At 64.2% G+C, this 229,891-nt stretch carries 204 protein-coding genes and 3 tRNA genes (2 of these 207 cut by a window edge); 94 read left to right on the plus strand and 113 right to left on the minus strand.

What is annotated here, in order from left to right; genetic code table 11:
* From ACN6KF_RS19980 to ACN6KF_RS20010, 7 genes are all read right to left on the minus strand, one after another.
* Positions 1-47, minus strand: partial view of an ABC transporter ATP-binding protein gene (locus ACN6KF_RS19980; RefSeq protein ID WP_434958523.1) — the 5' portion only. 943 nt of this gene lie to the left of the window's left edge; 47 of the gene's 990 nt are visible here — the first part of the coding sequence; its start codon is at positions 45-47; its stop codon lies beyond the left edge, outside the window.
* 2 nt (positions 48-49) lie between these two features.
* Complete coding sequence (locus tag ACN6KF_RS19985) at positions 50-982, minus strand: ABC transporter permease (protein WP_434958524.1); 933 nt, start codon at positions 980-982, stop codon at positions 50-52.
* On the minus strand, positions 972-1,988 hold the full coding sequence (locus tag ACN6KF_RS19990) for an ABC transporter permease subunit (RefSeq protein WP_434958525.1): 1,017 nt from the start codon (positions 1,986-1,988) through the stop codon (positions 972-974). Before ACN6KF_RS19990 ends, ACN6KF_RS19985 begins: the two co-directional genes overlap by 11 nt.
* A gap of 81 nt (positions 1,989-2,069) precedes the next feature.
* Positions 2,070-3,677, minus strand: a complete 1,608-nt coding sequence (locus ACN6KF_RS19995; RefSeq protein WP_434958526.1) for an ABC transporter substrate-binding protein — start codon at positions 3,675-3,677, stop codon at positions 2,070-2,072.
* A gap of 546 nt (positions 3,678-4,223) precedes the next feature.
* Positions 4,224-4,550: a DUF2853 family protein gene (locus ACN6KF_RS20000; RefSeq protein ID WP_434959719.1), complete on the minus strand. Its 327-nt coding sequence runs from the start codon at positions 4,548-4,550 to the stop codon at positions 4,224-4,226.
* Positions 4,551-4,712: 162 nt separating this feature from the next.
* The gene (gshB, locus tag ACN6KF_RS20005) at positions 4,713-5,654 is read right to left on the minus strand and encodes a glutathione synthase (protein ID WP_434958527.1); all 942 of its coding nucleotides are present in this window, start codon (positions 5,652-5,654) and stop codon (positions 4,713-4,715) included.
* 123 nt (positions 5,655-5,777) lie between these two features.
* Positions 5,778-6,995, minus strand: coding sequence for a serpin family protein (locus ACN6KF_RS20010; protein ID WP_434958528.1), 1,218 nt, complete (start codon positions 6,993-6,995; stop codon positions 5,778-5,780).
* 563 nt (positions 6,996-7,558) lie between these two features.
* Here ACN6KF_RS20010 and hisB point away from each other — a divergent pair.
* The 7 genes from hisB (at position 7,559) to coaA (ending at position 12,311) form a co-directional block, all read left to right on the plus strand.
* The gene (hisB, locus tag ACN6KF_RS20015; protein WP_434958529.1) at positions 7,559-8,152 is read left to right on the plus strand and encodes an imidazoleglycerol-phosphate dehydratase HisB; all 594 of its coding nucleotides are present in this window, start codon (positions 7,559-7,561) and stop codon (positions 8,150-8,152) included.
* A gap of 4 nt (positions 8,153-8,156) precedes the next feature.
* The gene (locus ACN6KF_RS20020; RefSeq protein ID WP_434958530.1) at positions 8,157-8,678 is read left to right on the plus strand and encodes a DUF2628 domain-containing protein; all 522 of its coding nucleotides are present in this window, start codon (positions 8,157-8,159) and stop codon (positions 8,676-8,678) included.
* Positions 8,675-9,325 carry an imidazole glycerol phosphate synthase subunit HisH gene (gene hisH, locus ACN6KF_RS20025; RefSeq protein WP_434958531.1) on the plus strand — a complete coding sequence of 217 codons (651 nt, stop codon included), beginning with the start codon at positions 8,675-8,677 and terminating at the stop codon, positions 9,323-9,325. The genes ACN6KF_RS20020 and hisH overlap by 4 nt, the downstream gene beginning before the upstream one ends.
* Positions 9,313-10,053, plus strand: coding sequence for a 1-(5-phosphoribosyl)-5-[(5-phosphoribosylamino)methylideneamino]imidazole-4-carboxamide isomerase (gene hisA, locus ACN6KF_RS20030; protein ID WP_434958532.1), 741 nt, complete (start codon positions 9,313-9,315; stop codon positions 10,051-10,053). Before hisH ends, hisA begins: the two co-directional genes overlap by 13 nt.
* An 81-nt stretch (positions 10,054-10,134) precedes the next feature.
* Positions 10,135-10,983 (plus strand): imidazole glycerol phosphate synthase subunit HisF, encoded by an 849-nt coding sequence (hisF, locus tag ACN6KF_RS20035; protein ID WP_434958533.1) that lies wholly within the window; start codon positions 10,135-10,137, stop codon positions 10,981-10,983.
* 25 nt (positions 10,984-11,008) lie between these two features.
* The gene (locus ACN6KF_RS20040) at positions 11,009-11,326 is read left to right on the plus strand and encodes a phosphoribosyl-ATP diphosphatase (RefSeq protein WP_434959720.1); all 318 of its coding nucleotides are present in this window, start codon (positions 11,009-11,011) and stop codon (positions 11,324-11,326) included.
* Positions 11,327-11,357: 31 nt separating this feature from the next.
* Positions 11,358-12,311, plus strand: a complete 954-nt coding sequence (gene coaA / locus ACN6KF_RS20045) for a type I pantothenate kinase (protein ID WP_434958534.1) — start codon at positions 11,358-11,360, stop codon at positions 12,309-12,311.
* Between the two features lie 14 nt (positions 12,312-12,325).
* Here coaA and ACN6KF_RS20050 read toward each other — a convergent pair whose 3' ends face one another.
* A complete protein-coding gene (locus tag ACN6KF_RS20050) occupies positions 12,326-13,582 on the minus strand; it encodes an MFS transporter (RefSeq protein ID WP_434958535.1) in 1,257 nt (418 codons plus the stop codon).
* A 103-nt stretch (positions 13,583-13,685) separates the two neighbouring features.
* Between ACN6KF_RS20050 and ACN6KF_RS20055 the strand changes: the two genes are divergently transcribed.
* The 7 genes from ACN6KF_RS20055 to ACN6KF_RS20085 all read left to right on the plus strand — a co-directional run bounded on the left by ACN6KF_RS20055 (position 13,686) and on the right by ACN6KF_RS20085 (position 21,863).
* Positions 13,686-14,579, plus strand: a complete 894-nt coding sequence (locus ACN6KF_RS20055) for a LysR family transcriptional regulator (protein WP_434958536.1) — start codon at positions 13,686-13,688, stop codon at positions 14,577-14,579.
* Between the two features lie 125 nt (positions 14,580-14,704).
* Positions 14,705-16,258, plus strand: a complete 1,554-nt coding sequence (locus tag ACN6KF_RS20060; protein WP_434958537.1) for a Ppx/GppA phosphatase family protein — start codon at positions 14,705-14,707, stop codon at positions 16,256-16,258.
* A 234-nt stretch (positions 16,259-16,492) separates the two neighbouring features.
* The gene (locus ACN6KF_RS20065; RefSeq protein WP_434958538.1) at positions 16,493-17,722 is read left to right on the plus strand and encodes an argininosuccinate synthase; all 1,230 of its coding nucleotides are present in this window, start codon (positions 16,493-16,495) and stop codon (positions 17,720-17,722) included.
* A gap of 384 nt (positions 17,723-18,106) precedes the next feature.
* Entirely contained in the window at positions 18,107-18,988 is an 882-nt protein-coding gene (locus ACN6KF_RS20070) for a substrate-binding domain-containing protein (RefSeq protein WP_434959721.1), read from the plus strand.
* 253 nt (positions 18,989-19,241) lie between these two features.
* Entirely contained in the window at positions 19,242-20,228 is a 987-nt protein-coding gene (locus ACN6KF_RS20075; protein ID WP_434958539.1) for an ABC transporter permease, read from the plus strand.
* Between the two features lie 3 nt (positions 20,229-20,231).
* Entirely contained in the window at positions 20,232-20,990 is a 759-nt protein-coding gene (locus ACN6KF_RS20080) for an ATP-binding cassette domain-containing protein (RefSeq protein ID WP_434958540.1), read from the plus strand.
* A 126-nt stretch (positions 20,991-21,116) separates the two neighbouring features.
* Positions 21,117-21,863, plus strand: coding sequence for an HAD-IIB family hydrolase (locus tag ACN6KF_RS20085; protein WP_434958541.1), 747 nt, complete (start codon positions 21,117-21,119; stop codon positions 21,861-21,863).
* Positions 21,864-22,070: 207 nt separating this feature from the next.
* Here the strand turns inward: ACN6KF_RS20085 and ACN6KF_RS20090 are convergent, their stop codons facing one another.
* Positions 22,071-22,451 carry a hypothetical protein gene (locus ACN6KF_RS20090; RefSeq protein ID WP_434958542.1) on the minus strand — a complete coding sequence of 127 codons (381 nt, stop codon included), beginning with the start codon at positions 22,449-22,451 and terminating at the stop codon, positions 22,071-22,073.
* Between the two features lie 150 nt (positions 22,452-22,601).
* On the opposite strand from ACN6KF_RS20090, the gene ACN6KF_RS20095 reads away from it, so the two are divergent.
* Positions 22,602-23,357, plus strand: coding sequence for an SDR family oxidoreductase (locus ACN6KF_RS20095; RefSeq protein ID WP_434958543.1), 756 nt, complete (start codon positions 22,602-22,604; stop codon positions 23,355-23,357).
* 152 nt (positions 23,358-23,509) lie between these two features.
* Here the strand turns inward: ACN6KF_RS20095 and ACN6KF_RS20100 are convergent, their stop codons facing one another.
* From ACN6KF_RS20100 to ACN6KF_RS20120, 5 genes are all read right to left on the minus strand, one after another.
* Positions 23,510-23,893 (minus strand): DUF779 domain-containing protein, encoded by a 384-nt coding sequence (locus ACN6KF_RS20100; RefSeq protein ID WP_434958544.1) that lies wholly within the window; start codon positions 23,891-23,893, stop codon positions 23,510-23,512.
* A gap of 119 nt (positions 23,894-24,012) precedes the next feature.
* Positions 24,013-25,530, minus strand: coding sequence for an aldehyde dehydrogenase (adh, locus tag ACN6KF_RS20105; RefSeq protein WP_434958545.1), 1,518 nt, complete (start codon positions 25,528-25,530; stop codon positions 24,013-24,015).
* Between the two features lie 212 nt (positions 25,531-25,742).
* Positions 25,743-26,717: a GAF domain-containing protein gene (locus ACN6KF_RS20110; RefSeq protein WP_434958546.1), complete on the minus strand. Its 975-nt coding sequence runs from the start codon at positions 26,715-26,717 to the stop codon at positions 25,743-25,745.
* Between the two features lie 270 nt (positions 26,718-26,987).
* Entirely contained in the window at positions 26,988-27,704 is a 717-nt protein-coding gene (locus ACN6KF_RS20115; protein ID WP_434958547.1) for an SDR family NAD(P)-dependent oxidoreductase, read from the minus strand.
* A 165-nt stretch (positions 27,705-27,869) separates the two neighbouring features.
* Entirely contained in the window at positions 27,870-29,858 is a 1,989-nt protein-coding gene (locus ACN6KF_RS20120) for a hydantoinase/oxoprolinase N-terminal domain-containing protein (protein ID WP_434958548.1), read from the minus strand.
* 412 nt (positions 29,859-30,270) lie between these two features.
* Between ACN6KF_RS20120 and ACN6KF_RS20125 the strand changes: the two genes are divergently transcribed.
* The 3 genes from ACN6KF_RS20125 to ACN6KF_RS20135 all read left to right on the plus strand — a co-directional run bounded on the left by ACN6KF_RS20125 (position 30,271) and on the right by ACN6KF_RS20135 (position 32,780).
* Positions 30,271-30,543 (plus strand): helix-turn-helix domain-containing protein, encoded by a 273-nt coding sequence (locus tag ACN6KF_RS20125; protein ID WP_434958549.1) that lies wholly within the window; start codon positions 30,271-30,273, stop codon positions 30,541-30,543.
* 164 nt (positions 30,544-30,707) lie between these two features.
* A complete protein-coding gene (locus tag ACN6KF_RS20130; RefSeq protein ID WP_434958550.1) occupies positions 30,708-32,399 on the plus strand; it encodes a SulP family inorganic anion transporter in 1,692 nt (563 codons plus the stop codon).
* A gap of 96 nt (positions 32,400-32,495) precedes the next feature.
* Positions 32,496-32,780, plus strand: coding sequence for a hypothetical protein (locus ACN6KF_RS20135; protein ID WP_434958551.1), 285 nt, complete (start codon positions 32,496-32,498; stop codon positions 32,778-32,780).
* An 84-nt stretch (positions 32,781-32,864) separates the two neighbouring features.
* On the opposite strand, the gene ACN6KF_RS20140 is transcribed toward ACN6KF_RS20135, so the two are convergent.
* Genes ACN6KF_RS20140 through ACN6KF_RS20150 form a run of 3 tightly spaced genes read right to left on the minus strand, consistent with a single transcriptional unit; the run spans position 32,865 to position 37,460 of the window.
* A complete protein-coding gene (locus ACN6KF_RS20140) occupies positions 32,865-34,037 on the minus strand; it encodes an efflux RND transporter periplasmic adaptor subunit (RefSeq protein WP_434958552.1) in 1,173 nt (390 codons plus the stop codon).
* 10 nt (positions 34,038-34,047) lie between these two features.
* Positions 34,048-37,233: an efflux RND transporter permease subunit gene (locus ACN6KF_RS20145; protein WP_434958553.1), complete on the minus strand. Its 3,186-nt coding sequence runs from the start codon at positions 37,231-37,233 to the stop codon at positions 34,048-34,050.
* A gap of 14 nt (positions 37,234-37,247) precedes the next feature.
* The gene (locus ACN6KF_RS20150) at positions 37,248-37,460 is read right to left on the minus strand and encodes a hypothetical protein (RefSeq protein WP_434958554.1); all 213 of its coding nucleotides are present in this window, start codon (positions 37,458-37,460) and stop codon (positions 37,248-37,250) included.
* A 294-nt stretch (positions 37,461-37,754) separates the two neighbouring features.
* On the opposite strand from ACN6KF_RS20150, the gene ACN6KF_RS20155 reads away from it, so the two are divergent.
* Entirely contained in the window at positions 37,755-38,366 is a 612-nt protein-coding gene (locus ACN6KF_RS20155; protein WP_434958555.1) for a TetR/AcrR family transcriptional regulator, read from the plus strand.
* 194 nt (positions 38,367-38,560) lie between these two features.
* Complete coding sequence (locus ACN6KF_RS20160) at positions 38,561-39,415, plus strand: SDR family NAD(P)-dependent oxidoreductase (protein ID WP_434958556.1); 855 nt, start codon at positions 38,561-38,563, stop codon at positions 39,413-39,415.
* A 106-nt stretch (positions 39,416-39,521) separates the two neighbouring features.
* On the opposite strand, the gene ACN6KF_RS20165 is transcribed toward ACN6KF_RS20160, so the two are convergent.
* Both ACN6KF_RS20165 and ubiE read right to left on the minus strand, forming a co-directional pair.
* Entirely contained in the window at positions 39,522-41,333 is a 1,812-nt protein-coding gene (locus ACN6KF_RS20165; protein ID WP_434958557.1) for a cation:proton antiporter domain-containing protein, read from the minus strand.
* A 118-nt stretch (positions 41,334-41,451) separates the two neighbouring features.
* Complete coding sequence (gene ubiE / locus ACN6KF_RS20170) at positions 41,452-42,207, minus strand: bifunctional demethylmenaquinone methyltransferase/2-methoxy-6-polyprenyl-1,4-benzoquinol methylase UbiE (RefSeq protein ID WP_434958558.1); 756 nt, start codon at positions 42,205-42,207, stop codon at positions 41,452-41,454.
* A 121-nt stretch (positions 42,208-42,328) separates the two neighbouring features.
* Between ubiE and mutM the strand changes: the two genes are divergently transcribed.
* Positions 42,329-43,195, plus strand: coding sequence for a bifunctional DNA-formamidopyrimidine glycosylase/DNA-(apurinic or apyrimidinic site) lyase (mutM, locus tag ACN6KF_RS20175; RefSeq protein ID WP_434958559.1), 867 nt, complete (start codon positions 42,329-42,331; stop codon positions 43,193-43,195).
* 158 nt (positions 43,196-43,353) lie between these two features.
* Positions 43,354-44,397 carry a GSU2403 family nucleotidyltransferase fold protein gene (locus tag ACN6KF_RS20180; RefSeq protein WP_434958560.1) on the plus strand — a complete coding sequence of 348 codons (1,044 nt, stop codon included), beginning with the start codon at positions 43,354-43,356 and terminating at the stop codon, positions 44,395-44,397.
* Positions 44,398-44,427: 30 nt separating this feature from the next.
* Here ACN6KF_RS20180 and ACN6KF_RS20185 read toward each other — a convergent pair whose 3' ends face one another.
* The 5 genes from ACN6KF_RS20185 to ACN6KF_RS20205 are packed head-to-tail and all read right to left on the minus strand — an operon-like array spanning position 44,428 to position 49,002.
* Positions 44,428-44,961: a 2'-5' RNA ligase family protein gene (locus ACN6KF_RS20185; RefSeq protein ID WP_434958561.1), complete on the minus strand. Its 534-nt coding sequence runs from the start codon at positions 44,959-44,961 to the stop codon at positions 44,428-44,430.
* Position 44,962: 1 nt separating this feature from the next.
* On the minus strand, positions 44,963-45,805 hold the full coding sequence (locus tag ACN6KF_RS20190; protein WP_434958562.1) for an ABC transporter permease: 843 nt from the start codon (positions 45,803-45,805) through the stop codon (positions 44,963-44,965).
* A complete protein-coding gene (locus tag ACN6KF_RS20195; RefSeq protein ID WP_434958563.1) occupies positions 45,802-46,641 on the minus strand; it encodes an ABC transporter permease in 840 nt (279 codons plus the stop codon). Before ACN6KF_RS20195 ends, ACN6KF_RS20190 begins: the two co-directional genes overlap by 4 nt.
* Before the next feature lie 60 nt (positions 46,642-46,701).
* Positions 46,702-47,853 (minus strand): ABC transporter substrate-binding protein, encoded by a 1,152-nt coding sequence (locus ACN6KF_RS20200; protein WP_434958564.1) that lies wholly within the window; start codon positions 47,851-47,853, stop codon positions 46,702-46,704.
* 27 nt (positions 47,854-47,880) lie between these two features.
* A complete protein-coding gene (locus ACN6KF_RS20205; RefSeq protein WP_434958565.1) occupies positions 47,881-49,002 on the minus strand; it encodes an ABC transporter ATP-binding protein in 1,122 nt (373 codons plus the stop codon).
* Positions 49,003-49,490: 488 nt separating this feature from the next.
* On the opposite strand from ACN6KF_RS20205, the gene ACN6KF_RS20210 reads away from it, so the two are divergent.
* Positions 49,491-50,036, plus strand: coding sequence for a GNAT family N-acetyltransferase (locus tag ACN6KF_RS20210; RefSeq protein ID WP_434958566.1), 546 nt, complete (start codon positions 49,491-49,493; stop codon positions 50,034-50,036).
* A 17-nt stretch (positions 50,037-50,053) separates the two neighbouring features.
* On the opposite strand, the gene ACN6KF_RS20215 is transcribed toward ACN6KF_RS20210, so the two are convergent.
* From ACN6KF_RS20215 to ACN6KF_RS20225, 3 genes are all read right to left on the minus strand, one after another.
* Complete coding sequence (locus ACN6KF_RS20215; RefSeq protein ID WP_434958567.1) at positions 50,054-51,475, minus strand: sensor histidine kinase; 1,422 nt, start codon at positions 51,473-51,475, stop codon at positions 50,054-50,056.
* A gap of 291 nt (positions 51,476-51,766) precedes the next feature.
* Entirely contained in the window at positions 51,767-52,429 is a 663-nt protein-coding gene (locus ACN6KF_RS20220; protein WP_434958568.1) for a response regulator transcription factor, read from the minus strand.
* Positions 52,430-52,519: 90 nt separating this feature from the next.
* Complete coding sequence (locus ACN6KF_RS20225) at positions 52,520-52,783, minus strand: PepSY domain-containing protein (RefSeq protein WP_434958569.1); 264 nt, start codon at positions 52,781-52,783, stop codon at positions 52,520-52,522.
* Between the two features lie 231 nt (positions 52,784-53,014).
* Between ACN6KF_RS20225 and ACN6KF_RS20230 the strand changes: the two genes are divergently transcribed.
* The 7 genes from ACN6KF_RS20230 to xylB all read left to right on the plus strand — a co-directional run bounded on the left by ACN6KF_RS20230 (position 53,015) and on the right by xylB (position 64,982).
* Positions 53,015-57,076 (plus strand): Pls/PosA family non-ribosomal peptide synthetase, encoded by a 4,062-nt coding sequence (locus ACN6KF_RS20230; protein ID WP_434958570.1) that lies wholly within the window; start codon positions 53,015-53,017, stop codon positions 57,074-57,076.
* A 301-nt stretch (positions 57,077-57,377) separates the two neighbouring features.
* Positions 57,378-58,778, plus strand: a complete 1,401-nt coding sequence (locus ACN6KF_RS20235) for a virulence factor family protein (protein ID WP_434958571.1) — start codon at positions 57,378-57,380, stop codon at positions 58,776-58,778.
* A gap of 278 nt (positions 58,779-59,056) precedes the next feature.
* Positions 59,057-59,854 carry a TSUP family transporter gene (locus ACN6KF_RS20240; protein WP_434959722.1) on the plus strand — a complete coding sequence of 266 codons (798 nt, stop codon included), beginning with the start codon at positions 59,057-59,059 and terminating at the stop codon, positions 59,852-59,854.
* A 157-nt stretch (positions 59,855-60,011) separates the two neighbouring features.
* Positions 60,012-60,278, plus strand: a complete 267-nt coding sequence (gene rpsT / locus ACN6KF_RS20245) for a 30S ribosomal protein S20 (RefSeq protein WP_149253229.1) — start codon at positions 60,012-60,014, stop codon at positions 60,276-60,278.
* Positions 60,279-61,212: 934 nt separating this feature from the next.
* Positions 61,213-61,659, plus strand: coding sequence for a rhodanese-like domain-containing protein (locus ACN6KF_RS20250; RefSeq protein ID WP_434958572.1), 447 nt, complete (start codon positions 61,213-61,215; stop codon positions 61,657-61,659).
* Positions 61,660-61,747: 88 nt separating this feature from the next.
* Entirely contained in the window at positions 61,748-63,253 is a 1,506-nt protein-coding gene (dnaA, locus tag ACN6KF_RS20255) for a chromosomal replication initiator protein DnaA (protein ID WP_434958573.1), read from the plus strand.
* 274 nt (positions 63,254-63,527) lie between these two features.
* A complete protein-coding gene (xylB, locus tag ACN6KF_RS20260; protein ID WP_434958574.1) occupies positions 63,528-64,982 on the plus strand; it encodes a xylulokinase in 1,455 nt (484 codons plus the stop codon).
* Here the strand turns inward: xylB and pdxR are convergent.
* A complete protein-coding gene (gene pdxR, locus ACN6KF_RS20265; protein ID WP_434958575.1) occupies positions 64,979-66,490 on the minus strand; it encodes a MocR-like pyridoxine biosynthesis transcription factor PdxR in 1,512 nt (503 codons plus the stop codon). The genes xylB and pdxR overlap by 4 nt on opposite strands.
* A gap of 73 nt (positions 66,491-66,563) precedes the next feature.
* Between pdxR and ACN6KF_RS20270 the strand changes: the two genes are divergently transcribed.
* On the plus strand, positions 66,564-67,766 hold the full coding sequence (locus tag ACN6KF_RS20270; protein WP_434958576.1) for an MFS transporter: 1,203 nt from the start codon (positions 66,564-66,566) through the stop codon (positions 67,764-67,766).
* A 163-nt stretch (positions 67,767-67,929) separates the two neighbouring features.
* Here the strand turns inward: ACN6KF_RS20270 and ACN6KF_RS20275 are convergent, their stop codons facing one another.
* A complete protein-coding gene (locus ACN6KF_RS20275; RefSeq protein WP_434958577.1) occupies positions 67,930-68,955 on the minus strand; it encodes a LacI family DNA-binding transcriptional regulator in 1,026 nt (341 codons plus the stop codon).
* A gap of 326 nt (positions 68,956-69,281) precedes the next feature.
* On the opposite strand from ACN6KF_RS20275, the gene ACN6KF_RS20280 reads away from it, so the two are divergent.
* The 4 genes from ACN6KF_RS20280 (at position 69,282) to melA (ending at position 73,946) form a co-directional block, all read left to right on the plus strand.
* Positions 69,282-70,214, plus strand: coding sequence for a carbohydrate ABC transporter permease (locus tag ACN6KF_RS20280; RefSeq protein WP_434958578.1), 933 nt, complete (start codon positions 69,282-69,284; stop codon positions 70,212-70,214).
* 5 nt (positions 70,215-70,219) lie between these two features.
* Positions 70,220-71,095 (plus strand): carbohydrate ABC transporter permease, encoded by an 876-nt coding sequence (locus ACN6KF_RS20285; protein WP_434958579.1) that lies wholly within the window; start codon positions 70,220-70,222, stop codon positions 71,093-71,095.
* Positions 71,096-71,133: 38 nt separating this feature from the next.
* Positions 71,134-72,531, plus strand: a complete 1,398-nt coding sequence (locus ACN6KF_RS20290; RefSeq protein WP_434958580.1) for an ABC transporter substrate-binding protein — start codon at positions 71,134-71,136, stop codon at positions 72,529-72,531.
* A 68-nt stretch (positions 72,532-72,599) separates the two neighbouring features.
* On the plus strand, positions 72,600-73,946 hold the full coding sequence (melA, locus tag ACN6KF_RS20295) for an alpha-glucosidase/alpha-galactosidase (RefSeq protein ID WP_434958581.1): 1,347 nt from the start codon (positions 72,600-72,602) through the stop codon (positions 73,944-73,946).
* 432 nt (positions 73,947-74,378) lie between these two features.
* Here melA and ACN6KF_RS20300 read toward each other — a convergent pair whose 3' ends face one another.
* The gene (locus ACN6KF_RS20300; protein WP_434959723.1) at positions 74,379-75,950 is read right to left on the minus strand and encodes a Na+/H+ antiporter; all 1,572 of its coding nucleotides are present in this window, start codon (positions 75,948-75,950) and stop codon (positions 74,379-74,381) included.
* A 276-nt stretch (positions 75,951-76,226) separates the two neighbouring features.
* On the opposite strand from ACN6KF_RS20300, the gene ACN6KF_RS20305 reads away from it, so the two are divergent.
* Complete coding sequence (locus ACN6KF_RS20305) at positions 76,227-76,829, plus strand: hypothetical protein (protein ID WP_434958582.1); 603 nt, start codon at positions 76,227-76,229, stop codon at positions 76,827-76,829.
* Here the strand turns inward: ACN6KF_RS20305 and ACN6KF_RS20310 are convergent.
* The 4 genes from ACN6KF_RS20310 to ACN6KF_RS20325 all read right to left on the minus strand — a co-directional run bounded on the left by ACN6KF_RS20310 (position 76,814) and on the right by ACN6KF_RS20325 (position 81,118).
* Positions 76,814-77,260, minus strand: a complete 447-nt coding sequence (locus ACN6KF_RS20310) for a DsrE family protein (protein ID WP_434958583.1) — start codon at positions 77,258-77,260, stop codon at positions 76,814-76,816. The genes ACN6KF_RS20305 and ACN6KF_RS20310 overlap by 16 nt on opposite strands.
* Positions 77,261-77,384: 124 nt before the next feature.
* On the minus strand, positions 77,385-78,014 hold the full coding sequence (locus ACN6KF_RS20315; RefSeq protein ID WP_434958584.1) for a hypothetical protein: 630 nt from the start codon (positions 78,012-78,014) through the stop codon (positions 77,385-77,387).
* A 118-nt stretch (positions 78,015-78,132) separates the two neighbouring features.
* A complete protein-coding gene (locus ACN6KF_RS20320) occupies positions 78,133-79,782 on the minus strand; it encodes a heme biosynthesis protein HemY (protein ID WP_434958585.1) in 1,650 nt (549 codons plus the stop codon).
* 7 nt (positions 79,783-79,789) lie between these two features.
* Complete coding sequence (locus ACN6KF_RS20325) at positions 79,790-81,118, minus strand: COG4223 family protein (protein WP_434958586.1); 1,329 nt, start codon at positions 81,116-81,118, stop codon at positions 79,790-79,792.
* A gap of 463 nt (positions 81,119-81,581) precedes the next feature.
* Here ACN6KF_RS20325 and ACN6KF_RS20330 point away from each other — a divergent pair, with 463 nt between their 5' ends.
* Entirely contained in the window at positions 81,582-83,024 is a 1,443-nt protein-coding gene (locus ACN6KF_RS20330; RefSeq protein WP_434958587.1) for a M20 family metallopeptidase, read from the plus strand.
* A 36-nt stretch (positions 83,025-83,060) separates the two neighbouring features.
* Here the strand turns inward: ACN6KF_RS20330 and ACN6KF_RS20335 are convergent, their stop codons facing one another.
* The 3 genes from ACN6KF_RS20335 to ACN6KF_RS20345 form a co-directional block, all read right to left on the minus strand.
* Positions 83,061-83,765 carry a uroporphyrinogen-III synthase gene (locus ACN6KF_RS20335; protein WP_434958588.1) on the minus strand — a complete coding sequence of 235 codons (705 nt, stop codon included), beginning with the start codon at positions 83,763-83,765 and terminating at the stop codon, positions 83,061-83,063.
* Positions 83,766-83,839: 74 nt separating this feature from the next.
* On the minus strand, positions 83,840-84,763 hold the full coding sequence (gene hemC / locus ACN6KF_RS20340; protein ID WP_434959724.1) for a hydroxymethylbilane synthase: 924 nt from the start codon (positions 84,761-84,763) through the stop codon (positions 83,840-83,842).
* Between the two features lie 164 nt (positions 84,764-84,927).
* Positions 84,928-85,164 carry a hypothetical protein gene (locus tag ACN6KF_RS20345; RefSeq protein ID WP_434958589.1) on the minus strand — a complete coding sequence of 79 codons (237 nt, stop codon included), beginning with the start codon at positions 85,162-85,164 and terminating at the stop codon, positions 84,928-84,930.
* 448 nt (positions 85,165-85,612) lie between these two features.
* On the opposite strand from ACN6KF_RS20345, the gene ACN6KF_RS20350 reads away from it, so the two are divergent.
* The 3 genes from ACN6KF_RS20350 to galE all read left to right on the plus strand — a co-directional run bounded on the left by ACN6KF_RS20350 (position 85,613) and on the right by galE (position 89,028).
* A complete protein-coding gene (locus ACN6KF_RS20350) occupies positions 85,613-86,557 on the plus strand; it encodes an alpha/beta fold hydrolase (protein WP_434958590.1) in 945 nt (314 codons plus the stop codon).
* Between the two features lie 89 nt (positions 86,558-86,646).
* Entirely contained in the window at positions 86,647-87,777 is a 1,131-nt protein-coding gene (locus tag ACN6KF_RS20355) for a serine hydrolase domain-containing protein (RefSeq protein ID WP_434958591.1), read from the plus strand.
* A 270-nt stretch (positions 87,778-88,047) separates the two neighbouring features.
* Positions 88,048-89,028 carry a UDP-glucose 4-epimerase GalE gene (gene galE / locus ACN6KF_RS20360; RefSeq protein ID WP_434958592.1) on the plus strand — a complete coding sequence of 327 codons (981 nt, stop codon included), beginning with the start codon at positions 88,048-88,050 and terminating at the stop codon, positions 89,026-89,028.
* 87 nt (positions 89,029-89,115) lie between these two features.
* Here galE and ACN6KF_RS20365 read toward each other — a convergent pair whose 3' ends face one another.
* Positions 89,116-90,108, minus strand: coding sequence for a 3'-5' exonuclease (locus tag ACN6KF_RS20365; RefSeq protein WP_434958593.1), 993 nt, complete (start codon positions 90,106-90,108; stop codon positions 89,116-89,118).
* 333 nt (positions 90,109-90,441) lie between these two features.
* On the opposite strand from ACN6KF_RS20365, the gene tsaD reads away from it, so the two are divergent.
* Genes tsaD through ACN6KF_RS20380 form a run of 3 tightly spaced genes read left to right on the plus strand, consistent with a single transcriptional unit; the run spans position 90,442 to position 92,905 of the window.
* Entirely contained in the window at positions 90,442-91,536 is a 1,095-nt protein-coding gene (tsaD, locus tag ACN6KF_RS20370) for a tRNA (adenosine(37)-N6)-threonylcarbamoyltransferase complex transferase subunit TsaD (RefSeq protein ID WP_434958594.1), read from the plus strand.
* Entirely contained in the window at positions 91,533-92,528 is a 996-nt protein-coding gene (locus ACN6KF_RS20375) for an NAD(P)H-dependent glycerol-3-phosphate dehydrogenase (protein WP_434958595.1), read from the plus strand. The genes tsaD and ACN6KF_RS20375 overlap by 4 nt, the downstream gene beginning before the upstream one ends.
* Before the next feature lie 26 nt (positions 92,529-92,554).
* Positions 92,555-92,905 (plus strand): RidA family protein, encoded by a 351-nt coding sequence (locus ACN6KF_RS20380; RefSeq protein ID WP_434958596.1) that lies wholly within the window; start codon positions 92,555-92,557, stop codon positions 92,903-92,905.
* Positions 92,906-92,916: 11 nt separating this feature from the next.
* Here the strand turns inward: ACN6KF_RS20380 and ACN6KF_RS20385 are convergent, their stop codons facing one another.
* From ACN6KF_RS20385 to ACN6KF_RS20405, 5 genes are all read right to left on the minus strand, one after another.
* A complete protein-coding gene (locus ACN6KF_RS20385; RefSeq protein WP_434958597.1) occupies positions 92,917-93,225 on the minus strand; it encodes a type II toxin-antitoxin system RelE/ParE family toxin in 309 nt (102 codons plus the stop codon).
* 5 nt (positions 93,226-93,230) lie between these two features.
* A complete protein-coding gene (locus ACN6KF_RS20390; RefSeq protein ID WP_434958598.1) occupies positions 93,231-93,497 on the minus strand; it encodes a type II toxin-antitoxin system ParD family antitoxin in 267 nt (88 codons plus the stop codon).
* A gap of 61 nt (positions 93,498-93,558) precedes the next feature.
* A complete protein-coding gene (locus tag ACN6KF_RS20395; RefSeq protein WP_434958599.1) occupies positions 93,559-94,515 on the minus strand; it encodes a tyrosine recombinase XerC in 957 nt (318 codons plus the stop codon).
* 53 nt (positions 94,516-94,568) lie between these two features.
* Positions 94,569-95,855 (minus strand): multidrug effflux MFS transporter, encoded by a 1,287-nt coding sequence (locus ACN6KF_RS20400; protein WP_434958600.1) that lies wholly within the window; start codon positions 95,853-95,855, stop codon positions 94,569-94,571.
* 172 nt (positions 95,856-96,027) lie between these two features.
* A complete protein-coding gene (locus tag ACN6KF_RS20405) occupies positions 96,028-96,969 on the minus strand; it encodes a helix-turn-helix domain-containing protein (RefSeq protein ID WP_434958601.1) in 942 nt (313 codons plus the stop codon).
* 84 nt (positions 96,970-97,053) lie between these two features.
* Between ACN6KF_RS20405 and ACN6KF_RS20410 the strand changes: the two genes are divergently transcribed.
* The 6 genes from ACN6KF_RS20410 (at position 97,054) to ACN6KF_RS20435 (ending at position 105,643) form a co-directional block, all read left to right on the plus strand.
* The gene (locus tag ACN6KF_RS20410) at positions 97,054-98,337 is read left to right on the plus strand and encodes an ABC transporter substrate-binding protein (RefSeq protein WP_434958602.1); all 1,284 of its coding nucleotides are present in this window, start codon (positions 97,054-97,056) and stop codon (positions 98,335-98,337) included.
* Positions 98,338-98,534: 197 nt separating this feature from the next.
* Positions 98,535-99,395, plus strand: a complete 861-nt coding sequence (locus ACN6KF_RS20415; RefSeq protein ID WP_434958603.1) for a carbohydrate ABC transporter permease — start codon at positions 98,535-98,537, stop codon at positions 99,393-99,395.
* The gene (locus tag ACN6KF_RS20420; protein ID WP_434958604.1) at positions 99,392-100,225 is read left to right on the plus strand and encodes a carbohydrate ABC transporter permease; all 834 of its coding nucleotides are present in this window, start codon (positions 99,392-99,394) and stop codon (positions 100,223-100,225) included. The genes ACN6KF_RS20415 and ACN6KF_RS20420 overlap by 4 nt, the downstream gene beginning before the upstream one ends.
* A 196-nt stretch (positions 100,226-100,421) precedes the next feature.
* A complete protein-coding gene (locus ACN6KF_RS20425) occupies positions 100,422-101,510 on the plus strand; it encodes an ABC transporter ATP-binding protein (RefSeq protein WP_434958605.1) in 1,089 nt (362 codons plus the stop codon).
* 53 nt (positions 101,511-101,563) lie between these two features.
* Positions 101,564-103,594: an aldo/keto reductase gene (locus tag ACN6KF_RS20430; RefSeq protein ID WP_434958606.1), complete on the plus strand. Its 2,031-nt coding sequence runs from the start codon at positions 101,564-101,566 to the stop codon at positions 103,592-103,594.
* Between the two features lie 330 nt (positions 103,595-103,924).
* Entirely contained in the window at positions 103,925-105,643 is a 1,719-nt protein-coding gene (locus tag ACN6KF_RS20435) for a VanW family protein (RefSeq protein WP_434958607.1), read from the plus strand.
* A 17-nt stretch (positions 105,644-105,660) separates the two neighbouring features.
* Here ACN6KF_RS20435 and kdgT read toward each other — a convergent pair whose 3' ends face one another.
* The 4 genes from kdgT to ACN6KF_RS20455 all read right to left on the minus strand — a co-directional run bounded on the left by kdgT (position 105,661) and on the right by ACN6KF_RS20455 (position 109,367).
* Entirely contained in the window at positions 105,661-106,659 is a 999-nt protein-coding gene (kdgT, locus tag ACN6KF_RS20440) for a 2-keto-3-deoxygluconate transporter (RefSeq protein WP_434958608.1), read from the minus strand.
* A 106-nt stretch (positions 106,660-106,765) separates the two neighbouring features.
* Entirely contained in the window at positions 106,766-107,536 is a 771-nt protein-coding gene (gene kduD / locus ACN6KF_RS20445) for a 2-dehydro-3-deoxy-D-gluconate 5-dehydrogenase KduD (RefSeq protein WP_434958609.1), read from the minus strand.
* Between the two features lie 11 nt (positions 107,537-107,547).
* Positions 107,548-108,393: a 5-dehydro-4-deoxy-D-glucuronate isomerase gene (gene kduI, locus ACN6KF_RS20450; RefSeq protein ID WP_434958610.1), complete on the minus strand. Its 846-nt coding sequence runs from the start codon at positions 108,391-108,393 to the stop codon at positions 107,548-107,550.
* 212 nt (positions 108,394-108,605) lie between these two features.
* Positions 108,606-109,367 carry a GntR family transcriptional regulator gene (locus ACN6KF_RS20455; protein ID WP_434958611.1) on the minus strand — a complete coding sequence of 254 codons (762 nt, stop codon included), beginning with the start codon at positions 109,365-109,367 and terminating at the stop codon, positions 108,606-108,608.
* A gap of 191 nt (positions 109,368-109,558) precedes the next feature.
* Between ACN6KF_RS20455 and ACN6KF_RS20460 the strand changes: the two genes are divergently transcribed.
* Complete coding sequence (locus ACN6KF_RS20460; RefSeq protein ID WP_434958612.1) at positions 109,559-110,599, plus strand: alpha/beta hydrolase family protein; 1,041 nt, start codon at positions 109,559-109,561, stop codon at positions 110,597-110,599.
* Between the two features lie 15 nt (positions 110,600-110,614).
* On the opposite strand, the gene ACN6KF_RS20465 is transcribed toward ACN6KF_RS20460, so the two are convergent.
* From ACN6KF_RS20465 to acs, 4 genes are all read right to left on the minus strand, one after another.
* Positions 110,615-112,411 carry a chloride channel protein gene (locus ACN6KF_RS20465; RefSeq protein WP_434958613.1) on the minus strand — a complete coding sequence of 599 codons (1,797 nt, stop codon included), beginning with the start codon at positions 112,409-112,411 and terminating at the stop codon, positions 110,615-110,617.
* 126 nt (positions 112,412-112,537) lie between these two features.
* Entirely contained in the window at positions 112,538-112,996 is a 459-nt protein-coding gene (locus ACN6KF_RS20470; RefSeq protein ID WP_434958614.1) for a DUF4241 domain-containing protein, read from the minus strand.
* The gene (locus ACN6KF_RS20475; protein WP_434958615.1) at positions 112,981-113,268 is read right to left on the minus strand and encodes a hypothetical protein; all 288 of its coding nucleotides are present in this window, start codon (positions 113,266-113,268) and stop codon (positions 112,981-112,983) included. Before ACN6KF_RS20475 ends, ACN6KF_RS20470 begins: the two co-directional genes overlap by 16 nt.
* Before the next feature lie 2 nt (positions 113,269-113,270).
* Positions 113,271-115,217, minus strand: a complete 1,947-nt coding sequence (gene acs, locus ACN6KF_RS20480; protein WP_434958616.1) for an acetate--CoA ligase — start codon at positions 115,215-115,217, stop codon at positions 113,271-113,273.
* A gap of 335 nt (positions 115,218-115,552) precedes the next feature.
* Here acs and ACN6KF_RS20485 point away from each other — a divergent pair, with 335 nt between their 5' ends.
* Positions 115,553-116,395, plus strand: a complete 843-nt coding sequence (locus tag ACN6KF_RS20485) for a class I SAM-dependent methyltransferase (RefSeq protein WP_434958617.1) — start codon at positions 115,553-115,555, stop codon at positions 116,393-116,395.
* Positions 116,396-116,407: 12 nt separating this feature from the next.
* Here ACN6KF_RS20485 and ACN6KF_RS20490 read toward each other — a convergent pair whose 3' ends face one another.
* The 8 genes from ACN6KF_RS20490 to ACN6KF_RS20525 form a co-directional block, all read right to left on the minus strand.
* Positions 116,408-119,587, minus strand: a complete 3,180-nt coding sequence (locus ACN6KF_RS20490; RefSeq protein ID WP_434958618.1) for an efflux RND transporter permease subunit — start codon at positions 119,585-119,587, stop codon at positions 116,408-116,410.
* A gap of 2 nt (positions 119,588-119,589) precedes the next feature.
* Positions 119,590-120,804 (minus strand): efflux RND transporter periplasmic adaptor subunit, encoded by a 1,215-nt coding sequence (locus ACN6KF_RS20495; protein ID WP_434958619.1) that lies wholly within the window; start codon positions 120,802-120,804, stop codon positions 119,590-119,592.
* 185 nt (positions 120,805-120,989) lie between these two features.
* A complete protein-coding gene (locus ACN6KF_RS20500; protein ID WP_434958620.1) occupies positions 120,990-122,411 on the minus strand; it encodes a DHA2 family efflux MFS transporter permease subunit in 1,422 nt (473 codons plus the stop codon).
* Positions 122,408-123,070, minus strand: a complete 663-nt coding sequence (locus ACN6KF_RS20505; RefSeq protein WP_434958621.1) for a TetR/AcrR family transcriptional regulator — start codon at positions 123,068-123,070, stop codon at positions 122,408-122,410. The genes ACN6KF_RS20500 and ACN6KF_RS20505 overlap by 4 nt, the downstream gene beginning before the upstream one ends.
* Before the next feature lie 154 nt (positions 123,071-123,224).
* Positions 123,225-124,037, minus strand: a complete 813-nt coding sequence (gene modA, locus ACN6KF_RS20510) for a molybdate ABC transporter substrate-binding protein (RefSeq protein ID WP_434958622.1) — start codon at positions 124,035-124,037, stop codon at positions 123,225-123,227.
* Between the two features lie 244 nt (positions 124,038-124,281).
* On the minus strand, positions 124,282-124,935 hold the full coding sequence (gene msrA, locus ACN6KF_RS20515; protein ID WP_434958623.1) for a peptide-methionine (S)-S-oxide reductase MsrA: 654 nt from the start codon (positions 124,933-124,935) through the stop codon (positions 124,282-124,284).
* 103 nt (positions 124,936-125,038) lie between these two features.
* The gene (locus tag ACN6KF_RS20520) at positions 125,039-125,635 is read right to left on the minus strand and encodes a hypothetical protein (protein WP_434958624.1); all 597 of its coding nucleotides are present in this window, start codon (positions 125,633-125,635) and stop codon (positions 125,039-125,041) included.
* A 7-nt stretch (positions 125,636-125,642) separates the two neighbouring features.
* A complete protein-coding gene (locus ACN6KF_RS20525; RefSeq protein WP_434958625.1) occupies positions 125,643-125,963 on the minus strand; it encodes a PetM family of cytochrome b6f complex subunit 7 in 321 nt (106 codons plus the stop codon).
* Positions 125,964-126,189: 226 nt separating this feature from the next.
* Here ACN6KF_RS20525 and ACN6KF_RS20530 point away from each other — a divergent pair.
* Positions 126,190-126,279, plus strand: a tRNA-Ser gene (locus ACN6KF_RS20530).
* A gap of 369 nt (positions 126,280-126,648) precedes the next feature.
* Here the strand turns inward: ACN6KF_RS20530 and ACN6KF_RS20535 are convergent.
* The gene (locus tag ACN6KF_RS20535) at positions 126,649-127,056 is read right to left on the minus strand and encodes a VOC family protein (protein WP_434959725.1); all 408 of its coding nucleotides are present in this window, start codon (positions 127,054-127,056) and stop codon (positions 126,649-126,651) included.
* Positions 127,057-127,155: 99 nt separating this feature from the next.
* On the opposite strand from ACN6KF_RS20535, the gene ACN6KF_RS20540 reads away from it, so the two are divergent.
* The 3 genes from ACN6KF_RS20540 (at position 127,156) to ACN6KF_RS20550 (ending at position 130,253) form a co-directional block, all read left to right on the plus strand.
* A complete protein-coding gene (locus ACN6KF_RS20540; RefSeq protein WP_434958626.1) occupies positions 127,156-127,860 on the plus strand; it encodes a helix-turn-helix transcriptional regulator in 705 nt (234 codons plus the stop codon).
* A gap of 78 nt (positions 127,861-127,938) precedes the next feature.
* Positions 127,939-128,574, plus strand: coding sequence for a class I SAM-dependent methyltransferase (locus ACN6KF_RS20545; protein WP_434958627.1), 636 nt, complete (start codon positions 127,939-127,941; stop codon positions 128,572-128,574).
* 272 nt (positions 128,575-128,846) lie between these two features.
* Complete coding sequence (locus tag ACN6KF_RS20550) at positions 128,847-130,253, plus strand: purine-cytosine permease family protein (protein ID WP_434958628.1); 1,407 nt, start codon at positions 128,847-128,849, stop codon at positions 130,251-130,253.
* A 126-nt stretch (positions 130,254-130,379) separates the two neighbouring features.
* Here the strand turns inward: ACN6KF_RS20550 and ACN6KF_RS20555 are convergent, their stop codons facing one another.
* The gene (locus tag ACN6KF_RS20555) at positions 130,380-131,288 is read right to left on the minus strand and encodes a LysR family transcriptional regulator (protein ID WP_434958629.1); all 909 of its coding nucleotides are present in this window, start codon (positions 131,286-131,288) and stop codon (positions 130,380-130,382) included.
* Between the two features lie 167 nt (positions 131,289-131,455).
* Between ACN6KF_RS20555 and ACN6KF_RS20560 the strand changes: the two genes are divergently transcribed.
* Genes ACN6KF_RS20560 through ACN6KF_RS20570 form a run of 3 tightly spaced genes read left to right on the plus strand, consistent with a single transcriptional unit; the run spans position 131,456 to position 133,699 of the window.
* On the plus strand, positions 131,456-132,121 hold the full coding sequence (locus ACN6KF_RS20560; protein ID WP_434958630.1) for a DsbA family protein: 666 nt from the start codon (positions 131,456-131,458) through the stop codon (positions 132,119-132,121).
* 26 nt (positions 132,122-132,147) lie between these two features.
* The gene (locus ACN6KF_RS20565; RefSeq protein ID WP_434958631.1) at positions 132,148-133,044 is read left to right on the plus strand and encodes an MBL fold metallo-hydrolase; all 897 of its coding nucleotides are present in this window, start codon (positions 132,148-132,150) and stop codon (positions 133,042-133,044) included.
* A 46-nt stretch (positions 133,045-133,090) separates the two neighbouring features.
* Entirely contained in the window at positions 133,091-133,699 is a 609-nt protein-coding gene (locus ACN6KF_RS20570; RefSeq protein ID WP_434958632.1) for an NAD(P)-dependent oxidoreductase, read from the plus strand.
* A gap of 79 nt (positions 133,700-133,778) precedes the next feature.
* Here the strand turns inward: ACN6KF_RS20570 and ACN6KF_RS20575 are convergent, their stop codons facing one another.
* Complete coding sequence (locus ACN6KF_RS20575; protein ID WP_434958633.1) at positions 133,779-134,729, minus strand: hypothetical protein; 951 nt, start codon at positions 134,727-134,729, stop codon at positions 133,779-133,781.
* Between the two features lie 383 nt (positions 134,730-135,112).
* Here ACN6KF_RS20575 and ACN6KF_RS20580 point away from each other — a divergent pair, with 383 nt between their 5' ends.
* The gene (locus tag ACN6KF_RS20580) at positions 135,113-135,907 is read left to right on the plus strand and encodes a class I SAM-dependent methyltransferase (RefSeq protein WP_434958634.1); all 795 of its coding nucleotides are present in this window, start codon (positions 135,113-135,115) and stop codon (positions 135,905-135,907) included.
* Between the two features lie 79 nt (positions 135,908-135,986).
* Here the strand turns inward: ACN6KF_RS20580 and ACN6KF_RS20585 are convergent, their stop codons facing one another.
* From ACN6KF_RS20585 to ACN6KF_RS20610, 6 genes are all read right to left on the minus strand, one after another.
* Entirely contained in the window at positions 135,987-137,207 is a 1,221-nt protein-coding gene (locus ACN6KF_RS20585) for a hypothetical protein (protein ID WP_434958635.1), read from the minus strand.
* Between the two features lie 58 nt (positions 137,208-137,265).
* On the minus strand, positions 137,266-138,531 hold the full coding sequence (locus ACN6KF_RS20590) for a KpsE/RkpR family capsule polysaccharide export protein (RefSeq protein WP_434958636.1): 1,266 nt from the start codon (positions 138,529-138,531) through the stop codon (positions 137,266-137,268).
* The gene (locus tag ACN6KF_RS20595; RefSeq protein WP_434958637.1) at positions 138,528-139,193 is read right to left on the minus strand and encodes an ABC transporter ATP-binding protein; all 666 of its coding nucleotides are present in this window, start codon (positions 139,191-139,193) and stop codon (positions 138,528-138,530) included. The genes ACN6KF_RS20590 and ACN6KF_RS20595 overlap by 4 nt, the downstream gene beginning before the upstream one ends.
* A 9-nt stretch (positions 139,194-139,202) precedes the next feature.
* On the minus strand, positions 139,203-141,107 hold the full coding sequence (locus ACN6KF_RS20600; protein ID WP_434958638.1) for a tetratricopeptide repeat protein: 1,905 nt from the start codon (positions 141,105-141,107) through the stop codon (positions 139,203-139,205).
* A gap of 191 nt (positions 141,108-141,298) precedes the next feature.
* The gene (locus ACN6KF_RS20605; protein WP_434958639.1) at positions 141,299-142,753 is read right to left on the minus strand and encodes a mannose-1-phosphate guanylyltransferase/mannose-6-phosphate isomerase; all 1,455 of its coding nucleotides are present in this window, start codon (positions 142,751-142,753) and stop codon (positions 141,299-141,301) included.
* A 470-nt stretch (positions 142,754-143,223) separates the two neighbouring features.
* Entirely contained in the window at positions 143,224-144,396 is a 1,173-nt protein-coding gene (locus ACN6KF_RS20610) for a polysaccharide biosynthesis/export family protein (RefSeq protein WP_434958640.1), read from the minus strand.
* A 344-nt stretch (positions 144,397-144,740) separates the two neighbouring features.
* On the opposite strand from ACN6KF_RS20610, the gene ACN6KF_RS20615 reads away from it, so the two are divergent.
* From ACN6KF_RS20615 to ACN6KF_RS20630, 4 genes are all read left to right on the plus strand, one after another.
* Complete coding sequence (locus ACN6KF_RS20615; RefSeq protein ID WP_434958641.1) at positions 144,741-146,117, plus strand: glycosyltransferase family protein; 1,377 nt, start codon at positions 144,741-144,743, stop codon at positions 146,115-146,117.
* 85 nt (positions 146,118-146,202) lie between these two features.
* The gene (locus tag ACN6KF_RS20620) at positions 146,203-148,254 is read left to right on the plus strand and encodes a capsular polysaccharide biosynthesis protein (protein WP_434958642.1); all 2,052 of its coding nucleotides are present in this window, start codon (positions 146,203-146,205) and stop codon (positions 148,252-148,254) included.
* Entirely contained in the window at positions 148,238-149,569 is a 1,332-nt protein-coding gene (locus ACN6KF_RS20625; protein ID WP_434958643.1) for a glycosyltransferase family 4 protein, read from the plus strand. The genes ACN6KF_RS20620 and ACN6KF_RS20625 overlap by 17 nt, the downstream gene beginning before the upstream one ends.
* A 261-nt stretch (positions 149,570-149,830) precedes the next feature.
* Complete coding sequence (locus ACN6KF_RS20630; protein ID WP_434958644.1) at positions 149,831-150,520, plus strand: outer membrane protein; 690 nt, start codon at positions 149,831-149,833, stop codon at positions 150,518-150,520.
* Between the two features lie 277 nt (positions 150,521-150,797).
* On the opposite strand, the gene ACN6KF_RS20635 is transcribed toward ACN6KF_RS20630, so the two are convergent.
* On the minus strand, positions 150,798-152,060 hold the full coding sequence (locus ACN6KF_RS20635) for a capsule biosynthesis protein (protein WP_434958645.1): 1,263 nt from the start codon (positions 152,058-152,060) through the stop codon (positions 150,798-150,800).
* A 209-nt stretch (positions 152,061-152,269) separates the two neighbouring features.
* Complete coding sequence (locus ACN6KF_RS20640) at positions 152,270-153,178, minus strand: LysR family transcriptional regulator (protein WP_434958646.1); 909 nt, start codon at positions 153,176-153,178, stop codon at positions 152,270-152,272.
* 99 nt (positions 153,179-153,277) lie between these two features.
* Here ACN6KF_RS20640 and wrbA point away from each other — a divergent pair, with 99 nt between their 5' ends.
* Positions 153,278-153,904 carry an NAD(P)H:quinone oxidoreductase gene (wrbA, locus tag ACN6KF_RS20645; protein WP_434958647.1) on the plus strand — a complete coding sequence of 209 codons (627 nt, stop codon included), beginning with the start codon at positions 153,278-153,280 and terminating at the stop codon, positions 153,902-153,904.
* The gene (locus ACN6KF_RS20650; protein ID WP_434958648.1) at positions 153,904-155,097 is read left to right on the plus strand and encodes an MFS transporter; all 1,194 of its coding nucleotides are present in this window, start codon (positions 153,904-153,906) and stop codon (positions 155,095-155,097) included. The genes wrbA and ACN6KF_RS20650 overlap by 1 nt, the downstream gene beginning before the upstream one ends.
* A 6-nt stretch (positions 155,098-155,103) precedes the next feature.
* Here the strand turns inward: ACN6KF_RS20650 and ACN6KF_RS20655 are convergent, their stop codons facing one another.
* The 3 genes from ACN6KF_RS20655 to ACN6KF_RS20665 form a co-directional block, all read right to left on the minus strand.
* Entirely contained in the window at positions 155,104-156,567 is a 1,464-nt protein-coding gene (locus tag ACN6KF_RS20655; protein WP_434958649.1) for a patatin-like phospholipase family protein, read from the minus strand.
* Between the two features lie 115 nt (positions 156,568-156,682).
* Positions 156,683-157,354 (minus strand): DedA family protein, encoded by a 672-nt coding sequence (locus ACN6KF_RS20660; RefSeq protein ID WP_434958650.1) that lies wholly within the window; start codon positions 157,352-157,354, stop codon positions 156,683-156,685.
* 13 nt (positions 157,355-157,367) lie between these two features.
* Entirely contained in the window at positions 157,368-157,958 is a 591-nt protein-coding gene (locus ACN6KF_RS20665) for a class I SAM-dependent methyltransferase (protein WP_434959726.1), read from the minus strand.
* 344 nt (positions 157,959-158,302) lie between these two features.
* Here ACN6KF_RS20665 and ACN6KF_RS20670 point away from each other — a divergent pair, with 344 nt between their 5' ends.
* The gene (locus tag ACN6KF_RS20670; RefSeq protein WP_434958651.1) at positions 158,303-158,977 is read left to right on the plus strand and encodes a response regulator transcription factor; all 675 of its coding nucleotides are present in this window, start codon (positions 158,303-158,305) and stop codon (positions 158,975-158,977) included.
* On the plus strand, positions 158,974-160,359 hold the full coding sequence (locus ACN6KF_RS20675) for a sensor histidine kinase (protein WP_434958652.1): 1,386 nt from the start codon (positions 158,974-158,976) through the stop codon (positions 160,357-160,359). The genes ACN6KF_RS20670 and ACN6KF_RS20675 overlap by 4 nt, the downstream gene beginning before the upstream one ends.
* 77 nt (positions 160,360-160,436) lie before the next feature.
* On the opposite strand, the gene ACN6KF_RS20680 is transcribed toward ACN6KF_RS20675, so the two are convergent.
* The gene (locus ACN6KF_RS20680; RefSeq protein ID WP_434958653.1) at positions 160,437-160,760 is read right to left on the minus strand and encodes an ArsR/SmtB family transcription factor; all 324 of its coding nucleotides are present in this window, start codon (positions 160,758-160,760) and stop codon (positions 160,437-160,439) included.
* A gap of 49 nt (positions 160,761-160,809) precedes the next feature.
* On the opposite strand from ACN6KF_RS20680, the gene ACN6KF_RS20685 reads away from it, so the two are divergent.
* From ACN6KF_RS20685 to ACN6KF_RS20695, 3 genes are all read left to right on the plus strand, one after another.
* Positions 160,810-161,304, plus strand: a complete 495-nt coding sequence (locus ACN6KF_RS20685; protein WP_434958654.1) for an SRPBCC domain-containing protein — start codon at positions 160,810-160,812, stop codon at positions 161,302-161,304.
* 19 nt (positions 161,305-161,323) lie between these two features.
* On the plus strand, positions 161,324-161,686 hold the full coding sequence (locus ACN6KF_RS20690; RefSeq protein WP_434958655.1) for a VOC family protein: 363 nt from the start codon (positions 161,324-161,326) through the stop codon (positions 161,684-161,686).
* Positions 161,687-162,032: 346 nt separating this feature from the next.
* The gene (locus ACN6KF_RS20695; RefSeq protein ID WP_434958656.1) at positions 162,033-162,788 is read left to right on the plus strand and encodes an SDR family oxidoreductase; all 756 of its coding nucleotides are present in this window, start codon (positions 162,033-162,035) and stop codon (positions 162,786-162,788) included.
* A gap of 106 nt (positions 162,789-162,894) precedes the next feature.
* Here ACN6KF_RS20695 and ACN6KF_RS20700 read toward each other — a convergent pair.
* From ACN6KF_RS20700 to ACN6KF_RS20735, 8 genes are all read right to left on the minus strand, one after another.
* Positions 162,895-162,971 (minus strand) — tRNA-Arg (locus tag ACN6KF_RS20700).
* Between the two features lie 91 nt (positions 162,972-163,062).
* On the minus strand, positions 163,063-164,196 hold the full coding sequence (locus ACN6KF_RS20705; RefSeq protein ID WP_434958657.1) for an ABC transporter permease: 1,134 nt from the start codon (positions 164,194-164,196) through the stop codon (positions 163,063-163,065).
* A gap of 1 nt (position 164,197) precedes the next feature.
* Entirely contained in the window at positions 164,198-165,271 is a 1,074-nt protein-coding gene (locus ACN6KF_RS20710; RefSeq protein ID WP_434958658.1) for a microcin C ABC transporter permease YejB, read from the minus strand.
* Between the two features lie 87 nt (positions 165,272-165,358).
* Complete coding sequence (gene lptB, locus ACN6KF_RS20715) at positions 165,359-166,168, minus strand: LPS export ABC transporter ATP-binding protein (RefSeq protein WP_434958659.1); 810 nt, start codon at positions 166,166-166,168, stop codon at positions 165,359-165,361.
* A 282-nt stretch (positions 166,169-166,450) separates the two neighbouring features.
* Positions 166,451-167,122, minus strand: a complete 672-nt coding sequence (locus ACN6KF_RS20720) for an LptA/OstA family protein (protein WP_434958660.1) — start codon at positions 167,120-167,122, stop codon at positions 166,451-166,453.
* A gap of 15 nt (positions 167,123-167,137) precedes the next feature.
* Entirely contained in the window at positions 167,138-167,866 is a 729-nt protein-coding gene (locus tag ACN6KF_RS20725) for an LptA/OstA family protein (protein ID WP_434958661.1), read from the minus strand.
* Positions 167,863-168,639 carry an LPS export ABC transporter periplasmic protein LptC gene (lptC, locus tag ACN6KF_RS20730; protein WP_434958662.1) on the minus strand — a complete coding sequence of 259 codons (777 nt, stop codon included), beginning with the start codon at positions 168,637-168,639 and terminating at the stop codon, positions 167,863-167,865. The genes ACN6KF_RS20725 and lptC overlap by 4 nt, the downstream gene beginning before the upstream one ends.
* 334 nt (positions 168,640-168,973) lie before the next feature.
* Positions 168,974-169,588: a ribonuclease D gene (locus tag ACN6KF_RS20735; RefSeq protein ID WP_434958663.1), complete on the minus strand. Its 615-nt coding sequence runs from the start codon at positions 169,586-169,588 to the stop codon at positions 168,974-168,976.
* Between the two features lie 192 nt (positions 169,589-169,780).
* On the opposite strand from ACN6KF_RS20735, the gene ubiB reads away from it, so the two are divergent.
* Positions 169,781-171,316, plus strand: a complete 1,536-nt coding sequence (gene ubiB / locus ACN6KF_RS20740) for a 2-polyprenylphenol 6-hydroxylase (RefSeq protein WP_434958664.1) — start codon at positions 169,781-169,783, stop codon at positions 171,314-171,316.
* 76 nt (positions 171,317-171,392) lie between these two features.
* On the opposite strand, the gene ACN6KF_RS20745 is transcribed toward ubiB, so the two are convergent.
* From ACN6KF_RS20745 to metB, 7 genes are all read right to left on the minus strand, one after another.
* A complete protein-coding gene (locus ACN6KF_RS20745; RefSeq protein WP_434958665.1) occupies positions 171,393-171,803 on the minus strand; it encodes a DUF805 domain-containing protein in 411 nt (136 codons plus the stop codon).
* 274 nt (positions 171,804-172,077) lie between these two features.
* On the minus strand, positions 172,078-172,518 hold the full coding sequence (locus ACN6KF_RS20750) for a DUF805 domain-containing protein (protein WP_434958666.1): 441 nt from the start codon (positions 172,516-172,518) through the stop codon (positions 172,078-172,080).
* A gap of 136 nt (positions 172,519-172,654) precedes the next feature.
* Positions 172,655-173,080 (minus strand): DUF805 domain-containing protein, encoded by a 426-nt coding sequence (locus tag ACN6KF_RS20755; RefSeq protein WP_434958667.1) that lies wholly within the window; start codon positions 173,078-173,080, stop codon positions 172,655-172,657.
* 297 nt (positions 173,081-173,377) lie between these two features.
* Positions 173,378-175,297 carry a sulfate adenylyltransferase subunit CysN gene (gene cysN / locus ACN6KF_RS20760; RefSeq protein ID WP_434958668.1) on the minus strand — a complete coding sequence of 640 codons (1,920 nt, stop codon included), beginning with the start codon at positions 175,295-175,297 and terminating at the stop codon, positions 173,378-173,380.
* A complete protein-coding gene (gene cysD, locus ACN6KF_RS20765) occupies positions 175,297-176,205 on the minus strand; it encodes a sulfate adenylyltransferase subunit CysD (RefSeq protein ID WP_434958669.1) in 909 nt (302 codons plus the stop codon). Before cysD ends, cysN begins: the two co-directional genes overlap by 1 nt.
* Before the next feature lie 266 nt (positions 176,206-176,471).
* Complete coding sequence (locus ACN6KF_RS20770; protein ID WP_434958670.1) at positions 176,472-177,170, minus strand: 5-formyltetrahydrofolate cyclo-ligase; 699 nt, start codon at positions 177,168-177,170, stop codon at positions 176,472-176,474.
* 31 nt (positions 177,171-177,201) lie between these two features.
* A complete protein-coding gene (gene metB / locus ACN6KF_RS20775) occupies positions 177,202-178,395 on the minus strand; it encodes a cystathionine gamma-synthase (protein WP_434958671.1) in 1,194 nt (397 codons plus the stop codon).
* A gap of 175 nt (positions 178,396-178,570) precedes the next feature.
* Here metB and ACN6KF_RS20780 point away from each other — a divergent pair, with 175 nt between their 5' ends.
* The 4 genes from ACN6KF_RS20780 to ACN6KF_RS20795 all read left to right on the plus strand — a co-directional run bounded on the left by ACN6KF_RS20780 (position 178,571) and on the right by ACN6KF_RS20795 (position 182,983).
* Positions 178,571-179,446: a LysR family transcriptional regulator gene (locus ACN6KF_RS20780; RefSeq protein WP_434958672.1), complete on the plus strand. Its 876-nt coding sequence runs from the start codon at positions 178,571-178,573 to the stop codon at positions 179,444-179,446.
* 139 nt (positions 179,447-179,585) lie between these two features.
* Positions 179,586-180,470, plus strand: a complete 885-nt coding sequence (locus ACN6KF_RS20785; RefSeq protein ID WP_434958673.1) for a sugar phosphate isomerase/epimerase family protein — start codon at positions 179,586-179,588, stop codon at positions 180,468-180,470.
* Between the two features lie 302 nt (positions 180,471-180,772).
* Positions 180,773-181,999, plus strand: a complete 1,227-nt coding sequence (locus tag ACN6KF_RS20790; RefSeq protein WP_434958674.1) for an ROK family transcriptional regulator — start codon at positions 180,773-180,775, stop codon at positions 181,997-181,999.
* 36 nt (positions 182,000-182,035) lie between these two features.
* Positions 182,036-182,983, plus strand: a complete 948-nt coding sequence (locus ACN6KF_RS20795) for a tagatose kinase (RefSeq protein WP_434958675.1) — start codon at positions 182,036-182,038, stop codon at positions 182,981-182,983.
* A 176-nt stretch (positions 182,984-183,159) separates the two neighbouring features.
* Here ACN6KF_RS20795 and ACN6KF_RS20800 read toward each other — a convergent pair whose 3' ends face one another.
* The 4 genes from ACN6KF_RS20800 to ACN6KF_RS20815 all read right to left on the minus strand — a co-directional run bounded on the left by ACN6KF_RS20800 (position 183,160) and on the right by ACN6KF_RS20815 (position 185,017).
* The gene (locus tag ACN6KF_RS20800; protein ID WP_434958676.1) at positions 183,160-183,417 is read right to left on the minus strand and encodes a GlsB/YeaQ/YmgE family stress response membrane protein; all 258 of its coding nucleotides are present in this window, start codon (positions 183,415-183,417) and stop codon (positions 183,160-183,162) included.
* Between the two features lie 354 nt (positions 183,418-183,771).
* On the minus strand, positions 183,772-184,065 hold the full coding sequence (locus ACN6KF_RS20805) for a hypothetical protein (RefSeq protein WP_434958677.1): 294 nt from the start codon (positions 184,063-184,065) through the stop codon (positions 183,772-183,774).
* 294 nt (positions 184,066-184,359) lie between these two features.
* Positions 184,360-184,435: transfer RNA gene (locus tag ACN6KF_RS20810), tRNA-Ala, on the minus strand.
* A gap of 186 nt (positions 184,436-184,621) precedes the next feature.
* The gene (locus ACN6KF_RS20815; protein ID WP_434958678.1) at positions 184,622-185,017 is read right to left on the minus strand and encodes a TIGR02300 family protein; all 396 of its coding nucleotides are present in this window, start codon (positions 185,015-185,017) and stop codon (positions 184,622-184,624) included.
* 270 nt (positions 185,018-185,287) lie between these two features.
* Here ACN6KF_RS20815 and ACN6KF_RS20820 point away from each other — a divergent pair, with 270 nt between their 5' ends.
* The 3 genes from ACN6KF_RS20820 (at position 185,288) to grpE (ending at position 187,488) form a co-directional block, all read left to right on the plus strand.
* Positions 185,288-186,094, plus strand: coding sequence for a 3-phosphoshikimate 1-carboxyvinyltransferase (locus tag ACN6KF_RS20820; RefSeq protein ID WP_434958679.1), 807 nt, complete (start codon positions 185,288-185,290; stop codon positions 186,092-186,094).
* A gap of 21 nt (positions 186,095-186,115) precedes the next feature.
* On the plus strand, positions 186,116-186,739 hold the full coding sequence (gene cmk / locus ACN6KF_RS20825; protein ID WP_434958680.1) for a (d)CMP kinase: 624 nt from the start codon (positions 186,116-186,118) through the stop codon (positions 186,737-186,739).
* A 98-nt stretch (positions 186,740-186,837) separates the two neighbouring features.
* Positions 186,838-187,488 (plus strand): nucleotide exchange factor GrpE, encoded by a 651-nt coding sequence (grpE, locus tag ACN6KF_RS20830; RefSeq protein ID WP_434958681.1) that lies wholly within the window; start codon positions 186,838-186,840, stop codon positions 187,486-187,488.
* 144 nt (positions 187,489-187,632) lie between these two features.
* Here the strand turns inward: grpE and ggt are convergent, their stop codons facing one another.
* The 3 genes from ggt to ACN6KF_RS20845 form a co-directional block, all read right to left on the minus strand.
* Complete coding sequence (gene ggt, locus ACN6KF_RS20835; protein ID WP_434958682.1) at positions 187,633-189,378, minus strand: gamma-glutamyltransferase; 1,746 nt, start codon at positions 189,376-189,378, stop codon at positions 187,633-187,635.
* A 279-nt stretch (positions 189,379-189,657) separates the two neighbouring features.
* On the minus strand, positions 189,658-191,001 hold the full coding sequence (locus ACN6KF_RS20840) for an aspartate aminotransferase family protein (protein WP_434958683.1): 1,344 nt from the start codon (positions 190,999-191,001) through the stop codon (positions 189,658-189,660).
* Positions 191,002-191,033: 32 nt separating this feature from the next.
* Positions 191,034-191,900 (minus strand): MurR/RpiR family transcriptional regulator, encoded by an 867-nt coding sequence (locus ACN6KF_RS20845; protein ID WP_434959727.1) that lies wholly within the window; start codon positions 191,898-191,900, stop codon positions 191,034-191,036.
* Between the two features lie 101 nt (positions 191,901-192,001).
* On the opposite strand from ACN6KF_RS20845, the gene ACN6KF_RS20850 reads away from it, so the two are divergent.
* Positions 192,002-192,838: a beta-keto acid cleavage family enzyme gene (locus ACN6KF_RS20850; protein ID WP_434958684.1), complete on the plus strand. Its 837-nt coding sequence runs from the start codon at positions 192,002-192,004 to the stop codon at positions 192,836-192,838.
* Positions 192,839-192,911: 73 nt separating this feature from the next.
* Here ACN6KF_RS20850 and trxA read toward each other — a convergent pair whose 3' ends face one another.
* Both trxA and ACN6KF_RS20860 read right to left on the minus strand, forming a co-directional pair.
* The gene (gene trxA / locus ACN6KF_RS20855) at positions 192,912-193,241 is read right to left on the minus strand and encodes a thioredoxin (protein ID WP_434958685.1); all 330 of its coding nucleotides are present in this window, start codon (positions 193,239-193,241) and stop codon (positions 192,912-192,914) included.
* 244 nt (positions 193,242-193,485) lie between these two features.
* Positions 193,486-193,935, minus strand: a complete 450-nt coding sequence (locus ACN6KF_RS20860) for a L,D-transpeptidase (protein ID WP_434958686.1) — start codon at positions 193,933-193,935, stop codon at positions 193,486-193,488.
* A gap of 238 nt (positions 193,936-194,173) precedes the next feature.
* Here ACN6KF_RS20860 and mepA point away from each other — a divergent pair, with 238 nt between their 5' ends.
* Positions 194,174-195,118 (plus strand): penicillin-insensitive murein endopeptidase, encoded by a 945-nt coding sequence (mepA, locus tag ACN6KF_RS20865; protein ID WP_434958687.1) that lies wholly within the window; start codon positions 194,174-194,176, stop codon positions 195,116-195,118.
* 127 nt (positions 195,119-195,245) lie between these two features.
* A complete protein-coding gene (locus tag ACN6KF_RS20870; protein ID WP_434958688.1) occupies positions 195,246-196,052 on the plus strand; it encodes an SDR family NAD(P)-dependent oxidoreductase in 807 nt (268 codons plus the stop codon).
* Positions 196,053-196,072: 20 nt separating this feature from the next.
* Here ACN6KF_RS20870 and ACN6KF_RS20875 read toward each other — a convergent pair whose 3' ends face one another.
* The 3 genes from ACN6KF_RS20875 to ACN6KF_RS20885 form a co-directional block, all read right to left on the minus strand.
* The gene (locus ACN6KF_RS20875; RefSeq protein WP_434958689.1) at positions 196,073-196,579 is read right to left on the minus strand and encodes a TIGR00645 family protein; all 507 of its coding nucleotides are present in this window, start codon (positions 196,577-196,579) and stop codon (positions 196,073-196,075) included.
* Between the two features lie 119 nt (positions 196,580-196,698).
* Positions 196,699-197,058, minus strand: a complete 360-nt coding sequence (folB, locus tag ACN6KF_RS20880) for a dihydroneopterin aldolase (RefSeq protein ID WP_434958690.1) — start codon at positions 197,056-197,058, stop codon at positions 196,699-196,701.
* 19 nt (positions 197,059-197,077) lie between these two features.
* Positions 197,078-197,890 (minus strand): HesA/MoeB/ThiF family protein, encoded by an 813-nt coding sequence (locus ACN6KF_RS20885; RefSeq protein WP_434958691.1) that lies wholly within the window; start codon positions 197,888-197,890, stop codon positions 197,078-197,080.
* A 184-nt stretch (positions 197,891-198,074) separates the two neighbouring features.
* On the opposite strand from ACN6KF_RS20885, the gene polA reads away from it, so the two are divergent.
* Both polA and ACN6KF_RS20895 read left to right on the plus strand, forming a co-directional pair.
* On the plus strand, positions 198,075-201,059 hold the full coding sequence (polA, locus tag ACN6KF_RS20890; protein ID WP_434958692.1) for a DNA polymerase I: 2,985 nt from the start codon (positions 198,075-198,077) through the stop codon (positions 201,057-201,059).
* Between the two features lie 132 nt (positions 201,060-201,191).
* On the plus strand, positions 201,192-201,848 hold the full coding sequence (locus ACN6KF_RS20895) for a DUF2076 domain-containing protein (protein ID WP_434958693.1): 657 nt from the start codon (positions 201,192-201,194) through the stop codon (positions 201,846-201,848).
* A gap of 125 nt (positions 201,849-201,973) precedes the next feature.
* Here ACN6KF_RS20895 and cysK read toward each other — a convergent pair whose 3' ends face one another.
* From cysK to ACN6KF_RS20930, 7 genes are all read right to left on the minus strand, one after another.
* Positions 201,974-202,936 (minus strand): cysteine synthase A, encoded by a 963-nt coding sequence (gene cysK / locus ACN6KF_RS20900; protein WP_434958694.1) that lies wholly within the window; start codon positions 202,934-202,936, stop codon positions 201,974-201,976.
* 120 nt (positions 202,937-203,056) lie between these two features.
* A complete protein-coding gene (locus ACN6KF_RS20905; protein WP_311939813.1) occupies positions 203,057-203,506 on the minus strand; it encodes an RrF2 family transcriptional regulator in 450 nt (149 codons plus the stop codon).
* A 126-nt stretch (positions 203,507-203,632) separates the two neighbouring features.
* Entirely contained in the window at positions 203,633-204,091 is a 459-nt protein-coding gene (gene dut / locus ACN6KF_RS20910) for a dUTP diphosphatase (protein ID WP_187829545.1), read from the minus strand.
* A gap of 272 nt (positions 204,092-204,363) precedes the next feature.
* A complete protein-coding gene (gene coaBC / locus ACN6KF_RS20915) occupies positions 204,364-205,632 on the minus strand; it encodes a bifunctional phosphopantothenoylcysteine decarboxylase/phosphopantothenate--cysteine ligase CoaBC (RefSeq protein WP_434958695.1) in 1,269 nt (422 codons plus the stop codon).
* 108 nt (positions 205,633-205,740) lie between these two features.
* The gene (locus tag ACN6KF_RS20920) at positions 205,741-206,592 is read right to left on the minus strand and encodes an AcvB/VirJ family lysyl-phosphatidylglycerol hydrolase (protein WP_434958696.1); all 852 of its coding nucleotides are present in this window, start codon (positions 206,590-206,592) and stop codon (positions 205,741-205,743) included.
* Positions 206,593-206,834: 242 nt separating this feature from the next.
* On the minus strand, positions 206,835-207,374 hold the full coding sequence (gene infC, locus ACN6KF_RS20925; RefSeq protein WP_434959728.1) for a translation initiation factor IF-3: 540 nt from the start codon (positions 207,372-207,374) through the stop codon (positions 206,835-206,837).
* A 223-nt stretch (positions 207,375-207,597) separates the two neighbouring features.
* Complete coding sequence (locus tag ACN6KF_RS20930; RefSeq protein WP_434958697.1) at positions 207,598-208,839, minus strand: glycosyltransferase family 4 protein; 1,242 nt, start codon at positions 208,837-208,839, stop codon at positions 207,598-207,600.
* Between the two features lie 292 nt (positions 208,840-209,131).
* On the opposite strand from ACN6KF_RS20930, the gene ACN6KF_RS20935 reads away from it, so the two are divergent.
* The 3 genes from ACN6KF_RS20935 to ACN6KF_RS20945 all read left to right on the plus strand — a co-directional run bounded on the left by ACN6KF_RS20935 (position 209,132) and on the right by ACN6KF_RS20945 (position 211,312).
* Positions 209,132-209,917, plus strand: a complete 786-nt coding sequence (locus ACN6KF_RS20935; RefSeq protein ID WP_434958698.1) for an alpha/beta hydrolase — start codon at positions 209,132-209,134, stop codon at positions 209,915-209,917.
* A 161-nt stretch (positions 209,918-210,078) separates the two neighbouring features.
* Positions 210,079-210,639, plus strand: a complete 561-nt coding sequence (locus ACN6KF_RS20940; protein WP_434958699.1) for a NifU family protein — start codon at positions 210,079-210,081, stop codon at positions 210,637-210,639.
* A gap of 103 nt (positions 210,640-210,742) precedes the next feature.
* Positions 210,743-211,312 (plus strand): hypothetical protein, encoded by a 570-nt coding sequence (locus ACN6KF_RS20945; RefSeq protein ID WP_434958700.1) that lies wholly within the window; start codon positions 210,743-210,745, stop codon positions 211,310-211,312.
* A 71-nt stretch (positions 211,313-211,383) separates the two neighbouring features.
* Here the strand turns inward: ACN6KF_RS20945 and ACN6KF_RS20950 are convergent, their stop codons facing one another.
* The 3 genes from ACN6KF_RS20950 to ACN6KF_RS20960 all read right to left on the minus strand — a co-directional run bounded on the left by ACN6KF_RS20950 (position 211,384) and on the right by ACN6KF_RS20960 (position 214,652).
* Positions 211,384-211,752, minus strand: a complete 369-nt coding sequence (locus ACN6KF_RS20950; protein WP_434958701.1) for a hypothetical protein — start codon at positions 211,750-211,752, stop codon at positions 211,384-211,386.
* A 191-nt stretch (positions 211,753-211,943) separates the two neighbouring features.
* Positions 211,944-213,188 (minus strand): DUF1501 domain-containing protein, encoded by a 1,245-nt coding sequence (locus ACN6KF_RS20955; RefSeq protein ID WP_434958702.1) that lies wholly within the window; start codon positions 213,186-213,188, stop codon positions 211,944-211,946.
* Positions 213,189-213,191: 3 nt separating this feature from the next.
* Complete coding sequence (locus ACN6KF_RS20960) at positions 213,192-214,652, minus strand: DUF1800 domain-containing protein (RefSeq protein ID WP_434958703.1); 1,461 nt, start codon at positions 214,650-214,652, stop codon at positions 213,192-213,194.
* 357 nt (positions 214,653-215,009) lie between these two features.
* On the opposite strand from ACN6KF_RS20960, the gene ACN6KF_RS20965 reads away from it, so the two are divergent.
* The 6 genes from ACN6KF_RS20965 (at position 215,010) to ACN6KF_RS20990 (ending at position 223,185) form a co-directional block, all read left to right on the plus strand.
* Positions 215,010-216,104 (plus strand): LacI family DNA-binding transcriptional regulator, encoded by a 1,095-nt coding sequence (locus ACN6KF_RS20965; protein WP_434958704.1) that lies wholly within the window; start codon positions 215,010-215,012, stop codon positions 216,102-216,104.
* 194 nt (positions 216,105-216,298) lie between these two features.
* Complete coding sequence (locus tag ACN6KF_RS20970; RefSeq protein ID WP_434958705.1) at positions 216,299-217,834, plus strand: sugar ABC transporter ATP-binding protein; 1,536 nt, start codon at positions 216,299-216,301, stop codon at positions 217,832-217,834.
* Between the two features lie 79 nt (positions 217,835-217,913).
* Positions 217,914-218,939, plus strand: a complete 1,026-nt coding sequence (locus tag ACN6KF_RS20975) for an ABC transporter permease subunit (protein WP_434958706.1) — start codon at positions 217,914-217,916, stop codon at positions 218,937-218,939.
* A gap of 415 nt (positions 218,940-219,354) precedes the next feature.
* Positions 219,355-220,473, plus strand: coding sequence for a trypsin-like peptidase domain-containing protein (locus ACN6KF_RS20980; protein ID WP_434958707.1), 1,119 nt, complete (start codon positions 219,355-219,357; stop codon positions 220,471-220,473).
* 16 nt (positions 220,474-220,489) lie between these two features.
* Positions 220,490-221,833, plus strand: a complete 1,344-nt coding sequence (locus ACN6KF_RS20985) for a hypothetical protein (protein WP_434958708.1) — start codon at positions 220,490-220,492, stop codon at positions 221,831-221,833.
* Complete coding sequence (locus tag ACN6KF_RS20990; RefSeq protein ID WP_434958709.1) at positions 221,830-223,185, plus strand: PspA/IM30 family protein; 1,356 nt, start codon at positions 221,830-221,832, stop codon at positions 223,183-223,185. Before ACN6KF_RS20985 ends, ACN6KF_RS20990 begins: the two co-directional genes overlap by 4 nt.
* A gap of 30 nt (positions 223,186-223,215) precedes the next feature.
* On the opposite strand, the gene ACN6KF_RS20995 is transcribed toward ACN6KF_RS20990, so the two are convergent.
* Together ACN6KF_RS20995 and mutS are read right to left on the minus strand one after the other, a co-directional pair.
* The gene (locus ACN6KF_RS20995; RefSeq protein ID WP_434959729.1) at positions 223,216-225,987 is read right to left on the minus strand and encodes a [protein-PII] uridylyltransferase; all 2,772 of its coding nucleotides are present in this window, start codon (positions 225,985-225,987) and stop codon (positions 223,216-223,218) included.
* Positions 225,988-226,087: 100 nt separating this feature from the next.
* On the minus strand, positions 226,088-228,817 hold the full coding sequence (gene mutS, locus ACN6KF_RS21000) for a DNA mismatch repair protein MutS (protein ID WP_434958710.1): 2,730 nt from the start codon (positions 228,815-228,817) through the stop codon (positions 226,088-226,090).
* Between the two features lie 200 nt (positions 228,818-229,017).
* Between mutS and nadE the strand changes: the two genes are divergently transcribed.
* Positions 229,018-229,827 carry an ammonia-dependent NAD(+) synthetase gene (gene nadE, locus ACN6KF_RS21005; protein WP_434958711.1) on the plus strand — a complete coding sequence of 270 codons (810 nt, stop codon included), beginning with the start codon at positions 229,018-229,020 and terminating at the stop codon, positions 229,825-229,827.
* A gap of 62 nt (positions 229,828-229,889) precedes the next feature.
* Positions 229,890-229,891 carry a 2-nt sliver of a GntR family transcriptional regulator gene (locus ACN6KF_RS21010; protein ID WP_434958712.1) on the plus strand. Its footprint extends 667 nt past the window's final position, so just 2 of its 669 coding nucleotides fall inside the window; its start codon straddles the right edge of the window (only 2 of its three bases are visible, at positions 229,890-229,891); its stop codon lies off the right edge, out of view.

Below are 229,891 nucleotides of genomic sequence, written 5' to 3' on the forward strand. Positions count from 1 at the left end.
TTGACCTGGAATTCGACCGCGAGATTGGAGATTTCGAGCAGCGCCATGTCTAGCCTCGCTTCAACTTGGGATCGAGCGCATCGCGCAGGCCGTCGCCGAACAAATTGATGGCGACCACGGTGATCAGAATGCACACGCCCGGCGCGATGGCGAGCCAGGGTGCGCTCTGGATGTCCTGACGCACGTCGGAAAGCATGGCGCCCCATTCGGGTATCGGGGGTTGTGCGCCCATGCCGAGAAAGCCCAGTGCCGCTGCCTGCAGAATAGCATCGGAGACGCCCAATGTCGCCTGCACGATCAGCGGCGCCATGCAATTGGGCAGGATGGTGCGGAACAGCAATCGGGGTGGCTTGACCCCGACGACCGTGGCGGCCGTGACATAGTCCTTCGACAATTCGCCGAGGGCGGCCGCTCTGACGATGCGTACGTAACGCGGCAGGAACACGATGGTGATGGCCGCGACCGTCGGTCCCAGTCCCGGCTGCAGAATGGCGACGATCACCATGGAGAGCACCAGATCCGGGATCGACATGATCATGTCCATCAGCCGCATCAGGACGAAATCGAACCAGCCGCCCAGATAGGCCGCGATGAGCCCGAGCACCACGCCGAGCAGCATCGAGACCAGCATCACGGTCAGGCCGATACCGAGCGAGTAGCGTGCGCCGTAGATCAGGCGGGACAGCACGTCACGGCCGCCGGTCTTGTCGGTGCCGAGGATGAAATCCCAGCTGCCGCCCTCGACCCAGGCAGGTGGCTGGCCGACATGGCCGGGATGGCCGGCGTCCGGCCAGCCGGGTGCATTGTAGGGTGCGTAGGGCGCCAGGAAATCGGCGAAGACGGCAACCAGTACCACCAGGACCAGGATGACGAGGCCCGCGACGGCGCCCTTGTTGTGCTTGAGAGAGTCCCAGATCTCGGCGAGGGCCGAGGGCGGCTTGGCCGAGCGGACTACGGCCGAAGCATGCGTATCAGCGGCCATGGCGAATCCTCGGATTGATGACGCCGTAGAGCAGGTCCACGAAGAGATTGATGAAGGTGACGAGGATGGCGATGATCAGGATGCCGCCCTGGAGCGCCGGATAATCGCGGCGCGAGAAGGAATCGATCAGCCACTTGCCGACACCGGGCCAGGAGAACACCGATTCCGTCTGCACCGCGCCGGCGAACAGCATGCCGATCATCAGGCCGACCACGGTGACGATCGGGATCATGGCATTGCGCAGGGCATGCAGGCCGATCACCCGCAGGGGCGACAGCCCCTTGGCCCTGGCCGTACGGACATAATCCTCGTTCAGCACTTCCAGCATGGCCGAGCGCGTGATGCGCATGATCACCGCCAGCGGGATGGTGCCGAGCACGATGGCAGGCAGGATGAGATGCTGCAGCGCCGACCAGACGGCCCCCTCCTGGTCGGACCAGAAGGCATCCCAGATCATGAAGCCGGTAGTGGTTTCCTCATCGAAATAGAACATCGTGTCGATGCGCCCGCCGACCGGCGTCAGATCGAGCTTGAGGGAAACCAACAGGATCAGAAGGATGCCGAACCAGAAGATCGGCATGGAATTGCCGAGCACGGCAAGGGCGGTGGCGATGTAGTCGGCGAACTTGCCACGCTGGAGAGCAGCGAGGATGCCGAAGGGAATGCCGAGGCAGACGGCGAAAATCATGGCCGCGACGGCCAGTTCCACCGTGGCGGGAAAGAGCGTGAAGAACTCAGTCAGCACCGGCCTCTGGGTGACGAGGGAGGTACCGAAATCGCCGTGCAGGAGCTTCCACAGATAACGGCCGAACTGCTCATAGACAGGTTGGTCGAGACCGAGTTGATGACGAAATTCGGCTAAGCGCTCGGGCGAAATACCTCTTTCGCCCACACGCACTTCGACCGGGTCGCCTGGAACCATTCGAATGGCGAAGAACGCCAGAGCGACCAACGCGATGAAGGTCGGAATGGTCATGGCGACACGCTTGAGCAGGAAGGTCAGCATGGGCGCTCGCGGGTCAGCAGTAGAAAACAGGATACAAAAAGGCTGCCGGGCCGATGAAGACCTGGCAGCCTGAGAGTGCGATTACTTCTTCAAGTCGGTATCGAAGAATTCGAAGCGGCCGAGCGGCGAGGGCTTGAAGCCTTCGACATTCTTGCGAACGGGCGTGTAGACCACCGTATGGGCGATGTTCAGATACGGAACTTCGTCATGGGCGATCTGCAGCATCTCCTGGTAGAGCTTGGTGCGCTCGGCCTTGTCGAAGCTGGCGCGGGCCTTCTCCAGGCGTTCCTGGTGATCCTTGTTGCACCAGCGCGGATAGTTCTGCGAGACGGGCTTCTTCTTCTCGATATCGCAGGCGAACAGGAAGAAGAAATTGTCGGGATCGCCATTGTCGCCGGTCCAGCCCATCTGAGGCAGCGAGGCTTCGGCGTTCTGGAGGCGCTTGCGGTAATCACCCCATTCATAGGTGACGAGCTTGGCGTTGACGCCGATCTTGGCGAGATCGGCCTGCATCAGCTCGCCCATGCGCTTGCCGTTGGGATTATAGGGCCGGTAGACCGGCATGTACCACAGGTCGATATCGATCGGGGTCTTCACCCCGGCATCGGCCAGCAGCTTCTTGGAAGCCTCGGGGTCATAGCCATATTCGGGGATCTTGTCGTTGTAGCCCAGCATGAAGGAGGGGATCAGCGTGGTCGAGGGCTTGCCGCTGCCTTCATAGACGTCCGAGAGGATGGCCTTCAGGTTGATCGCCTTGGCCAGAGCCAGACGCACTTCCTTCTTGTCCAGCGGGGGCTTCTCCGTGTTGAAGGAGAAGTACATGTCGTTCAGGCCTTCATTGGTCAGGACCTTGATGTCCTTGTTGGCCTCCATCGCCTTGAGGTCGGACGGGTTGGGGCCGACCATCACCTGGCATTCGTTCTTCTGCAGCTTGGCATAGCGGGCGGCGGCATCCGGCGTGATCGCGTAGACAAGCTGGTCGATCTTGACCTTGGTGCCCCAATATTGGGGGAAGGCCTTGTAGCGGATGACCGCGTCCTTCTGATAGGCGACGAACTGGAACGCGCCGGTGCCGACTGGCTCCTGGTCAAACTTCTCGGGCGTGCCGGCCTTGAGCAGGTAGTCGGCATATTCGGCCGACTGGATGGTCGCGAAGTCCATGCCGAGATTGGCCATGAAGGGCGCGTTCGGTTTGGTCAGCGTCATCTTGACCGTATAGTCGTCGACCTTCTCGATCGTTTTCAACAACTCCGGCATCGCCATGTCGTTGAAGTAGTCGTAAGCGCCGCCCGAAACCTTGTGATAGGGGTTGTCATCCTTCCACTGCCGGTTGAAGGAGAACAGAACGTCATCGGCGTTGAAATCCCGCGTCGGCTTGAAGCCCTTCCAGGAGTGGAACTTCACGCCCTTGCGCAGGTGGAAGACGATCTCGGTGCCGTCCTTGGAGACATCCCACTTCTCGGCAAGGCCGGGCCGGAGATCGGTGGTGCCGGGCGTAAATTCCACGAGCTGGTTGTAGACCGGTCGGGCGGCATCGAGCGAAGTGCCGGTGGTGTTCAAGGCCGGGGTGAAGTTCTCGGGGCTTCCCTCCGAGCAATAGACCAGCGTCTTGGTCGCGGCCATTGCCGTCGTTCCCAGCAACGCGGCAAAGCCGGCCGCCAGAAGGCCTGTCTTCAGCAGTTTTGACATTTGTTCCCCACTGTCATGGTGCATTGTTCCGTCCGCTTCCGAGCGAACGCAAACGCCGAACGGGCATTCAGGGCGTGCCGTCCTTATGGTTTCTGGCCAGACAAGGGCGTTTCGAGCCGAGGAGAAGAAGTTCGAGGACGCAAGCCTTCCGGCTTGTTACGCCCGCCACAGGCGAGGCCCATGACTGAAACGACCTGCTCATCGGCCAAAGCCGCAGCGCCGCCAAAGGCGGTGAGGCAACGAATGGCTTTCTGCAGCGTCGCTCCGCTCACCAGGGATGCATATCCTGGTTGCGATGCGCCTCCCGTCCGGCCATTTCCGGCCTCATCTAGCTCCAAACCATACTCGACGTTACGCCCCTTGCCCAGTTGGCGCGTATGGAAGCCTTTTTATGCGTTTTCGGCAATCGGAATCTGACATTTTCGTGGCGTTTGTAATTTTTGTATCAGGAAGCGCCAACGAAAAACCCCGCGGCAATTCCACGGGGCTTTTCTGTATCATAAAGTTACCCAAGCGGGCGGCGCGGCGGACGCGCCGAAGCAAGAATCAGGCGGATTTCACAAAGAGGTCGAGCTTCTTGTAGTGCTCGGCGAGGAGATAATAGACCGTCACGCGCGATTTCGAATGGTCCGCCTTGAGCTTCTCGATCACCGCGGCAATCGCTGCATCAAGCTTGTCGTCGGCATCCGTCAGGGCGAGCTTCTTCTTCAGGAAGCTGTCACGAACGCGGGCAAGTTCGGTGGGATCCTTGCCAGCAACGAGCGAAGAGTCGCGATTACGCAGAGCAATGCCAAGATGCTTCACGATGCCGGCAGCAGCGGCTTCGTTCACACTGGACGTGTATTTCTTGATATCAGCGACGTAGGTAGCCAGATCAGACATCGGCGTGCATTCCTCCTGGATCACGATGCATCGGACACAGTTATTTGCTGGTCGAAACAAGCGTGGAATATTAGGGCATGATTTGCCCAAAGGCGCTACCGCAAAGTGCAACTTTCCCTACGGAAGGCGCACAGAAATGCACCCAGAAGGCACTCAGCGCCGTTTTTCCTCGATCGCATCCCAGATCTGGGCAGCCAGATCCGGGCCACCGAGCCGCTTGATCGCCCGCAAGCCCGTCGGCGAAGTCACGTTGATCTCGGTAAGATGGCCGTCGATCACATCGATACCTGTGAACAGCAACCCCTTGTCACGCAGCGTCGGCCCGATTCGCTCGCAAATCTCGAGTTCGCGCGGAGACAGGTCCGTCGGCTTGGCCGCACCGCCACGCACCATGTTGGAACGGATGTCGCCCGGCTGCGGCACCCGGTTGACGGCGCCCGCCGCGACCCCGTCGACCAGGATGATGCGCTTGTCGCCCTCGGAGACCTTGGGCAGGAAGTGCTGCACCACCCAGGGCTCACGCGACAGCGAGGCGAAGAGATCGTAGAGCGAGCCGAAATTCGGGTCCTGCCGCGCCACCTTGAACACGGCCGCACCGCCATTGCCGTAAAGCGGCTTCATCACCACGTCGCCATGCTCGGCCCGGAAGGCCTCGATCTCGGCTCGGTCGCGGGTGATCAGCGTCGCCGGCATCAGGTCCGGAAACTCGGTGACCAGGATCTTCTCGGGCGCGTTGCGCACGTGGAAGGGGTCGTTCACCACCAGCGTCTTGGGATGGATGCGCTCGAGCATGTGGGTGGTGGTGACATAGGCCATGTCGAAGGGCGGATCCTGGCGCAGCAGCACCACGTCGAAGCTGGAGAGATCGGTGCGGCTCTCGGCGCCGGCCGTGACGTGGTCGCCCTCGACATCCTGCACGGTGACAGGCCTGACCTGCGCAGAGACGATGCCATCCCGCTGGGACAGCGTATCGGGCGTGTAGACGGCGAGCGAATGGCCGCGCGCCTGTGCCTCCAGCATCAGGGCGAAAGTGGAATCCCCCTTGATGTTGATGCGCTCGATCGGATCCATCTGCACGGCAACATTGAGCTTCATCAGGCAGTTCCTCGGAATTCCAGGGCGTATCGAAAAGGACTGCTAGTTAGATAGCGCTCAACGCCGCGTCGCAACAGAAGCCGAGGGGATCACGACAAAAAAAGAGGCGCGCTGGCGCGCGCCCTACTGTGCCTTGGACGCGTCGCCGACATAGCCGGCAATCAAGGTCTGGCCGCTGGCCTCGTCGCGCAAGGCGAACAGGAAAGGCTTGTCGGCGACGAAGGAGAGTTCCGGTTTGTCGGCAAGGCTGCGGGAGGTGATGGCGGTGGCCGCTGCCGCCTCTGTGCCCTTCTCGTCGACGGCGATCACGACCTTCTGGATGATCTCGTCGATCTTCTGCGGCTTGGCCGAGAACTGACGCAGCGCATCCGGCGCTCCGGCGGCCGGATCGAGCCCGAGGCTGTCCAGGCTTGCCCTCAAGTCACCACCGGCCTTGATGGCGAGGCGCGGCAGGGCGACGGTACCGGCTGTCTCCGTGAAGCCCTCACCCGTCAACCAGCTCGAGACTTCCGAGAAATCCGCGAGGCCGGCCGGCTTGTCGGTGGTGGTGATCAGAATCAGCGCATAGCCCTTGGTGCGGTAGGGCAGGGAAACACCGACGAAGCGTCCGTCCTGGCGGGCGAGCCGGGGCGCCGAGCCGGAATGCATCATCGCCACCTTGGCCGCGCCGCCCTCGGCCCGGTGGAAATCGGCCTCGCCAGTCTGGGCGGGATCGAAGGCCATGCGCCACTCGTCCTTGAAATGAAGGGCATTGAGCAGGACGAGGCCGCCCTTGTGCAGGGGATTGTCGATGAGGCTGGGGATGAGCCCGCGCGTGCGCTCCTTGACCAGGGCGTTGATGGCGTCGCGCGTCGCCGGGCTGGCGAGATCGGTGACCTCGACCATCGCGCCCGCCTGCTTCAACTTCGTCACGGCGGCCGGCTTGGGATCCGCCTCCCGGTCGAAATAAATAGCGCCGATGCCGGTCAGCGGGCTGTCGGGTTTGCCGCCCGCGATCAGGGGCGACAGGGCCTGGCGCTGTTTCGTGAAATCACCGGCCTTGCCTTCCAGCCGCAGCGTCTTGAGCAGCGCGGCATGCAGCTTCGGGCTGGCACCGAGATCGAGCAGCGAGAAGGCGGCAGCCAGGCTGGCCGGGGAGACCACCAGATTGGGCTCGCTCGCTGCTGTCTTGCCGAGCGTGGCGAGCAGATCGAAGCCGAAACGGGCGGAGGCCTGCGAAATGGCGTTCGGGGGAGATTTTGCCTTCTCGGCCTTGGCATCAACCGGCTTGGCATCGGCTGATTTGGACTTCGACGCGGCCTGGGCCTGCCATGGCAAGGCGGCCAGCAAGCCGAGGATCATCAAGGCTCTCCTCGAAACTGCAAACTCTGCGCGGCGGCCCATGCCCCATCCTCCTCGACGGGCCCCGGAGCAAAGCGCGTCTCGACGGAAACGCTTGTTTGCTCCAGCCCCCTGTTTCGGCGCGTCGTTGCGATTCTTGCCGAATTCCGTCAAATCGCAAAACACTCTCGCGCCCGGTTCCTAACCCCAGATAAACATGATGCCATGGACGCGCTGTATCGCAGAGCACCTTTCTGCGTGAATGCACCGCACAATACGGGCTTTCCCCGCACCCGCCACCCCGCTATAAGGCTGCCCCTTGGGGGTTATGGTCATGGCTCGACTATCGAAGCCAGCCATGCCCCTGGAGCAAAGGGCGTTTAGACGAAAACGCTTGTTTGCTCTCACTCTTTAGTTAGACGCGTCTTTGCGATTCTTGGCGATTCCGCTAAATCGCAAAACGCTTTGAGCAAATTCCCCGAGGCCCATTCATGGCTCTCATCGGGAAACTCTGCTTAGTCGTTGTATCGCCCATGCCGAAGGTCGCCACCGTCTTTCGGCACAAGGTTCTAGCGGGGTCAGCCATGCGCAGTGCGTCGATCGAGCGCGTCACCAATGAAACGTCGGTGTCCGCAACCGTCGAACTCGACGGCACCGGCAAGCACGACATCGCCACCGGTGTCGGCTTCTTCGACCATATGCTCGACCAGCTCGCCCGCCATTCGCTGATCGACATCAGCGTGCGTACCAAGGGCGACCTGCATATCGACGACCACCATGCCGTCGAGGATACCGGCATTGCCCTGGGGCAGGCCATCCGCAAGGCGCTGGGCGACCTGAAGGGCGTCACGCGTTATGCCGATGCCTATCTGCCGATGGACGAGACGCTGACGCGCGCCGCCATCGACATATCTGGCCGCCCCTTCCTGGTGTTCAAGGTCGATTTCCCGCGCGAGAAGATCGGCACCTTCGATACCGAACTGGTGCGCGAATGGTTCCAGGCCTTCGCCATGAATGCCGGCATCACGCTGCATGTCGAAACGCTCTATGGCAGCAATGCCCATCACATCGCCGAAAGCTGCTTCAAGGCGCTCGCTCGAGCCCTGAAGTCGGCTATTGCCATTGACCCACGCCTGGAAGGCCAATTGCCGACCACCAAGGGCAAGCTCGGAGGCTGAGACGATGCCGAGCTGGTTCGTGTTCGAGCCTGCCAAGACCGCTCCCGGCACGCTGGCGGCGGCCGACAAATCCGTCTTCGTCAAGGATGGTTTCAGCCTCGGCGCCTTCCTCGTCACGCCGGTCTGGCTGTTGTGGCGCAAGATGTGGCTGGTGTTCCTGGCCTGGCTGGCGCTGCAGGTGGCGCTCGCCGTGCTGACAACGATGCTGTCGCTGGACCAGCGCGCAGCCGGGATCGTCTCGCTGCTGGTCAGCCTGTGCTTCGCCCTTGAAGCGAATGCCCTGCGCAGTTGGACCATGCGCCGGCAGGGCTGGCGCTTTGCCGGCATCGCATCCGGCCAGAGCCTCGACGAGGCCGAACAACGCCATTTCGAGGGACGGTCCATCGCCTCCCCGAACCCGCCAGCATCAGGCCAGGTGCTGCCTGGCCATGAATTCCCCGGCCCCTGGTCGTCAGCCCTCGGCCAGAGCAGCGGTTCGCCGGGCGTGCTCGGCGTCTTTCCCGAACCGCATGGAACAAAGCCTTGATCGCAACCATCATCGACTATGGCTCGGGCAATCTGCACTCGGCCCGCAAGGCCTTCGAGCGCGCCGCGAGCGAAGCCGGGCTGGCCGTCGCCATCGAGGTGACCAATGATCCCGAACGGGTTGCCAGCGCCGATCATGTCGTGTTGCCGGGCGTGGGCGCCTATGCCGACTGCAAGCGTGGCCTCACCGCCATATCCGGCATGATCGAGGCTCTCGGCCATGCCGTCACCGTCAAGGGCCGCCCGTTCCTCGGCATCTGCGTCGGCATGCAGCTGATGGCCGAGCGCGGGCTCGAATTCGAGACCACACAGGGCCTTGGCTGGATCGGCGGCGACGTCAAAGCCATCCAGCCTGCAAATCCAACCCTCAAAGTGCCGCATATGGGCTGGAACACGCTGTCGGTCCGGCGGGAGCATGCGCTCCTCGCCGGCATCCCGACCGGTCCTTCCGGCCTGCACGCCTATTTCGTCCATTCCTATCATCTGGCGGCAGCCGATCCGGCCGATGTGATCGCCGAGGCCGATTATGGCGGCCCGGTCACGGCCATGGTCGGCCGCGCCAACATGGTGGGAACCCAGTTTCATCCCGAGAAGAGCCAGGCTCTCGGCCTGGCTTTGATCGCCAACTTCCTAGCGTGGCGCCCGTGATCCTCTTTCCCGCAATCGATCTCAAGGAAGGGCGCTGCGTGCGCCTCATCCAGGGCGACATGGCCCAGGCCACCGTCTTCAACGACGATCCGGCCGAACAGGCGATCGCCTTCGAGGACATGGGCTTTTCCCATCTCCACGTCGTCGACCTCGACGGTGCCTTCGCCGGCAAGCCGATGAACTCGGCCGCCGTGGAGCGCATCCTCGCCGCCTGCACCATGAAGGTGCAACTCGGCGGCGGCATCCGCGACATGCGCACGGTGGCCGCCTGGCTCGACAAGGGCATCGCGCGCGTGATCATCGGCACGGCTGCCGTACGCGATCCCACCTTCGTCAAGGAAGCCGCCAAGGCCTTTCCGGGGCAGATCGCCGTGGGCCTCGACGCACGCGACGGCCTCGTCGCGGTCGAGGGTTGGGCCGAGGTCTCCACAGTGACCGCCGAGGAAATCGCCAAGCGTTTCGAGGATGCGGGTGTATCAGCCATCATCTACACCAACATCGCCCGGGACGGCATGCTCAAGGGCATCGACTGGGACGGCACCCTGGCTCTGGCCCGGGCAGTCTCGATCCCGGTGATCGCCTCGGGCGGTCTTGCCTCCATTGCCGATGTCGAACGCCTGGTCCAGCCCGATGCCGCCCTGCTGGAAGGCGCCATCGCCGGGCGCGCCCTCTATGACCACCGCCTGGACCCGCAGGAAGCCCTCGCTTTGCTGAGCAGGGTGGCCTGACGTGCCAGCGAAGCACGTGATTTTCCTCTATAATTCTGTCATGGTGCCGGCAACGGCCCGCAGTCCCGGTCAAGAAGGTCGATGCTCAAAGCCCGCGTGATCCCCTGCCTCGACGTCAAGGACGGCCGTGTCGTCAAGGGCGTGAATTTCGTCGATCTCATTGATGCCGGCGATCCGGTCGAGAGCGCGCGTGCCTATGACGCCGCCGGCGCCGACGAATTGTGCTTCCTCGACATCGCCGCCACCCATGAGAACCGCGGCCTGCTGCTCGATGTGATCAGCAGGACCGCGGAGGCCTGCTTCATGCCGCTCACCGTCGGCGGCGGCGTGCGCGCGGTCGAGGATATCCGCCAGCTCCTGCTCGCCGGTGCCGACAAGGTCTCGATCAATTCGGCCGCCGTGGCCGACAGGCAATTCGTCGCCCGCGCGGCCGAGAAGTTCGGCCAGCAATGCATCGTCGTCGCCATCGACGCCAAAAGAGTTTCTGCCGAAGGCGAGGCGCCCCGCTGGGAGATCTTCACCCATGGCGGGCGCCGCCCGACCGGCATCGACGCCATCGCCTTTGCCGAGGACGTGGTGCGGCTGGGCGCCGGCGAATTGCTGCTCACCTCCATGGACCGCGACGGCACCAAGATCGGCTTCGATCTCGATCTCACCCGCGCCGTCGCCGACAGGGTCGGCGTGCCGGTGATCGCCTCGGGCGGTGTGGGAACGCTCGAACATCTGGTCGAGGGCGTGCGCGACGGCCATGCCAGCGCGGTCCTCGCCGCCTCGATCTTCCATTTCGGTACCTTCTCGATCCACGAGGCCAAGACCTATATGGCCAAGGCGGGCCTGCCGATGCGCCTTGATGGACAAGTGGGGAATTCGATCGGAGACGACCGCATTCCCAACATGACTCAAAATAAGGAGACGCGTTTTGCGATCTAACCAGATCGCAAAACGCTATTGCGGCATGAGCTTTTCGCTGAACGATCTCGAAGCCCGGGTGGCGGAGCGCGCCAAGGCGCCGCCGGAGCAGTCCTGGACGGCCAAGCTGCTGGCGGGAGGGCCGCCGCGGGCCGCCAAGAAGTTCGGAGAGGAGGCAGTGGAGTTCGTGATCGCCCTCACCGAAGGCGATGAAGGCCCGATCGTCTCGGAGGCCGCAGACGTGCTCTATCATCTGCTCGTTGGCCTCAAGGCACGCGACATCCCGCTGGCGTCGGTCCTGCAGGAACTCGAGCGGCGCACCGGGCAATCAGGCCTTGCCGAAAAAGCGGCCCGTCCGAAGTGACGCCAATCAATTGAGGGGGCAGGCAAACGCCATGGATCAACTCGTGAAGTCGCCGGTCTCCCCCTATTCGGTATTCACCCGCAGCGAGTGGGCCAAGCTGAGGGCCGACACACCCATGACCTTGACGGCGGCCGAGCTCGACCGCCTGCGCGCCCTCAACGACCCGGTCTCGCTGACCGACGTCGAGGAAATCTACCTGCCGCTGTCGCGCCTGCTCTCACTTTATGTCGCGGCGACGCAGGGCCTGCATCGCGCAACCCAGCGCTTTCTCGGCACCCGCGACGGCAAGGTGCCCTATCTGATCGGCGTGGCAGGCTCGGTCGCGGTCGGCAAATCGACCACCGCCCGCGTGCTACGCCAATTGCTGACGCGCTGGCCGAACACGCCGAAGGTCGACCTGATCACCACCGACGGATTCCTGTTTCCGAATGCCTTCCTGCGCGAGCACGGGCTGATGGAGCGCAAGGGCTTTCCGGAAAGCTACGACACCCAGCGCCTCCTGCGCTTCTTGGCCGACATCAAGGCGGGCCAGGGCAAGGTCACGGCGCCGGTCTATTCCCATCTCGTCTACGACGTGGTGCCGGGCGAGATCGTCACGGTGGATCAGCCCGACATCCTGATCGTCGAAGGGCTCAACGTCTTGCAGCCGGCTCGCCTTCCCCGCGACGGCAAGGCGATCCCCTTCACCTCCGACTTCTTTGACTTCGCCGTCTACCTCGACGCCGAGGTACCGCTGCTCAGGCGCTGGTATGTCGAGCGTTTCATGACCCTGCGCGAGACGGCCTTCCGCAACCCGCTCTCCTTCTTCCACAAATATGCCGACCTGACCGAGGCCGAAGCCCTGGAGACGGCACTTGGCCTGTGGAGCCGTATCAACCAGCCCAATTTGATCGAGAACATCCTGCCGACCCGCCCCCGCGCCGATCTGATCCTGCGCAAGGGAGACAGCCACGACATCGAGCAGGTTTCGCTCCGGAAGTTGTGAGCCCGAGGATAGTCTCAGGGCGCCCGGGCTCCGGCCCTCTCGGTGAGAAAGGTCGCCAGGGCCGCAAGAGCGAAAGCCGCGCCTACCGCGCAGATGCCGGGCCAGCCGGCCGCGATCCAGGCCACGCCCGACAGACCCGATCCCACCGACGTGCCGATGAAAAACAGGCCGGTGAACAGGCCGTTGATGCGCCCGCGCGCCTCCGGCTGCAGCAGGTTGATGGCGCGGCGCCCCAGAGTCTGGTCGCAGACGACGCCGAGGTCGAGCAGGATGGCGGCGGTGGCCAGCACCGCCAGGGCGACGGGCGACGAAGGCGGCGATGCACTGCGGGTCATCAGATCGCCGCCGATCTCGGCCAAGGCCATGGCGCAGATCACGGCGCAATGAGCGAGCAGAGTGGCGCAGCGCGTCCGGCCCCGGTCCCCGGCCCGTCCGGCCAGCGGCGCCACCACGGCACCGGCCGCACCCGCCAGCGCAAACAGGGCTATCCCCGTCTGGCCAAGCCCGAAGGGCGCCTCGGCAAGGCGCAACGCCACCGAGGTCCAGAACACGCCGAACGCCCCCATGCACAAAGCCTGATAAAGCGCCCGCCGCTGCAGCACCGGTTCCTGTCGCAGGATCGTCCACAATGAGCCTATAAGGCCGAGATAGCCGACGCCACCGGCCGGCCGGCGCTGAGGGATGATGAAGGCCAGGCTCGCCGCCAGCAGGGCCACCAGGATGGCAAGGCCGCCATAGAACCAGCGCCAGCCCGCGATCTCCGCCACGAGGCTGGCGGACGGTCGCGAGACCAGGATGCCGAACATCAGGCCACTCATCACATTGCCGACCACCCGGCCGCGCTGGCTCGCCGGGCTCAATTGCGCCGCCGCAGGCACCAGCATCTGGATGGCGCTCGCCGTCAGCCCCGCGACATAGCAGGCGCCGAGGAAAAGGGCCGGCGTCGGCGCGCAGGCGACCGCAGCCAGGGCCAGCACGTCGACGGCCAGGGTCGCCACGATCAGCGCCCGGTTCTCGACGATGTCGGTGAGCGGCACCAACAGAAACAGGCCGCTGGCATACCCCAGCAAGGTGAGCGTGGTGACGAGCCCGGCTTCGGCGGCATCGAGGCCGAAGGCCGGGCCGATCAGGCCGATGAGAGGCTGCGAGGCAAACAGGCCGAGAACGACGATGGCGACAGCAGACGCGAACAGCAGGGTCAGGCCGGCGGACAGGCCGTCAACCGGTTCGGCGGGCGCCTGCGCCATTCCGGCGGTCGAGGTGGAGGGCATGATGCTCTTTCCCAATGAGAAAATCGGGTCGCAGTTTGCATCCGTCCGATTAAGGTGATAATCGCTATTATTCTTGAATAATTATTCCTTTATTCGTGATAATATGGCGAGCCTTGAGCAATATGAAGCCTTTGTCGAAACGGTCGAGCGCGGCAGCCTGACGGCAGCGGCACATCATCTCAACCGCTCGCTGCAGGCGGTAAGCCGGGCGATCGCCGCACTCGAGGCGGAATTGGGCGTCGAGCTCATCCGGCGCACCACGCGTCGCCTGCAGACGACGCCGACCGGGATGCTCCTGCGCGAGCGGCTGCGCGCAGCCCTGAAGGACATCGACGATGCCCGCTCGCAGGCCCAGCGCGAGGGGCAGCGCATCGCCGGCCTGTTCCGCATCAGTGCCTCGATCCATTTCGCCGCGCAATTCGTCGTGCCGACCGCCGTGGCCTTCGCCCAGCGTTATCCGGAGGTCGAGATCGAGTTCGTGCTGGACGACGCCTTCTCCCATCTCATCGAAGAACGCTTGGACGTGGCGATCCGGGTCGGCGATCTCGGCGCTGCCAGCCTGCGGTCGCGCAAGATCACCCAGTTGCGCCGCGTGGTGGTGGCCGCGCCGGCCTATCTGATGCAGCATGGCCGGCCGCGCCTGCCGGCCGAGCTTGCCGCCCACCGCTGCGTCATCCGCACCATCGGGCCGGAGGGCGATTCCTGGCCGTTCATGATCGGGGACCGGCTCGTGCGCATCCCGGTCAAAGGCGCGATGAAATGCAACGATGCCGCCGCGGCCAATGCAGCCGTCGCCCTCGGGGCCGGTATCGGCATCGCCCCGCTCTGGCAGGTACGACGGGAAATCGACGATGGTCGCCTGGAAGTGCTGCTCCCCGACTACGAGCCGCCACCGACACCGGTGAGCGCCGTGTGGCCCGCCCAGGCCGGCACGCCGGCCCGAACCCGCCTTTTCGTCGAGATGCTCGCCCACCGGCTGACGGGCGAGCGGATCTGAGAAAGATGCTCTCGACGATGGGCTGCGTTCCCCATCCTGCGGATGGACGAAGCCCCCTGGTTCCGCCATGATCCCGGCAATTCTGGAACCAACGCCAGATTCCCGGCAGGCATTGGGAGCGCTTCATGGAGACCAGCACCGGCACGGCAGCCGTTCATCGTCCGCTCGACCTCGATCCGAAGCGGGCGGGACGCCTCGATCGGGCGCATTATGGCGTCATCGACATCGGCTCCAATTCGGTCCGCCTGGTGGTCTACGACCAGCTTGGCCGGGCCCCATTGCCGCGCTTCAATGAAAAATCGCTCTGTCGTCTCGGTGAAGGGCTGGCCCAGACCGGCCTGATCTCCGTCGAGGGATTCCAGCGGACGGTCGAGGCCGTGCGACGTTTTCGCGCCGTGGCCGATGCCATGGGCGTGGCGCGCCTGGATGCTACCGCGACGGAGGCGGTGCGCCGGGCCGAGAACGGCAAGGATCTGGTCGAGGCCATTCGCGCGGAGGCGGGCGTCGATGTCCGCATCCTCAGCGGCGCCGAGGAGGCGAGATTTGCGGCGCTTGGCGTGATCTCCGGCTTCCACCGGCCCGTCGGCATCGTCGGCGATATGGGCGGGGGCAGCCTGGAGCTCGCCGCCGCCCTGGATGACCGGGTCGGCGAGGACTGGGTCAGCTTCCCCCTGGGGGCCCTGCCGGTCGAGGCGCTGATGCAAGGCCCGGACGATGCGAAACGGCGGATCGATGCGCTGCTGAAGGAGAAAACGCCCGCCTCCTTCCTGAAACAGCCGATCTTCTTTGCAGTCGGCGGGGGATGGCGGACACTCGCCAAGGCCCATATGGCACTGAATGCGGCGCCGGTTCCCGTGGTGCACGGCTATCGCATCCCGGCGACCGAGGCCCGGGCCTTTGCCAAGACGCTGCTGCGCCTGCCCCTGGCCAAGATCGCCGAATTGCCGGGCATATCGCGTCGGCGCGCGCGAACCATGCCTGCCGCCGCCTTGGTTCTGGACCGCGTGCTCAAATATCTGGCGCCGGACGAGGTGGTATTCTCGGCCCTCGGCCTGAGGGAAGGCTGGCTCTACTCGCAGCTCGACGCCGAGGAGCGCTATCTCGATCCCTTGGTCGAAGGCGCCCAGTTGATCGGGCTGCCGGGTTCGCGCGTGCCCGACTTTCCTCCCGCTCTGGTTGCCTGGACCGCCGGGCTGTTCCCGGACGAGAGTCCGGCCGAAAAGCGCCTGCGCGTGACCTTGTGTGCGCTCTCGGACCTCGGCTGGCGCGACCATCCCGACATACGGGCGGAAGAAAGCCACCGCCGCGTGCTGCAATTTCCCTTCATCGGCCTGGATCACGCCGAGCGGGCCTTCCTCGCCGTCGCGCTTCACGCCCGTCACGCCGGCCGGCTCGATGCGCCCTATCTCGCCGGGGCCTTGAAGTTGCTGTCCCCGGCGGATCGTCGCCGCGCCGAGATTCTTGGACGGGCTTTGCTGGTGGCCTACCGCCTGTCCGGCGGCACGCCGGCCGTGCTGGCCAATTCACGCCTCTCCATCGGCTCCAACCGCCTCCGCCTGGAAGTCGGCCGTTCGGCCCGGGTGCCGGACAGCGAAGCGGTGAGCGAGCGCCTGTCCCTGCTGGCCGCCGCGGCCGGGGTCAAGTTCTCGGAGATCACCGAGCTCGCCCAAGAGGGTTGATCGGCCTCGCCAGGCGTCTCACTTCAAGGTTCTTGCTCCGATCGATCACAATTCTTGACTGGCTCGCGGCTGGTCGCTGTGGGAGAAAATCCCTCGAAGGCGCAGAGGGCAGCGAATTCCAGCTCCGAAGGAGCGCCTCCCACGCTTGTCTTGTTGCACCGGCTGACTATAGTCGCGCGCGATTTTCGTCGCCGGGTTCCCTGCCCGGTGCCATCCCAACCCGAAGGCTCTTTGATGTCTCAATCCGTCAAGAAGGTGGTGCTCGCCTATTCCGGTGGCCTCGACACCTCGATCATCCTGAAATGGCTGCAGACGACCTATAAGTGCGAGGTCGTCACCTTCACCGCCGATCTCGGCCAGGGCGAGGAATTGGAGCCGGCGCGCCAGAAGGCGCTGCTGCTCGGCATCAAGCCTGAGAACATCTACATCGAAGACCTGCGCGAGGAATTCGTGCGCGACTATGTCTTCCCGATGTTTCGTGCCAATGCCCAATATGAAGGCGTCTATCTGCTCGGCACCTCGATCGCCCGCCCGCTGATCGCCAAGAAGCAGATCGAGATCGCCGAGAAGACCGGCGCCGACGCCGTCTGCCATGGCGCCACCGGCAAGGGCAACGACCAGGTGCGCTTCGAGCTCGGCTACTACGCCCTCAAGCCCGACGTCACCATCATCGCCCCCTGGCGCGAATGGGACCTGCGCTCGCGCGAACAATTGATCAAGTTCGCCGAAGAGCACCAGATCCCGATCGCCAAGGACAAGCGCGGCGAGGCGCCCTTCTCGGTCGACGCCAACCTGCTGCACTGCTCCTCCGAGGGCAAGGTGCTGGAGGATCCGGCGATCGAGGTGCCCGATTACGTCTATTCGCGCACGGTCAATCCGGAAGATGCGCCGGACACCCCTACCGTCATCACCATCGACTTCGAGAAGGGCGACGCCGTCGCCATCGACGGCGTGAAGATGAGCCCGGCCGCCCTGCTCGCCAAGCTCAACGAGCTCGGCCGCATCAACGGCATCGGCCGGCTGGATCTCGTCGAGAACCGCTTCGTCGGCATGAAGTCGCGCGGCATGTACGAGACGCCCGGCGGCACCATCCTGCTGCCGGCCCACCGTGCCATCGAGAGCATCACGCTCGACCGCGGCGCAGCGCATCTCAAAGATGAGCTGATGCCGAAATATGCCGAGCTCATCTACAATGGCTTCTGGTTCTCGCCCGAGCGCGAAATGCTGCAGGCCCTGATCGACAAGAGCCAGGAAGCGGTGACGGGCTCGGTGCGCCTCAAGCTCTACAAGGGCGGCGTGCATGTCATCGGCCGTGAGAGCCCCAACTCGCTCTACAGCCAGGACCTCGTCACCTTCGAGGAAGGCGCCGTGGCCTATGACCACCGCGACGCCGCCGGCTTCATCAAGCTCAACGCCCTGCGCCTGCGCACCCTCGGCAGCCGCAAACGCAAGCTGGGCGTCTGATCCGGTTCGCATCAAGTTTGAAATTGCTCACTGCCCTTCCCCACCCAGGGAAGGGCTTTTTATTTGTCAAAGCGCTTCAGATCGACAGCATCCAAGCCCAGCGGAACGATGGCGTGTTAACTTTGATGCATTGCAGCAAATAATTTTTGCGCCGCAAGATGAACCCTTGAAGTAAAATGAGTCCCTTTCTTTCGATCACCCCGACAAATGCTCTGTGATGATACGATCTCATATCAAAGATCGCATTGATTAATCGTAGTACAATTGCAATGATCGTGCCTGTTGGTCCTCCAGAGACCGGAACACGAGCAAGGCACCCCCATGATCAGGAAATTCGTCTTGGCTGTTGCCGGCGCGATATTGGCGCTGGCTGCCTCTCTCCCGATGGCGCAAGCCGGCCCGAAGACATTCTACTGGATATCCCATGGCGGTCCGGCCGACCCGGTGTGGACCTATTTCCTGGCGGGCGCCAAGCAATGGGCCAGTGACACCGGCAACACGGTCAACACCTCCTTCCACAATGGCGACGTCGCCTCCCATCAGGAAGCCGTGCGCGCGGCGATCGCGGCGGGCGCCGCCGGCATCGTCACCACCAGCCCCGATCCCGGCAGCCTGATCAAGGTGGTCGAGGAAGCCAACGCCAAGAAGATCCCGATCATCAATTTCAACACGCCCGACCCCCAAGCCAAGTTCGGTGCCTATGTCGGCGGCGACAACGTCAAATTTGGCGCGGCCTGGGCCCAATATCTGGTCGACAAGAAGCTGGTGAAGGCTGGCGATTTCGTTTGGATGCCGGTGGAGATCCCCGGCGCCACCTATGGCGTGCAGGAGGAGCAGGGCATTTCCAGCGTGTTCAAGCCGCTCGGCATCACCTGGGAGATCACCGAGGCCACGCTCGACCAGGCCGAAGTCATCTCGCGCATGACCGACTACCTCACCACCAACCGCAAGAAGATCAAGGCGATCATCGGCCTGGGAGATCTCGTCACCGGTAGCATCAAACGAGTGTTCGACCAGGTCGGCGTCAAGCCCGGCGAGATCCCGGTCGTCGGTTGGGGCAATTCGCTCGACACCACCCAGGAAGTGCTGAACGGCTATGTCAACGCCGCCCAATGGCAGGATCCGCAGGCGACCAGCTATATCGCTCTGTCGATGGCGGCCATGGCGTCGAGCGGCATCCGCCCCGGCTTCAACGTCATCACCGGCGCGCTCTACGAGAAGGATGCCGCCCAGCAATATGACGACATCCTGAGCGGCAAGAAATAGGGCATTCACAGGCGCGGACGGCCGGGAATGGCTGTCCAGCGCGGTGGCCTCTTTTGATATCGTAGGAGACACGGACCGTTGTCATGCCCGGGTCTGACCCGGGCATCCAGGAGGCCGGGCCACCGCCTGCGCGGCAGGTTGGATTGCCGGGTCAAGCCCGGCAATGACAAATGTCGAGCCAATCTCAATATCATCACACCGCCCCCGAAGCGCCCCTTCCGCATCCGCCTCCATCACCCGCCAAGGAATTCTCGTGGAACAACGCTCCCTGCTCCAGCGCGCGATCGCCCGGCCCGAATTCGGCCCCTTCGTGCTCCTGGTCATCGAACTCGCCATCTTCGGCGGCATCAACCCCGACTTCCTCTCCGCCGACAATCTCAGCAACATCCTGGCCTTTACCGTCGAGCTCGGCCTGATCGCTTTGGCGATGACGCTGCTGATGACCTCGGGTGAGTTCGATCTCTCGGTCGGCTCGCTCTTCGGCTTCTCGCCGGTGCTGATGTGGACGCTGTTCAACAGCGGTGCGACCCCGCTATGGGTAGCCTTCCTCGTCGCGCTCGTCGTCGCGGCGCTGATCGGCTGGGTGAACGGCCTCTTCGTCACCAGGCTGAAGATCCCCTCCTTCCTGGTGACGCTCGGCATGCTCCTGGTGGTGCGCGGCACGGCCCTCTTCGTCACCAACGGCTTTCCCCAGCGCACCTGGAATGCGGGCGACCAGCCACTCGCCGACATCCTGGTCGGTACCTTCTATATCGGTGGCTTTCGCGTCTACATGTCCCTGCTCTGGTTCGCCATCGCGGCCGTCGTGCTCGGCTATGTCCTGACCAAGACCAAATACGGCAACTGGATCCAGGCGGCGGGCGGCAATCCCAATGCGGCGCGGGCGCGCGGCGTCAATGTCGATGCCACCAAGGTCTGGCTCTTCATCCTGTGCTCGGTGCTCTCGGCCTTTGCCGGCATCATCTCATCGATCCGGACCGCCTCGGCCAATCCCAATTCGGGCACGGGCTATGAATTGGAGGTGATCGCCATGGTGGTGATCGGCGGCACCGCGCTCACCGGCGGCCGGGGCACCATCATCGGCACCGTGCTCGGCATCTTCATCCTGCGCGTGATGCGCAACGGCATCGTGCTGATCGGCGTGCCGGGTCTGGCCTACAACATCTTCATCGGCGCGATCATCTTAGGCATGATGGCGCTGCATTCATGGCTCGACCGCCGGCACCAGGAAGGGAGATGAGCGATGGCTGAACCTCAAGAAGAACTCGTCCGCATGCAGAACATCGCCAAGTCCTATGGCCGCATCCGCGCCATCGAGGACGTCACCCTCACGGTGAACAGGCGCGAGATCGTCGGGCTGCTCGGCGACAACGGGGCTGGGAAATCGACCCTGATCAAGATCCTGTCCGGGGCGGTAGCGGCTACCTCCGGCGACATCTATGTCCGTGGCAAGAAGGTGGTGATGCGCTCCACCACCGACGCGATCGCCGAGGGTATCGAGACGATCTACCAGGATTCGGCCCTCGTGCCGCAGCTTTCGATCGCCCGCAACCTCTTCCTGGGGCGCGAGCCGATCAAGGGGCCGCGCTTCCTCAACCGCCTCGACCAGGCCAAGATGAACGAGGTCGCGACGACGCTCTTGAAAAGGGTCGGCATCTCCAAGAACATCGCACCGACCACGCCGATCGGCTCGCTCTCCGGCGGCGAGCGCCAGGCGGTGGCCATCGCCCGCGCCATGCATTTCGACAGCGACCTCATCATTCTCGACGAGCCCACCAACAATCTGGGCGTGGCGGAGACGCAAGGCGTCCTGAACTTCGTGCGCAATGCCCGCAGTTCCGGCCATTCCTGCATCTTCATCGCCCACAACATCCATCATGTCTTCCAAGTGGTAGACCGTATCGTCGTGATGCGCCGCGGCCGCGTCGTCGCCGACGACATCGATCCCAAAACGACCAGCGTGGAGGCGGTCGAACGGGTGATCACCGGCATGGATCACTGAGAGTTCCCGGGAAAGCGGCGTGCCCCGAAAGGGTGAGCCCGACTGTACCATCGTAGAGTGGCGCATCCGGCCAACTCGTTTATAACGGCCGGACTCTTTCCTTCCCCAGGGACATCGAAGCTCTTCATGAAGAAACTCGTCATTTTCGATCTCGACGGCACGCTTGCCAAGAGCAAATCGGCCATCGACGCCGAGATGGCTGCCCTCCTGGGCCAGCTTCTCACCGTCGCCCAGGTCGCCGTGATCTCGGGCGGCGACTGGCCGCAATTCGAAAAGCAGTTCCTCGCTAACCTCCCCGCCGGCGATCGTTTCGACCGGCTGCATCTGCTGCCCACCTGCGGCACGAAATTCTTCCATTTCGATGGGGGCGCCTGGGTGCCCGTCTATCGCGAGGACCTGTCCACGGAAGACAAGCAGCGCATCGTTGCTGCGCTGGAGGCGGCCTTCGTTGAGGCTGGCTTCAAGCCCGAGCGGATCTGGGGCGAGCGCATTGAGGATCGCGGCAGCCAGATCACCATGTCCGCACTCGGCCAGGAGGCCCCCCTCGAGGCCAAGCACAGCTGGGATCCCGATTTCAAGAAGCGCACCATCCTCAAGACCTATCTCGACAAGTCGATACCGGATTTCTCGGTGCGCATGGGCGGCGCCACATCGATCGACGTGACCCGGCAGGGCATCGACAAGGCCTATGGCATCGCCAAGCTGCGCGACCGTCTGGGCATCGCCATCGAGGAGATGATCTTCGCCGGTGACGCCCTCTTCCCGGGCGGCAACGACTATGCGGCCAAGGAGGCCGGTGTCGATTCGATCCGCGTCAGGGATCCGGAGGAGACCAAGCGGGTGATCGAGACCATTATCGCCTGCCTGGGGTGAGAAACTGGGGCGCCTCACAACGGCGAGCTCCCGCGCCTTGGTAGAGTGCGCTCTATCGCCCTCGGCTTCAGCTGTCTGATTCACATATCTCGGCCGAGCCGCACAAAACGCAATAATCCTTCCTCGGTTTCGGGGAAGGATCTCTGCGCCACATCTTGGAACGCTGCGAGTCTACGGACAAGGCAGGCCCTTTCACCGAGCGATCCATCACCGCTCCTGCCGCCCCGCGATATATTTCTCCAGCACCGCCGCCACCTTGCGGGCGCCATAGCAGCGGAAGCGGAACGTGCCTTCGTCATGCTCGACGGCGACGATGCCGGTCACCCAACCGAATTCCCGCCAAGCCTTGCGGATGGCAGCCATTGGGATGTGCACGGGCTGCAAGCCGATATGAAAGGCCTTGTTCAGGCGATTGGCAGCGAAGGACAACCCTTCGGGCGTGATCTCGACACGTCCGCCGACCCACAGGCCTCCCATCTTGCGGCTCATTCGATCGACCGTGCTGACGGTGACGTCGGGCACCAGCTTCGAGGGCACCGCATTCGGGATGAGGGCGTTGCAAAGCTTGCGGATGTGAAGATCTGTCATGATGGCTGTCATGGAGGCTCGCCCTGTACGAGATTTCCGATTAGAGATATTTGTCTGACAACGGAAGCGGCTGCCTGTCAGGCCTAACCCGCCTGGGCGGGCGGAACTGCGCATTGCAGCACAAATCGAATTGGAATCGGGAGGAACCCTATGTCGGGTCAAGGAAAGATCGCCATCGTCACAGGCGCCGCCAGCGGCATCGGAAAGGCCGTCGCGCATGCGCTGCTGGGCGATGGCTGGTCTGTCGTCTTCACGGGGCGTCGCAAGGAGGCCTTGGAAGCGGCGATCGCCGAAAGCCCGCATGCGGCCTCTGCCCGCGCCATCCCCTCCGACGTCACCGACCCCGCCTCGGTGGCGGCGCTGTTCGACGCCACCGTCGCCGCCCTCGGCCGTGTCGACCTCGTCTTCAACAATGCCGGCACCATCGCCCCCGGCGTGCCGATCGAGGACCTGCCCTTCGAGCAGTGGAAGGCGGTGATCGACACCAACGTTACCGGCGTGTTCCTGTGCACCAAGGAGGCCTTCCGTGTGATGAAGGCGCAGGAACCGCGGGGCGGGCGCATCATCAACAATGGTTCGATCTCGGCCACCGCGCCGCGCCCGAATTCGGCGCCCTACACCGCCTCCAAGCATGCGGTCACCGGCCTGACCAAATCCTCGTCGCTGGACGGGCGCAAATATGACATCGCCTGCGGCCAGATCGACATCGGCAACACGCTGACGCCGATGGCGTCCAAGATGCCGGGCGGCGTGCCGCAGGCCGACGGCTCGATCAAGCCCGAGCCGACCTTCGACGTGAAGCATGTCGCCGATGCGGTGGTCTACATGGCCGGCCTGCCGCTCGAGGCCAATGTGCAGTTCATGACGGTAATGGCCACCAAGATGCCGCTGGTGGGGCGAGGATAAGCGCGGGATTGGCGTGCCGATCTTCTCAGTTCCATCGAGAGATGGAGTGGAATCGGCAAGGAAGATGCCGGTCTGAAGACCGGCACACCGCGCCGCGGGCATCGCGACATGCATGCATGTCGCTGTGATGCCCGCGCAACCGGGGAAGGCCTTCAGGCCCCGCTTCTCACAGCCGGCAGCACGCAGATCTCCTCGCCCGAGAAAGTGCGCGAACGGGTGATGAAGCGTTTTTCCGTGCCGTTCTCCAAGGAGAACATGCCGCCGCGCCCTGGCACCACGTCGATGATCAACTGGGTATGGCTCCAGGCGGCGAATTGCAGGGCGCTGATATAGACGGGCGCATCGCCGATGCTGCCCAAGAGCACGTCCTGGTCCCCGACGATGAACTCGCCCTGCGGATAGCACATCGGCGAGGAGCCGTCGCAACACCCGCCCGACTGGTGGAACAGCACGGGGCCGTAGCGGGCCTGGAGGCTCGCAATCAGGTCGAGGGCGGCCGGCGTCGCCGTCACGCGTTCGAGGGCGGTGTCCTGCATAATCGTTCCCTCATCCCAGCACGGATCGCCACTTCCGACCCTGCCTGGCTATCAAAAGGGCCGCCCGGCGTGAACCGGGCGGCCAAGGCGATCCCCGGAGCAAAATGCTCCGGCACGGATCAGAAGAAGCCAAGCTTCTTGGGGGAGTAGCTGACCAGCATGTTCTTGGTCTGCTGGTAGTGATCGAGCATCTTCTTGTGGTTCTCGCGGCCGATGCCGGACTGCTTGTAGCCACCGAAGGCCGCATGGGCCGGATAGGCGTGGTAGCAATTGGTCCAGACGCGGCCGGCCTGGATGGCGCGGCCGAAGCGATAGGCGCGCGTGCCGTCGCGTGTCCAGATGCCGGCGCCGAGGCCATAGAGCGTGTCGTTGGCGATGGAAAGCGCTTCCTCGTCATCCTTGAAGGTGGTGACGGAGACCACCGGGCCGAAGATCTCCTCCTGGAAGATCCGCATCTTGTTGTGACCCTTGAACACGGTCGGCTTGACGTAATAACCGCCGGCGAGGTCACCGGGCAGTTCGTTGCGCTCGCCGCCGATCAACACCTCGGCGCCTTCCTGGCGACCGATATCGAAATAGCTCAGGATCTTTTCGAGCTGTTCGGAGGACGCCTGCGCACCGATCATAGTGGTGGGATCGAGCGGATCGCCCTGCTTGATGGCGGCGACGCGCTTCAGCGCCTTCTCGATGAAGCGGTCGTAGATGCTTTCATGCACGAGGGCGCGGCTCGGGCAGGTGCAGACTTCGCCCTGGTTGAGGGCGAACATCACGAAGCCCTCGATCGCCTTGTCGAGGAAGTCGTCGTCCTCGGCGGCGACGTCCTTGAAGAAGATGTTGGGCGATTTGCCGCCGAGCTCCAGCGTCACCGGGATCAGGTTCTGGCTGGCGTATTGCATGATGAGGCGGCCGGTGGTGGTCTCGCCAGTGAAGGCGATCTTGGCGATTCGATTGGAGGACGCCAAAGGTTTGCCGGCTTCCAAACCAAAGCCGTTGACGATGTTGAGCACGCCCGGCGGTAGGATATCGCCGATCAGCTCGGCCAGGACCAGGATGGAGGCAGGTGTCTGCTCGGCCGGCTTGATCACCACGCAATTGCCGGCGGCGAGTGCCGGGGCGAGCTTCCATATCGCCATCAGCAATGGGAAGTTCCAGGGGATGATCTGGCCGACAACGCCGAGCGGTTCATGGAAATGATAAGCGACCGTGTCGTGGTCGATTTCGGAGATGCCGCCTTCCTGCGCGCGCAGCACGCCGGCGAAATAGCGGAAATGGTCGACGCCGAGCGGCAGGTCGGCGGCCGTGCTCTCGCGGATCGGCTTGCCATTGTCCCAGGTCTCGGCCAGAGCGAGCGTTTCCAGATTGTCTTCTATCACCTGGGCGATGCGCAGCAGCAGCAGCGAGCGTTCCGCCACGCTGGTGCGGCCCCAGGCGTCCTTGGCGGCATGGGCGGCGTCGAGGGCGGCTTCGACGTCAGCGGCATCGGAACGGGCGATCTGGCAGAGGACCCGGCCGTTTACGGGAGAGGTGTTCTCGAAATATTTGCCGCTGCGCGGTTCCTGCCATTGGCCACCGATGAAATTGCCGTAGCGGGGCTTGAACAGCGTTCCAGGCGAGCGGACGATCTCGGGCTTGTTCATCAATTTCCTCCTTCAGCGCGCCAATTGAGGTTTTGGGACTGGCGTCGTCTGGCCGGGAGGATGGGCGGGGCGAGGCTGCTTGTCAGGATGGGCACAGGCGATGACGAGGGCAATGTGTCTCAGGGATGAGACAGATTTGGGGGGCGGGTCTTCGGACCCGCCTATTCGACCAGCTCGGTCCTTCCAGGCTGGTCTGAAGACCAGCCCCCCGATCAACTCTCGCGGCCGATGCCGAGGCGCGCGATCTTGCGATGCATGGTGGCACGGCTGACGCCGAGGAGACGGGCTGCCGTGGAGACATTGCCCTTGGCACGCGACAGCGCCTGGCGCACGGCGGCACGCTCGCCTGCAAGCAGCCCCTCGCCCGGCCCCACCCTTTCGCCATCGATGAGATCGCCGGCCGGGAAGGGGTGGTTGAGATGCTCGTCCATCAGCCCGTAGACGAGGCGCGCCGCGCGGCTGGCGCCGATGACCAGGTCCTCCCTGTCCACGGCCAGCAGGCCGACCGGTCCGGAACCGGCATCGGGCCCGACCATGATGCGCGCATGGCGGAAGGCCTCGCGGAAATGCTGGGTCTCGATGCGGGTAGCGGCATCCCTCGTGGCAGCCGCCACCAGCTTGAGCAGGGCCGGCGTCACGTCGGAGCGGCAGGTCGAAACGTCGAGTGTGCCCGTCAGGCGGCCATTCGCGTCCCAGATGGGCGCCACCGTGCAACTCAGACCGATATTGCGGGTGAGGAAATGCTGGTCACGGTGAATGGTCAGCGCGCGCCCTTCGGCAATACAGGTGCCGACACCATTGGTGCCCTCGCTCTTTTCGCTCCAGACCATGCCCGTCCACAGCCCGAGCGCCTCGAAATCGGCATCGTCTCCCGCCTCGCCGCGCCGGTCGAGCGGCACCCCGTCTCCATCGGTGAGAAGGACGCAGCAGCCGGCGTCACCAACGGCCTGGAACAGGCGGTCGAGCGTCGTCTGCGCAAGGCGGACCAGCAGTTCCATGCGCGACAAAGCCGCCCTGAATTCGCCTTCGCCGAGGCGCAGGGGCGGCGGCGCGTGATCGGGATCGAGGCCGTAATGGCTCATGGAGCGCGACCAGGAGGCCGCGACCGCAGACTGGGCACCCGATGTGCCGTCACTCAAGGTGGCATAGACCAGATCCGCATGATGCAGACGGTCCGACTTACCCATTCCTGGCATTCGCTCCGCCCTCCGCATGCATTCCGACAAGGGGAGTTCGGCAGCCCGCTCCCCAACATCGACGCGGTTGGCGTCATCTTCCGCTGGAATTTCCTGCCCTGTCAATCGCAGTCGCGATTTTCATCATCGCCCAAAACGTTTTGGAAAATGAATTCTTCATTCGATGCGTCAACATCGCGCAGAATGCGAGCGCGACCTCGCCCGCCAGAAATGCTCGGCCTGAGGGGTTTGGCAATAGACGGGCACGCCCTCAAGCAGCCCTCACCAAGGAACGGTCTGCCCTCGATAGTCGAGATATTCCAGGCCGGGCCTGCTGCGTTTTTCGAGAAGCACGTTCACGAGGCTCGGCACGCTCTCTTCAATGGACAGGCGTCCACTGGGGCCACCCATGTCGGTGCGAACCCATCCGGGAGCCATCAGCACCATCGGGTGAGTCTCCCCGGCGCGGCGGGCCGCATAGCTGCGCATGAACATGTTCAAGGCTGCCTTGCTGCCGCGATAGACTTCACGCATGCCAGATGTGTTGTTGCTGACACTGCCCTGTCCGGACGACATCACGCCAATCAAGCCCGTTCCAGTGACGAGATCCGCCAGGTCCTCGATGACGCGCAGGGGGCTCAACGCATTGGTGACCATGACACGGATGAATTCCTCGGTCGTCACCTCCGCGATGGTTTCCTCGGGATCGTTGGTGACGCCTGCATTCACAAACAGAATGTCGAACCGGCGACCCGCCAGCCGGGCGCCGAGTGCTGCGACCTCGGCCGGCTCGCAGATGTCGACGGTTTCGATCTCGACCTGGTTGCCATGCTCGTCGGCCAGGTCATGCAGTTTCGTTCTGCCTGCCTGGGCGCGAACAGTACCGACGACATGCCATCCCTTCTTGACGAATTCGACGGCCATGGCGTGGCCGAGACCACGGGACGCTCCGATGAGCAGGATGGTGCCGGCAGGCTTTGGAGATAAGGTATCAGGCATGGCTTCAACGCTCGTTGCTGGTGTGATCGGTCAGCAATAGGCCGAGGCGCATACCCTGCGCCAGACGCACGAGATGCAACAAATGAATGCACGAAAGGCCCTGCATACCCGCCGCGCGACGCACGATCAGTCAAATCAAGGCAGAGAGGAGCGTCGGAATTTCGTCTAGGCGCTGATCCTCGGCCGGCCCGACGCCCGGGCCGTCACCAGCGCCTCGACGAACAATTCCCGGCCCTCTGCCACGATCTTCTTCTCGTCCACACTCACCGAAATCTCGACCGAGGCGGCACCCGCCGTAAGGGCGTCGCTCTCGGCCTGGATCCGCGCCGCCTCCTGAGCATGGCCCAGCGCCTCGGCGAGATCGAGGATGTCGCGCGTGCCTGAACGCGTGAACACCCGGAAGATTCCCTCCACCGGCTGCAGCACCTTCACTTCGGCCGAAACATGCACGCCGCCGACCACGGCGCCGACGGCGTTGGCGACCTCGGCATGTTCGGGCACCAGCGAAGGCGCGCCGACCATGCCGGCGATATCGCCGTAATAGGTCGCGGCCGAGGCACCGAGCCCGACCACCGGGGCCGTGAGCGACAGGCCGATCTTGACGAGGCCGCTATGGCCGTCGAGCGCCGCCACCGACAAGGCATGGCGCGACAGGCCTGTCTCCCGAAAGCCGTCCTCGGCCAGAGCGCATTCCAGCAGGAACTCGGCCGAACGGCGCGTGAGGGTCTCGATGATCCGCCGCGCCAGCGCCTCGGCGCTGTCCGCGAAGGGCAATCCCATGGCGTTGCGCCGTCTGGCAAACAGAGTGAGTCCCTTCTCGGCCGCCACCCTGTCCCAGGCGTGATGCAGGCCGAGCTGGTGCGCGGCATCGGAGGGCGTCAGCGCCGCCATGATGGCAAGGCGCCTGACGACCAGGCGCTGGAGCGCGTTGAGCTCGCGCCGGCTGTTGATCAGCTTGTCGACGGGCTGGGGTCCGTTCTCCAGCCGTGCCAGCACCTCGGCCTCCAATGCCGGCAGTTCCGCGAGAGGCGAATGCAGGCGCATGGCGAAGCGGCCGAAGAGGTCGTTGGGCAGATCGGCCCTGAGCTGGCGGTCGAGTGTTGAATGCACGAGGTCGGCATGGCTGTCGGCAAGCAGGGATAAAGGCACGGCCCGGCGCGGGCCGAGCTTGAGCGAGGTATCCAGGCCGTGCTGTTCGATCGCTACTTCGCTGTCGCCGCCGAGGCCGCAGGTGCGGATGGCGATGGCCTCAACCATGGTACGGAAGCCGCCAATCAGGGCGCCGGCCGGATCGATGCGCGGCCTGGCGCCGCGCAGCACGACGACATCCGTGGTGGTGCCGCCGATGTCGGAGATCAGGGCGTCCGGAGCACCGGCGAGGAAGGCTCCGCCCACGGCGCTGGCGGCCGGGCCCGAGAAAATCGTCTCGATCGGCTTGGCCTTGGCCACCTCGGCCGCCACCAGCGAGCCGTCACCGCGCACCACCATCAAAGGCGCAGCGATACCGAGCGCGGTGAGCTGGCCTTCGGTCGCGGCGATCAGCGCCTCGAGGAGATGGATCAGGCGCGCATTGAGCACACAGGTCAGGGCCCGCTTCGGCCCGTCCAGCTTGGCAGAGAGTTCATGGCCGCAGGTGACCGGCAGGCCGGTTTCGCGCCGCAGAATCTCGCGCGCCGCGATTTCATGGCTGGGATCGAGCACGGCAAAGCGCCCGGTCACCGCAAAGCCGGTCAGCCCCGGCGCCAAGGCGCGGGCCTGTTCGATCAGCGCTGCTTCGTCGAGCGGCGCGCGGACCTGGCCCATGGCGTCATGCCCGCCGGCAATCAGCAACACCGGATCGCCGTTCAATGCCGCCTTGAGATCCGGCCGCTCGGCATCATCGGCATCGAAGCCGATATAGACGAGGCCGACGCGCCCGCCCTGGCCTTCCACCATAGCGTTGGTGGCAAGCGTGGTGGAGAGCGAAACGAGGGCGATGCGCGCGGGCGCGACATCGGACTGGGCCAGCACCGCGCCGACGGCGCCGCCGACACCGATGGCGAGATCATGATGGGTGGTGAGCGACTTGGCCTTGGCGAGAACGCCCTTCTCCTCGTCATAGAGGACGGCATCGGTGAAGGTGCCGCCCGTATCGATACCCAACAAAACAGCCATAATGTCAGCCACTACCAATCCAATCGTCCTTTTGCTGATACGCGAATTCGGGCTGCGCCGCTCGCTCATACCGGCATTTTTTTGGACACTGGCGGCCTTTCCTCAAGCAAAGCGCCTTTCGGCTAAAACGCAATTACTCCCTCTGCCGTTGAGGGAGAGCACCACCGAGAGCAATTACGCGAAACGTCGCTTTGCTCTAACTCTTCGTTTCGAGGCGTCTTTGCGATTCGAGGTGATTCCGTGAAATCGCAGGACGCTTCGGCTATAGGGCAAAGCGGCGTGGACGGACAGGAGTGGGTTCCCAACCCTGCACGCTCCAGCAGGCGCCGCCAGTGTCGATGGCTTAAACATTCTAATTGATGTCCTAGACATCAATGTTGAAATATAGTATTTGATAAATGCGAGGCTGCCTATGATCACCGCTGCCCAGATGCGCGCTGCCCGTGCCCTCCTCGGCATCGACCAGCGCCAGCTCGCTGACCTGTCGGGGGTTTCCCTGCCAACGGTTCAGCGCATGGAAGCGAGCGAAGGCAATGTTCGCGGTGTGGTCGATACGTTGACGAAAGTGATCGAGGCGCTTGACCGCGCCGGCGTCGAGCTGATCGGCGACAATGCTGTCAGCCGCGAGGGTGGGCGAGGTGTGCGCCTCAAACAGCCCAAATCGTCGGAGGTGCCCTCGGCCTGACCTAGAGCAAAGCGCGTTCAGGCGTGAACGCTTCTCTGCTCTACCTCTTTGGTTCGACGCGTCTTTGCGATTTGAAGCGATGCGATCAGATCACAAGACGCTTTGAGGTTGAGTGGCGGCGGTCTGCAGAACGCTCTGCACCGTCTCCGGAAATGAGAGAAGCAATGACGGCCCGGGTGCATGAACCCAGCTTCAGCGAGCTCTATACGCCCAAGCTGGTGACGGTTCTCAAGGAAGGCTACGGGCTGGACAAGCTGAGGGCCGACATCCTCGCCGGATTGACGGTCGCCATCGTCGCTCTGCCGCTGTCCATGGCAATCGCCATCGCCTCCGGCGTGACGCCGGACCGCGGCCTCTATACCTCCATCGTCGGCGGCTTCGTGGTCTCGGTACTGGGCGGCAGCCGGTTCCAGATCGGCGGCCCCGCCGGCGCCTTCATCGTGCTGGTTGCCGCCGCCGTGCAACAGCATGGCGTGGACGGCCTCCTCCTCGCCACCTTCATGGCCGGTATCATCCTCACCTTGATAGGTGCCCTCCGGCTTGGCACCTTCATCAAATACATTCCCTACCCCGTCACCGTCGGCTTTACCTCCGGCATCGCGGTCATCATCTTCGCCAGCCAGATCAAGGAACTGCTCGGCCTGACGTTCAAAGATGGTGAACCCGGCCCCTTCGTCGAGAAGGTCGAGGCGCTCGCCACCGCCCTGCCGAGCTTCAGTCTGTCCGCCACGGCTGTCGCCGTCTTCGCCATCGGCCTTATCGTGGTAATCCGGCGCCTACGCCCCCATTGGCCCGCCTTCCTGATCGCAACCGTCACGGCGGCCGTGCTGGTCTGGCTGGCGGGCATACCTGTGGAAACGCTCGGCACGCGCTTCGGCGGCATCCCGCGCTCGCTGCCGGCTCCTCATCTGCCGACCCTGTCGCTCGACAAGGTCATCGAACTCCTGCCGACCGCGATCGCCTTCGCCCTGCTGGGCGGCATCGAGAGTCTGCTTTCCGCCGTGGTGGCCGACAGCATGAGCGGCCGGCGCCATCGCTCCAATATCGAGCTGGTGGCACAGGGAATCGCCAACATGGCCTCGGCCCTGTTCGGCGGCATCTGCGTCACCGGTACCATCGCCCGCACGGCCACCAATGTGCGGGCCGGGGCGCGCGGACCGGTCTCGGGCATTCTGCATTCGCTCTTCGTGCTCGCCTTCATGCTGCTGGCGGCCCCGCTTGCAAGCTATATCCCGTTGGCGGCCCTCGCGGCGGTGCTGGCGGTGGTGTGCTGGAACATGTTCGAGCTCCACCAGTTCGCCACGCTGGTGCGCGCCTCGCGCGGCGATGCCGTGGTGGTGACAGTCACTTTCCTGGTGGTGGTGTTCCGCGATCTCACCGAGGGCATCCTGATCGGCTTTGCCCTCGGTTGCCTCCTCTTCCTGCACCGCATGGCCGAGGCGGTCGAGATCGAGACATTGCGGCCGGTCGTCGAAGAGGATCTGTCCGACGCCGGCAGCGATCAGGACCCCCTGCCTTATGAGGCCGGCTTGGCCAGCAATCCCGACGTGGTCGCCTACCGGATTTCCGGTGCCTTCTTCTTCGGCGCGGCCGCCACGGTCGCCGCCGCCCTCGACGACATCGGCGAGCATCCGAAGACGACTATCATCGACTTTTCGGGCGTGCCGATCATCGATTCAACCGCTGCAGCCACCATTCACGGGCTGGTGCGCAAGGCCGCGGGCAGGGGTGGTACGGTGCAGATCGTCGGCGCCCGTCCCGCCGTGCTGCGGGTCTTGCTCTCCCACGGCGTGCGCCCGCCACAGGTGCGCTTCCGGGCCCGGCTGGCGCTACCGCGGGACGCGGCTTCGGACTGAACGTTCCCGCCGGCCCAGAAGAAGTTTCCGGTGAAACAGCTTGATTTTCGAACCTCATCTACCCCTGGATAGCTGATGGCATCGGAGGTCGCACGGATGAGAATTGCCTCACTCGCTTTCCTGCTTTCGGGGCTCGTCCTTGCGCCACAATTGGTATTTGCGGCGCAGTCGAGCGCTTCGATAGACCAGTGGAAAGCCCTGAACAGTCAATGCCGCGGCGGCAGTGGCGACGATCCCGCCACGCAGCAAGCCTGTGATCAGCGCGACGCCCTCACACGACAACTCGCCAAGGCGGGCTGGTGCTTCGGCCGCAAGGACGATCCCGACGCCGCTTCCTATCAGTGGCATCGTTGCACAGCGAAATCCCTGCGCCCGGAATAAAAAGGCCGGCCGGGAACGATATCCGGGCCGGCCAGGCTGCGCTGCGACGGGCCGAGGCGAGGCCCCGTCGTCCGCTGGAAGAAGTTATGCTCCCGCCTTCTGGGGCAGGGGTTGGATCGGCATGCCGGGGAAGATCTTCTGAATGTTGCCGGTGATGATCTGGTCGGTTTCCTTGATCCCCTTGGTCACCGCAATCAGCGGTCCCTCGGCGGGGCCGAGTTCGATCAGGCGCATCTCGACCTTGTTGCCCTCGCCGACGACATAGACATATTTGCCGAGCTGGCTCGAGCCGAGACCGGCCTGCGGCACCAGCAGCGTGTCCGGCCGCTCGCCGATGCTGAGGCGCAGATTGACATACTGGCCCGGCAGCAAGTTGCGCTCGGCATTGGCCGTGGTGGCGCGGGCGGTGATGGTGCCGGTGGCCCGATCGACGACATTGTCGAGGAAGGTGAGTTCGCCCTGATGGGCGGCTTCGTTTTGCCCGGGCACGGTGATATCGGCCGGGACCTTGCCGGCCGCCTTGGCCCTGAGGATCTGCGTCAGCTCGGCTTCTGTCGGCGTGAAGGTGACATAGATCGGGCTGACCTGCACCAGCGTGTTGAGCACGGTGCCGCCGGGGCTGACCAGCGTGCCGGCGGCGGCCTGGTTGCGACCGATCCGCCCGTCGAAGGGCGCCTTGATCTCTGTATAGGACAGGTTGAGTTCCGCCGCCTGGATCGCCGCCTTGTCGGCGAGCAGGGTGGCCTCGCCCTGCTTGACCGCGCTGGTGCGCTGGTCGAACAGATCCTTCGACAGGAAGCCCGTCTTGCTGAGGTCGTTGCCGCGGGTCATGCTGTTCTTGGCATAGTCGAGTGCGGCGGTATCGCGCTCGGCCTGAGCTTTTACCTGCGCCAACGCAGCCTGATAGTCGCGCGCGTCGATGCGATAAAGGACATCGCCCTTCTTCACATCGGCGCCGTCGGTGACAGGCTGCTCGAGCATGTAACCCGAGACCTTGGCCTGCAGGGTGATGCTGCGGATCGACTCCGTGCGGGCGGGATAGTTGAGGAAGATCGGAATGGACTTCTTGACCACGGAGGCGACCGGCACCGGCATGGCCTGCATGGCCGGTGCCGGATTGGCGGAAGCCGGCTTGCTCAGCATCCCAGCCAAGAGTTCCTGGCCGGCGGCGATGAGATGCGGCTTGTCCTTGAGGTAGTAGCCGCCGCCAGCGGCGGCGACCACGACGATGGCGGTGGCGATTTTCCAGATACGCATCGGTATCCCCTTATTCGGCAGCCTGGATCCGGGGCGGCAAAGCCTCCTCGGACGCATCAGGCGCGCTGTCGGTATGGTGTGAGTCTTTTCTGGCGGAGGCACGACGCTCGCGCCAACGCTCGATGATGGCGTAGAACACCGGCACGAAGACCAGCGTCAGCACGGTGGCGACCAGCATGCCGCCGAACACGGCCGTGCCAAGCGATTGCCGGCTGGCCGCGCCGGCCCCGGTCGCCTTCACCAGCGGCACCACGCCCAGGATGAAGGCGAAGGCCGTCATCAGAATCGGGCGCAGGCGCAGGCGGCCGGCTTCCATCGCTGCCTCGACGATGCCATGGCCCTGCTCACGCAGATGCTTGGCGAACTCGATGATCAGGATGGCGTTCTTGGCCGCCAGGCCGATCAGCATGACGAAGCCGATCTGCGAGTAGACGTCGAGCTGCATGTTGCGCAACCAGATGGCGAGCAGCGCACCGAACAGGCCGAGCGGCACCGCCAGCAGGACCATGAAGGGCATGGACCAGCTCTCATACTGGGCCGCCAGGATCAGGAAGACGAACACGATGGCAAGGGCGAACACAGCCGCTGCGATCGAGCCGGCCTTGAGCTCCTGGAAGGTGATGCCGGTCCATTCATAGTTGAAGCCGTTCGGCAGGGTCGTGGCGGCAACCCTCTGCATCGCCTCGATCGCCTGTCCCGAGGAGTAGCCCGGCGCAGGAGCACCGTTGATCAGAGCGGCACCGTAATTGTTGTAATGGGTCACCGTCTCCGGCCCGACGATCGGCTTCAACGATCCCAGCGTCGACAGGGGCACCATGTTGCCGGTGGCATTGCGGACGTAGAGGCGGCTGATGTCACCCGGGTCGGCACGCGAATCCTTGTCGGCCTGCAGCGTGACGCGGAAGGTGCGCCCGAACTGGTTGAAGTCGTTGACATAGAGCGAGCCGAGATAGATCTGCAGCGTGTTGAAGATATCAGGCAGGTTCAAACCGAGCAGCTTGGCCTTGTTACGATCGAGGTCGTAATTGAATTGCGGCGTCGAGGTCGAGAAGGTGGTGAACAGGGTCTGCGGGTTGAGTTCGGGCTGCTTGCGCGCCTCGGCAAGCAGAGCCTGGGCTGCATCGTTCACGGCGACGGGGCCGCGTCCGTTCAGGTCCTCGATCTGGAACTCGAAGCCACCAGTGGTTCCCAGGCCCTGGATGGAGGGTGGCTCGAAGGCCAGGACGAAACCATCGGCGATACCGAAGAGTTTCGGGCGCACCTTGTTGACGATATCGGTGGCGCTGAGGCCTCCCCCACGTTCATCCCAGGGCTTGAGGATCGCGAACTCGACCGCGGCGCTCGATTGCTGGGCATTGGTGAGGAAGTTCAGGCCAGAGATCGACATGATATCCTCGACCCCAGGCTCGGCCATCAGGATCTGCCGCACCTGCTTGGCAGCGGCATCGGTGCGTTCCAGCGAGGCGCCGTCCGGAAGCTGGAGCACCACGAAGAAATAACCCTGGTCTTCCGAAGGCAGGAAGGTGGAGGGCACCCGCGTCGAGATCCAGTAAGTCGCGCCGAGCACCACCACGAACGCTGCCATCATCAGCCAGCGCAGCCGGATGAAGCCACGCACCGAGGCGGCATAGCCGTGCGACAGCCTGTCGAAGCCGGCATTGAACCAGCGGAACAGGAAGAAGCGCGAGGCCGGCTTGTGGCTGAGGAAAGCTGCCGAAAGGGCAGGGCTTAGGGTCAGTGAGTTGAAGGCGGAGATGCCGACCGAGATCGCCACGGTCAGGGCGAACTGGTTGTAGAGCTGGCCGGCGACGCCGGGAATGAAGGCAACCGGGACGAACACCGCCATCAGCACCGCCGTGGTGGCGACGATCGGACCCGTCACCTCCTTCATGGCGATCTTGGCCGCCTGCATCGGCGGATGCCCCGCTTCGAGCTGTCTCTCGACGTTCTCCACCACGACGATGGCGTCGTCGACGACGAGGCCGATGGCGAGCACCATGCCCAGCAACGAGAGCATGTTGAGCGAGAAGCCCATGGCCAGCATCACCACCATGGTCGCGATCAGCGACACCGGGATGGCGATGACCGGAATGAGCACGGTGCGCCAGTTCTGCAGGAAGATGTAGACGACGAGGACCACGAGGATGAGCGCCTCGACCAGCGTCTTGACGACGTCCTCCATCGCGGCCGACACGAAGCGCGTCGTGTCGTATTTCATCGAATATTCGATGCCCTTGGGGAATCGCGCCGAAAGCTCCTTCATCTTGGCTTCGACGGATTCCTTCAGCTTGAGCGAGTTGGAGCCTGGCGCCTGGAAGACACCGAGCACCACCATCGGCTTTTCGCCGTGATAGGCTGAGGATGAGTATTGCAGAGAGCCGAGCTCGATGCGGGCGACATCGCGCAGGCGCACCACCGAGCCACCGGCCGGGTTGGCCCGGACGACGATGTTGCCGAACTCCTCCGGATCGCTGAGGCGGCCGGTGGCGTTCACCTGCATTTCGAAGGCCGTGCCTGCGGGTGCCGGGTTCTGACCGATCTTGCCGGCAGCAACCTGCACGTTCTGCTCGGCGACGGCATTTTGCACGTCGACGGCCGTGATACCGAGATTGGCGAGCTTGTCCGGATCGAGCCAGATGCGCATGGAATAGCGGCGCTCGCCGAAGATCTTGACGTCGCCGACGCCCGGCAGGCGCTTCAGGGGATCAACGATCTGCAGATAAGCGTAGTTGCTGAGAGCGACCGAATCGACCGAATTGTCCGGCGAAGTCAGGTCGACGATCAGCACGAAATTCGGATTGGCCTTGGTGACCGAGACGCCGGACTGGTTGACGATCGCCGGCAGGGAGGAAGCGGCCTGGGCCACCCGGTTCTGCACGTCCATCGCCGCGATGTTCAGGGGATAGCCGACATCGAAGGTGACGGTGATGTTGGACGAACCGTCATTGGAGCTGGCCGAGGACATGTAGATCATGCCCGGCACGCCGTTGATCTGCTGCTCGAGCGGCGTGGTCACCGTATCGGCGACGACTTGCGAGCTGGCACCAGGATAGGAGGCGCTGACCTGGATCTGAGGCGGCGTGATGTTGGGAAACTGGGCGACCGGCAACAGAAAATAGGCAATCGCCCCCGCCATCACCATGATGATGGCGATGGCCGAGGCGAAGATCGGACGTTGGATGAAATAATTGACCATTGTGAAGCTCTGCGTCAGCCGCCCTGGATGCCAGCATGTGGCATGACGGTGTCAGAAAATGTCAGGAGGATCGACGGCATGTCCCGCGTTTCGGCGAGACGGCGAGCCTGGCCGGTGAGCATCGTCCTGAGCGAAACCGGATCGACCCCGTCGGCCCGCATGAGGGCGAGCGTCAGCGGATCGTTCAGCAACTGATCGATTGTCATATTGCAGCCTTGCTGAGCCATGACTCCTCCAGCGCGGAAACATGGGTTCATGCTCCGCCGAATCCGATTGACGATGTGTTGTTTCCTAGAGCAAAGCGCGTTCAGGCGTGACGTGCTTTGCTCCAGATTCCTGGTTCGACGCGCCTTGGCGATTTGAAGAGATTCGATCAAATCACAAGACGCTCTGGTGAATCGTCTCTCTAACAGGGCTGGATCGCAGTGCGATGACGAAACGGCCTTGACGACGCCTTACCAAGCTGTTACCGATCAGTAACAGCGATTACTGTTACAGGTCGGTAACAGTTTGGTCAAGCCATGAGCCAGAAAATTTTGGAACAAAGCGAAGAGTCAGTCTGCTGCCCCGGACAACGTCCGCGAGACCGCATCGTCGTCACTGCGCGCGACCTCTTCCACCGACATGGCATCAACACCATCGGCGTCGACACGATTGCCAAGGTTGCCGGCACCAACAAGATGACGCTCTATCGTCACTTCGGCTCGAAGGACGATCTCATCGTGGAATGCCTGCGGGCGGCCGAGATCGACAACCAGACCCGCTGGGCTCAGCTCGAGACCGAGTATCCCGGTGACGCCCGCGCCCAGTTGCTGGCCTGGGTCGGCAAATGCGCCGACTATATCGAGAGCGACAATCGGGGCTGCGAATTCGCCAATGCGGCCGTGGAACTCTCGGGCGAGGACCACCCCGCCCGGCGCCTGGTCGAGGAATTCAAGAAAAGGCATCGCGACCGCCTGGCCCTGCTCTGCCGGCAGGCGGGCCTCGACCAGCCGGACCTGGTCGCCGATACGCTGCATCTCCTGCTCGAGGGTGCCCGCGTCAGCCGCCAAAGTTCCGGGGTGGAAGGGCCGAGCGCCCGCTTCGTGCGCATGGCCGAGGGCGTGATCGCTTCCTTCGGCAAAAGCGCCTGACTCTTGCGGACATTCTGAGAGCCCGATTATCACAGCGACGTGCTTGCACGACGCAATGGCTTCCTCTTCCCAAGCGCAGCGTTTAAAAGAGCGGACATATCGCGACATGCAAGCATGTCGCTGTGATGTCCGCGCTCCAAGGAACTCCCTTCGGCAGCGCCGAACAGCCTTAGTTCCTGCCAGGAAGCATCACCATGTCCCATCCAGCGCTCGTTCCTGGCTCGGTCGCCGTCGTAACCGGCGGTGCCAGCGGCATCGGACTCGCCGCCGCCGTCAAATTTGCCTCCCTCGGCCTCAAGATCGCCATCGCCGATCTCGGCGAGGACAGGCTCGCTGCAGCCGCCGAAAAGGTCGCTGCGGCCGCGCCGGACGGACTGAAGGCCGTGCTTGCCTCGGCCACCGATGTCAGCGACGTCGAGGCCCTGCTCGGCCTGCAGCAAGCAGTGCATGAGCACTTCGGCGGTACGGATGTGCTGATGAACAATGCCGGCATCCAGCCGGGCTCGAAACTGTTCGATGCCCGGGAGGACCAGACCTGGGAACGCATTTTCTCCGTCAATCTCAAGGGTGTGATCCAGGGCACGCAGGTCTTCGCACCGGGCATGATCGCGCGGGGACGTCCCGGCCTGATCATCAACACCGGCTCCAAGCAGGGTATCACCACCCCACCCGGCGATCCTGCCTACAATGTCTCGAAAGCGGCGGTGAAGGCTTTCACCGAGGCCCTGCAGCATGAACTGCGCAACACCGAGGGCTGCCGGATATCCGCCCACCTGCTGATCCCGGGCTTCGTCTTCACGCCGCTCGCCGCCAAGGGCCGTGCCGACAAGCCGGCCGGAGCATGGACGCCCGAACAGACCGTTGATTTCATGCTCGAACGCCTGGCAGCCGGCGATTTCTACATTCTCTGCCCCGACAACGAGGTGCCACGCTCGCTCGACGAGCGGCGCATCGCCTGGGCTGCCGGCGACATCATCGAGAACCGTCCACCTTTGTCGCGCTGGCACCCTGATTATGCCGAGAAATTCGCCGAATTCCTGAAGGGGTGACGACGTTTGGGGGGCTGGTCTTCAGACCAGCCCGTAACCGCGGCCGGCAAGACTTGGCGGGTCTGAAGACCCGCTCCCATTCTGCGGGGGCCTCACGAACAAGGCCCTATGACGGTGTGATCACCGTACGACGATTGCGCTTGGGCTTGACGGCGTGGGTTTCCCGGCCGGCTGCCGTCTGCAGCTCCCGGCGGAAGACGTCGCGCCGCTCATGGATGGAAGCGATCACCGGGCCGGCCGGCACGCCGAGGCCGGCAAGGGCTGCTTCGGACAGTTGCAGGCTCGCCTCGATGGTCTCGGGGACGGCGTCGGTGACGCCGAGGGCGTAGAGCTTGCTGGCATGATCGGCATCGCGCGAGCGGGCCACGATGACGAGATCCGGCCGCAGCGCCCGCGCCGTGGTGACCACAGCCTCGATCTGGCGGGGCTGGTCGATGGTAACGACCAGGGCAGAGGCCTCGGCGAGGCCGCAGCGTTCCAGGAACGCGGCGTTGGTGGCATCGCCCCAATAAACAGGCTTCTTGTCCTCGCGCCAGCGCGCCACCGCCTTGGCGTTCGCGTCCACGGCAAGATAGGCGATCTTGTGCTCGCTGAGCATTTCGGCCACCAAGCGGCCGACGCGGCCATAGCCGACCACGATGGCACGGCGCTGCTTGTCCTCCGGCGGGCTTTCCAGGGCTGCCGCTTCCACCGGCACCGCCAGTTCATAGCGCTTGGCGATGCGACGGCCGAGCACCCCCAGCACCGGGATCGAGGCCATCGAAAGAGAGGCGATGGCGACCACCAGCGCCGACTGTTCCGGCGTGAGGATGGAAAGCTGGGTGGCGAGCGTGAATACCACGAAGGCAAACTCGCCGGCCGAAGCCAACAGGAAGGCGGTTTCGATCGAGACGGCCTTGGACAGCCGGTAGAGACGGCAAAGGCAGAAGATCAGAAGGCCCTTGACCAGCACCAGAGCCAGCACCGCACCGATGATCTGCAAGGGATAACGCACGACCACGGTGAGATCGACGCTCATGCCGACAGTGAAGAAGAACACGCCGAGCAGCAGGCTCTTGAAGGGCTCGATCGTCGCCTCGATGGCACGGCGATATTCGGTCTCGGCCAGCAGCAGCCCGGCGATGAAGGCACCAAGGGCCATGGACAGCCCCTCGCTCGCCGCCGCCACGCCGGCCCCGATCGCCACGAACAAGGTAGCGGCGATGAAGAGTTCGGGATTCTCCGGATTGGCGACCAGGCGGAACAGCGGGCGCAGCAGGAAATGGCCGGCGATCACGATGGCGGCAATGGTGAGCACGGCCAGGCCGAGGGCATAGCCGAGGCCGACCAGCACGGAGCGGTCGGAATGCCCGCCCATGGTGCCGACCAGGAACAGCACGGGCACCACGGCGAGATCCTGCAGGAGCAGCACCGCAAAATTGACACGTCCCGTGGCCGAGGCCATGCGTTTCTGCCCGGCCAGCACCTCCACCACGATGGCCGTGGACGACAGAGCCAGACCTGCGGCAACCACCAGCGCCACCTCGGGCGGCAGCACCAATTGGGCAAGCAGGGCGACGATGATGGTTGACACCACCACCTGCAGGCCGCCCAGGCCGAAGACCAGCCGGCGCATGGTCATCAGGCGGGCGAGCGAGAGCTCGAGCCCGATGACGAAGAGCAGGAATACCACGCCGAATTCGGCGATGCGGGCGATGGTTTCGCGCTCGCTGATGGCGATCCAGTCGATATAGGGCACATAGGACGACAGGGAACCGACACCGGTCGGCCCCATCACCGCGCCGGCCGCCAGGAAGCCGATGACCGGGCTGACATGCAGGCGGCGCACGAGCGGCACCACCACGCCGGCCGTGCCGAGCACGACCAAAGCGTCCTTCAAAGCCGAGAGATCGACCGCTCCAGCCAAAACCACCCCCATGTTGTTCGATTATGCCTATCGAACAACGAAGGACCCTGCTTCGCCAATCGAAAACCGCAGCAGGCGAGCATTAATTTCAGGCAGGGGATAGCGCCTCCGGGATTGCAGGTGGTTCCGGCTATAGCTTCCAGCCCGAATGGATGGCGACGATGTTGCCCGTGTGCGAGCGATGGCTGACCTGGGCAAAGCCCGCTTCGCGGATCATGGCCGAGAAGGCTGATGGCTTGGGGAAGTTGCGGATCGACTCGACCAGGTAGCGATAGGGCTCGGCATCGCCGGTGACCATGCGGCCGATCGGCGGGATCAGGTTGAAGGAATAGAGATCGTAGATCTTGTCGAGGCCGGGCATGTCGACGGTGGAGAATTCCAGGCACAGGAAGCGCCCGCCCCGCTTGAGCACGCGATAGGCTTCGGCGAGGGCCTTGTCGATGCGCGGCACGTTGCGGATGCCGAAGGCAATGGTGTAGCCGTCGAAGCTGCCTGTCTCGAAAGGCAGTTCCTCGGCATTGGCCTCGACGAAATCGAGCTGGCCGGCAAGGCCGCGCTCCTCGCCGCGCTGGCGGCCGACTTCCAGCATCGAACCGTTGATGTCGAGCACGGTGACATGCGTGTCGGGACCGCCTGCCTTCACGATACGGAAGGCAACGTCGCCGGTGCCTCCGGCCACGTCAAGATGGCGGAAGGGCCGCTGGCGCGGCGGATTGAGCATGTTGACCAGGTCGTTCTTCCACAGCCGGTGCAGCCCGCCCGACATCAGGTCGTTCATCAGGTCGTAACGCCCTGCCACCTTGTGGAAGACATCATCGACCATCCCCTGCTTCTCCTCCAGCCGCACGGTGGAAAAGCCGAAATGGGTGTCGGTGCTGACGGTCATCGGGTGAACTCCGGGCAAGGTCTGCGGGTGCTATAGACCATCACAAGGCCGAGGTGAACCGCATCTAGCGCAAGGCTCGGCTTCGTCCTATCTCTCCCCGGCAGCCTGCGCCGGAGGAATCATGCCTGAACTGCCTGAAGTCGAAACCGTCCGTCGCGGCCTGGAACCGGCCATGACCGGCGCCCGCTTCCTTGAGGTCGAGGCGAGACGGCCGGATCTGCGCTTTCCGCTGCCGGCCGATTTCGCCCGCCGCCTCGCCGGCCAGACCATTCTCTCGATGGGGCGGCGTGCCAAATATCTCCTGGCGGATCTTTCTTCCGGCGAGGTTCTGGTGATGCATCTGGGCATGACCGGCCGTTTCCTGATCACGGCGCCGGATGGCGGCGTGGAGGCGCCGGGCGAATTCGCCATGGAGGTCAAGGAGGATGCCAAGCACGATCATGTCGTTTTCCGCCTCTCCAACCGTTTCACCATCACCTATAACGACGTGCGTCGCTTCGGCTTCATGGATCTGGTGCCGCGCGCCGGGCTGGAGAGTTCGCGCCATTTCAAGGCCATGGGCATCGAGCCGCTTGGCAACGAGCTCAGCGGGGAGACGATAGCGCGCCTGTTTGCCGGCAAGATGGCGCCGCTCAAGGCCGCTTTGCTCGACCAGGGCCTGATCGCCGGGCTCGGCAACATCTATGTCTGCGAAGCCCTGCATCGCGCCGGCCTCGCGCCCGAGCGGGCCGCGGGCACGCTTGCCGACGGGCAGGCGGAACGTCTCTCCGGTGTGATCCGCGAGGTACTGGCCGAGGCGGTGGAAGCCGGCGGCTCGACCTTGAAGGATTACAGGCACACCGACGGCTCGCTCGGCTATTTCCAGCACCGTTTCCGCGTTTATGACCGCGAGGGCGAAGCCTGTCCGACGCCGGACTGCCGCGGCATCATCGAACGCCTGGTGCAATCGGGGCGCTCGACCTATTGGTGCCGGCACTGCCAGACGTAGGAAAATTCTCTCGGTACAGGTCGAGCATAAAAATTAATTAAAACGATCAATAGCATCAACAGTGATGTGCCAAAGCATGTCTTACTGTTGCAACCGTTTGACAAGCCCGATAGAGTGCCCTGCAACAGTTTGGATAAAATTACCTCATAAGTGTTGATATGACTGATTTCATTGAATTAAACAATGATCAGAGACGTGAGAAAATTAACTCCGAACAGCGTTTTGCAGCGCTCCGACAGGCTCGGCTGAAGGCAAATAGCTATCGTGGGTCGCTGGTCTGGCACACGGTCGACGGCGTGGAGCGTCTGATGCGCAGCTACTACGACTCCTCCGGCGCCAGGCGTCAGAAAGTCGAGGGGCGCCGGTCAGCCGACACGCAAAGCCTGAAGGCGGATTGGGAAGCGGCACGCGCATCTGCGCAGGAAACGCTGGCTGTTCGACAAGCACAGATGGAGCGACAGTCCGCCGTCAACCGCGCGCTGCGACTGGGCCGCGTTCCCCTCCTCACCGCCAGGATCATCAGGGCGTTGGATGACGCCGGTCTCATCGGCTCCGGCATCCGCATCGTCGGCACCAATGCGCTTTATGCCTATGAGGCGACAGCTGGCGTCTTCCTCGATCCCGGCATTACCACGACCGAGGACATCGATCTCCTGATGGACGCGCGACAATCCTTGAGGATCATGGCCGACGATCAAGTAAAAGACGGTACGCTGATCAATCTGTTGCGGAAGGTCGACAGATCCTTCGAGCGCTCGCAGGCGACATTTCGTGCCGTCAATCGCGACGGCTATCTCGTCGACCTGATCAAGCCCGTGGCGCGCCCTACCTGGAAACGGGATCGGGAATCGATAGGAACATCCGAGGACGAACTCGTCGCCGTGGGGATCGAGGGCCTGGCATGGCTGGAGAACGCATCGCCTTTCGAAGCGATCGCGATCGACGAGAAAGGCGGACCACTACGCATGATCGCACCCGATCCGCGCATCTTTGCCGCACACAAGTTGTGGGTGTCGCAGCGCTCAGACCGGGAACCCGTCAAGCGCCTGCGCGACCTCGCCCAGGCACAGGCCGTGGCGCAACTCACAGCCACCTATTTCGAGCACCTTCCCTTCGATGCGTCCGCGATGCGCGCATTGCCCAAAGCAGCCTTCGAAGCCGCGAAATCCTTGTTCAAGCGCCAGGCCGAGAGCACGATTTGACGGGCCACGTGAGCAATGACTTCGCCCCAATCAATCGAGCGGAATGGTCGCCCGCACAGCCCAGTCCTCGATCGGAATGCTCTGTGCCGACCGGACCACGGCGATATGGTCGAAACGGATGACGCGTCCGGCCAGGCGCGCCTCGATTTGCCGCGCCGTTGCCTGCCTGAGCGGCCCGTCTTCCACGCCATAGGCCAGCGAGACATGCGGCATGAAGCTCTCGATCGCGGAAGCGGCGATCGAGGCGATGGCACGGCGCTTCAGTTCGAGCACGGGTCCTGCCTTCTCGAAACGGGCATAAAAGGCCCGGAAGAAGAGATCGCTGGTGCCTATCGCCTGGATAGTGGCAGTGAAGGGCGCGATGCCGGCGGTGACGGCGACAAGCTGGCGCGCCAGCGCCTCTTCCTCGCAGAGCCGGTCCTCGACCAAGGTGAGGTGCGGCTGGAAGCGCGGCGTGCCGAAGCGCTCGGCCAATTCGGCGACGATGGCGGCCAGCATAAGCTCGTCCTCGCCCGCAGGCATCAGCCAGACGGAATGCATGCCCTTTGCCGCATCCTCGGCCATGTCAGCGGCCCACCTTGGCCAGCACGTCGGCGCTGAGGAAACGCTCGACCACGAACATGAAGGCGATGGAGGGAACCAGCAGCACCAAAGCCGTGATCGAAGCGATCTGATAGTTGCCGCCGGCGCTGGCAGTGTAGAGCAGCAGCGGCATGGTCTTGATGTCGGGCGCGCCAACAAAATAGGTGCCGGTGAACTCGTCCAGCGATTCCAGGAAGACGAAGATGGCGCTCGCCATCAGCCCGGGCGCGGCGAGCGGCAGCACGATGTCGCGGAAGGCACGCGGCCCGCCGGCGCCGATCGAGCGCGCCGCCTCCTCCAGATCCACCGGCACCGCCGAGAAGGAGGCCGTGGCGATCCACACTGCATAAACGAGGCCATGCGTGGTGTGGACGAGCACCACGCCGAGGACCGTGCCGTTCAGGCCGATTTCATAGAACAGCCGCGCAATGTTGACGTAGACGGGCAAATTGGGAAAGGCCTGAGGCAGAAGCAGCAGCAGCAGGATGCCAGCGCGGAAGGGCAGTCTCAGCCGAGCGAGCGCATAGCCGGCGGGAATCGCGAGGGCGAGGGACAGCGTCACGGTGAGCAAGGCTATGGAGACACTGGTGCCAAGCGAAGCCAGGGCATCGCCGCGCGGGGCGAACACGCGCGGCCAGAAGGAAAAGCCATATTGCAGCGGCAGGCTGTGCGGGAAATACCAGCGCTCCGCCACCGTCCACAGCAGCAGGTTGACCAGCGGGCCAAAGATGGCAAAGGCAAGGAGGCCGAGCCCGATGCCGCGCGGGATCCACAGCCAGTCGATCCGCCAAATACGGGCAGGAAGCGCGTGACCGGCATCGCTCATCGCGCATTCTCCTTCATGGTCTGCTTGAGATAGATCCAGGCCACCGCGCCGGTGAAGGCGAGCGACAGCAAGCCGAGCGCGTTGGCGACGCCGTAGTCGCCATAGGAATTGATGCGGAAGGCCATGTCGGCGGTGATCATGGTGGGCGATTGCGCATTGATCATCAGCGGTACCGAGAGCACCGACATCATCGTCACCAGGCTCAGCACAGCACCGACAAGCAGCGTGGAAGCAACCTGCGGCACTACGATCTCGAGGAGGATGCGCAGGCGCGAGGCCCCGAGATTGCGGGCGGCCTCGATGGTGGACCGGTCGAGCGAAGCCATGGCGCCGGCGGTGAGCAGGGTGACGAAGGGCATCTGCTTCCAGACGAAGGCGATCACGATGCCCCGCCAGTCGAGGAAGCTGACGGCCTGCAGCGGCGACAGCAGATCGGCATTCACCAGAAGGCTGTTCATCAACCCGTTCTTGGCGAGGAAGGTGCGCAGGATCTGGCCGACCACGATGAAGGGCACGAAGAGCGGCCAGCGATAGAGCCAACGCAGCACGGCAACCGCGAGGGGATTGGACCCGAGCGTGAGATAGCCCGCAATGGCGATGGCGATCAGCACGATCAGCGCGGTGGAGATCAGGATGATCACCACCGAGAAGACCATGTCGGTCCAGTAGAGCTCGAAGGCCTTGCTGAAATTGCCGAGCCCCGGCCCCTCCGGCGTAGCGAAGGAGCCGGTGACCGAGCCGGCCAGCGGCACCACGAACAGCAGGATCACCACCGCGAGCGCCGGCGCGACCAGCAACAGGCCGGCGAGGGAAGGAGCGGTGCGTGAAGAAGCCATGTGGTGAAACCTCGAGATTTTTGAGCCCCTTCTCCCGCAAGGGGAGAAGGCACACACACCCTACTCCGCCACCTTCTTTTCATAGGCTTCGAGCAGATCGGCGTAATAAGGCCCGATCGGGAAGGACTTGCCGTATTTGGCGAGATCGTCGGGCGAAATGTCGGTGAACAGCTTCTGCCAGATCGCCGGATCGAGCTTGTCCTGCACATATTTGGCGTCGATGCCCGGATACCAGTTGAACTGCTTGACGATACCGTTGGCCTGCACGTCGGGGCTGGTGGCGAGCGCAATGAACTTCTCGGCCAGCGCCTTGTGGGCGGTCTTGGCGGGGATGACGTAGTGCATCGGCTGGCCGGGCATGCCGGGTGCCGGCAGCACCAGCTTCATGGTGGGCGGCAGCTGGCCGTTGGCCTTCCAGGAATAGAACATGTCGACCCACACCGCACCCATGGCGATCTCGCCACGGCTGAGCATGTCGAGCGTGCCGGCATTGCCGGGGGTGAGCGCGACATTCTTGTTGAAGGCCTTCAGCTTGGCGAAGGCATCGTCCCATTTGGTCTTTTCATTGGCATCGTAAGGCCCTTCCTGCAGGACCTTGGCATCGCCGGCATAATTGTAGATCCAGCTGATCACGAAGGAGACGCCGGAGGCACCGCCCTTGATGCCGTTATAGCCGAACTGCTTAGGGTTCTTCTCGGTCCAGGTCACCAATTCGTCGAAGGTTTTGGGCGGATTGGACACCAGGTCCGGATTGTAGGCGATGGCCGTCTGGCTATTGAACATCGGCATGACATAGCCGTCGACATCGGCCCCGAGCGCCAGCTTGGCGTTGGTGCGCGTAACCAGCTTGCCCGTGTCGATATTGCCGCGATATTTATCGAGCAGCCCATCCTGGACCAGCTTGCCCGCCACCTTCTCGTGGATGACGGCGACGTCGACGTCATAGACTTCCTTGCCCGCCTTCTTCTGGGCATCGAGCCGCTCGACGATTTTCTGCGAACCGGCATCGCCAGGACCGGTGCCGACCACGCGGACTGTCGTGCCCGGATTCTGCTTTTCGAAAGCCGGCGCCAGGAAATTATTGACGTAGTCGACCATGTTCTGGTCGCCCGCCGTGATCACCGTCAGTTCCTCGGCCAATGCCGTGGTGCTTGCCAGGGGCAACGCGGCGGCAAGCAGCCCCGCGACGGCGGATAATGCAGCCAGTCTCATCCGAACTCTCCTGTCTCTCGTTACGGTTCAGCCATGTTCGCCGGGGAAGACGAACAGGCCTGTCTCGGGAATATGAACATTGACTTTCGCGCCATCCGGCCAGGCCTTGGGCGCATCGACGACCAGCGGCCCGGCCGGCGTGGCGACGACATGGCGCCAGAAGCCGCCCGGGAAACTGACCTGACCGATCTCCCCCGGCAGTGCCAGGAAGCCTCGCGTGGGATTCGCCAAAAGTTCCGCTGCCTGGGCCCCAGCTGCATGCAGCTCAGCCGCCTCGGCCCGGAAATGGGCGATGCATGGGCCTGAAACGACCGGCCGTCCGGCTGCAGCGATCAGGGCAGGCGCACCGCCCGTCCCCTCCACCCGCAACAGGCCCTCGCCAGGAGGAGCGGGGCTGCAAGTAAGGCGCAGGCTGTTCTCGGCGCCCATGAACGCGGCGACAAAAGCGGAAGCCGGTTGGTTGTAGACCTCCTCCGGCGTGCCGATCTGGGCGATCTTGCCAGCGTTGAGGATGACGATGCGGTCGGCCATCACCATGGCCTCCTCGCGATCATGGGTGACATGGATCGCGGTGATGCCGAGCCGGCGCTGGAGGGCGCTGATCTCCTGGCGCACCGTGAGGCGGATGCGCGCGTCGAGGTTGGACAGCGGCTCGTCGAGCAGCAGGATGTCGGGGCTGACGGCGAGCGCCCGCCCGAGCGCCACACGCTGGCGCTGGCCGCCGGAGAGCGCCGCCGGCTTGCGTTCCTCCAGCCCGGAAAGGCCGAGCAACGCGGTGATGTCCTTGACCTTGGCAGCGATCTCGGTGCGATCGAGCCGGCGCAGCTTGAGGCCATAGCCGATATTCTGCGCCACCGTCATATGCGGCCAGAGCGCATAGGTCTGGAACACCAGCGCCATGCCGCGCCGATCCGGCGGCTCACCGGTGATGTCGCGTCCCCGCACGCGGATGGCGCCGGAACGCGGCTGGATGAAGCCCGCGATGGTGCGCAGAAGGGAGGTCTTGCCGCAGCCCGACGAACCGAGCAGGGCGACGAATTCGCCCTCGCCCACCGTCAGGCTCAGATTCTCGAAGACCTGGGTGTTGCCCAGCCTTACCGAGGCCCTGTCGACCTCGAGCAGGGGCTGCCGCAAGGAGCCTGTCGCCAAGGATCGGTCCATCTGGGTTTGATCACTCGGCTTCACGGCACAACCTCCCGCGGGCAGAGCCCGGCGTCCTCGATTCAGGCAGGACGCCTGCAACCGGCGGCGCCCTCCCCTCTCGTTTCCTCATCGCCATGTCTGATTGCACAGCTGTGCAATGCTCGCTCTGCCCGAAACTCCTGTCAATAGCGCAGAGCCATTCCATCGCGGTCGTTCGCTCAATCCTGAGTAGTTAGAATCTGCTCCAACGACACCGAAGCAGGGTTGCCGGTAAGCCAGCCCCTATTTGCACAGCTGTGCAGAAGCCTTGCCACGTTTTATCCCTGCCGTTTCGACGTGACAGGCATATGACGGTTCGCCGGCTCGGCATCCAAAATCGCCGGCCGTGGCTTTGCCTGTCGATTTCGCTGGCACCGCCTCCACAAATGCCGGAGGCTACTCTCCAGGGAGAGCATGGTTGCAACGGACGCGGCAGACAGCCAGAGGTCAACCGCATGGTCGATCCGAGATTTTCCACCCGACCGGTCACCACCGCCAATTGGACCGACTTCGAGGCGTTGTTCGAAGGCAAGGGCGCGCCGAAATATTGCTGGTGCATGGCCTGGCGGCCGATGGAAGAGCGTAGCTCGGCCGACAATGCCGCCCGCAAGCAGGCACTGCATGAGCGTGTCCGGACCGGCGTGCCGATCGGCCTTCTCGGCTATCTCGACGACGAGCCCGTCGGCTGGTGCTCACTGGCACCGCGAGAGAGCTACCTCAGGCTCTCGCCCAGTCAGGACGACGGGGAGGCCGGCGTCTGGTCGATCGTCTGCTTTTTCGTGCGGCGCGACCACCGCAAGGCCGGCCTGTCCCGCGCCCTGCTCGATGCGGCCATCGCGCTTGCCGGCAGCCGGGGAGCGCGGGCGATCGAGGCCTATCCCGTCGATCCGAACTCGCCCAGCTACCGTTTCATGGGCTTCGTCGCACTGTTCGAAGGGCGTGGCTTTGCTGCCGCCGGCCGGGCCGGCTCCCGCCGGAACGTGATGCGTCTGACCTTGTGAGCGTCAACAGCCCGGCATCAGGCCGAGGGCCGCCCTTCGACAGGATCGTCATCGCCCGTGTCGGTGACAATAAGCCGTTTGGGCAGATGCACCTCGACACCGAGGCCGCCGAGACTCGATCTGGCGATGTGAAGCTCGCCGCCATAGGCTTCGACGATGTCCTTGGCGATGGCGAGGCCGAAGCCGGTGCCACGCACGGTTTCATCGAGACGCTTGCCGCGTTCGATGAAGGATTTTTCCGCATCGGGCGGCAGGCCAGGTCCGTCATCCTCGATCGACAGCAGGATGATGGGCGAGGTCGTCTGCGCCATCAGGCGCACTTTTGCCTGGGAATTCCCCCATTTGCGGGCATTGTCGAGCAGGTTACCGGCGATGTTGGTGAAATCGCTCTCGTCCATGGCGATCACGATGCCCTGCGGGGCTTCGAGGCCGAACGTCATGTCCTTGTCACGCGAGAGCTTGTGCATGGTCGAGACCAGCTTGGACAACACGGCATGGGTGTCGACACGCCCCGACAATTGCGCCGCCGCCAGACTCGCTCTCGCCTCCGCAAGGGTGCGTTTGACCTGGGCGTCCATGCGCCAGACCTCGTCGCGGATGGCATTCGCCGCGGCCGCCTGCCCGCTGTCGGTCAGGGAGCGGGCGGTGGCCTCCAGTACCGCAAGCGGTGTCTTCAGGCCGTGAGCGAGGTCACCCGCCCGGCTGCGCGCCTCGATGAGTTGCGCCTCGCGCGAAGCGATCAGTGCATTCAGGTTGTCGATCAGCGGCTGGATCTCGTCGGGATAACGCCCGCTGATCTTGCGGGCCGGGCGGCTGCGCAGCGACAGCAATTCGACGCTGAGCTTGTCGAGCGGACGGAAGCCATAGCGCAGGAAGGCAATGACTGCGCCAAGCAGCGCCGCCATCAGCACGGCAAGCGAGGGGGCCATTGCATAGAAGAAGCGCCATTTCACCGGCGAAAGCTGGGCATTGTCGAGGGCGATGAGGGCACTGACGGTCTGATCGCCGTTCGCGGTCGAGATGACGATCGAACGTTCCACCGCCAGGAGCTGGCTGCCATTCGGTCCGACGAGATCGTTGACCTTGCCACCGCCTTTGACCGCCGTCGCATGCAGCCAGGGCAGGCCCTGGTCCCACAACGACTGCGAGCGCAGCTCGACATTGCCGCCCCGCCCGACCTGCCAATAGAGCCCGCCATTGGGCAATTCGAAGCGCGGGTCCTGCGGCCCCTCGTCGATCGTGAGCTGGTTGGAGCCGTTGACCTCGATGCTGCCGAGCAGCAGGCGCATTTCGTCCTCGACCTCGGACAATTCGAGAGCCCGGATCGCCAGGCCCGAGATCGCGTCGATGCCGATGCCGGCCAGGATGGTGGCGACCACGATCGCCACCACCGAGCCGAACAACATGCGACGCCTGAGGGAGAAGGAGGTCACGGTCACAAGGGCCTGTCGTCAGTTATGGTTTCGGGTTTGATGAGGTCAAAAATGGTTGGATGGGAGGAGCTAGCGCCGCCAAGACTTTCGTCTTGGCAAGCGAAGCGACGCTGCAGACGACCATTTTTCACCTCACCGTCTTCGGCGGCGGGACGCTTTTGGCTGATTGGCGCGTCGTATCAGCCACAGGCTTTGCCTGTGGCTGATGTAGCAAGCCGGAAGGCTTGCGTCCTCACGCCCCTTCCACTCGGCCAAAATCGCTCCCGTCAAACTCCAAACCATAACTGACGACAGGCCCTAGGGCTCGGCCGGAATGACATAGCCTTGGCCCCGGCGCGTCTCGATCACGGAGTTGTCGAGCTTGCGCCTGAGGCGGGCGACTACGACTTCGAGGGCGTTGGAGTCATGTTCCACATCCTGATCGTAGATCGAGTCGGTGATCTGGGACTGCGACATCACGGTGCCGGCATTATGGAGGAGATAGGCAAGCAGGCGATATTCCAGCGGCGTCACCTGTACCGGACTGCCATAGAAGGAGACGGCCCGCTGGCGCGTATCGAGCTCCAGCACGCCATTCGACAGGACGGGGGAGGACTGGCCCGAGGCACGGCGGACCAGGGCCCGGACACGCGCCAGCAATTCCTCCATGCGGAAGGGTTTGGTCAGGTAGTCGTCGGCGCCCGAATCCATGCCGTCGACCTTGTCGCGCCAATCGTCGCGCGCGGTGAGGATGAGTACCGGCATGCCACGCCGCGCCAGGCGCCAGCGCCGGAGCACCGTCAGCCCGTCGAGCTTGGGCAGGCCCAGATCCAGAATCACCAGGTCGAAATGCTCGTTCTCACCGGCAAAGAGGGCTTCCTCGCCATCGAACACCGTCACCACGATATATTGCTGGGCTTCGAGACTGCGACGGATATCGTCGACGATGGCTCGTTCGTCTTCGGCAACCAGAATACGCATGATGCGAGGCTAGGATCTCGGAGATAGGATCTCATGGGCTGATACGGCCGGGCCAAGGAAGTCACTGCCAAGCCAGGCCGGACATTAAGCCTATTTATCGACCAAGGCCAGCGTCACCGCATCGACAAGCACGTCGCGGCGCTTGCCGTCCGGCCTGAGGACGCGAACCATGTAAAGCAAGCGCCCACCGCGACGCAATTCGCGCACACGCAGGATGCGTCCCGGCACCTCGCGGGCCACGGCTGCGGAAATGTCCTTGAATGAATGCGCGCCGGGGCGGCGGATCAGCACGCCGCTGGGCTGACCACGATGAGCCCCCCCGCCATCGCCCCTTCGAGCGGCGGCATGAAGCAAGCAATTGTCAGTAGCAGTCCCGCGCAAGCACTGGACCTGGCGTTGAAAGCCGTCATGAATCTCCTAAGCAGGGTTTCCCGGGCGCCCTCGCTCCCCCTCTGCACAGTGTACCGAAACCAAGCTTGCAATTGGCTTGCAGGCGCTGTCAGACGCTCGCAACGCGCACCTCGCTACAATAGCTCGAAACGATTTTTGGCCACCATCCGAATCGCCGGCCGAAGGATTACGCGTGTGTTGTCTTCTCCTGTACCAGTAAATGCCGCCGGGCCGCTCGCCGTGGTTCGCGGCGAGCAGCGTCCCGACCTTCTCCGCGACGAAACCTTGGCGACGATCTTCAGGGCGTCCGCCGTGGCCTTTCCCGACAAGCAGGCCCTTGGTGCGATCGGCACCGGCGAGCGCCTGACCTATCGCGAGCTCGATGAGCGCTCCGACCGGGTCGCCGCCGCCCTGGTCCGTCGTGGTGTCGGCGCCGGCATGTTCGTCGGCCTCTGGTTCCAGCGCTCGATCGAGCTGCACGTCGCGCTGCTCGGCCTGGTCAAGACCGGCGCCAGCTTCATTCCCTTCGATGCCGACATTCCGCCCGAGCGGGTGACGGCGAGCCTCGCCGATGCCGGCGCGGGCCTCTTGATCTCCCATGCGCCGCAGGCCGAGAAATATGCCGCCGTCGAGGCCGAGACGGTGACGCTCGACGCCCTGCTGGCCGATCCGCGCCGCGATACGCCCGCCAGCCTCGCGCCAGTGCTGACCGACGCCGCCTATGCCATCTACACCTCTGGCACCAGCGGCAAGCCCAAGGGCATCAAGGTCTCCCACCGCAACATCTGCCACTATCTGCGTGCCGGCAATGAACGCCTGCGCATCACGGCCGACGATGTGGTGCTCCAGCAGGCTTCGATCGCCTTCGACCTCTCGCTGGAGGAGATCTTCATCCCCTATATGGTCGGCGCCACGCTGAAGATCGCCAGCGCAGCTGTGCTGCAGGACATCGACGCCCTGCCCCAAATGCTGGAAGCCGAGGGCATCACCGTGATCGACACGGTGCCGACGCTGCTGTCCATGCTGAGCCGGGACGTCGCCGGGCTGAACACCATCATCCTGGGCGGCGAGGCCTGCCCGCCCGCTCTGGTCGCCCGCTTTGCCAAGCCTGGCCGGCGCCTGCTCAACACCTACGGCCCCACCGAGACCACGGTGGTGGCGACCTCGGCCGAGCTCGAGGCCGGCGAAGACATCACGATCGGACGCCCGATCCCCAACTACACCGCCTATGTCGTCGACGATCAGCTCAACCTGCTGGCGCCCGGCGAGGTCGGCGAATTGCTGGTGGGTGGCCCCGGCGTCGCCATGGGCTATCTCAACCTGCCCGAGATGACGGCAGCCAAGTTCATCGCCAACCCCTTCGCCATCGATAACTCCGATCCCGTGCTCTACCGCACCGGCGACGCGGTGAGCCTCAAGCCGGACGGCCGGATCGTCTTCCAGGGGCGCATCGACAGCCAGGTCAAGATTCGCGGCTATCGCATCGAGCTCGGCGAGATCGAGAGCCTGCTGGCCGCCGATCCTGCCATCCGTACTGCAGTGGTGACGGCCAATCAGAGCGAGGCCGGCGATACGCTGGTGGCCCATCTGGTGCCACAGGGCGAGATCGACCTCGACCGGATCAAACGTGAGCTTGCCGCCAAGATCCCGCGTTACATGTTGCCCTCGGCCTTCCAGCTCCATGACGCTCTGCCGGTGCTGCCGTCGGGCAAGGTCGACCGCAAGGCCCTCTCCGCCCTGCCGGTGCCGGAGCGCCAGGCCACGGCCGGCGAACAGGAGCCCCCGCGCTCCTGGACAGAGGCGCAACTGCTCAAGGCGGCGCAGGAATTGTTGCGCGCACCGGCGATCGATTTCGAGGCTGATTTCTTCACCGAGCTCGGCGGCCATTCGCTGCTGGCAGCGCGCTTCGTCTCCGAGGTCCGCCGCGTGCCGGCTTTGTCGGGTATCGCGATCCGCGACCTCTATACCCATCGCACCCTGCGCAATCTCGCCAGGGCCCTGGACGAGAGTGCCGCTGCAACGGCCTCGGCGCCGCCGCCCGACCGCAGCTTCGAGCCCGTGCCGCTCGCCCGACGCTTCCTGTGCGGCCTGGCCCAGGCCGTCACGCTGCCCTTCATCGTCGCCCTCGTCTCGGTGCAATGGATCGGCCTCCTGCTCGCCAGCATGCTGCTGGTGGGCGACGATGCCTCCATCGTCACCGAGCTAGCCGTGCTGTGCGGGGTCTATATCTGCCTCAACCTCGCCACCAAGCTGCTCGTCGTCGGCCTGAAATGGCTGGTGATCGGCCGCACCAAGCCGGGCGTCTACCCGCTCTGGGGCGCCTATTATTTCCGCATCTGGCTGATGCAGCGCATCGTGCAGCTCACCACGCCGAAATTCCTCAAGGGCTCGCCGCTCATCCGCGTCTATCTGCGCGCCCTCGGCGCACGCATCGGCGATGACGCCATGATCGACGACTTCGAAGAAGGCGCGATCGACCTCGTCACCATCGGCGACCGGGCGAGCCTGGGCACCAAGCTCAAGCTTGCCAATGTCGAGGTGATCGGCAACGAGGTCCATGTCGGGCGCATCGAGATCGGTGCCGGCGCACGCATCGGCAATGGCAGCGTCATCGGTGGCGACGTCGTGATCGGCGACGGCGCCGAGATCGGCGACCTCACCGCCCTGCCGCAGGGCACGATGGTGGCACCGGGCAGCCATTGGGAGGGAGCGCCTGCCGCCGAAATCGGTCCTGCCGAGCAGGACGATCCGGCCGACCATCCCCGCCTCGGCCGCTTCGGCCGCTCCGTCCAGGCCGTCGGCTATTTCATCGCCTATAATCTTTGCCTGGTCATCGGCCTGCTGCCGATCTTCCCGGCCTTCTCGCTGTTCTCGGAAGTCGAGGCCCTGTTCGGCGCCAATCCGGACCAGCCCTTGTCCTGGAGCCTGGTGGCCATCGCCGCCTGGCCGGCGGCGCTCGCCTTGATCGTGGTCTCTATGGCGGTAATGGTGGTCCTGCGCTGGCTGCTGCTGCCCAAAGTGCGGGAGGGCTCCTATTCGATCTTCGGTTCGCTCTATTTCCGCAAATGGGTGATCGGCCTCTCGACCGAATCCCTCTTGGAAACGCTCAACTCGCTCTATGCCACCGTGTTCATGCGCAACTGGTACCGCATGATGGGGGCCAAGATCGGCAAGGGCACCGAGATCTCGGCGAGCTTTGCCGGGCGCTACGACCTGATCGAAATGGGCCGCGACAATTTCATCGGCGACGAGACCATCTTCGGCGACGAGGAGGTCCGCAATGGCCGCATGATCCTCAAGCGGCTGAAGACGGGCGACCGCTGCTTCTTCGGCAATTCCTCGGTGGTATCTCAGGGCTCTGTGGTGGCTGACGATGCCCTGATCGGCATCAAGTCGCGCCTGCCCGATTCTCTCAATGTCGGCGCCGGCCAGACCTGGCTGGGCAGCCCGCCCATCGCCATGCCGACCCGCCAGAGGGTGACGGCCGCCGCCGGCACGACCTATGCGCCGCCCTTGCGCATGCGCCTGCTGCGTGTGGTGTTCGAGACGCTGCACACTTCGCTGCCGACGGCCGTGCTGATCGCCGCAGCCTATATCACCGCCGACATCCTCGCCTCCGTGCTGGCCGAAGGGGCCTGGCTCGAGGCGACCGGCATCTTCCTCGTGGCGGGCCTGGCGATCTCCGGCCTGATGTACCTGGCCGCCGTCGCGGTGAAATGGCTGCTGATCGGCACCTACAAGCCGATGATGCGTCCGATGTGGTCCTGGTGGGCCATGCGCACGGAAGGCGTTGCGGTGATCTATGGCGGCCTCGCCAGCAAGATGCTGCTCGACTATCTCCGGGGCACGCCCTTCCTGCCCTGGCTGCTGCGCCCCTTCGGTGCCAAGATCGGCAAGGGCACCTGGATCAACACCACCGACATCTGCGAGTTCGACTGCACCGAGATCGGCGATTACGCCGTGCTCAACATGGGCGCCTGCCCGCAGACCCACCTCTATGAGGACCGGGTGATGAAGGTGGGTCGTATCCGCATCGGCCATGGCGCCACGATCGGCACCGGAGCGACCGTGCTCTACGATACCGAGATCGGCCCCTTTGCCCAGGTGGAATTGCTGACTTTGATCATGAAGGGCGAGGCGCTCCCCGCCTCGACGGTATGGACCGGCATTCCGGCCCAGGCCCAGATCGCGGCCCCGGCAAGCGCCGAGGCCCATGAACCGGCCCTGATCCCCGTCCTCGCCGAGGCGGCGGAGTAACTCGCGCAGCCTCCATCGGACAAGGGCCGGTGGAGGCATCCGGCTCTTTGCGCGAAGAAGCGTACCCGGTACCTCGATGACCGCGATATGCGATTGGCCCAGCCTCTCGCGGTGCGGTGACGCGTAGCCATAATCCGACTCCAATCCCGCCCTAATTCCCTCCCAAAGCCGGGCAAACTGGCCGCGTCGCACCCCAAGGTGCGACGACACATAGTTTTTATGGACCCCGGCTAGGTTTCCGCTCGTCGCAGGGCGTGTCCTGCGGATGCGCCAAGGACCGGGATTGCGTCGCGATCAAAATATGAAGAGCGTGGCCCGGCCCCACCATTTCCTCGTCGTGGCAGGTCTCCTGGCAGGTCTCCTGGCCGGTCTGGCCCTCGCCATGTCCGCCCTGATCCCGGCAAGGCAGCCGCCTGGGCGCCGCCTTACCCTGCATCATGAAAAGCTCGGTCCCGTCGACGTGCTCGCTCCGTCCGGAGAACCTGATGCCTTCATCGTGCTGCTGTCGGACAGCCAGGGCCTCACAACCGCGCTGCAGGGAGCCGCGGAGCGTCTGGTGAAGCGAGGCGCGGCCGTTGCCCTGCTCTCCAGCCCCCATCTCCTGGCCGCGCTCGACGCCGGTACCCGGACCGGCTGCCACTATGCCCTGGGACTGTTCGAGGAGTTCTCGCAGACCGCGCAGCGGGACCTCGGCGTCGCGACCTATAAGCGCCCGGTGATCGTCGGCAGCGGCCTTGGCGGGACGCTGGCCTTCGTCTCGGACATGCAGGCGCCGGCGAACACGATCGCGGGGGCGGTCAGCCTCGGCTTCGATCCCACCCTCAGACCGCGGCTGCCCTTCTGCGGCGCCGATTCGATCCGCACCGCCGACGGCGCCGTCACCTATCACCTGCCTGCCAGGCTGCCCGCGCATTGGATCGCCATCCCCGACGGCGCCGGGGCTGGCGCTCTCACCGCGTTGGCGCGGACGGGATCGGTCGGCGAGATCAGGCCCATCGGCACGGACCGTCTCGAGGCGGTTGCGGACGCGGCCCTCGAGATTGCGCGTCTGGATGCCGGCAGCGGCGTGCAGGACATGCCCGTGGAGGAAATTCCCGCCAGGGAGGCCGACACGCTGGTGGTGTTCTATTCGGGCGATGGCGGCTGGCGCGACATCGACAAGCGCATCTCGGATTATCTCAGCCGCAACGGTGTCGCCGTGGTCGGTGTCGATTCCCTGCGCTATTTCTGGCGCCGCAAATCGCCCGCCCAGATCGGAACCGACCTCGACCACCTGATCGATCGCTACAAGAGGCGCTGGAACGTCAGGCATGTCGCGCTGGTCGGCTACTCCATGGGTGCCGGTGTCCTGCCCTTCGCCTGGAGCAACCTGCAGCACAGCACGCATGAGACCATCAAGCTGGTCGCCCTGCTCAGTCTCGACCCCAGGGCAAGCTTCGAGATCTCGGTCTCCGGCTATCTCGGCATGAACAATGACAGCGATGTCGGCATCGAGCCGGCGGTGAAGACGATGCCGCTCGATCGCGTCATGTGCTTCTACGGTACCGAGGAGCGCGATCCCGGCCAGAGCGGTTGCCTGGGCCCGGCCATGACGGGGGCCACCCTGGTCGAACGGCCGGGCGGCCACCATTTCGACGGCAATTACGAGCCGATCGCCAGGATGATCCTCGGGCGGCTGAAATCGGCGCCGCACAATTTCTGATCGCCGGTCGTCAGCATGGTATCCGGCTTCTTGCACTCCCTCTCCCATCGCGGCCTCCGGCAGTGCGAATGGCTTGCCAAGCGCCCTGGGATGGCCTAGCCGGGGGCTTTCTCGCCTTCCGGACCGCTAGAGCAAAGCGCGTTTTGTTAAAAACACCCTTTTACTCTGACTCTTTGGTTCAACGCGCCTTTGCGATTTGAAATGATTCCGACAAATCGCAAAACGCTATGAGCGTGCCGGCTGCAGGCCTTTCGGAAGGAAGACGTTCGCTCGTGGAAATGACCTGGACTCTCATCGCCATATTGGGCGCCGTCGGCCTGGTGGCCGGCTTCGTCGATGCCCTTGCCGGCGGGGGCGGCCTGCTGACCATTCCGGCGCTGCTGCTCTCCGGGCTCGATCCGGTGGCGGCCCTGGCCACCAACAAGCTGCAATCGAGCTTCGGCTCGGGCTCTGCGGTGATCGCCTTTGCCCGGCGCGGCCATGTCGACTTTCACCAGACGCGCTGGATGGTGGTGACGACCCTGATCGGCGCCTGCCTCGGCGTGGCGGCCGTGAGTGTCGCACCCCTGTCGCTGCTGTCGGCGGCGCTGCCGGTGCTGCTGATCGCCATGGCGCTCTATTTTGCGTTGTCTTCTCGCTTCTCGCCCAAGGCCGGCATCGAGGACGGCAAGGCCCGCATGACGCCGGCCCTGTTCACCGTCACCATGGCGCCACTGATCGGCTTCTATGATGGCCTGTTCGGGCCTGGCACGGGGTCCTTCTTCATGCTCGCCTTCGTGGCGCTGTGCGGCTATGGCGTCATCCATGCCACCGCCAACACCAAGCTCCTCAACTTCACCTCCAACTTCGCCTCCCTGATCCTGTTCATCCTTGCAGGCAAGATCGTCTGGGTAGCGGGCCTGGTCATGGGGGTGGGGCAGTTCGTGGGCGCCCAGGCCGGCTCCTACATGGCGGTGCGCCAAGGCGCACGCCTCATCCGGCCTCTTCTGGTGCTGGTGTGCTGCTCGGTGGCCGTCAAACTGCTGCTCGACCCGACCAATCCCTTGCATCAGGCCGTTATTTCGCTGTTCCAGTGAAGTCCGTCGTTGACGGCGAAGTCATTGGCATGTAAAGAGCCGCCTTCCAATAGCGAGCGCTCGTAGCGCCCGCAACTTATCAATTTCAGGCAACGCACGGCCTTTCGGCGATTCTTAGGGATCGTTATGGATGCGGCCGGCTGAACAGGCAGGGACCATGGCCAATACGAAGTCGGCCAAGAAGGCTACGCGCAAGATCGAAGTGCGCACCGCAGTGAACAAGGCGCGCCGCTCGCGTATGCGCACCTTCATCCGCAATGTCGAGGAAGCCGTCGCTGCCGGTGACCAGACCAAGGCTGCCGCTGCACTCAAGAGCGCCGAGCCGGAGATCATGCGCGCTGCCCAGAAGGGCGTGCTGCCGGCCAACACGGCGTCGCGCAAGGTGTCGCGTCTGGCCCATGCGGTGAAGAAGCTCAGCGCCTGAGCCGAACAGCAGGACATCGAATAAAGACAGGTGATCGAACCACTTTATTTGCTTTCCCTTAGGTGACGAAACCCGGCCCTCGAAGCCGGGTTTTTGTTGTTTGGCGTCCCCCGGCCGAAGGGAGGGAAGGCGCCTGGGCCTACGGCCCCTCCGATGTCGCGCGCCATCGTTCCGGCCCCGTCCCTTGCCGCGCCGGCGTTCCAGCCGTCCGCGTCGACGGTGCCTGGGAAACATTTGTTCCGGGTTGAGCCTTGGCAGAAAGCGCGACCCACGATTGTCATCGTCTCGTAACAATATTTCCCAATTGAGGTATTATAATACTAATGATGATGGACTGGGCAATCTTTCCCCTTGACTCAAGGTTTGGCCAGGATGGCCATCCACCCTCCCTGGTCGGTCAAAATTTTCTCATATATTTCATGGCTTTATGGGATAAGAGAAAAGTAGGCCTGCAGCCATCCCGGCGCGTGCCGGGCAAATTACGAAGCCTCGCAATCTTTACGCATCCGAAATGAATATTTTTGAGTCATTTTGCCGCCTCCATGATTCCATCGACTCCTCAACACCTTGCGACTTTGGCGGCGAAGGCACCTGCTGTCCGAATCGGGAACATTGAGGGGCCATTAACGAATCATTGAGATTTGCCTGTTGCACCCGACTGGGCCGGTTCGGTATGTTTTTTCTCGGAACGGGTCATGTGTAGGTTCCTTCCCGATATTGCGAGCGGACGTCCGTCCATTCCGGGGCATCGGTGGGGTATGCTTTGATGACTACGTATAGTTTTGAAAACAGTAAGGTAATGCCACTGCATTCGATTGCTGCTTTCGAGGCCAATAATGAGGTGGACCTTCTGGTGAAGTGTCCCGTGCCGGCGTTACACGGCATGTTTTGTACAATTACGAACGAAGTCTGAAGAAGACGGAATTGGGGTGTCATGTCGTCGGGGTGGTTGAATGACTATGCGGGAGACGTTTCTGCGCAGGAAGCCTATGAGCTTCTCGGCCAGCAGCCTAAGGCACAGCTTGTGGATGTCCGTACCCGGGCCGAATGGTCGTTCGTTGGCGTTCCCGACCTCTCCGTGTTCGGCAAGGAACCCGTCCTGGCCGAATGGCAGCGCTACCCCAGCATGGAAGTCGCTTCCGATTTCGTTTCCCAGCTCGAGCGCGAACTCGAGCGCCGCGGCGTCGGCCAGGACCAGCCCGTCCTGTTCCTCTGCCGTTCGGGCGCCCGTTCGCTCGCGGCCGCCCAAGCCATGTTAGCCGCAGGCTGGAAGGGTGCCCGTAATATCGCGGCGGGCTTTGAAGGCCCGATGGATGCCTCGCGGCATCGTGGCATCGTCGAGGGCTGGAAAGCCTCCGGTTTGCCCTGGATCCAGTCCTAAAAAAGCCAATTCGCGCTCTGCTGCCGCCGGTCCTGGACCGGAGAAGGCCGGAGCTGTTTTTGAACTCATTTTGTCAGACGATAGCCCCATGACCTCGAGCGAACGCCTGTCAGCTGTTGCCAGCCAATCCGCGAAAACCCTTTCCGGCCTGGATGCTGTCTCCTCTGCTGTCGACACCGTCATCCAGCCGGCAGCCGCCTGGGATCGCGTCAAGCGCCGCCTGCGCGCCGAATATGGCGAGGACGTGTTTTCAAGCTGGTTCGCCCGCCTGGAACTCGACGCCGTCGTCGATGACACCGTGAGTCTGTCCGTGCCGACGCGCTTCCTGCGCAGCTGGATTCAGGCTCATTACATCGACAAGATCCTCGGCCTGCTATCGGCCGAACTGCCCGGCACCGCCCATATCGCCCTCAATGTCCGCACGGCGGTGGCCCGCCCGCCGGCAACACGCGACGCCGCGCCCTGCGCCAAGCCCACCGGCGAGGCAACGGCCGCCAAGTCGGCCGTCCCCTTCCTGCGGGCCGTGGAAACGCCGGTGCGCGAAGACGATCTTTCCGGCTCTCCCCTCGACCGCCGCATGTCGTTCGAAGCCTATTTCATCGGCCGTTCGAATTCGCTTGCCCATGCCGCCGCCCTGCAGGTCGCCAAGGCCGGCGCCCATGATCCGCTGCCCTATAATCCGCTGTTCATCCATGCCTCGGTAGGCCTGGGTAAATCGCATCTGATTCAGGCCATCGCGCATCAGTCCGAGGCCCTGGGCAAGCGTGCCCTCTATCTGACCGCCGAGCGCTTCATGTATGGCTTCGTCGCCGCCCTGAAGGCGCAGACGGCGATCCAGTTCAAGGAAAAGTTGCGCGCCATCGACCTGCTCGTCATCGACGACCTGCAATTCCTGGCCGGCAAGTCGATCCAGCAGGAGTTCTGCCATACGCTCAACGCCCTGATCGACGGTGGCAAGCAGGTCGTGGTGGCGGCGGACCGGCCGCCGGCTGATCTGGAGACCCTGGACGAGCGCGTGCGCTCGCGCCTGTCGGGCGGCCTGGTCGTGGAGATCGGCTCGCTCGACGAGGAACTGCGCATCAAGATCCTCAAGGCTCGCATCGAGGCGGCCCGCGCCCATCACGCCAATTTCGACGTGCCCGACAATGTCGTGGCCTATGTCGCCCATCAGGTCACGACCAATGGTCGCGACCTCGACGGCGCCGTCAACCGCCTGCTCGCCCATTCGGCCCTGTCCGGCTCGGGCATGTCGCTGGAGACGGCCGAGGCCGCCATCCGCGACCTCGTCAAGAACCGGGAGCCGCGTCGCGTCAAGATCGAGGACATCCAGCGCATCGTCGCCAAGCATTACAATGTCAGCCGCGCCGACATCCTGTCGCTGCGCCGCACCGCCACGGTGGTGAAGCCGCGCCAGGTCGCGATGTATCTCGCCAAGTCGCTGACGCCGCGTTCCCTGCCCGAAATCGGCCGCCGCTTCGGTGGGCGCGACCACACCACGGTGCTGCATGCCGTGCGCAAAATCGAGGGCCTGGTCGGCAAGGACACCGGCCTGGCGGAGGAAGTGGACCTGCTGCGCCGGCTGCTGTCGGAATAACCCCGGCACGGCCGCTAGGCCCAATGCGGTTCACTCAGGGTGGAAACGCTCCGATTTGTCATAGCCGGGCTTGATCCGGCTATCTGGAACCGACGCGAAGGGGCTGGATTGCCGGGTCAGGCCCGGCAATGACAAGGGTTGTGCAAACTCGAAGACACTTCAGTGAGTTGCATTATCGCTAGGCCATATCCCGGCCCGGCCAGCGCTTTGGGATAATGACAAATCAAACGGCTTGTGGTCCTAAGGATGACCCTTCCCGCATGAGATTGTCGCCATGCTCTATCTCGGTCTCGATATCGGAACTTCGGCCGTCAAGGCCGTCATCGTCGACGAACGCGAGACCGTGCTGGCCGAGAGCGAGCAGCCTCTCTCGCTGTCCCGGCCTGGGCCGGGACTCAGCGAGCAGAATGCCGATGACTGGATCGCGGCTATCGAAGCCGTCTTGGCGCGCTGGCGGGCCGAGCAGCCGGCCTTGCTGGCCGGCGTGGCAGGCATCGGGCTATCGGGCCAGATGCACGGCTCGGTCTGCCTCGATGCCGAGGACAGGCCGCTCGGCCCGGTGATGCTGTGGAACGATGGTCGCGCCGCAGCCGAGGCAGCCGAGCTCAACCGTGAGCATCCCGAACTCGCCTGGCAGCTCGGCGTGCCGGCCGCTCCCGGCTTTACCGCACCCAAATTGCTGTGGCTCGCCCGCCATCAGCCGGCGCTGCGCGCCCGCCTGAAGCGGGTGCTGTTGCCCAAGGACTTCGTGCGCCTGTGGCTGACCGGCGAGCATGTCAGCGAAATGTCGGACGCCGCGGGAAGCTGGTGGCTCGATCAGGCCAGGCGTGATTGGTCCGATGCGGCCCTGGCGGCGACCGGCGTCGAACGCAGCCAGGTGCCGCGCCTGATCGAAGGCACCGAAATCTCCGGGCAGCTACGCCCGGCGCTCGCCGCCCGTCTCGGCTTCAAGCCCGGCATTCCGGTGGCCGGCGGCGCGGGCGATGCCATGGCGGGAGCCATCGGCATCGGCACCATTGCCGATGGCGCTTTCCTCTCCATCGGCACTTCCGGCCAGTTCTTCGTGCCAGGCACCGACTATCGACCGCTGCCGGACAAGTTCCTGCATACGTTCTGCCATGCCGTGCCGGGCCATTGGGTGCAGATGGCCGCTTTGCTCAACGGCGCCTCCTGTCTCGCCTGGGCCGCGGGGCTGGTGGGCGAACCGATCGAGAAGCTGCTGGCCGATGTCGCCGCCCAGCCTTCCGGTCCGGGCAGCGTATTGTTCCTGCCCTATCTGGCGGGCGAGCGCACCCCGCATAACGACGCCGAGGCGACCGGCCTGTTCACGGGCATGACCGGCGCGACCGGCAAGGCCGACCTCGTTCGCGCCGTGCTGGAGGGCGTCGCCTATTCCTTCGCCGACGCGGCGGCCTGCCTGGCCGAAGCCGGCACCGAGTTGAGCGAGGCGGCTGTGATCGGTGGCGGCGCCCGCAGCGCCTTGTGGGTGCAGATTCTCGCCGACGTGCTCGGCCTCAGGCTGAAGCGCTATCGCGGCGGCGAAAAGGGACCGGCCTTCGGCGCCGCCCGCCTGGCGCGCGCTGCCGCCAGCGGCGAGCCGATCACCGCAATCGCCACCAAGCCGCCGGTCCTGGACATCGCCGAGCCGCGCGCCGAGCTGACGCAGGCCTATGCCGAAAAGGTCGCGGCCTTCCGCCGTCTCTATCAGGCAACCAAGGCGGCACGCTAGAGCGCAAATCGGGCAAATACGCGCGATAGCCTCCTGGTGCCGATATCGGTCTCCTCGTCCGTCAGGCCCGAGAACCCCAGCAACAGCTTGGGTTCGGTCGTGGCCGAGATGCGCATCGGCGACACCGGTAGAACGACGACGCCTTCCTCGAGCGCGGCCTGCGCCACGGTGCGGTCATCAGACCAGGTTCCCGTGCTGCGCACGGTGAAGTGAATGCCCTGCTCGGGCACAGGCGCGATCAAATGCTCCGACAGCCGCTCGTTCAGCAAACGGGCAAGAAAGTCGCGCGAGGCGCGATAGCGCTCCCGCAAGCGCCGCAAATGGGCCGGGAAATAGCCTTCGTTCAGGAAATCCGCCACGACACGCTGATGAAGCGGCGCCGGGAAGCGATCGATGATAGGCCGCGCTGCCCTGAAGGCCGCGACGAGATCACCGGGAACGATGAGATAGCCCACGCGTATCCCGGGCAGCAGCGCTTTGCTGAAGGTTCCCAGATAGATGACGCGATCGGTCGCATCAAGGCCCTGGAGCGAGGTGATCGGCCTGCCGTCATAGCGGAACTCGCTGTCGTAATCGTCCTCGATGATCCAGCACCCCCGCTCCTGCGCAAAGGACAGCAGCTGCAGCCTGCGCGCCAGCGGCAGGGCCGAGCCGGAAGGATATTGATGCGAGGGCGTCACATAAACAGCCGCCGGCGCGGGACCGTCATAGCTCCCGAGCGCCTGGGTGATCAAACCGTCCCGATCAACGGGAATGCCGGCCAGCCGGGCGCCATTGAAGGCAAAGGCCTGCCGCGCGGGCGGGTAGCAGGGATCTTCGACCAACACCGTCTCCCCCGGCGAGGCCAGCAGGCGAGCGGCCAGATCGAGGGCCTGCTGCGTACCCGAGGTAATGAAGATCTGTCCCGGTTCGCATCGCACGCCGCGCGAGGCGATGAGATGGGCGGCGATCGCTTCCCGCAGCGTTTGCTCGCCTTGCGGGTCGCGATAACCGTCATGCGTGTAGTCGAGATGACGAAGCGTGAGCCGTTTCAACAAGCTGGCTGTCTTGATGTCATGAATCACGCGGCCGGTCGTGAAGGGTGCCTGCAGGGGGAGGGCCGTCCCGATGCGCATGGCCAATCGCGCCGCCGTCGAAATGGCTCGGCTGTCGTTTCCCGGGGCCGCCTTGCGCCCGTCGCTCGCGCCGGTCGGGATGGGCGGCAAGCCGCTCGCGACATAGGTCCCGGATCCGTGCAGCCCGACGGCATATCCCTCCGCAATCAGCATGTCGTAGGATTCGGCAATCAGGCCGCGCGAGAGTGACCACTCGCGTGACGCCGTGCGTGTCGATGGCAGACGGTGTCCCGGCTGAAGCCGGCCCGCAATGATGCCGTTGCGCAATTGCAGGTAGAGCTGGCGCACGGCCGGCACCGGCGACGGCGTCTCGATCGCGGGAAGAAAACCTGCCGCCGCGCTCTCCCGGCGTAGCGATCGAGCTTGGCTGTTACGCGCTGAAGTGGCTCGCATCCGCACCTCGAAGTGGCCCTGGATTGGAGCTTCAGTTTGCCGTTTTATCGATCCACTTTCAACGGTGATGCAGATGCGCCAATCCTCCGCTCCTTTTCTCTTTGCCGGTACCATGCTGGCCGCCGCCGGCTACGGTGCCACCTTCCTGCTTGCCTCTTATTACCGGGCACTGGGCGGCGGCGACATCGAAACCGGCCTGACCCTAGGGGCAGCCATGGTCGGCACCTTTGTTGGCGTTCCGCTTGTCGGCTGGCTGTCCGGCCGCTTCGACGCCGCCCGCATGGGCGTGATCGCCTGTTGTGCCGTCGCTTCCGGCTTTCTACTGCTGGCCTCTACAACGAATGCCGGTTTCAAACTTGGCATGGCTTCGGGATTTCTCATCGGGCTGGGCTGGGGCATGTTCTACATCTCGGCGCCCATGGCCCTCTCGGAGCGCATCACCGACGCCGACCGAGCCTTCTGGTTCACACGCTTCGGCGCCTTCCAGATGGTAGGCATCGGCGGCGGGCCCTTCCTTCTCAATCTTGCCGTCCATCAGGCCGGCCTCTCGATCGAGACGGCGTTCCGGCTGGTCGGCCTGGCCTGCCTGGCGGCGTCGGCGCTGCTTTGGATTTTCGGCAGCCTCGCTCCCGGCGGGCCGCGTATCCAGGCTCTGCGCCCTTGGCTCACCGACATCGTCGTCATCGGCCGGAGCTCTTCGATACGTCCGATCATCATGGTGGCGCTCGGCGCTTGCGTCTTCTCCGGCATCTTGACCTTCCAGTCCACGCTGGTTGAGGGCACCACGGCGAGCGCGGCCACCTTCTTCGCCGTTTACGCCCTCACGGTCGTCGCCGCACGGCTGCTGCTCGCCCGCACCTTGGCGAAGCTGCCGCAGGCCGCGCTTGCAACCGGCCTGCTTGCCGCCATGGCACTGGGGGTCGTGGCGATGTGGTGCGTCGCCCTCCATCCCGCATTCCAGATCCTCGCCGCAATCCTGACGGGTATCGGCTATGGTCTGGTCTATTCGGTCATCCAGACCTGGGCAGTCAACGATACGCCGCAAGGCCTGCGCCACGCGGCGCTTACCTGGTTCGTCCTCAGCTATTTCATCGGCGTCTTCGGCTTTCCCGTCATCGGTGGCTGGGTGCTGGTCAATTTTGGCAAGAGCACCTTTCTGGTCATCCTGCTGGTCGCTGCGCTCGCCGAATTGCTGATCGCGGTCAATATCGGCTTCGCCCGCAAGCGTTCGGCCGCCCTCGTCGTCCCCGGCGCAGGCCGGACTTCCGGGTCCTGACAGCCTTATCGCCATCTGGACAAGGCCACCTTGCACGACGGCCCCTTCTTCTCGCCGCTTCCCCAGCGGCAGAACGCCTCGGAAGCGTGATTTCCGCAACTACGCCCGCTTCACCCGAAGCGGGCTCTTTCTTTCCAGCGCTTTCAGGTACAGGCGCGGCTGCCTAGCCAACCATGCCTCCGCTCGAGGCCCGGATGACGAGCTCCGTGCCGAAGACGATGCGCGAGGGCTCGACCACTTCGCGCTTGAGCAGCCGGATCAGCATGCGCGCCGCCGCCTCTCCCTGCTCGATCGCCGGGTTGCGGATGGTGGTGAGGGCAGGCCTGGTATAGGCCGCGATCGGCAGGTCGTCGAAACCGATGACGGCAATGTCTTCGGGCACCCGCAGGCCGGCCGCTTCGATCGCGGCCATTATGCCGAGCGCGATCGTATCGTTGCCGGCGAGTACGGCAGTGGGCCGCCGATGGGCTCGTGCCAGGAGTGCCCGCATGGCGGCGAAGCCGCTTTCGGCGCTGTGATGAGCAAAGCCGACCAGATCCGGATCAGGCTGAATGCCATGGCTGACGAGGCTGTCCTGATAGGCAGCCAGGCGCCGGTCCGTGGCGATGTTGCCCATCGCCGAGAAGCCGATATGGCCAATGCGCCGGTGCCCGAGCCCGACGAGATGATCGACGGCGCTCTGGATCGCCCGGCGGTTGGAGAAGTTCACCGCATGCTCGCGCGGGTGGCCGACGGAGCCGAGCAGCACCAGGGGATAGCCATCCTCGATCAGGCCGTGCAGGGCCTGATCGTTGCTGGCGGGGTTGAGCACGATCATGCCGTCGATGCGGCGGCTGCGCACCAGATCGGTGTAGACATTGGGCGCGCCACCCTTCTCGACGACCTCCAGCAACACGCCGTAGCCGTGATCGCGATTGACGCGGGTAATGCCATAGAGGAGTTGGGGCACGAAGCCGTCGACATTGAGGAGCGCCGGATCGGTAGCGACCAGGCCGATGGTCTCGGTATCGCCGCGCACCAGCATGCGGGCGGCCGAATTCGGCCGATAGCCCAGTTCCGCGGCGGCTTGCAGGACGCGTTCGCGCGTCTGGGTGCTGATCGAAACGGCAGTGGAACCGTTCAGAACCATGGAAACGGTGGCACGGGACACGCCTGCGCGCTCCGCCACGTCATGGCTCGTCACCTTCATCCGCTCCATCCATCCTCCCAGAGCATCTTGCGATTTGATTCAATTCCTTCAAATCACAAAACGCGTCGAACCAACGAGCGAGAGCAAGCAGGCGTTCGGTCCTGAACGTTTGCGTGCTCTTGCCCGGGAACGGACCGTAGCCGGCCGTTCATGCCCGAGCTTCGCCCTCTGCATCGCCGAGCCGATCGCGAACTGTCAAGCCGCCTAAGACCTATCTTGACACGATTTCGATCCTCTGCATTAATCATACTAACACGTGTTAGTAAACAAATAACACGTGTCACTTAACAAACCAAACAATCGACCGGCCTGGGGAGGCAACACCTTTGGTATCGATCGGCGAGTCTGGATCACTGGCCAAGAGACGTCCCGCCTGGAGCGCAAAAAGCCAGCGCTGGCGCGAGAATCTGACGGGCTGGCTCTTCATCGCTCCCGCCCTCATCGGCTTCACGGTGTTCTACCTGCTGCCGACGCTGCGGGCGATCGAGATCAGCCTGACCGACTGGAACCTGATGCGGGCCCCGAAATTCGTCGGGCTCGACAATTATGTCCGGCTGATGGGCGATCCCCGCTTCTGGCAGTCGATCAAGATCACCTGCCTCTATGTCCTCTACAACATTCCCGCCCAGACCGTGCTCGGCCTGGCTCTGGCCGTGCTGATGGACAGGCTGTCGAAATCCGTGGCGTTGCGGGCTGTGGTGGTGGCGCCCTATCTCCTCTCCAACGTGGTCGCCGCCCTGATCTTCCTGTGGCTGCTCGATCCGATCCTCGGCATCACCAACGCCTTTCTCGGCCTGATCGGCATACCCCGGCAGCCTTTCCTGACCACGCCCGAGCTGTCGCTGGTCTCGGTGGCGGCGATCAATGTCTGGCGCCACACCGGCATGACCGCGATCCTGTTCTATGCCGGGCTGCAGGCCATTCCGCGCTCGCTCTACGAGGCAGCCAGGATCGACGGCGCCAGCGAATGGCACATGTTCCGGCATATCACCCTGCCGCTGCTGCGCCCTGTCCTGGTCTTCATCGTGGTCACCAGCGTGATCGGCTCGTTCCAGGTTTTCGACACCATCGCCGTGGCCACGAGGGGCGGGCCGGTCAATTCGACCAGCACCATCATCTGGTACATCTATGAGAGCGCCTTCCGCTTCTCCAAGATGGGCTATGCCTCGGCCATGTCCGTGCTGCTCTTCCTGGTGCTCGTCGGCGTCACCCTCATCCAGATGCGGGTGATGCGCGCCGGCAGTTCGGATCTGGAGTAGGCGCCATGGCCATCGTCGCCCCACGCCGGAACCTCGGACGCGCCTTTGCCTGGCTGGTGCTCTGGCTCTTCGTCATCGGCTCGCTCTTCCCGCTCTGGATCGCCCTCAAGACGGCCTTCACGCCGTTGCCGAACCTCTATGACAGCGCCGGTTCGCTGCTGCCCGACAGCGTCACGACCACCAACTTCACCCGCATCTTCGGCCTCAGCCCGGAACAGGGAGGCTTCGTCGCCCGGATCAGTTTCGGGCCTGCCCTTGTGAACAGCCTCGTCTTCACGGCGATCTGCGTCGCCGGCCAGATCTTGTTTTCCTCGCTGGCGGCCTATGCCTTCGCCAGGCTGCGCTTCTTCGGGCGGGACGTGATCTTCTACCTCTTCATCTCCGCCACCATGGTGCCGGCGATCGTACTGTTCATCCCGAATTTCGTGCTGATCAAGGAACTCGGCTGGCTGAACACCATGACCGGGATGGTGGCGCCCTTCGTCTTGATGACACCCTTCGCCGTGTTCTTCCTGCGCCAGTTCTTCCTGTCGACGCCATCGGAACTGGAGGACGCCGCCCGTCTCGACGGCGCCTCGCCGCTTCGCATCTTCTGGAGCGTGGTGCTGCCTGTTCATCGCGGCGCCATCGCCACGCTCGCCATCCTGCTCGCCATCAACAGCTGGAACGAGTTTCTCTGGCCCTATCTGATCGGGCGCGATGAAAGCTCGCGCGTGCTGTCGGTCGCCCTCACCAATTTCCTGCAGCAGCAGCCGAACGGCAATCCGGACTGGACCGGCCTGATGGCCGCGACTTTCCTGTCAATCCTGCCGGTCATCGCGCTGCTCGTCATTCTCGGCCGACGGGTGGTCGAGTCCCTGCAATTCAGCGGCCTGAAATAACCTGAAACAATCAGGCCAAACACATCCGGGAGGAAGCCTTGAAGACCATCTCGAAAGCTCTCGCGTCACGACTGCGTTCTTGGTGCCATGCGCACAGCCGGCCCGGCGACCGTCCGAAGACTCCCAGGCGCGGGTCTCGCCGCCTGCAACTCGGCCTCGGCGCGCTTCTGCTGGCGGGAAGTGCCGTCCCGGCCCGGGCCGCAACCGAGATCAGCTATTGGCTGTGGGACAACAACCAGCTCGCGCCCTACCAGGCCTGCGCGGACGCCTTCCAGAAAGAGCACCCCGATATCAAGGTGAAGCTCACCCAGCTCGCCTGGAACGACTATTGGACGACGCTCTCAACCGGCTTCGTCTCCGGCACGGCGCCGGATGTCTTCACCAACCATCTCAGCCGCTATCCCGAATTCGTCGCCAACAGCCAGGTGATGGAGATCACCGACTTCATCAAGCGCGACAAGGTCCCGACCGACATCTACTACAAGGGCCTGCTCGACCTGTGGTCGAAGGAGGGCCACATCTATGGCCTGCCCAAGGACTGGGACACGGTCGCCGTCGTCTACAACAAGGATATGCTCGACAAGGCCGGTGTCAGCGTCGGGGAGCTTAACGAGGCTACCTGGAATCCGAACGACGGCGGCAGCTTCGAAAAGATCCTGGCCCGGCTCTCCGTCGATGCCGGCGGCAATGACGGCCTCTCGGCCAAGTTCGACCCGAAATCCGTCAAGCAATATGGCATCGTCTTTCCCGAGATCGACGGCTATGGCCAGTCGGCCTGGGCGCATTTCGCCGCTTCCAACGGCTTCAAATTCGTCGACGGCCTATGGGCCACGTCCTACCATTACGATGCGCCGGAACTGGCTGCCTCCATCAGCTGGCAGCGCGATCTCGGCCTGAAGAAGGGCTTCGCCATCCCGCAAAAGGATGTCGGCAACAATGCCTCGGCCCTGTTCGTCGCCGGCAAGGCCGCGCTCACGCCGCAGGGCTCCTGGATGATCAGCTTCTTCGGCAGCAACGCCAAGTTCAAGCTCGGCTATGCCCTGCTGCCCAAGGGGCCCATGGGCCGCAAGACCATGTTCAACGGCCTGGCCGACGGCATCTGGACCGGCACCAAGCATCCCGAGGAAAGCTGGCAATGGGTGAAGTTCCTGGCCTCGCCCGGCTGCGCCCGCATCGTCGGCGCCTCCGGCGTGGTTTTCCCGGCGATCGAGGAAGCGGCCAAGCTGTCCCAGCAGGCTTCCACCGCCAAGGGCTGGGACGTCTCCGCCTTCCTCAAGGAAGCCACTCCCGACCAGACCTTCTATTTTCCGATCACCGACCATTCCTCCGAAATCAATTCGCTCATGAAGGCCGCCTTCGAGCAGATCTTCCTCAACGAAGTCGATGCGGCGAAGGTCCTCAAGGAAGCCAATGATGCCGTGAACGCCCTGTTCTGACCACCCTCCTCCCCCTTGTCGGCGGCGGTCACCGTCGCAGACCTTTTCTTCTCGATCAGGAGCTCCTGATGCCCTCCCCCAAGATCACCTTCATCGGTGCCGGCAGCACCGTTTTCGCCAAGAACCTGATGGGTGACATCCTCTCCTTCCCGGAACTCGCCGGGGCGCATATCTGCCTCTATGACATCGATGCCGAGCGCCTGGCCGTCTCCGAGCGCGTCGGCCGGCGCATCGTCGAGACCCTCAAGGTCCCCGCCCGCATCGAGGCCACCACCGACCGCTCGCGGGCCCTCGACGGGGCCGACTATGCCATCACCATGATCCAGGTTGCCGGCTACAAGCCCGGCACGGTGACCGACTTCGCGGTGCCCAAGAAATACGGCCTGCGCCAGACCATCGCCGACACGCTCGGCATCGGCGGCATCATGCGGGCCCTGCGCACCATTCCGGTGCTGCTCGACTATGCCCGCGACATGGAAAGGCTGTGCCCGAACGTCTTCCATCTGCAATATGCCAATCCGATGGCGATGAACGTCATGGCCCTGAACCGGTCGAGCAAGATCCGCAGCGTCGGGCTCTGCCACAGCGTGCAGGGCACGGCAGCCGAGATCGCCGAGGATATCGGCGTGCCACTCGAGGAGATCAACTACACCTGCGCCGGCATCAACCACATGGCGTTCTATCTGAAGTTCGAGCGCAATGGCGAGGATCTCTATCCGCTGATCCGCAAGGTGGTCGAGGAAGGGCGCGTGCCCGAATGGAACCGGGTGCGCTACGACATGTTCCTGCGGCTCGGCTATTTCGTCACCGAATCCAGCGAGCATTTTTGCGAATATGTTCCCTGGTACATCAAGACGGGGCAGGAAAAGCTGGTCGAGCGCTACAACATCCCGCTCGACGAATACATCACCCGCTCGGAGAACCAGATCCAGAAATGGAGCGAGCTCTCCAGGCAATTGCAGGACGCCTCCGTCCCGCTCGAGGTCGATCGCAGCGTCGAATATGGCTCGACCATCATCCATGCCATGGAGACGGGCAGGCCCGCCGTGGTCTATGGCAATGTCGAAAATCGCGGCCTGATCACCAATCTGCCGGCCGATTGCGCGGTGGAAGTACCCTGCCTGGTCGACAGGAACGGGTTGCAGCCCGTTCGCATCGGCAAGCTGCCGCCCCAGCTCGCCGCGCTGATGCAGACCAACATCAACGTCCAGAACCTCACGGTCGAGGCCCTGCTGACCGGCAATCGCGACCATGTCTACCATGCCGCAATGCTCGACCCGCACACCGCCGCCGAGCTCAACCTCGACGAGATCTGGGCTCTGGTCGACGAACTCATGGCAGCCCATGGCGACTGGATCCCGCAAAATCTGCGCGAGACGACCGCCCACACTGCCTCGCAGTTGCGGGTGGCGTGAGCAGGTGGGAGCGGCCACAGGGGGCGGATGTGGCATCCTCGAATGGCCGTCTCGGAAAGCACTGCGCTGCCCCTCGCACCTGCAAAGCGAGTGCGAACCTCTCCCAGCAAGGACGCTGGGGCATATGCACGTCGCTGCCAGGCCGATTGGAGCGCGCTAATCCCTCCCCGGTTTCGGGGAGGGTGGGCGAGCGAAGCGAGGTCGGGTGGGGGAGAGTGACACAAATCCAACCACCATCGGAGCGGCAGCGCCACCCTCCCCCATCCGTCGCTGCTGCACAGCGACACCTTCCCCGAAGTCGGGGAAGGATTCCCGCGCTTTATCTGGAGAGCATGAGATGTGTAGGTCCGCACTCGCTCTGCAAGAGCGAGGGGGCGGGCTACGCGACCGTGAGGCAATCTTCAGCAATGCCATTGAAGCTGCTAGACTCCATCATGCGCTCCGCGCCGCGCCGGCGCTGAGATCAGCCCAGTCGAACTCCTCCTCCAGCACATAATAGGCATCGTCGCCGATCGCCCCCTCGCGGCGCAGTTCGCCTGCCTTGAGCCGGGCGGCGGCGATCGCCCGCCGCCTGAGCGGATTGCCGGGCAGATCACCGATCTCGCCCTGCAACGGACTGGTCTCGCTCAGTTCCACCACCGCGCCATATTCCTTGCACAGCAGCCGGGCATGCTTGGATTCGTCGTCCTTGATCGCCTCGATGGCGGCACGATAGGCCTCGGTGCGAGCCCATTTCACCTCCTGGCCGACGGGATCGCCGTCGCGCAGCTTCATCCAGCGGATCAGCGGCTTGAGCGTGAGGCCCTGCAGGACGAGCGTGCCGAACACCACACAGAAGGCGGTGAACAGGATGAGGTCGCGATAGGGAAACGGCGTGCCGTCGGCCAGATGCTCCGGCAGGGCGAAGGCGGCGGCGAGGGTGACGATGCCACGCATGCCGGCCCAGGAGATGACGATGCCGCCCCGCGCCGTCGGCCGTGCCATCGGCCGGGGTGGATGGAAGCCCCAGCGGGAAATCTTGAAGCGGATCGCGGTGTTGTAGGTCATCACCCACAGGAAGCGCACCACGATGACCGTGACCAGCACCGCCAGGGCCACGGCGCAATATTGGAAGCGCAGCCCCATGTCGAGCCGCTCCCAGATCGGGCGCAGTTGCAGGCCGATCAGCACGAAGGCGAAGGCGTTCAGCATGAACACCACCGTCTCCCATACCGCATAGACGGGTACGCGTAGGCGCGCCGGCATGGGTGCGTCACGCCGGCGGGCGATGGTCATGGCATAGCAGACGATGGTGAGGATGCCTGATAGCCCCACTGCCTCCGCCAGGATCCAGACCCCGAAGGTCGTCGCAAACTGCACGATGACGGCGGTAGGCGCATCATCGAAGCGCCCGATCACATAGGGAAAGGCCAGCCCCAAGGCGATGCCCGCCGCGACCGAACCGAACACCGTGATGAAGAAGGCCGGGCCGAGGCTGCCGAGAGTGATGCCGCCCGAAACCATGGCAATCACGGCGAGACGGTAGATCAAGAGGGCGCTGGCATCGTTGAGCAGGCTCTCGCCCTCGAGAATCTTGGTCAGGCGATGCGGCAGCTTGACCTGCCGTACGATCGCCGTGGCGGCGGCCGCATCCGGCGGCGCCACGATGGCACCGAGCGCGATCGCCGCGGCCCAGGGCATACCCGGCACCAGCCAGCGCGCGATCAGGGCGACGGCGACGGTGGTCACGCCGACGGCGACGATCACCAGGTTGGCGACCGGGACCCAATTGTCGCGCAGGTCCCGCAGCGAGGTGTCATAGGCGGCATCCAGCAGCACCGGCGCCACGAACAGGGTCAGCGCAAGATGCGGATCCAGCGTCCATTCCGGACTGTTGGGCACGAAGGCGAGGCAGGCTCCCCCGATGGCGAGGAAGGTCGGATAGGGCGCACCGAGGCGCCGGGCGAGGGTCGACAGCAGGGCGGCGCCCAGCAACAGCAGAATGATCCACTCGAAGGTTTCCATCGCCACCTCGACATCGTCTCCTGGTTGCATCCGGCAGTTTGCGCATAGCGTCAAGAGGTGGGCCTGCATCCGCCTGTGGCTGGGCAGAAAGTTCCGCTCCAAGCGGACCGGTCCATCGCTTTTCTTGTCACGGATAGGGGCTTGCCCCTAGGGTAGTGCCATTCTTGCGAGCTGGCCTGAAAGGACAGGATGGCGACGATAGGAGAACGATCGTTTCCAAATAGCGGACACCTCGGAGCGCTCATCCGTCACGCCGCCCGCGCCGGCTTGATTCTGTTGGCCCTGATCGCGCTGCCGGCCGGACTGGCCGCGCAGGAGGCTGTCGACCGCATCGGCCTGCCCGGCCCGCTCGCCTTCGACGGCACGGAATACCGGCTCGCCTGGAGCGCCCAGCCCAATCCGTCCTATTACAAGCAGGAATATCTGCCGGCCGACGAGACCGTGGCCGAATACACCAAGATGGTGCTGGTGGAACTGCTGGCCGGCGGCACGGATGTCGCCGGCGCCGCCAAGGCGCAGGTCGATTCGCTCAACCAGCGCAAAGGCGGGGATCCGCTCGTGCAGATGGCCCTCATCCGCAATGCGCCTACGGGCGAGATCCTGCTGGACTTCCTGGTCAGCCAGAAGAACCCCTGGGGCGAGTTCACGGTGGAGTGGAACGCCTATCGCTATGCGCCGCGCGGCGACGGCGTCATGCTGTTTGCGATCAGCCGCCGCGCTTATGGCAACGAGGCCGCCAAGGCCTTCCTGGGGCGGCTGAAGACCGGGCGCCCCGCCGACATCGCCAAGTTGGCCCGCTACGAACTGCCCCCATTGCGGCTCCAGGGCGATTCGCAGCAGGCCGGCTCCCCTTCTCCGCCGAGCTATGGCCGCAAATAGAGCCAGCCCTCGCCCTGGAGTTCGGCCAGCAGGACGACGCCGCCCTTCTCCGCCACCGCAAAGCCGGGCAGGAGGTCGGCAAGGCTGAGTTTCATGCCTTCCAGCGTGTGCCGGCAGGCGTGGAAGGCGACGCCGTCCTGCATGAGCCGGCCGAAACGCGCCTTGAAATCCTGGTTGCCGCCATCCGCCCGGAAGGCTCGCAGGGCCGGGCCATGCACCACCACGGCCAGTTTCACGCCGTCGGGACCGCCCATGCCGTCGATATGATTGCGCAGATTGCCGAGCACGAAACCGGCCTTCTCCAGATCGGCAAGGTGATAGGCGATGCGCGGCACCGGCTTGGCCTCGGCGGCGAAGGCAGCATCCGCCCCCGCGACGAGAATGGCCGGGCCGCTTGCCAACATGGCCCTCACGGCGGTTCTACGATCCATGTGAGGCTCTCCAAGAGCGTTTTCCAGAAAAGGAGCGTTTTCCAGAAAATCGATAGGCTTTACGATCAAGAAAGCGCTTTAAAACAAAGAGTTAGGCCACAATACGGTGTAGCTTCGATCCGCTTCACTGGCCGCGGCGCAGCATCGCCTTCTCGTCCTCGTCCCCGACCAGGGACAGGCAGTCGGTCAGCGCGGTGCGGTCGAGCCGGAACAGCTTGTCGTCCGCGCCGAAGCGCTTGCGCTCATCGCTGTCCTCGCTGTCGCTGCCGGCCTTCCAGATGCGCGCGCCGTCGGGGATGGCGACTAGGACGGATTTTTCATTTTTGAGCCGCACGTCGATGGCTCCGCCGTCGCAATCGACGCTGCAATGAGCGATCGTCGCCTTGGCCGCAGGCGCAGCGGAAGAGCCGATAGCACCGCAGCCCCCGAACGTCTCGAAATGCGTGCCGGCCTTGCGGAAGGTCACGCCCAGCCCGAGCGTATAACCGGGATCGGCACCCTCTCCCGCCGATCCGGTGACCAGCAGTGTCATGGTGCGCACATTCTGCTGGGGATGGCTGCCCAGATGCGGCGCATCATAGGCGCGCCGATAGCAGGCATGGATCCTGTCCTTGTCGATGGTCCGGCCGAAGACCTGGCGCTGGAAGGCCTCGTCGGGTGCCGAACCAGCCGCCAGGGCTGTTGACGCCGTGCCGGCCATCAGGATGAGGACGGACTCCGCCAACACAACACGCATCAGGAAATGACGTCTCATGCGGCCCTCCAGAGGCGATGCGCAGCTCGGAACACCCTACGCCGTTGCGGGCGCGCTGTCCGTGCGCTCGCGCATTGCCATGCCAGATTACGAAGATCTTCTTCGATAGCAGCCGCTATCAGCCGTTGATCGGAAAGCGCACTACCCGGCTCGGTTCGTCCTCCCCTGTGCCGGGATCATCAGGCACCGGATGCGACGGCACCACCGGCATGGGCGGCGGCGGGCGGCGCGGCGGCGGCTTCAACGGCTCGGGCTTGGATGGCTCGGGCGACAGGACCTCGATCTTGGCTGGCTCAACCTTGATGGGCTCGACCTTGGCTGGCTCGACCGGTATCGGCGGCGCGGCAGCGGCCGGTTCCACGGGCTTCTCGACCGCGGGCGGGGGCGTCTCGACCGGCCTGACATGCGCCTCGACCAGCTTGGGCTGCTCGGGTTCGTCCACATCGGCTAGGACGTCATCGGCATAGGACACCACCGGCGCGCCAAGGCGCTCGACCGGCGTCTTCCACTCGAACGCATCGATCCGGCCGGTGACGGGTGAGACCGGCAGCCAGACGTCGGATACCATGCCGTCGGCGGTCCAGACCGGATCGCGCGGCGCCCGCACGGCACGCGACAGCCATTCGCGGACCTTGCCGGTGGCGCCGTGCTCGGCCTCTTCGATATCGGCCATCAAGAGGCAGACACGCTCGGTAGCGCCCGATGCCAGCAGCGGCGACAGCGCCGAGCGGGCGACCGCGAAATCGCGGGCTGAGAGAGCGGCGCGGGCCAGCGCAATCGCCGCCTCCGGATTGCCGGCCATCTGGGCGGCGAGCGTCTGGACGCGGGCATAACGGTCACGGGCGGAATCGCCGAGCCGGACATTGGTATAGGCTTCGGCGATGTCGGGATGCGGCTGCAGGCGCCAGGTCGTCTCCAGCACCTTGGAAGCCTTGCGGATATCGTTGCCCTCCGAGAGCAGCTTGGCCGCCAGCACCGCCGCGGGCACCAGGCCCGGGGCAAGCTTGAGCGCTTCGAGCACGCTGGCCTTGGCGCCCGCGCGATCGCGCTCCGCCTGCTCGATCGCCTGGGCGGTCAGCAGCACGGCACGATGGCGCTTGGCCGTCTCCTTGTCGATAAGACGATGATTGGCGTTGCGCGCCAAAGTCGAGAGCGCGCCGCTCCAATCCTTCTCGATCGACTGGAATTCGAGCAAGGCTGTGCCAGCCCAGGGCAGGGTCGGCGAGGTCTTCACCGCTTCGGCGGCGAGTTGGCGGGCAGCGTGAGCATCGCCACGTCGCCGCGCCTCGACGAAGAGGCCGCGCAGGCCGAGGGGCTTGGTCTCGGCCTCCGAAAGCATGGCGCGGAAGGCGGCCTCGGCGCCGGCGCGGTCCCCCGAAAGCTGCGAGGCTTGCGCCCGCAGGAGCAGGGCCAGCGGCTCCGAACCAAGGATGCGCTCGGCATCAACAGCCTGGCGCTGGGCACGGCGGACATCGCCCGAACCGACGGCGATCATGCCCTGCGTCACCGCATTGAAGCCCTTGGAGCGGCGGCGGGTGCGGAAATAGCCGGCGACATTGGCGGGCGAACGCAACAGCCAGCGCAGGAAGCCGATAACAGCCATCAGCACGCCAACGAGCACCAGCACGGCGACGGCGGCCCAGACCAGCTTCACCTTATAGGTTGTCAGCCCAACGGTCAGGGAGACATCGCCCGGCCGGCTGGCGAGCAAATAGAGCCCGTAAGCCGCGAGAGCGAGAACGAGGACAGTGACAAGAGCCCGGATCATCGACGCCTCACGGATGAGAGAATTTCTGCAGGGCGGCGCCGGTCTGCGCCTTGATCAAAGCGAGGGCTTCGGCGGCACCCGCAGCCTGGGTGAGCCAGGCGGCACCGGCCTGCTGGCCCGCCTCCGGCATCGCCTTGAAGGCCGCGATGGCTGCGGTCAGATCGCCCGCGTGCAGGGCCTTCGAGACCTTTTCGGCCGAGGCGACCGGATCGCCATCCCCACCCTCGCCGTCGCGCGTGACGGTGACGATGTTGCCGAGGCTGGCGGTGATCCGATCCATCACGCCCGCATCCGACGACAGGGGTTCGGGCTTGGGTGTGAGCGCCGCCTCGATCTGCGGCTTCAGCGCATCATAGCTGGTAGCCAGGGCCTCGATCGACGGCACGCCCGTCGAGGCAAGGCCCGTCAGCGGCGCCAGGGCTTCTGCATTGCCGCCGAGCCCAGTGGCCGTCTGCAATTCGGTGGCGAAGGGTTTGCCGCTGCGGATGGCCTCGCTGAGTTGTCCGAGCGCGACGGCATAGGCGGCCGCCTTGTCCGGCGTCGCGCTGGCCGCCTGCTTGACCTGCGCGAGTTCCTGCGACAGGCCGTTGGCTGCGGTGCCAACCTGGCGCAGGCCGTCGCCGAGGGTGGCGATCTCGCCTTCGGCCTTGGCGAGGCGCTCCGTCAGGCCGGAAACGTCGGGTCCCGCCGGAGGCGCGGCCGGCGTGGACGAGGCGGCAGCACCAGCCGTCTTCTGGGCTTCGCCTGCCAGGGCGAGGGCATTGTTCGCCGCTTCCTGTGTCGTCTTGGCGCCTGTCTCGAGGGCGGCGAGGCGGCTGAGGGCCTCACCCGTGGTCTTCTTGGCGGCAGCGGCGTCCTGCTCGGCAATCGCCAGCCGGGAGGCCAGCCCGTCATCGCCGCCGCTCTTGCCGAGCGGGACGACGCCAAGGGCGCCGGCCAGCAGCACCAGCACGCCGCCGGCGATACCACCCGCCAGCGCCGCAGCGAGGGTCGACAAGCCCGAACGTTGAGGCGGTGGAGGCGGAGGCGCGAATTCGGATTCAGGTCGAGGCGGGGGAGAGGCAGCCTCCGGTTCGGCGGGCGCCTCGGTGCGCGGCGTATCGCCGCTGGCCTGTTCGCCATCGGCGGACGGGCGCGCCCAGATCGACGGGCCCGCCTCCTCCCCGGCATCCGCCGCGGCGGCAGCACCGGTTTCCTCGGTCTTCGGCGCCTCGCCGGTGGCGGGCTGTACCTCGGCGGCAGATTCGGGACTGAAGGCAGATGCTTCCCCGCCGGCGGCCTGCGCCGGCGAAGCAGTCGAGGTTGCGGGCGATTCGGCGACTTCGGTGGCGCTCAAATCCAACGTCGCGGGACCGAGGCCTGCGCTTTTCTGCTTTTTCGGCCTGCCTTGCGTGCTGTCTTCCCGTGCCATGCGACCCCCATGGAGACCCCCAACGGGCCCAGCCTATAGCATGAAAACCCGACAAGCCAATTTGCCCAAACCGAAGCCCGCTGGACAGCCACCGGCGTAAAGGCAGGCAGGAAACGGGCGCTATCCGATTGTGAAAACCTCCGCCTGTTCCAATCGTTCCGCACGGTGACGGGCCAAGGCAAGGCCTCCTGGCCGCGAGGATATTCAAGCGATCCCATGCCAGCGATTGATCCGCTTGCGGTTTCGGTGTCGGTGATCGATATCGGTCACAGTCGTTCCGTCTTTCCGCCAGGAACTTGCCGCGGGAGCCGGCTCCCGGCGCGACGGGCATCACGGCCATGAAGGACAATTGGCGGCGCAGCCGCCTCGACAGGGAAGAACCGCAGAGATGACGCAGAATGATCGTCTGACGCTCCAGCACATCGTCGAGCATGTCGATGCGAAGGCGCAATCCTTCTGCGCCTTGAGCGATCGCATCTGGCACATGCCGGAACTCGCTTTCGAAGAGCAGCGATCCTGCGAGGAGCATATTGCGGCCCTGACGGCAGAGGGTTTCCGCATCACGCGCAAGGCGGGTGGCATCGAGACCGCCTTCATGGCCGAATATGGCGAGGGCGGACCGGTGCTGGCCTTCCTGGGTGAGTATGATGCCCTGCCGGATCTGTCCCAGGCCAGCGGCGTCGAGAAGGCCGAACCGCTGCAGCGCGGCGGTCCCGGCCATGGCTGCGGCCACAACCTCCTCGGCGCGGGCGCGGCCCTGGCCGCGGTGGCCTTGAAGGATGCGCTGGCCGCGGCGGGTATCGAGGGCCGCGTGCGCTATTACGGCTGCCCCGCCGAGGAGAGCGGCTCGGGCAAGAGCTTCATGGCCCGGGCCGGCGTATTCGACGATGTCGACGTCGCCTTCTGCTGGCATCCGAGCGTCGTCAACGAAGTCGTGGCCGCCTCCAGCCTCGCCTTCATCCAATGCTATTTCCGCTTCGCCGGCCGTGCTTCGCACGCGGCGGCCAGCCCGCATCTCGGCCGCTCGGCGCTGGACGCGGTGGAACTGATGAACATCGCCGTCAATTATATGCGCGAGCATATGCCGGCGGAGGCGCGTATCCATTACGCCGTCACCAATAGCGGCGGCATCGCGCCCAATGTCGTACAGGCCAATGCCGAAGTGCTCTATCTGGTGCGCTCCCCCGATATCGCCGATACCAAACGCCTGTTCGAACGCGTCAAGAAGGCGGCCGAGGGCGCCGCGTTGATGACGGAGACGCAAACCAGTTTCCAGGTAACCGATGCCGGGCTCAATCTCGTGCCCAACGAAACCCTGCTCGAAGCCATGCACGACAACATGATCCGCATCGGCGCCCCGGCTTTCGACGGCGATGACCGTAACTTCGCTGACCGGCTACGCCGGGCCAGCCTGTCGGACGAAGACATTGCCGCAAGCGTGGCGCCGCATGATCCAGCCTTGGCCACCCATAGCCTGCACGAAGGCATCCTGCCTATGGCCCGGAGGGCCAGCGTGCAGATGGGCAGCACGGATGTCGGCGACGTCAGCTGGATTGCGCCGACGGTGCAATGCCACACCGCCTGCTTTGCGATCGGCACACCCTTTCATAGCTGGCAATTGGTGACGCAGGGCCTGGAGCCGGCGGCCCATAAGGGCATGGTCGCGGCGGCGAAGGTGCTCGCCAGCACGGCGGCCGACTGCCTGAGCAAGCCGGACCTGATCGCCAGGGCGAAAGCCGAACTCAACCGGCGCACCGGCGGCCGGCCCTTCGAAAGTCCGATTCCGCCGGAAATCCTGCCCGAACATCTCCATTCGAGCCAGGGCCGCTGATCGCACCTTGCTGCAACTCGTCGTTCCGGGAGGCGCTCAGATCAACGCCAGCAGCGCATCCTCCTCCGGACGCGCGGGAAAGGCGACCTCGACGGCGCCGGTGGCCGATATCACCTCGGCCACCTTGCGCGACAGGCACAGATGCCGCGCCGGCAGGCGCGCCACGGCTTCGGCACCACCGGCGCAGGCGATGAAGGCCTCCGCCGTGCGCGCGGAGTAATGCAGCACGGCATCGAGCCCGCCCTGCGTCAGCGCCGCCTGGGTCTCGGGCCGGAACCGCGCCGCCTGATGCGCGGTGTAGACGACGGCGAGTTCGATGCGATGTCCCATCCCCGCGAGAGCCCCGACGAGATCGCCGGTGCGGTCGGCCCCAGCCAGATAGAGGGCCCGGTGCGGCTCGCGCCAGGCCTCTCGGACATGGGTGATCAGGCTGGCCACATCGCGCCCGAAGGTCTCGACGTCTTCAAAACCCATGGCGCGAGCAACGGCCCCGGTACGACGGCCGACTGCGATCAGGGGCGTGGCGGTCAGCCCCTCGAATTCCGACCGCTCGTAAAGGGCGGCCAGGGCATTGCCGCTGGTGACGATGAGGGCATCGAAGCGTCCGGTCGGCAGGGCGTCGCCGCCGAACACGATCTCCAGCATCGGCTCGATCACCGGCTCATGGCCCAGCCGCGCGAGAACCTTCGCCGTCTGCCGTGCCTCCTCAATCGGCCGGGTGACGAGTATGCGCGCCATCATTGTCCTTCCGCTCGATACGCCGCCGGCCGCGTGATCGGCGCGACAGGAAGGCCATTCCGCTCGCCACCGGATGATCAGCCGGCAAAGAATCCTTCGCCGCCCAGAGCGTGCAGTTCCTCGCCGGCCGAGCGCCCGAGCGCCTCCGCATCGGCGACGCGGCCGCTGCGCTGGGCCTCGTGCACCTCGCTGCCGTCAGGCTTGAGGATGAGCCCGCGAAAGCGGATGGCATCCCCCTCCACCACGGCATGTCCGGCGATCGGGGTGCGGCAGGAGCCATCCAGGACGGTGAGGAAGGCTCGCTCCAGCTTCACGGCCAGATGGGTGTCGCGATGGTCGATGCCGGCGACGTGGCGGATGGTGTCGCCATCGTCAGCCCGGGTTTCCAGGCAGATGGCGCCCTGGCCGACGGCTGGCAGGAAATCCTCTTCGGAGAGGATGGCGCTGGCATGGGCGATGAGGCCGAGCCGCTTCAGGCCAGCCACCGCCAGCAGCGTGGCATCGGCCTGCCCTTCGGCGAGCTTGCGCAGGCGCGTCTCGACATTGCCTCGGAACAGCACGGTCTGAAGATCGGGCCTGAGATGCTTGACCTGGGCCTGGCGCCGTAGCGCCGCCGTGCCGACCACGGCGCCCTGCGGCAGCTCGGCGAAGGAGGCGATGCCGGGCGCGATCAGCGCATCGCGGACATCCTCGCGCTCCAGAAAGCCCGCGAGCACCAGGCCGTCGGGCAGCACGGTCGGCATGTCCTTGCAGGAATGCACGCCGATATCGATCTCGCCATCTTCCAGCGCCCGCTCGATCTCCTTGGTGAACAGCCCCTTGCCGCCGACTTCCGAGAGCGGCCGGTCACGGATCATGTCGCCGGAGGTCTTGATCACCCGGATCTCGATACGCTCGGGCGCGATCTCCAACAGGCCGGCCAGCAGGGCCTGCGTCTGCCGGGCCTGCGCCAATGCAAGCGGACTGCCTCGCGTGCCGAGGCGCAACAGAATGGACACGATCGATATTTTTCCCAAACAGCTCGCGGCTGCTTAACGCCGGAGGTTAGGGGAGTCAAAGGCGAGCTTATGGAGAAAGATCACAAAGCCCGCATGACGGTGGGCGATATGCCCTGGACATCGTTCGGCGCGTCGACATCCGGAAGAGGCTGCAACAAATGCCTGCGCTAGTGCCGCACCGGCGAGGAGCCCCCGGTCGTGGCAAGCCAGAGGCCGAGGGCGGTATGCAAAGCCTCGGCAGCTTCGGGAGAGAGGGGCACCTTCAAGACGGCGTTCCCGTCGAAATGGAACTCGGCGAGCACGAAGTTGCCGCTGGGGGGGGAGGCGAGGCGCAACAGGCTGGTCAGCACCGGTGCTTCGATCGCTCCGCTCTTGCTCTCGAGGTCATCGATATCATCCATCATGTCGACCTACCTTGTTCCCCGGCCCAGGCGCGTCACCGCGGCACTGTCGGCGTTCGGCGTGAGATCATCGTGACAAGCCGGCCTGCCTCAGCGGGGCCGCTTCACACGAAATCTGGTCATGACCAAGCCGCTCGCCCTGCTTCCAATCGGCTATTTCACTTAACCGGACCGGAAACAAAAAATTCAACAGAGCCATACAGTTAGCATCTTGTACGGATTTATAACACCCCTTGTCGTTTCTTCGATAGAGCAAAATCGCCACAGTCCGTCTCAAATCGACTCGCCCCTGCACTCCTCCCCGATTGGCCTTGCGAAAAAAACCCGTCGCCGATGTCGGCCGGTCCCGCCGGCCAGCGTCCTTTGCGCGACGCCCCACGAGCGAAAAACGGCTCGCGCGGCCCGAAACCAGAACCATCGGACCCATCCGTCGAGACAGGAGTGACGAACCATGCCGCAAGCCTCCATCCTGAAATCCCTGCTGGCCGCCCTGGTGATCGGCGTCGGCAGCCTTTCCGTCGCCATGAGCGTGGCGACGGGCGCAGAGACGGCGACGACCGACCAGGCGCAGGCCAAGAGCGGCCATATCGAGGCCGGCGGCGTGAACTATTATTACGAGATACGTGGCAGCGGCGAACCGCTCCTCCTGCTGCATGGCGGCCTCGGCTCGATCGACATGTTCCAGCCGGTCATGCCGACGCTGACCGCCCATCGCCAGATCATCGCCGTCGATCTCCAGGGCCATGGCCGCACGCCGCTCGGCAAGCGCCCGATCGATCTCAAGGCCATGGGCGACGACATGGGCCAGATCCTCGCCAAGCTCGGCTACGGCCAGGTCGACGTGTTCGGCTACTCCATGGGCGGCGGCGTCGCCTTCCAGCTCGCCGCCCAGCACCCCGACAAGGTGCGGCGGCTGGTGCTGGTCTCCGCAGGCTTTGCCCAGGACGGCTTCTATCCCGAGATGCTGCCGATGCAGGCCCAGGTCGGCGCCGGCATGGCCGAGATGATGAAGGCCACGCCGATGTACCAGTCCTATGTCAAGGTCGCGCCCGATCCGGCCGAATTCCCACGCCTGCTCGACGCCATGGGCGCCCTGATGCGCAAGCCCTATGACTGGTCGTCCGACGTGCCGAAGCTGACCATGCCGGTGATGCTGGTCTTTGGCGACAGCGACATGTATCGCCCCGAGCATGTGGTCAAGTTCTACCAGCTCCTCGGCGGCGGGCTGCATGATGCCGGCTGGCAGCGCGAGCATATGGCCAAGAACCGTCTCGCCATCCTGCCGGGCCTGACCCATTACGACATCTTCCTGTCGCCGCAGCTCACGGCAACCGCCCTGCCCTTCCTCAACGGCAAGAGCGAGAACGCCAGTTGGAGCGACCAGACCGGCAAGTGACCGCCGCGGGCCCCCAGCCCGGAAAGGGACTTGAACGAAGCGGGTTTGTTGCCGATTGTCCGAAACCTTCCCGCTTCGGAGCTTTCCTCATGCACGGCCAGCCTTCCCCCGCCATCGACCAAGCCCGTACGGAGCGCCTCGATGCCGTGATCGACGCCGCCATCGCCGAGGAGCGCATCATCGGCACCGTGGTGCTGGTGGCCGAGGCGGGCGAGATCGTCTATCGTCGCAGCGCCGGTCATGCCGATCGCGAGGCCGGCACGCCGATCGCGGAGGACACCATCTTCCGCCTCGCCTCTGTGACCAAGCCGATGGTGGCGGCCGCTGCCCTGGCACTGGTCGAGGCCGGACAGCTCGGCCTCGACGACCGCGTAACACGTTACCTTCCGAATTTCCGCCCCAGGCTCGCCGATGGCAGCGAGCCGGTGATCACGGTGCGCCATCTTCTCAGCCACACCGCAGGCCTGCGCTATGACTACGATGCCGCCGCCGATATCGCCGACGGCCTCGACCGGCTCGGCCGCGGCATGGCGGAAAATCTCGAGAAGATCGCAGCCCAGCCGCTGGCCTTCGCGCCCGGCAGCGCCTGGCGCTATTCGGTAGCGATCGACGTGCTGGGCGGGCTGATGGAAAAGGCCGTCGGCAAAAGCCTGCCTGAGATCGTGGCCGAACGCATCACCGGGCCGCTCGGCATGGCCGACACCGAATTCGTTGCCACCAAGCCCCAGCGCCTGGCAACCGCCTATGCCGATGGCGTGCCCCACCCGGTGCGCATGGGCGAGATCCAGCGCGTATGCCACAATGGCTGGTGGCTCACCTTCGCGCCACAGCGCGCCTTCGACGCCACCGCCTTCCCCTCCGGCGGTGCCGGCATGGTGGGCACGGCCGGCGATTTCCTCAGCTTCCTCGAAGCCGTCCGCGGCGGCGGGGCGCCGATTCTCTCACCGGAGAGCCAGCGCCTCCTGAGCGAGGATGCGATTGCCGACCTCGACATCGACGATCCCGGCTGTGGCTTCAGCCTCGGCTGGTCGATCCTGCGCGATCCCGCCGCTGCCGGCATGCCCGGCTCGCCAGGATGCTGGCAATGGGGCGGCGTCTACGGTCACAGCTGGTTCGTGGATCCGGCACGCGGGCTTTCGGTGGTCATCTTCACCAACACGGCGGTCGCCGGCGTCGGCGGCGCCTATCCCGACGCCCTCCGCGCCGCCGTATACGGCTAGGGTGTTTTGCGATTTGGTGCCCCCTGATCCGCGAGGAGACCCCGCCCTCGTCGAAATGGGCGGGCCCCTCAACCTTTTGGGAGGGGGGCGGCGGGTGCGCGCCCCTATCCTTTCGGTGCGGCGATACCGCTGATTCCCAGCTAGCCGCATCCGCGATCTGAAGGTAAATCTTGGTTAACAGTAGTGACGCGCCCGACAGGTCAATCGCAGCGAGAAGTCCCGGTACGCGGGAACCGGATCGATTGAGCCCCGGCAAGTATGGGAACCAACATGACTCGTGTTCTGGTAACTGGTGGCGCCGGCTATATTGGCAGCCACGCCTGCAAGGCCCTGGCCCAGGCAGGTTATGACCCCGTCGTCGTCGATAATCTCTCTTTGGGCCATGCCGATGCGGTCAAATGGGGTCCGCTGGAAGTCGGCGACATCCGCAACAGTGCCTTCCTCAACAAGGTGATCACCAAATACAAGCCCGAAGCGGTGATGCACTTCGCGGCCAGTTCCACGGTGGGCGAATCGGTCGCCGATCCCGCGAAATATTATTCCAACAATGTCGTGGGCTCGTTGACCCTGCTCGAGGCCGTGCGCCAGAACGAGATCGAGACCTTCATCCTGTCCTCGACCTGCGCGACCTACGGGGTTCCGGCCAGCCTGCCGATCCTGGAGAGTGCGCCGCGCAATCCGATCAGCCCCTATGGCGCGACCAAGCTGGCGGTTGAGCATGCTCTGGCCGACTTCGGCACCGCCTATGGCTTGAAATGGGCGGCGATGCGCTATTTCAACGCCGCCGGCGCCGACCTCGACGGTGAGCTGGGCGAAAGGCACGAGCCGGAAACCCATGTCATCCCGCTCGCCATCCAGGCTGCGCTCAGCCACCGCGCCGTCTTCAATGTGCTGGGCCGGGACTATCCTACGCCCGACGGTTCGGCGGTCCGTGACTATGTGCATGTCGCCGACATCGCCGACGCCCATGTGCGCGCCATCGACTATCTCAAGGCAGGCGGCGAAAGCGCAGCCTTCAATCTCGGCACCGGGATCGGCACTTCGGTGATCGAGATCCTCGAGGCGGTACAGCGCTGCACAGGCCGCAAGCTCGACATCCGTTTCCAGCCGCGGCGGCCCGGCGATCCCGCCAGCCTCTATGCCGCGGCCACCAAGGCGGCCGAACTGCTGGGCTGGCACCCCCAGCATCGCGAGATCGACACCATCGTGGGCAGCGCCGTCACCTGGTTCCGGCACAATCTGGCGGCCTGATCTTTTCGCGATCGTTGCGGGCTCATTCGATGAGGTCGGGCAACCTCGCCGAAGAGCCCAAAAACACGTCGAAGACCCGCCAGCCGATCAGGCCTTGAACCGGTCCGTGGCTGCCAGGCGCTGCGTCAGGGGCCTGGCCTCCGGCCATTGGTAGATCTCGGCGCGCAGGAATTTCAGCTCCGCCTCCGCCTCCTCTTCGCCGACTTCGGTCCACCAGCTCTTGGGCTGGCCATTGCTGCCGTCGTTCCAGCGATAACCCCGAGCCTTGAGCCGCTCCTTCATGTCGAAGGGGCTGTTGATCGCCGAGATCCTGATGCGCGCGCGTTCCGATGCCTTCAACAGCTCGGCAAAGGGCACCGTCCTGCTCTCCCCGCTTGGCAGGGCCAGAACCTCCAGCAGCGCATGACAATCGTCAACGGCTCGATGCCCGTTGTGGAAATAGCCCGATTGTCCCAGGAGATAGCCGAGCTTGGTGCCTTCGAAGCCGCGGTCGGACCAGGCGATCTCGACATTCGAGCATGCCCAGGGCTTGGGTGCGAATCCCGGCGCGAAGCGCTCGCAGAAGGGACGGTCGAACCGCGCATTATGAGCGATGATCAGGTCCGCCGGCTCGATGAAGGCCTCGACCTCCGCCGGCGAGATCGCCTTGCCGGCCACCATGGCGTCGGTGATGCCGGTCAGCCTGGTGATCTCGGGCGGGATCGGCTCCTGAGGCTGGCGCAGGGCATTGAAGATGCCGACGACGTCGCCGACCTGCCCGGAAGGATCATAGGTGACCGCCACCATGCCCAGTTCGATGATCTCGTTCTTCTCATGGTCGAGGCCCGTGGTCTCGGTATCGACGATCACCGCCAGGCGCGGAAATCTGCTCTTGTCCCACGAGACGACGGAGCGCGGCTCCAGCTTGCGCTGGATGCGGTAGCGGCCGGTTGCTTCCAGCATGCTGACCAGCGTGGCCTCGTCGAGAGCCTCGTGCTGGCGGGCCGGCACGGGTGCGGGAGGCGCACGCTTGGCTCGAATAGACGGCGCCCGCCTTTCCGGAAGCGCCTCGGTCCGAAACATGTCGAATTGTTCGCCCATGCTTCCCCCTTTCCCACCGACTCAATGATCCCGGCAATGGTTAAACGCTTTAGCGTTTTCGGGGACGGGCAAGCAAACCCCAGCGGGCCGTTTTCCCCCGCCAAGGCCGATCTCCAGCGTGGAGCGCCTGCACCGGACGTCGAGATGGGCGCGATCACCCACAAGTCCCTCCCATTTCGAACGCGGCAATTTCCGCCCGGCGACCCGCCGCGCGCGCTCGCATTGCTGAAACGGGAGCCTCCTGCGCTCGGCCGGCATGGCCACTCCCCCTATCCCCGCGAGCGGATCGTGCTATAGGGAGAGCCATCAACTCCTCAGGTACCTGCCCGCCCCATGCTCGTTCTCGGCATCGAAACCACTTGCGACGAAACCGCCGCCTCTGTCGTCATGCGAAATCAGGACGGCGAAGGCGAGATTCTGTCCAATGTCGTGCTGTCGCAGATCGCCGAGCATGCCGCCTATGGCGGAGTGGTGCCCGAAATCGCTGCTCGCGCCCATGTCGAGGTGCTCGACCACATCATCGAGCAGGCCCTGGAAGAAGCGGACATCCGCTTCGACAGGCTCGACGGCATCGCCGCCGCGGCGGGCCCCGGCCTGATCGGCGGCGTGATCGTCGGCCTCACCACCGCCAAGGCCCTGGCGCTCTCGCTCGGCAAGCCGCTGATCGCCGTCAACCATCTGGAGGCGCATGCGCTGACCCCGCGCCTCACCGACCAGGTCACTTTTCCTTATCTGCTGCTGCTGGCCTCCGGCGGGCACACCCAGCTTCTGGCCGTGCGCGGCCTCGGCGACTATGTCAGGCTTGGAACCACCATCGACGATGCCATTGGCGAGGCCTTCGACAAAACAGCCAAGATGCTAGGCCTGGGCTATCCCGGCGGCCCCGCCGTCGAGGCCCAGGCGATGAGCGGCGATGCCGCCCGCTTCGCCTTTCCCCGGCCGCTGCAGGGACGGCCAGATCCGAATTTCTCTCTGTCGGGACTGAAGACGGCCGTGAGGCTCGAAGCCGAAAGGCTGGCGCCGCTTGCCGCCAAGGATATTCGCGACCTCTGCGCCTCCTTCCAGGCAGCGGTGGTTGACATGGTGGTCGACCGCACGCGCGTCGGCCTCAGGCGCTTCCGCGAAACCGCCGGCCAATCCCCCAGCGCCCTGGTGATCGCGGGCGGCGTCGCTGCCAATCTCGCCATCCGGCGCGGCCTGCAGCGCCTCGGCGCGGAGACGGGCCTGCGCATCGTGATGCCGCCGGCTGCCCTGTGCACCGATAACGGCGCCATGATCGCCTGGGCTGGGGCCGAGCGTCTAGCCGCCGGCCTCACGGATGGCCTCGACGTGAGCCCGCGGGCCCGCTGGCCGCTCGACCCCAACGCACCCGGCGCGGGCAAGCAGGGCCTCGGCAAGGCCGGCGTCGGCAAGGGAGCGAAGGCTTGAGCGGCTCGGGCTCGAAAAGCATCGGGGTGATCGGCGCCGGCGCCTTCGGCGCTGCGCTGGCCTGCGCCGCCGCACGCGCCGGCCGTCATGTCAGCCTGTGGGGCCGCGATGCCGCCGCCATGGCCGAGTTGGTGGATACGCGCCGGCTCTCGAGGCTCGATGGCCTCGCTCTGCCCGAAGCCATCAAGCCGACCGCCGATCTCGCCGAGGCCGCCCACGCCGACATCTTGATCCTGGCCGTTCCCACCCAGGCCCTGCGCGACGTCTGCGGGCGCCTGGCCGCCACGGTGGCGCCGAATACGCCGCTCATCCTGGCCGCCAAGGGCATCGAGCGCTCGAGCGGCGAATTCGTCTCGCAGATCGCCACCGAGATCCTGCCAGGCTGCATCCCCGCCGTGCTCTCCGGACCGGGCTTTGCCGCCGACATCGCCAAGGCCTATCCGACCGCCCTGACGCTGGCCTGCGCCGACGGTGCCCTCGGCGAGCGCCTCGTCCGGGCCATCGGTTCCCCGACTTTCCGGCTCTATAACACCGACGATTTGCGCGGCGTGGAGATCGGCGGGGCGGCCAAGAACGTCCTCGCCATCGCGGCCGGCATCGCCGCCGGGCGCGGCTTCGGCGAGAGCACGGTGGCGGCCCTGCTCGCGCGCAGCTTCGCCGAACTCACGCGGTTCGGCCTCGCCTTCGGCGCGCGCCCGGAGACGCTGGCAGGCCTGTCGGGCCTCGGCGATCTCATCCTCACCGGCACCTCCTCGCGCTCGCGCAACCGGCGCTTCGGCGAGGAACTCGGCAAGGGAATCGGCATGGAGACGGCGATCGCCGATGTCGGTCTGGCCGAGGGCGTCTGGACCGCCCCGATCCTGGCGCGCATGGCCCGGGAAAGGCATGTCGACATGCCTGTTGCCACCGCCGTCGCCGATTTGGTGGCCGGCAAGGCCAGCATCGACCAAGCCATCAAGCAATTGCTGTCGCGCCCACCGCGCGCGGAGTAACTCGTTCAACAAAACTGGAGACTGACATGACCCTGAAGCGTATCGGCGCCGGCAACCGCATGAGCGACGCCGTCATCCATGGCGACAAGATTCACCTGTCCGGCTATGTCGCCGAGACCACGGTCGGCAAGTCGGTAAAGGAACAGACCGCCGACATCCTCGCCCAGATCGACGAGACGCTGCGCGAGGCCGGCACCGACAAAACCAAGGTGATCAAGGCCAATATCTGGCTGACCGACATCGGCACCTGGGCCGAAATGAACGAAGCCTGGGACGCCTGGGTGGTTGCCGGCCAGGCTCCGGCCCGCGCCACGGTAGAAGCCAAGCTCGCCGGCCCCGGCCTTGACGTCGAGATCATGGTCGAAGCCGCGCTGTAAGCGCAGGCCATTCAGGATTTGTCGCGCCAAAGCCTTTCGAAATCCTGGCCGCCATAAAAGATGCCGTGGACGACGACCGCGGCATCATCGACTGTGAAGGCGATTGCCACCCGGCGTTCGAAGCCCAAGACCCGCAGTCCGGGGCGAAGATCGTTGCGCTGGGTGCCTCGAAGGGGAAAGGTCTCCAGCCCAAGGCAATAATCGATCACTCGCTCGATATATCTGCCGGCCGTCTGAGGTCCGGCTTCCACCGCGATGTATTGCTGCAGGTCCCGGAGATGCCGTTCCGCGCGCGGCGTAAACTTGACCTCATGGGGCATGCAGGTCAGGACGCCCGCAAATGGAGAGCCATTCGGCGTTTCAGTTCCGCACCATCAATGGCAGTGGTTGGATCGGCCTTGTACTCGTCATAGCTTTTCACGACCTCGTCTCTCAGCCATTTTTCCAGAGCCGCGTCGCGGGCCTGCAAACTGCGCAGGCCATCTCGGATGACCTCACTTTCGGTTGCGTACTCACCGGAAGCGACTTTTTGTTTGACCATCTGCGCCATGTCATGAGGCAGTGTGATGCTGAGGGATTGGGTCGAACGCATGATCAGGACCTCCGTTATCAGACCTTAACATAGCGCACGATTTAATCCTACTGAGCAGCCGTCATGCTCGCGCCCTGGGATGGGCCGACTGGTAGACCCGCATCAATTCGGTGGCGTCGACCTTGGTGTAGATCTGCGTGGTCGACAGGCTGGCATGGCCGAGCAGTTCCTGGATCGAGCGCAGATCGCCGCCACGCCCGAGCAGGTGGGTAGCGAAGGAATGGCGCAACGCATGAGGCGTAGCGCTGTCCGGCAGGCCGAGCGCGCCCCGAAGATGCTGCATGGCATATTGGATGATGCGCGGCGACAAGGGCCCTCCACGCGCGCCGACGAAAAGCGGCTCATCAGGCCCGCCCGGGAAGGGCAGGATTTTCAGATATTCCTCCACCGCCCGCGCCACCGGGGCGATCACCGGCACCGAGCGCATCTTGTTGCCCTTGCCGGTTACGGTCAGACTGTCGCGCCCGCTCACCGGTGCATCCTTGCGCGTCAGGCCAAGTGCTTCGGAAATGCGCAGGCCGGCGCCATAGCACAGCGCCAGCACGGCGGCATCGCGGGCCAGGATCCAGGGTTCGCGTGCCTCGCCCATGCGGGCATCGGCCGAGGCGACCTTGCGGGCGGCCTCGGGCGACAGCGGCTTGGGCAGGCTCTGTGGCAGCTTGGGCCCGCGTACGGCCGATAGTGCCGCGCTGGCACCATGGCCCTGGCGTTCAAGGAAGCGGGCGAAAGCCCGTGTTGCCGCCAACGCCCGCATCAGCGAACGGGGCTTCAGGCCATCGGCCCGGCGCGCGGCGAGGAAAGCCCTGACGTCGCGGGGTGCCAGGGATGCGATCTCGTCCAGCCCCGGCGGCTCGCCGAAATGGCCGGTCAGGAAGCGCAGGAAGGTGGTGACATCGCGGTCATAGGCCTCGACCGTCTTGGGGCTCATGCGCCGCTCGACGGCAAGATAGGCAAGCCATTGCACCTTGGCGGCGGCAAGGTCCGGCGCGGCGATGAGGACAGGAGGCGAAGCGTTCATGCAGCCAGTGTGGCTGAAAAAGGTGAGCGGGAGGTTAGAGCCTCCCACTTTCTTCACTCCCCCGCCACGATCACCGGGGTCGCGATCGGAGTTGGAACCGCCACCTCGCGTTCGCTCGACCACACCAGCACCAGCATGCACAGGCTGGAGAGGCCGAGATAGCCGCAGGCGAGCGGGAAGATGGTGCCGTCATAGGCCTCGCCGATCAGCGCGCCGATCACGGCGCCCATCAGCGTGGTGACGCAGCCGATGAAGGAGGAGGCGGTGCCGGCGATATCGCCTACCGGCTCCATCGCCAGGGCGTTGAAATTCGGCATGGTGAGGCTGAGCAGGAAATGCGCCACACCCATGACGATGCCGAAATAGATCAGCGGCGGCCGTCCCTGGAACAGCACGGCGAGACCCAGCAGCAGCATCGCCGTCAGCCAGAAGCCGATCATGCCGAAGCGCGACAGCCGGTGCATGCCCAGGCGCCTCACCAGCCGCGAATTGGCGAAGGAGGCCAGCCCCATGCAGATCGCGATCAGCGCGAAAGCCAACGGGAAGAGCGGGCCGAGCTTGTAGATGTCGGTCTCGAAGATCTGCTGGGACGAGCCGAGATAGGTCATCAGGCAGCCCATGGCCAGGCCCATCGCCAGCATGTTGGCGAAGGAGGCACGCGTAACAACCACCCGGCGCATGCCGCTCGCGACCGCGGGCAGCGACAGCGGCCGACGATATTCGGGATGCAGCGTCTCGGGCATGCGCAGGCCGAACCAGGCCACCACCACCAGCACCAGCACCAGCATGCTCATGAAGATGGTGCGCCAGTCGCCGAGCATCAGGAAGGCGCTGCCGGTGGCCGGCGCGATCACCGGCACGATGATGAAGATCATCAAGGTGAGCGACATCACCCGCGCCATCTCGCGGCCCTCATAGCGGTCGCGCACGATGGCGATGGAGAGCACGCGCGCCGATCCGGCGCCGAGGCCCTGGATGGCCCGGGCGACCAGCAGCACCTCATAGCTGGGCGAGAAGATCGCCAGCAGGGTGCCGGCGGTATAGATGCCCAAGCCGATCATCAGCACCTTGCGGCGGCCGATCGAATCGGAGATCGGCCCCCAGGCGAGCTGCATGATGGCAAAACCCGCCATATAGGCGGTGATGATCAACTGCATGCGGTTGGCATCGGCAATGCCGAATTCCGACCGCACGGCGGAGAAGGCTGGCAGGAGATTGTCGATGGAGAGGGAACTGAGCCCCATCATCAGGGCAATCACGAGAACAAATTCGGCAAAGGACGGCTGGGGCTCCCGCCGCACGGCAGGCTCCAGCGCCGCGCCGGCAACGGGACGGGGCATGGAAAACTCGGAAATGTGAAAATCTATAACCGGCGGGGCAATGAAGCGGCGCTCAGATGACAGATCTGTAGCATACCAATCGTGACGAAAAGGTGATTTTTTCGCCACAGAGGCAAATATTTCAAGTGAATTGATAAAATTTGGGCAGATGACAGCCCGTGCCCGCCAGCCCCTAAGATACCGTCCCCGGCTCGACCGGCGCTTCGAGAGGCGAAAGCGCGGGACGCTCGCACTGTCCGCTGCGTCGAAAATCGGAGGGCGACATGCCGGCGATCTTGCGGAAGCTCTTGTTGAAACCCGAGAGGGAGCCGAAGCCGGACTCCATCGCCACGCGCAGGATGTTGCCGTCGCCGCTGATCAGGCGCGCCTGCGCATAGGACAGGCGCAGCAGGCTGACATAGTCGTTCAGCGTCATGCCCGTGCATTTCTTGAACAGGCTCATGGCATATTTGGGATGGAGGTCGGCGGCCGCCGCGATGTCGGTGCTGTCGATATCGTCGAGGAAATTGTCGGCGATAAAGTCACACAGGCTGCGAACATGGCGCAGGGCCTGCGGATCGCCGGCGCTGGCCTGGCCGACACGGCTGTCGAGGCTGGGCACCAAGGCATAAGGCTCGAAACGCACCCGTTCCAGCCGAAGTAGCAACTCGCTCACTGCATGCTGGGCGCGCACCATGTCGCCGGAGCGGGTATAGCCGTTCCAGCGCGCGAAATTGGCACTATCCGAAGAGTCGGTCTCGTGGATGAGCAGAGTTGCCCCGGCCATCAGGCGAGCGGGTACCTCCTCGGGCAGGCGCAGCCGAAAGAAGTGCACCAGCGGCAGATGCGCGCCGGCATAGACGGCGTCATCGGAGGCATCGTCCATCTGGTGCGGCAGGCCGCCCCAGAACAGCACCATATTGCCCGCCTCCAGCCTGAGCTCATAGCCGGCCATGCGATAATGCACCCAGCCCTGGACGATGAAATTCACCTCGACCTGGGCGTGCCAGTGAGGCGAGAGCATGACGCGCGGCGTATTGTGGAAGGTCTGCAGCACGGTCGGCAGGTTTTCGACGCTGTTGGCCGTCGGCTGATAATAGGAGCGCTCCTGCATCTTACTTTCAGGCAAGTCCATCTTCCCTTTATCGCAGACAGGCAGTGCTACCTGCCTAAAGTAGCTTCCCGCCACACAAGAGCAAATGAAAAGGGGAGGAATGACATGCGCAAGACGATCGGCTGCGCCGCGCTGGCAGTTGCTGCGGGCCTTCATGCGTCGACGGCCTTGGCCCAATCGGGGGAAATCCGGGTCTGGAGCTGGGATATCGCCGCTGCCTCGCTCAAGGCCAACATCGAAGGCTTCAACAAGCAGTTCCCCAATGTGAAGGTCACGGTGGAGGATCTCGGCAACGCCCAGGTCTTTTCCAAGACCCAGGCCGGCTGCGCCGCCGGCGGAGCAGGCCTGCCCGACGTCGTCTCGATCGAGAACTACAAGGCGGAGAGCTACTGGAACCAGTTCCCCGACTGCTTCGCCGACCTCAAGCCGCTGGGCTACACGCCGGAGGTCGCCGGCAAGTTCGCCGATTTCAAGCGGGCGGAGCTGGAGAAGGGCGAGGCCGCCTATGCCATGCCCTGGGATTCCGGCCCCGTTGTGATGTTCTACCGGCGCGACCTCTACGAGAAGGCCGGCGTCGACCCGGCCAGCATCAACACCTGGGATGATTTTATCGCCGCCGGCAAGAAGGTCACCGCCGCCAATCCCGGCGTGACCATGAGCGCCACCGACCTCGACGGCGACGGCACCACCGAATGGTTCCGCATGGTCGGCAACGAGCAGGGCTGCAACTATTTCGCCTCGGACGGCAGCGCCGTCACGGTCAACGCGCCGGCCTGCGTCGCCGTCTACGACAAGCTCAAGCAGTTGAAGGAGGCCGGTACCATCGTCTCGGCCGGCTGGTCCGACAAGATCCAGTCCCTGAAGGCCGGCAAGGTGGCCACCATCATGTTCGGCGGCTGGTATGAGGGCACGATCCGCACCAACGCCCCCGAGCTCGCCGGCAAATGGGGGGTCTACCGCATGCCGAGCCTGACAGCGGATGGCCCGCGCGCCGCCAATATCGGCGGCTCGTCGCTGGCGATCCCCGCCGGCTCGAAGAACAGGGAAGCAGCCTTCGCCTTCATCAAATACGCCCTCTCCACCGATGAGGGCCAGGTCACCATGCTCAAGGCCTATGGCCTGGTGCCCTCGCTGAATTCGGCGCTGGAGGATCCCTATGTGAAGCAGGGCCAGCCCTATTGGGCCAACCAGGCGATCTGGACCGACATTCTCGCCACCCTGCCCAAGATCAAGTCCACCCATGGCACCGCGTTCCTCAACGATGCCGAGGCGGCCCTCAAGACCGTGCAGACCAAGTTCCTGGGTGGCGGCTACCCCGATGCCAAGGCCGCGCTGGACGATGCCGCCAACCAGATCTCGTCCGCCTCTGGGCTGCCGGTGGCGCAATAGGGGAAGGGCACAGGGGCTACCCTCCCCTGGAGGGGGAGGGTCGGCATGAAAGGCCGGGGTGGGGTGAAGAACCGCCAACCCCGACAAAGGTGGCCATTCACTTCCAGCGAAGAAGTCACCCCAACCCGACGCTTCGCGTCGACCCTCCCCCTCTAGGGGAGGGTAAGACTGCCCCCTCTCCCAGCGGAGACCATCCGATGCAGCGGCACAATCGCGCGGCCTATGGCTTCCTCGCGCCCTATCTGGCGATCTTCCTCGCCTTCTGGATCTGGCCGATCATCTCCTCCTTCGTCATATCCCTGCATCAGACGCGGGTATCGCCCTGGGTGTTCAAGCCGGCGGCGAATTGGGGGCGCCTGATCTCCGATCCCGCCTTCTTCAACGCCTTGAAGAACACACTGATCATCCTCATCATCCAGGTACCGGTGATGATCGGCCTGGCCACCTTGATCGCCGTTTTTCTCAACTCGCCTTTGCTCAAGGCCAAGGGCCTGTTCCGCTTCGCCTTCTTTGCCCCGGTCGTGGTGGGTGAGGTCGCCTATTCGGCGGTATTTCGCTTGATCTTCGCCCAGGATTTCGGCGTGGTGAACAAGTTGCTTGCCTCCGTTGGCCTGCCCGCGATCGACTGGCTCTCCAATCCGACCGCCGCGCTGGCCCTGGTGATGATCGCCCTGACATGGCGCTGGACCGGCTACAACGCCATCATCATTCTCGCCGGCCTGCAGTCGATACCGGGCGACGTCTATGAGGCGGCGACGCTCGACCGCGTCTCCAAGCTGCGCCAGTTCATCCACATCACCCTGCCGCTCCTGAAGCCGGTGATCACTTTCTGCGTCATCCTGTCCGTCTCCGGCACCATGCAGCTCTTCACCGAGCCCTTCCTGATCACCAATCATGGCGGGCCGGGCGGGGCGACGGAAACCCTCGGCCTGCTGCTCTACCGCCAGGCCTTCCTCTCCGGCAATGTCGGCTACGCGTCCGCCATCGCCTACACCATCGCAGGCCTGGCGGTGATCATCTCCCTCGTCCAGCTGCGCCTGTCGAGGGAGCCGAAATGACCCGGTCCAATCGCCAAAGGCTCAACGCCGTCATCCTGCACGCCCTCATCGCGCCGATGGCTCTCGTCTGGCTCTTCCCGCTCTGGATGATGGGCGTGTTCGCCACCATGCCCGACTACGGCATCTACGCGCCAGGCCTGTCGTTCTGGTTCGGCTCGAATTTCCTCGACAACCTCGCCAACCTGCAGCGCACGACCAATTTCCTGCATGCCATGATCGTCTCGGTCATCGTCGGGCTCGCCTATACCGTGCTCTCGGCCGGGCTGACGGCCATGGCCGGCTGGGCTCTCGCGCGCTACCGCTTCTTCGGCCGCGGCGCGGTGCTAGCCATCATCCTCGGCACCATCTCCCTGCCCTTCTTCGTGGTGATCATCCCGCAATTCATCCTGGTGGCCCGTGACCTCGGCATGGCCAATTCCTGGTTCGGCCTGATCGTGCCACCTTTGTTCAACTCGCTCGGCGTGCTGTTCATGCGCCAGGCCTTCACCATGATGCCATCCGAACTCTTCGACGCCGCGCGGGTGGAAGGCGTCAGGGAATGGCGCATCTTCCTGTTCGTAGCGCTGCCGCTGGCGCGCCCGACCCTGGCGGCGCTCTGCATCATCCTCTTCCTGACGAGCTGGAACAACTATCTGTGGCCGCTGCTGATCGCCGGCGACAAGGCGATGTTCACCGCGCCGGTGGCCCTCGGCAGTCTCATCGGCATCTCCAATGTGAGCTGGGGCGGCATCATGGCCGGGGCCGTGCTGCTGACCGCGCCCATGCTGGCCGTCTTCCTCATCCTGCAACGCCACTTCATCGCCGGCATCGCGGCCGGCGCCGTCAAGTGAGGAAAAGAGGAAGAATGCTTAGATCGCTTTGTAACTGTCATTCCCGGCGCCGCCACAGGCGGCGGGAAGGGAATCCAGGGTTCCCATCGAGACCTTGGCCCCTGGATCCCCTTCCCACGACCTTCGGTCGTGCCGGGGATGACAGGAAAGCCTCATTTCCCACTCTCGCCAAGCAAGCAAAATAGGAGCGACCGATATGGCAGGCCTTACGCTCCGTTCCGTCATCAAACGCTTCGGCACTTTCGAGATCATCCACGGCGTCGACCTCGACATCGCCGATGGCGAGTTCGTGGTCTTCGTCGGCCCTTCCGGCTGCGGCAAGTCCACCTTGCTGCGCATGATAGCCGGGCTCGAGGACATTTCCGGCGGCGAGATCACCATCGGCGGCCAGGTGGTCAACGAGGTCGAGCCCGCCGATCGCGGCATCGCCATGGTGTTCCAGTCCTACGCCCTCTATCCGCATATGACGGTGGAGCGAAATCTCTCCTTCGGCCTCAGGATGAATGGCAATCCCAAGGTCGATACCGACCGGCGGGTAATGCGGGCCGCAGAAATCCTGCGCATCACCGATCTCATGCAGCGCCGGCCCAAGCAGCTCTCGGGCGGCCAGCGCCAGCGCGTGGCGATCGGCCGGGCGATCGTACGCGATCCTAAAGTCTTCCTGTTCGACGAGCCCCTGTCGAATCTCGATGCCGAATTGCGGGTGCAGATGCGGGTGGAGATCGCCAGGCTGCACCGCGAACTCGGCGTGACCATGATCTACGTCACCCACGACCAGACCGAGGCGATGACCCTGGCCGACAAGATCGTGGTGCTGCGGGGCGGCAATGTCGAGCAGGTTGGGCGTCCGCTCGAGCTCTACGAGGATCCCGCCAACCGTTTCGTCGCCGGCTTCATGGGCAGCCCCAAGATGAATTTCCTGGCGGGTCGCGTCGTCGCGGCCGAGACAGGAAGCGTGACGGTCGAGCTGGTCAACCAGAAAGGCGCCCGCCTCGCGGTGCCGCTCTCCGGTTCGGCGCCGGCATCGGGCGACGAGGTCGCCATCGGCATCCGCCCCGAGCATTTCGAGCCGGCGGGCAGTGGCGACGCCGATCTCGCCATCGAGGTCGACATGGCCGAGCATCTGGGTGCCACCTCCTATGTCTATGCCGGCACCGGCTCCGCCGAGCCGCTCATCATCCAGCGCGACGATTCCCGCCAATGGGCCGAGGAACGTGAGCTCACCGTCGCCATCCCCCGCCATCGCGCTCTGCTGTTTGCCAAGGACGGCCAACGCCTGCGCTGAGCGCACCCCCTTCCTTCCAACCACCTTCTTTTCAAGCCTTCGGAAAGACTGAAATGACCGAGAAAGACAAGATCCGCTGGGGTATCATCGGGCCCGGCGCCATCGCCAAGGCCTTCGTCGCCGGCCTCGCCGATTCCGACAGCGGCGTGCTCGCCGCGATCGGCACCCGCGACCCGGACAGGCCGGGCCTCGCCGAAGCCTTCCCCGGTGCCCGCATCCATCGGGGCTATGAGGCCCTGCTGGCCGATCCTCAGATCGATGCCGTCTATATCGCGCTGCCTCATCCCGGCCACGCGCAATGGGCGATCAAGGCGGCCGAGGCGGGCAAGCACGCGCTGGTGGAAAAACCGCTGGCCCTGACGGCCTTCGAGGCCGATGCCATGATGCATGCCGCCCGCAAGGCCGGAACCTTCCTGGGCGAAGGCTTCATGTACCGCCAGCATCCCCTCACCCTAAAGCTGGTGGAGCTGGTGCGATCAGGCACGATCGGGGAGATCCGGCTGATCCGTTCGAGCTTCGGTTTCGCCATGCCGGACTTCAAGCCCGAGCACCGGCTCTATGCCAACGACCTGGCGGGCGGCGGCATCCTCGACGTCGGCTGCTATCCCGTCTCGATGGCGCGGCTCCTTGCCGGCGCCGCCACGGGCAAGGATTTCCTGGAACCAGACAAGGTTTCCGGCAGCGGCCATCTCGGACGATCGGGCGTCGACGAATGGGCCTCGGCCCTGCTGCAATTCCCCAGCGGCATCCTGGCCGATCTCTCCTGCTCGATCTCGCTGAAGCAGGACAATGTGCTGCGCGTCTTCGGAACCTCGGGCTGGATCGAGGTGCCCGATTTCTGGTTCGGCAGCGGCCTCAAGGGCGGCACCGGTGAGATCCGCATCGTCAGGCCCGATGGCACGAGCGAGACGGTAAAGGTCGAGACGGCACGGCATCTCTATTCCTTCGAGGCCGACGCCGCCGGCACGGCCATTCGCGACGGCCGCCAGGAATTCGCCTGGCCGGGCATGGCCTGGGCCGACAGCCTGGGCTCGCTGCGCGTGCTCGACAAATGGCGCCAGGCGATTGGGCTCGAATATGACATCGAGAAGCCGGAGCGGCGCAAGGAGACCCTCAAGGGCATGCCGCTCAAACGAAGAGACGGGCCGCTCAGGTCGGGCAGCGGGCCGATTCCCCGGCGCGCCATCCCCGGCCTGTCGCAGGCCGCCTCTGCCGTGGCGCTCGGCTTCGAGGATTTCAGGAGTTTCTCCAGCGCCGCCATCCTGCTCGACGCTTTCTTCGAAAAGGGCGGTAATCTGTTCGACACCGCCTTCGTCTATGGCGCCGGCATCACCGAAAAACTGTTCGGCGAATGGCAAGCTTCCAGGGGCGTGCGCAAGGACAGCGTGGTGATCGGCAAGGGCGCGCATACCCCGCTCTGCCGCCCCGAATTCATCGGCCAGCAGCTCACCCAGTCGCTCGAGCGGCTGAAGACCGACCATGTCGACGTCTATTTCATGCATCGCGACAATCCCGACGTGCCGGTCGGCGAGTTCGTCGACGCCATGGACGCCGAGGTCAGGGCCGGCCGCATCCGCGGCCCCTTCGGCGGCTCGAACTGGACGCGCGAGCGCTTCGACGAGGCAGTCGCCTATGCGGAGCGGACAGGCAAGCAAAAGCCGGGAGTGCTCTCCAATAATTTCGCGCTTGCCGAAATGCAGGATGTGATCTGGGCCGGCTGCGTCTCGGCCTCGGACGATGATTGGAAGGCCTGGCTCGCCGCGCGACAGATCCCCAATTTCGCCTGGTCGAGCCAGGGCCGCGGTTTCTTCACCGACAGGGCCGGGCGGAACAGGCACGAGGACAAGGAGCTCATCCGGGTCTGGTATTCCGAGCGCAATTTCGCCCGCCGGGACCGGGCGGTCGAACTGGCGCGCCGGCTCGGCAAACGGCCGATCCATGTCGCCCTCGCCTTCGTGCTGTCGCAACCCTTCCCGTCTATACCGCTGATCGGCCCGCGCACATTGGGCGAGCTCGACGACAGCCTCGAGGCCTTCGACATCGCCCTGACGCCGGAAGAGGTCGCTTGGCTCGACCGGGGGTAGGAGCTGCCGCATTCCCCTATCGCGACAGAGGCAAGTAAAGCGCGGGAATCCCTCCCCGACTTCGGGGAAGGATATCCGCGCTCCACGCCGAAATCGCTGAGATGTGTGAATTCGACCGGAGATCGGAGGCAAGGAGTGTCGATCTCCGCAGCTCCATCAAGTGATTGAGCGAGATCGACATGTTCCAAAGCGATGCGCTCACCACGAGGCCCTATGTCGACCCGAAGATGTCGACCTGGAGGTCGACACTCCACGTGCAAGCGCGCACGGCGGGTCTAGCTGGATCCCGTTAAGGTCTCGGCAAGTTTTCAGCCGAGCCAGGATCCCGCCATGGTCGCCCTCCAGCAACACACCGTACCCACCTATGCCGACAGCCTTGCCTTCGAGGTCAAGGCGATGGCCTTGCGGGGCCTACGCTCTCTGCGCGAGGCGGTTGCGGCCGAGCCCCTTCGTCGCCATCGCCGCTCGACCCGGCTGGCCGCCGCACCCGTGCTTGGCCGGGCCGGTTCGCCCCTGTGGACCAATGTCGCCGGAGCCAGGGATCGCGAACTCACCGCCGGCAAGGTGCAGAATTTGCGCATGGCCCTGAAAGGGCTCGACGGCGTCGAGGTACCGGCCGGTGCCGTGCTCAGCTTCTGGAAGCAGGTCGGCCGCGCCAGCCGGGCGCGCGGTTACGTCCCCGGCCGCGAGCTGCGCGAAGGCTGCCTGATCGCCAGCGTCGGCGGCGGCCTCTGCCAGCTTTCCAACGCCCTCTACGAGGCAGCCCTCGCAGCCGGGTTGGAGATCGTCGAACGCCATGCCCATAGCCGCGTGGTGCCCGGCTCGCGTGCCCAGCTCGGCCGCGATGCTACCGTGTTCTGGAACTATGTCGATTTCCGAATCCGCAGCCCCCACGCCTTCCGCATCGAAGCTTCGATGAGCCGGGACAGGCTGGAGATCGTCCTACGCGGCCATGGCCGCGGCAATGCCGCCGAGTTCCCCGTGGAAACACCTGCTGCAGGACCGGCGGTACACGATTGCACCCAATGCGGCCGCGAGGACTGCCATCGCAACGATCCCGAACGCCCACTACCCGCCGGCGTGCCGACAGCCTGGCTTGTTGATGCCTGCTGGCCGGAATTTGCGGCCCTGTTGAAGCAGAGGGCTGGCAGCGAGGATGTCCTTTTCCTGCCCTCCCGCCATCTCGGCGCCGTGCGCTATGGCTGGCCGGCCGGCGCTGCCGGCGGCGAGACCACGGCAACCATCGCCGCGCTGCGCCGCTCGCTGGCTATGCGAGGCGCCACGGGCGGCAGCCTGCAGGCAAAGGCTCTGCAGGGCGATGCCCGGCTCGCCGCCGCCTATGCCGCGAAACTGTCGCACCGGCATACGCATCTCATGGTGTCACAGAACCTGCTGCCGCATCTGTGGCTATCGGGCGCCCTGCAGGGCCGCAGCTTCGAAGTGCTGATGGAGCGCTTGCCGCTCGCCGTGCTGCAGGCAAAGCTCGATGCCGCTGCCGCGCGCCATCCCGAAAGCTCCACTCTGGCGGATTTCCGCGCGCCGGAGGCGATCGTCGCGGCCGAAAGCGCCGCCCTGGCTGCCGCCGACCGGCTGCTGAGCCCGCATGCGGAGATCGCCACCCTCGACCCTGGCAGAACCCATCTGCTCGACTGGTCCCCCGCCGGGCCGCTTCCGGCCGCAAAGAGCGGCCGCACCCTGCTGTTTCCCGCCTCGGCCCTCGGCCGCAAGGGCGCCTATGCCTTGCGCGAGGCGCTCTACGGCCTGCCCGTCGAGCTTGCCGTGAAGGGGCATTCGCGCGAGAGCCTCGGCTTCTGGGGCAACATGCCTGTCCGCCTGCTGGCGCCGGGCGAGACGCCCGCCACGCTCGCCGGCGTGGTGCTGCCGGCACTGGTCGAGCATCAGCCCCGCCTCCTCCTCGCTGGCCTTGCTGCCGGCCTGCCCGTGATCGCCACGCCGGCCTGCGGCCTCTCCACGCGACCAGGCCTGACCCTGGTGCCGGAGGACGATCCGGCGGCGCTGCGCCGGGCCATCGAGGCTCTGCTCGGCTGAGGCGAACGGCAGCCGAGCTAGATCGGCTCGACGCCGTGCCGGGGCACGGCGTCCGCCTGCGGGGCCGGCACCCTGCCCATCCGCTTTGCCCACACAGCCGTCAGGATCGGCACCAGGATCGCCGTCACCAGGCAGGCCGTGGCCACCAGGGCCGTGGCCGCCGGCACCACCGGCTTGAAGCTCGGGATCATCTCGCCGATCAGTGTCGGATTGGCGATCGCCGCCCCGGCCGTGCTGGAGGCCGCCAGCCCGGCCGTGCCGTTCCCGCCGCCGATGAACCTGTCGGCGAGCATCAGGGGAATGCCGGTGACCACGATCACCCCGAGGCCGAGCAGAACACCGGTAAGGCCGCTCTGCGCGATGACCTTGAGATCGATGCCATTGCCGAGGGCGAAGCCGAAGAACGGGATCAGCGGATGGACGCAGCGCCCGAACAGCTCGCGCAGGTCCCGGTCGAGATTGCCGAGGGCAAAGCCGATCAGGAAGGGCAGCACGGCGCCGACGAACAGGCGCGGCTCGAACACGGCCACGCCGGACGCGCCGAGGATGAGCATGCTGACCAGCGGCCCGGATTCGACCGACATCAGCACGAACGCGCCGGCCTCCTCCTTGGTGCCATATTGTTGCATCACCGCGGCGTAGAGGCCGCCATCGGTCATGTCCATCGAGGCGGTGATTGCCAGCACCGACAGGCCCGCGAACAGGCCGGAGGTGATGCCGCCGTCGGGGATGAACCGTGCTGCGATCATGGTGGCGACCCAGGCCACGATGATCTTGGTGACCAGGAGCGTGCCCGATTTCCGCAGCACCACGCCGGTCGCCTTGAGATCGATGGTGGCGCCCATGCAGAAGAACCAGACGGCGAGGATCGGCACGGTGCCGGTGATCAGGCCGTTGCTGAACGACCCCAGATAGCTGCCGGCGCCCGGTGAGAAAGTCTTGCACAGAGCGCCGAGCAGCAGCGGCACCAGCATCAGGCCGCCGGGAATCTTGTCGATGACCTTCAATATCTTCATGGACTGCCTCCCAATGTTCATTGTGGCTGTGCCTTCGGGCCCAGAGAGGTGCCGGAAGGCCGCCTTTGTTCTCTAAGAGCCGGCCCCCAGGGCCGGACGATGCGCCTCAGCGCGCCAGCCAGCCGCCATCCACCGGAATGGTGGTGCCATGGACATAGGCTGCGGCCTCCGAGGCCAGGAACACGGCCGCGCCACCGAGATCGGCGGGCACGCCCCAGCGTTCGGCCGGAATGCGCGCCAGGATCTGGGCATTGCGCTCGGTGTCGGCACGCAACGCGGCGGTGTTGTTGGTCGCCATGTAGCCGGGAGCGATCGCATTGACGTTGATGCCCTTGGCGGCCCATTCGCAGGCAAGCAGCTTGGTGAGTCCCATCAGCCCGCTCTTGGCCGAGGTGTAGGAGGCGACGCGGATGCCGCCCTGGAAGGACAGCATCGAGGCGATGTTGATGATCTTGCCGCCGCGCCCGCCCGCAAGCATGGCGCGGGCCGCCGCCTGGGCCAGGAAGAAGGCCGATTTGAGATTGACGTCCACCACCGCGTCCCAGTCCTCCTCGGTGAAGTCGAGGGCATCGGCGCGGCGGATGATGCCGGCATTGTTGACCAGGATGTCGAGCGCGCCGAAGCGGTCGAGCGCGGACTGGACGATCGCGGGCAGGCGGGCCGTGGTGGAGAGATCGGCCATCACAGGCAGGAAGGCGCCGCCCTGCTCCTCAATCGCCGCGCGGGTCTCCTCGGCGGGGCCGCGATCGACCCCGACGATGCTGGCGCCGGCCTGCGACAAGGCGATGGCGATGGCCTGCCCGAGCCCCGTGCGCGATCCCGTCACCATCGCGACCTTGCCGGTGAGATCGAAAGGACTGGAGGCAATTCGGTTCATGGCCGCGCCGCTCATCGCAGGTCCGCCGTCGCAACCATGTCCATGTCGGCATAGTCCTGGTTGTCGCCGGCCATGGCCCAGATGAAGGTATAGGCCCCGGTGCCGACGCCGGAATGAACAGACCAGGGCGGCGAGATCACCGCGTCGCCCTCGCCCATCACCAGATGGCGCGTCTCCTGGGGCTCGCCCATGAAATGGAAGATGCGCGCCTCGGGTGCGAGGTCGAAATAGAGATAGACCTCGTTGCGCCGGTCATGAGTGTGGCAGGGCATGGTGTTCCACACCGAGCCCGGCGCCAGCGTGGTCATGCCGAAGACGAGCTGGCAGGATTCGACCGCGCCCGGGATCAGCATCTGGTGAATGCTGCGCTCGTTCGCCGTACTCTTGTCGCCGAGTTCCAGGATGCGCCCGATCGAGGCGTCGATCCGGCGCGTCGGATAGCTGCGATGGGCGGGCGCCGACAACAGGTAGAAGCGCGGCGGCGCGGCACCGTTCCTGGCCGCGAACACCACCTCGCCGGCGCCCATGCCGACATAGAGGGCTTCGCGCGTGCCGATGTCGTGAGCCTCACCGTCGACACGAACGATCCCTGGCGCGCCGATATTGATGATGCCCAGTTCGCGCCGCGCCAGGAAGCTAGACTGCCCGACCTCCTTCGGCGTCAGCAGCACGAGGGGCGCATCGACCGGGCAGGCCCCACCGATGATCATGCGCTCGACATGGGAGTAGACCAGCTTGATGCGGCCGGCAGCGAACAGGTCGGGAATCAGGAATTCGCGGCGCAGACCCTGCGTATCCAGGCCTTTGACGGCCTCGGGGTGGCTGGCGTGGCGAATTTCGAGGGATTGATGGGACATAGGAACTTTCTGGATTGTCGGGATCGCTGGGATGAGCCGCTCAAGAACCGCGCGCGAATAGGTGAATTGAAGGAATTGTCACCCCCGGCGGGGTCGAAGACCCCGGGAAGGGGATCCAGGAGCTATTGGATGCAGCTTATGGCTCCTGGATCCCCTTGCCACGGCCCTTGGCCGTGCCGGGGATGACAGAGTGTTTATGGGCAAGCGGCTCCTCACCGGAACAGCAGCGTCTCGAAGGCGGCGGAGATGCCGGCGGCATCCCCCGAGAAATAGTCCGGGTTGTGATCGCGGATGGAAGCCAGGCTCCAGCGCAGGCCGTCGAGGTGGTTGTTCATGGCGAGGCCGGCCTTCTCGGCGTCATGGGTCTCGATGGCATCGACGATGGCGCCGTGCTCCTCGACGACGCGTTGCATGCGTCCAGCCTCCGGCAGCGTCAGCCGGCGGTAGCGGTCGAGCTGGGTCTTGACCTGCTGCACCATGTCCCAGGCGCCCGGCCGGCCCGCCGCCATGGCGAGAGCGGCATGGAAGGCTTCGTCCGCCTCGTGAAAACCGTTGGTGTCGCCGAGCGCGAGGCTCTCGCGCTGGCGCTCGATCAGGCCGCGCAGCAGGGTGACGCTGCTGCCTCGCGCCTGATGGGCCGCCGCCCGCGCCGTGGCGTGCTCGACGGCCGAGCGCACGAAGATGGCATCGGGCAGGATGGCGGCAGGAATGCGGGCGACGCGGGTGGCGGACCGGGCCGCGATTTCGACCAGCCCCTCATCGGCCAGGCGCAGCAGCGCCTCGCGGACCGGCGTGCGGCTGACCGCATGCGCCGCGGCGACCTCCGCTTCGGCGATCTTCTCGCCAGGCAGCCTGATCATGGAGACGATCTCGTCGCGCAGCGCCCGATGCACGAGCGCCGACGTCGTCATGCCGGGCTGCGCCGCAAGCGGCCGCCCACCGGTACGATCCTGGAAAGTGGCAAAGGCACTCATCGCATCCACCATATCTGATATATTAGATATCCTAACCTCTCCCAATACCTGCGTCAATGCCGTTGGATGGCTGGCCTGACACCGCCAGGTAGCCCATCGCCTTCCGGCACGACCTCAATCACGTTCCAGGTCGCAAGGGCTGGCCTGGGTGCGGCAGGAAGGCGGCGTCAGCTGTTTTCCTGGAGAGTTCCATGCGCCGTTTCGCTTTCCTTCTCGCCCTCACCGCCATCCTGGCGGGACCTGCTGCCTTCGCCAGCGAACCGATCGGGTCCCGGCAGATCAGCATCCCCGACCCGGCGGGTGAGCGGCCGCTGCAGGCCCGCCTCTGGTATCCGGCCAGCACCGCCGGGCCCTTGACCTCGATCGGCGGGCGGGATGGCAGCTTCCCGGGCGTCGAGGTGGTGGAGAATGCTCCTCCCGTGGCCGGCAGCCATGCGCTCGTCCTGTTCTCGCACGGCTTCGGCGGCAACTGGCGGAACCTGAACTGGCTGGCGGGCGAACTTGCCAGGCAAGGCTATGTCGTGGCAGCGCCGGATCATCCCGGCACCACCACCTTCGACAAGCGGCCGGAACAGGCTGTCCGTCTATGGGAACGGCCCCGCGATCTCAGCCGGGTTCTCGATGCCGTCAGCACCCATCCCGGCCTTGCCGGCCCCATCGAGGCGAGCCGCATCGCCGCTATCGGCCATTCCCTCGGCGGCTGGACGGTGATGGCGATGGCCGGCGGGCGCTACGACGCGAGCCGCCTTCCCGCGATTTGCTCGCCCGCGCCTCTTTGCGAAGCTCTCACGGCTCTCGGGCTGCGCGGTGGCGGGACCGATCGCACCAAGCTGGGAGCCGATCTCCGCGATACCAGGATCGGCGCCGTCGTCTCCCTCGATCTCGGACCGGCGCTCGGCTTCACGCCGCAAAGCCTGGCGGCTGTCCGGATACCCGTGCTGGTGCTCGCGGCGGGAACGCCGGTCCCCGGCATCGCGGCCCTGAAGCAGGACTCCGATTATCTGGTCAACGCCCTGCCGCCGGCGAGCACGCGCTACCTGCCCATCCCTGACGCCACCCATTTCAGCTTCATGCAGCTATGCCTGCCGGAGGCGCCCGCCGCGATCGAGAAGATCGCCCCGGGAGAAAGCTTCGTCTGCCAGGACGGCGGCACGCGCGAGCGAACGGCCCTGCACCGCCAGATCGCCGATGAGATCCTCGCCTTCCTGGCTCGGGCCCTGCCCTCGCGATAGGAGGAACCGCAGCGCCTAGACCGCGCCCGCCAGGTCGCGACGGGCGCGGTCGGCGGCTTCAGCGTAGCGGCGCAAGGCGTGGGCTTCCGACAACAGGCCGATGACATGGCCGGCCTCGTCCACCACCGCCAGCGCCTCGGCCTCGCAGCCTTCCATGCGCTCGGTCGCCTCCTTCAGCGTCATGCCCGCCGTCAGCACCTCATCGCGATAGAGAGCCAGGCCGCTGACGGGACTGGCACCATCCTGGATTTCCGGGCTGACCTGATAGGCATCAGCGACCCGGATCAGCCCGGCATAGCGATTGGTCAGGGTATCGACGGCCACGATGTAATGGGTGGTGCCGAGCGGGTGGGCATTGCGGAAGACCACGAGCGAGGCGTCCTTGTCCACCGTCGGCGCCGGCTTGCGCATCACCCGGCCGACGGTGAGGTCGCGCGCCCAGCCAATGTCGTGGGCGCTGCGGATCGCCTCGCCGCGCAGATGAAAGCGCCAGGTGGCGAAGGAATAGCCGAACGTCTCGCGCACGGTGATGCTGGCGATGATCACCGCCAGCAATACGGCCACGGTGAGCTGGAAATCCCCGGTCATCTCCAGCACCAGGAAGCTCATGGTCAGCGGCCCGCCCATCACGGACGCCGCCAGTGCCGCCATGCCGGCGAGCGCGGCGGCGTGGGGCGTCAATCCAGTCGTGATCGAGAAGAATTGGATGCCGCCGAGATAGAACTGGCCCACCAGCGCGCCGAGGAAGAGCGAGGCGAAGAACAGGCCGCCGCGAAAGCCCGAGCCGAGCGAGATGCAGGAAGCCATCGCCTTCAAGACGATCAGCCCGCCCAGCACCAGGAGCGGCAATTCGCTGCCGGCCAGCATCTTCACCAGCGCGCCATGCCCGGATGACAGCACCTGCGGCGTGATCAGAGCGAGACCGCCGACCATCACCCCGCCGAGCGCCGGCATCAGCCAGATCGGCAGGGGCAGGCGGCGAAATCCCTTCTCCGTCATGGCGACCCCGAGCATCACCAGGATGGCGACGGCGGCGCTGAACAGGCCGAGACCGACCAAAGCGGCGAAGGATGAAGCCTGCGGCCGGAAACCGACATTGATGACGAAGGCGTAGGAATCGATCCCGAGCAGATGGGTGACGATGGTGCCGGCGATGGCCGCGGCAGCGACGGGCGCCAGATGCGAGACGGCGTAGGTGCCGATGATGATCTCGAAGGCGTAGAAGGCGCCTGTCAGGGGCGCGCTGAAGGCGCCGGCAATGGCACCGGCCGAACCGCAGCCCACCAGCAGGCGCAAATCCGCACGGCGCAGATGGAAACCGAGCCCAATCCGCGAGGCGATGCCCGAGCCGATCTGTGAATAGGCGGCCTCGAGCCCAACGGAGGCGCCGAAGGCATTGGAGATCCAGGTCTGTACGACCACGATGATGCTGCCGGCGAGCGACAGGCGCCCGCCATGCAGGGCGTTGGCTTCGATCGGGTCGACCGGGCGCGGCGAGCGGGTACGCGCCAGGACCAAGTTGAACAGGCCGAGCAGCAGGCCGCCGATAACCGGCATTGACACGGCCAGGATCACCGGCAGGCCGAGGGTGCCGCTCAGCCTCTCCTCCGCCTGTAGACCGAAGAAGAGTTCATGGGCAAGCTGAGCGGTGGCGGCGACACCATAGACAGCCACCCCGGCCAATGCCCCCACCACGGCGGCGAGCGCCACCATGCCGCTTTCGCTGCGTCGCACCAGAAGGCGCATCCAGCCAGGGATGGCCCGGTCGAAGACGAGATTGAGAGTCTGGCGGGAAAAACGCTGATGGGACATGACAAGCTGGCCCGCCTCGGTCGGAGGCAGGAATAAGAGGTAAGCCGGTCCATCCTGTTTAGACGCTCGCCGTGAAAGGCAAAAGTCCGCAAACGACGAAAATTGGCGCGATCGGGAACGGGGGGCCTATTCTCGCCGGGCCGGCCCGTCATCCGCCACGCGCAGATCGGTCAGCAGCATCGCCACGCTGCCATCAGCCCCCAGGCCGAACCAGGATGGATAGGCGCCATCGCCCCAGCCGCTCGAGAACAGCACCAGGGCATGCGCACCACGGTTGACGGGCAGAGCATAGGGCAGCCCATGCGCCTTGCCGTAGCTTTCGCCCTGACGGATCCAATCGTCATAGACGGCCTGCACCTGATCGGTCGACAGGACTGCGATATCCTTGCCTACGGCAGGTTCAAGGAAGGCACCGGTGCCCGCATCGACCGGAAAGCCGTAATATTCGTGCTTGCCGAGCTTGGCAGGGTCCTGGCCCGGCACCAAGGCTCGTTCCCAGCTCACGACCGGCGCTTGCGAGAATTCGACGCGCGCAAAGGCGACGCGATCGCCGAAACGCTTCGAACGCATCACTGCGACGCGCACGGGAAACTGCCCATTCGGCACGGCGCGAGTGAAGGCTTGGCCTCGATGAAGACGAAGGGATCGCAGGCCACGATCTGCCCGGAGGACACCGTGACCTCCCCCAGAACGCGGCTGTCGAGCGGCACGGAGGTGCCCTCGACCGTCGCCGTCGCGCCGGGCACGAAGGCGGTCTCGAACCGGGCCGCATCCGGGCGCAACGGCCCTTCTTCCGCCCGCGACGGCGCGGTCATGCCGAAGCAGAGGGCGAGCGCGACGAAAAGCGCCCGCCGCACTCTCAGCCCTTGGGCTTGTTCTGGCGGTTGGCGATCAGGTCCTCCACCACCGTCGGGTCGGCCAGAGTGGAGATATCGCCGAGCGAGCCGAAATCATCCTCGGCGATCTTGCGCAGGATGCGGCGCATGATCTTGCCGGAGCGCGTCTTGGGCAGGCCGGGCGCGAACTGGATAAGGTCGGGCGAAGCGATCGGGCCGATTTCGCGGCGCACCCAGCCCACCAATTCCTTGCGCAGGATCTCGTCGCCGCTGCTGCCCGCCATCAAGGTGACATAGGCATAGATGCCCTGCCCCTTGAGATCGTGGGGGTAGCCGACGACGGCGGCTTCCGACACCAGTTCATGCGCCACCAGCGCGCTCTCCACCTCGGCCGTGCCCATGCGGTGTCCGGAGACGTTGATGACGTCGTCGACGCGGCCGGTGATCCAGTAATAGCCGTCCTCGTCGCGGCGGCAGCCGTCACCGGTGAAATATTTGCCCTTATAGGCGGCGAAATAGGTGTCGAAGAAGCGCTGGTGGTCGCCATAGACGGTGCGCATCTGGCCCGGCCAGGAATCGGCAATGACGAGATTGCCCTCGCAGGGGCCCTCCAGCACCTTGCCCTCGGCGTCGACGATCTCGGGACGCACGCCGAAGAAGGGCCGTGTGGCCGATCCCGGCTTGAGCTTGGTGGCGCCGGGCAGCGGCGAGATCAGGATGCCGCCGGTCTCGGTCTGCCACCAGGTGTCGACGATCGGGCAGCGATGGTCGCCCACCACGCGGTGATACCATTCCCAGGCCTCGGGATTGATCGGCTCGCCCACGGAGCCGAGCAGGCGGAGCGAGGCGCGCGAAGTCTTCCTCACCGGCTCCTCGCCGGCCCCCATCAAAGCGCGGATCGCGGTCGGCGCAGTGTAGAAGATGTTGACCTGGTGCTTGTCGATCACTTCCCAGAAGCGCGACACCGACGGGTAATTCGGCACGCCCTCGAACATCAGCGTGGTGGCACCGTTACACAGGGGGCCGTAGACGATGTAGGAATGACCGGTGACCCAGCCGACATCGGCGGTGCACCAGTAGATGTCTCCCTCGCGATAATCGAAGACATATTGATGCGTCATCGCAGCATAGACGAGATAGCCCGCGGTGGTGTGCAGCACGCCCTTCGGCTTGCCGGTGGAACCGGAGGTGTAGAGGATGAACAGCGGGTCCTCCGCCGCCATCTCCTCGCAAGGGCACTCGTCGGAGACATTGGCGGCGAGATCGGCGTAGAAATGATCGCGTCCGGTGACCATCGGCACCGGGGCACCGGTGCGCTTGATCACGATCACCGAGGAGACGCCCCCTTCCTTGGCCAGCGCCGCGTCGACATTGGCCTTGAGCGGCACGCGCTTGCCACCGCGCAAGCCTTCGTCGGCGGTAATGACCACGGTCGAACCGCAATCGGTGATGCGGCCGGCGAGGGAATCAGGCGAGAAGCCCCCGAAGACGATGGAATGCACGGCGCCGACGCGGGCGCAGGCCAGCATGGCGAAGGCCGCTTCGGGAATCATCGGCAGATAGATGGTGACCCGGTCGCCCTTCTTGACGCCCTCGCCCTTGAGCACGTTGGCGAAGCGCTGCACCTGGCTGGCCAACTCGCGATAGGAGATGTGGCGGCTCTCGGAGGGATCGTCACCCTCCCAGATGATGGCGGTACGATCGCCGTGTTCGGCGACGTGGCGGTCGACGCAGTTCCAGGAGACGTTGGTGGTGCCGTCCTCATACCAGCGGATCGAGACATCCGGTTCGAAACGGGTATTCTTGACCCTGGTATAGGGCTCGAACCAGCCAATTCGCTTGCCGTGTTCGCCCCAGAACGCCTCGGGATCGCTGACGGAGGCTTCGTACATCGCCTGGTAACGCGCATTGTCGACATACGCTTCCTCGGCCCATTCGCGCGGAACGTCGTAGATCTTGGCCTCAGACATGCCTTCCTCCCATCGGCCGGGGTCGTGCCACGGCCTTGCAACGCGCGCCGGCTTCGAAACCGGCATTTCCTCTGGAGCGAAGCGCGTTCATGGCTGAACGCTCGTGTGCTCCAACTCCTTGCTTCGGCGCGTCTTTGCGATTCCTGACGATTCCGCAAAAATCGCAAAACGCTTTGATAGAACGCTTATGACAAAGCGCGGGCGCAGGGCAAGTCCCTCGCGTGCTCCAGCGGATACTGGGGTGCGTCTGTCATTGCTTGACGCGGCGCGGTATAGTGGCGGCTGAACTTGCGATGCTACCGCTTAGTACCAGCCCGCCAAGAAAGGATGTGGCCATGGACATCGAAGGCGCCGTCGCCAGCCATTACACGCAAGGTTCGCTTGAGCGAACACTGTTTTCGGCACTGGAGGCCGCCGGCAAGGATCCGGACCGGCTCGTCACCGGCGATCTCGCCGGCATCGACGAGTTTCACCTCGGCTGGGCCGCCGCCACCGAAGAGCTGGCCGAGGATCTCGGCTTCACCCATGCCATGCATGTGCTCGATGTCGGCTCGGGCATCGGGGGACCGGCACGGCATCTGGCGGAGGCGCTCGGCTGCAGCGTCACCGGCATCGATCTTACCGCCGAATTCGTCGCCGTGGCGGAGGCGGTGACCCGGCGCTGCCACCTGTCGGGGCGGGTCTCCTTCGTGCAGGGCAGTGCCCTCGCCTTGCCCTTCGAGGCCGCGAGCTTCGACGGCGCCACCCTGTTCCATGTCGGCATGAACATCGCCGACAAGGATACTCTCTTTCGCGAGATACACCGGGTACTCAAGCCGGGTGCGCGCTTCGGCGTCTACGACATCATGCACCAAGGCCAGACACACAATGGCTTGGGTGAACTGCCCTTCCCGATGCCCTGGGCGATGAGCTCGGCCACCAGCTTCGTGGAGCCGCCGAGCCGCTACCGCCAGGCCCTTGCCCAGGCCGGTTTCAGCCTGGAGCTCGAGCGCAGCCATCGCGACCTTGCTCTCCGGCTCGGCCGCGAGATGAGGGAGAAGGTCGCCCGCGACGGCCCGTCTCCCCTCGGGCCCCAGGTCCTGATGGGCGCGAACGCTCCCCTTCGCATCGGCAATGTGATGTCGGCCCTGGCCGATGGGCTGATCGCGCCCATCGAGATGATCGCGCGGGCAGCGTGAGAAAACTCGCACTCACCGCATCGCGACGGCACGCGGTTCGGGCATGACCAGATCCTGGTCCTCCCTGGGCTCTCCCGCCAGAACGGCTTCCGGCGGCTCGCTCAGTTCGCCGGAATCGCGACCGCTTCTCAGCCATTTCGAAAAGCCGTCGAGATAGAGATAGATCACCGGCGTGGTGAAGAGAGTCAGGACCTGGCTCACGATGAGGCCGCCGACCATGGCATAGCCGAGAGGCTGGCGGATCTCCGAGCCGGTGCCGGAACCGAGCATCAGTGGTACACCGCCGAGCAAGGCGGCCATGGTGGTCATCAGGATCGGCCGGAAGCGCAGGAGGCAGGCCCGGCGGATCGCCTCCACGGCGCTCATGCGGTGATCGCGCTCGGCGACGATGGCGAAATCGACCAGCATGATGCCGTTCTTCTTGACGATGCCGATCAGGAGAATGACCCCGATCAGGGCGATCAGGCTGAAGTCGAAATGGAACAGCAGCAACGTCGCCAGAGCCCCCACGCCCGCGGAAGGCAGGGTCGAGAGGATGGTGAGGGGGTGGATGAAGCTCTCATAGAGGATGCCGAGGATTAGATAGACCACCACCAGGGCCGCGACGATCAGCATCGGCACCGAGGAGAGCGAATCCTGGAAGGCCTGCGCCGTGCCCTGGAAGGTCGAGCCGATGGTGGCCGGCAGCTCCATCCGCTTTTCCAGAGCCTCGATGGCGGCCGTCGCCTGCCCGAGCGCCACGCCGGGCGCCAGGTTGAAGGAGATCGTCACCGCCGGGAACTGGCCCTGATGGTTAATGGCGAGCGGGCGGACAGGATCTGTGCTCCATTTCGCAAAGGCCGAGAGCGGCACCTCGCCGCCGGTGGCCGGCGAGCGCAGATAGATCTGCTGCAGCGTCGCCGTGCTCTTCTGCAGCGAGGGCAGCACCTCCAGGATGACGTAATAGGTCGAGAGCTGGGTCGAGAATTGCGCGATCTGGCGCTGGCCGAAGGCATCATAGAGCGTGGCGTCGATGATGTCGGGCGTCAGCCCGTAGCGGGCAGCCTGGTCGCGATCGATCGACAGGGTCAGAGTGGTGCCGGATGCCTGCTGGTCCGAAGCGACGTCGCGCAGTTCCGGCATGGTCTTCATGGCGTCCAGCAGCTTCGGCGCCCATTGGTTGAGCTGGTCGATGTCGGTGCCCTGCAGGGTGAACTGGTACTGCGTGCGGGAGGGCCGGCCGCCGAGGCGCACGTCCTGCGCCGATTGCAGGTAAAGCCGCGCCCCCTCGACCTTGGCGGTCTGGAGCTGCAGGCGGCGGATCACCTGGTCAGCCGAAGCGCTACGCCGGTCGCGCGGCTTCAGCGTGATATACATGGTGCCGTCATTGAGGGTGTTGCCGTTGCCGCCCATGCGCATGGCCATATGGTCGATGGCCGGATCCTTGAGCACGATGGCGCCCAATTCCTCCATATGGCGCGCCATGTCGGCCACGGACGTATCCTGCGCCGCTTCGACGACGCCGGTGATCAGGCCGGTGTCCTGCTGCGGGAAGAAACCCTTGGGAATGATCACGAACAGGTAAGCCGACAGGGCCACCGTGGCGAAGAAGGTCAGCAGGGTGATGAAGCGGAAGCGCAGCACGAGGTCGAGGCCGCGTTCATAGGCATTCACCATGGCCTCGAAGAAAGATTCGCTGAGCTTGTAGAACTTGCCATGATGCTCCTCGTGAATCGGCTTGAGGAAGCGCGAAGCCATCATCGGCGTCAGGGTCAGCGACACGAAGGCCGAGACCACGATGGTCATGGCGAGCGTGATCGCAAACTCCCGGAACAGCCGGCCAATGATGCCGCTCATCAACAGGAGCGGAATCAGCACGGCGATCAGCGAGATGCTGATCGACAGAATGGTGAAGCCGATCTCGCCGGCTCCCTTGAGGGCGGCGGCCATCGGTCTCTCACCCTCCTCGATATGCCGGGTGATGTTCTCCAGCATGACGATGGCGTCGTCGACCACGAAGCCCACCGCAATGGTCAGCGCCATCAGCGAGAGATTATCGAGGCTGTAGCCGGCCAGCCACATCAGGGCGCAAGCGCCCAGCAAGGCCAAGGGCACGGTGATGGAGGGGATCACCGTGGCCCACACGCTGCGCAGGAAGACGAAGATCACCATGACGACGAGCCCGATGGTGAGCAGCAGCGTGAACTGCACGTCCTTCACGGCGGCGCGGATGGTCTGGGTACGGTCCGACAGCACGGAGATCTTGATAGCGGGTGAAATACCCGCTTCCAGGCGCGGCAGCACCTTCATGACATTGTCGACGGTGTCGATGACGTTGGCGCCGGGCTGCTTGAAGATCACCAGGAAGACGCCACGCTTGCCATCCGCCCAGCCCGCCTGGGTATCGTCCTGGGGCGCGCTCACCGCCTGGCCGATGTCGCGCACGCGTACCGGACTGCCATTGCGATAGGCGATGATGACGTCGTTCCAGTCCTTGGCGTCGGTGAGCTGGTCGTTGGCATAGATGGTGTAGGAGCGGGTGGCGCCGTTGAAGGTGCCCTTTGGATTGTTGACCGTGGTGACGGCAAGCGGGGTGCGCACGTCCTCCAGCGACAATCCCTTGGCCACCAGCTTGGCGGGGTCGACCTGGACGCGGATGGACGGGGTCTGCTGGCCGCCGACATTGACCTGGCCGACGCCGCCGATCTGGCTGATGGCCTGGGCCAGCTTGGTGAGCGCCTGGTCGGAAACCTCGGTCAAGGGCAGCGTGTCGGAGGTGGCGCCGAGCAGCAGGATGGGGGAATCGGCCGGATTGACCTTTCGATAGGTCGGCGGGCTCGGCATGTTCTTGGGCAATTGCCCGTTGGCGGCATTGATGGCCGCCAGCACATCCGCGCCCGCACCGTCGATATTGCGGGACAGGTCGAACTGCAGGGTGATCTGGGTCGAACTCGTCTGGCTCGACGAGGTCATCTCCGAAATGCCCGGGATCAGCGAGAACTGCGTTTCCAGCGGCTGGGCCACGGACGAGGCCATGGTGGCCGGATCGGCGCCGGGCAGGCTGGCGGAAACCTGGATGGTCGGGAAGTCGACTTCGGGCAGCGGCGCCACCGGCAATTGCGGATAGGCGATGATGCCGACGAACAGGATGCCCACCATCAAGAGCGTAGTGGCAACCGGGTGGCGGATGAAAGGGGTGGAGATACCGGGCATGGTCAGTCCGCCTTCCCGATAGGATTGCCGCCCGCCTGCAGGCCGGTCTGTTCGGCAATCTTTCCATCCGGGGACGGCAGCGGCCGCGCCTCGACTTCCGCGCCGTTCTGCAGGCGTGCCTGGCCTGATACCACGACCTTCTGACCGACCGTCAGACCCTGGTTGACCACGGCGCGGCCATTGCCGCTCATGCCCACCTGGATCGGTGTCGCCACGGCCTTGCCGTCATCGCCGATCACATAGGCGAAAAGGCCTGACGGCCCATGCTGGACGGCATCCTCGGGCACCACGAGGACTTGCTTGAGCGTGTCGACGAGCAAGCGGGTATCGACCGACAGGCCCGGCCAGAGCGCATTGTCGGCGTTGTCGAAACGCGCCTTCAGGCTGATCGTGCCTGTCGCCTGGTTGACGGTGTTGTCGATCACCGCCAGCGTGCCGCGCGAAAGAACGGTCTGGCCATCGGAGCTCAGGGCCTCGACCGGCGCCGGCCCGCGATCGAAAGCCTTGGCAATGGCCGGCAGCAGGTCCTGGGGTTCGGTGAACTGCACCGCGATAGGCTGGAGCTGGGCGATGGTGACGATGCCATTCTGGTCGGCGGCATGCACGATGTTGCCTGGGTCGATCTGGCGGAAGCCGGTGCGGCCGGTGAAGGGCGCCTTGATCGTGGTGTAGTCGAGATTGGTGCGAGCATTGTCGATGGCCGCCTCGTCGCCCTGGATCTGTGCCTTGACCTGGTCGACCAGGGCCTGCTGGGTGTCCACGGCCTGCTGCGATTCGAAGCTCTTCTGGGCAAGGTTCTGGAAGCGCTGCAGGTTGAGCTGGTCGTTCCTGAGGCTGGCCTCGTCCTGAGCCTTCTTGGCGATCGCCTGGTCCAGCGCTGCCTGATAGGGGCGTCTGTCGATCTCCACCAGCGGATCGCCCTGCTTGACCATCTGGCCCTGCTTGAAGAACATCCTGGTGATCTCGCCGTCGACCCGGCTCCTCACCGTCACCGTCTTGAAGGGGGAAACCGTGCCCAAACCGTCGACCTCGACGGGATAGTCGGCCTTCACTGCCTGCGCGAAGGTGACCGGCACCTTGGCGGGCGCGGCCTGCGCCTGGGGCGCCGGCGCCGCCTGTGCGAGATGGCGCCAGGCCGCGTAGCTTCCCAGCCCGAGCATCAGGATTGCCAGCCCGGCGGGCCAGCGGCGCCGTCTGGGTTTACGTTCGATATTCATGAGTCCGATCCGTCGCAATGGTCCCGCCCACGGGCAGGTGCAAGGTTTCGAATCCGATTTGTGACGGCGATGACGACGGAAGTGTGGGCCAGTGTTAAGGGATGTTTCTGTCCGACTTCGATTGGTGTCCAAAGGCCCCGGATCACCCCATCGTGATAGCGTGTGATGGGATCGCGGCCGTCGATTCACTCTGCCGCGGCAGGCGTTCGGGGCGCCGGCGCGAGCAGCTCATTGCCGACATTGCGCGGCAAGGTGAAGAAGATCAGGCCCGAGGTCATGGCGATCACCCCGATCATCAGGAACACCGGCGGGAAGACCGGGGCGGTGAGATGGCTGGCGCCATGCAGATGCATCGACGTCTCCAGCGCCAGCGCGGCGACGGAGACGCCGACCGAACCTGCCAGCTCCTGCAGCACCGAGGTCATCGAGGTGACCCGGCCCATCAGCTCGGGCGGAATGTCCGAGACACCGGCAATGTTGATCGAGGTGAATTGCAGCGAGCGGGTGAAACCGGCGGCGAGCAAGGTGAGCGAGATCATCAGCACCGGCATGCCGGCATGGAACAGGGCCGGGGCCGCCACCAGCACGGAGGACAGCACGGCGTTCCAGGTCAGCACCCGCCGGAAGCCGAGCCGACGCAGGATCGGGCCGGCCAGGGCCTTCATGGCCATGGCACCGGCGCCGGTAGCGAGCGTCAGCAGACCTGACTGGAACGGGCTGAAATCGAAGCCGAGCTGGAAATAGAGCGCAAGCAGGAAGGGCGTGGCGCCGACGCCGATACGGAACAGGAAGCCGCCGCCAATCGCCGCCCGGAAGGTGGGAAAGCGCAGCAGCCTCAATTCGATCAGCGGGTTGGCGACCCGCCCGGCGTGGTGGACATAGAGGCCGATCAGGGCCAGACCCGCTATGGCGAGGCCGATATTGATGCTCACCGGCACCAGATCGAGGCCCGACAGCGTTGCCCCGCCCATCAGCGCCACCAGGCCCGGCGCCAGGATGAGGAAACCGATGAGGTCAAAGGGCCGCCGCTCGTCCTCGCGCACATTGGGCACATAGAGACTGGCCAGGACGATGCCGAGCACGGCGATCGGAATGTTGATCCAGAAGATCAGTCGCCAGTGGAAATAGGTGGTGATGAAGCCGCCGAGCGGCGGCCCGCTGAGCGGGCCGAGCAGGGCTGGCAGGGTCAGCCACATCATGGCGTTGACGAGGTCGTGCTTGGGCGTGGTCTTGAGAATGATCAGCCGGCCAACCGGCGTCATCATCGCTCCGCCCATGCCCTGTACGATGCGGGCCGCCACCAGCTCGGTCAGGTTGGAGGACAGGCCACAGGCGATCGAGCCGAGGCCGAACACCACGATGGCGGCACGGAACACGGTGCGGGCGCCGAAGCGGTCGGCCATCCAGCCGGAGGTCGGGATGAAGATGGCGAGCGAGAGCAGATAGGAGGTGAGGGTGAGCTTGAGATAGATCGGGCTCGTGCCGAAATCGCGTGCGATGGTGGGCAGCGCCGTCGACAGCACCGTCGAGTCCAGATTTTCCATGAACAGGCCGGTGGCGATGATCAGCGGCAGCAATCGGCCCTGCGATTTCAGCCCCTCGCTCACGAGGGTGCTCTCCGCTTGCGGCCGCGCCTGCCCGGTTCGAGCCGGGTGACCAGCCCCTCCGGCACCGGACGCCCCTGGGCAATGCCGTTGAGCGCCATGTCGACCACGTCGCGCGTCACCTCGATGTCGGAGAGATAGTCGGCGCCCACCCCGATCCAGGCCATGCCGATCAGCAGCCGTGCCGCCATGTCGGCATCGTAGATCCGGGCCTCGCCGCGGCGCTGGGCTTCCTCGATCACCGTGATCAGACGCTGGGCGATGGCGCCGCGGCGGCGACGGAAGATGCGCCGCTTGGAATTTTCGCCCTCATTGAGGTCGCGGATGGTGCTGAGATGGGTGCGCACCGTGGGCACGATCTCGGCGACGAGATAGGTCAGGCGCTCGCGGAAATTGCCCTCGCGCAGCAGGGCGCTGTCGAGCCGGACCTCGAGATCGTCGAGCGTTTGGGCAAACACCGCCTCGAACAGGGCTTCCTTGCTGGAGAAATAGCGATAGACGGTGGCCTTGCCGATACCGGCCTCGAAAGCGATGTCATCGACCGAGGCCGAGTCATAGCCCTGGCGCGCGAAGATGCGACCGGCCGCGTCCAGCAAATTGTTGCGCCGAACGTCGCGCCAGTGCTCCTCGCCGGATGACTTGTCGTCCGTACGCTGCTCCATGATGGCCCCGAATCAAAACCCGCCGGTTACGGATAAAACCAGCGAGTCTCATTTCCTGCCCGAATTCCGGCAAAATTGGGAGAGGGTGAAGCAGGCGATCGGACACAATCGAGTGAGGATTGTTGCGGCCCGATGAAGCAAGGTCCTCTCAGCCCTAGTCCTTCAACAAGGTGAAGCCGGCCTTGGCGAAGGGCTTCTGGCCTTCGGAGGTCTTGAGATAGCTCAGGAAGCCAGCGGCGTCCGTGCTGTGCGAAGCTGCCGTCACACCGAAAGGATAGACGATCGGCTCATGCGAATCGGCGGGGAAGGTGGCGACGACCTTCACCTTCGGATCGGCAGCCGCATCGGTGGCATAGACCACGCCGAACTTGGCCTCGCCGCGCGCGACCAGCGCGAGGGCGGCACGGACATTGTCGGTCTGCGCGAATTTCGGCTCGACCGCCTTGAGAATGCCGAGCTTTTCGAAGGCGGCCCGCGCATATTTGCCGGCCGGCACCGTCTTCACCTCGCCCACGGCGATCTTGCCGTCACCGATGGCGCCGGCAAGATCGACACCGGGCTTGAGATCCACCGTCGTGGCAGCATCGGCCGGCGCGATCAGCACCAGGGCGTTGCCAAGCAGCTTCACCACGCTGTCCTGCTTGATCAGCTTCTTGTCGACGCCGTATTTCATCCAGTCGAGATCGGCCGAGGCGAAGACATCGGCGGGCGCGCCCTGCTCGATCTGCTTCATCAGCGCCGAGGAGGCGGCATAGGAGATCACCACCTTCTTGCCCGAGCTTGCCGTCCAGGCCTTGGCCGCTTCGTCGAGCGAGCCCTTGAGGCTGGCCGCCGCAAAGACGGTGAGGTCACCGGCCTGGGCCTGCGCGGCCTTGGCGGCGGAAGCATCCTCGGCCTGCGCCATGGCGGGCGCGAAGACGAGGCTGACGGAGAGAGCGAGAAAAGCCCGGCGGGCAAAGCGCAGCATGGTGAAATCCCCTGACAGCCATGGTGGTTGTATACCCAGGGATATAGCGACGCGGGAGGGAGCGCAAGGCGGGCCGACAGGCGCGAATGTCGCGCCATGGCGGGCAGGCCTGGCCTAGCCAGCACGAATGGAACGGGACACGCCCTCCCCAACCCGGTGGGGGAGGCGTGTCGCGCTTCATTTTACCAAGCGCATACCCGACGATCGAGGTGTGCACGCATGGCTGTCCACTACGGCACCGCTTCTACGCGGCGACGCCCACGCCGATCGGGCAGGAGACGCCGGTGCCGCCCAGGCCGCAATAGCCGGCCGGGTTCTTGGCGAGATATTGCTGGTGATAGGCTTCCGCATAGTAGAAAGGCGGTGCCGCCAGGATCTCGGTGGTGACAGCGCCAAAGCCCTTGGCGGCGAGCGCCTCGTTGTAGCGCGCCTTGGCTGCCTCTGCTGCCTGGCGCTGCTTCTCGCTGGTGACATAGATGCCCGAGCGATATTGCGTGCCGATGTCGTTGCCCTGGCGCATGCCCTGAGTGGGATCATGCGCTTCGAAGAACACCTTCAGGAGCTGATCATAGGAGATGGTCTTGGGGTCGAACACCACCTTCACCACCTCATTGTGCCCGGTGAGGCCGGAACAGACTTCCTCATAGGTCGCATTGGGAGTGAGACCACCGGCATAGCCCACCGCGGTGACCAAAACACCCGGGGTCTGCCAGAATTTGCGCTCTGCGCCCCAGAAGCAGCCGAGGCCGAAATAGGCCGTCTCGCTGCCTTCGGGGTTAGGCCCCTTCAGGGCCGCGCCGTTGACGAAATGGGTATCTGCCGTCTCGATGGCCTCGCCGCGCCCCGGCAGGGCTTCGTCGGCGGAGGGAAACGCCGTCTTCTTGCGAAAGCCGAACATGGTTCTTCCTTCCTGAATTTGGGTGACTTCGCCAATATGGGGGCGCCGGATGCCGTTGTCAGGGGCGGCGCCGATCACGGATATGTCAGAGCCCGTCCTTGGCTCAGCCTGAAGTACAGCGCGCTTCACCTTGCCGTGAAAAAACGCCTTCATAGAGAAGGACTGGAATCTCCTTGCAGGGAGGGGTGCAACTCTTTTCCTTCCTGGTCACGAGCTTTATTTCGTCATTCTTTCTCTGCGAAAAGGTGGCCTCAGCGGTTTTTTCACCACCCGAAGCCAGCTTGCCGAAGAAATAGTAGAAATCCTCATATCTCCCCGGCGGACGACGTGACCCGAAACTCGCGACTGGCCCGCTGCCGCCATGCGGGTTGTCCCCAAGTACAGTCTGATAATCCGTCCAGGCGACCTCCTTGCCCATGCGCAAGATGAGGTTTCCGCATCGATCGCCCTCACCGACCTGAATACCGCAATAGCCTCCCTCGCAAGCAACGATATCCAGTTGGCCGATGCGCCATTGGCTCTTCGATCGCTCGGAAGTGGCTTGTTCGGCCCACCGGCCGAGGATCGGCTTGCTCACCGGTTTGAACTCCTGGCCCCGCGCCGGCCCTGCGCTCCCGTAAGACAAGGCGGTGATGCAGGCCGCCATGAAAGCCGCCATGACATACTCGAAGATCAGTCGGCGAGATGCAGCCCCGCTCATGCTTCGCTCACAGATGCGAGACATAGCCGATCCGGCTTGCCGGCGGACGCCCCAGCCAGAAGAGCAGGCCCGAAACCAGCACCAGCACCAGAGCAAAGGGCAGGCCGAGCAAAGGCGAGACCAGGTTGTTCCACAAGAAGACCGAAAGCGAGGCCTCCACCCAGGCGCGCATCCGGTCGAAACTCGCAGGGCCGAGCCAGAGCCAGACCGCGCGCACCGGCAGGAAGACGAGATGATTGTCGGCGATCGAGCGCGTACCGTCGACCACCGCGGCCACGAAGGCGCCGGCAGCCAGGAACAAGCCGAGCGAACGAGCCAGAAAACGCATCACGCACTCCACCATCGCGCGCTCCCGCCGACGATGGCAGGGCTCGTGCCAGTTTAGCGCAGGGGGCCCCTTTGCGCGTAGGAAATTCGAGCTCGAAGGTGAACGGCCCCGAAGAGACGGGCAGGCGCTCCGTTCCGAGCCACCGAATTGAAAGCATATTCCCCTTCAAAAAACTGCAATCTCCCGTTTACAAATTGCGCCGACATCGCCATAAGCACCGCTCGACGGAAGGGTGGCCGAGTGGTTGAAGGCGCACGCCTGGAAAGTGTGTATACGGGAAACCGTATCGCGGGTTCGAATCCCGCCCCTTCCGCCACCTTGCAGAAAGTGCCAGCGAGCGATTTTCCGCCGCTTTCCCTTCAAAACCCCTATGTTTAAGTAACAGCTCTCCGGATTATCCGTTCAGGCCTCTGCGGCAGGATATCGCGGTGGATCACGTCGGTGGGACATTACACTTGAAAGCGCTCGGTAGGGCATTTTCAGGATCAGGCACAGATCGGCAGACGGGATCCGCCGCGTTAAGTTTGGCCAGTTCCACGGAAGCGGCTCATCAAGTGGGCCTTGGCCGATGCGACCAAACCCATCGGCAAGCCTCGCTCGCGGCGTAGTACCGAACACTCTGCCGGCTGCACCACCTCACCGGACACAGCTTTTCCGGAGGGCGCCCCAGATCTGCTTCATGCCTCTATTCCCCGCCCAGCACCCCAAAGCGTTTTTTCGCGGCCTCGGTGAATGGCATGAACAGCGAAACGGCCGTTCCTTCGGGATCACGGAACTGCACCGAGCGGTTGCCCCAAGGCATCAGCTTCGGCTCGTGCACAACTTCGACCTCCTGCCTCAGGCGCTCGAATTCCGCATCGACGTCATCGACCATGAACTCGAGGATGGCCGTCCGGTTGGCGCGCGGTTCGGCACTGCCTTCCCGGAACAGGGCGACGGTCTCCGCGCTTCCAATGGCAAGTGTGGCACCCGGCGTTACAATTTCGGCAAAGACCGGAGCGAGCCAGGTAGCGGGGCAGCCCGTCACCAGTTCGTAGAAGCCAACCATTGCTTTGACTTCGGCGGCTATCAGGCGGGTTGAAGCAAGTTTCATGATTTGAACCTTTCGCAGGGTGTCCAGGGCGCGGACACGGCGGAAGGACTTGTCGCACAGCGCTGTTGCCACCATGATGGCAACAGGAGTCATCATTTCATGCGCCGCGCCGACCGGTTGTTCCAGATCATCCAGATTTTACGCCGGTCGAGCCGCCCGGTGACGGCAGCCGCACTGGCGGACGAAATCGAAGTTTCAAAGCGAACCATCTACCGGGACATCGCCGACCTGGTCGGCCAACGGGTTCCGATCGTCGGAGCACCCGGCTTTGGCTTTCTGCTCGATGCCGATTACGACATGCCGCCCTTGATGTTGACGCCGGACGAAATCGAGGCGGTCGTGCTTGGCGCGCAATGGGTCGAAGGGCGTGGCGACAAGGTGCTGTCGGGAGCGGCCCGCGATGTCATCGCCAAGATTGCAGCCGTTGTACCGGAGCGCCTGAGGCCGTTTATCGCCGAACCGAGCATTGGCCCCAAGCCGAGCATCATCGTCGCCGAAGATGCCGTGGACACCGCCGAACTGCGGCGCGCGATCCGCGAAAGCCGCAAATTGCGCCTGCGCTATCGCGCCGGGACGGGCAAGGAAGCCGAACGCACCGTCTGGCCGGTCATCCTCGGTTATGCCGAAGCAAGCCGCCTCCTCATTGGTTGGTGTGAGACAAGGCAGGCGTTCCGTCATTTTCGCACCGACCGGATGATCGAAGCCGAGGTATTGCAGGAAACCAATGGCCTGCCGAAGGGAGAATTGCGCCGCCGCTGGCAGCATCATCGTGAGACATGGCGCGCAACACATAGACCGACGTGATCGGCTGTCGACGAGATTGGCCATATTTCGTAGGAAGGCTGCTCGGCAAGACAGTTGCCTTGGTAAGGACATCGCACCATGAGCTTGGCGAGCGACGCGCGTTTCTGGGATCGGAGTTCGCGCAAATATGCCAGGGGAGCGATTGCAGACCAGGCCGGCTATGAGCGTACGCTGCAGCGAACCCGGGCCTTGCTGGGACCCGGCGACCGGGTGCTGGAACTGGGATGCGGCACGGGAACGACGGCACTCGTACTCGCAAGCGGGGTCCAGTCCTATCTCGCGACCGATATCTCGGCCGGCATGATCGCGATCGCCGAGGAGAAACACGCTGCAGCTCCCGCCCCGAGCCTGGCCTTTCGCATCGCCACCGCGGAAGCGCTCCTTCCCGACGCCGCCAAGTTCAATGCGGTTCTAGGCTTCAACTATCTGCATCTGGTTCGCGACCTGCCCGGCACGCTGCGCCGCGTCCATGCCTTGCTGGCGGCGGAGGGCCTGCTCATCTCCAAAACCCCCTGCGTGGGTGAGATGAATCCCCTCATCCGGCTTGCCTTGCCCGTCATGCGCGCACTCGGCCTGGCGCCTCATGCCGGCGTGTTTCGGGTCTCGGCGCTCACCCGGCAGATATCTGCCGCCGGCTTCGAGATTCTCGCCGTCGAGAACCACGCGACAAAGGGCGACGACAACCGGCCTTACATCGTGGCGCGCAAGACCTAGGTAGAATTTCCCGGTGAGGCCCGCGGATGGGTCTCGCTCGGAAATTCTGCAAGTGTTTGATATCCTGCAGGTTCCTCTTGATCGCGCCCCTGGCTCGATCAAGAGGAACCTGCTTAGGCGCAAGAGCCATCATCGGCAGATCAGCGGCTCGGCAGGCATGGACTCTGCCACACAATCCCCTTGACTCTCCCTTTTCCCGCGCGCATTGAGTTAACTTGTATATACATATTACATCATAAAACATTTGCACATCAGCTCTTGGGAGGGGCGGCATGGCAGCAGAGACGGGCGCGATCGAGAAACGGACGATCGACCGGATTCCGGAGGGCGAGCGGCATGGCTCCTCCTTCAATCAGTTCACCTTGTGGTTCGGCGCGAATTTGCAGATCACCGCCGTGGTCGACGGCGCGCTTTCGATCGTGTTCGGTGCCGAGGCGCTTACGGCCATCATCGGCCTGGCCATCGGCAACCTCCTCGGCGGCGCCGTGATGGCCCTGCATTCGGCGCAGGGGCCACGTCTCGGCCTGCCGCAGATGATCTCCTCGCGCGCCCAGTTCGGCGTGAAGGGCGCCACTTTGCCCCTCCTCCTCACCGTGGTGATGTATCTGGGCTTTGCAGCCACCGGCACCGTGCTCTCGGGCCAGGCGATCAACCTGATGTTTGGCGTGGAAACACCCGCTTTCGGCATGATCGCCTTCGGCTTGATCACCGTGATCGTCGCGGTGGTGGGTTACAAACTCATTCACATCATCGGACGCATCGCCACCGTGGTCGGCATCCTGGGCTTTGCCTATCTCGCTTTCCGGCTGTTCGGGCAATACAACGTTGCCGACGCTTTCGGCCAAAAGCCCTTCACCATGGCGACCTTCCTGCTCGCCATCGCGCTCGCTGCCGGCTGGCAGCTGACCTTCGCCCCCTATGTCGCCGATTATTCGCGCTATCTGCCCTCCTCCACCCCGGCCTCGGTGACCTTCTGGTCCACCCTGCTCGGCTCGGCCGTGGGCGCGCAGATCTCCATGACCTTCGGCGCCGTGGTGGCGGCCCTGGGCGGCAAATTCCTGGCCAACCAGGTCGGCTTTCTCGGCGAGCTCGCCGGGCCAAGCGTGGCCGTGCTGGTCTATATCGTCATCGTCACCAACAAGCTGACGGTGAACTGCCTCAACGCCTATGGCGGCTCGATGACCCTGCTCACCACGGTAAGCGCCTATGCTGGCCAGCGCAGCGTGTCACAAATAGCACGCGTGGCCTATATCCTGCTCTTCGTGGCCGGCTCCGTGGTGATCGCCCTGTTCGCCAGCGCCCACTTCCTCTCGGCCTTCAAGAACTTCATGCTGCTGCTGCTGGCGGTCTTCGTGCCCTGGAGCGCGGTCAACCTCGTCGACTACTACCTGATCTCCAAGGAGAAGGTGGACGTTCCCGCCCTCTACGACGTTTCGGGCCGTTACGGCGCCTACAACTGGACGGCGCTGGGCTGCTACCTCTTCGGCGTGCTGGTCCAGATCCCCTTCCTGAACCAGGCGCTCTATGAGGGGCCGATCGCCAAGATGCTCGACGACGCCGACATCTCCTGGATCGTCAGCCTGGTGGCGACCTCGGTGGTCTATTATGCCCTGGCCCGGGGCAGCGCCAACGTCCCCAACGAGATGATCCTGCCCGAGGAAAAGACCGCGCGGGCGTGAGGGGCGCAGTCCTCACGTCAATAGCTCCACGCTGCCCCTCACCCTTACCCTCTCCCCGCTCTTGCGGGGAGAGGGTAAGGGTGAGGGGCAGCACGAACCGACACCACTTGTGGTCGTTTCGCTTTCCTAAGGTTTGCTCCGTGCCCGCTCGAGGCCCTTGAGGATCTCCACGAATAATCGCACCTTGGCCGGGCGGAAACGCGCGGCCGGGTAGACCACATGGATGCCGCCCGCGGGCAGCGTCCAGTCCGCCAGCAATCGGACGAGCCGGCCCGCGGCGATGTCGCCGGCGACCAGGAAATCCGGAAAAACCGACAGGCCGCCCCCCGCCAGCACCATGGCATAGGCGGTGGGCGTCTTGTCCGCGTCGACGACGGCGCTGACCTCCACCGTCTCCCGTTCCCATTCCCCCCGCGAGAACAGCCAGCGTCCCGGCGTGCGCAAGGCATGGTTCGCCACGAAGGGCAGCGCTGCCAGCCCCTTGGGGTCGAGATCGCCAGGAAGGCCTGCGGCAAGCGCGGCCGAGCAGACCAGATGCTGCTGGAACGTGCCGAGCCGCTGGGCCTGGTTTGAGGAATCGGTGAGCCAGCCGACGCGCACGGCGACATCGACCTGCCCATCCACCAGATCCACCACGGTATCGTCGAAGGCGACTTCCACTCGCATATGGGGATAGCGCTGGCGAAAGGCGGCGACGGCGGGGGCGACAACCGCCCCGCCATAGTCGATCTGTGCCGCCAGAGTGAGGACGCCGGTCGGCTCCGCCGCGTCCTTGGAGATCTCCCCGAAGGCGGATTCGGCCTCGCGCAGGATCAAGGCGGCACGATCATAGAAGGCCCGCCCCGCCTCCGTCGCCTGCAGGCGGCGGGTGGTGCGCAGGATCAGGGTGACGCCGAGTTCCTCCTCCAACCTGCCGACCTGATGGCTGACCACCGCCTTGGCGACGCCGAGCCGCTCCCCCGCCGCCGTGAAGGAGCCGGTCTCGATCACCGCGGTGAAGAAGGCGAGCCGGTTGAGATTGAGAAGTTCGGACATGAGCTTGCTGCGCCAGGGTGCCTGCCACCCCAACCTTGCTGAAGGCGGCTATAGGGGAGAACAGCCTCGATCGCGCTTATTGTCTGATTTGATCAGACACTCTGTCAAATTGTTCGGGATTTTTCTTGGCCAGCCGACGAGCCATGTTGGAGGACAAGGAGATTTCGATGTCCACCTCGCTTTCCCCACGCCAGGCCGCCAGCGGGCAGGTCGTGACCTATCTGTTCGATCCGCTCTGTGGCTGGTGCTATGGCGCTTCGCCGATGCTGCAGCGCCTGCGTGAGACCGGCGTCGCCATCAGGCCGCTGCCGACCGGCCTGTTCACGGGGCCGGGCGCCCGGCCGATGGATACGGGCTTTGCCGCCTATGCCTGGTCCAACGACCAGCGCATCGAGCGCCTCACCGGCCAGCGTTTCACCACAGCCTATCGCAAGCAGGTGCTGGAAGCCGAAGGCGGCCTGTTCGATTCGGGGCCGGCCACGCTGGCACTGACTACCGCAGCCCTGACCGAGCCCGCACGTGAACTCGACGCCCTCGCGGCGATCCAGGCCGGACGCTATGTCGAGGGCCGCGACACGACCTCCCTCGCTTGCCTCATCGCAATCCTGCGCAGCGCGGGTTTCACGGCCGCTGCTGACCGCCTCGCCGCGCCGGACGAGGCCCTGCTCGCGGCCAATCGTACCCGCATCACCGAGGGGCGCAGCCTGATGGCCCGCCTCGGCGCCCAGGGCGTGCCGGCCCTCGCCCTGCAGCAGGACGGGCAGCAGCGGCTCATCGCCTCGAACGCGCTGTTCGGCAGTTTCGACAATCTCGTTTCCCACCTCAACGCCTGACGGCATCGATCGGAAAGACCAGACCCGTGATCAGCAGACGCGACACAATCAAGCTCACCACCGCCTTCGGCGCCAGCACCCTCTTACCGCTCTCCCCGGCCGACGCTGCCGGCGGCAAGCTCGCCTGGCGCGCCTTCCAGGCCGACGAAACCGGCTTTTCCCGCATGCCGGTGCTGCTGACGGGCCGGAAAGAAGCTATCCTGCTCGACGGCGGCTTTACCCTCTCGGATGGCCGCAAGCTGGCGCAGGCCATCAAGGCGAGCGGCAAGATGCTGACGACCATCTATGTGAGCTGCCCGGACCCCGATTATTATTTCTCGCTGCGTCCGGTGGTGGAGGCCTTCCCTGCCGCCAAGGTGATCGCCAAGCCGGTGACGGTCGCCTCGATCAAGGCGAGCGTCCAGGGCAAGCTCGAGGTCTGGGGACCCAAACTCGGCGACAACGGCCCGCGCAGCCTGGCCGAGGTGGTGATCCCCACGCCATCGGACCTCACGGCGCTCGACCTCGAGGGCCATCGCATCGAGATCGTCGAGGTGCCCGACATGCATGACCGGCGCTATCTGTGGGTGCCCGACATCAAGGCCGTGTTCGGCGGCGTGCTGGTCAGCGCCGGCGGCCATGTCTGGCTGGCCGACAACGCCGACGCCGCGTCCCGGCAGGCCTGGATCCGGGCGCTCGATGCCATTGCTGCCCGCAGGCCTGAAATCGTGGTGCCGGCCCACCACACCGAAGGCGCTCCAGAAGGCCTCGCTACCGTCAAATTCACCCGCGACTATATCGTCGCCTTCAACCGCGAGACCGAGAAGGCCAAGGACAGCGCGGCCTTGATCGAGGCGATGAAGGCGCTCTACCCCAAGCTCGGCGGCCTCGATTCGCTCGATCTAAGCGCCAAGGTCGTCAAGGGCGAGATGAAATGGGGCTGATCGCCTCCCTTCCCGCCAAAATCTTCCCAACCGAAAGGAAAGCCAGATGAAGATCGCCCTGATCGGCGCCACCGGCAATGCCGGCTCGCGCATCCTCGCAGAACTCGTCAGCCGCGGCCATGAGGTCACCGCCATCGTCCGCCATCCCGAAAAGGTGCCGGCCAATCCGAAGGTCACGGCCCGCAAGGGCGACGTGCATGACAAGACCGGCCTTGCCGCTCTGCTCGCGGGCCACGACGCGGTGGTTTCGAGCGTGCATTTCACCGCCAGCGATCCCCACGCTTTGATCGAAGCCGTGCGCGCCTCGGGCGTGAAGCGCTATCTCGTGGTGGGCGGCGCCGGCAGCCTGGAAGTCGCCCCCGGCGTCACCCTGGTGTCGACGCCCGAATTCCCGGCCATCTACAAGGAAGAGGCGACCAAGGGCGCCGAGTTCCTCGCCATCCTGCGCGGCGAGAAGGATCTCGACTGGACCTTCCTCTCTCCTTCGGCCCTGTTCGTGCCGGGCGAGCGCACCGGCAAGTTCCGTCTGGGTGGCGACCAACTCCTGACCAACGACAAGGGCAGCAGTATCTCCTTTGAGGACTATGCCGTCGCCCTGGCCGACGAGATCGAAAAGCCTGCCCACAGCCGGGCGCGCTTCACCGTCGGCTATTGATCCGCGACGGCCTTGTCCCGGGTATTTTCCAGAAAAACTGACAGACTTTTCGATTGAGACAATACGTTAAAACAAAGAGTTAGAGCAAAGTTCGCTTCGGAGAGATCGCGCTTTGCTTTAGCGCCGCGAGCAGTTGCTCATAGGTCGCCGCCAGGGTCCGCAAGATCCTGGCGGCGGCCCGGCCGTCTCCGGCAACCAAAGGCTGCTGCAGGCCACCGATCAACCGCGCCTGCGCATCCATGATGTCAGCGGCATCGTCATGGCGAGCGCGGGTGAGGCAGGTCGCACCATCGGCGGCCCGCCGAGTCCCAACCCGCACCGCGAAATGGATGAGGTGGCCGCGCAAATCCTCGTCCAGCCCGCGCTCCAGCCGCTCCGCCAGCGCCAGGGCGGCCTCGCCATTGCCGAGGCTGGCCGGCGGCGCATTCGATGCCTCCTCCATCGACAGCCAGCGTCGTCCATGCGGGATGGCAGCCCGGATCGCCACCACCTCATCGACTGCCTGCTCGCGCACGAATTGCGTGCGCATCGTATAGGGCTCGCCATAGTCGATCGTCTCCGCGCGCCAAGCTGCCATGAAGTCGGCCAGCGCCAAGCTGGCGTAGGGATAACCCTGCGGATCGTGCATCAGCACCCGCCCCTCCGCCACCGCCAGCACCACGACATAGTGATCCGCTCCAATCGGGCCTGTCATGCCGGGCTGATGGGAAAGATACCCCATCTCAACCGGACCGACCCAGACCGGCCCCTTGCGCAGCGCCGCCTCCAGCCGGGCGAGCGACTCGCCAGCGCTACCGCCGCTCTCGCGCCGCGAGCTCCAGCCGAGCAGATCCAGCGCCGTCTCGAAGCCGGCCTCGGGTGTCCAGCCATAGGGGTCGAAGAAGGGAAGGCCGCCAGGAAGTACCTGCATGCCGAACGGGCTGCCCGTGGCAAACTCGATCACCGCCGTCGACGGTGCCGCCGCGCCGAACATCATGGCAAAGGAATTGGCGTAGCAATAAGGGCCGGAGCCGACATAGGGACAATGCATGCTGTCTCGTCTCGCCTGACAAGGAGATGGAGACGCGACAAGGGGGGCAAATTTGAAAGAATTGTCAATGGTGTGAGGGTACGTTGAACTCCACATATATATGCCGTAAAGATAATATCAAACATTTTCTACCCGATGATCGATTTCAACCTATCGAGACCTTGTAATGTTTAAAACACCTCAACGTAAGATAAGTTTATCCAAAAATCTTGGAGAGAATCCTCAATACTAAGCAATCTGAAGGGAACTCATGAAGCGCCCCCAAACGCAGATGGAATTGGGACATGCTAAAAGCGTTGAAACAGGCAAGTAAACGATCTGCCATAGCTCTTCTCGGACTTACTCACACCAAAGAAAGTAATTTAAGAGAAAGGATGGAGGATATGACGAAAAACCAAACACCGACAACCGATATTTCTTTAATTTCCAAAAGCATTGAAACTCGCGTTCAGGCGATTGAGTTAGAAATTAAGGTAATTCGTGAACAGATGCTGACTTTCGACAAGATTCAAACCGAAGGATCCGCTTCGCCAAACACCATTCGGAGCGCTTCCACAAGAGAAGAACTCCGCGCTCACGTCGCCCGGATCACCCCCACCCTGGAAGGATGGTGCTCCCCCAGTAAGGCGGAACTTCTATCCAATCTCATTGTGGAGAATGATTGTAAAAATGTCGTTGAAATTGGAATTTTTGGTGGAAGATCCCTTATTCCAATGGCACTTACCATGAAATATCTGGGCCGCGGCCAGGTTTGGGGTGTCGAGCCCTGGAGCAACTCCGTGGCAGTAGAAACTGAAACAAACGCGGTGAACGATGCGTGGTGGGCATCGGTGGATTTCTCAAAGATCAAGAGAGGTTATTTCGAAACTCTCTTTCGCGAAGATCTGCTTTTGATTGCTCGTACCCTCGAAGTTTCCAGCGACGTTGCCTATGAAGCCCTGAAACTTTCCAAATACGACCTAATTCACATCGACGGGTCGCATTCCGAAGTGCAGGCCTACAATGATGCGGTCCGCTGGGCCGCCCTATTGGGCCCGAATGGCATATTGGTCTTCGACGACATTGCGTGGCCCAGCGTGGCCAAGGCGCGCAGATGGATCCTTGATAATTTCGAAGTCCTAAACGAGGTTTATGAAAACGACTCGGTCAGTTACGGCGCATATCGAAAGCGGCAATAACGGACGGCAGCCAATCAATAATTATCTGATAGCCTTTTGGATCACCAATGGCAAAAGGCTATCGGATAATCTCAACGATTCAAAACTTCAGGGCTCGCCATAACCACGCGGGCTTATCGGAATATCTTACCGATATTATATCGCCTGGCATCAATATTACCATACAAGGTACGGTATCACATGCCCTTGCGCGATTAACCAGGACGGAAGACACCTGACCGCCGAATATGTTGACGCTCGACGGCTGCACATGCGCATTCGAGATCGTCTCTTCACTGGCTGGAACAGGAGGGGTAACGGTCAGGTCTTGCAAAGCACTTTCCCAGATTATACCGGATGTCCCTTCAAATAATTTACCGGCGCCCCCATAAGCCATGTTCTTGAAAACATTACCGGAGCCAGCAACAGCGTTAATTCCGATCGTGCCTGGATCTGAAAAGCTCAAAACCCCTCCAATGAACGTATTGGACTGGACCGCCTTCCCGTCGATCAACAGTTGAACCTTGTTAACTTCCAAATCTATTGCGTCAAAAAGGTTTCCGTTGATTGCATCGACATCTCCCGTCAGATTTAATCCGGTGTGACAGTTTCCGGCAGAGAGCTTGATGGTATTCATCGATCCTGCCGTCATTTGTATGCCGACCCCCTGCCCTAAACCGTTACAATTTGCCGTTGCAAAAACACGGCTCATGTACAAACCATTGAACTTGAGTGCGACGCTTTCTTTATTTTCTGAATCGTTATTTACAACAATATTGTCGAGATTGAACCCGTTCAAGGCATCCGAAATCGACGTGGAGAAATTAACGAGAACCTTGTCGGAATTTCCAGAAAAGCTGATGCAGCGAAAATCACCGTAGAATAGTGCCGTGGATGAAGTAAGCGTAAATCCATATCCACGATCAAACGAGATTCTGGAGCTACCGCCACAAGTCCCCCAAATGCGCGGTCCATGCGAATGGGGAGGCATATTCATCACGAGATTATCTGTAGCTCTGTAAATCCCGGTCGGTAAAAACAGACATGGGGACCTTTGAGAGCGCGCTTCGGCGCTCAAGGCCAGCCACTTCTTCAACGCACGGGTGTCGTCTGCTTCCCCATCAGCAATTGCGCCGAAATCTTGAGGTGAGAAACACCTCTCACTTAAATCTCGACGCGCATAATCTCCCCCAAACTGATCTGCGTTTCTATTGGAATCTTGCGCTAGGGATTGCGACACGAAAGAACCAACGCCGACAATCAGAGAGAAAATGATATTTGCTGTTACTCGGGCAATATGATTGAAATTTGCGCTAAGCATGGATCGCGTCAAAATCGATATATTCGTCCCTCGATGTCTATGCGTTTCACAAGACCTGTCATGCATGCTCTTTTATGCTCCGAATGGCGATGATCAGGAATATCCAGACGCCGAGAGCGGCCACAAACGTGATCAAGATATCCTGAAATCGCTTCGGATAGAGGGCTTCCTGTGGCAAAGACGGCGATACGAAAGCAGCAAGATAGGTCATCTGGCGGTTGGCCTGCTCCCGAGCCTTCTCCAGCGAGGCCAGCGACGCCTTGTAGTTTTCCTCGGCAAAACGCCTTTCCGCGGCGAGTGCGTCGAATGCCCCGATATCCGCACTGAGCGGACGGCTGGCGTCCTCCGGCCCGGCGTTCGCTGCGCCCTTGTTCGTCAGCCTGCTTTCCGCCAAGGCGACTTGCGCCTGCATGGCACGGACCTTGCTTTCGGTTGCCCGCACGGTCGGTGAATCCGCACCCATATATTCCTTCTGCACGGCTAGGTCGGCATTGAACTTCGCCAATTGCTCTCGCAGCTTCGAGACGGCCATCAGTCCGCCCTCGGCTTCCTTTTCGGGATTTATGGTGCCCCTCGTATCCCGCAGCACGCGCTGATCGGCTAGGACGTTGCGCAGACGCTCTTCCGCCCGCGAGACCTCCTGCGTGGCTCCGCGCACGGCATCGTCTCGCGAACGCCGGGACAACTCATTCACCAGGGTCTCGGAATGCGCCAAAATGGATTGGGCCAACTTCTGGGAATCCTGAGGAGAAAACGCCCTCACCTGGACGGTCACGGACCCCGTCGTCAGATCAAAGAAGGGGTCTACGCGCTTGTTCCAATATTCGACGACTTTCTCACTGGAGGCATCCTGCCCCAGGCGCGAAAACCAATCCGTCTCCGTACCCCCGAATACCTTCGAGAAATCGTATTCCGCGCGAAGCTTGTCGACCAGTTCGCGGCTTCGGATGTATTGCACGACGACATAGGAATCGAGACCGATCTGCGATGCCGACGCCATGCCCTGGAACATGGCGGTGGCGTCGTTGCGTGGCATATCGGCCGCGCGCACGCCAAATCTGAACTCGGATTCATACTGGGAGCTGGCAATGGCCAGGAAATAGAGGGCGGACACCACGGTAGGCACGACGACGATGACCAAGAAGGTTGCCAGGGCACCGAACCGCCTCCGAGGCTTTCGCTTTGGCCTGACCGGGCTCACCGGTTGCGCAAGGCTCGGCATGCCCGCCCCGGCGGGCTGCAGCTCGCCTTTTCCCGGTGGAACAGGGAGGTGGTCGGAGGCCGATGCGACAGGTGTCTCTTTCCTGAGCGCTAATTTGCTCATGGCATGCCTTCCATCAGAAGAGACTCATAGCTGTCCATCGCTTCGGTGACTGTCGAATGAAGCGTGAACCGGCCAGAATCCAAAACGGCCCCAACGTCGCAATAGTCCCGTATTGTCGCGATATTGTGAGAAACCATTATTAACGACGCCGTATCGAGTCTGGTTTCAAAAACTGCCGCACATTTTCGACGAAACCTTGCGTCACCGGTCTCAATCGCCTCATCCACGAGATACAGGTCAAAATCGATGGCGAAGCTGGTCCCGAAGGCCAGCCGGGCGAACATGCCTGACGAATAGGTACCTACCGGCATGTCGAAATAATGACCGAGTTCCGCAAACGATTGAACCCAATCAAGCATCTCTTCGGCCTGCATCCCGTAGATGTCGGCAAGAAAACGCACATTGGCTCGGCCCGTGAGGTCGGGATGAAAGGTGCCGGTAAAGCCGATTGGGAACGAGACCCTGCCGTTTCGATGAATTTGCCCCTTGTCCGGCAACTCACTCCCCGCAATGAGCCTGAGAAGCGTCGATTTGCCCGCTCCATTGCGGCCGAGCACACCGACCCTCTGCCCACGCGGGATTGAGAAACTCGCCTCCTCGAGCACGACCCGCCGCCCACCCTGCGCGGCAAACGACTTTCTCACTCTTTGGAAATCCAGCATGGCACCTCGCTAATGCAGCTTGCGACGGAGCGCGCGCTCGAGCATGACGCTGAAGATGAAGGTCCCGCCCGAAACCATGATCAGATATCCCCGATCCAACCAGGGCGGGTTATATTGATTAAAGAATCCATTCCTAAACCACTCGATGCCGACAAGTAGGGGATTCCACACCAATATATCTCGCACGAATACGGGCATAGCTTGTGCCATGTAAAATATTCCGGACGTAAAATACAAAACTCTCTGCAGAGCTTCCCATGTCTTTTTCCAAATCGGAAACAGAGATGACATCACATGATTGATGATCATCAAGCCAATTCCGAATATCCACAAGAAGAACAATGAAGACAATATGGCGTCGAAATTATTTATGCCTCTGAAGGCTCCAATGGCATAGAGCAGTATGAATATTATTACGGCGGTTGCCGTACTGATGATCAGCTCGGTTAAAGCCTCGGCCCAAAATATATCGAAGGTTCTTAGAATTGGAATGTCGAGCAGGTGCTTATGGGCTTGATGCCCCCCGACGCCATGGGCGCCAAGATGGGTCACCAGGAGGAAAGGGATGATACCGGTCGCATAGAAGAAGAACCAGTGATCGCCGAGGGGTGGCCGGCCATGCATCATCACGCTCATGACGGCCCAGAGCGTCACAATATGGATAAGCGGCTCGATCAAAACCGTTGCAATGCCAAACTGCGATCGACTGTCCCTCAGGCGCAGAAAGCGCATCGTCAGGCCCCAGATGACACGGCCATGGATTGCCATCTGATGGCCAATGGAACGCGATCCTCCTCCCGGAAATCCGTCCATGCGGTCGCGGGAGCGCGGCAATGGCTCAATCAGTTCGGCTGAACCAAGAGGGGTCGTGTCGATTTCGGAGCGTTGTCTCTCCGCAAGCGTGATCCGGAAGTCGCGAAAACGGCTGTCTCCCGGCGCCAGGGCCAAAGCCGATCCGATGGCCGTGCGCGCCTCGTTGAGCTGGGCGTCCTCCCTCAGGTGATGGGCGAGGGCGTAAAAGGTGAGCGGGTCGGTGGGATTGAGTTCGGCCGCCCGGCGCATGAATTCGATCGCCTGGCTCTTGAAGCCGAGCTGCTTTGAAAGCCCCCCGACATGCACCCAATATTCGGCATTACGCTCGTCGAGGCGGATGGCGGCGAGCCCCTCGCTCAATGCCTCTCTGAGATTTCCCGTGAGAGTGAGCATGCCGCTGAGCGTGCGCCGGTAAGACGCCGCGGATGCGTGCTCCGCAATCAGGTCGCGAAGCAGGCGTATCGCATCCTGGAACCGACGCAGGGTCGAGAGCAAATGAACATAGTAATTGGCATAAGCCGTATTGCGCGGGTCTCGCTCCCGGCAGGTCAGCGCCAGAGAAAGAGCCTCGTCATTGTCACCCAGCATATGGTGGGCGTAGCTGTAGTTATAGAGCGCGTCCGTATCATCGGGATAATGGGCGAGGACGTCCTTGAGAACGAGCTTCGCCTCGGCGAAATCCTGCATTGTCATCAGGATATGCGCCGCACGCTTGAGGACGCCGTGATCCGGCCCGAGCCGCCGGATACCATCGCGCAGAGTTTCGACCGCTGCGCCCGTATCCCCGACGCCATGGAGCGCTTCGAAGAGAGTTGAAAAAGCGCCCCAGCCGGCATCGGGCTGAAGCACGGCTGCGCGGCCATAATGGCAGGCATTTCCAAAATCCTGCTGTGCCAGCAGGACGTTCATCAATCTGTCGCTGGTGCGTCCATCATAGGCAAGCCTGTCGGCCATTGCCTCAAGGAGGGCCAGGGCGCGCTCGCTCTTTCCCTCCCGAGTCAAGCTATCGACGCGTTCCAGCAGAGAATTCACATCTCCGGAGGCGATCAGGCGATCAATCGCGTCTTCTTCAATCAGCCTTTCGTCAGGCAAGGCCACCATGCCGCGGTCTGCTCCGTAACGCTCCGCAATTCGCCTCGTGCAGGATGCAAGCACTAGACCTCGGCATCTTGCTCATGAAATGAGGCGAACATCGTGATGCTAGCATAGCCCCGATGTGAAAACTTGGCACGTCCGCACGCCACCGCTCTCAAAGCGGCAGCGGCAGTCCCCGTCTCGACAGGACGAGCGGCTCACGACGCCTCGCGGTTGTAGACGTCTTCAAGGCGGATGATGTCGTCCTCGCCGAAATAGCCGCCCGTCTGCACCTCGATGATCTCCAGATCGATCTTGCCGGGGTTTTCCATGCGATGTACCGCTCCGATGGGGATGTAGACGGATTCATTCTCATGCACCGACTTCACCTCGGTACCGACGGTGACCAGAGCGGTGCCGCGCACCACGATCCAGTGCTCCGAGCGATGATGATGCTTTTGCAGGGACAAGCGTCCGCCTGGCTTGACCACGATGGACTTGACCTGATGGCGCTCGCTCAGATCAAGCGAGCGATAGCTGCCCCACGGCCGGAAGGACTGCCGATGCTCCTGCGTCAGTGCGGCATGGCTGGTCTTGAGCCCTTCGACCAGAACTTTGACGCCGGCGGCATCGTCGCGGCGGGCGACCAGAATGGCATCGGAGGTGGCGATAACGGCAACCTCGTCAAGCCCAACGACAGCAACCAGCGGCCCATCCGTCGAAACAAAATTGGCGCTGGCATTGACGAAAGCAGCCTGCCCCCGTGCGGCATTGCCGGCCTCGTCCTGGCCATGGAGATCGCGAACCGCGCTCCAGGAGCCGACATCCGACCAGTCAAAGGCGGCGACAACCACCGCGGCGCGCACCGTGCGCTCCATCACCGCATAGTCGATGGAGCGCGCCTCGGCCTGCGCAAAGGCCTCGGCGTCGAGACGCAGAAAGCCGAGATCGTCGTGCTGGGCGGCGACGGCGCTTGTTACTGCGGCGGCGGTCTGCGGGTCATGGATTTCGTACTCGCCGAGCAGCACCCCCGCCTGGAACAGGAAATTGCCCGAGTTCCACAAGAAGCCCTCGGCAACATAGCGCTCCGCGGTCGCCGCGTCCGGCTTCTCGACGAAGCGAGCCACACGCCGCCCGCCCGCGGTGATCTCCTCGCCAGGCTCGATATAGCCATAGCTGGTGGCCGGGCCGGTAGGCTCGACGCCGAAGGTGGCGATAAGGCCGACCTTGGCGACAGTCGCTGCTTGTCGGCATGCCTGGCGGAACCCCTCGATATCCCGCACCATATGATCGGCTGCCAAGGCCAGTACCAGGGCCCCCTCGCCGAACCGCTCGGCGATGTGGTGTGTGCCGGCCAGAATGGCAGGCCCCGAATCGCGGGCCTGCGGCTCCAGCAGCACGTCGGCTTCGATGCCGAGCGCTTCCAACTGATCGACGACCAGAAAGCGGTGATCCTTGTTGGTGACGATGACGGGACGCCCAAAGAGAGCGGGCTCGGCGACCCGACGTAGGGTCTCCTGAAAGGTCGACAGTATCCCGAACAGCGGCAGGAACTGCTTGGGCCGGTTGGAGCGGGAGGAGGGCCAGAGCCGTGTGCCGGAGCCGCCGCACATAATCAGAGGATGGATCAGGTCAAGCGACCCGGATTTGAATGCCACGATTTCGGACGCCACACACATCTCCAACAGGTTCACGCCTCACGGCGAATGGCAGATCACGGCGCCAATGACGTAAGGATTCTCGGGCATAGATACCAATGCCTTCATAGCAGGCAAGCGGCATCTCAGAAAAAAATGACAAAGATGTGACCTTCTTCTCTATTCCGTACCCTACTTTTTCACGAACTTAACGCATCAACTCCACAGAGACAGGCTGAGAAACGGTTACAATTGACCTTTCCGATGAAAAACGCCATAGCACCATTGACACCTCGAACAAATACCCTCGAATTTTCATTCACGATGCGAGTTATAAGCAAAATATTACCTCTCTTCCTCCAGGGAAGGATCCCTCGTACGGAGCCGCATTCATGAGTACGGTATCATTACGGCAGGGGCCACCGTCGCGGCTCGAGCAAACACAAACGCCCCGCCCTTTCGGGCGAGGCGTGCTTGCAAAAATCGATCGGCTGGAGAACCGGGACTTAGCGCCCGATCGTCGAGAGATTGGCGCCAGCGCTGACGATACCCACGCCACCACCGATCATCTGCAGGAACTTGCTGAGGTCGGTCGAGGGTGCGTTCGAGATGTAGAGCACGTCCTTGTTGCGCATCAGGAAACGTTGCGACCACAGGAAGGAGCCTGGATTCTTCATGTCGAGGCGATAGACTACGGGTACACTGCCCGAACGATAACCGCCCGGTGCCGCTCCGCCCCTGAGTTCGCGATAGGCGTCTGCGTCTTCATAGCGGAACACGAAGACGCCACTGGCATCCGAACGCTGGTCGTTGAGACCGCCGGACTTGCCGATGGCTTCCGCGAGGGTGACCCTGTCGCTCGTAAATTCGATGGTGTCATTTTTCCCAGTAGCGCCGAGCACGGTGAAGGTACGCGGCTCGCGGTAGATGAAGAGTTGGTCGTCCGCGCGCATATAGATGTTCTCGCGTGGGTTGGAGACCAACGAGGTCAGGCTTTCCACGCCGGTGCGCGACCCGCGCGTCAGGCGAACGAAGAGATCGTGGGCGGCTGCCCGCGGGCCACCGGCGAGGGCGATCGCATCCAGCACGCGCGTGCCCTTGACAGCGAGGGGGAAGCGTCCGCCCTGGCCGACTTCGCCGGACACCGTGACGAGATTGGCGGCATTCTGGGTGAGCGTGACCAGCACCTGCGGCTCGATCGCCTTGGACGACAAGGCACTGACGACGGCCTGGCCGACCTGGGCCGGGGTGCGGCCGGCGGCGACGACACTGCCGGCATAGGGCACATTGATGCGCCCGCCGCGATCGATCTGCTGGGGCGGCAACTGCACGCTCTTGCTGCCTGCGCTGCCGGTGGCGTCGGCGGTACCGAACAGGCCGCCCGAACTCGCCTCGAAAATCGAAACCGCGACCATGTCGCCCACGCCCAGCGTGCCGCTCGATGGCGGGCCGCCGGCAGCAAAGCTACCAAGGAAGCCGGTCGGCCGATGCCGCGACAACACGGCGACGGTCGCGGCGTTGACGTCGAAAATAGAATAGGGGCTCGCAACCGCCCGTCCCTGCGCGCCACCACTCTGCTGGGTGTTCAGAATGGTTCGGGCCGTAGGCCCGGCGTTCGGCAGGCTCGAGCAAGCCGCAAGGCTGGCGGTGATCAGGAGAATGACTGGAATACGCAACACTTCAACATCACTCACTTTTCAACAGCACCATAATTTCTCACCACTAGTTGGGCACGACAAGCACAGAAGGCATTCTTGGTAAAGAGGATCACCGACAAGCGGCAGAAAACACCAAATTTATGTCCACCTTATTACCCCTGCAGCGAGGCCAAGCCAGAAGCCACCAGCCGCGCTGCATTCTCACAAATTCTGCAGATCCATTGGCCGTTTCACCGACCTGATCCGACATGTCGTCGTGGGACGCCTTCCCATCTTTCGCTTTCGTTTCGAGCTCCCTAAGGGTAAGTAGGAACCCGAATTGTGACGCTGGGGCACTCGATCTGAAAGGTCCAAAGGAGAGTCGCGTGACAACCCAATCCTCTTTGCAAATTTTCGACAGCGAGGCAACCGATTTTTCCTCAGACCAGACAGCCCGTTCTCGGCAAAAACCAAAACTTGCACTGATAAGCACATATGATGAACTATGCGGTATCGCTGCGTACACTACACATATTAGAAAACAACTAGAAGATCACTTTGAAGTTACAGTGTTTGACCTGGACCAGTATTTCTTGCGTCATGCCAATCCGCGAGTGATCAAACTCGGAGATATGCATATCAAGGAGATATGCGCGAAGCTTTCATCCTTCGATGCGGTCAACCTCCAACTCGAGTTCGGAACGCTCGGCCGGGACGATATTGACATATTGCGCAGGCTGCGCTGGATCATCAATGCCGCGCCAGCGATTTCCGTAACGTTTCATACAATTCTGCAATCTCAACCGCTCAGTGCGAAATCTCTCCTGCAGAAAGCCGCGCGCCTGCAGTTTACCAAGGTATGGGGGGAGATAAGATCGAGCCGGCGCACCAATCGCCTGGCATCGGTCCCATTCCAGTTGCTCCGGTCGTCGCAGCGCCGCAGGCCCACCAGCGTTATCGTGCATACTAGGCGAGACATGCGTTACATGCGCTTCGTCAACCGCCTTAACCACGTTTATGATCACCCTTTGGCGTTCCTGACCCCCGAAGACGCTAATGCCTATCAGCAGGCCTCACGGACGGAATTTCCGCTGCTTGCAAACTTGCCCAAGGACGCAAAACTGATCGGCGTATTTGGATTTCTCGGCCCTTACAAAGGGTTCGAGACGGCAATCCGCGCCCTCCATCTACTGCCACCGAACTATCATCTTCTCGTCTTCGGCGGCGTGCACCCGCAGACGATACGCAAGGAGCAGAAGATCGATCCCTACATCCGGACCCTGCTGGATGAGGCCTATATCGGGAAGAATCTTGTCGACCAGCTTGAGAACTCAGAAGTTACCTTGAACTTGTCGCTCGATTCTTCTGCATCCCTGGCTCTCGATCAGCACCCCAAGGACCTCAGCCAGCGCATCCATTTCATGGGAGCCCTCCCGGACGAGCAGTTCGCCCGAGGTATGGCGATCTGCGATACCGTGGTCTTTCCTTACCTTGAAGTGGGGCAGTCGTCGTCGGGGCCCATAAGCCAGGCAATCGAGCTCGGCTTGCGCGTGATCGCCTCGCGGACGCTGGCTTATCTCCAACTCGCCCGCTATCACAGAGACGTGATCGAGTTTTTCGATATCGGCAATCATCTGGAACTGGCGCAGCGCCTGCAAGCTCCGGCAGCCCACCCGACCGAAGCAAGAAATATTCAATATAATACCGATACAAACATGCAAATCTATCGTATGGCCAACGGCATCAAGGTCGATATATCCTAAGTACGCTTGGTCCTCGTCGTTCGTGATCTACCGCCACGAGAGGTTCGCCGGCACATTGGGCCTGGGCGCTATTGAGTAGAAGCTGATGGATCAGTCCTGGTTGCCTCGTCCTGGCAGCGTTATCGGCCTGCCCCTGGTCACCCTGCTGCGCTTTCCCGATCTGGGCGAGTTGCTGCCGGATTACCGGCTGGTGGCGCTGGAACGGGCTGGAGCGCGGGTTGACGCCATCGCCGGCTGGGGCCGCAAGCTGCCGGCTCGCTGGGCCAGGTATAGGGCTGCCCGGCTTTCCCGCCCCTTCTTCACACTGGAGGACGGCTTCCTGCGCTCGGTCGGCCTCGGCAAGATGGGGGCGGCCGCCGTTTCGGTGGTGATGGACGACCTCGGCGTTTATTACGACGCCCGCACACCGTCGCGGCTCGAACACGAATTGGCGGGGGGGGATTTCCGCGCGTCCCGGCCACGCGCGGCCGCCCTGCGCGAAGACATCGTGCAACGGCGGCTGACCAAATATAATCACCTTCCCGACACGCCCGTGTCGCTGGGGCCGCGCGGAAACCGGCGGATCCTGCTGGTGGAGCAGGTCGCGGGCGATTTGTCGATCGCCGGGGCCTGCGCCGACGAGACGAGTTTTGCCGCCATGCTGGCCGATGCTCTCGCCCTGCAGGACGCGCAGGTCATCATCCGCTCCCATCCGGATGTGATGGCGGGCCGAGCCCAAGGCAGCTTCTCCGGCCTCCCGGCCGTTGCCCATCTGCGCCGGCTCGATGATGCGGTCTCCCCCCATGCCGTGCTCGACGAGGTCGACGAGGTCTGGACCGTCTCAAGCCAACTCGGCTTCGACGCCCTACTGCGCGACCTGCCGGTGCGGTGCTATGGCGTGCCCTTCTACGCCGGCTGGAGTTTGACCGAGGACCGGCCGGTCCGGCCGAGCGCGCACGAAGCCTTGGCCCGCCGCCTTCAGGCACGGACCGGCGCCCCGCTCGACATCGTCGATCTCGTCGATGCCGCCCTGATCCGCTACCCGCTCTATGCCGATCCGGTCACCCGTCGCGCCGCCAATCCTGAACAGGCGATCGCACGGCTACAAGGCTGGCGCGCCCATGCCGGCCGCTGGCGCGGGGAGACCGAGGCCGTCGCCATCAAACAGCACAAGCGGCCGATATTGCGGCGCTACTGTGCCGCCCCCGGCGGTACCCTTCGCTTCAGCGCAGCGGCCTCCGGCAAGGCACGGCAACTGAGTTGGGGTCTGCCGCCTTCCGCCGCCGGCGGGGCTGCGAGGGCACCAGCGATCACGGTCGAAGACGGTTTCCTCAGATCGGTCGGGCTCGGCTTCCCCGGCACCGTGCCGATCTCGCTGTGCTTCGATGCCAGCGGCATCTATTACAATGCAACCGCCATCAGCGACCTCGAAACCCTGCTCGAAACCGGCACGTTTCCTGCCGAACTTACCGATCGCGCCGCCCGGCTGCGCCAAGCGATCCTGCAGGCCGGCCTGACCAAATATAATCTGAGCAGCGACGTGCCTGACGAGGTTCCTCGGCAGGCGCGGGGCCGCCGACGCGTGCTGGTGACGGGACAAGTGCCGGATGACCAATCCCTCAAGCTGGGCCTGCCCTGCCAGGCCAGCAATCTCGAATTTCTCCGGGCCGTCCGCCGGGACTGCCCCGACGCCTTCGTCATCTTCAAGGAGCACCCCGATCTGGTGTCCGGCAAACGGCCCGGCCTGAGCGATCGGAACGAGGCCAGCGCCCTGGCCGATCATCTGGCGGTGTCGGGCGATGCGGCGGCCTGGATCGACTTTGCCGACGAAGTGCATGTGCGGACCTCGCTGGCGGGATTCGAGGCCCTGTTGCGAGACAAGCCCGTGACCTGCCACGGCGCGCCCTTCTTTGCCGGCTGGGGCCTGACGACCGACCGCGTCGCCATACCGCGCCGCACGCAGCGCCGCACGCTCAACGAATTGGTGGCTGCCGCCCTCATCCTCTATCCGACCTATCTTCACCCCGTCCGGCGGCTGCCAATGGAAGCCGAAGACGCGGTGGCCTGGTTGAGCGCGGCGCGCCAGGCCCCTGCCGGGAGAACCAACCCCTTGCGCCGAATCATACGCTGGTGGCCACGCAATGCAGTTTCTTTTTGACGTATCGCGGCACCTGCGCCGGCTCATTCGCACCACGCCCACCGGCATAGACCGGGTTGATGCCGCCTATATCCGGCTGCTGCCCGATCTCGCCGGCGACGTCTCCTTCGTGGCCAAGATGCCCGGCTTCAACGGCCTGCGGCGTGTCGACAGGCTCCTACCATCCACGGAATACCTGGCCTGGCAGGGCCTCGACGTCGACGAGGATCGCATCTACACCGATTTGGCCGATTATCTGGCCGCATCGGCCTGGCTCTCCGAACGCGGCTGCCGCCGCCTGGCGGAAACCGGCCGTACCGAGCCTTCCGCCGCCCGGGTAGCGCTCGCCGGCGTGCGGCAGGTCTTCGGCACCCGGGACTTGCCTCCCGACCTGCGCGGATCGGTGTATCTCAATACCTCCCACTCCGGCCTGGAAAACACGCTTAAAATTCAGGAGATGAAGCGGCGGGGCGCCCGCATCGTCGCTATGCTGCACGATCTCATTCCTATCGATTTTCCGGAGTTTTGCCGCGAAGGGGAGGCGGACAAGCATCACCGACGCATGCTTTCCTTGCTGCAGCATGCCGATCTGATCATCGCCAACTCGGCTTATTCGCGCGATCGGTTCATCGCATGGCTGGCGACGATCACCCCGCGGGGCGAACGCCGCTCCCCTGCGCCACCCATCGTGGTGGTGCCTCTGGCCGTCGAGAACGAGTTCCTGACCCGCCAGGCGCTGCGGCCACCCCCCTCACAAATACCCTATTTCGTCTGTCTCGGCACGATCGAGGCCCGCAAGAATCACACCCTGCTCCTGCTGCTTTGGCGCCGGCTCGCCGAGAAACTCGGTACGGCCTGTCCGCGCCTGGTCCTGGTGGGACGGCGAGGCTGGAAGGTCGATCAGGTCCTGGATCTGCTGACCCATGCGGCACCGCTGGCCCGCCACGTCGTGGAAGTTTCGGACCTCAGCGACCGAGCCGTGGCCTCCTTGATTGCCGGCGCTCACGGCATGGTGCAGCCGTCATTGGTGGAGGGGTTCGGGCTGCCGATCCTCGAAGCCAATGCCCTCGGCGTGCCGGTGATCGCCTCCGATATTCCCGCCCACCGCGAAGTGGCGGAGCTTGCCGGCCATCACGGCATCAGCCTGGTCGACCCCATCGACCTGCCGCAATGGATGGGCGCGGTGACGACACTGGCCTCGGACCGTTTCGAGCTCAGCACCCGTGTCGCCGTGCCCACATGGCAGGATCACGTACAGCAGGCCCTCGAGGTCATGCGCGATCATTTCCAGCACTCGGCCTCGAAAAACAACTTCGTCAGGGGGAGGCCAGCATGAGATAGGACTGTTTCATGCTACCATCTACCTTAGGGAAATTTTCCCATTTGAGATACAATTTTCTACTTTATCAAACCAGCTTTGGTAAAACTCCTTTGTGATTACAGCCAAATCATCTTATCTTGCATCGGCCGGGCGGATCCTCCACCTTCGGGCTCTCATAGAACTGAAGATGTTATTTCCGGGCTACCTGTTGCATCAAAGCTACAGACTCGTGTTTCGAAAACTGGCATGGTGACCTTACCTTTAGGAGTAACGCATATGAGAATCTCTGCAGCAGCAATTGCTCTCCTGCTCACGTCGACGGCCGCTATCGCTGCCGATCTTGCGCCTGCACCCGTTGAGCCTGTGGCACCGGTTGTCCTGCCGTTTTCCTGGACGGGCTTTTATGCTGGTGCGAACGTCGGTTATGCCTTTGGCGGCCGCGATACGGTTGGCATTCATAATCCGACTTTCATCGGCGACATCGGCAAGCTGACGGGCAAGGGTTTCCTTGGTGGCTTGCAGGCCGGCTATAACTACCAGTTCGACAACATCGTGGTCGGTCTCGAAACCGACTTCCAGGGTGCCCAGATCAAGGACACCGTGCATGGCGTCGTCGCTGGCGCTTCCGGTCGCGCTCGCTCGGACATCAAGTGGTACGGCACCCTGCGTCCGCGCATCGGCTATGCCTATGATCGCTTCCTGATCTACGCAACCGGTGGTCTGGCCTACGGCAACATCGACTACAAGCTGAGCTATAACGGCGCTTCCTTCAGCGACAGCAACACCAAGGTGGGCTGGACCGCAGGCGCCGGTGTCGAATACGCCTTCACCGACAACATCTCGGGCCGTATCGAATATCAGTATGTGAATTTCGGCAGCTACACGGTACGCGGCGGCGGCACCCTCAATTCCAAGGCTTCGCCGGACTTCCACGCTGTGCGCCTCGGTGTGAACTACAAGTTCTGATCTAGCGCTGCTGCATTTGATTCATCGCATAAACGGGGGCATTTTTGCCCCCGTTTTTGTTTGTTGGAATGACGAGAACGACACGGGCGCGTAAGAAATGGACGGGCGTTGCCAGCACCATCAGAGCACGCTCTCATCCATTCTAAGTCGGCTAAATAAAAGCTGCATGGCCTTTGCGGCACCGGGATATGGTAGCGTTTGGACGGCCCTGCGTTCCTGCTGGCCATCGGGATGCTTCACCATACTATTCGAGAATGCGAAGTTCCGTTACGCGATTTCAAGCCGATTTCGGCACACGCGCAGGGCTTCTTTTCGGCAGTTCCACCACATTGTCGTCGATGCGACTGATCAGGTTGCTGATAGTGAGATCGAAGTAACGGCTGAGATAATAGGAGCCGTTGATCTGCGTCTCGACCACCAGGTGACTGATGAAGGCGTTTTTCGCCGCTGCGTTGGGCAGGAAGGGAGCGTTCCAGAACTGTTTCAGCTTGTCTTCGCCGCCATGGGCCACGAGGCCATCAATGGCATAATGCGCATTCCCGAGCACGAATACCGGGCAATTGCGCTGTAGAGCCAGAATTCCCGTGGTGCTGTTGACCGTGATCATACCACGAGCGTGCCGGATCAGCAGTCCCGTCGGCCCGTCGTCGATCAGGGAGACCCGATCCGCCACCCCCGCCAATTTGGCAAGCTGCGCCACGAAACGGTGGTAGGGCCGATGTCCGCGGTCGAGCGGATGGGCCTTGAAGGCAAGGCGGGTGCCAGGCGGTGCATGCTTGGCAAAGGAGCGGATCGTGGCTTCGATCATGCGCTCCATGGTCCAGCCCGCCCCATGGACGCGCAATTGCAGATCATCGTGGACCTGAAGGGCCGCAACAAAATATTTGCGGTCGAAATGATCGACGAGGTCGATGATCTTCTTCGCATTGGTCCAGCGATCGGTGTATTTGCGGATGGCATTGCGACTCCAGAGCATCGCCTCGCCGAGCAAGGAACGCTCGCGATGATGCGAGTATTGCCGGAACACCACATTGCCGGCCGACATCGCCACGTAATACTTGAAGGCCCACCAGGCCATGGGCTTGAAGCTCGTCGCCGGGATCGTCACCGGCGCCTCGATGGAGGTCACCTTGGTGCGGTCATAGGCCGACAGGACCCGCGGTAGGGGCGAGGCCGCATTGTTGCCCTCTCTCTCGGCGGTCACATAATCGGGCCGGATATAGCCTTCCTCGAGGCACCAGACATCGACACCAAGCTCCCGGCACAGGGCCACGGCCACCTGGTGATAGGGGCGCTGGTCACCGAACAGGATCACCTTGTCCGGCTTCTGGCCAAGCAGGAATTGTGAGAACCAGCCACGCCAAGCCGACAGGCTGTCGGAAAACATGACGAACGGAATCCGCCTGGAATAGATGCGGTCTCCGAGATTGAAATTGATCTTGAGGACTCTGTCGCCACGCGCCAGGAGCGATTGCGCAAGCTCGGAAAAAAAGGGGCCCACCGGTCCCTGGAGCAGCACAATGAACTTGGGACGCGGCATCGGCAATCCGATAATTGATTCAAACTGGAACAGCCTGGACATACTGATAGTTCTTGTCGCAAATATGTACATACGGCTGATTTGACAGGGTGCCTCTCCGGTAGGCACCGCAGCATCGGATCCCATTTCGGACGCGTGTCCGACGTTGTGGGTTGTCACTCTAGCATCATTTTTGCCGAAAGCCGGCATCCACTTTTCGGCACGATGCTCTATTCTGCGGCAATGCGTTCGAGCGCCCGGCCGAAGGCGCGTGCGGCGGGCCCGAGCGGCTGGTCGAGGCGATGGGCGAGATAGGCCTCCGTGCCGACCCGGGCATGACGGCCCAGATCCTGCGTGCGCAGCCGGACAAGACGGCCTTCCAGAAGATCCCGTTCCACCTGCCAATAGGGCAGCCTGCCCCAGCCGAGGCCGGCCAGGATCATGGCGTGCTTGGTATCCTGGCCGCCGACCCGGCAGGTCTGTGGTGACAACACGCCGAAATCCCGCCCCTCCGACAAGGTGGTCGGATCGACCAGAACGATCTGCAGATGATCCGCGAGTTCGGCAACCTCGATCGCCTGGTCGTCACTTCGCGTCGCCAGAGCGTGCCCCGCAGTAGCGACCGCCACGATTTCGATGGAGGACAGGGCCTGTAGCGACACGCGCGGATCACGAAAGCTCTCCCCGGTGATCACGGCCAGCACACTGCGCCCGGCCAACAAGGCGGCAAGCGGGCCGCCGAGCGGTTCGACGGCCAATCTGATCGCGACCGACGGGTAGTCCTGCCTCATTGCTTCGAGTGCCGCGCCGATCCAGGCAGTCGGAAACAGCGTGTCCACCACCAGGGAAAGTTCGAGCTCCACCCCCTCCCCCAGCCCATGGGCGCGGGCACGCATGGCGTCCACGCGCAGGAGGATGTCGCGTGCATTGGCGAGCAGCGCCTTGCCCTCCACGGTCAGCACCGGGCGATGACCGGAGCGATCAAACAGGGCCAGCCCGAGTTCGGCCTCCAGATTGGCGATGGCATGGCTTACCGCCGACTGCACGCGCGACAGCCTGGCAGCTCCCGAACGAAAGCTGCCGCTGCCGACAACCGTTACGAAGATTCGTAGTTGATCCAGGGTAAGGGCATCGATCATGATCAATTCTTTCGATCAATTTGATGCCATTTATATCACTCCGATCGATAGACAGGAAATGCCATGCTCCCATCATTCAGGAATGACGAGGAGTTGACGATGACGTCCGTGCTGGTTCTGTATTATTCCTCCTACGGCCATGTCGAGGCCATGGCGCAGGCGGTGGCGGAAGGCGTAGGCGAGGCCGGCGCACGAGCCGTGGTGAAAAGGGTGCCGGAAATCGTACCGGATGCGGTCGCCATCCGCGCCGGCTACAAGCGCGATCAGCGCGCGGAGATTGCCGATATCGCCGAGCTGGCCGATTATGATGCCGTCATCTTCGGCACGCCGACCCGCTTCGGCACGATGGCCGCACAGATGAAGAACTTTCTCGACCAAGCCGGCGGGCTATGGGCGCACAATGCCCTGGTCGGGCGCATCGGCAGTGTCTTCACCTCCTCCGGCAGCCAGCATGGCGGGCAGGAGGCCACGATCCTGTCCACCCATATCGTGCTGCTGCATCTGGGCATGGTCGTTACCGGCCTGCCTTATACCTTCCAGGGCCAGTCGCGCATGGACGAGATCACTGGCGGTTCACCCTACGGCGCTTCGACGCTGGCCGATGACGGTCGCGGCGGCAATCGCAAGCCCAGCGCCAACGAACTCGACGGCGCGCGCTTCCAGGGGCGCCATGTCGCCCATCTCGCCCGGGCCCTTGCTGCCGCGCGGCTCCAGGAGGCGGCCTGATGGTCACGACCATCCCGCTGCCGAGCACCACCACGGCCTGGCCGGCCATGGTGGTGGTGGTCGCCTGCGGCATCGCAGCCTCGCTGCAGCTCGGCAAGGCGCTGATCGCCACGCCCATGCTGCAGGCCGATCTCGGCCTTACCCTTGGCGCCATTGGCTGGCTGGCCGGGATCTTTGCCATGCTCAGCCTGGTTTGCGGGGTGCCGGCGGGCGCGATCATCACAGGTTTCGGGGATCGCCGCGTGCTCCTGCTGGGCCTGGGCGCCATCGCAGCCGGTAGCGGCCTCGGTGCCCTTGCCTCCCACTATGGCGCACTGGTCGCTTCACGCATCGTCGAAGGCCTCGGGTTCCTGATGGTCACGGTGGCAGGTCCCGCCATCCTGAACCGGATCTGCCCGGTCGGGCGGCGCGATCTCGCTTTTGCCGTGTGGAGTTGTTTCATGCCGGCCGGCATGGCCCTCGCCATGCTCGCCGGCCCGCTTTTCAGCGACTGGCGTGCCATCTGGTGGTCCGGTGCGATCATCGCATGCCTTGCCATCCTGGCGGCCTTGCTCACCGTGCCGGGCGGACAGCAGTCGAGTGCGCCTCCGCCGCAGCACCTCGGCCGGGATGTCCTTGCCGTGGTGACGGCCGGCGGGCCCCCACTGCTTGCCTTGTGCTTTGCTCTCTACAGTCTGATGTTCTTTGCCCTGTTCAGTTTCCTGCCAGTGCTGCTGATGCAGCATATGGGCTTGAGTTACGGTGCCGCCGGCATGCTGAGCGCCCTGGCAAGTGCATCGAACATCATCGGCAATCTCGCGGCAGGCTTTCTCCTTTCGCGTGGTGCCGGCCGCGCCATCCTGATCGCGGGCGCCAGCCTGGTGATGGGAATCACCGCGCCCAGCGTGTTCCTGCAGATCTTTCCGGACGGCCTGACGCTGCTGCTGTGCATCCTGTTCTCGGCCGTGGGCGGCATCATCCCGGCGACATTGCTGTCCTCCGCGCCTGTCGTGGCGCCCGCCACATCCCTGGCTCCCATCGTGGTCGGCCTCGCCATGCAAGGCAGCAGCCTCGGCCAGGTGGCGGGGTCGGTCGCCGTGGGTGGGTTCATCGATGCCTATGGCTGGCGATCGGCCGGCCTGCTCGTCATCGTGGCGGCCATCGCAGCCATCGTCGTCGCCCTGGTCCTCAGCCGGGCGACAACGAGGTCATGAGGGTTGTCACGGGGACAAATCAGCCTCGGTGCTTGCGAGAGCAAGCGAATTCGACCGCCGGCGCAGACGTGCCAGGAAACGCTGATAGCCGGGCTGCCGAGCGAGAAGGCTGCTGCCAAGATCGCTCAGGAAGACCGTATCCTCGGGCTTGAGGGTGAGCGTGTTGTGCAAGGCGAGGATTCGCCGCGCCATGACAGGCTCCTGAACATCCGCGAGGGCGACCCGGATGATCGCGACATCGAGGTCACGGCAGGTGGGGTGAGTTGTTCCGCGGCAACGCCATCTCATCAGTTCCCGCCGCCAGGACGGCAAGCGGCGGCGTAGTTCGTCGAAGCTCTGGAGATTGGGAATGTTCATCAGGGCATCGGTCGCCGCCACGATCGCGTCCTTGGCATAGGGGCTGTCCGACGTCTCGGAAAGATTGCCACCAAGACGGGTGGAGGCATCCACGACGATGAAGAGCAGGTGCCGAACCCGGCTCGCCGTCTCCGCCGGCAGCGGTTCAGGTGCCCCCCGGTTCAGGAGATGCAGGAGCGCCGACGTGCCGATGCCGTCAACGAGCCCGCCATCATAGAGCTTGAGGAAGTTGAGATCCCCGGCACTGCGATAGCGATCGAGCGCCTCCCGATATTGCCGCTCAACCAACGATTGGGCACGGATGTCCGCCTTTGCGCCGGCTGCCGGGACACCCTCGGCATCGGCCGGGCAGCTCGAACGATAATTGCGCAGCGTGATGGGCGCGAAGGCAACGGGTACCGCCGCGGATGCCGCCACCGCATAGGCAAGGGGGTAATCGTCGAAATTGCTGCAGATGGCGGCAAAGGATGTTCGGTCGAAGATGAAGGGCGCACGGTTGTAGAGGTCGGTGGCATGGATCACCAATCGGGGGCGGCCAGGTCGATCCAGCATCCCCAGCGTGGCGCCATGATAGAGATTGGCATCCAGCCATGGCGGCAAGCCGTTGCGATCGTTGACGCCGCCGCGATAACCGCGCAGCAGATTGGTCGGGCTCAGGCTGGTGCGCAGCGAGGCCTCGGCATTGCGCGCCAGGAAATCGCGCCGAAAGCCGGGCAATCCCGCCGGCCCATGCAGAGCAAAATAGGAAGCCAGCATGGCGCCTCCCGACACGCCCGCCGCCACGGCGACATCATCGGCCAGGCTACGGCCGGCGACGGTCGAAGGCGTTTGGGCGAGGCTGGCGAGAACGCCGTAGCCGAAAGCGGCCGAACGGGCGCCGCCACCGGAAATGGTGAGCACGATTGCAACATCGCCTCCCCGCGCTGGGCTGCTTGCCGGGATGGAGCCCGTGACGAGTCCGAGCGGTGCATTGGTTGGCTGCGTATCCGGTGCTGCGCACCCGGCAAGCAGGCAAGCCAGCGCCAGAAACACCACCAAGGGTGACCGGCGTGCGGTGACCAGCAGGGATGATCGGCGGGAGGCGGGGCGTCGTGAAGGAGGGGCAATCATCATCGCATTCGGGAACGCTGCAACAGCCCTCCGCAGCGCGGGGGCTGGCAGGGAGCGACACCGACTTTCCGGGCCCTCAATTGCAGGAGCCTTGCATGATCGCCGGCGCTGCGTTTTTTTAAGAGCGCCCGCCGCGGGCAGGGACTGGCCGGTCATGATCCGCCCTACGCCTTATCTCATCGAGCCGTTCGAGCCGGACGCGCTCCATCCGTCGCACCTGGCGTACTCCCCAAAGGATGGCGAACTCACCGCCGACGAGCACGATTGCGACCAGAAGGCCTAGACTGAGGGGATCACGGTCGCTGCCCTTCAGTATGAAGCCCAAACTCAGGAATGGGACATTCCAGGCCAGACTGCCGAGCAGGGCCGCCAGGATGAACCGACGCAGTTCAAGTCGGAATACACCAGCAGGCAGGCCGAGATAGACGCGGACGGTCGGAATCGTATGGCCGACCAGGGTTGCCCAAAACTGATTGCGCCGATAGCGCTCGACCAGACGCAGATACAAAGGCAGCGGCAGCAGAACGAAACGTCCGTAGGCGGCCACCAGGGTTTCGACCCGGTGCGAGCCGAGAGTTCGGCCCAATCCATACCAGCACACGGACCCGATCGTCGACCCGACCGTCGTGGCGATCACCATGGCCGCGAGCCCGGGGCCATCGCGCGCTGCCATGCCCAGAAACATCAGCAATATGTAGGAAGGTATGACCGGCAGGAATTTTTCCGCGATGGCCAGACAGGTGATGCCGGCGAGGCCGAAACCGAGCATCGCGACGATGGCGGGAGACATCTCCATGGCCGGTTCACAGCCCGGACGGCAATAGGGACCGGCGCCGCCTGATCCGATAGACAGACGCTGGTGGAAGATTGCGTATGGTCCAGCCGGTACGCTCGGCCTCGAGGCCCAGGCCGTCGAGAATTTCCCGCCTAACCGGGCAGCGCGGACCGTAGGTGATCTGATAGAAGGCCCCGCCGAGAGCCATGCAGGCGAAAGCGCCGGTGAGAATGGCCGAAGCCTTGTCCGAAGGCATCGCCAGGATGCCGAGCCCGCTGATCACAGCGCCAACCGGTGCGCCGACATACAGACTGGTCGTTGCCAGTTCCGCCGCATCCATGTGGAACACCCGGGCCAGGGGAAAGCGGCGGCCGAGCAGGCGCGCGAAGGTTGCGTCATATTCCACCAAGGTGATGTTCTGCTCCGGCACACCCCGCTCGAGCAGGGCCTGGGTGAAGGGGCCCGTGCCGGGGCCAAGCTCCAGAATCGGCCCGGTCCTTGGCGTGATCTCCTGCGTCATCAGGGAGGCCACGGCGTTGCCGGAGGGAGCCACGGCAGCCACGCGAAGCGGGTTGCTGATCCAGGCCCGGAAGAATGGCAATGCGTCAGAAACCGGCATCATGACCTCCCTTGGGCAGGAGAGGCTCGGCGGGATCGAAGCTCTGCGCGACGGGTCGGTCGATCAATCTCGATAACATTCTCGGGTCATCCACGGTATGAGGGCTGTTCCCGTTCCCAATGAACGGGCGATCGACCGGCCGAGGGGGATCCGATGGGTTCTCAGGTGACCGAATCGATTACCAACTGGTCCCATGCCTGGGTTGCGGGAGCCTGTCGCCAGGGCGCTTCCGATCCGTTGTCCGCCGGGGCGCGAGATTTCTCTGCAAGGTTGATGCAATGCTGGCGGCGTAATGTGCTTCTGCGCGGAATGATGTGAGCGGAACAGAAAAGGCGGAACGGACAATGCGGGTATTGCTGGTAGAGGACGAACCGGAGATGGTGTCGGCCTTGCGCTCCGCCCTGGTTCGCCACGACATGATCGTCGACCATGTCTCGAGCATTGCCGCCGCCGAAGGCGTGCTCTCCGATCGCGTGCACGATGCCATGCTGCTCGATCGTCAGCTGCCGGACGGTGACGGCCTGTCGCTGATTCCCACCTTGCGCGCCAGCGGCAATGCCCTGCCGGTACTGGTGCTGACCGCCCGGGGCGACCTGCCCGACCGTGTCGCCGGGCTGGAACACGGCGCCGATGACTATCTTGGTAAGCCCTTCGCATTCGAGGAATTGCTGGCACGGCTGCGGGCCTTGCTGCGCCGCCCCGCCCATCTGCAGTCCCACGTGGTGCGGGTTGGGCGGCTTTGCTTCGACTTCACTCATCAGGAGGCCAGCGTTGCCGGCATCCCGCTGGAAATGCCACGGCGGGAACTGCTGGTGCTGGCAGCCTTGGTGCGACGCATGGGGCGCATGGTGCTGCGCTCCTTCCTGATGGAAGCGGTGTTCGGCATGGATGACGAAATCCAGTCCAACGCACTCGATACCCATGTTTCACGCTTGCGCCGCAAGCTTGCCGACGCCGACGCCGGCGTCACCATCAACGGCATTCGCGGCGTCGGCTATCTCCTGCGCGAGACGCCATGATCGCCACCGCCCCGCCCTCTTTGCGCTGGCGCCTGGTCAAACGGCTGGTTGCCTTCCAGACCGTCATGCTCACACTCATCGTGGTGATCCTGGTCTTTGCGGTCTGGGGTACGGCACGCATTGTCGATGCCTATGAAGACAGTGCCCTTGATGTGCTTCGCGATGCCGTGGTCCGCCAGGCGGATGGTGGGCTCGCTCTGGCGAAAACCGGCGATTTGGCACGATTGCGGGAGGATGCCCCCGATCTGTGGTTCGTCATCCGAGACAAGCAGGGCCAGGAACTGAAAGAAGGCACAGTTCCCGCCGACTACGCCGCGATCGTGGCCGACATCGGCCTTATCCAGCAGATGCGACTCGGCGAGGACCAGCCCGGCATCGACAAGCCGGATGCCGTGCTCAAATGGGTCGAGAGCGCCGCCGGCCGCGTGCAGATCCTCACGGGCACGCAAGGCCATATGTCCTGGCAACATCTGTTCTGGGGCGTATCGCTGAGTTCGGCCACCGTGATCGGACCGCTCTTCGTGCTGATGGCGCTTGTCACCCTGATCGTCACACCGATCGTGGTGCGACGGGCGCTGAAGGGGCTCGGCGCGGCGGCAATGCAGGCCGAGCGGATCGACATCGCCCAGCGCGGCGTCCGTCTGCCTCTGTCTGGCGTGCCCGCCGAGATCCTGCCTCTGGTCAAGGCCGTCAATGACGCATTGGTTCGCCTCGACAATGGCTATGAACGGCATCAGCGCTTTCTCGCGGACGCGGCACATGAGCTGCGAACGCCGATCGCCATCCTGACCACCCGCATCGCTTCGCTGCCGCCGGGTGCGGAGAAAAGCCGGCTTCTGGAAGATGCCAATCGGCTGGCTGTGCTGACGGGGCAATTGCTCGATTTCCAGCGCCTGGACCAGCAGGACAGGCCGACGTCGGCGGTCGATCTCGCCGCGCTCGCCCAAAGGGTAATCGTCGATCTCGCGCCTCTGGCCTTTGCCGCCGGCTATGAGATCGACTTCAAGGCGGACGACGGGCCGATCCTGATTAACGGCGACCAGACCTCGCTCGAGCGGGCGTTGACCAATCTCGTCCAGAACGCCATCGATCATGGCGGACGCCGTGGCACCATCAGCGTGCGAGTCGACCGCGGCGGCCGCATCGAGGTCTGCGACGAAGGCGACGGCATTCCCGTTGCGGAAACCGAACGGATTTTCGAGCCGTTTCATCGCCTGCGCCAGGACGGTCGCGGCGCGGGGCTCGGTCTCAACCTCGTGCGCGAGATCGTGCGCCTGCATGGCGGCCATATCGCCGCATCCAACAACCGCACGGGCGGCGCCTGCCTGGAAATCGACCTGCCCCTGGCATCCCGACAGGCTGAGAGAACGGCGCCGTCTTGAGCGACCGCTCATTCGTTGACCCGCCCTCGTCTTGAGGATAACGTTCAAGGCCGGTGAGCGCACCTGCTGCCACAAGCTCACCCCTCCAGATCGGCCTTGAGCTTGTCGAGAATGGTGAGGGCATGGGTGGCATAGCCGCTGATCCAGCGGTCGTTGATGCGCTTGATCGGCAGCGCGTTGAGGTGGTTCCAGCGCTCGCGCCCTTCCCGCTTGACGATGACCAGATCGGCCTCCTCCAGCACTTTGAGATGCTGCATGACGGTGCAGCGATCCATATCCGCAAAGGCTTCGCAGAGCATGCCGGTGGTGCGCGCCTCCTCCTTGAGGTGGTCGAGCATGGCCCGCCGGCGCGGATGGGCCAATGCCTTGAAAACCAGGTCTTCTTTGAGTTCGCTTGACATGTTATAAATTTATAACATACTCTCGCCTCCTGCAACAGGGAGAAACGCGATGAAGCCGGAATTCAGGGTCTCCGGGCGGATCTCAAGGCCGGTTCGCGAGGTATTCGACGCCGTGGTCAACCCCGGCAAGCTCAGCGCCTATTTCACCACGGTGGGCGGCGCCAGCGCGCCGCTGGTGACCGGAGCGACGGTGGTGTGGTGGGGCGAGGTTCCCGTCGAAGTGGACGAAGTGGTGGCTGACAGCCGCATCGTATTGCGCTGGGATGGGCCCAAATCCGCCGATGGCGTGGCGCTCTACAAGACTCATATCGAGATGAATTTCCAGGCGCTGGAAAACGACGCCACGCTGGTCACCATTGCCGAGACGGGCTGGCGCGAGGACGCCCAGGGCCAGCGCGCCTCCTATATCAACTGCGAGGGGTGGTCGCAGATGCTGTGCTGCCTGAAGGCGTTCCTCGAACACGGCATCAATCTGCGCGAGGGCTATTATCGCAGCGAGTTGGCCGGCGTGCCGGCGAGCGAGCCGCGCTGCACATCCCCCTGACAAGACAAAGGAAGCAAGCATGGCTGCGAACATCTATGGCGGCATCGACATCGCCATGAAGGTCCCACCTCATCAATATCAGGCCACGGTGGCGTTCTATCGCGATGTGGTCGGCCTGAAGCCGATCACCGACAAGGCACCCGCCATCGGCTTCGAACTCGGCCCCAACAAATTGTGGCTCGACGAGGCGCCAACACTGAGCCAGGCCGAGATCTGGCTGGAGCTGTTCACGGACAATTTCGACACGGCGGCCGGCCATCTGTCCCGCGCCGGCGTGGTCCGCTGCGACGCTATCGAGCCCCTGCCGGACGGGTTCAAGGGGGGCTGGATTACCAGCCCCGCCAATATCGTCCACATGGTGCGTGAGCCGAACGCCTGGTGACCCCAGGACCAACGGCCTCGCTCGCGACTCGCGTTGAGGCGCCTTGACCGCTGCGACGCGTCATATTAGGGGAAGGCTTGCAGCCACAGTCATGACGCTGCCGTAGGCGTTACCGTCATCCAACGCGTCCTTTTTCGAGAGGGTCCCAGCAGGGAGATCTCGATTCAACAGGGCGCCACGGTCATGCCATCCCTCTCCTGCTTCGCGTTCTCGCACCCGTTCGGGGCATCCATCCCGGCGCGGCCCAGCCTCGCCTCGATGCTTGATGCCTGCCCGGGATTGCGCGCGGCCCCCGGGCTCGGCGGCAGCTTTTCCGTGCCCCCAGCTCAACGGAGACGGAGCACCCATGAAGATGACCGGCAACACCATCCTCGTCACCGGCGGCACCAGCGGCATCGGCCGTGCGCTCGCCGAGGCCTTCCACCAGCACGGCAACCGCGTCATCGTGACGGGGCGGCGGCAAAGCCTGCTTGATCAGATCACGGCGAGCCGGCCCGGCCTGGTAGGGATGCCGCTCGACCTCGACGACCCCGCTTCCCTGTCCCGCCTCGCAGGCGAGGTTCACAGGCGCTTTCCCGAGCTCAACGTGCTCATCGCCAATGCAGGCATCTCACGAGCGGAAAACCTCGCGGCCGACGGCTGGGCCATCGACGACGCCCAGGCAATCGTGGAGACCAACATCCTGGGCGTACTGCGCGTGACGGCGACGTTCCTGCCCATCCTGAAAGGGCAGGCTGGCGCGACGATCCTGGCGACCAGCTCCAATCTTGCTTTCGTACCGCGCGCCGACTTCCCGACCTACTGCGCCAGCAAGGCCTTCCTGCACTCCTGGCTCCAGTCTCTGCGGCACCAGCTCCGCAAGATCCCCGTCGATGTGCTCGAACTGGCAGCGCCCTATGTGCAGACCGAGCTCACAGGCAGCCAGCAGGCATCCGATCCGCGTGCAATGCCCGTCGAAGCCTATGTCGCCGAGGTGATGCAACTGCTCGATCGGTGCGATCATCCCCGAGGCGAGGTGCTGGTCGAACAAGACCGGGCTCGGCGATGGGCGGAGCGAGACGGTCGCTACGATGCGACCTTCGGCGCCATGAACCCGGACTGAACCGCTGGTCCATCGCATCTCCTGCAACCGACAGGCCTCGAGCAAAAGGCTTTAGCCGCCCGGGATGTCTCGAGCGGCTTCACATCATTGATCGAAAAGGGGAAAATGGCGCACCCAGTACGATTCGAACGTACGACCTTTGCCTTCGGAGGGCAACACTCTATCCAGCTGAGCTATGGGTGCGTCGTTTGTCCTTCTAGCCGATCGTTCCGCATCCTGCAATCGCCCCAAGCGTTTCCCCTGGCGATTTCCCCGATGCGACTTTCTCTTGGGATCAGCCGAAGGTCTTGCGCGGGTCGAGCGCATCGCGCACCGCTTCGCCCACCAGGATCAGGAGCGACAGCAGCAACGCCGTCACCGTGAAGCCACTGATGGTAAGCCAATAGGCATTGGGCCTGGCCTGGGCCTGCTTGAGCAATTCGCCGAGCGAGGCCGTGCCGGGCGGCAGGCCGAGGCCGAGATAATCCAGCGCCGTCAGGGTGGAAATCGCGCCCGACAGGATGAAGGGCAGCATGGTCAGCGTCGCCACCGTGGCATTCGGCAGGAGATGCTTGATCATGATGGTGGTGTCGGACAGACCGAGCGCCTTGGCGGCGCGGACATATTCGAGATTGCGGGCGCGCAGGAACTCGGCCCTGACGACCGCCACCAGCGCCATCCACGAAAACAGCAGCAGAATGCCGAGCAGGATCCAAAAGCCCGGCGCCAACACCGCCGAGATGATGATGAGAAGATAAAGCGAGGGAATGCTGGTCCAGATCTCGATGGCGCGCTGGAGAATCAGGTCGACCCAGCCGCCGAAATAGCCCTGCACCGCGCCGGCCGCCACACCGATGAGGGAGGAAAAGACGGTGAGGATCAGGCCGAAGAGCAGGGAAATCCGGGTGCCGTAGATGATTCGGGCCAGCACGTCCCGCCCGGTATCGTCGGTACCGAGCCAGTTCCACTCGATGTCGCGGCATCCGGCCCCGCCCACGGTCTGGGCGGCTTCGCGGCATTGATCGTCGCTCAGGGCCCAGGTGGGGGGCGAAGGCACGCCACCTGCCGGCGGGTTCTTGTTGATGGTCTGCGGGCCATAGCGAATGGGCGCCCAGAGCACGTAGGCGCCGCGATCGGCCAGCAACTTGGTGAGATAGGGGTCGCGGAAATTTGCCGGTCCCGGCAGGTCTCCGCCGAGATCGGTCTCGTCATAGTCGACGAAGACCGGCGTCAAGATCCGACCGTGGTCGACGATCAGCAGCGGTTTCTCATTGGCGATGAACTCGGCGAACAGCGACAGGATGAAGAGGGTGAGAAAGAGCCAGAACGACCAGTAGCCACGTCGATTGGCCTTGAAATTGTTGAGGCGCCGCCGGTTGAGGGGTGACAGCTTCAGCCAGCCCCGCGGGGTTCGGGTGGCAGCCTCCATCTCAAACCTCACGCGCTTCGAAGTCGATGCGCGGATCGACGAACATGTAGATGAGATCCGTGACGAGATTGATGACGAGGGCCACCAGCGCCAGGATGTAGATGGAAGCCAGCACCACGGGATAGTCGCGGTTGATGACCGATTCGTAGGTGAGGCGCCCCAAGCCGTTGAGCTCGAAAGTCTGCTCGATCAGGAGCGATCCCGTGAACAGCGCCGAGATGAAGGCGGCCGGAAAGCTCGCGATCACGATCAGCATGGCATTGCGGAAGACGTGACCGTAGAGCACCCGTCGCGGCGACAATCCCTTCATGCGCGCCGTCAGCACATATTGCTTGCGGATTTCGTCCAGGAAGGCGTTCTTGGTCATCATGGTCAGCGTGGCGAAGGCCGAGACCCCCATGGCGATCAGCGGCAGCGTCATGTGCCAGGCATAGTCGGCGATCTTGCCCCATAGCGACAAGTCGCTCCAATTGTCGGAAACCAGCCGGCCATTGGGAAAGATCTGCCAGAAGGCGCTGCCGGCGAACAGGGTGATCAGAAGGATGCCGAGGGTGAAGCCGGGAATGGCATAGCCGACGATGACGACCGCACTGGTCCAGCCATCGAAGAAGGAGCCGTCCTTGACCGCCTTGCGAATGCCCAGCGGGATCGAGATCGTGTAGGAGAGCAGCATCACCCATAGGCCGATGGAGATCGAGACCGGCAGTTTCTCGGCGATCAGGGTGGTGACGGGGGTATCGCGAAAATAGCTCTGGCCGAAGCTGAAGGTGGCGTAGTTCTTGATCATCAGCCAGAACTGCTCATAGACCGGCTTGTCGAAACCATATTGCTTGCGCAGGCTCGCAATGAAGGCCGGATCGAGCCCCTGAGAGCCGCGATATTGCGAGGCGCCGGCGTTGAAGCTGGGTGTGGGGCCGCCGAGATCGCCACCGCCCCCTGAATTGCCCGACAGCACCGACACCATGCGCTCCACCGGACCGCCGGGCACGATCTGAATGATGGCGAAGGAGATCAGCATGATGCCGAACAAGGTCGGCACGATCAGCGCGAGGCGACGCAGGACATAGGCGAGCAAATCGGCGTTCCGGGTTGGCCTGTCGAGCCTAGAGGAGAATCAGGTCGATGGGAATCGGGACGGGGATGAGGGAAGATCTGCAGCCCGTCACATCCTGAACTCGCTGCCCAGATAGAGCCGGCGGGCTTCGGGATTGTCGATGATTTCCTGGGGTGTGCCCTGGGTCAGCACATGGCCGGAATGGATGATGTAGGCCCGGTCGATCAGGGCCAGCGTCTCGCGCACATTGTGATCGGTGATCAGCACGCCGATGCCGCGATTGGTCAAATGGCGCACCAGGGTCTGGATGTCGCCTACCGCGATCGGATCGATGCCGGCGAATGGTTCATCCAGCAGCATGAAGGACGGCTTGCCGGCCAAGGCGCGCGCGATTTCCACGCGCCGGCGTTCGCCGCCAGAGAGTGCGATCGAGGCCGTCTTGCGCAGGCGGCCGATCTTGAACTCCTCGAGCAGTTCGTCGAGCTGGCGGTCGCGCTCGGCTTTGTTCGGCTCGACGATCTCGAGCACGGCGCGGATGTTCTCCTCGACATTCAGGCCACGGAAGATCGAGGCTTCCTGCGGCAGATAGCCGATGCCGAGCCGGGCGCGCCGATACATCGGCAGCGCCGTCACGTCATGGCCATCGAGCTCGATGCGGCCATGATCCGGCGGCACCAGGCCGGTGATCATGTAGAAGACCGTGGTCTTGCCGGCGCCGTTCGGACCGAGCAGGCCGACGGCCTCACCGCGCCGGACCTCCAGGCTGACGTCGCTCACGACCGTACGCTTGCCATAGGTCTTGGCAATCGACACCACCGAGAGCGTGCCCTCGACACTCACGGCTGGCCCGGTCTCGTCGCCGGCCTCCGCATATTGCACCATCTCGTTCATGCCTGGCCCGCACTCTTCCTGCGGCATCGGGCCCGATGCCGCGTTTTCATGTTACACCAAGAGGCATTTTCAACGCGCCTTGGTTCCGTCCGACGATTCTCGCCAAATCTTTGATTTGGCATCGAAAATCGCCAGATGTTCAAGCCGAGAATGCGTCAGCATTTTCGAGGCTCGGTATTGTTACGCCGCCCATGCCGAAAATCGGCATGTGTTCCGCATCCCGGTATCCAGTGACAGCCTTGCCGCACGCCGGTGAATATCTCGTTCACCAGGCAAAAAGATGTTGGCCGGCCAGGGCAGATCCCTGGATCAGCACTTCTGGTCGCCCGAGATGAAATGGCCGGTGGTGCCGCCGGTAACGGTGGCGCGGCCTGTCTGGGTATTGACCACCAGCTTCTTGCCGCGCAGCACGTTGCAGCCCTGGGTCATCACCACTTCCTCGCCGGTGAGCGTGGCGATGTTGGTCTCCATGTCCAGGATGCCGTCATCGCCGGTCGCCTTCTGGTCCGGGGCGGTGACGACGACCTTGCCCTTGGCCACCAGCTTCTTGACCTTGTTGTCGGCGGGCGCCGGCTTCGTATCGGCGCCGGCAGCTTCGGCGATCGAGGAAGCATCGGCCGGCAGCGCTGCCGAGGGAACCGCCGGCTGGGCCGGGCTGGTACCGGCGGCATCGGCCGGCTTCTTATCCGGCACGGATGCGGCCTCGTAGAAAACCGTCAGCTCCTCAGAGGTCAGCGTCGACTCGCCCTGGGTGGCCACTACATTGCCGGTGAAGATCGCCTTCTGCTCGTCCTGATGGGTTTCGAGCTGATCGGCCTTGATGTTCACCGGCTTGTCATTATCGGAGGAGAAGCCCTGGAAAGGCGTGGACGGCTTCTTTTCCTGCGCACCGGCCGGCAAGGCCAGTGACGAAACGAGCAACGCCAGAGGCAGCAACAGCGCCGGAGCGAGGCGGCGAGACGTCGGGCTGGGTCGCATCATCACGGGCCTGCTCCCTCAATTGCTCTTCTTCTGGCCGCCCTGGGTGAAGACGCCGGATACGCCGGTGCCACCACCTTCGACCCTGGCGATACCCGTCTTGAGGTTGACGGTCAGCTTGGTGCCCTTCAGCACGTTCGGCCCCTGAATCATCACCACCTCGCCGCCGGTCAGCGTGGCGACATTGGTCGCCATGTCCATCACGCCGTTGGCGCCGGTCGCCTTCTGATCCTTGGAGGTCACCACGACATTGCCGCGGGCAACCAGCTTCTTGATGGAACTAGCCGGTGTGCCGGAGCCGGAGGTCGGCGCCTTGCTGGTATCAGCGGGTTTGGTATCGGCTGGCTTGGTATCAGCAACCTTGGCATCGCCCGCTTGCTGGCCATCCACCGGCTTGGCGTCGGCGGCCTTCGGATCGGCAGGCTTGGCATCAGCAGGCTTGGCGTCCTTGGCCTTGCCATCCTTGGCGTTGTTGTCAGCATTCTCGTAGAACACGGTCAATTCGTTGGTACGCAGGACCGATTCTCCCTGCGTCGCCACCACATTGCCGGTGAAGATCGCCTTCTGCTCGTCCTGATGCACTTCGAGCGAGTCTGACTTGACGTCAACGGGCTTGCCGCTGTCGGAGGAGAAGCCCTGGAAGGGGCTGGCCGCTTTCTTCGGGGCGGCGCCGGCATCGGCAGCCGTCAGGGCCAGGGCGAGCGGCAGCACCGCAAGAGGCACCAGGCGGCGGATTTTCATCGTCATTGGGTGGGATTTCCCTGCACTGGGTTGGCTGAATTCGGTGGAGCGGCGTTCGGAGCCGGAGTATCGGGCGGCGTGGCGGGCGCTTCGGCACCGTCAGTCCCATCTTCCGTATCCGGTTTATAGGGCACCTTGAAGCTGGCGCTGACGCCGTTCTTGAACAGGATCTTCGAACCGCCCTGCACGATGCTCAAGCCATTGCCTGAAATTGTGCCGGAGGAGAGATTGACGGTGACCGGTTCGGTGCTGTTGACCGTGCTGGCCTTGAGGTCGATGCTCGCGCTCTTCAAGGTCGCGTCATAGCCCTTGGTGGACCGAACGCGCACATCGCCCTTGAGATCGAGAAGCTGGCCAACCGTATCGAACGTGCCGGCCTTGGCTGTCAGTTTGGCATCGCTCTGGTCGGGCGCGGTGATCACCGCATTCAGCTCGGTCAGGCTGACAACACCGGGCACGGACACTTTCTGCGTGCCGGAGGTCGCCGTGACGTCGTACTTCTGCCCGCGATTGTTGGAACCGGTCAGATGCGGTCTTTCGACGGCCAGAATGCCCTCACTGACCGGCGTGACTGGGGGGAGTTCGATCGGAGGCGGCGCGAAGGGATTGACCACCGCCAGAAAGACAAACACGCCCGCTCCGGCAACCGCTGTGGCGGGCACGGCAAACTTCAGGAAACGCACCAGCCTGCTGTGAGCGCGGGCAGCTTTGAAAGCGCTTTCACGTGAAGGCATGGCGGGTTGGGGGATCTTGACCCGCGCATCCATGATATCGGCCAAACAGAATACCTATCCAAACGCTGCTAGCGGCGGGAAACCATCACCACCGACCATCATATTGCGATGCGAAGTGGAGACGTCAACCCGGCGCCGGAGGCGCCGTCCATCCCTGTCTGAAATTCCTCAACTTTGGGTGAAAATCGCAACAGGTCGGCCGTCATAGCAGATTTCAGCCGCAGGGGGAATGTGCCGAGGGGAACGCGGCACGCCGCCGTCACCGCAGGCCCCGTCCCTCCGATGCGCAAATCTGTGGGCGAGAACGGGACGCCGATACCCATCTGCCTCTTGCGGCGGTTCCCCAGAGCGCCGGCACAAAACGCTTTGGCCTTCATCCTCAGCTATGGGCGAAGATATCCGTCTCCGGCCAGCCATTGAGGTCGAGCAGCGCCCGCGTCGGCAGAAAGTCGAAACAGGCGCGCGCCACCTCCGAGCGTCCCTCGCGCGCCAGGGTGGTGTCGAGTTTCGACTTGAGCTCGTGCAGATGGAGCACGTCCGAAGCGGCATAGGCGAGCTGGGCATCGGTGAGCGTATCGGCGCCCCAGTCGGAGGATTGCTGCTGCTTGGAGAGGTCGATGCCGAGCAGTTCGCGCACCAGGTCCTTGAGGCCGTGGCGGTCGGTGTAGGTGCGCGTGAGTCTGGAGGCGATCTTGGTGCAATAGACCGGCTTCGTCGCCACGCCGAAGGCGTTCTGCAGCGCGGCGATATCGAAGCGGGCGAAATGGAAGATCTTGGTGACCGAGGGATTGGCCAGCAATTGCTCGAGATTGGGGGCGCTCTTCTGGCCCTGGGCGATCTGCACCACATCGGCGGTGCCGTCGCCCGGCGAGAGCTGCACCACGCAGAGTCTATCCCGATGGGGATTGAGACCCATGGTCTCGGTATCGATGGCGGCGCTGGTGGTGTAGCGGGACAGGTCGGGCAGATCGCCGCGGTGGTAGCGAATGGTCACGGAAGCTTCCTGAACTCGATTTCATTGGATCATTGCGCAGATAGAACTCTCGCAAGACGATGTGCAAGAGGCTGCAGGGCTTGAACCCCAGATCGGGAGAAGGTTTGCCAATGCGCCCGCCCGTGCTATCGACCTCCCCGCGAATTCATTCGGCTGGTACCCTTGGCTTCTTTCCTCGATCCATTTCGTCTCATGCGCGCGGGCTGGACGCTGGCCCGCGAAGGCGCGCTTAGCCTCGTCGACATCCATGACCTTCCGGCGCCGGCACGGCTGGCCGTCCGGCTCGGCCGGCTGATCGAAAAGCGCCATGTCAGCGGCGGCAAGGGGCTGGCGGCCGCCTTGGTGAAGCTAGGGCCCAGCTGGGTGAAACTCGGGCAGTTCCTGGCGACCCGGCCCGATGTGGTCGGTTTTGCGGTGGCGCGCGACCTGGAGGAACTGCAGGACCGCATGCCGCCCTTCGGGCGCGCCATCGCCATCGCCGAGATCGAGAGGGCCCTCGGCGGGCCGCTGAGCCACTTTTTCGACGAGCTTTCCGAGCCGGTGGCCGCAGCCTCGGTGGCGCAGGTGCACAAGGGCATCATCCGCGACGCCGACGGCGAGCGCGAAGTAGCGGTGAAGGTACTGCGTCCCGGCGTCGATCGGCGTTTCCGCTCCGACCTCTCCACCTTCTATTTCGCCGCGCGTACGATCGAGCGGCTCGACCCGCGTTCCAAGCGCCTCAAGCCTGTCGAGACGGTCGACATGCTGGCGCGCACCGTCGCCTTCGAGATGGATTCGCGCCTGGAAGCGGCTGCCCTGTCGGAAATGGCGGAGAACATCGCCGACGATCCCGATTTCCGCATTCCTGCGCCGGACTGGAACCGCACGGCCCGCACCGTGCTGACACTGGAATGGATCGAGGGCATTCCCCTGTCCGACATCGACAGGCTGAAGGCGGCCGGCTTCGATCTCGTCGATCTCGCCCGCATCATCATCCAGTCGTTCCTGCGCCACGCCATCCGCGACGGCTTCTTCCACGCCGACATGCATCAGGGCAATTTGATGATCGATGCCTCCGGCCAGCTCGTTGCGGTGGATTTCGGCATCATGGGCCGGGCCGGCCTGAAGGAGCGCCGCTTCCTCGCCGAGATCCTGCACGGCTTCATCACCCGCAACTATCGGCGGGTGGCGGAAGTGCATTTCGAGGCGGGCTATGTGCCCTCGAGCCATTCGATCGACGATTTCGCACAGGCGATCCGCGCCATCGGCGAGCCGATCCACCAGAAGCGGGCTGACGAGATCTCGATGGCCAAGCTCCTGACGCTGCTGTTCGAAATCACCGAACTCTTCGACATGAAGACCCGGCCCGAGCTGATCCTGCTGCAGAAGACCATGGTGGTGGTGGAGGGCGTCGCCCGACGGCTCAATCCCAAGCTCGACATGTGGGCGACGGCTGATCCGGTGGTGCGCGACTGGATCGAGCGCAATCTCGGCCCGCTGGGCAAGATCGGCGACCTCGGACAGCAGACGCTGGAGGCCGGCAAGTCGCTCACGCTGTTGCCGAGCCTGCTCAACCGGGCCGAGACCCTGGCCGAGCGCCTCAACGAGGCAGCGGAAAAGGGCTTTGCCCTGCTACCCGACAGCATCGAGGCGATCGGCAAGGCCGAAGCCCGCCGCAATCGCTGGGGCAATGCCGCTTTGTGGCTGATCGCCCTCGTGGCGCTCTATCTGGCCTGGAAATTGGCCTGAGCGAAGCAGCGCAGACGACAGCATCATCGACCAGCGCCGCAAACCAGGGGCCGAACGGGTTCGGCCCCTTTGCTGTTCAGGAAAAGACACCGGCGACTTCATTGCCGCCAATCCCCTTGGGCGAGGGGCCATATTGGTTGGGGCCCTGGGTACCATCGAGGAAGCCGAGCTCGATGAAAACCCAGATGGCGCCGACAAGGGGAATGAGGCTGGCGAGCAGGAACCAGCCGCTCCTGTTGCGGTCATGGCAGCGGCGGACACCGATGGAAAGCCCCGACCATACGAAGCCGATATAGAGCAGGATACCGATTACCATCAGCACATAGATGAGCGGATTGTCCGGTGTTAGGGCCAGCGCCAGACCGTAGAAAACTCCCACGACGACGCACAGGGCAACCCATTGCAGGAGATGATAGATCCAGTAGCTGCTGCGGCGCAGCCGGCCCTGGAAACTGAACAATTTCTCCACAAGTGTCGGTTCATTCATCGCGCTCAACCCCTTTTGACCATCAGCTCTTGCGATTTCAATATTCGCCGGCCTAGCAGCGCAGGCGATTGAAAACAAGGCACCAATATCGATCAGTGGAGAGGTGTGTTTCCAGCGTGACAGAAGAACAGCAGACTGGTCTCTTGGACGAGCGATATTTTACTAGTCAGGAAATTGTCACAATATCAATCACGATCTTCATGTCATCTTGGCATTCGAGATCATTGACTGGAAACCTCACCAGCATTCTCAGCCTTTGATCGTTGGTGTGTTTTCAAAGGTCCTCGTTCGCTGCACGCCATTGGCTGGCCATACCCTCAGGCTCGGGACCGAAGCGATTGGCGGCGCGGGTGCCACGCCAAAAAAACAGATCGACCAGCAGCCAGAGATTGGCAATCGGGATCAGCCCGACCAGCAGGAACCAGGCCGAATGGTCGCGATCATGGCAGCGCTTGGCCAGGATGCAGAAGACCATCCAGCCCACCAACAGAGCGAGACCGCCGAGCGGTATCCAGGGCAGCATCTGCAACACCGCCGCCGGATCATGACGGTAATAGGCAAACACCCACCCTACCCAGACGAAGGCGGCCGCCGCGAACATCACGCACAGACAGACATAGGCGAACAGGGCGTCGAAGCGCGGAATACGCCCTTTCGGGCTGAGCAACATCCGCCCGACGGTCATGCCGCCATCATTTGAACCGGCCTGTGCCATGTTGCATTCGTCGCCGCTCGCATTCCCTCGCCAGGATACACGCGGATCAATACAGAACCAACGGCCCGCAACTCGAAGTGGATGTGAATTTCGGCGCCCCGGCTGCCCGACGGCAATTCCGTCAAATCGCGACGATCTATGTTTTCGGGGGCCATTCCTCAGCAGGTGGACCGAAGCGATTGGGTCCTGGCGTCCCCTTGACGAAGCCCATCTCGACCAGCGTCCACAACGCGATGAGATTGCCCAGCCAGGCCAGCCAGGGTTGCACGAAGATCGCCGCAGCCCAGAAGGCGAGACAGCCCACCGTCCAACCGACATACCACAGCCCCGATTTGCCGCGATCGTGGCAGCGCTTGAAGCCGGCGGCGAGATAGGGCCAGGCGCAGACGAACCAGCCGACCGCGCTCATGCGGAAAACGCGAGCGGGACCTTCGTCGGGGAAATTCGCCGCCGTGAACAGCCACCAGGCGACCCAGACCAGATAGACGAAGGCGAGAGGCACCGTGGCGAGAAGGTAGGCGTGCCGACCGATACGGCCCTTGAAGGAAAATAGGTTGCCCATCCCACTCCGCCCTCAGCACCAATCACCCGGTAAGGGCTTGCCGGGACTTTCCAGCGGCCCGACATTCGCGTCGCCGACGCGGCACCCCAACAGCTTCGCCAATGCGGCGCCCATCCTGAGCATGAAAACCCCAGTCCACGTCATGGAAAGCCGGCGGAGATTGCGACCGAGCGCCGAAATCGGCCCTGCGCCCTGTCTTCAACCTACGTCGGGCCCTTCCGGCCGGCAATGGGCGAACCCAACCCGCGACACTGAAGCCGGGGCGCTACAGAGCCTTGGGCGCCCTCATTGGCGCCGCTACAGCCCCCAATCGTCCTGGTGGTCGAGCAGGCCGCGCTCGCGCAGGGCCTTCACCACGGCTTCGGCCAGGGCCTTGGGCGTTTCGCCGACGGTCTGCAGCACGATATCGGCATTCTCTGGCCGTTCATAGGGGCTGCTGACGCCGGTGAAGTGCTTGATCTCGCCGGCAAGAGCCTTGGCATAGAGCCCTTTCGGATCGCGCTTGATGCAATCCTCGATCGGGGTATCGACGAAGACCTCGACGAACTCGCCGGCCTCGACCAGCGAGCGGACAAGGGCGCGTTCCGCCTCGAAGGGCGAGATGAAGGAACACAGCACGATGGTGCCGCTCTCGACGAACAGCTTGGCGACCTCGCCGACGCGGCGGATGTTCTCGACCCGGTCCGCGTCCGTGAAACCGAGATCACGGTTGAGGCCATGGCGGACATTGTCACCGTCGAGCAGCATGGTGTGATGGCCGGCATGGGCGAGCTCGGCCTCGACCAGATTGGCGATGGTCGACTTGCCCGAGCCCGACAGACCGGTGAACCAGACGATCGCCGCCTTCTGATGCTTGAGGGCCGAGCGAGCCAGCTTGTCGATGGTGAGCGAGTGGCGATGGATATTAGTGGCCCGGCGCAGGGCGAAATCGATCATGCCGGCCGCCGCGGTCTGGTTGGTGGCGCGGTCGATCAGGATGAAGGCGCCGGTCTCGCGGTTGTCGACATAGGCGTCAACAGCCACCGGCACGCCGGTCGCCACATTGACGACGCCGATCTCGTTGAGCTGAAGCGTACGGGCGGCCAGGTGCTCCTGGGTGTTGACGTCAATCTTGTGCTTGATCGAGGTGACGGTGGCCGGCACGAATTTGGTGCCCAGGCGCAGCATGTAGGAGCGCCCCGGCAGCAGGGCGTCCTCGGACATCCAGATCAGATGGGCGGCGAACTGGTCGGTGACATCGGGCCGTTCGGTGGCACGGGAGAACACGTCGCCCCGCGCGGCATCGATCTCGTCGGCGAGCGTGAGGGTGACCGCATCGCCGGCAACGGCTTCCTCGTAATCGCCATCCTGGGTGACGATGCGCGTCACCACCGAGGTCTTGCCCGACGCCGCGACCGTCACGCTGTCGCCTGGACGGATGGAGCCGGAGGCAACCGTGCCGGAAAAGCCACGGAAATCGAGATTGGGACGGTTCACCCATTGCACTGGGAAGCGGAAGGGCTTCTTGGCGGCATCGGAAGCGACGTCGATCGTCTCCAGATGCTCGATCAGGATCGGGCCGTGATACCAGTCCATATTGGTCGAGCGCATCGAGACGTTTTCGCCGAAACGCGCCGAGATCGGGATCAGGGTTACCGAGGTGAAATCGAGATTGGCGGTGAAGGCCAGGATATCGTGAACGATCTTCTCGAAGACGATACGATCATAATCCACCAGGTCGATCTTGTTGACCGCGACCACGATGTGGCGGATGCCGAGCAGCGAGCAGATGGTGGCATGGCGCTTGGTCTGCACCAGCACGCCCTTGCGGGCATCGATCATCAGCACGGCAAGGTCAGCGGTGGAGGCGCCGGTCGCCATGTTGCGGGTATATTGCTCGTGGCCGGGGGTGTCAGCCACGATGAAGGAGCGCTTGGCGGTCGAGAAGAAGCGATAGGCGACGTCGATGGTGATGCCCTGCTCGCGTTCGGCCTCCAGCCCGTCGACCAGGAGGGCGAAGTCGATGTCCTCGCCCGTGGTGCCGTGGCGCTTGGAATCCTTCTCCAGCGTGGCGAGCTGGTCCTCGAAGATCAGCTTGGAATCATAGAGCAGCCGGCCAATCAGGGTCGACTTGCCGTCATCGACCGAGCCGCAGGTGAGGAAGCGCAGCAGCCCCTTTTCGCGGGGCTTGAGCATTTCGGCGAGCGAAAGCTCGGCCTGGGGAGCGGCAGCGTTCATCAGAAATAGCCCTCGCGCTTCTTCTTTTCCATCGAGGCCGACTCGTCATTGTCGATCAGGCGGCCCTGGCGCTCGGAGGTGCGGGCGGTCAGCATCTCGCGCACGATGTCGGCGACCGATGTCGCCTCGGAATCGATGGCGCCGGACAAGGGATAGCAGCCGAGCGTGCGGAAGCGGACGCGGCGCATCTGAGGGACCTCGCCGGGCTCCAGCGGCAGGCGCTCGTCATCGACCATCAGCATGGTGCCCGACCGAAACACCACCGGGCGCTCCTTGGCGAGGTAGAGCGGCACGATCGGAATGTCCTCTTCCAGGATATATTGCCAGATGTCGAGCTCGGTCCAGTTCGACAGCGGGAAGACGCGGATCGATTCGCCCTGCCGGATCTTGGTGTTGTAGAGCGACCACAATTCCGGACGCTGGTTGCGCGGGTCCCAGGTGTGGTTGGCGGTGCGGAAGGAGAAGATGCGCTCCTTGGCGCGGCTCTTCTCCTCGTCGCGGCGCGCGCCGCCGAAGGCCGCGTCGAACTTGTATTTGTCGAGGGCCTGGCGCAGGCCCTCCGTCTTCATCACCTGCGTGTGCAGGGAGGAGCCGGAGGTGATCGGGTTGATGCCCCGCTCGACGCCGTCCTGGTTGACATGCACGATCAGGTCGAGCCCGTAGCGCTTGGCGATCTCGTCGCGGAACGAGATCATGTCCTTGAACTTCCAGGTCGTGTCGACATGGAGCAGCGGGAACGGCAGCTTCGAGGGATAGAACGCCTTCAGGGCCAGATGCAGCATCACCCCCGAATCCTTGCCGATGGAATAGAGCATCACCGGATTGGCGAATTCGGCCGCGACTTCGCGGATGATCCCGATCGACTCGGCTTCGAGCCGCTTGAGATGAGGAGACAGGGTGCGGGACATTGGCGCCTATGGGCCCTTTTCACATTGGAAAATGTGTAATTAGGGCATTTTACATAGAATGTCAGGGCTGCCGGCGCAAGTGCGTTTCTTGCGCGGAGAATAGGTGGCAGCCCAGCATGTCACCGCGGGCAGCTCTGCACAACGCCCTGGTTCGGGCGGTTCAGGATCTGCAGGAGAATTGAGCGGCAAAGAGGGACCGGCACTTGCCACCATCATTGGGGCATAGAGCGCATTCGACCTCGACGAGCGACGAGGTCTCTTTTGTCTCAATCGCTGGGATAGCGCCGGACACTGTCATCCGTGACGATGGCGTCGAGCGGAATATCGTGGGCGAGGGGATGGATGGTGCGGATAGCGGCTTCGGCATAGCCGACGCCAACAGCCACCACGCTAGAGGACAGCCCTGCCAGCGTGCGGTCGAAATAGCCGCCGCCATAGCCGAGCCGGAAGCCTCTGGCGTCGTGGCCGACCACCGGAGCCAGACAGATGTCGGGCACCACCTTGCGCCCGCCCTCGGGCACCGGGATGTTCCAGAAGCCCTTGACCAGTTTCTCTCCCTGTCGCCACGTCCGGAACACCAGCGGCGCGTTCCTTTCCACCACCAGCGGCAGAGCCGTGACTGCGCCCCGCGCGGCCAGCGCTTCGGCCCAGTCGCGTAGATTGGGCTCGCCCCGCAGGGGCCAGTAGAAGCTCACCACCCGCCCGGCGACATCGCCGACGACACCATCGAGACGCTCGGCGATCGCCCGGGTCTTTTCGGCCCTGAGATCGGCCGACATGGCCAGCCGTTCGGCGATCAGACGAGCCCGCTCGCTTTTGCGCCAGGCCATGATCTCTGCCCGGCGCTCCGCCTGCATTTGCACGGCGGCATCGAGTTGATCATTGTCGGCTTCATGCGCAAAGCACGCGGGTGAGGCGAAAGCCCTGGGGGTCTCGTCGGAATCGTCACGATCGGCATTTGTCATGATATCGGTTCCCTGATCGAAACGGCGGCAATCATCTGCCGATGGCCCGCAACTGGCCAGAGCCGCGATCATCCGCCGCCGCCAACGCCTGCGCAAGGTCGGCCAGCAGATCGGCCTCGCCCTCCAGCCCCACCGAAAGCCGCAGCAGGCTGTCCTTGATTCCCGCGGCCTCCCGCGCGGCCTCACCCATGCCGAGATGGGTCATGGTAGCGGGGTGGGCAACCAGGCTTTCGACACCACCCAGTGACTCGGCTAGGGTGAAGACCCTAACGGCCTCGACGAAGCGCCTGACGGCCGCGGGGCCACCGGCGATCTCGAAGCTGAGCATGGCACCGAAACCGGCCTGCTGCCGCCGTGCGATTTCGTGGCCGGGATGATCGGGCAGGCCGGGATAATGCACGGCGGCGACACCCTCATGGCCGGCCAGGAAAGCAGCGATCGCGCCCGCCGATCGCTGCTGGTGTTCGATACGGGGGAACAAGGTGCGGATGCCGCGCAGCGTCTGATAGGCGTCGAAGGGCGAGCCGGTGACACCGGTGAGGTTGGCCCAGGAAGCCAGCTCCGTGACATCCCCGGCCCTGGCGGCCACCACCGCGCCGCCGATCACGTCGGAATGGCCGTTCAGATATTTGGTGGTGGAATGGATGACGAAATCAGCGCCAAGCGCGATCGGTTTCTGCAGTGCCGGTGACAGGAAGGTGTTGTCGACGGCAAGCGCTGCTCCCACCTTGCGGGCCTTGCCGGCGATGGCGGCGATGTCGACGACGCGCATCAAGGGATTGCTGGGGCTCTCCACCAGCACCAGGGCCGGGCGCCGGGCCAAAGCGGCATCGAGCGCGTTCTCATCGGTCTGGTCGACCAGGGTGAGATTGAACTGGCCCTTGGCAGCCCGCATGGCGAGGAGCCGCTGCGTGCCGCCATAGCAGTCATGCGGCGCCAGGACGGTCTCGCCCGGATTGAGGCGCGAGGCCACCAAATCGACCGCCGCCATGCCGCTGGCGACCACGATCGCTGCGGCCCCGCCTTCCAGCGCCGCCAGCGTGTCGGCAAGCTGGTCGCGCGTCGGATTGCGCGTACGCCCATATTCATAGGTCCCGGCCTGCTCGAAGCCGCCAAAGGCGTAGGAACTGGCGAGATAAAGCGGCGGAGCCACCGCGCGGAAGGCCTTGTCGGCCGCCATGCCGTTGCTTGCCGCAATCGTTTCGGGAGACCTGTCGTCCGTCATGCCATTTCACTCGATATCACCGCATCGTCGGCCGGCAGCGACTCCAGACCGGCGACCCGCCGAGCGGCGGATTCGCGCCGCCGTCATCGGGCCTCCTTGAGTTGTGGCATTGGCAATGAACTCAGACAAACGCATTGTTATTGCAGTTCAATGCAAAATCCATAATCTGATTTTCATGGATATCGGGCTGGCACGGACCTTTCTGGAAATCGCGCAGAATGGCAGCTTCGCCGCTGCCGCCGAGCGTCTCAATCTGACCCAGACGGCCGTCAGCGCGCGCATTCGAGCCCTCGAACAGCAGATCGGTCGCCGCCTGTTCGTCCGCAACAAGGCCGGGGCGCGGCTCACGCAGGCCGGCGAGCGCTTTGTCGGGCCCGCCACCGCCCTGGTGCAGGTCTGGGAACGCGCCCGGCAGGAGGTGGCGCTGCCGCCCGGGCGGGAAGAAGGCATCAGCCTGGGCGGCGAACTCAGCCTCTGGCATCCCCTCCTCGCCGACTGGCTGGGCTGGATGCATCGCGAATGCCCGCGCGTCGCCCTGCGAGTCGAAGTCGATACGCCCTCCCGGCTGATCGAGCGCGTCAGGGAAGGATCGCTCGACCTCGTCACGCTCTACAATCCACCGCAATATCAGGATGTCGTCGCCGAACTGGTGGTGGAGGAACAACTGGTGCTGGTGACGACCTCCCCAAATGCACAGGTGCGTCGCGACAGCTATGTCCAGGTCGATTGGGGACCGGCCTTCGCGATCAACCACCGCGCCGCCTTTCCCGATCTCGCCGCTGCACCCGTTACAATCTCGCTCGGCCCCCTGGCGCTGACCCATATCCTCACCGTCGGCGGTTCGGGTTATTTCCGGGCCGGCGCCGTCACCCCCTTGCTGGCCGATGGACGCCTGCACTTGGTGAAAGGGGCGCCAGCCTTCTCACACTCGATCTATGCCCTCTCTACCGCCCGACGCGACAATCCGGCCCTCCACCGCGCGCGGGAGGGGTTGCGTTTCGTCGCCGCGCGCGCCGAGCGGCCGGGGCTCGGCATCATCGCCGATGGATAGAATCATCGCTCGTCTCGACCGGTCCTGCTTGAACGAGATTTAGTTTGCTGCTACTCACAACAAAATAACAGAAAAGAAGCATGATAAGGCCGGCTTGTCCCGGATGGGTTCCAGCCGGCGCAACAGGGCAGGAATCACCATGGACAGACTCGGTATCCATTCCTTCGTGTGGACAGGCGGCACCACGCAGCAGGATCTCGAAGGCGCGATGGAGAAGTCGCATCGCCTCGGCTACAAGCTGATCGAATTTCCCCGCCTCGATCCCAGCAAATTCGATGTGTCCTGGCTGGCTCGGCGCCTCAGGGACTATGATCTCGCCGTCACCGTCACCATGGGCCTGCCGCTGGAAGGCGACATTTCCAGCGAGGACGCCGCCGTGGTGCGCCGGGGCGAGGAGATCCTGTCGGATGCGGTCGCCATCACGCGCGATCTCGGCGGGCACAAGCTCGGCGGCATCATCTTCTCGGCGCACACCAAATATCGCAGCCTGCCCACGCGCAAGGGCTGGGACAACAGCGTGGCCACGCTGTCCCGCCTGGCCGACAAGGCCAAGCAAGCCGGCGTCAGCCTCAACCTGGAAATCGTCAACCGCTTCGAGACCAACCTGCTCAACACCACCGCACAGGGCCTCGCCTTCATCAAGGATACCGGTTCGGACAACATCTTCCTGCACCTCGACACCTTCCACATGAACATCGAGGAAGCAGACCCCGCTCAGGCCATCCGGCTCGCCGGCGACAAGCTCGGCTATTTCCACATCGGCGAGAGCAATCGCGGCTATCTCGGCTCGGGCGTGATCAACTTCTCCGCCATTTTCGACGCCCTTGTTGCCAGCGGCTACCAGGATTGGGTGACCTTCGAGAGCTTTTCCTCCGAGGTGGTCGACGAAGATCTCTCGATCATCTGCGCGATCTGGCGCAATACCTGGACGGATAATGTCGAGCTGGCCCGCCGCGCCAAGGCCTTCATCGACGATCGCTATGCCGAAGCCCGGCGCAAGGCCGAGACGGCGCGCACGCCGTGAACGCGACTTGGAATGCGACCTGGAACACAGCCCACTTGCACGCCCGCCCGGGGTGCGAACTGCATTCCGGTCCATTCATGGAACAGACCGGGGTGACGATATTCTAACGCCTTGTTTCGACGCGCCTTTACGCGGTTTGCCGATTCCATCGGACCGCAAGACGCTGTAGTCTCCCTTTCCCATCCTGGAGCAAACAGCGTTCGCGGCTGAACGCTGTTTGCTCCAGTTCCCTGTTTGGATGCGCCTTTGCGATTCTCGACGATTCCGTCTCGTCGCAAAACGCCTTAGCGGACCTCCCCATTTTGGCAACGCCGCAAACCGTCCGTCATCTCAATGAAATCAGGGCCCTCAATGCCCTGTTCCGCGACGCGGGCATGAGCCGGGCCGACCTCGCCCGGGCACTCGGCCTCAACCGTTCGACCACCGGCAACATCATCACCGACCTGATGACGGAGGGCCTTGCTGTCGAGCGCCGCGACGAGCCGCGCGGCGAGAATGCCGGCAGGACCGGCCGCCCCGGCATCCGGGTACAGATCGATCCGGCCGGCGCCAGCTTTCTCGGCGCCGAGATCGGCGTCGATCGGCTCACCGTCGTCATCATCGACATGCTGGCACAGGAGATCCTGCGCCTCACCCTGCCGTTCCCGACCTATCAGGAAACCCCGGAGGCCGGCACCGACCGCATGGTGGCGCTGATCGCCGAGGCCGTCGAGAGCCTCGACCGCCCCGAGCGCCTGCGTGGCCTGTGCGTGACCCTGCCGGCCCTGCTCGCCTCGGATGGCACGGTGATCAACGGGCTGATGCTCGGCTGGCGCGACGTGAAGCTGAAGACGATGATCACCGACAGGCTGAAGCGGCGCTGCCCCTCCCTCGATCCCGTCATCTCGATCGAAAACGACGCCAATGCCTTTGCCATCGCCGAGACCTACCGCGACACTGCGCATCGCTCCGAGACCGTCGCCTTCCTGCTGATCGAGAACGGTGCCGGCGGCGGCATCGTCATCGGCGGCAGGCTGCTGCGCGGCTCCGCCGGCTTTGCCGGCGAGTTCGGCCAGATCGTGCTCGGCGGCGACACCATCCAGGCCGGCCGCTCCAAGCCGGGCCATCTGGAAAGCTATATCGGCAAGGACGCCATCCTCGGCTTCTACCGCACCCAGGGCGGCGAGGCCGATCTCGACAGGCTGCTGCAAGGCCTCACCCTCGGGGAAAGTGCGGCGATCACGACCGCGCGGGTGTGGGGCGAGCGGCTCGCCGCCGGTTTGATCCAGGTTACCAGCGTGCTCAATCCTGGCCTGATCATTCTCGGCGGCTCTGTCGCGCCGGTCTTCAGCCATGTCGCGGCCGAGGTCGCCCAGGCCATGCAGCGCGAACTGCTCGAGGGTTTTCCGATGCCGCGCATCGAGGTTTCCGGCCTCGGCGTCGAGGGCCCTGCCCTCGGCGGCGCCCTCCTGATGCATCAGCGCATGTTCTCCATCGACGAGAGCGCGATCTATGCCAGCGAACAACCGATCACGCTGTTCCAGAGCTGATCCTGTTCCCCTTTCTCAGATATCGAGGAATCATCCATGCTTGCAGGCAAGATCGTCACCATTGGCGAAATCCTGGTAGAGATCATGGCCACCACCACCGGCAACGGCTTTCTGGAGCCGCAACCATTGGTCGGCCCCTTCCCGAGCGGCGCGCCGGCGATTTTCATCGATCAGGTCGGCAAGCTCGGCCACCCCGCCGCGATCGTCTCGGCCGTGGGCGACGATGATTTCGGTACGCTGAACCTCCAGCGCCTCGATCGCGATGGTGTCGACGTCTCCGCCGTGGCCGTGCATGCGGGAGCGGCAACCGGCAGCGCCTTCGTGCGCTACCGGCCGGACGGCGGCCGTGCCTTCGTCTACAATATGCGCGACAGCGCCGCCGGGCGTATCGCCGCCACGCCCGAAGCCGAAGCGGTGCTCGCCGAGGCCGGCCATCTCCACGTCATGGGATCGGGTCTGCCGGTCCCAGCCGTCGCCGAGATGATCCTGAAGACCCTGCCGGGGCTCAAGGCGCGGGGCGGTACCGTCTCCTTCGACCCCAATATCCGGCGCGAGACGTTGCGCGACGGCAGTAAGGCTGTTTTCCATACCGTGCTGGCCGCAACCGATCTCTTCCTGCCCTCCGGCGAGGAATTGTCGCTGTTCTCCGGCGAGACCGACGAGGACAAGGCGGTCGCGAGCCTGCTGGCGGCGGGCGTCAAGGAGATCGTGCTGAAGCGTGGCGCCGGCGGCGCCAGCCATTTCAATCGCGACAGCCGCACTGACATGCCGGGCTTCGCGGTGACCGAGATCGATCCGACAGGCGCCGGCGACTGCTTTGGCGCGACGTTTCTGGTGGCGCGCCGGTTCGGCAAGTCCGTGGCGGAGGCGCTGCACTATGCCAATGCCGCAGGCGCCCATACCGTGACCGTGCAAGGGCCGATGGAAGGGAGCGCGGACTTCGCCGAACTCGACCGCTTCATCGCCCAGGCCGCCAACGCCTGAAGCAGGGAAGTCCCACCTTTGTTACAAAACTGTCGCAAGGCGGGGATAGCCTAGCCCTGCATGGAGCCTCTCTCGCCCTGCCGCGGCCCGGCCAGGTTCTCCAGCAGCGTTCTCTAGCCGGGCCGTGCCCGCCCATCGGGCAAGCCCGTGGCGGCACAGCGCCGGCCGTCGTTTTGTCAGGCGGATCGTTTCAGCATTCTTCCGAGCGCAATCAGCACACAGGCGCCGATGAATCCGGCAATGAGGTAGCCAACCCAGCCGCCAAGCACCACGCCGAACATGCCCAGCACCAAATTGGCGACAGCTGCGCCGATGATGCCGAGGATGATGTTCATGAGGAGGCCCATATTGCTCTTCATGAACATCTCGGCCAGCCAACCCGCCAGCCCGCCGATAATGATGGCTCCGATCCAACCCACCTGCGGATTATCCATGCTGCACCCCTCTGTCAGGCCTGACGCCAAACACGCCCTTGGAAGGCTATTGCCCGCGATGGGCGACTGTCCTCCGGATCGCAAGGCGCTTTGACATCGAAACGGAACCCTTGCTGGTCCCAGGGTGGAGAACGCGTGGATCAGCCCATGGTTCCATGCCAGCCGAAGTGGATTCCTTTCGATCAAGCCACAGGCACGATCGAAAGGAATCCGCAAGATACCGGCTATTTTCGGAGCTTTCCGACGAGGCTCATCCGCGGGCCTCGTCGGAAAGCTCTGCTAGGGGATGCCGACGCACGGCAGCCAACCAGGAGGCCCGGCCAGCGGGCCTCCCGACTATGAAGCCTAGCGGGCTCAGTAGCCGTAATAGTAGCGGCGGTGGTAATAGGGCCGGTAATAGTAGCGCGGCCGATAATAGCGCCGATAGGGGCGATAATACCGGTAGGGCCGGTAGTAGCGCGGCCGATAGTGGCGGCGGTAGTAGTAATACTGCGCCTGCTGAACCTGGGCCGAGCCTTCCAGGGCATTCGCCATGGGGGCCGCCCGCTCGACCGGTGCCACCGGCAGGGCCGAAGACGGCGTCGAGGTGACAGCCAGTCCGCCGAGCATCATGACGACAGCGAACAAGGCCTTGAGTGAAAAGCGCATGCTTTATCTCCCTTTGCTTGGCATCTCTTGCCTCGGTCATCTTCGCCGATCCCGGCCACCTAGGCTATCGCCTGCGAAACACAGGACCAGGCGGGCTCGGCAAGCTGCAGTCGAACTGCGATGATCCACCGGCATGCGAGATAACCGAACGGAACGCCATCGAACTCTAGGCGCTCGCCCGGATGGAGGCAATGCAATCCTTCGAACGGCTCGCGTCGGGCAATAAAAAAGCCCGCTTACGTGCCAGCGGGCTTGGTGGAACCAAGCTTCTCATCGTTGAAGCTTGGGAGGAAGTGGTGGAGCCAGGCGGGATCGAACCGCCGACCTCTACAATGCCATTGTAGCGCTCTCCCAGCTGAGCTATGACCCCACTTTTCAAAGCAGCCTGGGAGCTGCTTCGGTGTCCCTCGGCGTCACCGCCGACGGGCCGCTCGTTTGTCACGTTTCGCGGCCCGATGCAAGACGTCTTGCGAAGAAAATTTGGAAAATCTTCCGATTGGGAAAAAGACGCGGCTCCATGCTGGCTCCGCGTCTCCGGCGAGGCCCGCTGCGAGCCTCAGCTTTCCTCGTCATCCTCGATGCCGTCGCCGATCAGATCGGTGACATCGTCGTTCTCGTCCTCATCTTCCTCGAGGAAGGTATCGTCGGCCACCGGATCGTCTTCGACGTCGATATCGTCGTCGCCGACCACCGTCTTGGCGGCGCTCGCCTCGTCATCGGCCTCCTCGAGGCTGATCAGTTCGGCGTCCGCTGCGGGATCGAGATCGGTGTCTTCCTCGGTCTGGTCGACTCGCGGCGCAACCGCCTCGGGACGACCACGCAGCAGGGGCGCTGCGGCGATGACGACCACCTGGCCGGTATAGGGCGAGATGATCGGATCCTTGTTGAGATCGTAGAATTTGCGCCCAGTCGTCGGACAGACGCGTTTCGTGCCAAGTTCGGGTCTGGCCACGGCGTATACCTTATGTCGGAAATCGAAGTGCGAGGCCGCTACAGACTAGAAGCGTCCCTGTCAATGAGAATCGCAAAGATGGCGTTTTTTCGCGATCTGGCAAGGGCTTGAATCAAGATTTCCTGGCACCGCCGGCTTTGCCCCCTCGGGCCATCCATGCTAGGGCGTGTGGCCGGACCGAACCTGCCGGGTGCGCCATGCAGGAGTGAGAATCCCGCCATCGGCATTCGTCCTTGCCGTAGACCCCTTCCATCGCTTCGGAGCCGCCTCTTGCTCGCATCGCCCTCCCAGACCGCTTCGCCTTCCGCGCGCCGGTCCTCCGGGGCGGCCGACAGAAACAAGGCCGAGGGCGAGGAAAGCATCGGCCTGCTCGCCCTGATTCTGGCGCTGCTCAGCGTGGGTGAGACACGCATCGAGGGCCTGGTGGGAAGTCGTGACGTCGTGGCGATGGCGGAGGCCTGTCGCAGGCTCGGCGCCGCAATCGAACGGGGTGGCGATGCCGCCTGGTGTATCCGTGGTGTCGGCGTCGGCGGCCTGCTTTCGCCGGAGGGCAGCCTAGATTTCGGCGGGTCGCTGGCAGGTGCGGTGCTGATGATGGGCGTCATTGCCAGCCATGGCATCACGGCTACCCTCGATGGCGACGCCACGCTGCGGACCTGCCCGATGATGCCTGTATTGACGCCTTTGACGCGGATGGGTGCCGAGATCGTTGCCGCCGCCGAGGGTGTGCGCCTGCCCCTGACCTTGCGCGGCGCGGTCGATCCTGTGCCGATCCTCTGGCACGTGCCCGATAGCGGCGCCTCCTCGCCGGTGCCCCCGAACCTGGTGAGTGCGGCGGTGCTGCTGGCCGGCCTCAATGCGCCCGGTGAGACCGCCGTCATCGCGCCGCAAGCGACAAGCGAGGCTGTCTCGAGCTTCAGATCGCCTGACGATGCTGCGCATCTGCTCCGGCTGTTCGGGGCCGATGTCGCGATATCACCCGAGGGCACCGGACGCCGTATCGTGCTGCAGGGCCGCCCCACGCTCCGGCCCGCGGTCGTAACCCTGCCGGCGAAAATCCCGCCTTCCTCCCCCTGATGTGTAATCTGGTGCCCCATTATGATCATTGCCATTGATGGTCCCGCCGCGTCCGGAAAGGGAACCCTGGCCAAGCGCCTGGCCGCGCATCTCGGCCTGCCTCATCTCGATACCGGCCTGCTCTATCGCGCCGTCGGGCGGGCGGCGCTCGACGAAGGCCTCGACCTCGAGGATGCGGACGCCACCGCCGAGATCGCGGACGGGCTCGACGTCGCCAGTTTCGACGAGAGCCGGCTACGCGGGCGCGAAATGGGCGAAGCGGCCTCCGTGGTCGCCGCCCATCCCAAAGTGCGCAAGGCTCTGCTCGACCTGCAGCGACGCTTCGCCCATCAGCGCGGCGGCGCCGTACTCGATGGGCGCGACATCGGCACGGTCGTCGCCCCCGGCGCCGAGGTGAAGATCTTCGTGACCGCCGATGCCGAGATCCGGGCGAAGCGCCGCCATCTCGAACTGGAAAAGCGCGGCGATGCTCCCCCCTTCGAAGCCGTCCTCGCCGATATCCGCAAGCGCGACGCGCGTGACGCCGGGCGTGCCGATGCCCCCCTGAAGCCGGCGCCCGACGCCCATGTGCTCGACACCACCGCCCTCGACGTCGAGAGCGCCTTCGCCGCCGCTCTGGCGCTGGTCGAGCGGCACCGGCACTGAAACAAAACGGGCGGTTTGAGGCCGTCCGCTGCATCAACCCTTGATTTTATCGGCCAGGACGCTGATATCCCGGCCGAACATGAGTTGGAAAAGGTGAAATGACCAACAAGACCAAACCCGAAGCCAAAGCCGAGACCCGCACTGCGGCCGAGTCGGCCGCCCCGGCGGCGCCGACGGCGGACAGCACGGGCCAGGTTGGTGGCGAACAGGCCGGCGCCGACCAGACCGCCGTGAATGACGAAGCATTCGAGGTCCTTGCCAGGCTGCAGGCCGAAAATGCCGAGCTGAAGGATCGCCTGCTGCGCACCTTGGCCGAGGTCGAGAATGTCCGCCGCCGCGGCGAGCGCGAGCTCAACGATGCACGCCAATACGCCATCGCGAAGTTCGCGGGCGACATGCTTGGCGTGGCTGACAATATGGAGCGCGCTTTGGCCAGCGTACCCGCCGGGGCACGCGAGACCGACGAGGCCGTCAAGGCTTTGATGGAAGGCGTCGAGCTCACCGAAAAGGAAATGCTGCGCTCGCTGGAAAAGCACGGCGTCAAGAAGCTCGACCCGAAGGGCGAGCGCTTCGACCCCAATTTCCACCAGGCCATGTTCGAGGTGCCCGATCCCTCCGTGCCCAACGGCACTGTGGCCCAGGTGGTGCAGGTCGGCTATTCGATCGGCACGCGCGTGCTGCGCCCGGCCATGGTCGGCGTCGCCCGCGGCGGCCCGAAACAGGCCGCCGAGGCCGAAAAGCAGGCCTGATCGTAACGACGGAAGTGCCGACCTTTGTCATGCCCGGGCTTGACCCGGGCATCCAGATGCTTGGCTCTCCGAAGAACTAGCCGGGATTGCCGGGTCAAGCCCGGCAATGACAAACGTCGCGTATTTTCAAGTACAGGCGTGCCCTCAATATCCGGCCGCCAGCCCTGATTCGACACGACTATCCATGGCGCCGTTATAGCGGGCGCCATCACCTTTCTTGATGGTGGCGAGATCCTTGCCGCCGACCAGGATGCCGGCTGCCTTGCCCCACACCGGCCAGGCCGGATCGCCTTCGTCCACCTTGTAGCCCATCTCGACCAGCAGCTTGACGGTGTCGGGCGAGAGAGCCTGCGGCTCGGTATAGATCTGGTCGGGCAGCCATTGGTGGTGGATACGCGGCGCGTCGACCGCTTCCTGGATGTCGAGACCATGGTCGATCACATTGAGGATGGCCTGCAATGTGATGGTGATGATGCGCGAGCCGCCGGGGCTGCCGATCACCATGAAGGGCTTACCGTCCTTGGTGACGACGGTGGGGCTCATCGAGGAGAGCGGCGTCTTCTTGGGTTCGATGGCATTGGCCTCGCCCTGCACCAGGCCGTAGAGATTGGGCACACCGGGCTTGGCGGTGAAATCGTCCATCTCGTTGTTGAGCAGGATGCCGGTGCCTTCTGCCACCACGCCGGCGCCATAGGAACCGTTCAGCGTGTAGGTGACGGCGACGGCATTGCCGTCATTGTCGATGATCGAATAATGCGTGGTTTCCTTGGACTCGCCCATGCCCTTGGGCATCAAATCCTTGGAGACGCCAGCCTTGTAGGGATTGATCTTGGCCCGGATCTCGGCGGCGTAGTTCTTGTCCAGCAGATGCGGGACGGGGTTCTTGACGAAATCGGGGTCACCGAGACTGGAATTGCGGTCGACATAGGCATAGCGCATCGCCTCGACCATCAGATGTACGGTGTTGGCCGAATCGGCGCCGAGATAGGAGAGCGGATAGCCCTCCAGCACGTTGAGGATCTCGCAGATGATCACGCCGCCGGAACTCGGCGGGGGTGAGGAGATGATGTCGTAGCCGCGATAATTGCACTTCACGGGCTCGAGCTCGCGCACCTTGTACTGCTCGAAATCCTCTTTCTTCAGGATGCCGCCCTTGGCACCTGAAGCCTTGACGATGGCATCGGCGATCGCGCCCTTGTAGAAGGCATCCTGGCCCTTCTCGGAAATGGCCGCCAGCGAAGCGGCGAGATCGGGTTGCTTGAAGGTGTCGCCAACCGCATGGGGCGAGCCATCGGCCTGGAGGAAGATCTTGGCCGCGTTCGAATCACGCTTGAGCCAATCGGCATTCTCCTTGACGGAGGCAACGTCGCCCTGGCCGAGCACATAGCCATCCTTGGCATAGCGGATGGCTGATGCCATCAGGTCCTTGCGCGGCAGGGAGCCATATTTCTCGCGGGCATATTCGAAGCCGGCCACCGAGCCGGGCACGCCGACGGCGAGATAGCCATCCGTCGAGGCCCCCTTCACCGGATTGCCCTTGTCGTCGAGATACATGTTCTTGGTGGACGCGGCCGGCGCCCGCTCACGGAAATCGATGAAGGTCGACTTGCCGTCCTTGGTGCGGATGGTCATGAAGCCCCCGCCACCGATATTGCCGGCTTCAGGCCAGACCACCGCCAGCGTGTAGCCGACCGCGACAGCGGCATCGATGGCGTTGCCACCTTTCTTGAGGACATCCACGCCGGCCTGGGTGGCCAGGCGCTGGGTGGTGACGACCATGCCGTGCTCGGCCTCCACTGGCGCCGGCGAAGCGGCAAAGGCTCCGGCAAGCGGCGTAAAGGTCAGCGAGACGGCGAGGCCGGCGACGATCGCCGGACGGACGTGATGCATAGGCTCCTCCTCTGACTGGCACGGCTTCCGCCCCCCGAGGCCGGAATGTCGCGCCCATTCCTTTGAAGTTCAGGGCCTGATTCGAACCAGGTCGGGCGAAGCAGGCTCTGGCTGTCCCGGTTTACCCGGGAATGCCGGTCTTCTCGGCGCGGCCGCTCCCCAAAGCCGTCTCAACGGCCCGCCGGCAGCTCACGGCTCCGAGGGCTTCATTGCTAAACGGGATTTCGGCCTGCGTCGATAGAACCGTATCTTCCTGCCATTCAGCAGTATCGGCGCGGTTCAGGTGCTTCCGGCCGGCATGCTGGCCAAGGCGGCATCGACGGCGTCCCCCAGGCGCTCGACCGCGGCATCGACCTCCTTGCATTCGATGATGAAGGGCGGCGCCAGCAGAACATGGTCCCCCTGCGCACCGTCGATGGTACCGCCCATCGGATAGACCATCAGCCCTCGCGCCATCGCTTCGCGCCTGACCGCGGCGTGCAGCTTGAGGGCGGGATTGAGAGGCTGCTTGCTGCTGCGATCAGCGACGAATTCGATGGCGCGGAACAGGCCCCGCCCCCTAATATCGCCGATATGGGCATGGTTGGTAAAACGCTGTTCCAGCCGTTCCTGCAGGTGATCGCCCATGGCCTCGACATTGGCGAGAAGACTATCGCGTACGATTGTTTCCTGCACGGCCAAGGCGGCGGCCGCCGCCATGGGATGGCCCACATAGGTATGGCCGTGTTGGAAAAAACCCGATCCTCCGGCGAAGGCCTCGAAGATGGCAGCGCTGAGCAGGACGGCGCCGATCGGCTGGTAGCCGCCACCAAGGCCCTTGGCGATGGTCATGAGATCGGGCACCACACCTTCCTGCTCGCAGGCATGCAGCGTGCCCGTGCGCCCCATGCCGCACATGACCTCGTCCAGGATCAAGAGGACGCCGTGGCGGTCGCAGATGTCGCGGATGCGGGTGAAATAACCGGCGACGGGCGGCACGGCGCCAGCGGTGGCACCCACCACCGTTTCCGCCAGGAAGGCCATGACCTTGCCCGGCCCCAGCTCCAGGATCTTGTCTTCGAGGGCCTGCGCGCTCCGGACCGCATAATCCTCCTCGCTCTCGCCCGGTGCCTGGAAGCGATAGGCGAAGCAGGGGTCGATATGGTGCGTTTCGATCAGCAGCGGCTGGAACTGGGCGCGCCGCCACTGATTGCCGCCGGCGGCGAGCGCCGCCAGGGTGTTGCCGTGAAAACTCTGGCGCCGGGCGATGACATGCCGGCGCTCCGACTGGCCCCTCTCGACGAAATATTGCCGCGCCATCTTCAAGGCCGCTTCGATCGCCTCCGAGCCCCCACTGACGAGATAGACCCGCTCGATCCCGACGGGCGCCTGGGCGATCAGGCAGTCCGCCAGCCTCTCGGCGATCTCGGTGGTGAAGAAGGAGGTATGGGCATAGGCGAGCCTGTCGAGCTGGCGGTGCAGGGCCTCCAGCACGGCGGGGTGGCCATGGCCGAGACAGGAGACAGCGGCCCCGCCAGAGGCATCGATATAGCGCTTGCCGGCGGCATCGATCAGTTCGATGCCCTGCCCACCGGCGGCGACCGGCATGACGGCATTGGCGGCGCGGTGGAGCAGATGGCTCATGGGGAGGTTCCCGGGAGTTTCGGCGCTGGGCGTCAGGTCAGATGGGTGCCGAGGGCGGCCAGATGCGCATCCGTCCGGCACAAGGCGGCGAGCGCCGCCTCGCCGTCATGGCCGGCCACCAGCGCGGCCAGCACTTCGGCCGCAGCGAAGGCAGGCGTCACGGCATGGAGGAAGGAGGGGCTCGCGGTCGGCATGATGAGGTGATGGCGGGAGATCCTGGCGAGCGGCGCCACTTCGCTGTCGGTGATGGCCAGGACGGACAGCCCACGCGAAGCGGCATGCTCGGCGAGTTCGAGGGTGAGGCGCGTATAGGGCTGCAGGCTGACGGCCACCATCACGTCACCCGGGGCGGCATCGACGAGAGCATCGGCCCCGATGCCGGCGATTCCATCGAGCAACATGCTGGGCCTGCCGATCAGGGTGAGTGCATAATGCAGATGCCAGGCGACGGGATGGCTCGCCCGCAGGCCGAGACATAGGATACGGCGCGCCGAGGCAAGGGTTTGCGCGGCAGCGGCGAATGCGGCAAGGGGCCTGCCTGCCACAAGCCCGCCGAGCTGGGCGCTGAGCATGCCCAGCATGGCAGTGGCCAGTCCTTCGTCACCGACGCGCCCCTGCCGGGCGAGATGGTCGCCCGCCTTGCCTGCAAAGCCCGTCGGCACTTCCCGCAGCGTATCGGCGTGCAGTTCCCGCAGGGCCTCGTAACCGTCAAAGCCCAGTTGGCGGGCAAGCCGCATCATGGTCGCCGGCTGAACGCCGGCACGTCGCGCCTGTTCCCGCATCGACAGCAGAGCAACATCACGCGGATTCTCCAGCACATAGCGCGCGGCAGCCCTGATTTGCGCCGGCATTGCGTCGAAGCCCCTGACGATCTCGCCGGCCAAGCCGTCGAGATCCACAAGCCCGTTCATGCCCATGCACTCCGTCGGAAGGATTATTGAAACAAACGTATCAGATGCTATCGTATTGATACAAATGAAGCCTCGCTCGGAGACGGATTTTGTCGGTTACGCCGGATTATACCCCGCGCTTCATTGCCGTCGCCCCCAATGGCGGCCGGCGTACCAAGGCGGACCATCCGGCCTTGCCGATGACGCCCTCCGCCCTGGCACAAACAGCCACGACCTGTCTCGAGGCCGGCGCGGCCATGATCCATGTCCATGTCCGGCGCAACGATGGCGACCATTTGCTCGATGCCGAGGCCTATCGCGCCGTCATCACCGCGATTGGCGCCGTGACAGGCAAGGATCTCGTGGTGCAGATCACCAGCGAGGCGCTCGGCCTCTATTCGCCCGCCGAGCAGAGAGCCGTCATCCGCGCCACCCGGCCGGAGGCCGTATCGCTCGCACTGCGCGAACTGGTGCCTGACACCGCCGAGGAAGCCGCCTTTGCCGAATTGCTGCTGTTTCTCAGGCTGATCGGCGCCATGCCGCAGATCATCCTCTACACGCCGGACGAGGCCAGACGCCTTGCCGCGTTGCAACGGCGGGGCCTCATTCCTTTCGAGAAACTGCCCGTACTCTATGTGCTCGGCCGCTATACGGCGGACCAGACCTCACAGCCCGACGATCTCCTGCCCTTCCTCGCCGAGGGCATGCCCCGTTTCGATCCCTGGAGCCTCTGCGCCTTCGGGCCGCAGGAAGTGGCTTGCGTCACCGCAGCAGCGCGGCGGGGCGGGCACGCCCGCGTCGGCTTCGAGAACAATCTCCACCGTCCCGATGGCACGCTGGCCCGGGACAACGCCGAATTGGTGGTGCTGGCACGCCAGGCGATCGAGGCCGCCGGCTTGAGGATCGGTGATGCCGACGCCCTGCGTGCCGCGACACTGGCGACATGAAAAAGGCGGCCGAGGGGCCGCCTTCAACACGAAACAGACGCTGGAACGTCCGCTCGAATAAATAATTCTGGCCTCAGGCGGCCGAGGCCGAAACCCAGCGCGACAGTTCGCCCTTGGGAGCAGCACCGACCTTCTGGGCAACGGGCTTGCCGTCCTTGAATATGATCAGCATGGGAATCGACATCACCCGGAACTGCGAAGCAATCTGGGGGTTCTCGTCGACGTTCAGCTTGGCGATCTTGACTTTGCCGGCCATCTCGGTGGCGATCTCGTCGAGAGCGGGCGCGATCATGCGGCAGGGCCCGCACCACTCGGCCCAGAAATCGACGACAACCGGCTCAGCCGAATTCAGCACGTCATTAGCGAACGAGGCATCCGTGACCTTGATCGTGTTGGCACCCATTTCGAGAATCTCCACAGCGGGAATGGCGGAATCGCCATGCAAATATCCGTTGCCCTCAAGCTAGGAATGCACCGGCCCAGCGTCAAGAAGCGGAACGGCTTCTCGCGCGAATGTGCACGGCTGATATGCAGATTCGCAGCTATTACCGGCCCAAACTGGTGAAATAGAGGAGCCTGCATACTATCAAACATTCGCAGAATTTCCCGGTGAGGCCCACGAATGGGGCCTCGCCGTGAAATTCTGCTTAGCCGATCACCACCCGCGTATCCGACATGCCTCGGTGACGGATGAGCTGGTAGAGCGCGGCGGCATGGGACGGCGCTAGCCGGATGCAGCCATGGGAGGCAGCACGGCCGAGCTGCTTGACCGAATAGGTGCCGTGCACGGCATAGCCGCCCTTGAAGAACACCGAATAGGGCATCGGGGAATTGTCGTATTTCTTCGAGTAGTGCATGCGCTTGAGCAGCTTGGGGCGGTATACCCCGCGCGGGGTATAGTAGCCGCGCCTTGCCGTCGATACCGCCCAGATCGCCTCGACATTGCCATCGACGATCACGGTCATGCGTTGCCTGGCGATGTCGACCTTGGCCACGATGCCCGCGGAGGCCGGCGAGAGCGGGCAGAGCGCGGCGACAAGAAGCGTGAAGGCAACGGTGATCCAGCGGCAGCTCGCGCTCAGATGCAGGGCAGGCATGACAGGTTCCTCGATACGGTTCGCTGACATTGGCCGTCCCGGGCCTTCATTCGCCATGCGCTTTTGCACAGGATGCAAATCCACCCGAAACCGAACAAAGCATGAATCGAACATGGTTAATTTTCGGTTTCCGCCCGCCGGCTGGCGTGATGCGAAACCCGAGGGATTGCCGCCCGATGCTGCCGTTCCAGCAAAGACAGGATAGGATGGCGTCACGAATCACTTTGCGGGAGCATGCATGCGCCGTTTCGTCAGGATCTTCCCGCCGTTCAAGGCCGCCCTGCCGCTGGCGGCGCTGCTGACCCTGGCGAGCCATGCGCCGGCCCTGTCGCAAGACATCACCCCGCCCGGCTACAAGCTGCCGCCGCTCGGCGCGGTGACATCAGCCACGCCCGCCAAGCAGCTCTTCGGCCGCGCCGCGACGCCGGCCAATGTCGGCCTCGGCTCGATCGGCTTCTATGCCAAGGGCTGCCTGTCGAACGGCGTGGAATTGCCGGCTGATGGTCCGACCTGGCAGGTCATGCGGCCTTCGCGCAATCGCGCCTGGGGCAATGCCGCCGTGATCCGGGTGGTGAAGAACCTCGCCGCCAAGGCCCCAACCGTGGCCGGCTGGCCCGGCATCCTGATCGGCGACATGGCGCAGCCGCGCGGCGGCCCGATGCTGACGGGCCATGCCTCGCATCAGATCGGACTCGACGCCGACATCTGGCTGACGCCGATGCCGGATCGCCGGCTGAGCGTCGCCGAACGCGAGACCAAAAGTGCCGTGATGATGGTGCGTTCCGACCGGCTCGACGTCTCGCGCTCCTGGACGGCGGGCCAGATGGGCATCGTGCGCGCCGCCGCCCAGGATCCGGCGGTCGAGCGCATCTTCGTCAACGCAGCCATCAAGAAGGCGATGTGCCGCGATGCCACCGGAGATCGCTCCTGGCTCGGCAAGGTGCGCCCGATGTATGGGCACGACTATCATTTCCATGTCCGCATCACCTGCCCGCGCGGCAGCCCGACCTGCACGCCACAAAAGCCGCCGACAGGCGATGAAGGCTGTGGCAAGGAACTCGATTACTGGTTCTCGGATGCGGTGCTGCATCCCAAGCCGCGTCCCAAGCCGCCGCACCCGCCGCGCCAGCTCACCCTGAGCGATCTGCCCACCGCCTGCAGCCAGGTCATCGCAGCGCCGTAGGAATGGCCTGACCGCCACCGGCCTGTTTCCGGGCCTTGCCCGGGGTCGAGCGAAACGCCATTCTCGCGCTTGCCGGGGAGACGGGTATTCTCCATCCCGCTGCCTTGCATGATCGGGAGGGAGTCGGATGGCTGATCGATTCGATCTGGCGGGCCGCAAGGCCCTGGTAACCGGCGGAGCGCGCGGTATCGGTGCAGGCATCGCCGAAGCCCTGGCCCAGGCCGGCGCCGACGTAATGATCGGCGACATCCTCGAAGATCTCGGCCGGCAAGCCGCTTCCAGCCTGGCGCGCCATGGCGGCGCCTACGGCTTCGTAGCGCTCGACGTCACCGACGAGACTCAGTGGGAGAACGCCGTCGCGACCACGATCGAGCAGATCGGCGGCTATGACATCCTGGTGAACAACGCCGGCGTGGAAGTCACCGCTTTGGTAACCGAGATCGAGCCCGACAGCCTGCGGCACATGTTCGATGTCAATGTCGTCGGCACGCTGCTTGGCATGAAGCACGCCTTCCGGGCGATGCGGCCGGGCGGAGCAGCCGGCAAGGGCGGTGCGATCATCAACATCGCCTCGGTCGCAGCCACCATCGTATTCCCAACCATTGCCGGCTATTCCGGCAGCAAGGCCGCCGTCGACCGCATCACCCGCATCGGCGCTGCCGAAGCCGGCAAGCTCGGCTATGGCGTGCGCGTCAACTGCATCCATCCCGGCCTGATTCCCACCGAGATGGGCCGGAAACTGACGCAGGATGTGGTGGGGACCGGGATGTTTCCGGATACCGGCGCGGCGGTCGGCCATGTCGTCGGCCAGACGCCGCTGGGACGGCTCGCCGAGATCCGCGAAGTGGCCGACGTCACCGTCTTCCTCGCCTCCGACGCCGCCAGCTTCATTACCGGAGCCGGCATTCCGGTCGATGGCGGCATGAGCAGTTGAGCGGCGCCAAGCCGGCGGCCTCAGTCGTCGGGATGGCCCGCCTTGGCCTGCAACAGGTCGGAGAAGGCCAGCAGCACGCCCGATATCATGAACACCATGTGGACGCCGACCAGCCAATAGAGATAGCGGTCACTCCTATCCTCGATCTGCATGAAGCCCTTGAGCAATTCGATGGCCGAGATCAGCACGATCGAGGCGAGTAGCTTGAGCTTGAGGCCGGCGAAATCAACCTTGGTCATCCAGGACGGCCAGTTGAGATGCTCGGCACCGTCGATCTTGGAGACGAAATTTTCATAGCCCGAGAAGATCACGATCAGCACCAGGCCGCCGAGCAAAGCCAGATCGACCAGCTCCAGCACGCCGACCACCGTCTGCTTCGGGGTGAAGTCATAAGCGCCCACTACGAAATGGAGCAGTTCCTGCCCGAATTTCAACAGAACGACGAACAGGGCGATGACCAGCCCAATATAGAAGGGCGCCAACACCCAGCGCGAGGCGACGAGCCCGCGTTCGATTATTTTTTCCATGTGGAATCTCAACCCGATTGAACAATCGCGCGCAAAATAGAGGGACGCGCCCGGCGTGGGAACCCAGCCTTGCCAAATTGTAATGCACGCGCCGAAGTGGGTGTCGGGCGCTTCCTGCCTCACTTCACGCGCAGGATCTCGACACCGGCCATGGCGCCCGGCACGGCGCGAGGCTTTTCGACATGCACGCGCACCGCGGCGGCGCGGTCGAAGGCAAGGCAGCGCTGCGCCAGCCGCTCGGCGAAGGTCTCGAGGAGATCGGCATGGCTGGCGGCCAGTTCACGCCCGATGGCAGCGATCTTGTCATAGTCGATCGTGCCCTCGATATCGTCGTCGCCGAAACGTGCTTCAGCCAAAGTCAGCTCGACATCGACGATCAGGGGCTGGGTCACGCCCTTCTCATGCTCGTAATAGCCGATATGGGCTTCGAGATTGAGGGCGCGCAGAAAGACGCGGCTATAGGATCGCGGTTCGGTCATGAGGGCAGCAATGCCACACTCAGCCGGGAAGCGCCATCGCCGTTTCGCCCGTTGCTTGCGCGGCTTCGCCATTCAGCGGGTTGTCGGGGTCCCAGCCATAGAGGGTCTCGCCGAAGCGCATGTCGCGCGCATCGAGATGGATCAGGCGGCCAGTGAGGCCGGTGCCGAATCCGACGATCTCGCGGATCGCTTCCAGCGCCATCATCGAGCCGGCCACGCCGGCAAGCGCACCGAGCACGCCAGCCTCCGAACAGCTTGGAATGGTGCCCGGCGGCGGTTTCTGCGGGAAGAGGCAGCGCCAGGTCGGGTTGGGCTCGCCTTCGGCATTGGTCTCGAAGGGCCGCAGCGTGGTCAACATCGCATCGAACACGCCGAGCGCCCCCATGACCAGCGGCTTGCGGCCATGGAAGCAGGCATCGGAGACGGCATAGCGGGTGTCGAAATTGTCCGAGCCGTCGATCACCAGATCATAGGATGCGATCAGTTCAGCCGCATTGGTGGGATCGATGCGCATCGCATGCGGAACCACCGTCACATGCGGATTGAGTCTTTCGATCGCCTCCCCGGCCGTCTCGACCTTGGGACGGCCGATATCGGGCGTGGCGTGGATGATCTGGCGCTGCAGGTTGGAGAGCGACACGATGTCGTCATCGACGATGCCGAGCGTGCCGACGCCCGCCGCCGCGAGATAGAGCAGCACCGGGGCGCCGAGCCCGCCCGCGCCGATGACCAGGATGCGAGCCCGCGACAAAGCCTGCTGCCCGGCGCCGCCGACCTCGTGCATGACGACATGCCGGGCGTAACGCTCCAGCTCTTCGGATGAAAATGCCATGGGGCGAATGTAGATACTTGCCCGAAAGGGCGCAATGATCGGAGCGCGGACTTCTCAGCGACATGCAGGCGTGTCGCTGAGAAGTCCGCGCTCCGATCTATGCTCCCAGGCTCGCCTTCTGGATGCGAGCCTGTATGATCGCGCTCCAAGAATCAGTCTTGAACAGACCGAAGACGAGGCCCTGATGACTTCTGCTCCGCGCGCACCCGGAAAGGGCGACCACGTCTTTCTGGTCGACGGTTCGTCCTTCATCTTCCGGGCCTATTTCCAGTCGATCAACCAGGACGCCCGCTACAATTACCGCTCCGACCGCCTGCCCACGGGTGCGGTGCGCCTGTTCTGCAATGTGCTGCACAAGATGATCAAGGAAGGGGTGATGGGCAAGCAGCCCACCCATCTCGGCATCATCTTCGACAAGTCGGAAGATTCCTTCCGCAAGGAGATCTACCCGCCCTATAAGGGCCACCGTCCCCCGCCGCCGGAAGAACTGGTGCCGCAATTCCCGCTGATGCGGGTTGCCGTGCGCGCCTTCGGCCTGAAGCCGGTGGAACAGTCCCGCTACGAAGCGGACGATCTGATCGCCACCTATTGCGACATCGCCGTCAAGGCCGGCGCCGACGTCACCATCGTCTCCGCCGACAAGGACCTGATGCAGCTCATCCAGCCCGGCGTGGTGATGTTCGATCCTGCTTCCGGCGACCAGAAGGCCAAGGGTTCGCGACCCGAACGCCTGATCGCCGAGGCCGAAGTGCTCGAAAAGTTCGGCGTGACGCCGGACAAGGTGGTGGATGTGCAGGCCCTGGCCGGCGATTCCACCGACAATGTCCCCGGCGTGCCCGGCATCGGCGTCAAGACGGCGGCGCAGCTGATCAATGAATATGGCGACCTCGAAGGGCTCCTCGCCCGCGCCGGCGAGATCAAGCAGCCCAAGCGCCGCGAGAGCCTGACCGACCCCGAGAACGTCAAGCTCGCCCGCATCTCGCGCGAACTGGTGAAGCTCGTCACCGACGTCACCCTGGAAACGCCGATCGAGGATCTGATCGCCCCCGGGCTCGACGCCAAGGGCGCCATCGCCTTCCTGAAGGCGATGGAATTCTCCACATTGACCCGCCGCATCGCCGAGGATGCCGGCCTCGACGTCGCCGATATCGCGCCCGACGAGGCGCTGAAGATCCCCGACAGCGATTTCTCGCCCGCCCCGGCGAGGACGCCGGCGCCCAAGCCGGGGGCGGACGGCGTCTCTGCCGCTCCGGCGGTTGCCACGGGGGCCGGCACGCCCTCCGCCGTGGTGGAAAGCGTCAAGGCCAGGCTCACCGCCATTCCCTTCGACAGCGGCTCCTATGAAACCGTCGCCAGCCTGGAAGCGCTCGACGGCTGGATTATCAGGGCCCGCGAACGCGGCTATGTCGCCTTCGACACGGAAACCACCTCGCTCGACGCCCTTCAGGCCGATCTCGTCGGCTTCTCCCTGTCGGTCGAGCCGGGCAAGGCCTGCTATGTGCCCCTGCGCCATCGCGACAAGGCGGATCTGTTCGGCGGCGGCATGATGGCCGGGCAGGTCGATGCCGGCGAGGCTCTAAAGCGGTTGAAGGGCCTGCTCGAAGATCCCGGCGTGCTGAAAATCGGCCAGAACCTGAAATATGACACGCTGGTGATGGGCGAGGAGAACGTCAAGATCGCGCCCTATGACGACACCATGCTGATGTCCTATGTCGTCGATGGCGGGCGTGGCAATCACGGCATGGACGAACTCTCGTCACGCCATTTCGGCCATAAGCCGATCGCCTTTTCCGAAGTCTGCGGCTCCGGCAAGTCGCTGATCGGCTTCGACCAGGTCACTATCGAGCGCGCTACCGCCTATGCCGCCGAGGATGCCGACGTCACCCTGCGGCTGTGGCTGCTGCTCAAGGCTCGCCTGGTCTCCGAGGGGCTGGTCACCATCTACGAGACGCTGGAGCGCCCGCTCGTCGCCGTGCTCGCCAACATGGAATCGCGCGGCATCATGATCGACCGCCAGATCCTGGCGCGTCTGTCGGGCGAATTCGCCCAGAGCGCGGCCCGGCTCGAGGCGGAGATCCACGAACTCGCCGGCGAGAACTTCAATGTCGGCTCGCCCAAGCAGCTCGGCGACATCCTGTTCGGCAAGATGGGGCTCCCCGGCGGCAAGAAGACGCCCACCGGCCAATGGGCGACCTCGGCCCAGGTGCTGGAGGACTTGGCCGACCAGGGCCTGGAACTGCCGCGGCGCATCGTGGCCTGGCGCCAGCTCACCAAGCTCAAATCGACCTATACCGACGCCCTGCCCACCTATGTGAACCCCAAGTCGGGCCGGGTCCACACCTCCTATTCCCTGGCGGCGACCACCACGGGGCGCCTTTCCTCCTCCGAGCCCAATCTGCAGAACATTCCGGTGCGCACCGAGGAAGGGCGCAAGATCCGCTCGGCCTTCATCGCCGCTCCCGGCGCCAAGCTGATCTCGGCCGACTATTCGCAGATCGAGCTGCGCGTACTCGCCCATGTCGCCGAGATCCCGCAACTGACCAAGGCCTTCGAGGACGGCGTCGACATTCACGCCATGACGGCCTCCGAGATGTTCGGCGTGCCGGTGCAGGGCATGGATCCCCAGGTGCGGCGGCGCGCCAAGGCCATCAATTTCGGCATCATCTACGGCATCTCCGCCTTCGGCCTCGCCAACCAGCTCTCGATTCCGCGCGAGGAGGCAAGCGCCTATATCAAGAAATATTTCGAGCGCTTCCCCGGCATCCGCGACTATATGGACCGGATGAAGGCCGAATGCCGCGCCCGCGGCTATGTCGAGACCGTCTTTGGTCGCAAGATGCATTTTCCGGCGATCGAATCGAAGAACCCCTCCGAGCGGGCCTTCGTCGAGCGGCAATCCATCAATGCACCGATCCAGGGCTCGGCCGCCGACATCATCCGCCGGGCGATGAGCCGGATGGATGGTGCCCTCATCAAGGCCGGGCTCTCGGCCAAGATGCTGCTGCAGGTGCATGACGAGCTCGTCTTCGAAGCACCGGAGGAGGAAGTTGAGGCGACGCTGCCGGTGGTCTCCCAGGTGATGGAGCACGCAGCGCTTCCGGCCTTGCAGCTCAAGGTGCCGTTGCAGGTCGATTCACGGGCCGCCAGCAATTGGGAAGAGGCGCATTAAGCACGATCAATCGGCATTAATCCTTTGTAACGCGCCCCAATTCCGGCCGGTTCTTGTCCGATTGAGGTGCAGCACCCACATGGGAGGCGTTGCGGCTTCCCCCTCAGGACGCAGCCGCGAAGGAGAGTCAGGATGACCCCCAACGAAAAAGCCCTCATCGAGGACCTGTTCAATCGCCTGCGCAGTTCCGCCCCGACGACGGGGCGCGACGCCGAGGCCGAAACCGCGATCGCGGCCGAAATGGCCCGCTCACCGGGCGCCGCCTATGCCCTGGTGCAGACCGTCCTGGTGCAGGACCACGCCTTGCGCGAGGCTCATGCCAAGGTCCAGGCTGCGGAAGCCGCCGCGCAGCAGCCGCAGCAAGTACCGCAGCCGCCCGAGCAGCCACAATCCTTCATCGAGCGCGCCGGCTCGGCCTTGCAGGGCTTCGGTGGCCAGCGCAACCAGGCTCAGCAGCAACAGGTTCCGCCGCAGCAGGCCGAACCCGCGCGCGGCGGCGGTTTCCTGCAGGGCGCCCTGCAGACGGCGGCCGGTGTCGCCGGCGGCGCGCTGCTGTTCGAGGGCGTGCGCTCGATGTTCGGCGGTGGCGGCGGCCTGCTCGGCGGCGGCTCGAGCCCGTTTGGCGGCGGCGGCAACACCACCATCAACGAGACCGTCATCAACGAAAACGCCGACAAGGGCCGCGACAGCGACGACAATGTGCGTGACGCCAGCTACGATTCGGATGATGACGACGATGGCGATTACGGCTCGGATGATTCCGGCGGCAGCGACGATAGCTGGATCTGACCGCCGATCCTGAGGCCACCGGCTTTCGTCCGGCTTTAAAAACAAACACCCCGGCCAGTTGGACGGGGTGTTTTTCTGTCAAAGGCCTCTTGGGCCTCTTGAAAGCCGGAGTCGCCAGTATTGCCTTACAACCCTTCGAACAGGGCGCTCGAAATGTAGCGCTCGGCGAAGGAGGGCACGATCACCACGATGGACTTGTTGTCCATGCCGGGGCGAGCAGCCAGTTCCAGCGCCGCCGCGACGGCCGCGCCGGACGAGATACCGCAGGGGATGCCCTCGATGCGGGCGAGCAGGCGGGCGGTGTCGAAGGAGGTCTGGTTGCCGACGGTGATGATGTCATCGATCACCGAACGGTCCAGCACATCCGGTACGAAGCCGGCGCCGATGCCCTGGATCTTGTGGGGACCGGGCTGGCCGCCCGACAGCACCGGGGAATCTTCCGGCTCCACCGCCACGATCTTGAGGTCGGGCTTGCGCGGCTTCAGCACCTGGCCGACGCCGCTGATGGTGCCGCCAGTGCCCACGCCCGAGACGAAATAGTCGATGTCGCCCTTGGTGTCGTTCCAGATCTCTTCCGCCGTGGTAAGGCGGTGGATCTCGGGATTGGCCGGATTGCGGAACTGCTGGGGAATGATGGCGCTCGGCAGTTCCTTGACGATCTCCTCGGCCTTGGCGACAGCACCGCGCATGCCTTGGGCAGCCGGGGTGAGGACTAGTTCGGCGCCGAGCAATGCGAGCATCTTGCGCCGCTCGATCGACATCGATTCCGGCATGACCAGGATCAGGCGATAGCCACGGGCGGCGGCGACGAAGGCGAGCGCGATGCCGGTATTGCCGGAGGTCGGCTCGACCAGCACGGTATCCGGCTTGAGGTGGCCGGCCTTCTCCAGTGCGTCGATCATGCTGACGCCGATGCGATCCTTGACGCTGGCGATCGGATTGAAGAATTCGAGCTTGGCGAGGATGCGTGCCTTGACGTTCTTGGCCTTGGCCAGCCGGTTGAGCTGCACCAGCGGGGTGTCGCCGATGGTCTCGGTGATCGACTGGTAGATGCGGCCGCGGCCGGGCACATGATTGGCATTCGCCATGAGGAACGTCCTTGATTGAAAGCGGCTGGAATTCAACATTAATCCACGAAAATGTCGAGGTTAATGTTGAATTACAGATCCATAATGTTTTTTAGATGACCAAATCTTCAAATCGAGCCCTCAAATCGCAAAGTCGATATTGGCGGGCGTGCCGCCGAAGACATGCTTGCGCTCGGCATCCCGGCAGAGGTCCTCGACGGTGATCTGGTCGAGTTCGGCCAGGAAGGATTGCGAGGCCTGGTTGACGGCCGGCGCGATGACCTGATCGACCAGGGTCGAGACCGGCGCCGGGTCGTCCTCTCCAGCGGCATCCGTCATCGCCGCGCGCACGATATCGCCGACGCTGATGCGCCGCCGCTCGCGCGCCAGCTCATAACCACCGCGCGGACCGCGCACGCCCTTGAGAATATTGTGGCGCACCAGGGTCTGCAGCAAGGTTTCCAGATGGCGCGGCGGCAAGGCATGCCGGGAAGCAAGAGCCTTGGCGGCGACCGGCGTCGGCCTCGAATGGTGGGCGATATCGACCACGGCGGCGAGGCCAAGCAAGGAACGGCGCGAAAGCAATTGCATGTCGACCCCCTGATACGGTCCCTGATGCATTTTCCAGAAGAGGCGACAGACTCTTCGATCAAGAAAATGCGTCAAAACAAAGAGTTAGGGCGAAATGCGATTCGCAGAATCGCACTTTGCTCTAGATCACGTTGCGGTGCCCGTCGAACCGAAGCCGCCGCTGCCGCGAACGGTCGAATCGACTTCCGCCGTTTCGACCAGGACAGACAACGTCACCGGTGCAATGACCAACTGGGCGATTCGCATGCCATGGGTGATGGCGAAGGATTCTACACTCAGATTGATCAGGGCGACTTTAATCTCACCGCGATAATCGGCGTCTATCGTACCAGGTGCGTTCAAAACGGTAATTCCGCTTTTCACAGCCAATCCGGAACGTGGGCGCACTTGTCCTTCATAGCCCTGTGGAATTTGGAAAACCAGCCCGGTCGGCACCAGAGCACGCATCATCGGTGCAAGAACCAAGGTTTCCCCCGGGCCCAGCGCGGCCGGCAGGTCGAGACCCGCCGCTCCCTCGCTCTGATAAGCAGGCAGCGGCAGGTCGCCGGCATGGGGGAGTTTCTTGACGGGAATGGTCAGGGTCATGGCAATCCTGCATAGAGGGCGGGTCTCCAGACCCGCCTGTTTCAAAATCGTGGGGACAGGTGATGGCGTAGGCGGGTCTGAAGAGCCTGTCTCAAAACTCGCAACACGGCCCGGAATAGCTCCACCTTTGTCATGCCGGGGCTCGTCCCGGGCATCCAGATACCGCAAACCCATCGAGACTGGGGCCCCTGGATCACCGGGACAAGCCCGGTGATGACAAAAAGCCGAGGTTCCCCCGATTTTTCGGTCAGGCCCCGAAGACTCGGCCCCGGTCACGCCGTGGCACTGGCCAATTCGCCAAAGCGAGCCATCAGGGCCCGGGCAACCGCATCCTTGTCCATGTCGGGCCAGGTCTCGACGCCCGAGGCCGAAACCAGATGAACGCGGTTGCGGTCTCCGCCCATCACGCCGCTTTCGGGCGAGACGTCGTTGGCGACGATGAGATCGCAGCCCTTGCGGGCGAGCTTGGCCTTGGCATGCTCGACGACATGTTCGGTCTCCGCCGCAAAGCCGACGACCAGGGACGGTCGGCGCGCCTTGTCCTGGGCGATGGTGGCCAGGATGTCGGGATTTTCCACCAGCGAGAAGCTCGGCGTGCCCTCTGCGCCCTTCTTGATCTTCTGCGCGCCGGCATCGGCCACGCGCCAATCGGCCACCGCCGCCGCAAAGATGCCGATATCGGCCGGCATGGCAGTCCTGACAGCCTCCAGCATCTCGCGCGCCGTTTCCACGGGCACCAGATTCACCCCCGGCGGCGGCAGAAGCGAAACCGGTCCCGAAACCAGGGTGACGCGAGCCCCGGCAGCCAGGGCAGCCGCCGCAATGGCATAACCCTGCTTGCCGGAGGAACGATTGGCGATGTAGCGCACGGGATCGATCGGCTCATGCGTCGGCCCGGCCGTCACCAGCACATGTTTGCCGGCGAGCGGCAGGGCCGGGAGCAGCCGTGTATCGGCGCGCACCGAGCCCGGCAGCGGAATGAAGGTTGGCCCCGCCAGGGCCTTCTCGATCGCCGCGACGATTTCCAGCGGTTCGGCCAGGCGTCCCGGCCCGTATTCCCCGCAGGCCATCTCGCCATCATTGGGACCGACGAAGAGCACGCCGTCCTCGCGCAACTGGGCAATGTTGCGCTGGGTCGCCGGATGCAGCCACATGCGCACATTCATGGCAGGGGCGACCAGCACGCGCTTGTCGGTGGCCAGCAGCGTGGTGGATGCGAGATCATTGGCCTGGCCCTGCGCCATCTTGGCGAGGAGGTCGGCTGTCGCCGGCGCCACCACTAGAAGATCGGCATCGCGCGACATTTCGATATGCCCCATCTCGGCTTCGTCCGTCAGCGAGAACAGGTCGGTATAGACCTTGTCGCCGGTGAGCGCGGAGACGGAGAGCGGCGTGACGAAGGCTTCGCCGGCCTTGGTGAGGATGGCCCGCACATCGGCGCCACGTTCGCGCAGGCGCCGGATCAGCTCGAGGCCCTTATAGGCGGCGATGCCGCCGCCGATGATCAGAAGGATGCGCTTGCCGACGAGGGTGGTGGACATGGATCGATCCGCGTGAGGCCAATAGGGCGTTTGCGATTCTGCCGGGCTTACCGAAAAGCACCGCGACCACCCCACACATAAATAGCGCCATCGGGGGATTCAATCGTTTCAGCGCGGCTCCGTCCGCTCCTGCCTTCCAACCGGATGGGCCAACCAGGCGAATCTGTCCATGCGGGCATAGCGAATCGGATCGCTGGGATGAGGCAAGGGCATGCCTTCGAGGATGCGCTTGGCGATCGCGTCATAGTCGCCGTCGAAATGATGCCCGCCCTGCAACTCGATCACCTGCACCGTCCCGGCATCGACATCGTTGCAGCCCGAACGCAAGCCTTCGTCAACACCATGGAAGCACTGGATATGAGGGCCGTCGATCGCCGCGACAGCCGGGATCGTCGCCCTGCGCCCGCCGGCGACCTTCATGAAACCGACGGCATAGTCGGCCTCCCGCGAGAGGCCGAGCAGCGAGACCTGGCGAATGCGCGCATGCAGATCGTCGGAAAGGTGTGAATAGACCGTAGCCGCGATATCGGCACCGAAGGAATAGCCCACCAGGATGATCGGCCTGTCGGCCCCAAGCGACGCCGCCATCCTGTCGATCGTGGCCGCAACTTCCTCGGGAGAACGCCGATGGATGAAATAGGCCAGACTGTTCAGGCCGATCGTGGTCACGCCGGCGCGGGCAAGCCCTTCGGCTATGCCATCATCGATACCCCACCAGCCGCCATTGCCCGACAGCAGGATCGCGACAGGGCCGTCCTCTCGCCTGCCCTTGGTCAGGACAACCGGGAGATCGCGCAGGGATGCGGGCACATTGACATTATCGGGCGCGGCCAATCCACCCCAGACTCCACCGAAAGCCTGCGGAAACCAGCGCGGCAGGACCTTGGCGTCGAGGAAGACGCCGGTTGCTGCCAGCAAGATCAGGACAGCGAGACGCCGTAGGGTAATGAAACGCGCCATTGGACGACAGGAAACAGATGACTGATCCGTTCCTGTGCCTGGAAGATGGCATGACAATGGCGGCCCGGAACCGCCTTCCGGGCCTGCACATCAAAAAGCCGAACGAACCAAAGCGTTTTGCGATTGGACGAGTTCAGCCAGCATCGTAGCGATGCTTCAGCCAATCCTCTGGATTGGCTTGGAAACAGGAAGCCAGGGCAAAACAAGCGTTCCGCCGTGGAACGCGCTTTGCCCTAGCCCGATCAGCGTGGAGCCAGAACCATCACCATCTGACGGCCTTCGAGCGAGGCATCGGATTCCACCTTGGCGATCAGGCCCGTATCGTCCTTGACGCGATTGAGCAGGCGGTAACCGATCTCCTGATGCGCCATTTCGCGACCGCGGAAGCGCAGGGTGACCTTGACCTTGTCGCCTTCCTCGAAGAAGCGCCTCATCGCCTTCATCTTGACGTCATAGTCATGATCGTCGATGGCCGGGCGGAGCTTGATCTCCTTGATCTCGACCGTCTTCTGATTCTTGCGGGCCTCGGCGGCCTTCTTCTGTTCGTTGAACTTGAACTTGCCGTAGTCCATGATCTTGCAGACCGGCGGCTCGGCATTGGCGGCCACTTCGACAAGGTCCAGCCCGATTTCAAAGGCCATGGCGATCGCCGCCCTGGTGTCGGTGGCACCGCGGTTCTGCCCGTCCTGATCGATCAGCATGACTTCGCGGTTCCGAATCTCCTCATTGATGCGCGGACCGTCCTTCACGACCGGTGCGTTTGTCCTCATAGGGCGACGAATGGCGGTAAACTCCTCTACCATTGAATTGATTTGGGCAAACTGTCGGCTTCGCGTCGAAGCCCGCGCCCGGATTGCGGGAAGATGTTGCCGAAGCGACCGGAAGTCAACGCTTTCATGGCCGACGGCGTGATTTTTAGATCACAAATCAGCTCGATAGACTGTCACGGATCGGCAATGAGGCAGATATTTCCAGGCTTCTCGCCTGCTCGTCCAGGCTTCTCGCCTACTCGTCTTTGAGTCTGCGACTCCGAACCAGAAGTTCGGCATAGGCGTCGAGCGTGGCGTTGCACATCACATCCAGCGAGAAATGCGCCTCGACATGCGCGCGCGCCCGCGCCGCCAGACCGTCCCGGGCGGAGGCGCCCAGGGTCAGGGCCTCGTGCAGGGCCTCCGCCAGGGCCTCGGCGTCCCCCACCGGCGTGCGCCAGCCCGTGCGCAGATTGCCGACGATCTCGGGCGGGGCCAACACCGTTTCGGAGGTGGCGCCATGATCGGCCACCACCACCGGACAGCCCATGGCCTGCGCCTCGACCGCCGTGCGTCCGAAAGCCTCGGGACTGGTGGAAGGAATGGCGACCGCCGCGGCGGAGAGATAGGCGGCCGGCATATCGCTGCAATGGCCGACGCGCAGCACCAGCCCCTTGAGGCCACGCTCGGCGATGCGCGCCTCGAGCTCGGCCACATAGCCATCCCGGCCCTGGGCATCGCCCGCCAGCACGAAAACCGTGTCCTCGATGCCCTTCTGCTTGAGAATGGCCGCGGCATCGATCAGCACGCGCTGGCCCTTCCAGCCGGTGAGCCGGCCGGGCAGCAGCACGATGCGCTGATGCGGCGCCACGTTCCAGGCCCGGCGTAGCGCCTCGACACGCTCGAACGACACGGCGGAAGGGGTGAAGGCCGTCAGGTCGGTGCCGCGGTGAATCACGCGCAGTCGTTCGGCGGCCTCCGGCCAGTTCGCCTTGATGGTGGCGGCAGTGAAGTTGGAATTCGCGATGACCACGTCCGCCTGCGCCATCACGCCATTATAGCGCTTCTTCAGCTCGGAAGTCGCCGAATAGGCACCATGATAGGTGGTGACGAATGGCAGGCTGAGTTTCTTGGTGGCGAGGCGCGCCGACCAGGCCGGCGCCCGCGACCGGGCATGGATGAGGTCGACCTTCTCCTCGCGCACCAGGCGTTCGAGCCGCCGGGCATTGCCCCAGATGCGCAGCGGATTCTTGGTCGAGGCATTGAACGGGATCCAAAGGCCGCCGCGCGCCTGCAATTCGCCGACCAGCCGGCCACCCTCGGTAGCGACCAAGGCACGGGCACCCGCCCGCGTCAGCGCATCGGCGATGTCGATGGTGGTACGCTCGGCCCCGCCCGCATCCAGGGCCGGAATGATCTGCAGCACCGTGATGCCGGCAAAGCGTTCCTCCTTCGGCCGACGGCCGATTGGGCGAGCTTTGGACGAGATATCAGACATGGGCGCTGGCTGTTCCGGCTGGCTTCTTCACGATAACGACTATGGACCATGGTCCATCACAGACTCTATAGAGCGCCCCATGTTCTAAATGAAAGGTGATGCTGTGCGGGAATTTCCGGCCTGCCCGGTATATTTTTCGCAAACAGCTACCTTACACAGAGGCAAAGCAGCGTTTTTGCGACGGAATTTCTTGCTCTAACTCCCCACGTCGAGGTGACTTTGCGATTCTCGGCGAATCTGCCAGACCGCAATCGACAAAACACAAAACGCTTGGGCAAAAGGAAGTGACCGGATGACGAGCAACCCCGCCATGATCACCGTCGGCGAAGGCCCGTCCAGCCGCAGCATTGCCTGGCGCCATCAGTCCGGCCGCGGCCCGGATGTGGTGTGGCTCGGCGGCTTCCGCTCCGACATGCTGGCGACCAAGGCAAGTTTCCTTGCCGATTGGGGCGCGCGGCACCATCGCGCCGTGACGCGATTCGATTACTCCGGCCATGGCGAATCGGGTGGGCGCTTCGAGGACGGCACCATCGGCTCCTGGCTCGAGGAGGCCCTGGCAGTGATCCGTGAGGGCGTGAAGACGCCGCCGATCCTGGTCGGCTCCTCGATGGGCGGCTGGATCGCCCTGCTGGTGGCACGGGCTCTGGCCGGTACGCCGCTGGCGCCGTCAGGCATGGTGCTGATCGCCCCCGCCGCCGACTTCACCGAGAAATTGATGTGGGACCAATTCCCCGACACGGTGAAGCGCGAGATCCTCGACAAGGGCGCCTGGCTGCGCCCGTCCGAATATTCGCCCGAGCCCTATCCGATCACCCGGACGCTGATCGAGGAAGGCCGCAGCCATCTTCTTCTCGGCAACATGGTGAAAACCGGCTGCCCCGTACATATCTTACAGGGGATGGAGGATCCGGACGTGCCCTGGCAGCATGCCATGACGCTGGTGGAGAGCCTGGCCGAGGACGATGTGACGGTGACGCTGATCAAGGATGGCGACCACCGGCTGTCGCGCCCCCAGGACCTCGACAGGCTGGTGGAGGCGGTGGAGGGCATTGCGCCCAAATCACAGCTCCTCCTATAGTCGTAACGTCCTGACCGGCCATAGCAAGGTTTCCTCGGTCGGAACGCCCTTCCGACCGAGGAAACCTTGCTGGAACTTAAATGCTGCGGAGCTCTCAAACCCGCCCGAAGGCGCGGGTTTGAGAGCTCCGTTAGGACCCGGTATTTGGAGCGGAGAGACAGATGTTCATTCAGACCGAGGCGACGCCGAATCCCTCGACCCTCAAATTCCTCCCCGGCCGCGAAGTGCTGCCCGAGGGCACCACGCTGCACATGACGAATGCCGCCGAAGGCGCGCAATCGCCGCTGGCCCAGAAGCTCTTTTCGATCGAGGGCGTCGCCGGCGTGTTCTTCGGCTCGGACTTCATCACCATCACCCGCTCGGGCGCGGAATGGCAGCACCTCAAGCCGGCCGTGCTTGGCGCCATCATGGAGCACTATCTGTCCGGCGTGCCCATCCTCAACGCGGATGTCGCGCCGCTGGATGAGGGCGAAGAGTTCTTCGACGAGGCCGACGAAGACACCGTCGAGACCATCAAGGACCTGCTCGAAACCCGCGTGCGACCGGCAGTGGCGGCCGATGGCGGCGACATCACCTTCCGCGGCTATCGCGAGGGCGTGGTCTATCTCGCCATGAAGGGGGCCTGCTCGGGCTGCCCCTCCTCCACGGCGACGCTGCGCAACGGTATCCAGAACCTGCTGCGCCACTTCGTGCCCGAGGTGCAGGAAGTCCGCGCCGCCTGAGGCGGCCGGGCCCTTTGACAAGCGGCATCGTTCGGCCGCTTTCATCAATGTTTAAGGGGGCAGGTGCTTAATCCCCTTCGGGGGGCCGGAGTTCGCTACGGCCATGCGCCTGCTGTTATCCATCCTTTTCGTAAGCGCCCTGTTTGGCAGCGCTCACGCCCAATCCGCATCGCTGACGGAGCGGCGCCTGATCGACCTCTTCGATACGCGCCTCGCCCGGGACGGGCTGGATCCGATCCGTGCCTGTCGTGGGAAGGACGACGAGTCCTATGCCTGCACCTTCGATGACACCGAATATCTGACGACGATCTCGCCGAGAAGCGACGTCACCGGGTCGATCGGCGAGTCCCGCTCGCCCACCTCGATGACAGTCATCCTCGCCGGTAACGCGATCGAGGCAATCGGCCTGATCGGCGACCGCGCGAGCCCGGCGGATCTCATCAACTTTACCGCCCATCTCGAAAGCCTGCTGCACACGATCGGGCCGCAGAAGAGCGACTACGACATCGAGCAGGACACGCTCGATCTCGGCGTGATGCGCGGTGATTCCGACGGAGACATCGGCAAGGCGCGGGTGGTCACCGAAAACTTTGCCACCATCCGCTGCCTCAACCAACCGCTTGCCGTAAGCGCCGGCATCGCCTGCATGATCACCCTGAAGCATGCAGGCTGAACATCACCTCGCTTCGTGGCCGATTGGGAAACGGGCGTTTCCGAAAGGCCTGCCTGTTCCCTCTCTATGGATCATTCCCACTCGAAGAAGTCCGGATGCGTGCGGCGCCATTCCGCCACGCGCTCGCGATGGGCGCCGATCATTTCGCCGAACTGGACGCAGGCCCGACGATCGCCCCTGTCACAACCTGCATGCAGACGATCAAGGCGGTCGACATAGGGATCATAGGCAACCGGGGCCGGCTCATACACCGGCGCCGGCCGTGGCGGCGGAACGGGACGGTCAGCCAGCGCCTGGCCGAGCAGGACACCACCGACCGCGCCGAGGGCTGCGCCGCCGACGAAAGCACCGGTACGGCCGTCGCCTGCGGAGGCCGGTGTCGTCGCCAGGGCCGTCATGGCACAAAGCACCGCGGCTGAAAGGCAGATCTTCATCGTCATTGCAATAGAAACTCCGATTTGGCTACCCCAGCATTGGCAACAAACTAGCCCACACCACCTTAAAGGCACATGAACAACAATGGTTTATTTTGAATATATCTTCTGAATATATCAGTAATTCCTGTGGCAGACCTGTCAGATTTAGCCACAATTCCGAAGCAAAGGGCTAGCGGATTCATGCCCTCGTCTGTTCAGGCGACGAGTCCGGCCATCGGTCGAACCGAAAGCGAATCCGGGAAAATGGTCGAACCCAGCGCCATGGGTGAAAGGCCGAACTGATCGGCCAGCAACCCTTTCAGCACGCTGCGAACATCCGTCGTCGGCCGGAGGTCACGGCCTTCATGAAGCTGCGCCAGTTTCAAGCCCGGCCAATCGGCGACGACGCGGCCTCCCTTTACCGCACCGCCCGCCAGCAGCATGACCGTGCCGGTGCCATGATCGGTCCCCTCGGTGCCATTGATGCGTGCTGTGCGGCCGAATTCGGTGACGGCGACCACGACCGTATCCTTCCAGTATTGCCCCAGGCCGCTCTCGAACGCGGCGAAGGCGCCGTCGAGGCCGCCGAGCAGCATGGCGAGCCGGCCTGTCGCTCCACCCTCGTTGACATGGGTGTCCCAGCCATCGAAAGCGAGGGCGGCGAGGCGCGGTCCGTCCTCGGCTGCGATCAGCCGGGCCGCTCCTTCGACAGCCTGCCGCATGCCGGCGGCGCTGTCGAGCCCACCCTTGCGCTTGGTCATGCCCATGCCGTCACCGGCGGCCAGACGCTCGGCCTCGAGCCCCCTGCGCAGAGCAATCGCCAGCGCCGGGTCGCGATGGTCGTAGAGATCGAGCAGGCGCGCCGCCAGATCATCGCCCGCATCCGGCAGGACCTGAGGCGCCCAGCCGAGCACAGGCGCGGCGCCACGCATCACCAGAGGCGTCGACGGCCCGACGGCGAGGCCGCCATGCGGCGCTATGCGTTCGCCGGCGGGCAGATCGGCCAAGGCGCGATTGAGCCAGCCCGTCGCCGTATGGCCCGGCCCCGGAAAGCCACTCTCGAGCACGTCCTGACCATCGAAGTGGGAACGCTCGCGATAGCCCGTGGCGGCGGCATGCACGACCAACGCCTGCCGGGCCTGGAACAGGCGGGCAAAGGTCGGCATGGCCGGATTGAGGGCGAAGAATCCATCCAGAGGCAGAGCCGGATGCGGCCCATCCAGGGCCAGGGCGATATCGCCGTGCAACCCATGATAATCGGGGTCGCCGACGGGCGCCACGGTCGAGAGCCCGTCCAGCGCCCCGCGCAGCACGAGCACGACCAGGCGCGGATCCCTCGCCTCGGCGGCCCGGGCGAACCGTGGCAGATAGGCCCAGGCAAACAGGGCGCCACTGCCGAGCAGGGCGGCGCGACGGGACGGATGCGGACGCTCGCACAGGGTGTCCGACGCGGTCTCCATGAGCTATCTCCTCTGGAACTCGGGAGCCATCAAAAGCAGTGCCACCGCCTGCTGGCGCGACTCGGCACGGCCGACGGCCTGGCGCGTTTCCGCCGACACCGACGGGCCGATGAGCGCGGCCAGCAGGTCGTCCGGTTCGCCGATGCCCTTGGCCTGGCGCGCCGCCTGCCAGGCGATATCGAGACGCATCGCCATGCCGGCCGGGGAGGCCTGCGTATCGGCGAGGTCGGGAAAGCCGTTCGGGCCGGGCGGCTGCCACAGGGGCGTTCCCAGCAGCGCCAGCCAGTTCAGCGTCTGGCCGGGATCCGCCTCCGGGCCGGGCCCGATGCCACGGCGCAAGGCGAGAACGAAATCGAATGGCGAGCGCATCTTCGCCAGCGGCTGAGACCAGGCTTCCGGCGCGTTGACCAGCGCCATGGCGAGCGCGCGAAGATCGCCATCCGTCTTGGTGAAAACCTCCGCCAGCCGCGCGACCATCGGGGCCGGCGGGTCGTCCGCGATGAAATGGCGCGCGATCTTCATGGCAATGTGCCGGGCCGTGGCAGGATGGCGTGCAAGATCGTTGAGCACGGCCTCCGCCTGGCCCATGCCGCCGGCCGGATAGGTCTTGCCGAGAAAAACCTGGTCACCGGGCTCATGCGCATTGGCGTTGAAGACGAAACTGCCGGGTTCGCCGAGGCGGCCCTCCCGCCCCGCAATCATCCAGCCGGTGAGGATACGCGCGAAGGCGGTCACGTCGGCCTGGCTGTAGCCGCTGCCGACACCAAGCGTGTGCAATTCGAGGATCTCGCGGGCGAGGTTCTCGTTCAGGCCGCGATTGCGGTTGCGTCCCGCCCGCGAGTCAGGGCCGACGGATTGCTGATTGTCGAGATAATAGAGCATGGCCGGGTGATGCTCGACCGCGAGCAGCATGTCGGCAAAGCGCCCCAGCACGAAGGGGCGGATCGCCTCCCGCTCGAAGGCTCCTGCCGACGCCCGCACGATGTTGTCCTTGGCGACCGAGACGCAAAAATGATTGGACCAGAAGGCGACCAGCCGCTCGACGAACCCGATCTCCGCGTTAAGCGCCTTGGCAAAACGGGCCTGTGCCTCCGCCTTCAGCAACCGAGCCTCGATGGGCGGCTCCGGCTTTATCGGCCCCTGCGGGGCGGGGGCGGCGAGTGCGGAGGACTTCCCTTCCGGGCCCATCTGCATCGCGCCCGCAGGCGCTGTCATCCGCTCGGCCTTGCGCTGCATGGTTGCGGCCATGCTTGCCTGAATGGCGGCGGTGCTACCCGGCAGGGGATCGGCATCCGTTGCCATCGGGATCAGGGCAATATCGGGTTTGACCAGTTCTGCCCGCAAGGCGGCATGCGGATCGCTGCCCAGCCTCGCCAGATCGCCGGGGCGGGGCCCCAAGCCAAAACGATTGAAAACGACCCGTGCAGGGTCGAGGTCCTGGTTCGCCACCGTCGCCTCCGCCATTCAGGGCAGCAACAGTATCGGCGGCGTATCCGATGCCATCACGGCGATCCGATGACTTAAAAAAGGCCGACTATTTCCGAACTTTGCTGCCAAGCAGGTTTCTCTTGGTCGCGCACAGGCACGATCAAGAGAAACCTGCAAGATATCAAACATTTGCGGAGTTTCCCGACGCAGCCTATCCGTAGACCCTGCCGGGAAACTCTGCATGGGTGACGGGTTGAACTTTCTCGGCCGGGATCAGTCGTTTAAGGAGGCAGACGGTTTGCCTTTCTGCCGTAAAGGTAGTACGCAAGCCTCCGCGACAGAAAAATACTTTTTCAATTTGGCCAAAGAAAGCCTCCTGCACCAAGTAGAGGCATGACCCAAAACAAGAAAATCGACGAGCAAAGCCCGCGGTCCGGCGCTACTCGTCCCGCGCGCCTTCTGGACGTTGCACGCCTTGCCAAGGTTTCCCGAGCGACTGCGGCTCGCGCTCTTGGCGGCTATGGCCTCGTTACCGAGGAGACGCGGGAGCGCGTCGCGGCGGCTGCCAGGACGCTGAATTATCGGCTCAACGAGGCGGCCCGGGCCATGCGGGCCGGCCGCACCCAGGTGATCGGCGTCGTCATTGCCGACATCAGCAATTCATTCTTTGCCAGCGCCGCCCGGGCGATCATCGATACCTGCGCCTCCCTGGGCTATCAGACCCTGATCGTGAATACGGACGACGATCTCAAGACCGAGATCGAGGCGGTCCAGACCCTGATGGAAAAGCGCGTTGCCGGCATGATCGTCGTGCCGTCCTCGCCCGACCACAACGAGCATCTGCAAAAAGCCGGCGCGGGCGAGGGACGGATGGTGCTCCTCGACCGCCGCATCGCGGATTTTTCGGTGAGTGCCGTGACAACGGATGATCGTGGTGGGGCCCGAGAAGCCGTGGAATTGTTCATCGCCCGCGGACACAGGCGCATCGGCCTGGTGGTCCTGACCGCGGCAGCCTCCTCGCAGCGGCAGAGCGAGCCGCGAGGGGCCGTGTCGAGCGCACGCGACCGCGTTCTCGGCGCGCGCGATGCCCTGGAGGCGGCCGGCCTCGACCTGCCGAAGGCCTGGCTGCGCTATACGCCGAACGATCCCCAGATGATCATCGACTCGGCGTCGACGATTCTGCGCTCCGATCCGCGACCCACCGCGATTTTGGCAACATGCGAGGAAATCGCCATTGGCGTGCTGGCCGCCTGCCGGGCCCTGAACTTGGTGGTCGGGAAAGATGTCGCCCTCATCAGCTTCGATGAATCGCCCTGGTCGGGCGCACTGACGCCGGCGATCTCGGTGGTACAGCGCCCGATCCACGAAATGGGGCGCGTGGCCGTCAATTTGCTGGTTCGACAGATCCAAGGCGGCGAAGCCGGAAGGGATGTCGAGATGCCGACCATCCTGATCGACCGGGAATCGGTCTTTGATCTCACGCCTTGATCATCGGGCGGCGTGGACGATCAGGGCATGCCGTTCGAGATCTTCGAGCCGTGCTCGACATGGGCTTTTGCAGCCTGCGCCAGAGCTCGGCCTTCGTCGCCGCTTACCAAATCCAGTCAAAATCATTGGCAAGCCAGGGAACAGCTGCAACATTGGTGCAACTGCTGAAATAACGGCATGAAAACGGGGGCAGGATGAACGCAGGCCAGACGCATCCCTTCCTTGAAATGCGGAATGTTTCCAAGACATTCGGCCGGGTCCAGGCGCTGAAGGGGGTCTCGCTCGACGTCAAGCTGGGCGAGATCCACGCCTTGATGGGCGAGAACGGGGCCGGCAAATCGACCCTGATGAAGATCCTTTCGGGCGCCTATGTGCCGGATGAGGGCTCGGAAATCCTGATCGACGGCCAGAAGGTGGCGATCTCGGGCCCGATGGCGGCCAAGCAATTGGGGATCGCCATCATCTACCAGGAGCTCGCCCTCGCTCCCAATCTCACGGTGGCCGAGAACATCTATCTCGGCCGCGAACCAAGCCGGGCCGGCCTGATCGACCGTGGCGCCATGATTGCCGGCGTCGAAAGCGTGCTGCAGCGCCTGGGCGCCACCTTCACTGCGCGCGACAAGGTGGCCGAGCTCTCCATCGCCGAACGCCAGCTGGTGGAGATCGCCCGTGCCGTCCATGCCCGTTCGCGCGTGCTGATCATGGATGAACCCACCACCACCCTGTCCGAGCGCGAGACCGAGCGGCTGTTCGCCCTGGTGCGCCAGCTCAAGCAGGAGGGGCTGGCCATCGTCTATATCAGCCACCGCATGAAGGAGGTCTACGAACTCTCCGACCGTGTCTCGGTGCTGCGCGACGGCACCTATGTCGGCACCCTGGAGCGCGAGGCGATCAACCCCGCCGCGGTGGTGCGCATGATGGTGGGGCGCGATCTCTCCTCCTTCTACAAGAAGGAGCACGACGCTCATCAAAGCCGGGGCCGGATCATCTTTTCGGTGCGCGACATCGCCGATGGCAGGCGCATCCAGCCCTGCTCCTTCGACATCCACGAGGGCGAGGTGCTCGGCATTGCCGGCCTGGTCGGCGCGGGACGCACCGAGCTTGCCCGCCTGATCTACGGCGCCGATGCGAAGATATCGGGCACCGTGGCGGTCGATGGCAAGGAGGTAGGCATCCGCTCGCCGCAGGACGCCATCGAGGCCGGCATCGCCTATCTCACCGAGGACCGCAAGCTGCTAGGGCTGATGCTGGACATGTCGGTGGCCGAGAACATCAATCTGGGGGTGATCGCCCGCGATGCCCTGGCCGGCGGCTTCCTCAATCTCGCCAAGGGCCGCAAGCGCACGGGCGAGGCGATCCAGGCCACCGGCATCCGCACCGCCTCGCCCGACGCGCCGGTGGGCGGCCTGTCCGGCGGCAACCAGCAGAAGGTGCTGCTCTCGCGCCTGCTGGAGACCAAGCCGCGCGTGCTGATCCTGGACGAGCCGACCCGCGGCGTCGACATCGGCGCCAAATCGGAGATCTACCGCCTGATCGACCGGCTGGCCCGCGAGGGCGTCGGCGTGGCGGTGATCTCGTCCGAACTGCCGGAGATCGTCGGCATCTGCGACCGCGTCATCGTGATGCGCGAAGGTCATATCGCCGGCGAACTCGGCGGCGCCGAGACCGAAGCGGTCAGCCAGGAGAACATCATGGCCATCGCGACCTCAGCCGCAAAGGATGCGGCATGACGCACCCGGCTTTTGCCCGACGCGGCACCACAACGTACCGGCAAGACAAGACGGCCCTCAAGACAGGCAGGACTGTGCGATGACATCCACCAACCCTTCCACGGCAGATACCGCCCGCCGCAAATTCGCTTTGTCCGGCACGCTGCGCGGCCTTGGCATGCTGCCCGCCCTCGTGCTGATCGCCATCCTGTTCCAGCTCTTGTCGGGCTATGTCGAATCGGGCGGCCTGTCCTGGGCCAGCGGCCGCTTCATGAGCTGGAATAATCTGTCGATCGTGGCCCAGCAGGCCTCGATCAACACCGTGCTCGCCGCAGGCATGACCTTCGTCATCCTCACCGGGGGCATCGACCTGTCGGTCGGCTCGGTGCTCGCTGCCTCGGCGATGATCGCCCTGATCGTCTCGCTGATCCCGGGCTGGGGCATGATGGGGCTGGTGGCGGCCCTGGTGACCGGCGGCCTGCTCGGCCTGGTCAACGGCGCGCTGATCGCCTTCATGCGCCTGCCGCCCTTCATCGTCACGCTCGGCTCGATGACGGCGGTGCGCGGCCTTGCCCGCCTGTTCGGCGAGGACAAGACGATCTTCAATCCCAGCCTGCCCTTCGCCTTCATCGGCAATGGCACGCTCCTGGGCGTGCCCTGGCTGATGGTGATCGCACTCGCCACGGTGGTGGTGTCCTGGCTGATCCTGCGCCGCACCGTACTGGGGCTGCGCATCTACGCCATCGGCGGCAATGCCGAGGCCTCGCGGCTGTCGGGCATCAAGGTCTGGTCGATCCTGCTCATCGTCTATGGCATATCCGGCCTGCTGGCGGGCCTGGGCGGGGCGATGTCCGCCGCCAAGCTCTATGCCGCCAACGGGCTGCAGCTCGGCCAATCCTACGAACTCGACGCTATCGCCGCCGTGATCCTCGGCGGCACCAGCTTCGTGGGCGGCATCGGCTCGATCTGGGGCACACTCATCGGCGCCCTGATCATCGCCGTGCTCTCCAACGGCCTGATCCTGATCGGCGTCTCCGACATCTGGCAGTTCATCATCAAGGGCCTGGTCATCATCGGTGCCGTCGCTCTCGACCGCCTGCGATCCTCGGGTAGCGCCCGGACCTGAGCCGACCCGGCGAGCCCCACGGCCCACGCTTTCCCCGCCTTCGTTGCACGTGTAACGGAGGCGGTTTTCGTTTTGACATGGCAGAGCCGACCCCACGTTTGAAATAGGATCTGGCGGCGCAAGTCTCCGTGTCGACTATCATCCCGGTTTCATCGAAAACCGAGATCCTGATCTGAGACCAGGGCGCCGCTCCCAACATCATCTGCAGCACATTGAAGTTCAACAAACCTCTGCCGGCCGGGATTCACGGCGCTCTCACGCAACTATGCTAAAGCGTTTTGCGATTGGACGGAGTCACCTGGAGCCGCGAAGACGCGTCGAAGCAAATAGCTTGAGCAAATAAGCGCTCAGCCATGAACCAGCACCGAGATCGTCGGGCGAGGCGGCGGGCTCCAGGCGGCAAGAGGGGGCGACGGTGGACAAGCTCACAGGCACGCAAGTCTCCGAACTGGCCAAGGCCCTGTCGACAACCGTCAATCTCGATGATCTCAGCAACTTCGTCTATGTGGCAACCGGCGATCAGCTCGAGGTCTACTGGACCGACGTGAGGCAACCGCTGGTCTCCGTGCTGCGCGAGCTGGTCATTCGCCTCGAACAGGAGGGCCAGACCGGCAATTTCCTCAAGGCAGTCTACGTCAACCGTCCGCGTCGCGACGATATCCGCCAGCTCATCGCCCACCTGGCGCCGGAAGCGGCCGCCGAAATCCTGAGCAACCCCTATGATCTGGTGATGCTGGACAAGGATAATCGCCGCACACAGCCCAGCGATGCGACCTTGGGCCCCGGCCTGCAGCGCAACATCAAGCCCCATCTGCGCATGCTCGATCCTGCCCTGTGGATCGCCGGAATGACGCAGACGCTGCGCCGGGTTTGCCGCATCGAGATCGCCGGCAGCGCGGCCGGCACCGGCTTCCTGGTCGGGCCGCAAGCCGTGCTGACGAATTGGCATGTCGTCGAGGCTGCGGCCGGGCAGAACGATTTGCCAGGCATTTCCTGCCGCTTCGACTATGCCCGCAAGGCCGACGGTTCCTTCAACGAGGGCGAGGTGGTCGCGCTGTCCGACACCGCGCTGCTGCATCATCGCCCCTACGCGCCGGCCGAAATGACCGCGGCACCGGACGAGCCGCCACCGGCGGCGACCGAACTCGACTTCGCATTGCTGCAGCTCGCCGAGACCGCCGACACCGGACGTGGCTGGTTCGCCCTGCCTGAGCGGGACGGCGCCCTGAGCCAGGGCTCGCCCCTGATCATCGTCCAGCATCCCCATGGCGGGCCCGTCAAGCTGGCGATCGACACCGAGGCGATCCTGCCGACGCCCGCCCCGCCGGAGCGGCCAAGGCTGCGCTATGCCACCAACACCGACGCGGGCTCTTCGGGCTCACCCTGCCTGAGCCTGGAGTGGCAGCTTCTCGCCCTCCATCATTTCGGCGATCCGGCCTGGGGCGAGCCGAAATTCAACCAGGGCGTCCCGGCGGGATTGATCCGGGCTGATATCGAGGCGGCCGGCTTCGGCGCGGCCATTCCGGCGGCTTGAGGAAAGGGAGAACGGCATGGGCCTTGTCACACTCCCCCCTCAGAGCGTGATCTCGATCTCCAACGCCATCGGAGACCTGTGCACCTTTCGCGAACTCGGCGACCTCATGCAGATTTGCTACGGCACCTCGGTTGCCATCACCGGCGTGAGCTTTGCCGAGCAACCCCGGCGCAAGGTCGCCCGTGATTGCGTCGACTGGGCACAAAAATGCGGGATCCTGACCAACTTCGTCGCTATCGTCCTGCATGCCAAGAACGACAACACCGCTTTCAAGGAGCTGGTCACGCAGTTGATCCCCGATGCGCTGACTGCGCCGCCGAGCGTGGCGTCGCAGGTCGGCACCGTGGTCACCGGGCTCGACAGCCTCGCAGCCTACCTGGCCAAGGACGAGGTGTGCAAGAAGGCGAGCATCTCGAAGCAGCGGCTTACCGAAATCGGCCAACGCATCAACCTGCTGGCGGCCTATAAGGGACTGCACGACAGCCTTCATCACATTCAGATCAACCACACCCGCATCCTGCTGCAGGCCGTGGCGACCATGGACAACCCGATCAGCTTCGAGACGGTCCAGGTCTATATCTCGCAGGTCCGCGCCGCCGTCATCGCGATCCGCACCGAGATCGCGAGGCCTGGTGCAGACGAAATCCTCGTCGGTCTCGATCTTTCCTGGGTCGAGGACCTGGCAAGCAGCTCGCAGCGCTGCCAGGAAGGACTCGACGCCGACAAGCCTGGCCCGGTGCTCATCGCCATCCGGCAGATCGCCGCGATCAGCGATGGCCAGTCGGTGCAATTGAACAAGGGTATCTTCGATGCGGCGACGAAACTGCCCCTGCCGGAACTGGCCGGTGCCCTGATCGAGATCGGCGCAGCCGACACCGGGCTTTTGGCTGCGCTCGACGAGGCGATCGCCGCCCTCGGAGCCCTGCAGCGCAGCTTGATGAGCCGGATCGCGACACATAACCGCTTGCAGAAAGTGGAGCAGAATCTCTCGATCCTCGCCAGTTGCCTGGACGATCCCGGTGCCCTGATCGTGGACGAGATCGCCGCCTTGTGGCCGGAGACCAGGGTGATGCTGCTGAATCTGGCTGTGCTCGGCCTCGAACGGGCTGACATGACGGTGGATGCAGAGGATTGCGACAAGATCGATGCCTGCCTCCAGGATGTCGAGATCGCACAGCGCGACACCGCGTTCAACCTCAAGAGCGCCCCGACGATCCGGACCCTGCAGCGGGCCTTCTCGGCTTTTCAGAAGAATGCCAGCGCTCAGTTCTTCGCGCTCGACAGCCGGCTAAAAGCGGATTTCGACAGTGTCTTCCAGATCAGCGACCGCCTGAAGAACATTCTGGGGGCCGTGCAATGAGCGGGACAACGTCGCACCACCCGCCGATCTCCTTCGCAAGCATCACGGACATCAGCAACGAACATCTCGACCTGCTCAGGTCCAGCAGCCAGCGCAATGACGACAGTCCAGAGGCGCTCGCAGCCTTTCGCGATCGTATCGTCGCTTTCTTAGACCGTGTCGTGACAGCCGGCGCGCAGCTTGGAAAGGAGGGGGACCGCGAGACAGCCCAAGGCATCCTCGACTATTGGAGCCTCCAATTGCTGACCTGGTCGACGAGCGGAGCAAAACCCGAGCTCGATCTGCCACTGGCGCCCTATCATGAACCGCCGGAAGCGACCTTGCCGGCCGGCAAGACCGCGGCCAGGGCCCCGAAGGGCGAGACGACGGCGCAGGATGGCCGCGCCCAAGTCAGAATCGGCTCCCTTGCTTATCAATGGCGCCGGTCGAACCGGGCGCCCGGCTATCTGCTCACCGGCAACGCGCTGGCGGAAGCCGCCGGCTATCGCGACAAGGACCCGGAAATCGAGGCCTTCGTCAGTGCGAGCGAGGCGGCCGAACGCCGGACGCGCCAGATTCGCACCGGGTTCGTCGTCACGCTCATCCTGTCGATCGCCTTTGCCATTCTCGCTCTCATATCCTTCTTCCGAGAGAACGAAGCACGCAAGGAAGCCGATCGTCTGCGCGGGCAGGCGGAGGAGCTGTCGGCGGACAATGACAAACGGGCCCAGCGTTTCCTCAGGGCCGATGTTCAACTCCAGACGGAGCGGTTTCGGCACGAGGCCGAACTCAAGGACCTCGATGATCAGTTGCAGGCAATGAAACGCTCGCTCGAGGAAGCCCAGTCCAAACTCAAGGACGCCCTGGCTCCGACGCCATCGCCGACGATGAACCCCTCCCAACACATGTATCTGCGCGATTCGAATGCCGTGCTGACGCAGGCCATCGACCAGTCTCGCGCCTACAAGCTCCCGCCTCCACCCAAGCTGACGAACGGTGAACAGCTGCTCGCCAACGTCAACCTGATCGATGGCCCCAATGGCGATGTGCGGCGGACGACCACGGACAATCTCGTGCGGGCGCTGAGGGACGGCACCGTCTCGCCCGACGACCAGCGCATGCTCGTCGGCGCCCTCGTCAACATGCTGGGACGGCCGGCGGTCCAGAGCCTTACCCTGACGGGACGCTACAACGTGCTCTACATCCTCTCGACCATCACGCCAGCCCAATGGGCCTTGCCGGACTGGTCGGCCCTGCGCGACCGGGCGCGCATCGTCACCGCCGATCTGGTCGGCCCCAACGCGCAGAACGACCTCCCGATGGGAGCGGATTCGCAGAAGCTCTACCAGCAACTGGTGCAAAAGCTGCAATGAGGCCGTTGCGTGGAGCCGGCATTGCCCCTTTCAGCCCGCTTTCCCTTCCCTCTTGAACACCGCCAGCAGATTGCTGCGAATGCTGTCCTGGCGCTGCACCGAAGTGATCTTGGCGCCTGTGAGATCGGTGACATAAAACACGTCGACAGCCTTCTCGCCGAAGGTGGCGATATGGGCCGAGGCGATGTTAAGGTTGAGCTGCGAGATCGCCGTGGTCAGGTCATAGAGCAAGCCGGGGCGGTCAAGGCCCCAGACCTCCACTACCGTGTGGCGGTTCGACCATTCATTGTCGACCACCACCTCGGGCGCGACCTGGAAGGCCTTCTGCCGCGGCTTGATGGCGCTGCGCTTGGCCACGGCATCCGGCAGGCGGATGGTGCCGGTGAGCGCCTGTTCCATCGCCTGGGCGATGCGCCCTGCCCGGCGCAGCTCGTCCTCGTCCTGCGGAAACTCGCGGCTGACGAAGATGGTGTCGAGTGCCAGGCCGTCCGTGGTGGTGTTGATCTGGGCGTCGACGATATTCGCGCCAGAGGCGGCGCAGGCGCCGGTGATGATCGACAACAGGCGCGGATGGTCGGGGGCGAGAATGGTCAGCTCGGTCACGCCGCGGAAGGCATCGGTGGCGACTTCGGTGGCGAGCGTTTCGCCACGTTCGCGCGCGGCGCGGATGAAGCGAGCATGACGCAGGCGACGCGGCAGCTCGACCTTGAGCCAATAAGGCGGGTAATGGCGCGCCACATAGGCATCGACCTCCGCAGCGCTCCAGTCGGACAGGCCGGCCCTGAGTTCGTCCTGGGCCAGTTGAACGCTGGCGCGCCGGTCGGATTTGGAGTGGCCGCCGGCCAGCACCAGCTCGGTTTCCCAGAACAGCGAGCGCAGGAGCTGGCCCTTCCAGCCGTTCCAGACGCCTGGCCCCACCGCCCTGATATCCGCCACGGTGAGGATGAGCAGCAGCTTCAGCCGCTCCAGCGTCTGCACGGTGCCGGCGAAAGTTTCGATGGTCTTGCGATCGGAGATGTCGCGGGACTGCGCCGTCATCGACATCACCAGATGCTGCTCGATCAGCCAGGACACCGTATCGGTCTGGCCCGGCGTCAGGCCGAGGCGAGGCCCCAATCGCTTGGCGATCTTGGCACCGGCGAGCGAATGGTCTTCCGGCCGGCCCTTGGCGATGTCGTGCAGGAAGGTGGCGACATAGAGCGCGGTGCGGTTCTGGATGGTCGGCATGATCTCGTTGACGAGGGGATGCTCGTCACCACCCTCGCCTCGGTCGATGTCGGCGAGTTCGCCGACCGAACGCAGGAGATGCTCGTCCACCGTGTAGCGGTGATACATGTTGAACTGCATCATCGCCACGACCTTGCCGAAATCGGGAATGAAGCGGCCGAGAACGCCGGCCTCGTTCATGCGCCTGAGCACAGTCTCGGGCGCGTTGCGCGATGTCAGGATTTCCAGGAACAGCCGGTTGGCCTCGACATTCTCGCGCAGCGCCGCGTTCACCAGCTTGAGCGAGCGGGTGACGAGGCGCATCGCATCGGGATGCAGAGCGAGCGAATGCAGATCGGCGAGATGGAACAGCCGGATCAGGTTGACGGGGTCGCGCGCGAACACCTGATCGTTGACGATGTTGAGCCGCCCCGTCTCGATCACGAAATCCTTGGTGCCGATCAGGGCCTGGCGCTGGCTGCGGCGGAAGGGAGCGATGAAGCGATCCAGCATCGCCTTGGGCTTTTCCTGGCGCGCTTCCAGCGCAGCACAGACGATGGCAGTGAGATCACCGACATCCTTGGCCACCAGGAAATAATGCTTCATGAAGCGCTCGACGCCGCGCAAGGCACCGCGATCCGAATAGCCCAGAAAGGCCGCGATCTCGCGCTGGAGATCGAAGGTCAGGCGCTCCTCGGCGCGGTGGGTGAGGAAATGGATGGCGCAGCGCGTCGCCCATAAAAAATCCTCGGCCAGGGTGAACTGACGATATTCGCGCCGGGTGAACAAGCCGGCCTCGACGAGATCGGCGGCATCCCTGACGCGATAGACATATTTGGCGATCCAGTAGAGCGTGTTGAGATCGCGCAGGCCGCCCTTGCCTTCCTTGACGTTCGGCTCGACCCGGTAGCGCGAATTGCCAGCCTTGATCAGGCGCTCGTCGCGCTCGGCGAGCTTGGCCGCCACGAATTCCGTCGCCGTCAGTTGTACGAGCTCGCGATCGAAACGGCTGGCAAGCTCGCTCGCCAGCCCCATATCGCCGAGGATCGGGCGCGCTTCGAGCAAAGCAGTGCGGATGGTCATGTCGCTGCGGGCGAGACGCAGGCATTCGTCGATCGACCGCGTGGCGTGGCCGACCTTCTGGCCGAGATCCCACAATACGTAGAGGATGGCCTCGGTGACGCTCTCGCCCCAGGCCGTCTGCTTGGACGGCAGCAGGAAGAGCAGATCGATGTCCGAGCCGGGCGCAAGGGTGCCGCGACCATAGCCGCCCACGGCGATGACCGCCATGCGCTCGCTCGCCGTCGGATTGTGGGTGGTATAGACGTAACGCGTCACATAGGCGTAGCTGGCCCGGATGATCTCGTCCTCGAGCCAGGACAGGCGCTGGGCGCAGGCCGTGCCGAGACGGTCCTCGCTGAACCAGGTATGGATGGTCTCGCGGCCGTCGCGCAAAGTGGCCTTGAGCAGGGTGACCACCGCCAGGCGCAAGGCATCGGCATGGCCCTCATGCTCCAGTGCCAAGGCATCGATCTCGGCTTCGAGCGCCATGCGGTCGAGGACGAGGTGGAGCTCACGATCGGGCTTGTCGAGCATTGCAGGCCTTGGGAAGAAGGGTGTCGGAGCGCGGACATCCTGTCCGCTCTTCCCATCCTGCGGATACGGCATCGGTGCGGACAGCATGTCCGCGCTCCAGTTATCCCTTCTTGGCGCTATCGCGCTTGGCTTTCAAGGAAAACAAGGCGTCGAGCGCCTGGCGAGGCGTCATGTCGTTGGGGTCGAGCGCATCGAGGGCTTCCGTCAGTTCGTCCCGCGCCTTGACGGCGGGCTGGGCCGTTGCCCGCGGGGCTGCCGCGAACAAGGGCAGATCGTCGACCAGGCGGGCCGCCGGAGCCTGGCGATCGGTCGCCTCGAGCTGCGCCAGCACGGCCCGCGCCCGTTCCACCACGGCGGCCGGCATGCCGGCGAGCTTGGCGACCTGGATGCCATAGGAGCGGTCGGCCGCGCCGGCCACCACCTCATGCAGGAAGACGACGTCGCCATGCCATTCGGTCACCCGCATGGTGGCATTGGCCAGCCGCGGCAGCTTCTTCGTCAGCTGGGTGAGCTCGTGATAATGCGTGGCGAACAAGGCCCGGCAATGATTGACGGCGCTGAGGTTCTCGATCGCCGCCCAGGCGATGGAAAGCCCGTCGAAGGTGGCGGTACCGCGGCCGATCTCGTCGAGGATGACAAGCGCGCGCGGCCCAGCCTGATTGAGGATCGCCGCCGTCTCCACCATCTCCACCATGAAGGTGGAGCGTCCACGCGCCAGGTCGTCGGCGGCGCCGACACGCGAGAACAGCGCATCGACGGCCCCGATATGGGCCGATCTCGCCGGCACGAAGGAACCGATCTGCGCCAAGACCGCGATCAGGGCGTTCTGGCGCAGGAAAGTCGACTTACCAGCCATGTTCGGGCCAGTGAGCAGCCAGATCTTGCCGGCGGCCTGCTGTCCTTCCGCCTCACCGCTCAGCTCGCAGTCATTGGCGACGAAGGGCTTGCCCTCGCGCTTCAGCGCCCGTTCCACCACGGGATGGCGGCCGCCCTCGATGGCGAAGGCGAGCGAAGTGTCGACGAGCGGGCGGACATAGTTTTCCTCGTCGGCCAGGACGGCGAGCGCCACGATGACGTCGAGCAGAGCCAGCGCTTCGGTAGCGGCCCGGATGGCAGCGTTGTCGCCGAGCAGGGCGGCAGCGAGATCGGAGAAGATCTGAAGTTCGCTCGCCAGCGAGCGCTCGGCCGCCGAGGCGATGCGCGATTCCAGTGTCGAAAGCTCGGCGGTGGAGAAGCGCATGGCACCGGCCATGGTCTGGCGATGCACATAGGTCTCGCGCAGGCCCGGCTGCAGAAAGGCCTCGCCAGCCTGCTGCGGCACCTCGACGAAATAGCCGATCATGTTGTTGTGCTTGATCTTGAGCTGGCGGACCTGGCTCTCCTCGGCATAGCGCGCCTGCAGGCCGGCGATGACGCGCCGGCTCTCGTCGCGCAGAGCCCGCGTCTCGTCGAGGGCCTGGTCATAGCCGGCGCGGACAAAGCCGCCATCGCGCTTGAGCAGCGGCAGATCGTCCTGCAGGGCCGCGGCAAGGCGCGCCGCCAGGCCCTGGTCCGGCCTTGCGAGGGCCGACAGGACACCGGCGAGCACCGGCGGCAACTCGGTTTCGCGCTGCCGCAGCAGGGTTTCGATACCGGCAATGCCAACGAGCCCTTCCCTGAGCGCCGCCAGATCGCGCGGGCCGGCCCGGTCGAGGGCGAGGCGCGCCATGGAGCGGGCGATATCAGGCGCCGATTTCAGCCGAGCCCGGATCTGGCCGCGCAGCAGGGCCTGTTCGGCGAAGAAGGCCACCGCGTCCTGGCGCAGGGCGATGGCCTCGGGCTGCAGCAGCGGGCTCGCCAGCCATTGCGCCAGCAGACGACCGCCGGCGGCCGTCACCGAGCGGTCGATCGCATCGAACAAGGATCCGGCACGCTCGCCGCCGAGCGTGCGCGTCAGTTCCAGATTGGCTCTTGTGGCGGCATCGACGGCCATATGCGCATTGGCGCCGTCCCGGCGGGGCGGAGCGAGCGCCGGCTTCTGGCCGACCTGGGTGCGCAGGATGTAGGTGACGAGGCCGGAAGCGGCGACCAGTTCGGCCCGCGAGAAGGTGCCGAAGCCATCGATGGTGCCCACATCATAGAAGGCGGCGAGACGGCGCTCGGCCTGGGAGCCGTCGAAGACGTCGCGCCCGACCGGCGTGACGGCAGCGCGGCATTCGCGCCAGAGGGAGGCCAGCGAAGCCTCCTCATGCACCGTCTCGGCCATGACGACTTCGGAGGGGTCGAGACGGGCGAGTTCTGCCGGCAGCCCCGCCTCGTCGCATTCCGACAAGCCGAACTCCCCGGTGGAGATATCGGCAAAGGCAAGGCCATAGCGGGCCTCGTCGTCGGAAATGCGCAGTCGCGCCAAAGCCAGCAGCAGATTGGCGCGCGTCGGCTCCAGCAGCGTCTCTTCGGTGATGGTACCGGGCGTGACCAGGCGGACCACGCCGCGCTTGACCACCGATTTGGAGCCGCGCTTCTTGGCCTCGGCCGGATCCTCCATCTGCTCGCAGACCGCGACACGGTGGCCATGGGCGATCAGGCGCTGCAAATATTCGTCCGCCCTGACCACCGGCACGCCGCACATGGCGATGTCCTCGCCCTGGTGCTTGCCGCGCTTGGTCAGAACGATACCGAGCGTCTTGGAAGCGATCTCGGCATCCTCGAAGAACAGCTCGTAGAAATCGCCCATGCGATAGAACAGCAGGGCGCCGGGATGGCCGGCCTTGATCTCGAGATATTGCGCCATCATCGGCGTGACGGGAGCAGACGCGTCGGCGGTGTCGAGTTTGCGGGGCGTGGAGGTCATGGCGGCACGCTAGCAGATGCGGGCGGAGGGAGCACGAGCTGGGGGCCGGCACGTTGTGGATAGGTTGGGGGGCCGGTCCTCAGACCAGCCTGTAACCGGCGCGCTCTCCGGTAGGAAGATGCCCGGTCCCCCAATGTCATTGACGCTCCGGAACGAACATGGCCTGTTGTCGCCCGATTCAACCTCGTGAAAGCCCGACCATGCCGCAACCGCTCACGCCCGACATCATCGTGCCCGAAGCCTTCGATCCCGCGGCCGAGGCCGAACGGCGCGTCGCCTTCCTGGCCGATTATCTGAAGGCTTCGGGAGGGCGCGCTTATGTACTCGGCATTTCGGGCGGCGTCGATTCGCTCACTGCGGGCCTGCTGGCCCAGGCCGCCGTCGAACGGTTGCGAGCCGAGGGATATGACGCCCGGTTCCTGGCCATGCGCCTGCCCTATGGCGTGCAGGCAGACGAGAAGGATGCGCAGCACTCCCTGGCGACCATCAAGGCCGATCGCGTCGTCACCGTGAACATCAAGCCGGCGGCCGACGCGATGATGGCCGAGCTTACACGCGAAGCCGGCGACCTGATCGAGGGCGCGCGCGCCGATTTCCACCACGGCAACATCAAGGCACGCCAGCGCATGATCGCCCAGTTCGGCCTCGCCGGGGCCGTGCGCGGCCTCGTCATCGGCACGGACCATGCGGCCGAGGCGGTGATGGGTTTCTACACCAAATTCGGCGACGGCGCCGCCGACATCCTGCCGCTCGCCGGCCTGAACAAGAGACGGGTGCGGGCCCTCGCCGCCCATCTGGGTGCACCGCGCGAGCTGGTGTTCAAGGTGCCCACCGCCGATCTGGAGACCAATGTGCCGCTGAAGCCGGACGAGGACGCCTATGGCGTGACCTATGACGAGATCGACGACTTCCTGGAGGGCAAGGCGATCAGCGAAGCCTCGCATCAGCGCATCCTGTCGACCTATCGCACCAGCGCCCATAAGCGCGCTTTGCCGGTGGCAGCCGGCTAACCTCCCGGCACTGGGCCGGGATTGATGTCGACAATACCGATCAGAAAAATTATCTATAAATCAT

Source organism: Labrys methylaminiphilus subsp. lupini (assembly GCF_051161885.1).
Taxonomy (GTDB): domain Bacteria; phylum Pseudomonadota; class Alphaproteobacteria; order Rhizobiales; family Labraceae; genus Labrys.

Bases quoted from the DNA above. Each gene is read 5' to 3' on its own strand.
- ACN6KF_RS20955 (WP_434958702.1), bottom strand. From the start codon at position 213,188: ATGGAGACCGCGTCGGACACCCTGTGCGAGCGTCCGCATCCGTCCCGT.
- ubiE (WP_434958558.1), bottom strand. From the start codon at position 42,207: ATGACCGTCAGCACCGACACCCATTTCGGCTTTTCCACCGTGCGGCTG.
- ACN6KF_RS20640 (WP_434958646.1), bottom strand. From the start codon at position 153,178: ATGATCGATGCCCTTACCCTGGATCAACTACGAATCTTCGTAACGGTT.
- ACN6KF_RS20625 (WP_434958643.1), top strand. From the start codon at position 148,238: ATGCAGTTTCTTTTTGACGTATCGCGGCACCTGCGCCGGCTCATTCGC.
- ACN6KF_RS20095 (WP_434958543.1), top strand. From the start codon at position 22,602: ATGTCGGGTCAAGGAAAGATCGCCATCGTCACAGGCGCCGCCAGCGGC.
- kdgT (WP_434958608.1), bottom strand. From the start codon at position 106,659: ATGAAGATATTGAAGGTCATCGACAAGATTCCCGGCGGCCTGATGCTG.
- ACN6KF_RS20110 (WP_434958546.1), bottom strand. From the start codon at position 26,717: ATGGGTAAGTCGGACCGTCTGCATCATGCGGATCTGGTCTATGCCACC.
- ACN6KF_RS20300 (WP_434959723.1), bottom strand. From the start codon at position 75,950: ATGGAAACCTTCGAGTGGATCATTCTGCTGTTGCTGGGCGCCGCCCTG.
- ACN6KF_RS20950 (WP_434958701.1), bottom strand. From the start codon at position 211,752: ATGACGATGAAGATCTGCCTTTCAGCCGCGGTGCTTTGTGCCATGACG.
- ACN6KF_RS20235 (WP_434958571.1), top strand. From the start codon at position 57,378: ATGAAGAGCGTGGCCCGGCCCCACCATTTCCTCGTCGTGGCAGGTCTC.
- ACN6KF_RS20670 (WP_434958651.1), top strand. From the start codon at position 158,303: ATGCGGGTATTGCTGGTAGAGGACGAACCGGAGATGGTGTCGGCCTTG.
- ACN6KF_RS20185 (WP_434958561.1), bottom strand. From the start codon at position 44,961: ATGGCCGAGGATGCGGCAAAGGGCATGCATTCCGTCTGGCTGATGCCT.
- ACN6KF_RS20495 (WP_434958619.1), bottom strand. From the start codon at position 120,804: ATGAATATCGAACGTAAACCCAGACGGCGCCGCTGGCCCGCCGGGCTG.
- ACN6KF_RS20125 (WP_434958549.1), top strand. From the start codon at position 30,271: ATGATCACCGCTGCCCAGATGCGCGCTGCCCGTGCCCTCCTCGGCATC.
- cmk (WP_434958680.1), top strand. From the start codon at position 186,116: ATGATCATTGCCATTGATGGTCCCGCCGCGTCCGGAAAGGGAACCCTG.
- ACN6KF_RS20750 (WP_434958666.1), bottom strand. From the start codon at position 172,518: ATGGCACAGGCCGGTTCAAATGATGGCGGCATGACCGTCGGGCGGATG.
- melA (WP_434958581.1), top strand. From the start codon at position 72,600: ATGCCCTCCCCCAAGATCACCTTCATCGGTGCCGGCAGCACCGTTTTC.
- nadE (WP_434958711.1), top strand. From the start codon at position 229,018: ATGCCGCAACCGCTCACGCCCGACATCATCGTGCCCGAAGCCTTCGAT.
- ACN6KF_RS20695 (WP_434958656.1), top strand. From the start codon at position 162,033: ATGAAGATGACCGGCAACACCATCCTCGTCACCGGCGGCACCAGCGGC.
- ACN6KF_RS20555 (WP_434958629.1), bottom strand. From the start codon at position 131,288: ATGTCCGAACTTCTCAATCTCAACCGGCTCGCCTTCTTCACCGCGGTG.
- ACN6KF_RS20965 (WP_434958704.1), top strand. From the start codon at position 215,010: ATGACCCAAAACAAGAAAATCGACGAGCAAAGCCCGCGGTCCGGCGCT.
- ACN6KF_RS20130 (WP_434958550.1), top strand. From the start codon at position 30,708: ATGACGGCCCGGGTGCATGAACCCAGCTTCAGCGAGCTCTATACGCCC.
- trxA (WP_434958685.1), bottom strand. From the start codon at position 193,241: ATGGGTGCCAACACGATCAAGGTCACGGATGCCTCGTTCGCTAATGAC.
- ACN6KF_RS20430 (WP_434958606.1), top strand. From the start codon at position 101,564: ATGACCGAGAAAGACAAGATCCGCTGGGGTATCATCGGGCCCGGCGCC.
- ACN6KF_RS20410 (WP_434958602.1), top strand. From the start codon at position 97,054: ATGCGCAAGACGATCGGCTGCGCCGCGCTGGCAGTTGCTGCGGGCCTT.
- ACN6KF_RS20680 (WP_434958653.1), bottom strand. From the start codon at position 160,760: ATGTCAAGCGAACTCAAAGAAGACCTGGTTTTCAAGGCATTGGCCCAT.
- ACN6KF_RS20875 (WP_434958689.1), bottom strand. From the start codon at position 196,579: ATGGAAAAAATAATCGAACGCGGGCTCGTCGCCTCGCGCTGGGTGTTG.
- coaA (WP_434958534.1), top strand. From the start codon at position 11,358: ATGGATCAACTCGTGAAGTCGCCGGTCTCCCCCTATTCGGTATTCACC.
- ACN6KF_RS20415 (WP_434958603.1), top strand. From the start codon at position 98,535: ATGCAGCGGCACAATCGCGCGGCCTATGGCTTCCTCGCGCCCTATCTG.
- ACN6KF_RS20650 (WP_434958648.1), top strand. From the start codon at position 153,904: ATGGTCACGACCATCCCGCTGCCGAGCACCACCACGGCCTGGCCGGCC.
- ACN6KF_RS20655 (WP_434958649.1), bottom strand. From the start codon at position 156,567: ATGATGATTGCCCCTCCTTCACGACGCCCCGCCTCCCGCCGATCATCC.
- tsaD (WP_434958594.1), top strand. From the start codon at position 90,442: ATGCTCGTTCTCGGCATCGAAACCACTTGCGACGAAACCGCCGCCTCT.
- ACN6KF_RS20560 (WP_434958630.1), top strand. From the start codon at position 131,456: ATGTCCACCTCGCTTTCCCCACGCCAGGCCGCCAGCGGGCAGGTCGTG.
- ACN6KF_RS20435 (WP_434958607.1), top strand. From the start codon at position 103,925: ATGGTCGCCCTCCAGCAACACACCGTACCCACCTATGCCGACAGCCTT.
- ACN6KF_RS20635 (WP_434958645.1), bottom strand. From the start codon at position 152,060: ATGCCGCGTCCCAAGTTCATTGTGCTGCTCCAGGGACCGGTGGGCCCC.
- adh (WP_434958545.1), bottom strand. From the start codon at position 25,530: ATGAACAAGCCCGAGATCGTCCGCTCGCCTGGAACGCTGTTCAAGCCC.
- ACN6KF_RS20895 (WP_434958693.1), top strand. From the start codon at position 201,192: ATGACCCCCAACGAAAAAGCCCTCATCGAGGACCTGTTCAATCGCCTG.
- ACN6KF_RS20345 (WP_434958589.1), bottom strand. From the start codon at position 85,164: ATGATGGATGATATCGATGACCTCGAGAGCAAGAGCGGAGCGATCGAA.
- ACN6KF_RS20155 (WP_434958555.1), top strand. From the start codon at position 37,755: ATGAGCCAGAAAATTTTGGAACAAAGCGAAGAGTCAGTCTGCTGCCCC.
- ACN6KF_RS20010 (WP_434958528.1), bottom strand. From the start codon at position 6,995: ATGATCCTCGGCTTGCTGGCCGCCTTGCCATGGCAGGCCCAGGCCGCG.
- ACN6KF_RS20055 (WP_434958536.1), top strand. From the start codon at position 13,686: ATGGCGAGCCTTGAGCAATATGAAGCCTTTGTCGAAACGGTCGAGCGC.
- ACN6KF_RS20240 (WP_434959722.1), top strand. From the start codon at position 59,057: ATGACCTGGACTCTCATCGCCATATTGGGCGCCGTCGGCCTGGTGGCC.
- ACN6KF_RS20720 (WP_434958660.1), bottom strand. From the start codon at position 167,122: ATGATGCGACCCAGCCCGACGTCTCGCCGCCTCGCTCCGGCGCTGTTG.
- xylB (WP_434958574.1), top strand. From the start codon at position 63,528: ATGCTCTATCTCGGTCTCGATATCGGAACTTCGGCCGTCAAGGCCGTC.
- ACN6KF_RS20945 (WP_434958700.1), top strand. From the start codon at position 210,743: ATGCGCCTGCTGTTATCCATCCTTTTCGTAAGCGCCCTGTTTGGCAGC.
- ACN6KF_RS20455 (WP_434958611.1), bottom strand. From the start codon at position 109,367: ATGAGTGCCTTTGCCACTTTCCAGGATCGTACCGGTGGGCGGCCGCTT.
- ACN6KF_RS20975 (WP_434958706.1), top strand. From the start codon at position 217,914: ATGACATCCACCAACCCTTCCACGGCAGATACCGCCCGCCGCAAATTC.
- ACN6KF_RS20770 (WP_434958670.1), bottom strand. From the start codon at position 177,170: ATGACAAATGCCGATCGTGACGATTCCGACGAGACCCCCAGGGCTTTC.
- ACN6KF_RS20745 (WP_434958665.1), bottom strand. From the start codon at position 171,803: ATGAATGAACCGACACTTGTGGAGAAATTGTTCAGTTTCCAGGGCCGG.
- ACN6KF_RS20060 (WP_434958537.1), top strand. From the start codon at position 14,705: ATGGAGACCAGCACCGGCACGGCAGCCGTTCATCGTCCGCTCGACCTC.
- ACN6KF_RS20275 (WP_434958577.1), bottom strand. From the start codon at position 68,955: ATGAAGGTGACGAGCCATGACGTGGCGGAGCGCGCAGGCGTGTCCCGT.
- ACN6KF_RS20575 (WP_434958633.1), bottom strand. From the start codon at position 134,729: ATGCATTGTCCCTATGTCGGCTCCGGCCCTTATTGCTACGCCAATTCC.
- cysD (WP_434958669.1), bottom strand. From the start codon at position 176,205: ATGTCCCGCACCCTGTCTCCTCATCTCAAGCGGCTCGAAGCCGAGTCG.
- ACN6KF_RS20675 (WP_434958652.1), top strand. From the start codon at position 158,974: ATGATCGCCACCGCCCCGCCCTCTTTGCGCTGGCGCCTGGTCAAACGG.
- ACN6KF_RS20685 (WP_434958654.1), top strand. From the start codon at position 160,810: ATGAAGCCGGAATTCAGGGTCTCCGGGCGGATCTCAAGGCCGGTTCGC.
- ACN6KF_RS20990 (WP_434958709.1), top strand. From the start codon at position 221,830: ATGAGCGGGACAACGTCGCACCACCCGCCGATCTCCTTCGCAAGCATC.
- ACN6KF_RS20505 (WP_434958621.1), bottom strand. From the start codon at position 123,070: ATGGAGCAGCGTACGGACGACAAGTCATCCGGCGAGGAGCACTGGCGC.
- ACN6KF_RS20570 (WP_434958632.1), top strand. From the start codon at position 133,091: ATGAAGATCGCCCTGATCGGCGCCACCGGCAATGCCGGCTCGCGCATC.
- ACN6KF_RS20795 (WP_434958675.1), top strand. From the start codon at position 182,036: ATGCTTGCAGGCAAGATCGTCACCATTGGCGAAATCCTGGTAGAGATC.
- kduI (WP_434958610.1), bottom strand. From the start codon at position 108,393: ATGTCCCATCAATCCCTCGAAATTCGCCACGCCAGCCACCCCGAGGCC.
- cysN (WP_434958668.1), bottom strand. From the start codon at position 175,297: ATGAACGCTGCCGCTCCCCAGGCCGAGCTTTCGCTCGCCGAAATGCTC.
- dut (WP_187829545.1), bottom strand. From the start codon at position 204,091: ATGACCCTGACCATTCCCGTCAAGAAACTCCCCCATGCCGGCGACCTG.
- ACN6KF_RS20780 (WP_434958672.1), top strand. From the start codon at position 178,571: ATGGATATCGGGCTGGCACGGACCTTTCTGGAAATCGCGCAGAATGGC.
- ACN6KF_RS20085 (WP_434958541.1), top strand. From the start codon at position 21,117: ATGAAGAAACTCGTCATTTTCGATCTCGACGGCACGCTTGCCAAGAGC.
- ACN6KF_RS20490 (WP_434958618.1), bottom strand. From the start codon at position 119,587: ATGCCCGGTATCTCCACCCCTTTCATCCGCCACCCGGTTGCCACTACG.
- ACN6KF_RS20920 (WP_434958696.1), bottom strand. From the start codon at position 206,592: ATGGCGCGTTTCATTACCCTACGGCGTCTCGCTGTCCTGATCTTGCTG.
- ACN6KF_RS20100 (WP_434958544.1), bottom strand. From the start codon at position 23,893: ATGCAGGACACCGCCCTCGAACGCGTGACGGCGACGCCGGCCGCCCTC.
- ACN6KF_RS20250 (WP_434958572.1), top strand. From the start codon at position 61,213: ATGTCGTCGGGGTGGTTGAATGACTATGCGGGAGACGTTTCTGCGCAG.
- ACN6KF_RS20595 (WP_434958637.1), bottom strand. From the start codon at position 139,193: ATGCTGGATTTCCAAAGAGTGAGAAAGTCGTTTGCCGCGCAGGGTGGG.
- ACN6KF_RS20070 (WP_434959721.1), top strand. From the start codon at position 18,107: ATGGCGCAAGCCGGCCCGAAGACATTCTACTGGATATCCCATGGCGGT.
- galE (WP_434958592.1), top strand. From the start codon at position 88,048: ATGACTCGTGTTCTGGTAACTGGTGGCGCCGGCTATATTGGCAGCCAC.
- ACN6KF_RS20905 (WP_311939813.1), bottom strand. From the start codon at position 203,506: ATGCAATTGCTTTCGCGCCGTTCCTTGCTTGGCCTCGCCGCCGTGGTC.
- ACN6KF_RS20395 (WP_434958599.1), bottom strand. From the start codon at position 94,515: ATGAACGCTTCGCCTCCTGTCCTCATCGCCGCGCCGGACCTTGCCGCC.
- ACN6KF_RS20165 (WP_434958557.1), bottom strand. From the start codon at position 41,333: ATGGGGGTGGTTTTGGCTGGAGCGGTCGATCTCTCGGCTTTGAAGGAC.
- grpE (WP_434958681.1), top strand. From the start codon at position 186,838: ATGACCAACAAGACCAAACCCGAAGCCAAAGCCGAGACCCGCACTGCG.
- ACN6KF_RS20390 (WP_434958598.1), bottom strand. From the start codon at position 93,497: ATGCGTTCGACCCAATCCCTCAGCATCACACTGCCTCATGACATGGCG.
- ACN6KF_RS20805 (WP_434958677.1), bottom strand. From the start codon at position 184,065: ATGCGCTTTTCACTCAAGGCCTTGTTCGCTGTCGTCATGATGCTCGGC.
- ACN6KF_RS20195 (WP_434958563.1), bottom strand. From the start codon at position 46,641: ATGGCTTCTTCACGCACCGCTCCTTCCCTCGCCGGCCTGTTGCTGGTC.
- ACN6KF_RS20285 (WP_434958579.1), top strand. From the start codon at position 70,220: ATGGCCATCGTCGCCCCACGCCGGAACCTCGGACGCGCCTTTGCCTGG.
- ACN6KF_RS20315 (WP_434958584.1), bottom strand. From the start codon at position 78,014: ATGAGACGTCATTTCCTGATGCGTGTTGTGTTGGCGGAGTCCGTCCTC.
- ACN6KF_RS20080 (WP_434958540.1), top strand. From the start codon at position 20,232: ATGGCTGAACCTCAAGAAGAACTCGTCCGCATGCAGAACATCGCCAAG.
- ACN6KF_RS20690 (WP_434958655.1), top strand. From the start codon at position 161,324: ATGGCTGCGAACATCTATGGCGGCATCGACATCGCCATGAAGGTCCCA.
- ACN6KF_RS20040 (WP_434959720.1), top strand. From the start codon at position 11,009: ATGAGCTTTTCGCTGAACGATCTCGAAGCCCGGGTGGCGGAGCGCGCC.
- mepA (WP_434958687.1), top strand. From the start codon at position 194,174: ATGCGCCGTTTCGTCAGGATCTTCCCGCCGTTCAAGGCCGCCCTGCCG.
- ACN6KF_RS20465 (WP_434958613.1), bottom strand. From the start codon at position 112,411: ATGTCCCATCAGCGTTTTTCCCGCCAGACTCTCAATCTCGTCTTCGAC.
- kduD (WP_434958609.1), bottom strand. From the start codon at position 107,536: ATGAACCGAATTGCCTCCAGTCCTTTCGATCTCACCGGCAAGGTCGCG.
- ACN6KF_RS20995 (WP_434959729.1), bottom strand. From the start codon at position 225,987: ATGCTCGACAAGCCCGATCGTGAGCTCCACCTCGTCCTCGACCGCATG.
- ACN6KF_RS20870 (WP_434958688.1), top strand. From the start codon at position 195,246: ATGGCTGATCGATTCGATCTGGCGGGCCGCAAGGCCCTGGTAACCGGC.
- ACN6KF_RS20540 (WP_434958626.1), top strand. From the start codon at position 127,156: ATGCGCCGCGCCGACCGGTTGTTCCAGATCATCCAGATTTTACGCCGG.
- ACN6KF_RS20800 (WP_434958676.1), bottom strand. From the start codon at position 183,417: ATGGATAATCCGCAGGTGGGTTGGATCGGAGCCATCATTATCGGCGGG.
- ACN6KF_RS20355 (WP_434958591.1), top strand. From the start codon at position 86,647: ATGCACGGCCAGCCTTCCCCCGCCATCGACCAAGCCCGTACGGAGCGC.
- ACN6KF_RS20960 (WP_434958703.1), bottom strand. From the start codon at position 214,652: ATGGCGGAGGCGACGGTGGCGAACCAGGACCTCGACCCTGCACGGGTC.
- pdxR (WP_434958575.1), bottom strand. From the start codon at position 66,490: ATGCGAGCCACTTCAGCGCGTAACAGCCAAGCTCGATCGCTACGCCGG.
- acs (WP_434958616.1), bottom strand. From the start codon at position 115,217: ATGTCTGAGGCCAAGATCTACGACGTTCCGCGCGAATGGGCCGAGGAA.
- ACN6KF_RS20380 (WP_434958596.1), top strand. From the start codon at position 92,555: ATGACCCTGAAGCGTATCGGCGCCGGCAACCGCATGAGCGACGCCGTC.
- ACN6KF_RS20065 (WP_434958538.1), top strand. From the start codon at position 16,493: ATGTCTCAATCCGTCAAGAAGGTGGTGCTCGCCTATTCCGGTGGCCTC.
- ACN6KF_RS20140 (WP_434958552.1), bottom strand. From the start codon at position 34,037: ATGCGTATCTGGAAAATCGCCACCGCCATCGTCGTGGTCGCCGCCGCT.
- ACN6KF_RS20460 (WP_434958612.1), top strand. From the start codon at position 109,559: ATGCGCCGTTTCGCTTTCCTTCTCGCCCTCACCGCCATCCTGGCGGGA.
- ACN6KF_RS20935 (WP_434958698.1), top strand. From the start codon at position 209,132: ATGACGAGCAACCCCGCCATGATCACCGTCGGCGAAGGCCCGTCCAGC.
- ACN6KF_RS20985 (WP_434958708.1), top strand. From the start codon at position 220,490: ATGGGCCTTGTCACACTCCCCCCTCAGAGCGTGATCTCGATCTCCAAC.
- hisF (WP_434958533.1), top strand. From the start codon at position 10,135: ATGCTCAAAGCCCGCGTGATCCCCTGCCTCGACGTCAAGGACGGCCGT.
- ACN6KF_RS20585 (WP_434958635.1), bottom strand. From the start codon at position 137,207: ATGCTTAGCGCAAATTTCAATCATATTGCCCGAGTAACAGCAAATATC.
- ACN6KF_RS20725 (WP_434958661.1), bottom strand. From the start codon at position 167,866: ATGACGATGAAAATCCGCCGCCTGGTGCCTCTTGCGGTGCTGCCGCTC.
- ACN6KF_RS20580 (WP_434958634.1), top strand. From the start codon at position 135,113: ATGACGAAAAACCAAACACCGACAACCGATATTTCTTTAATTTCCAAA.
- ACN6KF_RS20425 (WP_434958605.1), top strand. From the start codon at position 100,422: ATGGCAGGCCTTACGCTCCGTTCCGTCATCAAACGCTTCGGCACTTTC.
- ACN6KF_RS20525 (WP_434958625.1), bottom strand. From the start codon at position 125,963: ATGCGTTTTCTGGCTCGTTCGCTCGGCTTGTTCCTGGCTGCCGGCGCC.
- mutM (WP_434958559.1), top strand. From the start codon at position 42,329: ATGCCTGAACTGCCTGAAGTCGAAACCGTCCGTCGCGGCCTGGAACCG.
- hisB (WP_434958529.1), top strand. From the start codon at position 7,559: ATGCGCAGTGCGTCGATCGAGCGCGTCACCAATGAAACGTCGGTGTCC.
- ACN6KF_RS20210 (WP_434958566.1), top strand. From the start codon at position 49,491: ATGGTCGATCCGAGATTTTCCACCCGACCGGTCACCACCGCCAATTGG.
- ACN6KF_RS20970 (WP_434958705.1), top strand. From the start codon at position 216,299: ATGAACGCAGGCCAGACGCATCCCTTCCTTGAAATGCGGAATGTTTCC.
- ACN6KF_RS20940 (WP_434958699.1), top strand. From the start codon at position 210,079: ATGTTCATTCAGACCGAGGCGACGCCGAATCCCTCGACCCTCAAATTC.
- ACN6KF_RS20665 (WP_434959726.1), bottom strand. From the start codon at position 157,958: ATGCCGGTTTCTGACGCATTGCCATTCTTCCGGGCCTGGATCAGCAAC.
- ACN6KF_RS20535 (WP_434959725.1), bottom strand. From the start codon at position 127,056: ATGAAACTTGCTTCAACCCGCCTGATAGCCGCCGAAGTCAAAGCAATG.
- ggt (WP_434958682.1), bottom strand. From the start codon at position 189,378: ATGCATCACGTCCGTCCGGCGATCGTCGCCGGCCTCGCCGTCTCGCTG.
- ACN6KF_RS20310 (WP_434958583.1), bottom strand. From the start codon at position 77,260: ATGGATCGTAGAACCGCCGTGAGGGCCATGTTGGCAAGCGGCCCGGCC.
- ACN6KF_RS20785 (WP_434958673.1), top strand. From the start codon at position 179,586: ATGGACAGACTCGGTATCCATTCCTTCGTGTGGACAGGCGGCACCACG.
- ACN6KF_RS20755 (WP_434958667.1), bottom strand. From the start codon at position 173,080: ATGGGCAACCTATTTTCCTTCAAGGGCCGTATCGGTCGGCACGCCTAC.
- mutS (WP_434958710.1), bottom strand. From the start codon at position 228,817: ATGACCTCCACGCCCCGCAAACTCGACACCGCCGACGCGTCTGCTCCC.
- ACN6KF_RS20120 (WP_434958548.1), bottom strand. From the start codon at position 29,858: ATGGCTGTTTTGTTGGGTATCGATACGGGCGGCACCTTCACCGATGCC.
- ACN6KF_RS20350 (WP_434958590.1), top strand. From the start codon at position 85,613: ATGCCGCAAGCCTCCATCCTGAAATCCCTGCTGGCCGCCCTGGTGATC.
- ACN6KF_RS20600 (WP_434958638.1), bottom strand. From the start codon at position 141,107: ATGGTGGCCTTGCCTGACGAAAGGCTGATTGAAGAAGACGCGATTGAT.
- ACN6KF_RS20115 (WP_434958547.1), bottom strand. From the start codon at position 27,704: ATGCCTGATACCTTATCTCCAAAGCCTGCCGGCACCATCCTGCTCATC.
- ACN6KF_RS20590 (WP_434958636.1), bottom strand. From the start codon at position 138,531: ATGAGCAAATTAGCGCTCAGGAAAGAGACACCTGTCGCATCGGCCTCC.
- ACN6KF_RS20220 (WP_434958568.1), bottom strand. From the start codon at position 52,429: ATGCGTATTCTGGTTGCCGAAGACGAACGAGCCATCGTCGACGATATC.
- msrA (WP_434958623.1), bottom strand. From the start codon at position 124,935: ATGTTCGGCTTTCGCAAGAAGACGGCGTTTCCCTCCGCCGACGAAGCC.
- gshB (WP_434958527.1), bottom strand. From the start codon at position 5,654: ATGAAGCTCAATGTTGCCGTGCAGATGGATCCGATCGAGCGCATCAAC.
- ACN6KF_RS20545 (WP_434958627.1), top strand. From the start codon at position 127,939: ATGAGCTTGGCGAGCGACGCGCGTTTCTGGGATCGGAGTTCGCGCAAA.
- ACN6KF_RS20365 (WP_434958593.1), bottom strand. From the start codon at position 90,108: ATGGGCGAACAATTCGACATGTTTCGGACCGAGGCGCTTCCGGAAAGG.
- ACN6KF_RS20090 (WP_434958542.1), bottom strand. From the start codon at position 22,451: ATGACAGATCTTCACATCCGCAAGCTTTGCAACGCCCTCATCCCGAAT.
- ACN6KF_RS20930 (WP_434958697.1), bottom strand. From the start codon at position 208,839: ATGTCTGATATCTCGTCCAAAGCTCGCCCAATCGGCCGTCGGCCGAAG.
- ACN6KF_RS20160 (WP_434958556.1), top strand. From the start codon at position 38,561: ATGTCCCATCCAGCGCTCGTTCCTGGCTCGGTCGCCGTCGTAACCGGC.
- ACN6KF_RS20020 (WP_434958530.1), top strand. From the start codon at position 8,157: ATGCCGAGCTGGTTCGTGTTCGAGCCTGCCAAGACCGCTCCCGGCACG.
- ACN6KF_RS20550 (WP_434958628.1), top strand. From the start codon at position 128,847: ATGGCAGCAGAGACGGGCGCGATCGAGAAACGGACGATCGACCGGATT.
- ACN6KF_RS20330 (WP_434958587.1), top strand. From the start codon at position 81,582: ATGACGCAGAATGATCGTCTGACGCTCCAGCACATCGTCGAGCATGTC.
- dnaA (WP_434958573.1), top strand. From the start codon at position 61,748: ATGACCTCGAGCGAACGCCTGTCAGCTGTTGCCAGCCAATCCGCGAAA.
- rpsT (WP_149253229.1), top strand. From the start codon at position 60,012: ATGGCCAATACGAAGTCGGCCAAGAAGGCTACGCGCAAGATCGAAGTG.
- ACN6KF_RS20180 (WP_434958560.1), top strand. From the start codon at position 43,354: ATGACTGATTTCATTGAATTAAACAATGATCAGAGACGTGAGAAAATT.
- ACN6KF_RS20200 (WP_434958564.1), bottom strand. From the start codon at position 47,853: ATGAGACTGGCTGCATTATCCGCCGTCGCGGGGCTGCTTGCCGCCGCG.
- ACN6KF_RS19995 (WP_434958526.1), bottom strand. From the start codon at position 3,677: ATGTCAAAACTGCTGAAGACAGGCCTTCTGGCGGCCGGCTTTGCCGCG.
- ACN6KF_RS20270 (WP_434958576.1), top strand. From the start codon at position 66,564: ATGCGCCAATCCTCCGCTCCTTTTCTCTTTGCCGGTACCATGCTGGCC.
- ACN6KF_RS20385 (WP_434958597.1), bottom strand. From the start codon at position 93,225: ATGCCCCATGAGGTCAAGTTTACGCCGCGCGCGGAACGGCATCTCCGG.
- ACN6KF_RS19985 (WP_434958524.1), bottom strand. From the start codon at position 982: ATGGCCGCTGATACGCATGCTTCGGCCGTAGTCCGCTCGGCCAAGCCG.
- wrbA (WP_434958647.1), top strand. From the start codon at position 153,278: ATGACGTCCGTGCTGGTTCTGTATTATTCCTCCTACGGCCATGTCGAG.
- lptB (WP_434958659.1), bottom strand. From the start codon at position 166,168: ATGCCGCAGGAAGAGTGCGGGCCAGGCATGAACGAGATGGTGCAATAT.
- ACN6KF_RS20520 (WP_434958624.1), bottom strand. From the start codon at position 125,635: ATGAGCGGGGCTGCATCTCGCCGACTGATCTTCGAGTATGTCATGGCG.
- ACN6KF_RS20190 (WP_434958562.1), bottom strand. From the start codon at position 45,805: ATGAGCGATGCCGGTCACGCGCTTCCTGCCCGTATTTGGCGGATCGAC.
- ACN6KF_RS20705 (WP_434958657.1), bottom strand. From the start codon at position 164,196: ATGGAGGCTGCCACCCGAACCCCGCGGGGCTGGCTGAAGCTGTCACCC.
- ACN6KF_RS20620 (WP_434958642.1), top strand. From the start codon at position 146,203: ATGGATCAGTCCTGGTTGCCTCGTCCTGGCAGCGTTATCGGCCTGCCC.
- ACN6KF_RS20420 (WP_434958604.1), top strand. From the start codon at position 99,392: ATGACCCGGTCCAATCGCCAAAGGCTCAACGCCGTCATCCTGCACGCC.
- ACN6KF_RS20050 (WP_434958535.1), bottom strand. From the start codon at position 13,582: ATGCCCTCCACCTCGACCGCCGGAATGGCGCAGGCGCCCGCCGAACCG.
- ACN6KF_RS20485 (WP_434958617.1), top strand. From the start codon at position 115,553: ATGGACATCGAAGGCGCCGTCGCCAGCCATTACACGCAAGGTTCGCTT.
- polA (WP_434958692.1), top strand. From the start codon at position 198,075: ATGACTTCTGCTCCGCGCGCACCCGGAAAGGGCGACCACGTCTTTCTG.
- ACN6KF_RS20840 (WP_434958683.1), bottom strand. From the start codon at position 191,001: ATGAGCCATCTGCTCCACCGCGCCGCCAATGCCGTCATGCCGGTCGCC.
- ACN6KF_RS19990 (WP_434958525.1), bottom strand. From the start codon at position 1,988: ATGCTGACCTTCCTGCTCAAGCGTGTCGCCATGACCATTCCGACCTTC.
- metB (WP_434958671.1), bottom strand. From the start codon at position 178,395: ATGACGGACGACAGGTCTCCCGAAACGATTGCGGCAAGCAACGGCATG.
- ubiB (WP_434958664.1), top strand. From the start codon at position 169,781: ATGCGCGCGGGCTGGACGCTGGCCCGCGAAGGCGCGCTTAGCCTCGTC.
- ACN6KF_RS20400 (WP_434958600.1), bottom strand. From the start codon at position 95,855: ATGCCCCGTCCCGTTGCCGGCGCGGCGCTGGAGCCTGCCGTGCGGCGG.
- ACN6KF_RS20320 (WP_434958585.1), bottom strand. From the start codon at position 79,782: ATGATCCGGGCTCTTGTCACTGTCCTCGTTCTCGCTCTCGCGGCTTAC.
- coaBC (WP_434958695.1), bottom strand. From the start codon at position 205,632: ATGTCCACCACCCTCGTCGGCAAGCGCATCCTTCTGATCATCGGCGGC.
- ACN6KF_RS20660 (WP_434958650.1), bottom strand. From the start codon at position 157,354: ATGTCTCCCGCCATCGTCGCGATGCTCGGTTTCGGCCTCGCCGGCATC.
- modA (WP_434958622.1), bottom strand. From the start codon at position 124,037: ATGCTGCGCTTTGCCCGCCGGGCTTTTCTCGCTCTCTCCGTCAGCCTC.
- ACN6KF_RS20135 (WP_434958551.1), top strand. From the start codon at position 32,496: ATGAGAATTGCCTCACTCGCTTTCCTGCTTTCGGGGCTCGTCCTTGCG.
- ACN6KF_RS20630 (WP_434958644.1), top strand. From the start codon at position 149,831: ATGAGAATCTCTGCAGCAGCAATTGCTCTCCTGCTCACGTCGACGGCC.
- ACN6KF_RS20335 (WP_434958588.1), bottom strand. From the start codon at position 83,765: ATGATGGCGCGCATACTCGTCACCCGGCCGATTGAGGAGGCACGGCAG.
- ACN6KF_RS20405 (WP_434958601.1), bottom strand. From the start codon at position 96,969: ATGGACTTGCCTGAAAGTAAGATGCAGGAGCGCTCCTATTATCAGCCG.
- ACN6KF_RS20150 (WP_434958554.1), bottom strand. From the start codon at position 37,460: ATGGCTCAGCAAGGCTGCAATATGACAATCGATCAGTTGCTGAACGAT.
- ACN6KF_RS20860 (WP_434958686.1), bottom strand. From the start codon at position 193,935: ATGCCTGCCCTGCATCTGAGCGCGAGCTGCCGCTGGATCACCGTTGCC.
- ACN6KF_RS20145 (WP_434958553.1), bottom strand. From the start codon at position 37,233: ATGGTCAATTATTTCATCCAACGTCCGATCTTCGCCTCGGCCATCGCC.
- cysK (WP_434958694.1), bottom strand. From the start codon at position 202,936: ATGGCGAATGCCAATCATGTGCCCGGCCGCGGCCGCATCTACCAGTCG.
- ACN6KF_RS20885 (WP_434958691.1), bottom strand. From the start codon at position 197,890: ATGGCATTTTCATCCGAAGAGCTGGAGCGTTACGCCCGGCATGTCGTC.
- folB (WP_434958690.1), bottom strand. From the start codon at position 197,058: ATGACCGAACCGCGATCCTATAGCCGCGTCTTTCTGCGCGCCCTCAAT.